Raw genomic sequence first — 230686 nt, forward strand, 5'->3', positions numbered from 1 at the left:
TACAGCTTTGTGTATGTAATGACTGTTTCTGGCATAGTAAACAGCATCTTTCAGAGTCCATCCCGTAGGACGTAAGGGCTTCAATCCAAATCGACGGTATGAGATTAACGCTCTTCGGAAACGAGCCGTCTTAAAGGCCGGATTTTCACTATTAAGAGCGATTGTTTCAATAACCTGATGACTGATAGTGCGACTTCTGTCTGTCGTTTTAATGATATTTCGATACTCCATAAGCAACAGATACTCGACTGGAGCATATACGAAAAGGAAGTGCCCTAATGCAGTCTCGTGGAACTTGACCTTAATCTTCCGGGAGTTTATTTTCGGCCCCGGTTTCTTTTTTCTTTTTTGACTTCGACTTTGGGTCTGAGGTTTCGGTGGTTGCTGCCACAACCTCTCCTTCTCCCCAGTCCTGAACTTGATCTCCAGCATTGGTTTCAAGGATTACTTCGGTTGTTGTCGGCTGTTCAGGCGACACACTTTCCTGATGTTTCTGTTTTCTTTGATGGGCGTAATCATTGCCCAGATTGTGAACTTTCATATTGTTTGAATTTGAAGTTAATATTCGGTATCTGCAATTATGATGTTTATCTTATTGAAGTTGATCATAAATTTCGACATTATGTTTCGGATATCGCGTTCATAATCCTCGTGGTTGTAATTGACAGTATCGACAATGGCTGGCGCATAAACATTAGTCTGATCAATCGACTCCAGATAATCATCATTATACTTTTTGCCGTTATCCTCATTATCCCACAATAGAGCATTGTTCCAAAGCATACGATTCTCCCACATACCAGTATTAATGCAGGTCAGATTCATATTCATACTAACCAATGGCTCAGTATCAACATTCCATCTAAGAGCATTACCCCAGTGTAATCCATTTCTCCAGACATTACTACTGAAGCAAGAGAGAGATTCATTGATACCCTGGGTGATGAAGAAATTATCGTTTTCTTTAAGAAAATGAAGTTGAAGGCGATACTTCAGATACCACTCCAAAGATGATTTCTGAGCAGTGATATGACATTCAATGTATCGCTCTAATCCCCATGCCTTAAAACGGCTATGGGCAGAGGCAATCGGACTGAGAATAGCCTGTAGAAGCAGGGAGATTTTCTTACCCCTTGCCCAAAAAGGCAATAATCGGCCGATTAACTTGGCGTTGTCAATATTAGTGAAATCAATATTTATCATTCTTGGTCAAGAGAGGCTAAATACTGGTCCATCTTTGAAGCTGCTACCAGTGTAAGATTATCACTATTGATGGTCATAACCGAATTGGTGTCAAGCAGACGGATATAGCCACTCTTCAACCTGATACGATTATTCAGTTCGACCGGCTCATCATATTTTCGATCAGTTGTATTATATGAGCTGACATAGATCTTTATACTGTTGCTGATGTCAGTAATGTGTTCGGTCTTTCTAATGACATCCAGAACTGACTGATAGTAGAACATGCCATTAAATTCCAGTTCATTGGCGAAATCAATCATTGCTTGCTGTAATTCCGTCAATGCCTGGGCTGCCGTCACATAACTGTCATTATAATAAATGGGATTGTGCTTATCTGCAATAATGGTGATTATGTCACCGGGGGAGCTTTCACAATAGATGTCGGCTCCTATAAATTTGATTTGCTGAACATACATTCTGAAAGCGGTCAGCTCATAATCATTGAGAGGCATATAAGGAATACCATTATTGACTTCATTAGAGTTGTCATTGGCTTTGCATACTTTCAAAGTGAGCGACATATCATCAGTTTGCCATGCAGCTTTTTCAATAATTCTGTGAGATGTGTCTGGCTGGACGTATTCAATTTTCATTGTGTCTTCATTGAAACGTAGCTCATCTCCAGTTTCAGTCACACTATTGTATTGGAACTTTTTGGCCATCATTGCATACCAATCTGGAGTGCCATTGATGCGACCTTTGAGAACTTCTGCAATCCTTACTTGAAATAGGTCAAGCACAGCCTCGTAAGTATGTATGCAGACGGCCACAACATAGGTCAGCAAGTTGAACATACTGAGCTTACTGTTGCTGCGGCCGGTATTGAGTTCTGTCAGCTGGAGATAATTGTTTCGTGTGCTGACAGCTTCGGAATATATTTGACTTACACTTCTCATTGCGTGATTATCAGTTTATTTAAGTCCTCAATATTTAAGACCGAAAGAAATTCATCGGCATAAATAGTTCCGAGGGGATAATAAATACCATTAAGTTCGCGGAAATCCAATTTTGAACATTCAAAGTCACCATAGAAAGTAATGATATGTTTTCCGGACCCCTTATAGCAGTGTTCGACTTCTTGCTCTTCAGTTCCTTCTACTATTTGAGGAGCAGAATAATCTCCCCAGTCCACTATAAGGTGAGTGTCGGCTTTTAACCGCATTATCATATCTGTGGTCTGACCTTGCTGATGTATGACAATCCGGGGAGTATAGAGTGATTCCCAATACATATTCTGCTCATCTGATGACATTTCCGAGAGAGAATTGTATATGGCAGAATGATAGGTTGCAATATGACTCTTGACCAGTTCCTCTATATCAAGATAATGATAGATATGCTCCCCATTTTTAACCAGCACATTATTGTCCTTTAGCCATATTACAATGCTCTTGTTGATAGCAAACTCTTCATGATAGTTAAGAACCATACCATAGGATAGTTGGGTTTCCATATTGAGCCATTCATTGCTTATCAACAAATCAAAAATGCCCTCTATACTGCCATAGAGAGTCAATGCTACATCGTATATATTTTGTCCGCTTCGGACTTTATATTGCGCCATTGATTTTTCAATATTATTTGTTATGGAATAAAGCCGTCCAAGGACATAGTTTATCCAAGGACGGCTTCATGCGGGCGGTAAATTAGGCTTCAATGCCCATTACCTCCTTGGCGATGGTCTTGGCGAGATCGCGGTATGCCTGGTAAGCCTCGTATTCGGCGGCATACTCAGCAGCTTTCTCTTCCGATACTGTGCCGGTGCGGGCAGCCAGGAAGTTGGCTGTGATGGCTTCAGACTGATCAGTGTCATACTTGCGCTTGATGAGCGTCGAGAGCAGCTGAGGATAGCTGAACGGCATTTCGAGGGCGACAACCTCTCCGTCGATTGTTACTACAGCGCAACCGCCGATCTTCTGGACGTGGTTGCCATGAAGATCCATATCCTTCTGTGCTTCCATTTCGGCAAGCATTTCAGGAGATATGACAGACTCTTCGGGAGCCATAACCTCTTCCTGTTCTACTACAGGTTCATTGTTGTTGTTGATCTGGTCCATTGTTCAGATTTTTTTGAAAGTTAAAACTGGTGTTTATTATTAATAGTCTCGTTGACTTTCAAGTATGGGAATAGGGGGAATATTAATTGAGGTGTATTCAACTAACATTCTGATATATTTATCTTTATCATCTCTTTCCTCAAATTCTGCAATAGGCTGAGGAAGTGATAATCTATCTTGATAATTATGATTGAGACGGTATCTGATGCGATTCCGAGGATGATATTTCTTTTTCAGTTTGACCACTTCCATGTGACCTTTGATATAAACCCACTTGAAAATACGAGGTTCAATTTCCATAAGTCCATTATATCTGATGGCATAACTATCATAATGCCTTAATAATCCTAAGTAACTATTGACTGAGGATAAAGCCTTGATGATCTGAGATTTGGTACGACATTGGTTCAGTCTGTGAACACTATGCCGGAAGCTGGTGACTGTACGATTTAATGGATAAACTCTTCCCGGTTTAACTACGGCGCCGGTAAAGTCCAATCCTTTGGTATAATGTTGCATATAGAATTTCTTTGGAGATAGTTTTAATCCAAGAGATTCTAATTTGACCCTAATTTTTGGAATTGCGTTTAGAATTTGCTCTTTTGTATCGGCCACCAAATAAATGTCATCCACATATCTGCCGTGATATTTGATACCAAACTCCTTTTCAATCGCCCAATCCAAAGAGTTCAAAAGGTAGTTGGCAAACATCTGAGATGGAAGATTCCCGATAGGCATACCCAATCCATTGCCATTTGTAAAGAGTGATTTGCTGGCTGGAAGATTATTCCACATTGCTTCAGATGACTGTCTGATACAATTCTCTTCCGGACAATGACTTAATACCACATGACATAGATAAATCAAATCGTCTTTATCCTCGCCGTGATACTTTTCTTCCACCAGTCTGACAACCATATCCTCAACCAGTTTCTTAGGGATAGACATAAAGAAACTATTGATGTCAACGGTGGCTACATAGCAATCCTGAGTGTAGTTATTTGAACACTCGATTATATCTTTCTTCAACTGATCGACACCGGCCAGAGTGCCTTTGCCATTTCTACAGTTGAAAGTGCGATCATTAAATTCTTGTTCGATTATTGGCTCTAATCGGAGCCTGATGTAATGATGAATGATGCGGTCTGCAAAATCGGCCGCAAAAACCTCACGATATTTGGGGCGACTAACGACAAAGCAAATGGAACGTTTCGGATAATAGGTTCTATTGTTGATGGCTTGCATCATATTATAGAGATTGCCTTCTACATCAAGAGTAAACCTGATGCAGTTGTTTGTCCGCGACTTGTGTACGCGACAATCTAAATAGGCTTCTACTAATCCTTCATACGTTACCATATCAGCACTAAAAGTGATAATGCCATTTATAATTAGTCTTATCTGTTAGCAAAAAATGCGATTTGTTGAAATGCTGCCACAGCGCGGACGTAGTTGCTGTTCGTGGCCTTAGTGTTCCAGTTGTTGAGGTTGCCGTCGTTCAGGTTCAAGTTCCAAGCGTTCGTCGCCGAGTTCTCAGTGTATCGGGTACGTTTTCTTATTCTTAACTACCTATGGCAGTAGTACCCCCATTTCTCACAGAAGCGCATACTCTATGGTCATCCTTAAATTTCCATACTCTGTGCGTTGCACCGATCAATCAGTCTCATCCGCAGAAGTGCGTTTGCGATACTTCTTTTTCGATGCGTTCTTCCATGCTGTCACTTGTTTGCCGATAGTCGCCTCCAAATACATGAGATTGGATTGTTGCTTCCGGCTTATCCAACGATTATCGCCAGCAAGTCTAACTATCAGTTTGCAGTGTTCAAACTCACAGATGAAGTCGGTCAAATATGCTTCTCGCTCACTCTTGAACATATTTGCCTTAACAATGAATGTCGGCAATGAGATAGCAATTTTGATCCATTCTTGACCAACGGTGTGTTTTACATCCCTTGGAAAATTCTTTTGAGTGTCAATCACTGCTTGAATGTAGTGATAGGTTTCAACATAAACCGGCAATTCGTTAGATAAAGCCATTGCAACGGAGTATTAAGAAACACTGCTTTCATCATTTTTACAATAACAAACTGATTGCCAGTAGATAATCAGTTTATCCGCATAACATTATAGAAACCCTATAAAGCACACATTGCTTACCTCAGAGTACTGGAACTAATCCTGAACCTTCCAAAACGGCGACCGCTCCGAGGTAAGTTGAATGTGTGTATCTCTTCAACCCTAATGCTCGCTGCGCTCGCTCGTCGCTAACGCTCCGAAGAGTTGAAGGGTTGAAGAGATAAAGGGTTAATGAAATGCTGCCACAGCGCGGCCGTAGCCGCTGCCCGTGGCCTTAGTGCCCCAGTAGTAGAGGCTGCCGTCGTTCAGGTACAAGCGCCAAGCGTTCGTCGCCGAGCCCTCAGTCGAGGACCAATGCCAGGACTCAACAAGCGGGCTGGCGCCCGAAATGACTGAGAGGCACAGATTGATGGCGTATTTGTGCTTCCAGATGGTGATCAGCTCTGCGATAGAGGGGAGCCACCATTGTCCAGCGCCGATACCGACTGTTTCGCCATCGTCATTGATGTAGGAGCGATCGTAGGCGTTGCACCATGCAGGCGCAAACTGGGTCCAGGTCTCTTCCTCTTCACCGAAGAGTTCGACACCTTTGGCCATGATAGCGGCGGTGCGGGTCTTGCCTGAGTAGTCAACATACGCTTTGTTGTAGTCGCCGCCGGTATCGGCATTGACTGCGATAGCGTTTTTCGACCATTTGAGCTGAGTGCCGGTGGGAGAAACGATGATTGGTGCCTGACCGTCAATGAGAACGAGAACACCATCAGCAACTTCGCCAGCGGCTTCGAGGGCAGCCCACTTCCAGTAGGGAACAGCGAGAGGCCAGTTATCGCTCTTACGGTGGTAGGTCACGAAACAGCCGTCAGTGGCTGCCTGAAGCTGCGGGTTAGCTTCCAGCTGATTGTTGGAAAGAGTGTCGACCTGATTCTGAAGAGCGACGTCCTTGTCATGCAGAGACTTGATCTGATCTTTCAAGAATTTCTGGACCTGAGCACCAGTTGCCTGGGCACCCTTTGCACCCCAGTCATCTTCCATTGTTAAAACTTTTTCTGCCATGTTGAAAAATTGAATTAAAAAACTGTTGGTTTATATATAATAGTATCGAGTCATTCAAACTCTAAATCCCGTTATCCCACACAGCGTCCTGTTGCCAAGGATACTCATTAATCCATAATCCAGTACCTATTACGCCGTAATGGGTGATTATGAATTTTTCTTCCAGATTACTAAGCCGTTTCTCCATCTCAGTGGCGTGGAACCAAGCGATTTTGGTAGGTATTCCCTGAGCATTGAGAACTACATTCTTAGCAATCGAAAGCCCCCAGCCATCAGAAACTTGATTGTCGGGGTAGATTACACATTGCCCAGCGTGGAAACCAGCGAGGTTCCCACTTGCCGGGTCTGTATATAGAGTGTCTGTTTCAGTGGGCTGTTGAGTCGCAACGGGAGTGTACTCATCACGACTCAAAAGAGCAAGCATATAAGTTTTAGTAAGTCCTAACTGCTCCCAGCAAGACTGAATACTAAAATCTTGACCTGCTATTTTGAGTGTTTGGAATTTTTTTGAAGTATCTGCCATTGCGATAAGTTTTTAGAGTTTATTCCACTACTGAGAATCCGGAAAGCGTGACGGTCTGAGTGGCAGCGTCATACGCTACAGTGTTTGCGGTGGCACCGTCCTGTATTCCGTCAAGTTTGGATTTGAATGCGTTGGTAAAGTCATTCTGAGAAAGACCTTTACCATCCTCTTTGCTGACTTTGCCATTCAGAGCGGTATCTACCTCAGTCTTGGTATAATAGTTACCAATGTTGAGGTCGTTGATTGCGGCGGCAATAGCGGCCTTGACTGTAGCGGGATCACCTTCACCACCAATCCCTGTCAAAAGATTTTCGATGTTGGTAATTGCCGCAGTCATCTGAGCAGCTTCACCACCATGTTCAGCAGCCCAGTCGATGAGTTCTTTGTAGGAGTTTACTACACCATCATCGGAAACCTTGGTGGCGAAGTCGTTGAAGGCGTCTGTGATCGCCTTGGAAACTGACCCGGATCCAGTGCCGTTAAGGGTGTCGATTTTGCCACTGAGGGTAGATACCTCAGAAGATTCGGCTTTAGCGTCGATAACCGCCTTCAAAGCTGCGTCCAGCTCATCAGCTGACACATTGGCCTTATAAGCAAGAGCAGCGAGGCCCCTGATAGGAACATCAGTTCCCTGCACTGAGATGGTGCCGTTGGTCGAACCCGTTGCAATCAGAATATCGACAATTTTGGAAGCGATACTGAGAGCAACCCCATTAACCTTGACACCTTCCAGTACGTTAGCTTCTGCACCTGCTGAAATGCCGGCAAGTTTGTTGAAATCTTCAGGAGACATCAAACCTGCCTGGTCAGAAGCAGCTGCTGGGATGACGAAGGATTCTCCACCAATGACAAAGCGTGTAACTTTAAGATCTGCCATTTTGTTATTTATTTGAAGTATATAAAATTACGAGTCATTACTCCCTCGTAAATAGAGTTTTTAGATTGTGACCGTAGCTGTATCGGGATCGTAAGATTTTACTGTGACAGTCGAAGAACCTCCAGTTCCTACAGAAGCTGCGGCTTCAGTAATCAGGGCATTTGACCATTTTGAGGTATTATCCCAAAGCAATAGATTTTGCCATTTTCCGACATTAAGGACTGTAAAGCAATCCATTAATGTTTCAAGTTGGTTCTGGTGCTGTTCAATAATAGTCTGTTGAGTAGTATATTGCTGAATGAAGAGAGCAAACTGAGATTCCAGAGCTGTCAGACGGCTGTTGTGACTGATGATGTCGTTCTCTGCTTCGGAGATACTATTGGGAGAGTTGTACCATATATCCGTATCATTCCAGAAGAAGGGGTCTGCCCATTCGCCTTTCTCAAAACATCCGTTATAAGCTCGGATGTCATCGAGCATTTTCTGATATTCAGACTGATGATCTTCGGCTCTCTGATTGATGTTATCAATCTCTTCACTGATTACGTCAATCCTTTCATTGGTATCGGCAATAGCCTCATCAATTACTCCGGCGCCATTAGCCCATAGGTGGTCATTATTCCAGATAAAAAGATCCCCCAGACACCATCGACAAAACAGCCAAAATGTTCACCTAATTTAGCGATATTATCATCTTGTGCAGTTTGCTCGCGTCCAATAGCTCTAAGCTGATAAGCAACTTGACGATGTTCTGTAAGAGCCTCCTTGCGAATTTCATCAGAAGTGTCCTGAAGTTCAGACTGAGTGGCTTCGATAGCCTCCTTATTGTCTTGAATATCAGAAATGTTTTTCTGAATGAGTTTGTTATTTGCTTGAATGAGAGAGAGGTTGGTCATTATGTCCTCATTTGCTTCATTCAGCTTATAACGAGTGTCACGAAGGTCATCGCGGAGATCAGAAATTTCACCAGTAATAACCCCAGTTTCATTAGCCCACAGAAGATCATTATCCCAAATGAAGAGATTTCCCCAGATACCATCTGCATAGCAACTGAAGTGTTCTCCAATCTTGGCAATATTTTCATCCTGAGCGGTTTGCTCACGTCTTATGGCACGAAGCTGGTAAGCGACATTTCGGTGTTCTGTGACCGCATTTTGCTTAATGATTTCAATTTCATCAGCATTATCAGCAATGGCCGAAGCGTTTACCTCAACATCAGATATGATAACTTTGATATTATCTTCTGCATCAGATATTCTCTGAGTTGTGGCTTCAAGACCTGCCTGAAGTTCATCCAAACGTTCTTCGGTATCTGTCGGGCAATGACAAGAACCATTGAAATTTGTGTTGGTCCACTCAGATTCATTTATCCACAAGAGATTATTATCCCATACTCCATTGGTGAGAATGGAAATGCGATAAAGAAGAGAATCAATTTCATGTTGCTGACCCTCCTGTTTGGTATCAAGCCCATCGAGTCTGCCGGTTATGGCCTGATGTTCTTTTTTGAACTCATCGTGCTCTTTGGCAAACTCTTTATGCTCTTTGCGGAAATCCTCATGTTCCTTACGGAAATCATCAAAAGTCTTATTGATAACCTTTAATGTATTTTCCTTCTCAGTATTGATTTTCTGTATCTCTTTGGTCAGATTCTCAATAGATTTCTGATGACCTTCAATTTGAGAATAAATATCCTCAAACGTATTATACATCAGATTAGAATTTTCCCACAGAGCGACATTGCTCCATTTCAGGCCATTATCCCAATAGCCATTACTGAAGCAAGCAAGAGTATCAATAAGGTCGATAATCTGCTCATCGTGCTCTTTGATAAGATCCTGAAGGTCTTTAATTTCCCTATCATGCTTTTGGAGATGGGTATTAACTAACCCATGCTCTTTAGCATTTTCAAGCATTGCCTCCTCAAACGCCTTATCGCTTTTTGATAGGTGTTCGTCAAGTTCCTTTATATCAGCAGCAAGAGCATCAGTGATAGCGTATTTGTTGTTATCCCACAATGCTTCCTGGCTCCAATGCAAGTCATTTTTCCATACACCGGTGCTGAAACAGCTGAAAGAATTATTCAAATCATACACCTGATCCTGAAGGTACTCATTGATACCCCTCTGAATCTTCTCTTGGCGTGCGACATGAGCAGCAAGTGCGCTTATTTCTGTGTTATGCTTCTCAGTTAAATCTTCTATGTCTTGACGATGGTTTTCGTCCAAAACGTTTATCTGATTTTGCAAATCGTCAGTAATGGCGTACTTGTTGTTATCCCAGATTGTTTCATTACTCCACAGAAGAGTATCAATCCAGATTCCTTCACTGAAACAGCTGATGGTGTCAAAAATTGAATTTAACTCCCGCTGTTGTTCGGTATTGACTTTTTCAATGTCGTTGATATGACCCCATTGGTCTCGATTGTCCTCCTGAAGTGCCTCGATTTCCTTCTGTTGCTTTTGAAAAGCCTCATCCAGTTTCTTGGCATAATCCAACATTTGCTGTGTAAGTTTGCGAGTATCAACGACATAATTGTAATAATATGCCATATCAACCAGCACATCCCACACATCAGTATTGGTATAGACAATGTGCCCTTGGTCATCAGTCATCTTGATTGGGGATTTCCCCTGGGCCTGCAATACTTTACACCTAAAGACGCAGCCACACGCCGTGACCACGTTCTCTTGGTAGTATTTCTTGGTTAAGTCAAAAGTGTTTCGCCATTTTAAGGCAACACCAATTTTGACTATATTGTCATTATTAATACTCATACTATTGATTTATTTGAGTTGCGTAAATATGCTGAGTGATTTCATCCAGTGTCATATCACTGATGTTGGTGCTGTTTGATACGATACCAAGGAGTCGGCCGGTATGAATGTCTTGTACCAGTCCAAGCATATTCTTGATATTGGCACTTGTTTGAGGCACCATATACAATCCCTTTCCTGCGTGGAATTGATCTTGGCGAATCATATATTTCACCACTGCCCGGCGCTTTAGGATAAAGCACTTGTGGCAAGTTTCAGTGAGCCAGTATGGTTGTTCGACCAATGCGGTATAGAGTCGGGTCTCATCGTTATCATTGATGATGAAAATTGGAGCGTCCTTTACATTATCCTCGGTCTCATCGTTGAACATAACTATAGTATTCGCCTCTAAGGTAGCAGAAACGATGTAGTATTGATCACTTGGAACAATCTCTCCCACACCATTGAATTGACCGGGTTCGACCTTATTGGCTATTCTGGAAACACTGGTTGTATAGTCCGTAAACAGAAGAATATTAAGAACGTAGGGATAGCCATTTAACAGCTCCATAAAATCGGTATCTGATAGTTCATTCAGAACTACATTGCGTCGCACATATTCATCGGTAAACAGACTGAAGAATGAGAGATTGAGGTCATCAATATCATCTAAGCCTATATCTGATTCTTCCTTTTCAGGGCTAAAAAGCACATCGAGCTTACACGTCTCGTTATCAAATTCTGCATCCTGAATGGGTTTCTTATCGCCGTTAAATTGAGCTTCCAGAACTTTCTGTAAATCAGAATGAGCTACTATACAATTCAAATATTTGGTAATGCCCACGCCAGTTGTCGGATATCTATAACTTTTTCCGGGAGCACACAATGTCAGGAGCTGCGAAGCCTGATCATCACTGTAATTGATACTGATGTCAGTGCTTTTTGCAGAGTATATGTATGCCTTATCCAGTACCTCCGACTTGCTGTTTTGCACCATCTTGATCATAAATTCTCCATCAATATCTATGAATGGAAGCATACAAGCCGGTATGGGGGCGGCAATATTCTTGCTAAGGACATAGCTATTTACTGGCAAACCAAAATCGCCTCTGATTCTTTCAAAGACATAATACTTGCCATCGCGTAATCCTACAAGTCTGATTCTGAAATTGCTGGTATTGGGTATGTATGGAGATTTGAAACGGCAAGTCATTTCGCCATCTTCATATCCTACAATACTCCAGTAGGCTTCGGGAATAATAATGTTACAGATAAGAATGTCAAGTTCTTTATCCTCATCGAAGATATTACCCCACAATGAGTCGAACATCGGCACTGACGCATTGGACTTGTCCTCAGTTAACAAGTCGCGCTCCTTCATATCTATGATTAAGTCTCTTACCATCTTTCTTGACTGCGTTTTATCTATAATAGTCAAATCTGATGGCTCAACTTATGGTTATTTTGGTTATAGTTGCTGTGCCGGTGGATGATACGGTTGGATGAGTGGCAGCGCCGGGAGTCACATTCATTGCAAGACTGTTGATCCAGTCCATAATTCCCCACATACCACTTCCCAAACTTTTTGTTGTGGGTCTTTATCTCCTACATCGTGTGTGGCTTTCAGATTGGCTTGAGTTGTTACTATTCCTATCGGCAGAAATGGCTTTTGTGGGAAAACCAACCCTCCGCTACCCATTGGAGCTAACTGAAATCCGGCAATGATATTAGTTTCAATTTGTTTAATCCAACTATCAAAACTATTCGATGGACCAGTGGGAGCGCAACTGCCAACAATCTTAAAAGTGTCGGACACTAATGGGTCTGGGGCAGGTGGAATGCCAGGGATAATACCAACATAAGCAACTACGACTGTAGTGTTGGCTATCAGATACTCAGTAATTCCAGCTGCTACTGCACTCATAGCGGCAGTGGCACTCCCGGCAGAATAATCTTTGCCAGAAGTGCCTATTGAACTTTTGAGTTTTGATATGATTGTTTGTGCAAAAGCTGACTTACTCATAATTAAGTTCCACTAACTGATGATCCACAATGAGGGGCACCACTGAAAGGACACACTTTAATGGCATTGAACGGTCCATTTAAGTCGGTAGCTGATACTCCTTTGGTTTTGAGAGTGCCACCGGTAATGGTAACTGAAGTTCCGTCAACTTTTACGTCGGAGCCTTTGATTTCACAACTGCTTGTTTCGATTTTGGCTTTATCGGTTTTGATATTCACTGAGCCATCTTCTTCGGTAATGGTTGTGCCTCCGACTTGAAATGAGACCTTGCCACTGGTCTCAATCATTACGTTTTCTCCATCAATGGTGATTTTCGTGTCACCTACTGTGATGATTTTATGCTCAACAGTTTTTTCTTCTTTGAACCCCTCTTCATCATCCGGGGAAATAATCTGGTCAGTGATGGTGGTGCAGGTGTATTTTGTATTGGTCTTATTTTTAGTTGGCTCCAATTCATAATAATCCTTATCCAAACCATCATCAGTCTCGACAAGTTTTTCTGTCTCAGTAACACCAATTTCAATCACGCCATCATCCTCTCCTTCAAGCGAATGAGCGAGCATTTGAATACGCTTTGCGTGGCTATACATAATCACATATTCCTGGCCGTCTGTGGGGTTCTGAACAATAACAACCTCTGAATAAAGCATGGGAACAATCAGAACACCATTAGAATTATCCTGAATGGCAGACAGAAGCACTCCCTCGTGATGGCCGGTACCCATAATCGGATATTCATCAGGCTCATAGTTAAATTCCTGAACATCTATAGTTCCGGCCAAATCCCCCTCTTCATGGATGGCACATACATACCCTATGATTTTCTTAGTTCCGCGCACTGCGCCATCAGGCCCAGTCATACCTTGACGAGCCATTTGGCCTATTGACCGGCGCACATCGCCGGAATATTTATTGATTCCTCCTTTGAGCGACATAATGATTAAATGATTTGAACTGGTTTTGAGAATGTGGCGATCTTAAACGGGATATGAAGTTCTCGGCGATAACCATTCATTCCGAAAGTGGTATTAACGGCTTCAACATAGTAATACCCATTCTTTTCAGGCTGTCGAACATCTATCAATCCTATAATGTCGGTAGGACGGACAAGAAGATCTCCGAATATTTCAATCGACCCGGATATGCCATTGGGATTATAGTTTGCCCAATATTGCTTTGCTTCTTCTATCAACTCTTCCTCCGTAATACCAACTTTTGTTGAGATATACTGGATGACGTGATATTTGTCGAGTTTTGCCGGATCCGTCAAATGTCCTTCAATACGCTTTGTGCTGTAGGTGCCATTGACGAATTTCATCTTCTTTCTATCTTTTACCTTACGGCGATTGACAACCTGAAACTGGCCATCGCTATCAATTACCCACCCCTCATCATCAGGATTGGGATTTTTACGCAATGTCAGCTTAAAAAACTGATTATCCTTTGTCCGCCCCTGAGCTTCAACTGCAAGATATTTTTTATCATTGCGTTTGAGATTGAGCTTGTCATGAGCGACATCCCAGTCAAATTGAATGAGTTTGACTGAGTTGTTTCCCCCATTGTAGGTGATGTATTTCTTATCATTGTTCGGTAGGCCATCTCCTTTCCCGGCATAATAAGTCAAGCCGACACGGAGTTGAACAGAGCCGTCTGACTTGGTTTCCATTATGCAGAGGACACCGCTCTTACTCCATTCAGTCAATACATCGGCTATTGTAAGATTGTTACTGATAGAGCCACCACTTACTGATATGGTTGAACCTTTGCTGGCAGCGGCCAGAGGTATGCCGGTATCTTGTAAGAGATGATATGTGCCATCATCATCGAGAAAATCCTTAACCATTAATGTGGCTTTGGCCGATATGTTGGGAGTACTGACAGAGGCAAGGATATGAGCCATATTGGTACACTCCAATTCCAGAGGTGTATCTACTGAAATGGCTGTGATAAAGCCGGTAAATACAACATCCATATTGGGATCACTGTCAGCAGTGTTCATTTTCTTGAACTCAGTCTCTGAATAAGCATATCCCAGTCTGATTTCAATACGATTTCCAACCGCAACATCGTTGGGGCTTAATAAGGCCGGCTCATTCTTTGTTCTGTTAAAATCTATCAATCCCTTATCATCATAGTTGGCGGCCATAGACGTGGTGGAAATTCCATCTTCACTAAATAATGCTGTCGGAGAAGTAGTGATATCACCATCATTATTAGCTGTGATAAGAGTGTTTTCTTTATCAGTTGAGTCTGCTTTATCGCCACTTGTTACATCCTTTTCTTTTCTGCTGGAGAGATTGATTACAGTGCCACGAGGAAATTTAACTACAGCCTTATTGATAAGGTTTTTTGCTGAGTCTGACACTTCAATGCTTTCACATTCTCTAATGGTGAGGCATTGATTAGCTGAAGGTATGGAAAACCAATCATTACCATTAGCCTTCCATATCTTGATCTGACAAACGAGTATAGCGAGTTTATCCTCATACGCCTTATGCTGATAGTATTTGGGCGTGAGGGTGTATTCGACCTGCTGAACTAAATCAGGTCGCTGAGTTCGGAGTGCTGTTAAATCTGAAGCCATAATTATAACTCATCTTCCAGCAGACCGGCGGCGAGTCCAATTCCTTGTTTGAGTGCATCGGCTGCCATAGACTTCAGTCCTTCAAGCTGGTTGTTCAACATCTTCATCCATTCGCTGCCATCATCATCCTTGGCCGATACATTCTTCTGAGGAATGATAGAAACCGTATCTTCAGAAATTTCGATTTCATTTTCAGGCTGGAGGCCGATAGCAGAGAATGTGTATTGCTGGAGTGCCTTGTATCCTTGACGCGGAGAGACACTAAAATTCTCAATAACAATATGGGTAATTCCAAGCTGGTCAAGTACCATATTATTGATTTTGATGATACCCTTGTATTGCATAACCTTATAGAACTTCTGCATATCTTCTGCCGGATAGATGTCAGGTTTACCACTGGTAATCTGTCCTGAGACTGTGAATTTTATATCGCCATTGGAAACCAGTTCTTTTCGGCTATAGTCTCGGCCAGTCACACGGGTGGCTATGAGGTTTTTGTCGGAATTGATTGTAATCAATGCGGTAGTGTCATACCAAACCAAGGTTTTTGTAGTTACGGTATTGCTCACTGTATCAGGCTCTTGCTCCTTATAGATACCTTTCTTTGCATCGACAACTTTGGTACGATATACTGGGAATTTCTGAGTGACAGTAATGCTTTGATCAAGTTCAATACCCAACATCAATGCCTCTGGAGCTTTACCACCCCAATCATCCAAGGCGTATATGGTTCCACCATCGACCTGCATCATACCGTATTCCTTAGCCTCAACTTCTTGTTTCTTCAGTTCAGACTCTACCCATGCTGCACCGACAGTATCTTTTGTTCGCTTACCATTCAGAAGGGAGTTAAAAGCATTGACCGCTTCATTTTTCAATTCAGATACAGCTCCCCGGACAACCCCTTTGACTGCTACTTGAAGTAGTGAGCCTCCGGCGCCGTCTTTGTAGTAAAATTTACAGTTGCTATCTCTACCACCATTGGCAATTTTACTCTGTAAAGTATTGAACAAGGCCCCCATTGTAGAAGCCATTGCACTGCCGGTGGATGTTATTGCGAGGTTATTTAGACTTGTACTCATACTCTATAATAGTGTTGTGATGAGAAAATGAAAATGCCGCCTTTCCCGACAAATTTTCGGTACTTGGCGGCATTACGATTATGTAAGATCCATTACTCGCTGAGCCTGATTTGAGGCTTCGGCAAACATCTGATAGACAGCTCCCGCTATTCTATCTTCCATTGTCGCAATCAAATCACGCTCTTCAGCACTGGAGGCCACTGTGGTTCGGTCAAAATTAGCCAGATTGTTAATGTTGAATACAACCTGAGTGGGTCTTGCCGCAGTTCTATCATAGTGAGAAGCGTATGCTTGCTGGTCTTTCGCTGGAGCCGGAGTTGGTGTTGAGGTCGGAGTATTCTGAGTGCCAGAATTGTTGTTTCCAAACTGTTTTGCCTTTTCCGTCAAGTGTTTGTTCTGTTCAATGATGGTATTGGCAGTTTTGCGCGAGATGTTGCTATACATCTGCTGTTGCTCTCCGGAACGTGTCACAACACGATTACCAAGATTAATCGTATTGCCGGATCTGCCCATCACAAAGTCCACATACTGCTTTTCAGTGATACCAGCTTTTACCCATTCTGAATTGGAATTATTGGCAATCCATTGAGCATAGTATTGTCTGGGAGTTTCATCTCCGTATTTAGCACCATTAAGTTGATGACGGATTTGATTTTTCAGATTATTTGCATCACTAATGTCAATGATTCCAGCTTCGGCCATCATCTTATATGCAGTTCCGATAATGTCGGTGAACCCTTGAAGAGTCAGGTTAAAGTTTGTGACCTTGGTCCGGATTTGATCTAAGATATTCGTGAAGTTCAACTGACCATTCGGAAGAGTGGAAAGCATTAACTCAATATTGGCTTGCTGCTGCCCATCAGCTGAAACGGCGTTGTATATAACGTGATAATCACCAATGATATTGGAGATTGCGTTATACCATTCATCAGTGTATAACTTGGCGCGATTCTCTGCATCTGACAACCACTGATAAGCGTTCATTTTTCCCACCAAGGTACCCATTTGACCATTGATAGTTGCATCAAGAAGGTTTTGCGCACCTAACTGATACTGGTCATAAACACTACGGTTGCTTGTCTGCTGGAATTGTTCAGGTGTCATTCCGGCAGAAGGCAATTTAGCAGTGAACTGAGACATGAATCTGTCTCTTATGGCAAAGGCTGCCTGCTGATATTCGATTTCAGATTTATATGTGGTCTCTCCAGCAAGATACTTTTGACGGAGTTCCGCAATCTCTCGTATGGCCTGCTGAGTACGGAGGTCATTTGCACCTTCGATCATAAGTGCATCCTGAACCATACCATTGCGTTGATTTATGGCCGTATCTTCATCGGCATGCCACATATTCCACAATGCTATACCAAGATTGCTTGCATCATTATGAAGGTTGTACTCCATTTGCTTATGCTTCTTAGAGAAGTCATAATTCCGTGCATTACCGATAGCGAGAGAATAAGCTGGATTTGCAGTTATGACATTCTTCCACTTGGTCGTAACATCATTTATTGACTGCTTACTTGCATCTTTTGAGAAATCATTAAAAATTGTCGCATAAAGTTGATTGAACTTCTGCTTATCCGCATTATATTTCTCGATTTGAGTAGTGTTAATACTGGATATTACAGGAGCAGCTTCAGGAATATTCTCATTCATCATATCCTGATACCACTGACCTTCCTTGGTAAGTTCTCGATGGGTTTGATCAGCAGCTTTGTTGGCCTGTACTCTTGCACGTTGCTGGGCTTCAGAGGTGCCATCTATGCGCTGTTTGAGCTTATAGAGACCATATCCAAGTCCAGCCACAGCACCAACAGCCAATGTTACAGGGTTTACCAAGAATCCGGCGGCCTTGGCCAATCCAGTAAGTAATCCCATAAGCATACTCTTCAGTCCACCAAACATCGGAGCGAATGAAGCCATAGTTGGCACAGCGGTCATGGCAGCTCGGAAAGCACGCCCAGCTCTGGCCGAGCCATACATTCTCACGGCTCGTTCACGCACTGCTGCATAGTGCTGGCGTGTCTCTTTATTGAGCGCGGCCAATGTAGTTCGCTTGTTCGCTCCACTAAGAGCTAACTCTCCGGCCAATATAGCGTTTGCCGCCATAGCATTATGCGCTCTGGTAGCGATATTGCCTCGGATAACCTTGTTTGTGCCCCACTTACCAGAACCAACTATGAATGGAGCGTTTGTTATAGCAGCGTTTGCCGCACCTCCAGCAACAACCCGACCGGCCACATTGCGTGTCATTGTTGTGCCTCCGGCAGCAGATATGCCGGCCAAAGCCATGATGGAGCCTTTGAGACGGTCAAATACACCAATCAAAGATATGATAGGAGCAATGAGCGCACCTATCTGGGTAATACTCATTTGGAATGTGATCCAGAATTTGATAAGTCCGGGAGCTGCATTGTAGAGAGAGGCCCATATCTTGACAAACCACGCCATAACTTTGCCTATCTCAATGATTAAATCGAGAAGGTTCTGCATCATCTGGATTGTTTCGGGTTTAGCAAGGTAGTCTCTTAGTTTTTTCAACATTTCTTCAAATCCACCTTGACGATTTTCAAACGCCTGAACAATGCCTTCAGTAAATGTTGATGTGACTTGTGCCCACAGACCTGATATGGTGTTCTGTTTCTCTTCTGCAATAGCACCAGAGATATTTCCATTGACGGAATTACGGTTTGCCAGCATAAGAGATACAAGAGAGCTAAGACCAGCCTTACTACTCATCTTGTTCGACACAGCTTCGATACCAGTCCCAATCTCTTCGGCAACCCCTTTATCGCCACCGGCAGCGGCAAGTAAGGTTGCAGCGGCGCCAGGTTGAGCAGTGATTCGGAAAAGATTACCGACAATAGAGGCCATTTGATTTTCAGGTATGCGCTGGGCCATTTCGATTAAGATGTCGGACATAGCACGATAACTACCATCTTCTTTGAGGGTAGTGATCCCGTAGCTTTGTTTCATCATATCCAGAACTGCCTTCTGATTTTTGTTTGGCTTAAAGAGGTTCTGATACATCATACGGAGAGCAGTACCAGCAGATGAAGCCTGAATACCAGCATTACCCATGACACCAAATAATGCCATCGTATCGGCAAAAAGATTGGGGTCATTACGGCCATACATATTTGCCACACCACCACCATATTTTGCTGACTCGGCCAACATCATAAGGTCGGTATTAGATCGAGTAGCGGTTGTAGCCATAATATTTGCTGCCTCACGCATACGATCAGGAGCAATCTGGAAGGTGGTCATAATATTGGTCATCTTATCGGCAGTCTCGCCCAAATCAGAATCTCCGATAAGAGCAAGGTCTGCGATAGGTCGAATCGCTGCATTAATTGCATCTATATCATAACCGGCCATAGCAAGAAAACGAGCAGCACTGGCAACTTCAGGAGCAGAGAATTTTGTCTTGACACCAACATTACGCACAGTTGCTTCCATATTCTTGAATGAATTTTGACTGTAAGTGTCAGTACCATTCTGAAGTATGGCCTGGGTAGTGCGCATTGTGTTCTGGTACTCCATAGCCTGACTGAATGAGCTTCCGATTGCTGACATTGCACCACCAATCGCAAACATCACGCCCATACCCTTGGCCATATCCACAGCCATAGGTGTGCGAACACCAAAAGAAGTCTGGCCCGTAAATGGATATGCCCACCTACGAGAACGGTCAAAGAATGGTTTTGGCTGCCCAGTTCGCATAGGCACCATACCAGTGCCGCGAGATTGTGTGGGCTGGCCGACACCATTGGTCTTAGCTACATCGCCTTCAAGTTTATTGATTTGACTTTGCAACGTCCAAGGCACCGCCACACTTGCTTTCTGCATCTGAGTTGATACTCCTTGCAGATATTTCAGCATTTGTGGAGCCTCCATTCCCGGAGTGGGCATAATACCAGTGGTCGCTACTGCTTGACGGAAGTAACGACGATGTTTGGTGAGCATATTCAGTTGCTCTTTGTTTTGGGCAAAGGGCAACATCGCATTTTGAGCCTGAGCTTGTAAACGAGCAGCTTTCTGAATATTAGACTCACTTGGCTTACCCTTGGGATTTATTTGAGCCAATTTCCAGCCATCTGTATATCTTGATACAGCAGCTCGCGCTGAAGAATGTTGTTGAGTAGCGGCAGAAAGAGCATTACTTGACATCGTACCATATCGAGCCATCAATGCTGTTTCATGCTGAATTGCATTAGCGAATGGGGCTTGTGCCTGACGATATTGGTCAATTTGAGATTGTAGTGCGGCTTGGGAGGATTCTATTCTGGTAATGGCGCTTCTTTGATTTTTATTAGGCTTTTTCAAAGAAAGAAGCGGTTTTTTCATTTCCTCAAGCTGTGCCATCTGTTTCAAATATGGCTCCATTTGCTTTTGGATAGCTGCATATTGTGTCTTTGCCGCTTCCAGACGAGCATTAGACTTCCCAGTGCTACGAGCAATCTGAGACTGGATTCGTGCTACGTTTCCTCGCGCATTACTTTCATCTCCCCTGAGTTTTGCCAGGTATTGCTGTTGTTCAGGATTAAGATATGATGTAAGATCGTTAGCTCTAACCCATTTATATCCATTAGGCGCAGTGTGAGCTGCCGGAGCTGAAGAGCCCCAAGCAACTTTATTTTTACCTGTTCCAGCAGTAGTGGGAGCTAATTTTCTTAATCGTTCTTCTTCGGCAAGCTCATAAGGCGTTTTTTGAGCAAAAGCAGCCATTGCATTTCGCTTCATTTGGTCAAGCTGCCACGCCCTTCTTCGTTGTTGATCTGCAATCTGAGTTGCATAATTTGAAGGAAGTATACCACCCTTGGCTAAATGTGCTCCAAGTTGATCTCTATATTGTCTTGGAGTCAAAGGTTGATGGCCCGTGTGTCCTGCCTGCTTACCACTCTTTTGAGCAACACCAACACCAGCAGTCTTTGGAGTTGTGCCAGCCTGACCAGCGGCGCCTCCAGCTACACCAGAAGCAGTGAGATTGATATTCTGAGGACTGGCAGCCTTAACAGCTGTAATAAATTCCTCCAGTTTTGCGATTGCCGGCGTAATATCCAAATTAAGTTTGATGGGAGGAATACTGCCGGCCATCTTTTTAATTTGTTCCTGTCGGCCAATAACACCCTTCTCCCACATCAATTTAACCGCAACGGGTATGGTCTGACGTGGGATGCTTTTGATTTGACTGATTATGTCTTTGGTATCAATCGTTGCAGTTATAGGAGTTGTAGTGCCTGACTTCTTTCCTTTAACTGGAGTAGAAACTGGTGTTTCCTTTGCTGTGGGCGCAACAGTAGTGCCAACCACACTCGTTTTGGGGTGTGGTGTGGTTGAGGTGGCAGCACCAGTGCTTTTTACTGGTTTGGGGGCAGCCTTTGCTTGTTGTGCGGCTAAGGTTTGTAACTGCTGCTGGGCTTTATCAGTTAATAAGTTTACCCTAACATCCAAAGTTGGTGCAGGAATTGATCTTACAGATGCAGCCACCTGATCGGCCATTATTTTTACATTGACCGGGATAGCTTCTGCAACTTTACCTTGGATTTTAGTGATTTCTCCTACAACTGATATTACCGGGGGTTTGGCTGTAACATTGATTTTTGAGAGATTGCCTACAATATCAAGAGCCAGAGGTTTTACAGTTTTTGTAACTGCTTGTGCCGCTGCGGTAGATTTTCCCTGAAGAGTTCGGACAATATTCTCTTGTTCTGCTCGATTAGCCTGATATGCCGCAAGCGTTTTAGTATCACGAGTAATTTGCCCTTTTATCGCGGGAGTACGCTGATCTTCTGGAATGGCTCGATTTGCATCAAGACGAGACTGGATAGGAGCGATTTTATCATTCCAGACCTTAATCTGCTTTTGAGCATTTGTGAGCTTAGTCTTTTCATCCTTGGTAAGAGCAGAAACAAGACTGGATGATTTACCAGTTTTAGTCTTGTTGTCTTTAGGAGTGAATGGAGCAACGACAGCAGCACTTAGGCCGGCAAGACGTGTGAGTTGAGCTTCAGCAGCGGCAAATCCTTCAGTATTCAGTATCGGATTGATATTGAATGTGCCTTGTGATTGTAAAGCCTTTAGTGAAGCCTGGATTTGCTCTATAACGGTCAATGCGCCACCAGCACCAGTGGCATTGCCTCTGATGTTAACTGTAAGAGCCTTACTTTTTGCATCACCAAATGCTTTCTTCCATTCTCGGATAACGGCTGGAGTGACATTGGTGAGTTTTGCCGGCTGAGATGCGGCAGTTGATTTAGAAGTAGGGGTAGCTGCAATTTTTGATTGAGCCTTTGCAGCCTTTGCTTGTTGTGCGGCTGTTTCCTTTTCAAGTTTTTCTGCAACAGCAAGTTCAGCTTTACACTGCTGAATACGCTGCTGATACATTCTTTTTTGAGCCTCTAAGTTTGTAAGTCTCTCTTGGTAAATTGCCTGCTGTTGAGCTGTGGCTTTTGCTAATCCATTTTTGTTCATCTGGATTAGACCATCACGACCTCTTACAACGCTGCCATTTTTATTTTTTTTAGGTGTACCTAAGAGTTTATCTAACTCTTTGTTATACGCCTCAATATCCTTCTTTATGGCTGCAACTGATCTGGTTCCACCAAGAGCAGAACCAATACCTTTTTGAGCTACTTTTGTACCAGCAGTGTTTCCTGAAAGAGCCTGGAATATTGCTGTGTGCATTTCGGCGGCGGCACTACGGACTTGTGTCACCATAGCTCGCAACTGATTATTAAAAGCACCTACATCAATTTTCGGTGCAAATGTCATTTGCGAGTTTTGTTTGAGCTGATATACCGACTGGCTAACCTGAGTTATCGCAGTTTTAAGCGTATTCATTGGGCCTTCAAATTCCTTTGCGATATTCGCAATAGATTGAAGCCCCTCGGCCGCCTTGGTTACATCAGCAATAATGTCATACCTGACGATGTAATCTTTGTAATCTGCCATTGGTAGTAATGCTTAATGATTTGCTACCTATTAATAGTCAAAGAGAAGCCCCAAGCCGTTTTATTGACCTGGGGCGAGTGGTTTATTTGATACGCTTAAACCTACAATATCTTAATTTATGTCATGTGAAACTTCTTCTGAAAGGAATCCGCTATAATTGACCGGGCCAATTTCCAGTTTCATAGAGATTGAATCATTTTCCAGAATCTCATCATTTTCTAAGAAAGTCACAACACGGCCATTAATCTGATTTTGACCTTGTTTATTTCTCATTACAGAGTCAAGAATGGTATTGATAGAGTCTGTTATGATTGCGATAGAGGTTGCACTAATATTATGGGTACCTGGAATATAGATGTGATTACTGTTGACATACGGGATAAGTGCCGTACACATTGCTCTACGGCATTTGTGCATTACCCGGTTATTGGCGATTGTGCTGAAGTCACCTTCGCATAAGGTTTGGTCACTGCTGAGAAAATATGAAGCCTCCAGCCCCTCATAATCTATTGGGATGATGTAGCCTCTGGATGATATGGTATTGGTCCATACTCGGTGTACGCTATCCATAGGAGTGCCGGTGCTACCAACACCCCATTCAGGATTATTAAAACCCTCGTTTTTGTTCAAATCACATTTTTCAATAGATGCGATACTTTCTTCGGCGCCACATAAAGCAAGACAAGCCATAATCAATCCCAGTGATGAAACTGGAGCCTGAAGAGGATTGTTACTTTGCATTTGATGGACTTCCTGAGAGCCATTTTGAACAAGAGCGATAGATACTTTAGGACAATTCAATTCAATGGCATTGGGAAGCTGTTTATAGCGGATTTGATCGCCACCTATATAATTGGTATTGCCACACAACATAATGTGAAGAGGCACCATAGCATGAGTTGAAACACCGATTTTTCCATTAATCTCATTGGCTTGGGCCTGAAGATCTGTTATCAGTGGTGTAAATCCCATTGTGCCATCAGACTTCTTATTCCATATTGGCTGGGAAGTCCACACTCCAATATGAAATATCCGGCCACTGGTTTGTTGCTGCATATATTGAAGCACATCCCAGTCCTTAGAACAATCGGCTATCGCTATATACACAGCCTGGTTATCTCCGATAAAATCAAAAAATTGAGCGAGATGATAGTAGAGAAGGTTATTCAGAAAACCATCATTCTTAATGCCTAACAGAAGTGCATCATCCATATTTTTGATGCACTGTATCTGCCCATCTTTGAAATTATGATATAGTAATGGAAAGCTGTCAAATGGTTTGTCAAAACCACTTGTATCGAACAAGAAGGCTCCCACACTTTCATCTGTAGGAATATTGAAAGTTAAGTCTGGAGTCTGCTTGACCCCAGTATTTATATAACTGAGTTGTGCCATATTGACTTTTTATAATAATAGTCCAAAAACAAGAATAGGAGCCGTGAAGCTCCTATCTTGATTTATTTTGCACCTCCTGTCAACATACCTACTGTATTGGCTTGCTGAACCATGAGCATTTGAGAATGTACCCAGTAGGCGTTTTCTGACCAAAAGGCAAAATCATCATCTGTCATGTCATTCAAATCCAAATGAGGATAGTAGTATGTCATTAGTGCGAGGCGTTGTCTATACACATCCTCTTTGCCTATTCGACAACGCTCTATTTTTTTACCATGTCGGCGTTGCGGGAGTCGATGATCTGCGAAAGCTGACCCATAGTTCCGTAGAGGAAGAGCTCATCATCGTCAACAAGCTCACGGTCGCCGGCGAGGAATACGTTGGTTGCAAGCATCTTATTGGCCTGAACCACGTCCTTCTGAACGAAGTTCATATACTGGCTGAAGTGCATGAGGCTGGGGCGGCGCAGATAGCCGATATACAGCGGCTTTTCATCGCCTTCTTCGCCTTCGACGATGACGATGAAGATCTTGCGGAGCTTGTGTTCGGCCTTCAGAGCTTCGGCCTTCTTGACGATTTCTTCACGGATTTCGAGGGGTACGTTCACGTTACCGACCAGTTCGATTGCGGGCGCAGCTTGAAACTCAGCTACAGCTTCTGCATTTTTCTTTTCTTTTGCCATTGTGTAGTTTATTTGGTTTTAATGTTAAAAATCAGTTTGACGTTTTTGGCGTCGTCAATATATAATAGTAAACCTTGAAAAAAATATGAGAGAGCGGCCATTTCTGACCACTCTCTCCAACTGAAGTATAACAAGAAAACCGATTAGGCTCCACCGTAGAGCTCGTGTGACCAGCTCATGTTTGCGTTGCTCTGTACTTTGCCGGTGTAGATACGATGCGGATGGAGATCGAACTCTCTTGTGATAGAGGTATCGTCCTGATTTGCATCCATACCACCTTCGGCCAGAATACAGCCTGCGAGGGTGACGGTTTCGGTAGTGACGTTTGCGGCTACGTCGTTTACCCACGAGATGATGAGGTTGAACTCACCAAGACCCAGAAGTGTGCCGTCCGTTGAGCGGTCGCGGAGGTCAACCTGAGTGCCATAAGGCAGTGTGATACTTGCCTCATAGGTCACATTACCGAAACCACGTTTACGGGGCTGGCCACCGAGTCCGTAGATAGACTCGATCTTACGTTTAGTGTCCCACTTGATAGCGGTACAATCAACGAAAATCGGGTTCTGAGCACTCTCGCCATCGAGGTTGGTCTGAAGCTGAATCATCGACCAACTATATGCTACATTATTGATTGTTGCTGCCATTGTTGTATTATATTATTTGATTAAACATTGGCTTTAGATGGAGTTGGAGAAGCCCTCAGTGACCTTGATCTCACCGGTTACACCCAGAGGAACGAGGCTATAGTGAATATCTATAGCGTCGGTGTCAAGTACGTTCTGATCGGGATCAATCGTGCAAGTGCGTCCACTTACCTGGGGTTTTGCGGTGCCGGGTTCGACCATGTTCTTATCCAAAGCCTCGATAACAATGTTCTGGAACTCAGCTACGACAGATGCAGAGAGCTTGCCGGAAGTGATGTCGACCTCAACATTGGAGTTGACGCGGGGAAGAAGTGCTCTACGCACTACACGGCGGCTCTTGTGCATCACTCGACAACGAGCGAGGGTGCGATAGTCGCCGGTGCTGAGAGTCTGGTCGCTGCTGAAGAATATGCTGTTTTCAAGACCGTCGTAGTTGACAAGGAACACATATCCGTGTTTGTGCAGATATTCGTTGCGCTTTGTATAACCGATGGTCTTGATGTTTGTGAAGGAGGATTCCGAAGCGTAGGTCTTGTTTTCTGCGTCATCGACGAGATTGCCAAAACCAAGTTCTGCATCCTGCATCACAGCAGCAAGATTGAAGCTGGCGACATGAGCGATACTCTCATTTGCAGGAGCTACTGCAAGGCAGCCCAGAGCTGCACCCACGCAACCTACGAGGGCATAAGAAGGAGTGTCGTTCACATGGTTGACCGCATACATGAGCTCGTGAACTGTATCAGTGGGAGCCTGGCCCAGAAGTGCTGTCACCTTCGGCATATTGAGGCCGCTGAGGTCCGGGAGCTTCTTGATGTCGATGACAGCCTCATTCAGTATAGGAGCTGAAATCAGAATGTTGAGAGGTGCATTACCTTCATAGTTGGTAATGCCAACCTTGCCACCGAGAACTTCAGCAACAGCTTCAAGTTTTGCACAGATATTTCCGGTCTCTACCGAATAGGATCCGTCCCTGTTGATCTTGGCAATAGGCTTGCCAGTCCATACACCGATCTGATAGATGATACCGCCGGATGCAAGCTGCATCTGCTCGACAGCCTCAAAATCAGGATCCTCGTCGCTGTTCATGAACGAAACGAAAATACGCTGAGTGCCACCGGCCAGACTGAAGAAACTGTCAAGATGATATTTTGCAATACCAGCAAGAACAGTATCGTCGATACCGACCTCAGCTACATCTTTTGTGGTATTAAGTTCCACAACATTGCCCTTGGCAAAAGTCATAGCAGCGAGAGTATCTTCTCCCAGAGCCTTGTCAAGACCACCTACGATACTGGTATCGAAGATAAGACCTACGACATTCTCAGTGCTGAGGAACACGTTGCTATTGCGCTTGCCGTCAATGTCGGTGGTAAAAACTCCACCTAAGTTTGTATTTGTAGGCATTGTGAATTAGATTTTATTGTTGAAAAATTTATTTTTGAAAAGTTTTGCACCTTTCAGGAGAAACTGGGGTGCGCCTTCAGGATGCACAAATCCCTTCGGTGTAATCCATATTTTCTCATACTGAGGATATAGGCGCATAAGCTCCAGATCACGAGGCGAAATATCTTTAACCGGCTCTTTCACTGTAGGGGCCTTAACTGTTTTTTCAGCTTTTTCGGCCTTGGGTGCTTCTTCGATTTCTTCAATTTCGCTTGACGGCTGTGCTTCCTGTTCTGCGATAGGTTCTGAGGCTGCAACGCCTTCTTCAACCTGAACATCAACCACAACTGCTTCTTCGGATTTGGCTGTTTCGTTTTTTTTGCTTCTACCCATAATTGTAAAGAATTTAAGCAAGGCGGCTATTACACCGCCTTGCAAAGTTGTGATTGATTACGCAGCGGTATATTTGAACGGAATATGAGCCGTGATTTCCGACGGGCGAACGATATTGACGTCCATTTTGAGAAGAGCTTTGAAGAAGTAAAGCTCAGAATTGTTCTGGAGCTTATCGACCTGAAGGACATTCTCATCGTTGACGTAATCAACACCCATCCAGAGGTTCGAGTCAACGCCGGTGGTGAATACGCCCATGAAGATTGTATCGTTGGGAAGAGCAACCATAGGAATGATGCGCTTGCCCTGGAAACGATGCTCGTTCTCCTTGCGGTTGTCGTTGTATTTCATGGTTTTTGCCGAGAGATACTTGTTATAAGCGTCCCAAGACTTGTAGTCCATGAGGATGACGAGACCGGCCTTCTTGCGGATCTTGGGTGCAGTGGCTTCCCACATTGCGTAGAGTTCATTCTCTACAGCTTCACCATCAGCAAATGTGCCGGTACCGGCGATGTTGACCTGACCGCACTTTGCATCTTCAGAAGTAGTGGAGGCTGCGGCGTTCATGAGTACACGGGCGATAGCTCCGTTAAAATACTTCATGGGGCCAGCCTCTGCATCACCACCGATTTCGGTTGCACCGGCTGCAACAGAGCCGTCGCTGCTTGAAATCTTTGCGTGCTCTGTGGGAGTAGCCGAACACCAGATTGCCTGGTTGATATATTCCTGCTCCTGCTCCATAAGCAGACGAATCATAGTCGCCTGAACCTTGGGATCGAGTTCGCGGAACACCAGATTGCCGGTGGGCTGGAACGGTTTGTAATACTGCTCGAAGTCGCGGGGGTTGAACTCCAGATAGATCATAAAATCTTCCGGTGTCAGATAGCGCTCTGCAAATTCGTATTCGCCCACACTTGAAACAGGTGTTGCGACGTGATCCTGGATAATCTTCCCGAGGCGAACATGCGGAAGAGCATACTTTTTCTGAATACCCGACTTGACATGAATAAGACCCTCCTTGTAGGTCTCATTCTCCTGGGCGACAAGGGTCAGAAGATCACCAAGGACTTCACCAGTATAGTTACTCTGACCCGCGTTAAAGTTAAATGCTGCCATTGTTAATTGTGAATTAAATATTAATGATTGATTTGCTGGCGATTAGTCGAGGGTCTTGAACTTGAAGTCTTTTCCCACAACATCTTCGACCTTGGCCTGAACTTTCTGCTCTTCAGTCTGGAGGCCGTCTTTGGCGGTGTCCTGATTGGCCCGAGAGATGATCTGACCGAGATTGTCACGAGCCGGAATTTTGGCGAGGATGCGTTCTGCAAGTGCAAAATCGCTCTGAGCCATCTTGACGTAATCTTCGCGGTCATCCTTGCTGATTTTGCAATCCTTGATTGCCTTGTCAACGAGGGCGTTGATCTTGTTCTCCTGAGCCTTGGCCTCAGCTTCCTGATAGACCTTCAGAGCGTCCTTCGCCTTTGTGAGATCGGCGGTCAGATTGCTGATTGAAGTCTTGGCGCCGGTAAGCTCTGCATTTGCAGTAGCCAACTGTGCTGTTTTCTCATCAAGAGCTTTCTGGATAGCTTCGGTCTTATCAGCTTTAGCTTTGAGCTCATTGATCTTCGCCGAAATACTCTCGACGGTAGCCTTCTCTCCAGTCAGTCCGAAAAGAGCGGCAAATACTGTGATTTCAGTTTTATCCATTGTATTTGAATTTGATGTGATATTCTGTTCGTTAATAGTCGTTGAAGGAAGTGTAGGTGCCACCAATCCGTAAATCGCCTTGATTTGTCCGATGTCTTTGGTGTTTTTCAAAGCTGCCTGAATCTGATCCTTGACAGCTTTAGGAGTTTCAATGATGTGTTCTGCATCGACAAAGCCTTTTTCAAGAGCCTGAGCAGCTGTGAGGAATGTTCCATCTTCCCCCTCTTTGCCATTCATTATGTTTTCAACCTCTTCTTCGGAAAGGCCAAAACGCTTGACATAGATGGTTTTAAGCTGCTGAGTGAAGGCTTCGGTGGCTTGGTTGTATTGCTTCTCTCCGTTTGCATCACAGAATGGATTGTGAATCATCAGAAGAGCATAATCTTTCATAAAAAGCTCATCGCCGGCGGCCCAGATGATAGATCCCATTGAAGCTGCCAGAGCGTCGTTGATACACTCTGTGCGAATTTTACAATCCATGATTTTTGAGAATACGCTCATCCCCTCGATGACACTGCCACCGACAGAGTTGATATGGATGCGTATTACGCTGGGATTTACATAATTGACGAGATAATCAAATTCCCAGAGAAATTCTTGAACACTCCAGTAATCGACATCAGTGTAGTAGCAAATATCGGCAGGAGCACCAGCGCAATAAGCTCCTTTGATAAACTTAAATTCTTTATTTTTTGCCATTGTTGCTCGATTTTCTTAGTAATAGTGAGCAACAAAAAAGCCCCTGCGGTTAACAGGGGCTAAAATTCAATATTACAGTATTTTATGTTTCATTTTGGTGAGGTATGTAATCAGTGGCTTCATCATAAGTTCTGGGATGATCCAAATTGTTATGCCCATCGGGATTAACACCTTCGATAGTTGGGTCTTGGTCAGCATGATTGGTAAATGGAGGGCAAACAAATTTTTTATAAATCTTGTTACGAGTAGCCCAAATATTCCTTTGCTTAAACCATATTTCATAGGTCATCCAGCAAGGTTGTAATCCGTGATCGAAACTCTCCATTGGATCTACATATTCCAACTGACAGCGTTCTTGCAGACATTCGTACTTGCTAATACTTTCCTGAATAGTCTGATGAATACGCTCTGCCACATAATACACTCCCATATCATGCCCATCCTCATGGACGTTCAAGCTGTTCAGGATGAAACGTATTCTTAACTCTGCTCGCCCTTCATTAATGCGAGATTGCTGAACCAAGTATCTCCAGTTAATGAAATGAACAAATGCAGCAGGGAATCCCAATGTCTCTTCTTTATTGCCACTGGGAGAAATGATGCGCTCGTATTGACCATCATCTATTTGAACCGTTCTGAATATTTTAGGACTATTTGGAACTCCGTATTCCAAGGTTACTGAGCGAAGAATCTCTTTCATAGCCTTCAATACGTCCATAGGCCCATTGGATTCAACCTGAAGAGGCTTTTCTTGCGGCTCTTGGGGTTTATCTATGGGCGGTGCAACGGAACTAGTTTTATTGCCACTTATGACTTTATTATTTTTCTTATCTATGATCATCGTTCAGTCTTTATTGATAATAGCTTAGGTTTTCTTGACAAGGAACACACTATCAAAGAGGTATAATTTCATCATCTTCCTCATAAAGCTGTCAGTAAATGGATTCAAGTAAGAAGAATGACCCATAAACTGTCTCTTAATATATGATTTTGGCTTATGGCCATTCCACGCACTTCCATATGTACCCTTTCCCTCATTATGATATCCGGCATAGCATATACTATGTTTTTTATGATGAGCAGAGTTGGCCGGTACGACATCAGTATATATTCTTGTTTTGGCCATTCCAGCATTTTCATCCATTTTGAGAGAGTTGTATAAATCACCATACTCTTTCAAAATTCGATTACCAGTACCTCTACTGGCACGTTTCTTTAGCGTATATGCTGATAATGGAGTCCATCTACGAGAACGGTTGCTATAAAATTGTTGATATTTGAAAGAGTTTTGAAACACCTTCATCGCTCTTCGACCAACTACTACACGGAAATTTTCTGACTGAACACGAAGTGCATAGAGGCTTATCTGAATTTGATGGATCCATTGTTTTGTGCCGTGAAGTATTGTAACGGAGCTTCCAGAGCCCCTTTTGCCTTGGCTTATATCAGAACCCCAACGTTCACTGGATGAGCCTTTGCGCACAATTCCTTTAGAGTCAAGATAGCTGGCACGACCCCAGTTATAGTTTGGATTGGAGCCACCTTTAAGTGACATAGGTTTGGCCCAGTAAGCCAAATGTCCTTGCCGAGTGGTAAACTTTGTTCCGGAACTGAAATATTTGCTGTATTGTTTGGGGAAAGCGGCACGCCCTTTTGCAGTACCACCATTTTGGCTACGAAGCCATTGTTGATACTGTCGCTCTCTATGAGAGCCAAGACGTTGCCCTTCATAGAAATGTTTGCCAAATTGGGTTTTGACTTTACTGGGGTCAAACTTCTGCCGAGACATAATATTTCTCTCTTAATCTGGAAACAAAGCCCATAAGCATTCCCGTATCTTCTTCTTTTACTGAGAAATAACTATGAGTTGATCCAAAAATTCTACCACATTTAGCCAAAGATTCGCTATATACGCTATTCAGCTGTTTGGGTTTTACAAGATCTTTAGCAGAACCTTTGATTTGGCTTAGTTTAGCGTCTGCACGAGGTACTTCCAATATCTCCAAGAAACAACGACAGTTATACTCAATGGGTGGAATCATCCAGGATGGGAACTCATCTCTGGGAGCTGCATATCCTTGTAATGCCATGTGCCAGGGTCTAACTTTTGTATCGTTTTGAGTCCAATACACAGCATAGTCCGTAGCAGACATTTTCATCCACATTGCCGCTACAATTCCAGCATATTCAATATCAGAATTTTCAATAGCAGAATACTGATCATTATACTTTTTACACACAGCAAGCAATTCATCATATTCATCAGAATTGAAGTCAATATCAGTATCTCCAACCATATCCAACACTTCATCATAAAGCTGGTATTCCTCACAAACGGAAAAATCAATCAGATTAAGAATCGCAGCAGTAAGACGGTCTATGAGGTCTTTCTCTTGTTGGGTAAGATTTTCATCTTCAGAGTTTTTCAGAAGTTGAATTGCATTATCCACTTCTATACCCAACCCCTTGACAACGTGCTTAAAAGCTATTTCAGTTCTTAATTCTGAAAGAGCGTAAAGAGCCTCATCCTTATTTTCATTGCGTAAGGATTTGAGTAACTGAATAAATAAGGCTACCAAAGACTGATAATCGCTGTCATGTTCGGCTTGTTGCTCTTCAGTCATGGCAGCCTTAGTCTTTTTTGCAAGGTCAGAGGTGCATCCGCCTTTTAATGCACCCCTGACAGAAAATTTATACGATTTCGATTATGACCGTAACGTTTATAATATTCTTCATCACTCATTCGATGACCATCGTTATCACCATCGCCATCCCAGTCACCAAGGCCGCCTCCACCGGTACCAGCTTCAAAATTGCGCTGCTGGCCGACTTCAACGCCCCATTCCTTGTTGATTTCTTCGGGATCAATCTCATATTTGTCTGTGAGCATATCATAGAGCTTGATTTTATTCTCATCAGACATTTCAACTTTGTTCATGTACTTGAAGTACACATCATCAGAGATTATACCCCAGTATCTAAGGACTGGAACCACTTGCTCATTCATTACGTTCTCAATGCGAGTACGATATGAATTAATACGAGCACGATATATATTTTCGTGAGCTTTGGTAGATCCGACATAAGCCTGAGTAGCACCGGCCATAGATTCTGAACCAAGTATCAGGCTGTCATTCTCTTTATTGGTGAACTCCGCAAGTGTCTGGTAAATTTTTTCAGAGTTGGACGCTGCAAAGGCTTTAATATCAATCTCATCCCCCTTACCAGTTACCAGCACTTTATTCTGAGCTGCCGAACCAATTTTCCGAGCCAGTCTTTGACGCGATTCATTGTCTTCAGCTTCGGTTTTGCCGTGAATGATAGGCTGCCCATAAGTGTGACTGAAGTTTACCCAGTTGCTAACCGTATATTTCTGGGCGAGAATATTGGGCGTGGTTGCAGCAAAAACACCAAACCCACCAGTATTGATAAGAATATAGTTATGTTTATATTGCTCATCGTCTAAATCCCAGCCCGGACTCCATTGACACCAGTGTTGAACAACACGGCGTTGATCTGGAAGAACACAACGGCGTTCAATATTGTTTACTTCCTTCAGCAATCCAGTTTCAGGGTCAAGTTCCGGCATAATTTCAAGAAGAGTATAACCATATAACTCTGCTTCAATTATGCCCTTGATAATCTTTTCAAACTGTGAGCCTTGGCATATTTTTGACTGCTTGGGGTCACGAACCCACTTGCCATCCTCACCTTCACGGGCAAACATATATCGTTTTCCCACTAACTGAGAAAACAGAGTAAGAATTGTGCCTTGAAGATGTGCATTTTGGATATAGCAGGCTTCATATAGATCTATGAGTCTGGAACGGTCATCCATTATGGTGCCGTTCTCAACTTGACTTACGACACTTTTGTATCTGCATCGACGTGTCAGTTCTTCGGTATATTCAGTAATGGTCTTTTTGACAAGGTTATAATGTGCAACCAAAGCCTCGTCAGTAAAGAAATTACCGTTTGAATTATTTTCAGTGCGTTTACGCATAATCTTGATTTTATTGGTAATAGTCACTCTGTATAGTTGGCCGGAGAATACCTGAATACCATAAAATCATTCAGTACACAGTCAAAATAAAAAAATTCAATTTTTTTATCACAGAATATCAGATAGTTATAGAGACGGCGGTTTCACTTTGCCCAATCTCACTATACACCCAATACTATTATATATAGGAGTACATCAAAACCTCCCTTAAATTGCAGTCAAATGACGAATTGGAAAAACTTAAAGAGTAATCCTCCGACAGAGAGTTGTAACATCTGCTTGAAGATTGGCACTTCCTATGATACCTATTTCTTTAAGAGATATACCAGTTATAGTTGGGAGTTAACTAAATTTCCACAGGTTATAAGCCCGGAGAAAGTGCCTGACCACGCCCTTTACATCAATCTGGATGAGGTAAAATGATGAATAGCAGTTGTTAATTCTAAATCACATTATATGAGAGCTTTTATTGAAGCAAAAGTAAAGTTCAAAAAGCAGATGCAGAATGGAAAGATTAAGGAGGTAAGCGAACCTTACCTTGTGAAAGCCTTATCTTTTACTGAAGCTGAAGCTCGCGTTACTGAAGAGGTGCGCCCCTATATTTCAGGAGAATTTTCAGTATCTGCCGTAACAAAGTCTAATGTCATTGAAGTCTTTTACGACCCTGAAGGCGACTTCTGGTATAAAGTTAAGGCCAATTTCATAAGCCTTAATGAAAAGACCAATACGGAGAAACTGACTTCTTCCTACTACTTGGTTCAGGCGCACGATTTTCGCAGTGCGTATGACAATTTCCTGAAAGGGATGAAAGATACAATGGCAGATTTCACAATCGCCAGTATCACGGAAACCAAGATTATGGATGTGTTTGAGTAAGACTATGGACTACAAGACTACAATCCTTAAAAAAGAAATCCAGACGGATGAAACTTTATTGCCGGAAATAGCGGGATTGCATTTTGGTTTCTTAGAGGAAAACAGAGCCGTATTCGACTATACAGCATATATCGAAGAAAACAAACTGATTCCTATTGATTTCAAGGTATTCATGAGAGCTAATAAGCATTTCATAGAAACATTGGCAAAATCCAACGATAAGAAAACTTCAGAATTGTTTTTTCAAAATACCAATGGTCACATATTGGTATCAGCAGAATTGGTCTTCATTTTCTTAGCGTTTGTGAACCCTGAAATGTTCCTTTATTTCAACAGCCTCTTGACTGATGTCATAACAGATGGTGTTGCATATAGCAATGGGTTTGTGTATAGTATGGCCGCTAATAGGATTCCGTCAGATGTTCTAAGTGATTTAATCAAAGAAAGAGAGAATGACGCAGCCGGAAGTAAATAATAAACCGACCACCATTGTGGCTTTTGATTCGTCTTACGTATTAGTGGCGATATTCAAATCCATCAGTGAGGCCGCTACTTTGACCAATACTGTGCGCCAGTCCTTAATCAAAGCAGCCTATGGAGATATAATCTCTGTCAATAAAAGATACTGGAGAGCGGTGCCCACCGATTTTCAGATTGAGCCAGACGATGTGGGTAAACTGACATTATTTGAATTTGATGCGGCTGTTGGAGAAGATCGAAAGATTTATTCAACCCGAAAAATGCTCAAAAATTCAGTAATGCTGGAAAGTGAGTACATCGCTCTTCAAGCAGCCCAAGGAAGATAATATTAAACATTACTATAATACAAAAATGAAAGTAGTTCTTTTATCACCGGGTGCTAAGGTGCCCAAAAGAGTAAATGATTATGCCGCCGGCTATGATCTCTTTGCTCCCAAAGACTCAGTTGTTAAACCGGGTCGTAACCTAATTCCTATTGACATTTCCATTGAACTGGATCCGCATACTGAAGGTGAGGTAAGACCTTGCAGCGGATATTCCATCAACGGAATGAAAGGGTTTTCTCTTAACGATCTCAAAACAGAAAAGAGATTTGATGCAGATGTGATCATCGGGACGGTTGACGAAGATTATCGTGGCGTGGTCGGTGCGATCATCAAAAGCTATGAGGACAAGCCTTTTGTTATCAAGCAAGGTGCAAAAATCGCCCAGCTCGTAGTCAAAAATTATATCGGCAAACCCTTCGAGATTGCTTCAGAGCTTTCCAAAACAGAAAGAGGAAGCAAGGGTTTTGGAGAACTGGAACACAAGTGACCCCATTCTTAACTACCTGATAGGGCAGTAGCCCAAGGAGCGTGATGTGTCATACATACGCTCCTTTTTTCTATATAATTAAGGTGTGCCTTTGGTAAAAGTGAAACTTCTTAAAAATGTAACATATTCTAAACCAGCAATAAAACATAAGTTTAACATTTTTTAGAAAGTGAAACTGCAAAAATATTTGGAGGTTTCACTTTTTAAGATTAATTTTGCGAAACCAAATTCCAAATTGTATGAGTAAAAAAGGAAGTGTCACGACGGCTGACTACTTGCCGTATGCAGATTATCAGAAGCTTGTTCAAACTCTGATAGACGAAAAGAAATATTGGTGGGCCTGCTACTGCATCTTGTCATTTTGTACTGGATTGCGGTTTTCCGATGTATGTAAATTAAGGTGGTCTGATGTTCTTGATCAGAGAAAGATTGTCATCACAGCCAAGAAAACCAACAAGACCCACGTTATTCCTATTGGGCAAAATGCTTCTGACCATTTTACTTCTCTTTATAAATTGATGGGTAAACCCTCTAAAAGAGACCTTATCCTTGTCGGTCAAAAAGGAGAAGGAAGCAAGCCGGTATCTATTCAATATATCAATCGTGCATTAAAGAAATGGGCAGTCAAGTATGACTTGGATATTGACAACTTCAGCACTCATACATTTAGAAAGACTTTTGGAAGATACGTCTATGACAAAGGCGGTAGGGATGAAAAGACACTGATGTATTTGAACAGAATCTTCAAACACACCAGCTTAGATACTACTATGATATATCTCGGAATTAGAGATGAAGAAATCTCCAATATCTTCGATTCTATAAAAATATAGGTATGAATACTGGGAGTAGAATATTGAGCAAGCTCACATATTGTAAACTCTGCGGAAGTAAAATATGGATGCAGGGCTACAATATCCAAAGCCACATTACCCACATTATGAAAAAAAATAATGTGTGCTATGAATGTGCCTTCTGGGAAGAATTGATTGCTTATCCCCCGGAATATATGGAGGTGATCAATCAACAGTGTTTACGCCTACACCCAGTTGCTAATAAGAAGGACAAAACCCTAATCCTCGGAGGTAAGGGGAAAATGAGATATTTTATGCGTACAGATGGCTCTTTAATTCAATCCAATGATATATGGACTATCGGCACAATACCAGAACGCTTCATATCCCAGTTACCGACAACGGCGGTAGAAATAACCTTAAAGGCATATCGCCAGTTGAAGAAAAGCAGTAAGAAATGTTATGCTCGTGGTTGTATGGACCGATACGATTGTTTCAGATATGATCGAGCATTGGAGAATGATGAAAAAGGATCATTCAATGCTATTCCACCTAAATGGAATGTTGGTGATGAGCATTGTGGTTTCTTCATCAATATCCAGGACATAAAAAGTGATGAGAGCAGTGTTATCAGTAAACCAAATTCCAATGAAGCAGAAAACTGAAGAGTTGCTTAAAAAAGCACAGGAAATCATGGGTGATGAATCAGACTTCCTCATCATTGCCCATAAGGAAGGACAATGTGGCGCCGTAGCACATGGCGATTCAGACACAGTTGCCCAGGCAATATTCTCGTGTATGCACCAGCCGGGTAATCCTATCGGCCAAACACTGTATCGTATCATCAAACTCAATGTGATGAATATGCTGCGCAATCCATCTATCTATGCAAAGGATATGCTTGACTCTATCGACTTAATAATTCCCGACAATGAGCAGTAAATATCTTCCATACGACGTGTCGGATATAGACACGCTCTTGAATGAGCCTTGGGAAATCAGTGACCAGCCATTCATGCTTCACGCTGCCTATGCTCTGAATTGTCTTTATGACATCGTGGCTCCGGAAGATGATGAGGAGTTCACTCCAGATGATATGTGGGGTAATAAAATTGAGAAAAAGATCCTGGATAGGATGGTTCTTGACATAGAGGCTGACTTCAACGATGCGGCCTCTAATCGTAAACCCGTCCGAATATGGGATAAAAGTTATTCAATCAGAAAGGTCAATGCCTATGACCATTCACGCCTTCACTTGATATTCAATTTCCCATTAGAGAATGGGGAGTACACAATCACTAAAGAGGGCGTGTTGAACTTGACTGGCGTTTCTGACCCAATACTTAAACCCTATGAGATTTCTAAGGAGCAAGCTCAAATCAATCGCACCTATCTCAGACAGATTATTATGCTGGCTGAAGATGATGAGAACGATGGATGGGATCAACTGACCGATATGGAGATTGTCGTTTATTGTTGGGCGCTCTTTTACAACAAGCACCAGTTTGACAATTTTATTCAGTTTAAGAAAGAGTATCAGGATTATCTCTATGTCACTGAAAAGGAGATACTCAGTTGCTTGAATGAGAAGTCCACTCTCAGGCAGAAACCAGTTGGAATGTATGCGTTCTCACATGACAAGATCCAGAAATGGAACCAAGACAACTATCAGGAATCTGCCGCCATCAAAATTCCAGCTTCCAAAGCAGAAGATTACTGGTATGATATCGCGCTGAAAAAGACTTTCAAACCGATAGACCAACGATAAGATGTGGGGGATGGCATTACGCCTTCCCCCTCATCTTTTTTACTTCTTTCATAAAGAGTAGTCCTTCAGTAAAATCCAAGATGTAGTTACCGGCATCCCATCTTTCCTGATGTTTCTTTGCTCCGTTGTCTCGGTCCATTACCAATTCAAAGCGGTCATTCAAGTACCAGTACACATTATTCTTACCTTTTTGGGGCGTTTTGATAAACTGATGGGCACGCTCATTAAATGACAAGCCATTCTTAGAAGTTGCAGCGTGAAGCCTTTTAATATCGGCTTCTGTCGCTTGTCTTAATGGTGTATAGTTTGAATCAATCCAACAATCCATCTGCAACTTATTTCCATAGAGATAAGCGAGAAAATGATGTTTGGAATTGTCTGATTCTAAGTACATTCCCACACCTACCTCATCACTGTTGGGGTATTCTATAGTGGCATAAAAATATTTTTGAGGGGTGTATATCTTGTTAAACTTTCCAGTGCGCACTTGAAAATCCAATCTCTTCTCAAAAACGAGTTTTCTTAACTCAGTGATACGAGACTCTTCCAAAGTCTGTAACCTTTGAGGCTCCAGAACTTCCATATCATTGACAATAAGATTGCCTTCATAATCACAATAAGCAGCCAAGACGATACTGGCCGGAGTGCTGCTACTCACTATCCCCATTGTATTTCCGTAGCTGACCATATCCCCTGCACCGAACCCTGTCTCAATCCATTTTCTGAATTGCCTGTATGTTGAATCCGCCTTGGGATATAATGCTTTATGGATTTTTCCTCCCTTAAATCGCTTACGACAATATTCGAGAACTCTTTGCCAGTCCTCATCTGAGAAATGGCAATCAGCAGTGTAACGATATATCTGATTCAGAGTTTTCATGTGGTATATTCCAGTTTTAACTTGCAAAGTTACTATTAAAAATTAAAACCAGGCGAAATAATTGCCTATTATTTTGACCAAACTTAAATTTTTAATAATTTTGCAATCTGCAAATGAGGATATTACCTATCCCAACGTGATGAAAGCAGTGTTATGAATAGTTCATAACATGAAGCGAATACCCAATAGGGCTATGCTGCCGCCACCAGAGCCGATTGTGATTAAGCTCGATCCTAAACAGCTCAGGGGCGGAATAGTCCTTCCCAAAGTCAAGTATCAGGTACTTGCAACAGTTGAAACCGAAGAGGTTTTTAACGGAATGGTTATACCCATGCCTAAAGTCCTGATATACTTCCTGAACAAGAACGAGCTGATGGTGGTCTCGACAATCATGGAAGAGGCTAATGAAAACGGGGATTGTGCATTGTCGGTCAAAGAACTGGCAATCAAGATGAAATTATCTATCCCCACTGTCAGTGACAGTCTCTATTCTCTACGGCATATCGGATTATTACTGGAAACCCCAATGGGAAAAGAGGGGGTGGAAGAATCCGTCAGCTAAATTACAAAGCAATCCAACATTTGAATGACCTTGTGGAAAATGAAGATCCAGGCATATACGCTCGGATCCGAACTGCCACGCGCAAAATCAATATCCTCAATCTGACAAAGGATGATGTGAAAAGCGCATACGACACTCATGTGCTGGAACCGGGCCATGATTCGGCAGAGGAAGAAGAATATGATTAAGTGATGAAAGCAGTGTTCCTCAAAAATTGAAAAGATAATGAGCAGACCAATTCATTTTGAGTATCAGCAATTCGGAAACATCACTGTCGTAGCTCTGGATTCAAAACTGAAGGACTATGATTTCAAGCCGGTCAATGTCGGCGGTAAAATGATGGTTCAACTTCCTGAGAAAACCGTAAAAGACTGCCGCAACATAGATGGCTGTATTTATTTCCACCTCGGAAGAGTAAGTGATAGCGTTATGGTTGACCTTATCGAGAATTTCCAGAAATTGAAAATGGAGAAAGGCTGGAAGCCCGGAAAGGGTTTGGTAATTCCTGACAACAAATTCAAGTTCTGATATGAGCTTCAAAGATTACTTGCAATCATTACGCTGGAACAGTTTTGCAAAATATCCGACTCAAGGCTCTGATGTTTACATTCACTGTTTCGCTGGTGACATCCATAAGTTTGTCAAAGTAAGACAATTCAACGCTGTCTGCTTTGACTTTCAGAAAATCGTAAATAACTTTCCACAAAATCATCAATGGCAGTTCTCGTGGCTGCCAGCAGCAAAAACCGAAGAAGATTATGATAACTCAACTTCTCATTAGTGCGGTAATGGCTATATCGCCATTTACTCCAAAGACTCCGGTGTCTGATGTGCCTAAGCAATACGCCATCTTAAACGCCGATGAAGAGCGTAAGCCGACAAACAGACGCGATCGTAGAGCAAACAAGCGCCGTCAGAAATGATAATAACAGTGAGATACAAAAATCGTCAAGATGAAAAGAGCTTATATTTCAATCCCGATATCCGGGGAAGATTATAACAGCCAACGTGACCACGCCACCGCCATAGCCTCCAAACTGAAGAAACAAGGTTATGATGTTGTAACGCCATTTGACATCGTAAAGTCTGTGACCACTCCCTACAATGAAGCGATGGGAAAATGTGTGGCCGGACTTCTGGAGTGTGAGATGATCTATCTCTGCAAAGGCTGGCGGAACTCCAAGGGATGTTCCGCTGAACTTCAGGTGGCCTTGGTGTATGGGCTGGAAGTGATGATTGAATAATATTGGCCAAAGACTATTATCAATCAGACAAGAAAAGTTTTTGTCTCATACAAGAATTTGGTTTTTTCGTGCGCTGGGCTGGGAAGCTCGGCGCATTGTATTTTCAGGGCGCACGTTCTATCCGAAAGAAAGAACCAAAAAGAAAAACAAAAAACAGAAAAAAGAAAAAGGGTCAGAAAAAGAAAAAAGAAAAATAAATAAAAAGAAAAAATAAGAAAGAAAGTGGTTCACTCTCCCTCATTCCTTTTCTCCTAAAGTCGAAAAGGAAATTCGGTCGAGTGACCCGCGCACACGCGAGCGCGAACCCAAGGCAAAGAACTTCATAGTATAGCTCCCTATTCCAGTAAACTTAACAAAGTCTGTTCCCCACATTCCAGCAAACTTTTGAAAAGACTGTTTAGAGTTTTCTGTTTAGAGCTTAGTTCCATTCCCAGTAATTTTATAAAAACTGTTTTGTGATTTTTTGAGAAAGTGTTGAAGGAGTTTTAGGGAGTGGAAGGATTTTTAAGGGGGTATGTTTTGGGAATTTTTCAAAACAATCCACAAATAAGACCGCCGCCCGCCGCCGATCGTGCTGCGCCCTGCACCGGCCCCAAAAACCGACTTGAAAAATAACCCCCGGAAAATTTGGGGCAAGTGATTTGAGAGTTTTCTGGTGTGTCAAAAACCGAAAAATAATATGGTTGCCAAAAGTGTTTATGTACGATGATAGGAAAATGCCCAAATTTAGGCCATAGGAAGCCCTACAAGTGATTTTGTTGGCAAAGATGTGTAGTTATTCATCCGAGGGTGAGAAGCGCGAAATTTGGGGCATTCTAGACGGTTTTGAGATTTGGGCGAGATGTGGCGTGTGGTGGCTGAGGTCTGGTAAAAATGTGACTGGGATGATAACTGATGAAATATCAGCAGTTTATGAGTAAAAAAGGCTGGAATGAGGGGTTTTGAGGCAAAAATCAGGTTAAAAATTGGATGATACTGGAGTGTTTTGTGGGGCTGAGATGTTTCTGACCCCCTCAGTACAACAACTACTAAAACGAGATTTGAAATTTGAGAAAAATTTACATCTGCCTTCAAGAGCAAGGGAGACACCCACTCCAGTTTTTTATTTATTTTCAGATAGTTAGCTACATTTTCGGCTTATTTTGGTTTCACTTTTGCAATAAGTGAAACATACATTTTTTGCTTGAAAATCGAAGTCTAAATGTTAAAAAGTGTTTAATCTTTGCTTATTGTGTATAAATTGTTGTTTTTCAACTGTTTGGGTAAATTTGATAATTTGGTTTCACTTATTTTTGAAAGTGAAACCTCTTTTATATATAGGTGAAACTCCACTTTTTAACATTTATTTAACACTCCAAAATACCCTTATCCATTTTTGGGACTATCTCAAACATAAAATTTTCCCTTTTCTCAAAAAAATTTCAAGAAAATAAAGATTTTTACATTACTGATTATCAGTCAATTACACCCTTACAAACAGCCTTACACCTTAATAGATATAAAAGAATGGGTTTATGAAAAAATTTTTGCCGATAGTGTTGTAACCGTCCACAGACCACTGCAATATTGTGGTGTAAGATTTGAGAAACGGATTAGCTCCCGAACTTCTCAAAAACTTGCAAGAGAACTTTGACATATTGGTGCTTAGTTGCTTTTGGCAATAAGTGTGAAAAGTGAAATCCCTGACTCCATGAGTGAGGAAAATTTAGCAAATTTTCGCTTTATCCTTTGCAAGTCCATGACCTGCGTATATAGGTAAAAAGTGTGTAAAGTAGCGAAGTAACATACTGTTATCAAAGATTATGCAACAAAATTGTATCGTGTGGGTAAAAACCGCAATAGTGCGGGCGTGTAAAGCGATGCAGCCCCTGCGCACGGGGGAAGAATGGGAGTAATGCGTCCATTCGGGGGAAACCTTTGTCCGACTTGTAGGGTGAAACGACTCAATCGGATAGCATAGAGCGCAAAAAAGTCCAAAATGTGCAAAAACGGTTGCGCACGAATGCGGTAAAGGCATACCATGCAAGCGCACTGACCGTACCCCTTAGTGGGCGTGTTTGGGCGACGTAAAAGCCAAATTACGTCACGTTCTGGAAAATAATGTATCCAATCAACACTTTATAGGGTGAGTCCGTAAAAGCGGCACTGGGAGTGTGGCATATTATGCCCTTGCAATGTACTCCCCACCCACTATTCATTAACCTCAAAGCAGTTGTGACCGCTCTTGTGTGGGGTCACTATATCATCATGGCTACAAATGTAACCCTCAACGCAAAGCAAATCAACGGTGGCACACGCGAAATCATCTCCAAGACCTCGCAACTCACGCAGGTACTCCGTACCTTTGAGACCCTTTACACCCAAAAACTGCCCTCGTGCGACGGCATGACTGTGGAGGGCTTCATGAGCGCAATGGGCGTGGAGCGTTTCACGACTACCAACAAGTTGGGCAAGGTGACGAAAAAGGGCTACACCCCCGGAACTATCCGCAAGGGTTGGAATGACTCTATGCAGACCGAAGAGGGCAAAATGTGCGTGTTCAAAAACGTGCCGGCGAAGTACAAGGATGAGGACGGCACGGTCTATCGTGTGTTCACACCCGAAGAGGCTGAAAAGATTGACGGCAAGTGCGTTTCACGCTTTATGCTGTCGGAAATCGCCGACGACAAGTGGACTGTCGCAATCATTCTGCGCGGTCTGAAACAGGGTCGTGACTTCAAAAAGTACAATGACCGCTCTGTGGAGTCCGAAATGGCGTGGGAAGAGGTGGAAAATCTCTGCATCATCCGTGTGGTGGAGGATGAAAACGGCAAGGAAGTCCGCGAAATCGTAGAAATCGAAAAGGATGAGGTGTATTTCTGAGCCTCAACTATCGGGTGAACTTTAGCGACATTGGGGGTGCGAGTCCCCCACACTCACCAAAAATTTCAATGCAATGGCAACAAAAACATTCAAAGGGGTATCTATGCCCAAATCTGAGCTCAACGCCTACGGTGTTGGGCTTTTACGTTTGAGTGAGGCACATATAAATGCCGAAAATTTCAAGCGTGAGGAGATAGAGTATATCGGCAAATGCAGCATCCGCCGGCGCAAGGTGGTACTGGGTCGTATCGGCAACATGTGGGGAATTTGTGGGCGAATGGCTGAACAACGCCGCCAAGTGACCGCACAATTCCAAGCAAACTTGCGGTTCCGGGCGCACTATGTCATCGAGGGAAAGCGTGTGACGGTTCTTCACGCTTCCCGGAATGTGAGAGCGGAAAAGGCTATGTCCGATTATGAGTGCCGCGATACTTCCAAGCCCGTCTGGGAAATGAGCGCGAGGGAGATATTTCGTGTCGCCAAAGGTGCAAGACCATCACGCAAACACGCTCCCAAAATGGGTCTTTCAACTCGCATTGCCAACGCTGCCCGTATGGAGAAACTTTAATAACAACCAAATAAAATTTATCAAAATGATTAGAACAGTTTATTACATCTGCGGTCGCCCTCGTGTGGCTGTGAGAGTCGCCTCCTGCTCTGGTGGCAAGTACATCAATTACGCTAACCCTTCAAAATCCAACAGAAAATGAAATCGTTTTTCAAAATCGCTGCGGCTGGCTGTCTCGCCGCTGTTCTTGGTGTCGGCTGTGCCGTCGCCGCTTCTTTCGTGAAGTATCAGGACGAAATCACTGCATCACTTGCGGAATATCTGTCCGAAAACCGCCCCGTGAGCGGAATGTTCTTCTCCACTGAATATGTGGTGGAAGAATATGAGTATGACGATGCTTATTGCCTGCTCTATGACGATGCCGACGCAAATCTCTTCGAGTGTGAAATCGTGGTGGACCTCGAAACCTATCAACTGGTGCAGTACCACATCGAGAATGACAAGAAACTTGTCGGCTCTCTTGTGCTGAATGACGATTATAGTTTTGACGGTGTGGAAGTGTTCACCTTTATGCCCGAACCTGAGTTTGAAATGGCGGATGCAAGTGCTAATCTCTAAAATTTCCAACCAATGAAGAAAATCATTCTCACTATGTTTCTGGCGATCGCCGCGATGTCTGCCTGCGCCGCCAATAAAGTCAAGAACGACACTATCCCTGTAAACAATTCGGAGATTGTCAAAATCGTGGAAGATGAAAGCGTCAATTCCAAAGGTAACAAAGTCACCAAGTTCTACTTCCTGTATGACGGTGAACTGATACCGGCTTCCCGTCACGTCGTGGAGTCATACAACCTCTGCAAGAAACACGAGGCAAAATGCCGCCTTGCTGTGGTCGTAAACAAGAAAAACAACCGCAAACGTATAATTCTAAACTAACAGCTATGGCAAATTATGACAAAATGTCTGTTTCCGAACTGGAAATGGAGCGCGACCGCCTCACTGAGAAAATGATGGCGTCAAACGACACCGCCGAAATCGAATTGCTCAGTCAGAATATTGAGGGTATCGAGGATATTCTCAATGAGCGTGACCCGATGGCAGAGGATTAAACTGCCGAAAATCAAAACTCTGGTCGGCACTTCATTTGAGGTGCCGACCTTTTTCTTTCACTCCTAAAAACAAAATAAAAATGATACAAATCAACTTTTCAAGCGTACTCACAAGCGTATTCTCTGAGTACACCTCAACTGAAGAACTGAAGTCTGCCGCCAATGCCATCTGCGCTCAGGTAAATGACGCATACAAGGCACGTTTTACTGAAATCACCAACAAGACCAAAACTGCATCAAAGCCTGCGACCGCCCCGGCTGCTCCCGCCAAGCCTGAAGCCAAAGCAAAGAAAGAAAAGACCGCCAAGACCAAACCAGCTGAGGCTCTCAAAACCGAAACCAAGGCCAAGACCGCCGGCGACACTGACACTCTCGTGGCTATCACTGACCTCGCTGCTATCAAAAAACTCGGTCTTTCTTTCGTGAAGTACAACGACCGTTGCTGGGTTCTTCGTGGTGAAACCAAACCTCTCCGCAAAATTCTCAAAGAGCAGTTCAAAGGCGTATTCAACAGCCATTTGTCCGGCGGCGAGGGCTGGGTTATCAAGACCGTCAATGTGGATGAATGTGCCAAGGCTCTCGGTATCAAACTTCCCAAAGTCGCTTAATGCAGAATCGGACGAGCATAAAGGGCAGTGTTTGCCCAGAGCATTGTCCTTTATCAATTATTAACATCCATTAATAAAATTCTGAGCCAACAATCTTCTAATAACAAAAAACGGACTCACAAATGAAACAGACATCAATCGAAATCCTCAATGCCGTACTGACCATTCTTGTCGGTATTCTCTCGCTCGTCATTCTTTTTTGCCGCAAGATGTGGCTAAAAGTGAGCCGAAATATCCTCAAACCTCATTTTGGCATTGAGACCAAGGCTTATCGGAAGTGGCACGACAAACGCTCCGCCCACATCCAGAAGCTGCTTGACAAAGAACACAAAGAGAACCCCAACATAATTTCATTCGTATGACACCGAATATCACCAAAATAATTCAGACCATGAGTAATATCGTGGCTGATGTCATGACTTCCTTTCAGTCAGATTTTGAGAATTTCGATCGCCCATATATCGAGAATGCCGACAATTCTAAGTTTCCGATGATTTGGATTGTCGGGAAATCTCATACTCATCTTTTGAATTTGGGTGAATATGAAGAGCACTTCAGTAAAAATGAGGTGGCACGATACGCTTACGTTCAGGGTGGAAATCCATTTTTCTCTTTTCTCGACGCTCTTGGTGGCGACCATCTTTTCCTGATTGAGCCGGATGGCGTTCGAGAAATCACTGAAAAGCAAGCGCGTGAAGTTTGCCGTGACATAGTGACTCCAGTTACTGAGAAGTGGATGAAAGAAAATGGCCCGCTTCCCACAAGAGTTCAAGTACCGGTCAAGTTCTTCAACATCACTCTATCAAAGGTCAAAGAACTGATCCGCGAATGTGAGGCTCACAACGACAATTCTCTCATTGAGATTTTTCGTCGCTTTCACAACTATCGCCGTGTCGCAACAGACCAATACATTCAGATTTCCTATAATCCTGGATATAACGAGTTTACTTTCTGCGAATACACCAACGGCAAGCAAGGTCTGGTCGGAGGTATTATCTTTCATGGCTGGCCCGAAACAGGCTATATGGTAAACGGCTCGTATCAAATGGGACCAACATACGGTTGGTCATCACACACTTAACTTTTACAACTATGTGCAATGAAATGAAACCCTGGGAGCCTTATTTTCCAGAGCACGTTTGCCTTTACTATGTGGATTGCAATAGTAACCTCGATGGCGATACAAAACAACTTCAGAAGTGTATTGAGGACAACAATCTTTATCCCATATCAGAATCCATAAATGAATGGTGGGATTTTCCTGAAGGTCAGTATCTCGAAGATATGCAGAGGGCTATGGAGAACGACGATATAGAATGGGATGATGACTGGAGAGATGAAATCATCGAAGCCTTACGCGAAAAAGATGAGAGCGACCCAATTAAAGACCTAATTCGCAACACCTCTGACCTTCACTGCTATTTTGACCTCGGATATGATGTCGATGAGCCATTTGGAGCCGATGAAGAAGAACAGGAAGAAGAGATTGACGGTATCTGCAAGGTACTGAAAATCGCCAAGGATTCTCCAATGCGTGAAAAGATTGCCGGAATATACTATAACGCTTCTTATGGTGGTAGCCTTCGCATTTATTTCCCGGCTGGTCTGATGACATTATTGACCGGCAATGGTTGGGATAGTGCTAATGAGGACTTCAAAACCATCAAGTTCAAAGGTAAATTCCGTGTAGTTATCATCGACACCGTGAATGGTAGTGGCGATTTCGAGGATGACGTTGAACTCGATGTGGAATATGATTTTGACCGCGCCTTATTAGGCATGTCAGATGAGGATCACTACGGATTTGAAGAAATTTTCGGCGATGATTGTGGTATCTCGCATTGTGAAACCCCGACATTTGAGAAAGCCTCCAAATCCGACAGTATTCATGTGGATAGCGAACCTCTTCGTCAGGAACGTGAAAAACAACAGAAGTATAATGAAACATTCCAAGCAGGAAAATGCACTTACGGTGATACGGATATGAACCGACACCGTGATATCAAATACTCCAATAGCTATCCATGTGGCTGGAGCTGTCCTCACTGTGGAATGTTCTGGACTGATTGACCTATGCGATATTCAACTCCAATCTATTCAAACAGCTTGAAAAAGAAAATCAAGCAAATAAACAAAACACAAGCTCGCAAACGATATGATGCAGGGGAGACAGTTTATCTGCTCCCTTGCCTCTGCAATGTCGATGGAGTTTGGGTTACTCCTTATCCGCTCAATAAAGAAAACGCCGTATGGTGGGGAGATTCATTTGACAGTGATGTTCTCAGCTTCACCAATTATAATTGCTGCTCTGAATTGGGCAAGTATCCAATTTTCTTTATTGAAACGCCATGAACTTTAATATCGAAATCGTACAACGACCTAAAACTTATGTGACAGGTTTTTGTGTTGGGCGAAGTCAAGATGACTTGAAAGCTGCAATCCTTCGCAACAAAAAGGTCACACTCGACATCAGCTTCTACACAAAGACATCTCTGAATGTATCTTTCAATATCGAGGATATTTCATTCAGATGCAGTTACGTTCCCGCCGGCTGTGAAAATCTAAAGTTTCATACAACAGCCGGACACAATATGTGGACCAGTGGCAACTATGAAGCCAATTATTTCAAAATCCTGAAGAAACAAGGATGGAATGAATTGAAACACTATGGTATGGCGCTTGTTGATTCACTCCGTTTGCATACTACCGAAACAATCACACTTTGCTTCCTTTTTGATGAGGAAATCATGGAAAAGCTGGGAATTGTTGAGGGCAAGCAATCAGGATGTTTCTTTCATCATTTCAAAAACGAATAGGAATCACACATAGATTATGATTCGCAACAACAAATTATATCAGCATCTTTCCAAAGAAGCTCAAAAAGTAGCGGAACACATCTGCGACATTTATCACAATGATGATGTCTGTATCGGAGACCTCTTGGGGGCGCTAACCACCGCAGACATTCCGGATAGCGATTCTCTAACCATTGAGGACTGGCATTATGTCTATATGACACTGATGAGCCATATTGAGGGAGACCACTTCTTCCGCTCTATTAATGATGATGAGCCGCAAGATTATGAAAACGAAAAATAAACAGACATGAAAATATATGACTTTGAGCAATATGTAATTGCTTGGTGGCAGGATTTCTTGTCCTCTCACTCTATCAAATCCACCATTCTTGCAGATGCAAATAATGGAGATGTGATTTATGAAGCCGTTTTTAACAACCCTCCAGTTGTTATGCCTTCTGAGTTGCGTGAAGTGCCGTCAAAAATAGAATTTCTCAAAAATTTCTTATCACAATTCAAGACACGTTATAGTGTTTCTGAATGTCGAGATGGGGAATTTTACAATGAGATTAAAGAGTGTAGTTATGGGGAACTCTTTATCGAAAAGATGGCAGAAGATGCAGCAGAATATGACCATCCTCAGCAATATTTTCAAGATATATGGTTTGGAGGCGTTGTGAGTGGGGTGGTTCCATTCCTTATCTATCATTCAGATTGTGAGAAAATTTATAACATTCATAAGAGAGACTTGCTAATGAGTCATGATGGTATCTATGTAGGTGACAAGTACATGCCGGTTGCAACTCAATATTGTTGGTCGGTATTTGAAGAACTTGCCATTAATATCTTTCATAAAGCATTTGTCAAGAGAAACGCCTTGATTGATACGCAGACCATTATGTGTCGTAATAGAAGGGTTATGGAATATCGTGAATCTAAAAAATCATAATCATGAAATATACGGTAGAAGAAAGCCTCCGCAACTTCAAATTTTGGAGTGGGGGCAAAGATCGCGCAGATAATTGTTCTCCTGAAGAACTTGATAGCATTGAGGAGTTTCTTGAGGAAATCGAGCCTTCAGAGGGCTGGACTGATGGCGCAATCAATGATATGTTCTGGTTCGATTTTGACACACTTGCTCAACATCTTGGCTACAAGGATGAGGAAGATTTTGATCGTCAGCATGACCCAGATTATCTCGATGATGACCAACTTGAAGAATACATCAAAGACTGGTTCATTAACTTCATTCAGAAAGTCAAAGCTGATGAGGGTTATAATGGCATAATCTATCTCTATGAGAATTGCTTCGATGGTGATTATCGTGATTTTGTTGACACAGATAAAGAAGCGGAAGAGATTACTGAGGCTTATGATTATCCCGAATGGCTTGGAGAACGATGCTATAATCATCTTTTTTCAGTTGAGGCACCAGAATTAATGGAAGTGCTCTTTGAAGATGATAATGGTCACGAAAATCTTGAGAATTTTCCAACTAAAGAGCAGTTCCGTGATGAGATGATGCTCATTCATAAAAAACAAAAAACTGAAGAACAATGAAAACACTCTATCACACCAATTTTGCTGTTGCGGTAAATTGGTGTAACAATGCACTGGTTCTGTGCAATAATATTCCACAGATAGATGATTCTATTTGGGACAACTTTGAACCCATTGTAGATTTGGGCTATGAACCTGAATACGATGAGGAAGGCGACGAAATCAAACCTAAGTGTCCGGAATGTGGTGCAGAACTGGAACAAGTCGGACCCAATATGGTGTGTCCGGAATGTGGTGATGGTGAAGATCAGATTGAGATATACCAGTGGTTCATTACCGATTGCTCCAAATGGGATGTGGAATATCTCACTCAACATTTCGGTCTCATTTTCACTTACAGTGATTTGCTTGATTGCTACATTCTATGTGTTACTCACTGCGGGACTGGTTGGGGTTATGTTGATTGGCAAACAACTAACCCCAATGCTGAACGTAAACTTGGTGAAAAGAAATAAATTTTCTCACGATGGAACGTAAGCTTTACTCTAAAGTCAGATTCGTACAGGATTGCGATGATGACTACAATCGTATAGATGTAGTGTTCAGCGGTTTGCGAGATGGCTATTGCGAAGCCAATTCGCAACCGGTTATCGACTATCTCAGTGAATGGGATGGTGATGAAAATGAACTTACTGAAGAGAAACCTCGCATAGCCAATTATGACACATCCTATGCTGATCAGAATGGCGTGTACACTCTGCTTTACAACTCATCAGTCGGTGGATGCTTCCTGCTTTATCGGGAGGCGTCCGAAGATGAAAAAGAATGGTGGAACGATAAACGATAATTACAACATGGATGAGAGATTATTGAAACTCAAGAAAATGTCGAGACAATATCGTTTTGACGATGGTTCCGATGGCATAGCTAAAGTCTGGAACCGTGGCATGGGGCGTTTGACCTTTGTCATGCTTCTTGAAGAAGAGAAGAAGGTGTTGGTAAACTCCACAATAGCCCGCAATAAAGACTATGAAAGGGTTGCCGAAGTGTTCCCGGAGTTTGAAATAGTCAAAGTCGCCTATGGCTATCCTCTGTTTTACAATCACTCTATGCTTTGGGCATACAGACATGGCTGTGCAGTATGAAAGTCGTATTCAGAATATTCTCGGATGGTCAGGTAATCGCCCTCTTTCCTGAAGAAAGTGATAGACGGACTGGTGAAACAATGTCATATATGCACATCGGTCAGCATGGAGGCACAGATTATCATGGTGTAATCCGCAAAACTAAACCGGCAACCGAAAATCAGTATCAACCATTGTTGAATGAACTAAAGAGCATTGGTTATGATAATCTGGAAGTTCGTCAAAAATCTCAAATCAAATGGCAGTAAAAAAGAACAAGGTTTCAGATGCTGAGACACAAATGATTGTGGCAATGAGGCATTATGCCAAAAGTCATCAGATGGTAGTCTTAGCATTTAGAAAAGATGCCGGCGGCGAAATATTCGGAGTGACTATACGAGAAAGCCCTTGCAATAATGGAGTATCGCTCTATTCATTTGGCAGACTGTATCATATCTTCGATAATAATTTTGCCTTTGACCAGTGTGGCAGCTATTCCTCAACTGACGAAAAGGAAGTTCGCCTGAGAGCCTATTCATTCTTTGGAATAAAGTAATAGCTATGATAAAAGAAATAACAAAAGAACTGGTGGAAAAGCAAATGAATATGACACTTAGCTATTTCCCTTGGGGCGGCAAAGTCATTGCTGTACGCCAGAATGAATGGGGTGAATGGATTGTTGACTGCAAGATTCCCGGTCATTACAGTAGAGAATGTGATGGGTATGGTGGTCACTACTACCGTATGGAAGATGCTGATTGCCCCATACGTCAATTTATGGTTGTCTTAGAATATCAAGAATCCAGATTTGGTATGGAGGCTTGGTGGTTGACAAGATATTATGAAGCAGAAAATAACAAACGTCTTCTTACATTTTCCGAAGAAGGTGGTTTTTTCGATCCTAATGCTCCCAGAAGCCCTTATATATTGGCAAAAATAAAAGCCAGTATAGAAAAACATCCTTGTCTATTTGAACTTCAAGAGATGTGGGATAAGTTTTCCGATACCCCAATCAATTCGGATGATGAAATAGAGCAACCATTCTACTTCTGGGAAGCCGGCACATCACGCTTCGATATATGGCATTGGTTCGATGAACTTTGTCCTAACGGTCTTGCAGTAGATTTAATGGGCGAAACTCCTAAAACAGTTTTTTAAGTTATGACAGTCTGTATTCAGGAATTGGAAAACGGAAAGGTTGTTGGTGAGTGGATGGCAGTCAGTTCAGTTTGTGCCGCTCGTAACCAGTTATATGCTATAAAGAACACTAAAACCGCAACAAGTCCAGGTGTAATAATTGAAGAATCCCGCAACTTCATTGCTCTTCATTATTCTGATGGCTCAATAAGAAAGTATCAAATCGTCAAATACTTTACTAAAGAACCGATATGAAAAAATTAACCGATAAAGAATGGTTGAGGGTATTTAATCAATTCTTTGATCAATGTTTCAACATCGAATTGAAAAACGGTCTTTCAACTAAAGAAGCTATGGAATTGGCTTTTCAAAAGACTGTAGATCTTGAATACCATCCATATTTCCCAGTTTCGCTTTCAGTCAATCAAAGAGTGCTGAGTGAATGGGGAGAAAAATATCAAAATATGTTAGCTGACAACATTCATATAGCCATAATCAACAGCGCACCTCAAAGTACAGAAGTCGGCATCATTAAAGTAAAGCGTGAATGGTTACGTTGCGATTTTCCTCAGTGGCTGATCGACAATGGGCATTATGACTACTTTTATGAAATCCCAGATGACGAAACGGAATTGATTGAGTTATTCCTTTTTTTTTACTGCGATTACAGCCAAAACAATCTACTTTGGCAATGTGTGCCGGCAGATATTCAGCTTAAACGTAAGACTATTAAAGACTACCAAAAATGAAGCATACTGATTTCTACGCTCTTCACAAAAAATTAGATGAGCAAGCACGCAATGAGCTAATGGCTGCTATCAAAGCTCACGGTGATGAATATATATTTATCCATGAAGATGAGGATGGTGATTACAACAATGAAGAAAAGAACAATGCTCCTGTAATTGCTGCTTCTACTCGATATATGGATGGGTATGAGGACTTTTATGTTGTTCGTGTGGCTCTTGAAGATAATTGGTTGCAAATTTATGGGTTCCCTAAAGATGGCTGGGATTCTGAAGATGAATTGACCAGCGTAGCACATGGTCATTTGGAATATATTATTGACCTGATTCCGGAAACTGAAGATGTGCAGGACGTAACCATTGCACCCAAATCCTAAAAACTCTTAAAAATCGAGGTGACATTCTAAGAAACCTCATTTCTGCGACTATTCAACAATAAACAATATCAACATGACAGTACAAGCTATGAACTGCCTTGAGTTATATCGAGGCGGCAACCCTCTACAATCAAACAGTTGCTCAAAAACCAGAAAGCATCGGTAGTAGCAGAACTGAAAAATCACTTTGGCACTGACGACCTTGACAAGTTGGCAGTGTGTCTCAGCAAAGGCAAATAACATCATCAAAATACAAATAATATGATCTCAGACGAAATCGTAAAAGCCATTTATGCTTCTCTTCCAGCAGACGAGAAGCTGAAACTCGCTCTCTACAGTGACTTCGGTGAAGAAGCGCCGACAGTGTATGACTTCATCAAATCTCCCGCTAAAGAAAGCGAGGAAGTCAATGTAACCGTCCAGCCTGTTCACATTCCCGGCGAAGTTCTCACTACTGATGGGGTGTATTATCTCTATGAGGATGGCACCTCGGAAATGTTCGACTACAAAAAGCGTAACGCTCCGACAAAGGCTGTCAAGCGTATCGGCGTAGTAATGGGAAGTCATGCTCTCGCCGTCAATCTGGAGGATTACCCGGAACAGCCTCTCACCAGTCAGAAAGATACCACCGGCTACACCGGCTACATCTCAGAATATGTCGATGCAGTTGCTGACTGGAACGGCAAAGCCAACACTGAACACATCAAGTCTATCGGCACCGGCATAGAGCTGAAGGATGGCGAGTGGATTCCGTCAGTCGCCGAACTCTATCTCATTTATCTCAATAAGCGGTCAATCGATGCCGCCATCGAACTTAGCGGCGGTAGCCGCATAAAAGATGGTTGGTACTGGACCAGCACTGAGCGCTCGGCGACGAACGCTTGGTACTTGTCCCTGAACGACGGCCTCTACAACTGGAACCCTAAGGCCACGGGCAGCTACTACGTCCGCGCTGTGGCAGCATTTCATTAACCCTTAACCCCTTTATCCCTTTAACCCTTGGAGCGAAGCGACCGCGAGCGAAGCGAGTTAGGGATAAAGGGGTTCAATTTCTACTTTTATGAAACGCCCCGACCTTGATAATGTTCGTGAATTATTACGAGCAAAAAATTATGAGGCAGTTGCAGAAATAGAACCTCAAATTATTGAATACTGTAAACAAAAATTAAATAATTGCATTAATTCCATAGAATTGATGCAGACTCTTTTACTTACACTTGAATCGCAATATAGTGAAAAGGAGAAAGACTCAACAAATCCATTACCGGATTATTTATTGGGTCTGACAAACAGATTGATAAGTGAATATGAATTGCTTAGAATAGATGACTATCAATCGCTTCAAGCTAATGATGTTACCTTATATTACTGGAAACACAAGAAAAAATTGAATGTCAATCCAGTGATAATCAATAAGGTAATTGAGGGTCTAAAGTGCATATCCGATATACCCATCACGAACCTCCAAATGGTTTTGAACACACTTTCAAAGCCAACAATTTCAAATTCGCAATCAGGCAGTTAGCTTCCTCCGCAAAAGTGGAAGTAAACACAAAATATACATTCTTTTTCTTTAACTCATAAATATCTTTCAATATGGAATTTACCCCTTTTGAAACAGCAATCAAGAAATATCTTGACAAGCGCGCCGAAGAAGATCCTCAGTTCGCAGCATCATACACTAAACCAAATAAAAGTATCGAAGAGTGCTGCAAGTACATCTTTCAAGAGGTTGAAAAGGGCAAAAAGAAAGGTGAACGCTGCGTAGGTGTTTCAGACGATGAAGTCTTTGGTTTGGCAATTCACTACTATGATGAGGATGACATTGTAGTTGATGGCCCTAAGAACAAGGTGGCGGTTACACAGAGCGCATCGGTCAATGAAGAAACTTCGTCAGAAGAGACTGCTACCGAAGCTAAGCGTAAGACTCGCAAACCCAGAAAACCCAAAGCTGAGGTTGACCCCAACATCCCGGAGCCACTGGATATTCCGATTTTCTAATCATCATTCCGACATCAAATGAAACCAAGAAATAAACTTCAGAGAAAGATTTTGAAACTATCTCAGGGTCTTTCTCCGCTTACCAAATACCAGTATAAGGAGGCTGTAAGAAAAGTTGGTCTGCATATTGCGAAATACAGCTCCAAACGAGGATATGAGTGTTTGGATTGCGGTCATACTTGGACTGGAGCTGAAGCAAAGCGAGTAGTTTGTCCTCATTGTGGTGCAAAACTTAATGTTGATGCTACACGAAAGAGAAATTTCTGTGAGAAAGACTATTTTGCAGTAGTTACAAAATGTCAGGGTTTCCAAGTTGTTCGGATGTTCTTTATGCAGACCAATTTAAGGAAAGGCAGCAAGCCTACTTATTGGATTTGCGAGGCATTTCAACGCTGGCTTACTCCAGATGGAAAGCTCACAATAGTTGGTCGGTCCCGACATTGGATTTCTTATTATTGTGATTGCTGGAATTGGGATAGTGATATGGAAATAAGGAGTGAAGGTCCAGGACACATGGTAACACCTTGGAAAGTTGTCGGCCAATCATCTGTAATTCCTGAAATAAAACGAAATGGATATGCCGGAGATTTTCATCATTGTTCGCCATACACCCTTTTCAAAAGACTCCTTACCGATAACAAGACTGAAACGGCGTGGAAACTTGGTCAATATAATATGGTCGCTTATTCAATGGCTAAATCTTATGAGTTTGAGAAATATTGGCCATCCGCAAAAGTTGCTTTCCGTCACAAATACCATATTTCAAATGCCTCAATTTGGTATGATTTGCTGGATGCTTTAGATTATTGTGGGAAGGATTTGAGAAATCCTAAATTCATCTGTCCCGACAATCTTAAAGAGGCTCATGATTTTTGGATTGCTAAAAAGCGAGCTAAGATAGATGAAGAGAATAGACGAAGAGAGCGTGAAAGACGGATGACACCAGAACAACGCTATCAAGCCAATAGCAAGCATGATGAGGCTCAATATAAGCAAGACAAATCCAAATTCTTAAATTTGGAATTTGTCGATCAGGAAATTGTTGTTAAGCCTCTTCAATCTGTAAGGGAATTTTTGGATGAAGGTGAGTATATGCACCATTGCGTATTCACTAACAAATATTATTCCAAGAATAATGTGCTTATACTTCACGCTTTGGTTGAGGGCGTATCAATCGCAACTATAGAGTTTTCATTAGAAAATTTCTCAATCGTACAATGTCGAGGAAAGTATAATAAAACCCCAATGAGTTATGAACGAATAACATCACTGGTCAATTCCAATATACCGAAAATAATTTCAAAAACCGCATAACTGCTATGACTGAAGAACTAAAAATCGCTATGATAGCCATCAATAAGTGGATGTTTCATGGCTGGAACTACGAGTCAGTTCCATTGACAATCAAGACCCCTTATGGCACAATCGACACCGTGAATGTGCCACAATTCATTAAAGAGATCAAGTGGACTTGCAACACCAGTCACATGCTGGAAAAATGGCACAAGGCAACTCGTACCCAAGACCCAGATACATATATGACAAAGTTCTATGCGGAGCTTGATAATAACAACCGTCGGCTCTTACTGGAGTGGGTTATCCAAAACTACAATGGTGAAAGATCTTTATTCTAACGAATATGGAAGTATATAGCGTACAAGTTGAGTATGCAGGTGAACGACCGGGCGAAGACTGGCATGGTCACACACTGTGGTCAACACTTGAAGGTGCAAGGCGTGGCCTGAAAAGCGAGCGTGATAGTATTCTTCATAAAAATACTTGGCTCAACAATGAAAACTGTATAGAAATTGATAAGGAGGATCATTTCTTGGCAGGCGATGACCAGGAGTCCTACGACATTACAATCAGCAAAGAAAAAGTCCATGAATGACAAAATATTAGAGATGTTTTTCGACATCAAACGATGGACGTATGCCATTGATAAAGGTGTTGGAAAACATATCAACAAAGCTCATCTCTACCAGCTCACCAAACCTGAGACCAGAGCAGCGATGTATGCCGCAATCAGGGATGGGAAATATGAAATAGCTCCACCTCATACGGCACAGATACCAAAGGACAACGGAGATTTTCGCACAGTCTATATCAACGAGCCCGTTGACCGTGTATTCCTTAGCATTGCCAACGACCTCTTGTTTGAACTTATGCCTGAGATGATTCATCCAGCTTGCCAGTCCTACCAAAAAGGGATAGGATGTGGTAAGATCGTGAAAGAAATATCTTGGAAAATATGCGAGACCAAGGGCGATGTCATTGGATGGAAATCTGATTTCAGCAAGTATTTCGATTCCGTTCCCATTCGGTTTATTGACGAAGCCTTTGATAAGGTGGAAGCCAAATACGGTCATTCAGCTATCATAGATGTGCTCCGTAAGTATTATCACTCCGACTGGTATTTTGATGCAGACGGCAATCTCCAGAAATCCTATCAATCACTCAAACAAGGCTGTTCGGTAGCCTCTTGGTTAGCCAATGTGGTTATGTTTAGTCTTGATGAACGATTGAGCAAGCTGGATGGCGAATATGTCCGCTATTCTGATGACGCTCTATTTGTCGGTCCTGATTATATGAGAGCAATGGAGATTATGTCTGAAGAAGTTGCTATGCGAGAAATGACACTCAATCCCAAAAAGATAGAGTATCTGACCCACACTCGATGGTTTAAGTTTCTTGGCTTTTCCATTATGGGCGCTTCCATCTCACTCAGCTCAACACGAATTAAGTCCTTTCAGAAAGAGATTGAGGCACGAACAATCCGTGCTAAGAATCTGAGCTTCAATAAAGCCATAAATCAGGTTAATAACTATCTTTATTTCGGGAATGGCGAATATAGCTGGGCCACCCAGGTTCTTCCGGTTATCAATGTGCAAAAGGACGTTCAAATACTTTCCGTGTTTGTAGCGGATTGCTTGCGAGCAGTGATTACCGGCAAAACAAAAGTAGGCGGCCTGGGTTATGTAGCCAACAATCCTGATGGCTGTATTCAACGAGGTATTGGCCGAAACGTGAAAGCTAACCGTATCAAAACCGATAAGACACTACCCGGCTACTACACTCTGGGATGTATGCAAAATGCACTCCGTACCAGTAAAGAGGTTTACAAGACCTTGGTAGCTAATCTTAATCGGAAATAAGAAATAGATTGAGTGTGCAATGACTGATAGAACGACAATACTTTTAGTGAAGGATCAACAACCCTACTGTGGGCCAGGAGCTATCGCTTTCCGTGGCCAACAGTATGGCAGGATCCTTCTGACATCGAATATCTAAAGTAACACACGATATTGTCTGACTATCAATTACCGAATATGCGGTCTTATCTGAAGGGTCAATCATTTAATTATACAGAAGATGCCAAGATGGACCAAGTTTCATCATCTCTTGTCAGAGATGCTTTCACTGGTCCATCTGGGATATTCTGTAGAATATCAAACCAATAAAGCAACATATCACTGACATGACAGATAGTATAAGCCAAGTATATGGCAGCGACCTGAGAGATGATAAATTTAGCTGGGCTTCATTAAGCTGCCGCTGTAGGCCATACCTACCCTCCAGCGGCAGCCATAAAGCCCTTGCATCGAATGATTAAAGATATATACCATATCATCTTCAGCAGCTTAGTAATGCGACATTATGGTTCAAGAAAACAAAATTTAGTCATCCAGATTGTAATATGACTCAGGTTGCACCGGCGTTTCATTCCTTATCAGTCAATTACGCCGGTTTCACCTGAGTCATCCGTCTGGATTTCATCAGCACAATAAAGAAACGCATCACTGTTTTTGAGAGCCAGACCACCTTAGCACAAAGGAATTTTATCAAGATTGGCAAATTTAATAGAGCTGGATTTAATCCTGGATCTGAATCAACACCACCAGGTTAGCTACCTGGCTCAGTCGATTCCGATCCAGTCTATCCAGCTCCTTAATCGATCCGATAAAGAAATGTGTCAAGCCAATGAGATTATAATTTTTTAACTAAAAAATCAAATGCAAAACATCTATTATGAAGTGATAGAGAAAGTTCAGAATGGAGCCAAATTCCAAGTTGACTTTCAGCAACGGAGTCTAAAAATTGATGGCAAATATATCATCAAGAACGGCGAGTATGAGGGTGAATTAGGAATTGAGGTATCTGATACTCCACTTCTAACCATCGCTCAATTATTTCTCCGCTATCAGCATAGTTTGCCTTCGGAAAGAAGTGACAACAAAAGATATAGATACTTCAATCCACTTCCGGAGCATGAGCTTTCTGATAACGACATGCTTTATGGCGAACCACGAGAAACCGCTCAAATCAAATTGGAGCTTTATGTTCTGATAATGATTTTGAATGGCTCTCTTAAATGGGATGTATTTGCCAAGGACAAATGGTTCTGGCAATGCCCATCAGCAAAAGAACTCATTATTCTCAAAGAATGGGTTGAACCTAAAAAAGAAAATAAATAACAAACACAAATATAAATCATTATGGCAAAAATTAACGTACAGTGCCCTAAGTGTGGCGCAAACATCAAAATCAATGCACCCGAAGTCGTAGCAGTAGTTGCTCCCATCTCAGCAATCCCAGTAGTCGCTGCTTTCCCTGCTAAGAAACTTAATGCCGCAGAAGCCAAAATCGAAGCTCTCCGCAGTGCCGGTGTCAACGTCGAAAACCTCTTCTCTATTCGTGGCACAAACGGTGCTTATGAGGTCGGCCGCCTCAATGATGGTCAGTTCTCAGTAGTTTCTGATGATGATCCCATCTTCGCAGCCATCAAAGCCAGTCGTACTATTCCTGACCGCCGTTTGTTCCGTCGCTGGATTATGGCCCAGGTCTTTCACATGCTGTCCGAAAAGGACTGTAAGACCGGCAATCCCATCGGTTTCACTGCTGCTCTTCGCCGCAAGGGTTACAAGTATCAGTGGAAAATGGTAGTTGAAGAACTCCGCGTTCAGGCTAAGCTCTTCAACGATGACCCTGAGAACTATGCAGAGCGCAATCGCTGGTTCAACAGAAGCGTGGTTATCCAGATGGCTAACGACTACATCAAGCTCGTCAAGAACATCGTAGGCACTATCCGTATTCGCCACTGCAAAGGCGTTCCTTATGTTCGTCTTGACGGCACTGACATCTTTGTTGATGACCTTCAGACAAGGGTGTATGCTTCGCTTGAAAAGCTGGTGAAATCAATAAAGAATACCCGCAATCCCGGCGCACTTCATAAAGCCACCGTAAACTTCTATCAGGCTGTAAAAAACACCTGTCTGTTCTTTGATATGGAACAGTCCAAGGCTTTCAAAGACGCTTATAAGGGTGCCGGCGCTTTCTTCACATTGAAGAACCTCATTCTCTTCCATGATTGTGTGTTCCCCAAAATGGATCAGGAGGCTTCAATCGCTTATCTCAACTATCTGGTAAATGACAAGGATTTTGAGGGCTACAAGCTCTTCGGAGTTCTGAAAGACTTTCTGATCACCAATCATATCGACATCGAGGCCAAGCAGAGAGAATGGCAAAAATAAAACTTCAAACACCAAAAAGATGGAAAGCGATTTTATATTAAAGGCTACTGATAAGGAAGCTAAAGCCTTATTTGATAGCCAACTCGCAACTGTCAAACTGATGTCATTTATGGGCGACAAAGAATTATATCCAACTATGGATTATAATAGCAATGTCGTTCATAAATGGGAAGTTAAACTCCGTCATCGAGAAGATATTGGAGAACTCAGAGGCACTTATTCTTACGCAAAGTTAATGAATATTCTAAAATCAAATCCCAATGGATGAATATACACGAAAACGTGTGATCCGAAAAATCCGTGAAGCCCACAATCTCTGCAAAATCCAGTCCATCACTTTCTTTCGTGATGGGTCTGGAGTAGAGTTTATTTATACCGACCCAGTTGGCGATCATGGTCTGCCTTGTTTAATGTCATCTTCACTCAATATTGAAGATGCAATGGAGGCTATATCTGGTATGCGCCTCAAAATAGGTGATATTCCAACCACCTTAAAAATTGAAAAATAATGGATAAGATTTTCAAAATCATCAGAATATCTGAGGATGGCATTCAGACTATGATACCGAAGTATTTTCAAAACTCTTATGGTGTATTAGAAAATGCTGTAACATTCAATATGCAGTTGCATCGAATTTCAAACATTTTAGATCCTATGCTAAGATTGCAGTATCGAAATGGGATAGCCATACCTGTTGGTCTTAATCCAAGAGAAAGAGCCTATGTTTCTTTTGGAACCGACATCTACTGTATTTCTGAAGTTTTTGAAAATGAAAAACCAAATTTTTCATTACTCTTTCAAGCAGCAAGTTTAGTAAACTAAAATAATAAATAAACAATGAGCGACAACACAAATACCCTTTTTAACGGGAAAGAGGTCTGGTGGTCAGATCCCGAAAACAAGACTTCAGGTGCTTACAAAGTGCTTGAAATCAAAAGAAATCCTGATGACCCGGATGAAGGTCTCTATGATGACACCATCGTTCTCATCAGCAATGGCGTTTCCGAAGCAGAGGTTGAAGCCTGGGAGCTTCAAGACCTCGGACTCCGTAGAAAGCGCATTGAGGAATTTGTCAATCGTATCACAGCAATAGCCGAAGATGATGACTGGAGTGTTCACAATCACAGTGAGAACTACGATAAGGTAGATCTCTATCTTTCCAAGTATTCCAATGCCGACCAGGATTTCGGTTTCTATGTCGAATGTGAGACAGGAGATGCAGATGAGTTTATCAATGCCGTTGAAGGGTACTATAACAGTTATGATCCCTATGAAGAAGCGGCTCTGTGGATAGACCCGGACGGTCATGGTAAAAACGGCGCACCTGATGACCTGAAAGACCTCATAGCCGACATGGAGGAATGTAAGGGCAATGTTAAGGGCCTGATTGACCTCCTGAGACAAGAACTGAAGGGAATAAAAATAGTTAAGCAGACCTATCATTCCCAGTATTCAGAGCGTGTGTATAATATTCGCACTGAGGTCATCGAAAGCATTTTCTATACTATCAAAGACATCTGTGAACAAACCCAAACTTGTTCAATTCTTTGGGATGACATCACTGGTCACGAAAACCCCGACATCTGTTATGAGAAAGACTCCGGCCCATCATCAGTATTGCCGGACACCATAGGTCTGACTGATGATGACAAGGGGTTCTACATCACTTTCGCTTCATACTGCGATGCACCATCATCAAATGACGGAGAAAACATCTATACAGAGACTCTGATTGATATTTTGGAGTATCTGGAAAATTATCGTTCCACTCTTTAACTAAATTCGACATGGCAGCTAAAAAGGACACTACCAAATCAACTTCTGAAACCCGTCCTGAAAATTACATACCACAGAAAGGCAATAAAGCCACTCTCACTCTCGCCGACTTCTCAGATGACAACCTTTTTGGAGAACTGAGACGGCGTGGTTATCATGGCACGTTGCAATATTCTAAAACCATAAATGTATGAACCAAAGTAGCGCTGGAGAGGCGTATCATGAGAATCTGACAATTCGACTGAAAGAATGTTGTAAGGAGTGCCCTTTTACTACAAGCAATCGCCCTTGCAAAAAGTCTAAGACCAACTGTTGTTTCTACAATATGACAATAGCAGAATATGTAGTAACGACATATTCTGAGAAAGTGCTTGAAACGATCCCAGTCGAAAGTTTTGTTCGAGGACTCCGTGCTCATCGGTATTCAGGAGTAATAAAGCAAACAACTGATATACAAATATGAAAAAGATTAAGCTCACAGCTGAACAGCAAAAACTGTTCAATACCAACTTCAATCGAAAGGCTTATGAAGAGGCGAAAAAGCCTATTCAGGAAGCCATCTCAGGCTCTAAATCCTTTGATGAGTTATGGAGTAAACTTCATAACCATGAATGTGATGTGGAATATGAAGATGACTGCACTATTATATCTTGTGAGGTCGAACTTGACAGAAGTCACATGGAAACTGAAGGTGATTATGTCGGAGTTTGTTTCTATATCAAATGGTATGATGAAGCTGATTCCGGCACGATAAGCAAGGTGGAACTCTATTCTTCAGAAACATCAGGTAACTACCTCGCCGACCACCTTTGCAACATACACCCTGAGACTTGTGAAATCACAGAGTGGGTTTATGATGATATTGATGACAAGCAGTGATTATCGTCAATAACCAATAATGAAAAATTAAGTACATGACAAAAATTTGAAAACATCGAATTTAGTAGTATAAGCCGGACGCAGAAGTATGGTCGCAATCTCCTCCAAACCATACTTGACAAGCGACTTTGCCTTTCTTCCATGTTTCAGAATCCTTATCGGTTTAATATTTATATCTTTATGTTCACCAACGAGATACGCCCATACAAGAGCCATGCAGACCATCGCCGTAAGACGAGCGATGCGGTTGATGTCGCGCAGGTGGGTGTCCTCGATGTTGAAGCCGGAGGATTTCATAGCTCTGAAGCATGTCTCAATCTGCCATCGTTGTTTGTAAGTGGCAACGGCCTCTTCGGGGCGGTTATAACAAATCAGAATTTGCAGTTCAGGCACGCCATCGGAGTTTTTCAGCAAGGCTCCGGAAATATAGACATATTCCCCTTTGAGGAGAAACAGCTTGTCGTAGACACGTTCCTGGCCGAGCTTAAGACCGTGAAACAGATGCCACGCCCTGACATCCTGGCAGGATTTGGGATTGCGCAACCAAAAATTCTGTTTAATCCGCAGATAGTATCGGATGCGTCTGTTGTTGAGATATTCGACCCATTCCTTGCCGACAAACTCGCGGTCGGCAACAAGAGAGTCGATACACTCGGCTCCGAACAATCGTATAAATCTATCAATCAGCCACGTCCGTTCTTTCCAATTGGAATTGCCGCGTTTGTCGAGCATGGTAAAGAGCAGAGGAAAGGCAACACCCTTGTAAGTGACACCAAGCATAAGGATATTGATGTTGACCTCACCGAATTTCCAGTTGGTGCGGTCAAGGCTCAGGACCAGTCCTGTCTTGACGGGCAGAAGAGCAAATATCACTTTGGCGATAAGGTCAAGGTTGAGGGCATATCCGGCAAGGAACCTTTGCAGACGGCGCAGGTTGGAATCACGCTCCACACACGTAGGCATTGCAGATGCTATCTTGTGGAGACTGACTGTCTGCACAACGCAAAGTGCCTGAAGAACAAACGCAAGCAATTTTATGCGGGCAAGATTCATTACCGAGCCAAGATGCTCTTGCATAATCGGGACAATTTGATTAACTTTGCCATTGTCCCTGAGAGTTGTCGTAACTTTCATGGAAAAAGCGGTCAAACTTTTCTTTAAAGTTACTAATTTTCAGGGACTTTTACAAGTAATAACTAATTAAAAATCAATCATATAACTGACAAAAATTAATTTTTGTCATCTACTAAAAATGAAAAAGAAACAAACCCATGACTCAACCAGAGTTAAAGGCTTTTACATCAATGAACTAATAAGAGGATTTTTCGGAGATCGTTATGAAGGAAAAGAAATGCTGAAAATCATGGGGCTGCCACCAGATGCAGTGCCATTCAGTGTTGTGGTCTTTCTCCAGAATCAACGTGTCTTTTGGCAAGATAAAGACGGCAACCGCGTCACAATCTCCTTCAAACTCAAACCCAATCAACTGGAATGTTTCGGAACTTATCTTAAAAAGAGAAAATCTATAAGATTATTCCGTGAATGGGGAAATCACGAAGATCCTGAAGTAATTGCTCGTCTGGAGTCCGAAGCCATTGGGGACTGTTGTATGAGATGTATCTACGAGAACTTAATAGAATAATATGGGCTGGCTAATATTTGCAGCATACCTTTTTTGTGGTATAATGTGCCATCTGTTCAATCAGATAGAGCAATCGGCACCTGAAGGGAGTCTTGAAAAAAAGATTGCAAAGATAGTAATGTATTCCGTAATGGGCATTGTAGGTCTTGGAGTAGTAATTTTGGCACTATATGCTATCGGATGGATATGGTACTTTTTCTGTGGAGGATTTCTCATTTTTGAGGATCAACCGTTCTGGGATAAGGTCGTATACGGACTGATGTCTCTCATTTTTCTCGGACTCCTTTTTGGGTTTGTCTTGGTTTGTCTTGGTTGGGATCCGGACAATCGGCGCTAACTCAATCAAAATATTGGAGGGATTAACTTTTCTTTACAAATAATGAGAGGTTAATCCCTCTATTATGTTATATCTGATGAAAGCAGTTATACTAATTCATTAACGATGAATATTTCAAATGTAAAAGTTTATGACTTGGAAGAGTCAGTAATCGCTTGCCGAAATGCAATGCGACTTTCTTTGCCTGAATATAATCAAGAAGAGTTTGAAGCAAGTCTCGAAAGGGCAAAGAAGCTCTGTCAGGCGTCTAAAGGCGAGGTAAGGTGCCACGCCAACTTCCGCACTGGTATCCGTGTTAGCTTTGATATAGAATATCCGAACTACATTTCTCCGGAAATGCAGCGTTACCATTGGTTTGATATTGTGACATCATCTTCAAAGATGCACCGTATCATGCAAATGGATTTCGATAAATGTTGCAATAAATATGTGACCGAAGCCACGAAAGATCAGATGAAACAACTCGTCCAAGAGTATAACGATGATAAATCTGAGGAGAACTTTATGCGGGTTCTTTCAAATTGCCCACAAGGTGTTATGCTCTTTATGCGTATTTCCACCAATTATGAGCAGCTTCGGACAATATATCTCCAGCGGAAGAACCATAAATTACCTGAGTGGCGGTCATTCTGCCAGTGGATAGAAAGCCTGCCCTATGCTCAAGAACTAATCGTTTGCTCGTGAAATATCAACCATTTATATAGACCATATTAAAAGACACTGTAATTTTTTGTAATTTTGCAGCGTCTTTCAGTAACTACCAACCAATATGAATAGACAAAGGAGAAGTGTTCTTCACGCCGTTCTTGACGGCTTGGCAAGATTGAGAGACCCGGTTGAAAAGGATGAGGCCCTGATGATTCTTCAGAAAGCTCAATCTGATGTTCAGAAATGTGCCGATGAAGAGGAAGAAGCTCTTGACAACCGGCCAGAATCGCTCCAGTGGTCTGCGGTCAATGATGCAATGTCAGATAACATATCTGACTTGACTGACGCAAGCGGAGAGCTGGAAGTTCTTATCGACAAATGCCAGTCGGCCGATATGTTCTCATACAAATCGGTCAAAGGTGACGTTATTAAGATAGTGAACAAGATCAAACAGACTATTCATAGATGAATCAGGAACAACTCGCAGATAGAATCAAAGAAGCCACTAATGGAGCTGCCTATACAGGTAGCTTAACATCTTATGCCGTACAGTCTATAGAGTTAGCAAGAAGTAACTATCCAGTCCAAAATTTAATTTCATTCTGTCAAGATATGAATTTGAAGTTTGTGATGACCGATATGGCGACGGAAGATCGCTTCTATCCTGAGTCTGTGCTGGACGTTCACAAGGTGTTGGATTTGCTTATGAAACGATATAAAGTTGATCATAAGTTAGTCTATCGAAAGACTGGTATTCATTATACGCCGCCCAAGTCTTTAGATCCTGAAGATATTGAACGTATGAAGGAAGAGGCCGACGGTCGTAAATATGTGATACCGCTTTCGATTAAAACCTTATTGGCTGTCTGTGAGGTGATTTATTGCGATTTGACGTTTGACCCTAAGTGATGAAAGCAGTGTCATAATTTAATATACGATTATGGCAATAAAAAAAGAGGTTCTTGAACAATCCCAGAAAGCTATCGCAACCTACTTTCAATTATCAAAGTATTTGTTCGGAGAGGATGCTCCCGAAGATGTGAATGAAATCCCACCAGAAAATCCATACTATGAGAGTGCCAAGACAATCTCAGATGAGATGGGGCTGGACTGGGATAATATGTCACACGAGGACAGTATTCGCGTTATGCTCAATATGCTTGCTGACGCTTTCGCCGCCATCGAACCGGATGAGCATTATGACGCAGTTCTGACAATTTCTTTTAAGAAGGTGTGATATGGGGCTGGCCGATACAGTTCAATTTACCCTCCGGCCAAAAGATTTGGAGAAGGCGAGTGATATGTTTGGTATAGAGATTGCCTTACTGGAACGTCTCAACGACCAGAGGCTTCTTAATGCCACATACATTCGCAATCTCCTCATCAGAGCCGATTATGAAAGACTGACAAGCGGATTGCATTGGCTGGAACATCAGGACAAGAATTATAACTTCCCTGAAGTGCTGAGAGCGTTGTCACGAGAATACAATATCAGTCAGCAAAATCTCAAAGACATTCTTCATGGGAGGAATGAATCACTCTTGTTCTGTAACCGGTGCGGCAAACGCATTGGTAAGTCTCAGTATAACAGAACAAAAGGTTTTTGTTCCAACTGCTTTGCAGATACATTGGAACTATAATTGATTAAAAGCAGTTTGATATGAACACAACATTCAAAATCCAGCAAATATGGCAATATTTAGGGGTTCAGGATGATGAAATCCTAATCATTCGACACTATAATAAGTCCGATGATAAAGATGAGTTCTTGATCGCTGAAGTAACCCAAGATGGTCTAAAAATCACAACGGCTCCAACTATGCCTGAACTTAGGGCCGACAGACCGTTCCAGATAATTCAACAGCGTGATTCATCCGGGAAATTCATAATCCTATCAGTAACTCAGCTAATCAATGATAAGGTTAGCGATTATTAACCAACACCAATAGGCTTTTTAAGATTTGTTAACAAATCTTTCTGAAGGCTCTGCACTATTACTCGGTGCAGGGCCTTTTTGTATGCCCTAATTGATAAAAGCAATATAACATGGCACAGAGAATTAAAACCAATATCAAGTTCTACAAAGGGCTTGACAACGTTGCAGATAAGCTCTACGGTTTTGTCGCCAAGTCCAATGGAAGTTGGAGGGGGTGCCGCGAAACTGAGAGTAAGAAAAAAATCGTGTTTGTAGATACGGCTATTGCTAAAGACATCATCCCCAATACGCTTTACAGTTGCTCACTGGTTCCTATGCGTAATGAAGGAGGCTTCATAGCCAAGTCTGCAACCATAATCAAATTCCCCGGCACGGTAGCTACAGTATGCCGTAAAAATGTCTTTCTGGTGCGAATAACATTCGGCAACAAGGAATACATCTACGATCCTTCCAGTAAGGAAAAGCGCAAAAACGACATCAAATCTATCGCAGACATTCTTCGGAGCCGGCACGACCTCGAAAATGCGATAAGTGTGGCTGAAGATTTTATTGATAACGCCTGTATAGTCAAAAGACTCTACGAACAATCTCAATCCAATGTTTGAAGAAACCATGTCAGGTGACGAGCTGCTGAATGAGTATCGCTTAGACCTTCCTGAAATTCAGGCCAAAACTCTGCGCTATGATAAGTCAGATTATGTGACCCGATATTTATGGAAACATCACAAGCAGCCCACTGTCATAATGACCAAGATATTTGACTCATCTCGTGGCAATGCCTATTTGGGAATATTGGTCTATTTTCAAACTGGTATCGGAAAGACTAAAAAATGGGATTGGTCATCTTTCCATATCGGACTGATGAATATCAACAAGGGTGTATCAGCTATTGCTTTTTATGCAGAGAGCAAGCAGGCTATTAAGTTCAATCCTCATTTCTTTCAACGTTACAAGGAACGCTTTATCGAAGTATGTGACTGGCAGACCAGGAACCAACTTGCCACAGCCAAAGACATCATTGATGTTATCGGCATATATATGAAGCGCAACCTGACTATGACTTGGATTGAGACCAAATCCGTCTTTCGTGATAAAGTTCACATTTTCGGTCCGGTCAATGATGGAGTTGCACTACTCCAGTGGAGCAAACATCATAGACTCCTTCAAGCAAACACATTTGTCACAATGGATATGCTTGATGCGAAACAGACCCAAATGGTAGAGTATGCCAAAATATATTTCTCCCTCTCCAAAGCACAAAGAAAGAAATTCCGTTTCCCGGATTTCATCTTAAATGATTAACGCAGTGTAAAATAACTATCTTGATATGATAAGTCTCAACGAGGGCATAGCGGTCGATGCAGCCCATTCAATGAAGAATCGCAAGACAGAATTTCAGGGGGTTGACCTAAAAACTGGTAAAACACTCTTCTATACCGATCTTGGTAATCAGACCATAAACATCGGTGAGTTCCTTGCAATAGTTGAGGCTGTCAAATACATCATCGACCATGACTTTCAACCTAAAGTCATCTTCTCAGATAGTACAACTGCTATAAGCTGGTTCAAGAACAAACGTACTGCATCCGGCAAGCGAAACGCCAAGTTGATGAAAGCTGAGATATATCTGAGAGCTATGGCTTATTGGGTAGATGAGATTGAGATAGTTAAATGGGATAATCGTCAATGGGGCGAGATTCCTGCTGACTTTGATAGAAAGTAAATTTATGAAATATACCGATTTATGCTCTGGATACACAGGTGTCTTTTTGAACCCTTTTAGTTCTCTTTTGAATGAAATCAACAAATTCAAAAGAGAGAGTGAAATCATAGACGTAGAATATGAGGACCTTTCCGATCAGATTAATGATCAATCTGAAATAGAATCAAACAAACAACTTTTAATCGCTCAATATTATGCTGATACAGATAACAAATAAATGCTACGAGGGTTGTGCTCACTGCATGCAATGCTCCCATCCCAAAGGCGAGCACATGGATATGGCCACCTTCAAAAACGCCCTTAGATTTGCTCGATTCTTAGGCGTGTGTTCCTACATTATAACCGGTGGAGAGCCAACTGAACATCCTCAGTTCTATGAGTTTTGCGAAGCCCTAAACCGCTTCATCAAAGGCAGTAAAGAAGTAGGGGCCTTCACTATAACTTCTAACGGTACATGGTTTCCTGAGCGCAAAGACGAAATGGAAAAGCTGGCCAAACTCGACCATTATGTCGGTATGCAAGTCTATACTAATCCTAAATGGTATAAGGACGCTCCTTTTATACTTGAACACAAGAATGAAATCAATGCCATTCCCAAAGTAATGGTAGATACCAGTGATATTCAGGGTATGCAGGATTTAGGAAGGGCCAAAACCAATGAGCAGGCTCAGGCAGAGGTCGCTAACAATCGTTACCACATGTCATGCTTGAACGGACACCTGCTATTTAAGCAAACAAGCCCAACAAGAAGGCTCTCTGGCTTAGATCGTCAACCCGGTATAATGTGTAAGCCTTGCGTGGACTACAAGGGCAACGTACACCTCTCAGAGTCTCATCTTTGTCCTTCATTCGGTAATGTCAATGATAATTATTGGCTTGAAATTTTCAACAATCTCAGAAACGCAAAACCCTGTTGTCAGTGCGCTTTGGGGAAGAAATTTCTTACAACCGATAATATCAAAATACAGGTTGCACGAAACTTATTAGGATTTGAGGAACCATCAAAATGAAAGTAAAGTATTTTGACATCTTTGGATTGAGAGGCAACATCAAGATGTCGGTAAACCCGCCTCAATGTATTGTTGATGCAGACTTCTGTATCGTTATGGGTGGTAAAGTTTTTCAATGGGTTGGCATTGGCTGGACTGAAATTCGAGATGCTACTCCAAAAGACGATGAAACCCTCCCTCTTGTACTCATACCGCATTGCTCTCACTGTAAGCATTATGATGTGATGAAAGATAAGACAATGTACTGTTTCAAGACTCATAAACGTATAACGGCTCGTAAGAAGCCATGTAAAGATTACTCTGAACAATGAAGAAACAACTTGTAACCTCCGTAGATATAGCCCATGTTTGTCATAACACATTTGACTATATGGAACTCGTCGCACTCGGCGAAGTATTTTATATGCGTCGAACACGCTTTCTGAAGCGCCTTGTGCGTAAGGTCATCCATAAGGTTGAAGTGCCGGTGGACTATTTCACTTCTGCTGAAGAAGCTAAAGCAGAGGCTCGCCGGCAGATGGATGAATTTGTAAAAAAGTATTATGTCTCCATCTAATTTCACAGAATATGCACGAAGATTTATACTTTGATAGAGAAGAGCTTTGCACATTAAAGCAAACAGACGCTCTACTGACTTTAGGAATGGGAACTGAAAAACTCTACTACCACGAGGAAGGGGCTGGTTATTTTCTATTCCCTCTCAGTTCTGCAATCAAATGGTTACGAGAGAATAAGCATATAAATATCCGTGCCAATTATCGTTATATCGCTCGTGATTGGTTTGCGGATTGGCTAAATCTGGAAACATCTGAATATGATGATTCTGATGAGTATTATCCCACCTCAGAAGCTGCTCAATCGGCAATGCTATCAACCGTCTTATCAAATCTCTCACAAAATGAAAAATAGTAGTAAGTTTCTTTTAGCAATGTTAGGAGCTGCCGCTATACAGGCTCAATATGCTGATAACTTTTATCGCTATGGTGAGCGTAAGCGTTATCCAGCCCCTGATTCCAGGAATGGGTTTAATAAGACTACAGTAAAAGCAGTAGATAGTCGCCAGTTGCGAGAGTTTTCAATCAAAGGTCATAAGGTAATGGCATTCTCTAAGAAGGATGCTATTACCAGACTCAAACATCAGAAAAAGATATGAATACCGAAGAAATAAAGGCATTGGCAACTGAAGTGGCTGCCATTCTATACAATGAAGATAAGACTTATAACTCTCATCTTTGGTGGAGCGTAGATCCTAAAGAACGTAAAGCTGAAGAACTTGAAGATACGATCGCTGTCATTCTGAGAGATCACTGTATTGTTCCAAAGGCAAAAGCCCAAGAACTGTGCCAACTGACGTTAGAGCATGGCGATAGTGAAGATTTTGGTCTCATTGACGGTCTTGTAGATATAGTGTGTGATATGTTTGAAGATGAATATCATCAAGAGGCAGAAAAATGAGTGTAACGATACGAGGTCGATACGGACAAACAACCATTGTGCATGATCTCTCAGTTCTCGACGATATCATAAGAGCTGACAAAAAATTTTATGCTGAATGTGATGCGTTCCATGCAAAAATGATGGAATTGGGCGTAAAGGCATATCGGTGTAATGACGGCTGGATAAATAGAGAACATAATATTGTTACTTTTCATCCAGATGATAGAGTTCATGGCTATTATTGGGGGAATCGAGATCTTAAAAGTGGTGATAAGATTTTCATCGGAAATGCAGGTGATGGAGGCAAATTCGCCTATATAGATTATATGGTGGAAATTACCCCGTATTGTGTTAGATACCACTATATTTTATCTGATGAGATATTGGATGCGCAAGGGAATGTTTCAAATCCGAAACTCCAAGCATCTGAAAAACGTCTAAAGAAATTCAAGTTCTTTAGAAATATCGTGAAAAGAATATTCAAACGGACAAAAAACTAAAGAGATCCAATTATGGCTAAAGATACTCAACCCAAGCCCTATGATGGAATGCTTCTTTTCAGACAAAATCATCCATATACAAAAGAAGAGTTTGAGGCTATGAAACAGAATTTCTATAAATACTGTGGTCCACTTTTCCCAGCCAAAAATGAACCTACATCTTTTGTTATGCTTGGATATGTATCACGGGGTTTATCAGGAGAACTAAAGCTGACCCATAGCCATCCCAGTATGTCTGATAATTTCAACTTATTGCCTCCAGACTTATTCCCGGAGGTTCAATATGGTTCCGAGCCACTTTGCGTTGAAATCAAACTCACGCCAGTACCAAATATCAAAGCCTCCGAAGTCCCCAAAGAACAGACAGAGTTTCAGGAAAGGATTTTGTGCAATCCTGACCGGCCAACCGATGAGGAAATCTGGAGAGATACAACTGATGAAGTGCCATTAAACGATAGTGAAGAAAATGAAGCGTGACAATAACAGAATATCCTTAACTCTTAAAGAAGCTGATGAGGTAAGAGAACATCTTGAAACTCTTTATGCAATGGAAGGGACACTTGATGAAGATTTCAATCGTGAGTGTCATCGAGCAGGATTCTTTGCGCGAAAAATATGTGAACTGATACATGGGCATCGACATCCCCAGTGGGAAACTCCAGAGCCTCCAGAACCAAAATATACTCCAACAATATAAAGTTACTACCAATGCAAAATTATGAGCTAAAACCAGTTGTTTCCAGTATTCTTCAATTTCTTGAAGAAATGACTGGCTGCAATTTGAAAGAATTGACAGAACAGTCATCTTTCAAAGGGACATTGGGCACATATATAAATGCTAAAGATCTCTTCGCAATCAATAATAATATTCAGAGTGGAGAGTATGGCATTGCCTATGAAAAGGAAGTAACATTCTTAAAAAACTTCTTATCTGAGATAAGACTCTCTCATAATTTTGATAGGCTTATCGGGGAATGTAAAGAATTAGGCTCTATTCTTTTAGAAGCTCATACTATTTTCAAAGATTACATGATATGGGCCGCCGAAGAGAAAAAGTATTTTCGGGAATATCTTTTTAATAATGAACTCCTGAAAGAAGAAGAAAAAACTGATGACTTTCTCAATAAGTTTAGTTATGAATGGGTTGATGCAGCCAAGAAATCTGTTCAATCCAAGTTACTCCAGTTATATAATTTTGGTAATGCTTCCAATACCACTCTCAGCATAGGCCACACAACGCCATATTCTATTTCTGACGCACTTTGTATCTCAGATGATATAAACCTATGTATTGGGACAAATAAAGGCCAGGAAGAGGATATATGCTATGCTCGTCTGGCTTTGAAAATTGACCGAGAATTGGCTTTCTCTCACTTCATTATAACAATCCAATACAAGGATAAGATATGGTTGGTTACAGACAAACCGACTATGCCCAATCCCCAGTTCCGCGAAAACACCAGAAACCCTTATAGATGGCGTGAAGAGGCTTTTGACAATATTCAGCTTCCTTATGGCCTATTGGATCACATTGAGGAATGGCGTAAAGAGTCAAAAGCCGTAGCCAAGGAAAATAGTTCCGAGGTCTATATAAAGTCTATGAGGGATTTTCTACCTCCGGCAAGTAAGATTCTGATTAAATTGATTATAGAAGAATTGATATATAATGTCATCCCTATGAAGCAATTTGATCTGAAGAGAATCGGTTTAGCCGGGGAGAATGTCAAGCTTCTGGGTAATGGCAAAACCTTAGAAAATGTCGATGATATTTTTGTAAAAATCAATCAGGAAGCCAATGAAGAACGGATAAACAGTATTATTTATCCAACTTCTACTGAGCTTATCAAGATTGACCCTACAAAGGCTGTTGCACAATATATAGAGGCTGGAGAACTGTGTACCGTAGATGAGATAAGGAAAATCGCTATCTGGTCTCAAAAGGAAGAACAGCGTAGAAACAAACAAAAACTACTGGATGAAGCCTATACTCGTGAAAGAATGAGGGCTGATGAAGAGGAACTAAATAAGATACTATTTGACAATGTTGAAAGCCTTTATGAGGTAGTTTTCTCAGCAGATATAGTTTTTATGTGCATAGAGGACGAAAACGCCAGATCCTTTGGGTCCTCAACTGAAAGTGCAATCATTCAGATTTGCGATACCAGCCTTTTTAAGTCATCTTACTCCAAACAGTATCTCACAAATTATCATCTTAACAATTTTAGAGATGAATGGCATGTGGCAAATTGCGTAATGTGTGACTGCGAAAATCCGGTAAATCTCCAATTAAAAATCTACTCCTATAAAGAACTTTGTGGGATTCTTAAAGTTAAACGTGAACAACTGCCATATACATTCCAGAATTATACCGCGAATTTCTATGTGCCATATATAGGAAATACAATTCTGGATAATGTCAATCCAGAATACAAGATACTTGACCTCCGAAGCAGAGAACTCCAACATTACTATTCAATAGGTATTCCTTTGAATAAACGCTGTTTCAATAAGCTCCGCAAGAAATACTGGAAGTATGAGAAAAGTCTCGTAACAATAAACTATACAAAAGGAACTATAAAAATCCAAGAATATGGAAAAGGAACTCAAAACGCTTGAAACACGAGCTCATGAATATGCTTATCCTGTTGCAAAAACATTATATCGACAAGGTTTCGTGAAAGAAACATGGCTTGAAAATGTAGTCGCAGACGGATATATGGCAGGGCATGAAGCTGCAATTAAAAACCAATGGCGTGATGCAACAGATTATCCTCCCATTGATGAGGATGTGCTGGTTGATTACCCATACGAACATGGATATGTCGTAGCTTATTACGATGGCGAGGACTGGTATATCACAGAAACCGGGAGATTGATACGGCCTACACATTGGATGTCTATTCCACCACATAATAAAACTGAGGGGAATGAGTAACCGTAGATTTCGCAAATATCCTCAGACCATTGTTCTTCGATGTCCTTGCTGCCAGGAAGTAAAATATACACTTTGTCATTTTGACTCCACTGGAGAAGCGGAATATCGTTGTCAATGCGGCTACATCAGTAAAATCAAACTCGCTAAATTGAATAACATGAAAAAGAAATTCAAAATCAAAAGTTGTGTAAAAACTTGTTCGGCTTGTCCGAGCCAGTGGGATCTATATACCACAATGGGGCAATACATCTATGCTCGCTACAGATGGGGAGGTCTAACTCTTACCCTTAATATGGGTAAGCCCAACAGTGAAGTTATCTATCACAAAGGGATAGGTGATGGCTGAGATGGAGTTTTATCAACCTCAGAACTTAAAAAACATACACGATCAGTTTTAGACTGGAGTCTGATGAAATAAATCAAAGATGAAAAAGAAACATATACAATATTGGGTATATTTCTTTTCTACCGCTATATTTTTCTTTTGGCTTGGAAGTCTTTGTGGTGCTGGATTGGCATATCACAATGCTGAAAAGCAATCTGAGAAATACCGGGTGGAAATGGTGAAGGATTCACTTTATTTTGAATACACTCATAACCCACAGTAAAACAATGAAATTCCAAACAACCCAATGGCCCATCACTATAACTTTAGATGTGGAAGACATTCAAAATCTTCCGCAACCACTGTCAGGATTGTAATATACAATACACTTTCCAACGACCGAACAAATGAGAAATGGGGGTAGTCATTAATTGACCGCCCCCATTCTTTAGAACTTCATCGCTGCCAGTACCTTATTCCGGCTGGAAGCGTCCCCCTGATTATTGTAATAAATCTTCTCACAGTTATCAACACTGGTTCCCATCATATTCGCCACATATATCACCGGTACGCCTTTGCTGATATAATGGGTTATTGCAGTGTGACGAAATGTGTACGTATGTAGAGGGAAAGAACAGCCTATGGCTTTTCCCACTTTTTTTAACCAATAATTCAATTTCCCTATAAAGTGTTTTATATCACCATTATTGGTGGTTTGCGTTTTTAGTTTTTCCTTATTTCGTATAGGGAAAATATAACCATCCTTAGAGTATTGCCGCCATCTTAGCATAATCCGGTCAAGCTCCTGATTAATAGGAACAGAACAAGGAACCGACTGTTTCTCTGAAATCTTCCTGCGCTTAAACACAAAGTGGCTGATGCCTCCTATTTTTTGTATGTCCGAATATCTAAGAGATATGGCATCACAGGCGGACTGACCGGTATAAAGAATAAACAGACAGAAATCACGATACAGCTCATTCAATGGGGATGTGGAAACTTCCGCAAGATCAAGATTGGCAAATTGCTGACATTGCTTCTCAGTGAGTGTGTTAAACTTATGTGCGCTGCCACGTTTTTTCTTCCACCAGCTGCAATCTTTAAAGTCCTCGAATTTAAGATGTCCCGCCTTCTCCGCTTTTACGATTATAGAATGCAACATGGTTGAAACATAATTCTTACCCTTGCCAGCCCGTGATTTTTCAATCCACTCAAACGTGCTGTCGATGAATCCCGGGGTAAGTTCTGTAATTAGCAATTTCTCATATTTTATTTTTTTTGCCTTACAAAACTCCTGAAGCCTACGTTCACATTTCTGATAAACTTCAAAACTGCCTTTTGTTGTTCCGTCAGAATGTTTCCTTTTGTTGAGGTCATCTATCACAGATTGGATAAACTGCGAGACAGTGGGGGTGCCGGCATTATCCTGCCTTGCAGTCTCCATAGCGGCAATCATTCCAAACACACTTCCTGTCCAATTGATTGCCGCCTCATCATATTTTTGCCGGAATTGCACGAGAATTGAGTTGTTCTCATCACTGAAGGGACAACTTGGGATAAAAAGCTGTTTCTTCTGGTTCCAATGTCTTTTCTGTATTGAACCTTTCAGCAGCTTTGTGACATTGATAAACTTCGTTTCTCCGTCTTGATAAAGCCTTAACCGGAGTTGGAAACCTTTGTTTCCGAACATCTGATAGTTGATGGTGATCATTACGTTGCTTTTAATCAATTAACTATTGCCGATTTTTTGCGTCACAAATCATGCACATCGTTAATTGTTTTTAGCCTGACACTGCTTAACCGACCATAAACTGTACAGCGTTTTGTTCGGACTTTGATAAGCTAATTCAAAGTTTTTCAACTTATTATGATAAAAACCAGTTTGCCTTGGTGTACAGGGTAAACTGGTTTTCATCATTCAGCGGAAAGACAGGGATTCGAACCCTGGGTTCCCGTAAGGGAACAACGGTTTTCGAGACCGCCCCGATCGACCACTCCGGCATCCTTCCTTTGGTGTTGTTGTATTGTCGATTTTTATTTTGACGGTGCAAAGGTATAAAAAATTTTTTAATCACCGTCTTTTTTATTCCAAAAAATATTGAGTGAAATATTTTAAAAGTCCGGATTCAGATTCATCGAAAGACACCTATAGTGGGGAATTGCGACGTTCGTCCGGATTCTCCCCTGAAAAACAGTCTGTTGGGTTTTAACCGGCTCTTTTGCCATCCGAGATTTCGAACGGCAGTTTATGGCGCTCGAATGCGTCGATAAAAGAGCCGGGGGTGGAATTATAGATACGACATCCCCTGTCGCGGGCATAAGCCTCAAGCGCGTGATACGATTTGAACGCAAGGTGAAAACTCAGCAATATGTCGTGGAGACGCACGTCGCGATACACCGATGCCACCCGCTTTTTCTCCTCCGCGTTATCCTTATAGAAATGCGGCTGTATGCTCACCACCTCGTTGTTGTCGGTCACACTCAGCGTATTGAGCCACCCGTGGTCAGCGCCGGTAAGGTATATTTCACTGAATCCGGCAAGCATAGCCGTCATTATTGCCGGTATGAGCACATTTCTCGGGCGAGGCATCGCCAGACCATGACTGTAGAGATAGTCTGTCAGCCAGCCGAATCCTTCCGCGCCTACAAAATTGAATGTCTCCACGATGATATGCCCGTTGTCTAAACCGAGACTCTTTGACGAATGGCCTGAGGGGACATAGAGCGTCATTGGCCAGTCGACAATCGTATTGAGACGTGAATATAACCTTTCGACATTAGGGTCATCGGCTCTCCCGGTAAAAAAATGTGGATCGGCCATGAGATAGAAATCTGGCCGCAGCGATTTGAACTCCTCGGCGTTCGCAGCAAAGTTCAGCGCCATCGTGACAGCCTGCGACAGCTCTCGTCCGTGTCTGGCGATAACGTCTGCAAGCGACGGTCCGTTGCCCATAATGATGAGTGCCTTTCCGTCGGCTGCGCTTTTGGCTTTGCTGATATGCGCTCCGTGTGACTGCAGGGCCACTTTTATCAGGCTCTTGGCCGATGATGCTGCCTGAGAGCCGAAAAGAGAAAGTCGGTCTGAAAATTTCATGCGCAAATTTACACCTTTTTAGCCGAACAGTCAAAATATCGGAGCAACGTCGCTCCATCTCTTCATCACCGGTCATTACAAAAAAACGAAACCCTCGGCTTTCCGCAGATGGGGAGGCCGACGGTTTCGCCACCGAATGTGTGTCGAGGATTCCTTAATCACCATGTCCTGATTTCAGGGTTGGCTTTTGATCTGGTCCTCTTGGTGTGTGTGTTTCTCAATGCAATTAGATGTGTATATCTTTGTCTTTGTGCTACTCGATGTCTACGCGGGCGCTTGAAAAAGCGCTGAGCTGCAGAGAGGTCACTATGTCTTTGATAGCTCTTGCAGCCTTCATCGGGACTCCGGCCTCGTTCAACTCGGGTGAGAATGCGGCGATTGAGCCAAGTCCGGGAACGACGGCTACGAATCCGCCTCCGAATCCCGACATTGCCGGGACGCCTGTCATAATCAGCCATGGCTTGCCCATATGTTTCGGGCCTTTGGCTGCCATCATCGCACATACGGTAGCCGACAGTTCTCCGTCGAACACAACGGCTTGTGTGGCCGGATTGACACCGTCGGCTGCTATGGTCGCACCCATTTCAGCAAGCTGTTCGGTGGTGACGAGCATTGAACGCAGACGGTTATAGAGATTGACCGACAGTCCGGCCTCGTCATAAAGTTCATAGCCGGTTTCGGCAAATGAGTTTACTATGTTCTTTTCAGCTGCCTTCTGCTGTGTGGCTTCATAGAGCTTATCGTCAAGCACCGGCGATGAGCCCATCAGCCCGATCATAAGGTTGGATAAGATATCCATTTTTCCGTCAAAATCACCGACCGGCTCCACAAGGCTTGCCGCGCGGACTCCCTTTGCGTGCATGCCCTTGATTTTCTGTTTGGGTTCGTCGGGTTTAGGTCCGCATCCACAGCCACAGCCCTTGTGGCCGAGACCCATTTTTTTCACAAGATCAGCTGGCTGCATCTGGGTCAGTAGCTGTATCGCAATTGGCAGACGTGAAATCGCGCCCATTGCAAACTGGGCCTGACTGTGCCCGACATCAAATTTCGTCCCGTCAGTCAGACGGACCGAAATGCCGAACATTCCCTGATTCATGTCTGCTACTTTGGGACTTGGAGTTCCGCCCATGTCATTTTTATGATTGTCGTAGGCTTCTTGAACGGCCGACTTAAGGTCGGAGAGCTTGATTTTTCTATCCATAATAGTGTAAAATATTTTTTCGAACAGTCTGTAGTCTGCATGGCCATTTCCTTTACAGGCAGTCTGATTGATTATTTTTCAATAAAAACCGTTTTGACGCTCGACTTGTTGGCCGGTTTAGCGAAGCTTATGCTATTTTATCACTTGTTAAGCAACACTGAGAACCGAATTTATACTATCCCCTGCGCTTCAGGCATTGGTTAATTCAGCCTTATTGTTTTTGATTGATTCAACGGCTTTGCGAGGATTTACCTTGCTACGTCCTGCATCCCGTGATGACATTTAACATTTCCATCACTCAACTTTTGTGGACTAAAAAATGTTTACAATTCTAAAGGAAATACAATGATTATTCACCTGTTTTTATCCTCTTTTTGCCTATGAAACGTCTTGAAAAGCTTACTCTTTTGTCTCTGCTCGTTATACTCCTCTTTATGGGTGCGTGTTCAAACAACGAATGGGATGAAATTCCTACCCCGATCACATCGTTTATCGAACAATATTATCCGGAAGCGGTGTGAAGAGCTTCTCTCAGAACGACTCCGGCTATAAAGTGAAAATCACCAACGGCGCATCGCTTTCGTTCGACACGGAATATTCATGGACATTCATCGATGGCAACGGCGTGCGCCTTCCCGAAGTCATCGTCTACAATCAGCTCCCGCCCGCACTCTTCAACTATCTTCAGGGCATCGAGCAGCAGGCCGATGTCTATGCGATGAGTCGCGACAAGACATACTATAAACTCACGATGCACGACACTATTATAATTTATGAGATTTCGACGGGTAAGATATCATACCCCGACGGTAAGACTCTCGACACTTGAACGTGTCGACACTCCCTTGCCGGAAGCCGGAGACCATTCAGGTCGTCCGGCTTTTATTTGCCCTGTTGAAATATATCCGCCACTGATCCGAGTAAAAACTGCCCGTGAAATGTTATAAAAGAAATACAAATCTATTGTTTTATTAAAAATACTTTCCTATGGAAAATGCAATGTTCAAGATTCCCTACGGACTCTATGTCGTCACGACAAATGTCGATGGTCGCGACAATGGCTGTATATCAAATACTCTTGCGCAGGTTACCGCCAGCCCCAATCAGGTTTCGCTGTGCATATGCAAGCAGAACCTCACTTGTGAGATGATTGAAAAATCAGGCATCTTCACGGCTTCTGTCATAAGCGAAAAGGTCTGTTTCTCCCTCTTTCAGCGCTTCGGCTTCCAGTCAGGCCGTCAGGTCGACAAATTCAAGGATTTCACCGGATGTGAGCGCGTCGCCAACGGCACTCTGGCTGTGACTGAGGGCACGAATGCCTATATCAGTGCCAAAGTCGATAAGACGGTCAATCTCGGAACCCACATGATGTTTATCGGTGAGGTGACGGAGATGAAGACGCTTTCCGATGTCCCGTCGGCAACCTACTGCTACTATCAGGAACACATAAAACCAAAGCCTCAGCCATCATCCGACGTGCAGAACGGCCACACCGTGTGGCGCTGCAAGGTGTGTGGCTACGAATATGTCGGCGACGAGCTGCCCGACGGTTTCGTCTGTCCCGTCTGCAAGCATCCGGCATCTGATTTTGAGAAAGTTGAGATTACCGACAGTGTGGCCGACCGGCCCACCAATCAGTATTCCGGAACTAAGACCGAAAAAAATCTTCAGGAGGCGTTTGCCGGCGAGAGCATGGCGCGTAACAAATACACCTATTTCGCTTCCGTGGCACGTAAAAACGGTTTCGAGCAGATTGCGGCACTCTTCCTTAAGACTGCCGACAATGAGAAGGAGCATGCAGAATTATGGTGTAAGGCTCTCGGCGGAGTGAGCGCTGACACGGCTGTCAACCTTCTCCATGCGGCTGAAGGTGAGAACTACGAATGGACCGACATGTATGACCGTTTTGCCCGGGATGCCGATGAGGAGGGCTTCCACGCCTTGGCCGAACAGTTCCGTGGGGTGGCCGCGATTGAAAAGCACCATGAGGAGCGCTATCGTGCGTTGCTGCGCAATGTTGAGGCTCACGAAGTATTCCGCAAGAGCGGTGTCACAGTGTGGGAATGCCGTAACTGCGGACATATCTGCATAAGCACTGAAGCTCCCGAGGTCTGCCCCGTATGCTTCCATGCCCAAAGCTACTTTGAAGTCCATGCCGAAAACTATTGATGTCCCTTGTTTTGAGACACCCTCTTAAACTTCTGTGGAATAGCTTAATTAATTGCTCCGGCCGGTCAGCACCCCGATGCTGTCCGGCTGGATTTTCATTCATGGACAGATATTTAGAGGATGTTCAGCATTTGTTATGAAACACCCCTTAGTCGCGGTTATGTGCGCATTTACTTTGCGCGGTATTAGAAAATGACTATTTTTGCGGGATAATGATCATGTTGCAGATAAATTCCTATGCCAATCAACCGAGCCACACTCATCAGGATTTCAACCATTGATCGTTGTCTTCATAACCGTTATCGACGATGGACAATCAACGATCTTATTGAAGCATGCACAGATGCGCTGGCGGAGTTCGAGGGGAGGGCCAATCCCGTCAGCCGGCGCACATTTCAAAACGATCTCGCGCTGATGCGCAGTGACCGGCTCGGCTACAACGCACCGATTGTCGTGCGCGACAATAAATATTACGAATACGAAGACCCTGATTTCACCATAACCCATCTCCCGCTTAACGACGAGGGGCTTGATGCGCTCAATTCTGCCCTTGATATTCTCCGTCAGCTTCAGTGCTTTCCTCAGCTGGCCTCGTCAATCGAGACCATCAGTAAACTCAACGAGCAGATTTCTCGCCAGACAGGAGCGTCAGTCCCGGCGATGGATATGGAACATGTCGACGGTTACCGCGGAAAGCGGTTCATAGGCATGATATACGATGCTGTTCGTAAACATCGGACAATTACGATTGAATATCAGTCGTTCAAAGCCTCGCGCCCTGACACCCTGACCGTCTATCCCTATCTTTTGAAAGAATATCGTAACCGTTGGTTTCTCGTAGGGGAGAAGTCGACAAACCGCGCACCGCATGTCAACATATTCGCGCTCGACCGCATCCATTCGGTCAAATTCGACCATGAGCATCCTTTCAGAAAATGCGCCGGATTTGACCCGGAACACTTTTTGACGACACCATCGGTGTGACCCGTCAGATTGGTGACAAGCCCCGACACGTTGTGATAGACATAGACTCCACGCAGGCACCATATATCGAGTCAAAGCCTTTTCACCGCTCGCAGAAAGTGGAACAGCGCTTCGATGACGGTAGCATCAGGATTTCGTTGAAGGTCGTCATCAATAACGAGCTTGTGCGTCTGATTCTCGGCTATGGAGGTCATGCCGAAGTCATTGCACCACCTGAGCTTCGTGTGAAAGTGGCCGAAAGCGTCATCAAGGCCGCCGACCGCTACCGTGAATAAGCCGGAAGGATGATTGAATCTGCTGTTGCATTATCATTACTCCAATTCCATTTTAAATCTGTTGTCCCTCGATTAACTCCCGTAAAACCTTACTTTTCGCGGAACAGCCACAGAATTCGAGTGTTTAATACCGAAAATCTAACCGAAAATGATTAAATTTGCAACCTAAGTATATAATGCGAATGTCATGGCTATTACAATGGATACTAAGACACTTGAATTTGTAACATATTGTATCTGCAAACTCTCGCAGGTGCTGAAGATAAGCCAGCGGGAGGTATATCGGAGGCTAAAGCTGTCGGGCATACTCTATGGTTATATCGTGCCGTCCTATGATGTGTTGCATACTTTTAGTTCACGTTATCTTGTTGAAGATCTCATTGACTATATGAGAGAGAAAGGAGTGCTGCCACAATGAAACTATATCATTCATCCAATGTGTCAGTTATTAAGCCTGATATTATCTATTCTCGGGATTATCTTGATTTCGGCAAAGGTTTTTATCTGACCTCGATTCATGAACAGGCCGTCAGATATGGGCAACGATTCATCCGGCGTCAGCGAGAGGCTTGGTTGAACGCCTACGAATTTGAATTTAACAGTTCGGAATGGAAAATTTTGGAACTCGACAGTTATGATAAGGATTGGCTCGATTTTGTGGCCAGCTGTCGTGCCGGGAATGATGTTTCTGATTTTGATCTCGTAATCGGAGGTATAGCCAACGACAAGGTTATTCAAACGCTTGACAGATATTTCGATGGAGAATTGTCGGAGGATAAAGCATTAGGGTTGCTCAAATATGAACGACCAAATATCCAGTATTGTATCCGATCGCAGAAGATGCTTGACGATTGTTTGAAACATATAGAAAGCAGACAACTATGACCGAAGAAAGTAACTTGGCTTTTCATGCCGGCAAAAGTGCCAATATCATAAAGAGCTTGAGCGACCTCTACGGACTGTCCTTACAAGAGGCTGCTGATATATACTACCAATCCGACACATCGGAATTGATAGAAGACGGTATTGCTGATTTGCATTGTCGAAGCGACAAGTATCTTGCCACTGTTATTTGGGAGGAACATCAAGAGTCTCGTAAATAATAAATCTTCCAAATCTGAAATTTGTAAGGCCGTGTCCAATCTTCAGTCTTGTAATTATTTATGTGCTTCGGAAAAGAAAAACTGTCGGATTGCGGGTTTTATAGCGGATTTTCCGGATGGATAATTAAAAAAATGCAGAAAAATATCAGGTGCGCAGAATGGTTGCGCACCCACTGCCTAACTTTGCCCTCATAATTATAAATACACTTTGAATTATGAAGACAATAGACGGTCACGACGTGAAGATTTTCACTGACAACATTGAGGCCAATGCCTTGGCCCAGATTAATGAACTGCTCTCAATCGATGTGTTTTCCGACAAGAAAATACGCATTATGCCGGACGTACACGCCGGCGCAGGATGCGTAATCGGTTTCACCGGCGACCTTGGCGACAAGGTTATCCCCAACATCGTCGGTGTGGACATCGGCTGCGGTATGCGCATACTCAGGCTCGGCCGTCTCTCTGACATCGACTACCATGCTTTCAATGAACATATTCTTGCCAACATACCCTCAGGCATGAGGGTGCGTGAGGATAAATACGGGTTCACTCCTCTCGGCGTGGACGAGATGGATATCTATCGTGAGGCAAAGCAGCTCCTGACCGAACTCTATTGCTACCGTGAGCTTAAGGACACCGCACGCATAAAGAAAGCCATAGGTTCTCTCGGCGGAGGGAATCACTTCATCGAGCTTGACAAGGATGAGGAAAGTAACGTCTATCTCGTGATTCACACCGGATCGCGAAATCTCGGCAAGCAGGTGGCCGACATCTATCAGGCTCGTGCGGTCAGGCACTTGATCGCCGGAGAAGATGAATTTGAGGAATCAGTCAGACGTACTATTGAGGAATACAAGGCTGCCGGACGCCGGTCGGAGCTACAGGCTGTCATTAGGAAAATGCGCAAGGAGCGCCGGATGGCTGTGCCGTCACTTCCGCCCGCGCTCTGTTATGTCGAAGGCGAGATGCGCCGACAATATCTACACGACATGCGTCTGTGTCAGCGCTGGGCCGTGCTCAACCGTAAGCTCATATCTCGTCTGCTCATGAAATTTTTCCCTGACGTAGAGGTGACCGAAGAGTTTGAATCGGTCCACAACTACATAAGCGACGACAACATCATCCGCAAGGGGGCGATTTCTGCTTTGGAGGGCGAACGGTGCATCATTCCGCTTAACATGCGCGACGGATCGTTGCTTTGCACCGGCAAGGGAAATTCCGACTGGAACTGTTCGGCACCCCACGGTGCCGGGCGTGTGTTGAGCCGTAGTCAGGCATATCAGAAAATTTCAATTGACGACTTCAAGGCTTCTATGCAGGGCATATATTCCGAGTCGGTCAATGACTTCACCCGCGATGAATCCCCGATGGTCTATAAACCGGCCGACGAAATTATTGCCAATATCGGAGATACGGTAAACATCGATTCTGTCATACGCCCCATTTTCAACTTCAAAGCTTCATGACCCTCTAAATCTTTGGAGTTGTATTTTTCAGCAATAATCCTTATTTTTGCATAATCAGGTTGCTGATACCGTATTTGATACCATTCTCACAATGCGTTTCCTGCTCTACATAGCCATTCTCTTTGTTGCCACTGCTTGTTCGGTCGGCAACAGCTACCGTCATGAGCTTGACCGTGCGCAGAGCGAAATGGAACATTCGCCCGACAAGGCGCTTGAGCGTCTGAATGCCATTGATGTTTCCGATCTCTCTGACTCGGCGACCATAGCCCGTTGGGCTTTGCTCTATTCCGAAGCTATCAACCGCAACCGGCTCGCGGTTCCTTCCGATACAATAATAAACATAGCCGTCGATTATTATCGCATACACGGCGATTCGTCCGAGCGGCGGCAGGCCGAGGCCATCCGCTCGGCGATGGCAGAAAACAGTGTGCCGGAATCGGGTGCAGACCCTCTTCTCAGTGCAAGGTATCTTCAGAAAGTGAGGGAATACACCCTCTATCGCGAGCGTCAGGAACGCCGGACTTTCGTATGTTTTGCTGTCGTTGTTTTGGCAATCGCTATAGCAATCATCGTCTGGCTCTATAGCCGTCTGCGTCTGAAGAAAGCGGAAACCGATGCGCTGCTCGCCGAGGCTGCCTCGCTGCGCGGACTTGCTACGGACAACTCCGTCCTTCGCGATTCCGTGGCACAGCTTTTCGGCTCACGCTTCGAGCTTATCGACCGCCTGTGTGGCACATACTACGAGTCGCAGGGGACTAAGGTCGAAAAGACGGCCATAGTCAGTCAGGTCAAAGCAGAGATAGAGGCCATGCGTGCAGACAGCTCTACATTCGCCCGGCTCGAAAACGCGGTTAACGAGGGTAGGGAACAGTTGCTCGTGATTCTCCGCACTGCTTTTCCCGATATCAAGCACGATGACTATGCGCTTGCCGTTTATCTCGCATGCGGATTTTCAAACCGGGCAATAGCTCTGTTGCTTGAAGAAAAGATTGATGTCATCTATAAACGCAAATCCCGTCTGAAAGCCAAGATCGCCGCCCTTCCGGCCGAATATTCCGGCTTGTTGGCCTCCATTTTTGCCGATGGTCAGAAAAAAAACTGATACACCGGTGCAACAGATTGATATATAGCGTTGTGCGGAGATGCCTGTCAGACCGCAGATAGCCTCCGTTTCGCCCTGTTGACCTAACTTTGCATAAGCAATTCAACCCACATTCAATGCTTATGTCAAAAGTTATCCTACCATTCATCCTTATTATGTCAGTCGCCTTTACGGCGCGTTCACAACAACCGTCCGTCACCCCCACGCAGCCGTCCGACAGTCTCGTCCGTGAGCTTGGCGAAGTGGTCGTGACCGCACGTGACCAATCGACACGTCTTGTCGGCAACTCACTTGTCTCGACCATCGCCGGAACGCCTCTTGCCGAACTTGGCAACGCTCTTGATGTCCTCTCGCAGCTTCCGATGATAAAGGTGTCGGACGATGAGGTCAGCATCCACGGCAAAGGTTCGCCGCTGATTTATATAGATAACCGTCCTGTCAGCGACGGTTTCGATTTGCGGACACTCCGTAGCCGTAACATCCGCAATGTAGAGCTGATTCTCGCTCCCGGAGCGGAATATGACGCGACTGTCGGCGCAGTGTTGAAAATCACCACGCGCCGCACATTCATCGAAGGACTTAGCCTTGACGACGAACTTCAGGGAAAGGCGGCGCGGTCGCTCACAGGCTACGAGATTCTTAATCTCCGTTACTTTTTCCGTAGTTCTACCGAGCTGTTTGCCACAGGCTTAGCCGCACACAACAATTCGGTCATGCGCGGTGCTACGGTCAATTCGCTTGACTATGAGGGACAGCCTACGGTGGTGGGCAGCAGTCAGTCGATCCGCAGACCCTCCAACAATCTCAGTGCTAAATTCGGTTTCAATCAGACGTTTGGTTCGCTTTCGTTTGGCGCATGGTACAAAGTGCTGCGTGAGGACGGCCATTTTTCAAACCAAGGCTCAGAGTGGCTTGATGATAATCCGCTGATTGAACGTAATATAACTAAGCGTATCAGCGGTACAAACCACTACTCTCAGTATTATCTCGACAAATCGTTCGCATCCGGAGGCCGAATCCATTTTGATGGTTCGCTCATTGACCGTAACACCCGTAGCGCAACCACGACGGCCTACACTCTGTCAGACCTTTATCCCGATGTAAGTTCCACCCAGCGTTATGATTCCCGTCTATATGCAGGAAAACTGACATATTCAATGCCGCTCTCCAAAGGTTCGTTAGTTGTTGGCACAGAAGATTCCTATACCACAACACGCGTTGACTACAGGATGCTCAACGAAGAGATCGGCAGCTATATCCCCTCGGCGCTGTCGGAGGTGGCACAGACCTCTCTGGCAGGATTCGCGAGCTACTCTGCCGGATTTGGAAAGCTCGGTCTCACCGCAGGGCTGCGCTATGAATATAAAAACTTCAGCTATCGTCTTGACGGCAAGCGTGATGACAGTCTGTCGCGTCGCGACAATTTCGTCACGCCAGACATATCGCTGTCCTACGACTTTTCCGGCGACGGTTCGAAGTCGCTGTCACTCAGCTATAAAAGTTTCACCGAACTACCTCCATACTCAAGCCTTTCCAACGGACTATCCTACACGGGGATTCATGAGATCGAGGGTGGTAATCCTGCTCTGCGCGACGGCCGCAGCCATCAGTTGCAGCTCCTCGGCATGATGGGCGACTTTATGATGCAGGCCACGTTCCGCCGTTCGTTTGACACCTACGGGTTCATCAAGCGCATCTATCCTGCCGATAATCTCCAGCTCATTTTCCAGCCGGTCAATTTCAATGTGTCGGCCGCATGGGTCTACTTCGTCTGGCAGAGGCGCATCGGTTGCTGGCAACCGGTTTTGACATTGGGCGTTAACCCGCAGTGGCTTGAGGTCGGAGGTGAGAAATACGACAAGCCTGTCTACGCTTGGTTTTTCGATAACACGCTCTCGCTTCCGTTCGGAATCCTTCTGACTGCCAACTTATACGGGCAGAGCAGCGGATATATCCACACTCAGCTCATGGAATCGAAGCCGTTGATGATGGATGCCGGAATACAGAAGTCTTTCCTCGGCAAATCGCTGACCGTCAAGCTGTCGGCGTCAAATATATTCAATAGCCGCCGTGATGGCTGGAGGTTGAGAAGCTACGGTGTCGACATGATTAAACGCCAGACTTACGACAATCGCTATATAGCCCTGACACTAAGCTACTCTTTCCAGCCACGCAAATCGTCCTACAAAGGCTCTGACGCAGCTTCGTCGGAAATTAATCGTCTGTGAATCAGTTTTGTAGACCTATTGGCTTGATTGCCGGTTTTCTTAGTAATTCTATGAAATGATTGTCGCCACGATTTTTCGCGGACCGCCATAGTCGCGGAACTCGCAGAGATATATTCCCTGCCATGTCCCGAGGTTGAGGCGTCCGCGTGAAATCGGCAGGCTGAGCGACGGGCCGACAAGCACAGACTTGGCATGTGACGGCATGTCGTCAGAACCTTCGTCGGTGTGGAGATAGAACGGCGCGTTTTCCGGCACGAGCCGGTTGAAAATGGCGTTTAGGTCATGGCGCACGTCAGGGTCTGCGTTCTCATTGAGGGCGAGGGCAGCCGATGTGTGCTTTATCAGCAGGTTAAGCAGTCCGCATTCAGGAAGTTCGGGCAATTCTCTCATCACATCGCCTGTCACGAGGTGGACTCCGCGCGGATAAGCGCGCAGTGTGAATTCGATTTGTTTTATCATTACGGTATATATGTTTCTTGTGGTCGATATGCCGGCCGGATAGGATGCTCTGTAGCCGTGACACCGGTTGGCGGTTGCAAAGTTACGAAATCTTTGTTGAACATTTTTAACAATTGTTTCGTTCTATAATTGCTATCGAAACTTTCATTAGCCGGTAATAGAAATTAATATCAGACGGTTGTTTACTTTGCAGAAAATTTAAAACGACCACGAAAATGATTACACTTAATGTCCCTCTGATTACTTGGTGTGTGATTGCCTTTGCGATGGCAGTATTGATTGTTGTAAGAATCTGCCACAAGACCTATAATAACTCGCGTCGCCACGCCCATATTTTTGAAATAGGCAGTGAGAGAGAGGAATTCTTCGTCCCGGGTGACAGGCTCGTAAAAAAAGAAGAAGATATTTATGATGACGAGGATTGACGATGCTTCCGCCACGTCGGCTGTTCCGGTAGCCTCAGCGGGATGCGTCTGTGGAGGCGAGATTCATTCGCTAAAGGAAATTTGTCTTTTCATATCGGAATATTCGGCATGGCTGCTCGGCTGCGGTGCGACGTGCATACGTCTCGAACGCAACGTCATGCGCATGGCCGAGGCTCTTGGCTGCGGGGTAGTGATGACAATTCTCCCGCGCCACATCCATCTCTCCGTGTGTCTGCCTGACAAATCCGACAGTTATACTTATATAACCGCAACGCGGACACTTCCCATAAGTTTCGACATTAACACCCGTCTCAGTGAGCTGAGCTGGGCTTTGGCCGACGGAAAGATAAATTTTGAAGAAGCCAAGGTGCAGTTTGACAGTATCATCCGCACGCCTCCGGCCGACAAAAATCTTGTTCTCCTTCTCGCCTCACTGGCCAATGCCTCCTTCTGCCGTCTTTTCACCGGCGACTGGCCTGCGGTGGCTGTGGTGTTTCTCTCAACCCTTGCAGGCTATTATCTGAAACAGGTGCTTTGCGAGCATAAGGTCGACCTTCGTCTGGTGTTTATCCTCTGTGCGTTTGTGTCGTCGGTTCTCGGTGCGAGCGACGCCCTTTTCAATCTCGGCACTACGCCCGAGATCGCTGTCGGGACGAGTGTGCTCTATCTTGTTCCCGGCATTCCGTTCCTAAACTCGTTCAGCGACATGCTCGCCGGTCACTACATCTGCTCTTTCTGCCGTTTCATCCATGCCGTGATTCTCACATGCTGTCTGTCCATCGGACTTTGCGGAGGTCTGCTTATGATGAACCTCGGGATGTTCTGATTTCTGTTACCCCATCCAACAACTTTGAGACTCATTTCATCGCAATGCTAAGTGAATTTCTTCAAGACGGATTTTTTGCGGCGATAGCGGCCGTCGGTTTCGCCGCTATAAGCAACCCTCCGAAGAGGGCCTATCTCTATTGTGCGCTCATCGCCGCCATCGGGCATTCGTCACGGTTTCTGATGATGCACCAGTCTGTGTTCGGCCTCCATATCGTTATCGCCAGCACCATAGCCGCCCTGCTCGTCGGAACGCTTGCCGTATTGCTCTCTCCCGTAGCGAAGACTCCCGCCGAGACATGTCTGTTTCCGTCACTGCTGCCGATGATTCCGGGGATATATGCCTATAAGACCTTCGGAGGACTTGTCATGTGCATCTATCAGGGAGGTGAAGGGCGTTTCAGCCATTATTTTTATCTCTTTGCGAGCAACGGGCTTACGTGTCTGTTCATACTCCTCGGCATGGTTATCGGCGCTACCATCCCAATCTTCCTGTTCAAAAACATTTCATTTCAGGCCACACGATAGGGACATCCTAATGCGTTTTACTTCTATACAAGCAATCATCACTCACCGGTCCGTCACATGGAACTCCGTCAACTGAAATATTTCGTCAAAGTCGCGGAAACGCTTAACTTTTCCGAGGCATCCCGTGCGCTTTTCATCACTCAGAGCACATTGTCGCAACAGATCAAACAGCTTGAGCAGGAACTCGGCTCTCCGCTTTTCCAGCGCGACAGCCACCGTGTCTGTCTCACCGAAGCCGGAAGCGAGCTGCTGCCCTACGCAGTCAGGACTCTCCATGACTCGCAGCTCTGTCTTGACCGTATGAATGACCTGCGTGAGCTTCTTGCCGGAACTCTCAACATCGGTGTGACCTATTCGTTCAGCCCGATACTGACGGAGACGATCATTGACTTCATGAAACTTTATCCCGGAGTGAAGCTCAACATTTTCTATAAGCCTGTTTCCGAACTGATGGGGATGCTGACCGAACGGGAGGTTGATTTTGTGCTTGCATTCCGTCCGCGTCTGTCGACCGATGAAATCGAGTCGCACGTATTGTTCCAGAACTATCTTGCCGTAATCGTCAACTCTTCCCATCCGCTTGCGTCGCGACAGAAAGTGACTCTCGACGAGCTTTCATACTACGACCTCGCGCTTCCTTCGCGCGGACTTCAGGCACGCAATTATTTCGATGCCGTAAGTTCGGCACGCGGTGTCAGCATGAAGGTGAAAATAGAGCTTAACGAAGTCAATATACTTCTTAAACTGATAAGCGGCAGCCGGCTTGCGACCGTGCTTGCCGAGGCCACCATACACAACGTGAAGGATGTGAAGGCAGTGCCACTCGATGTTCCTTCAAACGAGATGACAGGCTGCGTCCACACCCTTCGCGACAGTTACCGCAAGCGGTCTATGCGTGAGTTTGTCAGAATGCTGAGCGAGTCGGCCGCTATACGCGAGCGCGTCAATGCGTGGCTCTGAGTCTGACAGATGCTGACTTGGCTATTTCTCAGTCGAGAGTCTTTTTGGGATATAGCGATTCCCACCACGATTCATCGTCCTGAAGATATTTTGCAAACCAAGCGAAAATGGTCTCCTGCCATTGCTTGCGTTTGTTGAATTCGGTCACCTGATGGTTTGCATCCCTGACGGCTACGAATGCAGTCTCGCGTCCGAGCAGCTTGAGAGCCGTATACATCTGAATGCTCTCGCCGAAGGGCACATTGGTGTCGGAATCACCGTGGAGGAAAAGAATCGGTGTATGGATTTTGTCGGCGTTATATAGCGGGCTTTGCTTCACGTAGAGATCCGAATGACTCCAAGGGTAGCTTTTAGCCATGCTGACCTCGCTGTAGGAATATCCCCAGTAACCTTCGCCCCAGTAGCTCGTATGGTCACTGATGCCTGCGTGCGAGATGGCAGCTGCGAAGAGGTCGGTTTTCGTCTGGAGATATTGTGTCATGAATCCGCCATACGATGCGCCTATGCACCCGATTTTTGAAGCATCGACCCAAGGATTCGCCTTGATGAACTGCCGGACACCTTCGATGATGTCTTCTGCCACACCTTCGCCGGCCGTATTGACGTGGCGCGATGCGAATTCCTGACCGAAGCCCGCGCTGCCGCTCGGATTGATGACAAGCACCACATAGCCGTGGGCGGCGTACACATGGTGTGGATAGCGGCTTTCAAATGTGCGGCTCGTAGGCGAGCATCCGCCATAGTAGTTCACGATCATCGGATATTTGCGCGTCGGGTCGAAGTCTGGAGGAAGGATGTAGCGTCCGCAGATGCTGTCGCCACGCGACGATTTGTAGATCCAAGGCTTGCATTCGCCGAGCATCACACCGTCGAGCCGCTCGGCGCTGAGATCCTCGATGAGATTCTGACGCAGATTTTTCGTGTTGAGCGAATAGAGACGGTCGGAATTGACAGCTCCCTGTCCGACATACACCATGTCGTTGCTTCCATTCGAGAGTGAGAACGACATCACATAGTCCTCTTTTGCATTGAGATTGTCTATTTTCCCGCTTGTGGGATTGACACGGAACAGCGAACGCCTGTCGCGGTCACTGGCGATGAAATATATGTTGCCGTCGTTGCGGTTCCACTTCACATTGTCGACCGATGGATCAAAATCGCGTGTAAGCGGTGTGATGGCTTTTGTGGCTACATCGAGCACGTAGAGCTGGTTGTCATACATGCTCGGGATGCGGTCGTCGGGCAGATTGCGTCCGACAGCACCGTAGGCTTCGGGCGAACCGATGAGAGCCACTTTTGTCCCGTCGGGCGAGAGGATAGCCCCGCCGAAAAATCCTTCCTTCTCGACGAGTGTCATGACTGAATTGTCGGACAGGTCGAGAAGATAGAGCGACGTGAGGGTGGTTGGGCGCTTCTCAAGGCGTGATTCCGAAACCTGATAGAGAAGTTTCCGTCCGTCGTCCGACAGACCGCATAGACCCGTGTTTCGGTTGCCGAAAGTCAGAGGAGTCGACATCCCTGTGGCGAAATCATATTTCATGAGCGTCCCTCTGTTGCGCCATCCCGGCTGACGGTCCTCGGGATGTATGATTTCGTAAAGATCGGCATTTTTCTCCTTAGGTCCTTCCTGCTGGCGGGTGTAGATGAGAAAATCTTCTGTAGGTGAGATTGTAAAGTAGCTCTCAGGTACATCATTAGCTATGACAGTCTCGCTTCCGTTGGCCGGGTCTACGGTCACAAGCTGGAGTTTTCCGTCGACGTAGCGTGTGTAATACAGACGGTCACTTTTGGGCATCCAGCGTAGCGATTTAGTGCGCTTTGCCAATACGCGGCCTGAAGCGAAATCGCAGATGTCAAATGAAAATGTGTTAGCTCCGCCGTCGTGTGTATAATAATAGGAGCGGAGGAGATATTTGCCGCTCGGCGAAAGAGTGGACGAGCTGAAACGTTTTCCGGTCATCACGTCGTTGAGTGTGAAACGACGCTTTTCGACACCGCTGTTGATTTTCATAAGCCCGGGATGCTCACTCTCGATAGCGACATGCAGTGAATCGGCCGATGAATTGTCGGTGAGGCATTTGATGGTCACATTGTGAGTGGCCGGGGTGAGCGTGAGTTTGTCGCCGTCGAGCTTCTTGCCGTCGAGATACACTTCGTGGTGGCGCAGACCGTCGATTTTGAGCGTGGCGGTGACATAGCGTTCGTTGTCAATCGAGAAGTTCAGCAGATGGATTGCATCGCGATTTGAGCCAAGCACAACATCGCCTGTGATTTCCCGGCCGTTTGCGGCTGTTTCGAGTGAAATGGGGGTCGCAAGCAGCGAGGTGCGGTCAAATTTTTTGGAATTGACATCGACGCTGTCGACCATCACCGGATGGTTGACAACAAAAGGTCCTTGGTATCTGAACGAAGTGACATCGATTTTTCCGGCCGACGCACCGAGCCACAGTGTTGCCAGTCCGGCCAATGATAATGCACGTATATTCATGGGTATAAAGAGTGATTAAAAAAGCCTCTTATTTCATTTGCATTCCTGCCGGCTCTGAAGAGTCAAAGCGGCAGGAATGCAAAGTGGTGGGTAATGTGGATTATAGCAGAGTGATGAGTGGATGGATTGTCATAAAGTTTGATTAGTAACAATCCCAATAATACATTATATCTGAGAAGTCCTTTTTAATGAGCTTATCGCGGTTTATGAAGAAGTGGGCAATTCCCATGTCGCCCCACATAGCCTTGAAATCAGATTCATCTTCATCGTCAGAGGTTGTCATCTGGAACAGTTGCGTGTCATATCCGGCATATTGTTCATCGTCAGTTCTGGGATCGTATTGAGTAAAGACCGGATAGCCCAACAGACAGTTTTCATCAATGTATGAACAGTCAAACAGTTCTGAATATACGTCTTCTTCAAGACAATCATCCAGGTCTGTAATCGTGCCGTTCTCATCATCTATCTGCCACCCGTATGTGCCGGCTTTTTCTATGAACTTATCTTTAAAATCACTCTGACCGAGAATAGCTTTCTTCTTGATATTGAAGTCAAGCCCTATTTCACCTGAGATCGGTTCATAGTCGTTTTCCAATGAGAGTGCTTCCGGAATATTCAAATCCCGAATGTCCTCGACTGTAATCTCCGGATTGATTGAGGGATGGTAGATGACACGGAAAAGATTGTTGTTGGTATAGTCGTCTAAATCAGAACCATAGAAACAATCCTCTTCGGGCAAGATAAAAAACTGTAGCATTCCGCTTTCAGGGAGTAGGCCACCGCACGAATGACAGGCTTCCGCTATTTCACCCAGATTGAACTGAGCAAGCAGTTTCAGTTTATTTCCTTTGTTGTCCGTAGGATATGGGAGCGAGTCATCCCAATAAGGTAAACCACCGAATTTACTGCTCGTAAGAGTGATTTCTTTGTCTTTGTTCGGATAGATGAAAATTGTAGTTAAACCGATTTCTTCATTTAGCTCTTCTGCAATTTTTCTGGTCAATTCAAGTTTGTCCATAATCTTGGCGTTTTTAATTAGGTTACTTTGAGTAGAGGATTTAATATAGGTATTGTTTACACGGTAGGTCAGAATCCCGACAATAATGACAAATAGAATCGCACACAATCCTGCGCATCCACGCATGACGAGCAGCATTGTGTCGGATATGTCATCTATCAGGATAGCGGCTATCCCCATGAGGATGATTGCTACACAAATCACGCCGATGGCGATATGTTTCAATCGTAAATTGGCCGGCGTATTATAGATTTTTTCAATCTCCTCGCGCCGGTGCAATATGTTTCTTGTTTTTCGTATCATTGTGAATTTGTATGTGTTGTGGGGAGGAATGGTTTTTAACGCATTTTAATAGTCGCAAATTTATGAAATTATTCCTGAATCGGCAATGGAATTTTAAGCGTATTTTCGTTGAATGGCAATGATTTTTCAATTGGCAGGATTAAAGGAGTTTCTTCGTCGGCAGATTGGAGATTTTGGCAGAGCGGCAGTTCCGCTTTCTTTGCTTCCTCTCTGAGCTCACGCCGACGTGCTGCGCGTAGCCGTGCCTGAGCCGAGCGGTCGATTGCCTCGTCGATTTCGGCACGCAGGGCGCAGAATGCACCCATTATGGCCGGGTCACACCATCTGTAGCTTGGACACGAGCCATCGAGAAGATATCGGTCGATGATTCGCATCAATTCGTGTCTGAAGCCGGTGCTATAGAGCATCCAGTCTATTATTTTTTCCACCTTTGCTGTCAGCTTGGCATAGAAGGCTTTCGAGACCGGCTTGTCCCAGACCGCTTTGGGCTTTTTTTGAGTTTTCTTTTCGTGCTTGTTGGCCGTTGTGTTTTCGCAGTTTTTCATTTATGGTGTGATTTTGTCGCTTACAGGTTGTTTCTGCAAAGATAGCTGTCTACGGCAATCGAAAAGGTGCGGTAATACAAAAACTTGTCGGATGAAAATCTAACTAATAGCCTTCTGAGCGTGTTGTAAAGAAGCATAATTGAAATTGTCACGTATAAGAGCCAGCGTGAAATATTTATGACAGAATGACAATAAATGTTGCTATTTTAATGAAAATTTAAATAAAAAGGCTAACTTTGCATTCCAAATTTTAAGGAAAAGAGATTAATATGTTACGAATTGCTATTCAGGCCAAGGGTCGTCTCAACGAGAAGACTATGGCGCTGCTTGCCGATGCCGGCATCTCGGCTTCTGTTGGAAGCCGTTCGTTGATAGCCCATGCCAAGGGTTTTCCCGTTGATTTGTTATTGTTGCGCGACGACGATATCCCTCAGGCCGTTGCAATGGGAACTGCCGACATCGGAATTGTCGGTCTTAACGAAGTGGAGGAGAAAGGTGTGGAAGTCGAGCGCGTGCTTGACCTTGGTTTCGGCGGATGCCGTCTGAGCCTCGCCGTGCCACGTGAGGCCGACTATAAGGACCTTGGATGGTTCGATGGGAAACGCATCGCCACGTCATATCCTGAAATTCTTTCCCGCTTTTTGAAAGCCAATTCAATAAATGCCAAGATACACACGATTACCGGCTCTGTCGAGATTGCTCCGGCGGTCGGAATGGCTGATGCGATTTTTGATATTGTCTCCTCGGGAGGCACACTGATTCAGAATGGACTCGTGGAAGTGAAGAGCGTTCTCGATTCACAGGCCGTGCTTATTGCATCTCCGGGATTGTCGGCTGAAAAACGCGAGGAACTCGACAAGCTCTGTTTTCGCTTCCGCTCAATCATCGAGAGCAGGGGCATGAAATATGTGCTGATGAATATTCCTAAACAGTCGCTCGACGAAGCTCTGAAGGTACTCCCCGGAATGAAGAGCCCGACCATTCTCCATCTTGCTGACCCCGACTGGCTTTCGCTTCATGCGGTGATTCCTGAATCGCAGTTGTGGGAGCGCATCGAACGCCTCAAGGCCATCGGTGCGGAGGATATACTCGTGCTTGTGCTTGAAAACATCGTAAAATAAAAAAAATAGCTGATATGCAGACGTTTATAAATCCGTTGCGTTCAGAATGGACGGCATTGACCGAGCGAAACATCCCTGACGATCCGGCCGTTGACGCGGCTGTCAGCGCAATCATCGATGAGGTCAGGGCTAAGGGCGATGCGGCATTGCGCGAGATGGCGCTGAAATTTGACCGCTGCAACGTCGGTGCGCTTGAAGTCTCTGAGGCCGAGATTGCAGAAGGATGTGCGCGTGTCAGCGACGAGGTCAAGGCGGCAATAGGACTTGCGAAGGAAAACATATCGAAATTCCATGCGGCCCAGATGCCTGAGGAGGTCGATGTCACGACGCTTCCCGGAGTGAGATGCCTGCAGCGCCCGGTTGCGATTGACCGTGTCGGACTGTATATTCCCGGCGGTCAGGCACCGCTGTTTTCTACGGTGCTTATGCTGGCATGTCCGGCAAAGATTGCGGGATGCCGTGAAGTGATTTTATGTACACCTCAGAGCGGCGACCGTCCGATAGCTCCTGAAATCCTCTATGCGGCTTCGATTTGCGGCATTGACCGGATTTATCGCGTCGGCGGAGCGCAGGCTATCGCCGCAATGGCGCTCGGAACCGAGACCATCGGCCGTGTAGACAAGATTTTCGGACCCGGAAACCGCTATGTGACAAAGGCTAAACAACATCTGAGTTCTGTCATGGCCATCGATATGCCGGCCGGTCCGAGTGAGGTGCTTGTGATGGCTGATAGTTCGGCCGATGCTACATTTGTCGCTGCCGACCTTCTTTCACAGGCCGAGCACGGACGCGACAGTCAGGCCATACTTGTCTGTGACTCAGAGGAGACCGCGCGAAAGGTCGATGCTGAGGTCAGACGGCTCATGAACCGTCTGAGCCGTGCGGAGTCAGTCGAAGGCTCGTTGTCACACAGCCGTCTGGTTGTCTTCACCGACAGTGACGATATGATGGATTTCGTCAACGCCTATGCTCCCGAACATCTTATCATTTCGATGCGCGATGCTTGGACTCTCGCCTCGAAAGTCCGTGCCGCCGGCAGTGTGTTCATCGGCAACTATTCGCCCGAAAGCGCAGGCGACTATGCTTCGGGTACGAACCACACTCTCCCACGGCAGCGTGGGCGCGCTCCTACAGCGGTGTGAATATCGACAGTTTCATGCGCAAGATAACTTATCAGGAACTCACACGCGATGGGCTTGGACTGCTTGCCCCGACCATCGTGGCGATGGCCGAGGCCGAAGGGCTCGACGCACACGCGCTGGCTGTCAAGGTGAGGGTGGATGAAGAGGCAAAGTAATTATCATAGACATAAAACAAGAATCCGACATATACAACGATTCCGATGAAGAAAAATCCACTTGACTTCGTGCGTCCCAACATTCTGGCTCTTGAACCCTACTCGACAGCCCGCGATGAGTTCAAGGGAGGCGACATTTCAGTATGGCTCGACGCGAACGAGAGTCCCTATCCGAGCGGACTTAACCGCTATCCCGACCCGCATCAGAAAAAACTCAAGCAGGCGATTGCCCGGTTGAAGGGAGTGGCGGAGAACCGTATATTTATCGGCGGCGCAGGCAGCGACGAGGCTATTGATCTGGTCTACCGTATATTCTGTCGTCCGGGTGTCGACAATGCCATCTCCATCACTCCGACCTACGGAGTGTATGAGGTGAGTGCCGATATCAATGATGTCGAACTGCGCAAGGTGGCTCTCGGCGAAGGATATTCGCTCCCGGTCGACGACCTGCTTGCCGCAGCCGACCGAAACAGCAAGGTGATGTGGATATGCTCGCCAAACAATCCGACAGGCAATGCTTTTGCACCTGAAGATATAATCTGCCTGCTTGACGGATTTGACGGTATGGTGGTTGTCGATGAGGCATACGTCGACTTCTCTCCATATCTTTCGCTGCTCAATGTACTTGACGCTTACCCCAATCTAATTGTCATGCAAACTTTTTCGAAGGCATGGGGCATGGCCTCTCTCCGCATGGGACTGGCCTTCGCCTCGCCTGAGATTTCCGAACTGTTCGCAAGGGTGAAATATCCCTATAATGTCAACGGCCCTACTCAGGAAGAACTGTTGCGGCGAATAGCCTCGACCGACATCGCCCCGGAAGTCGGCGAGATAGTCGGCGAGCGCATGCGTCTGGCCTCCGCGCTGTCGGCCATGCCGAAGGTGAGAAATGTGCATCATTCCGATGCCAACTTCCTGCTTGTCGAGGTCAGCGACGCCGATGCGATGTATGACTATCTTATCGGCCACGGCGTTATTGTCCGCAACCGCAACAGGGTGAACGGCTGCAAGGGCTGTCTGCGCTTCACCGTCGGCACACCTGCCGAGAACGACAAGGTGATTTCCTTGGTCGAAAAATTCTAAAACTCTCACTCAAAACAAGATCCGGATGTTAAAGAAAGCAATATTCATCGACCGCGACGGCACGATTATCAAAGAACCGGCCGACGAGCAGATTGACTCGCTTGAGAAACTTGAATTCATACCCGGTGTCATCTCCGGGCTTCGCTCGCTTATGGGACACGGGTTTGAGCTTGTGATGGTTTCGAATCAGGATGGTCTCGGGACAGACTCGTTTCCCGAGGACACTTTCTGGCCTGCCCACAACCGGATGCTGTCGACTCTCGCCGGGGAGGGCATCACGTTTGACGACATTCTCATTGACCGCTCTTTCCCCGAGGATAACGCGCCGACACGCAAGCCACGCACAGGAATGCTAACACGATATACCGACGGCAGCTATGATCTTGCAAACAGTTTTGTGATAGGCGACCGTCTGACCGACATCGAGCTTGCACGCAACCTCGGTGCTCGCGGCATACTGATTGCTCCTGCCGAGTCGTCGGAGTGTCCCGACGGCTGCGGGTTGGTCAGCGACGACTGGCAGCTGATTGCGCGCCATATACTTTCGTCGGACCGCGTCGCGACTGTCGAGCGTAACACGTCGGAGACCCGCATATCGGTCACTCTTGATCTCGACGGACACCTTCCGTCGGCAATCGACAGCGGACTGAAATTTTTCGACCACATGCTCTGGCAGCTTCCCCACCATGCGGGAATCTCGCTCGATCTCGTCTGCAAGGGTGATCTTGAAGTTGACGAACACCACTCGATGGAGGATGTGGCGATAGCTCTCGGGCAGGCCATTGACACGGCTCTCGGCTCGAAGCGCGGCATAGACCGTTATGGATTCGTGCTGCCGATGGACGAATGCAAAGCTATGGTGCTGATTGATTTCGGCGGACGTGCCGATTTCGTATGGGATGTGGAGTTTACGCGCGAATATGTCGGTGATACTCCAACCGAGATGTATAAGCATTTCTTCAAATCGCTTTGTGTGGCCATGCGCTGCAATCTCCACATATCTGCTCGTGGTGAAAACAACCATCATCTTATCGAAGGAGTGTTCAAGGCGTTCGCCCGTGCGCTCCGTATGGCGGTGCGCCGCGATGTGTTTTCCTATTCTTTACCTTCAAGCAAAGGAGTGTTATGATAGCAGTAATTGATTATGAAATGGGCAATCTGCGTTCGGTAGGCAATGCCCTTGACCGTCTTGGGGCGGAGTGGAAGCTCACTGCCGACCACGATGAAATCCGCCGGGCCTCCAAAGTGTTGCTCCCGGGAGTCGGCAACGATGCCGAGGCTATGGCGCGTCTGCGTGACCGTGACCTGTGTCAGCTCATCAGGGATTTACGCCGGCCGGTGTTGGGTATATGTGTAGGCATGCAGGTGATGTGTCGTCATTCGGAAGAGGGCGATGTGGATTGCCTCGGTATTTTTGATGCGAAAGTGCGCCGTTTCCCAGACGAAGATGGGCTGAAAGTCCCTCATGTCGGCTGGAACCGCATCAACAATCTCGACTCGAAACTGCTGAAGGGAATTGAGCGAGGCGCTTACGTCTATTATGTCCATTCGTATTATGCTCCGCTTTGCCCCGACACGATAGCCACCACGCGTTATGGTTCGACAATGTTCAGCGCAGCGCTGAAATATGAGAATTTCTACGGCACCCAGTTCCATCCAGAAAAGAGCGGGGATGTGGGCGAAAAAATTCTTGAGAACTTCCTCGCGCTATAATGAAAATATAGTGTGAAGCCCTTTTGCAAAACTTATCACACACCTGTTTAACCACATATCCGAAACCACGGCAGTAATGATTGAAGTAATCCCTGCAATAGACCTTATCGACGGCAAATGTGTACGTCTCAGCCAAGGCGATTATGACCGCTGTACCGACTACGGTGCATCGCCGGTCGATATGGCGAAACTTTTTCTTGACAATGGTCTCACACGCATACATCTCGTGGACCTCGACGGCGCAAAGGCAAGCGCACCCCGAAATCTCCGCACTCTTGAGCAGATTGCACGTCTCGATGGAGTCGAAGTGGAGTGGGGCGGAGGCATCAAGACCGACCGCAGCCTTAAAGATGTGTTCAATGCCGGAGGCACGTATGCTATAATCGGCAGTGTAGCAGCCCGTCAGCCGGAACTGATGGCGCGGTGGCTCGACGAGCATGGCGGAGAGCGCCTTGTGTTGGGCGCGGATGTGCGCGACGGCCGTGTGGCTGTCAGCGGATGGATGGAGGAAACATCAGATACCATTGACGATCTTATCCGTCGTTTCAGACCTCACGGACTTACTCAGGCTATCTGCACCGACATTTCAAAGGACGGGATGCTCGAAGGTCCGGCCTACGGGCTATATGAACGTCTTGACCGTGAGTTCCCTGATGTGATTTTCACCGTCTCGGGAGGTGTCAGCTCCATCGACGACATCATCAGGCTCGACGCTCTCGGGATGAAGCGCGTCATCACAGGCAAGGCGCTCTATGAGAACCGCATTTCCCTCGCCGACCTGCGCCGGTTTGTCGATTGACACCGGCTGTCGGCCGATAAGGGAATTTAGCAGTTAAGATATTGCACAAGTGTGACTTTTAAAAAGTCACTGAAATTGTGCGGTTGGTCTTCGGTGCTGATTTTTTCTTTGTCGGTTTAGTCTCGCGGACAGTTTTCCCTGAGTTGTTTCGGGTTTTATATGTGCCGGTCCGTGATATTCCGTCGGCCTCGCATCGTTCGGTTATGTGCTCGATTCGTGCGGCCGTGTCGGGGTGGTCTGAAAACATCTGCCTGAGATAACCGCCGGAATTGCCCGACTGCTGTTCAAGTTTCTGCATTTTTTCGAATGCGTCAACCATACCCCAAGGATTTTTTCCATGTTCTTTCAGGAAATCGTAGCCATAGTCGTCGGCTTCGCTTTCCTGTTTTTGTGAATACTTGGCGTTGAGCAGCGACTCGCTTAGCTTCATCAGCTGCGATTCTGTCAGGGCAGCCATCCCGCCGCCGGCCGAGGCTATGCCGTCTTTAAGGGCATCTTCGAGCAGCGCGTTGCGGAACGCGTTTTTCGAATGGTGCTTGGCTACGTGGCCGATTTCATGGCCTATGATACCGAGAAGTTCGTCATCGTCCATCATATCCATCAGTGCGGAAAATACTCTTACACTGCCGTCGGCACAGGCGAATGCGTTGACGTCAGTTACTTTGTAGGCCTTGAAGTTGAGAGGGATTCCGTTGACATCGTTAAGATTTTCGGTTATCTTTCTGAGACGCACCGTGTATGGATCATCTTCCGGTGCCACGGGATTGTTCTGGTCCATCCAGTCGACAGACTCTTTCACGTAGGCTGCCATCTGCGCGTCGGTTAGGGTCGCGGCCTGTACAGCCTTTGTTCCGGCGCTGATGATTCGGCCAAGATCAAACTGGGCCGATGCCGGAATTGCGGTGGCGCTGAGAGCGAGCGCTACGGCAAATGACTTCAGAAGATTCTTTTTCATGAACGGGTGTTTTAATTCATGCCGGTATGTAGGGGAGGGCGATTAAATGGGCGGCAGATCTGTCTGGATTCAGCGGAATTCTATTGATATTTGACTCAAAGAAGTGGCTTATGCCAACGCGCCCCGGCCAAAGGCCGACTTTCGCTCTTCTTTTCGTCGAATATTCTCCGTATATTTGATGTAGTCCTGGGCTAATATTTTGACTACAAGGTTATTCTTGAGAATTCGCGTGAGGATGGGCAATGGATAAGAAATTGGTAGTGTGTTTGGTTACGCTATATTTCTCACGCTTTCAAATAACTCTTTTACTTTGATGCAAAGTTAGCATTTATTTTTGAATTACGCCTCATTCCGGAGCGTAATTCTCTTTTATATTGTCTTTTCTGCGTCGCGGAAGCGACTATGCTTCAATAAGAAAAATACGAAATAAGGATACCATCATATAGAGGCTGAGTTTCCATAACCACAGGCAAAGGTAGTCCGTGTTCTTATCAGCCGTGCAAGGTCAGGCCCTTCGGGTTTCGTGGAAAAATCTTCCGCGCCCCGAGGGGCTTGCGGTATTTTTCCCGAAAACCTTGCGCGGCTGGAACACGACCTTTTAAGCCTGTAGTTATGGGAACTCCGGCCCCATAAGCCGGAATAACAAAAAATAAGATGGTATGTCAGAAACGACAAAGAACAAGTACACCCTTGAAAACCTACTGCCGTTGAATGTGTCATACGACAGGGATCATATCCTCAGACAGCAGGATGTGGATATGGTGAACAGGCTCGTGGAAGTCATCGAAGGCTCACGCTCAAGCCTCACGCCTAAGATCGGAGACAGGATGCGTCATGTTGACCGGGAAGGAGATTTCTACGGATACGCGCTGCTTGAGAATTTTCGGGCAGACAAGATGTCGGTATGCCTTGCACCATACGTGCCGTTTGTAGGTATCGGCGATCCTGATATATGGCTCAGCGTCAGCGGAGGGCCGTTCACAAGCATCGATCCCGCCGAAATGAAGTTCATCGGTTGGGAGGACGGGGTATTTAGCGCATGGGGACATTGCGGACCGTGCGCCAACGGAAGCGTGAGATTCATGGCTAAGGTCGCCAAATGGGAATACTCTGATCCGGAACCGCTCTATGGGGATTTCACCACCGAGACATGGCGCAAACTCTATGTCCGCATCAATGATAATCCTGAATCTCGCTACCGGTATGTCGCCGACGGAACAGCCTTCCGTGACGATGCCGACTTTGACAAGTTCAAGAAGAACTATGAAGCGACAGTATTCAATCATTCAGATTCCATGCTGGTTGTATGGTGCTTCCGGGATAAGACCGAGTTCCTACAGGAAGATGAATGGAACAGACGGGATTTGCCAATGCAGGCGCGGATGTACAACGGACAACTCGTGAAAGTCAAGATCAAAAAAGACATGGAGCGCCATGTCACCACATTCTACCGCATAGAACTACCACCGATAACTTACTAAAACCATACGATATGCAGACAACAACAGCAACACATGCAGGCGGCAATGCCGACCTGCTTTCCGGTATTCTCGGAGTGGAAATCCGGAACGAGGAGAAGATAACGGCTCAGGACAGGCTCTTTTGCGAAAAGCAGCAGGAAATGCTGTACAATGTGCTCGAACAGATAGACCAATGGTACGGAATCTTCACAAAAGAGGCCGAGAAATACCGTGAAAGCCACAGGATAAGCTACAAGGAGAACGGCGAAATCAGACACACTTACTCAACAGCCGATTCCGAGTATAAGGACTATACCGTCCACACGTTCAAGCCATTCAAGGCCATCAACGAACTTGTATCCTCAAATCTTAACGCCAACAAAGGGTTTGCCCAAAGGATAATCGGATATTTCAACCGCACATACAATGTGTCGGTACCGGTTCCAGAAATAAACGGGAACACTCTTAAAATGGGTTCTCGTCCGCATTACATGACGTATGTGGATGCTGTAATAGAGCATCTCGGAGGACGCAGTTTCCGAAAGACCGCCGAGGAGGAACTTATCAAACGTTTCCACCAGCTTGTAAAACCTCATCGTTGGAGCAAGGTCAAACCGGAACTGAAAGGTGACAAGATTTCATTCCCGAACATCGTTGTCTTCGATAGTTTCTACTACGATTACAACCGCACAAACCATGTGCATTACAACTATCACGGGAACATATCAACTCTCTGCGAGGGGATAGCCTTCGGCTCCGATGATGTGCTGTGCGGGGACAAAGGAATGGTCATGCGTCTGAATCAGGACAATGTGGATATATCAGGCTGGTATGACCTGATGACAACCAACGCCACGGGGATGAAGTTCTTCCGCAACGGGCGAATAGATGTCAGATTCAAGGACAGAGAAGCGGCAAGCCTGTGTTTCAACCGTCTCCGCCTTGACGAACTGCGGTTGCAGGAGGAATAGACAATCATAACAGAGAACAGACATCAGGAAGCACGGATATCGGCAACGGTGTGCGTGCTTCCCCATTTATAACCATATCCCAAGACGATCATGTACGCCATCATACCCCAACAGATTCCCCCGAACCAGCGGGAGGAGATAAACGAGAAGATACTCTTCTGCATAGATTCCGGCAAGGACACCATACCGGCGGAAAGCATCTACAACTGCTATACCGGCATCGGAGGGTTGCATAATCTGAGACGTGCCGATTACAGCAGCTACAACGAGTATGCCGAGGCAAAGCGGGAGTTCGAGATGGGCCAGTTCTTCACGCCCCATGAGATATGCCGCGACATGGTGGATATGCTTTCACCCCAACCGTCGGAAATGATACTCGACATGTGCTGCGGCATGGGAAACTTCTTCAACCACCTGCCGAACCAACGCAACGCGCACGGGTTCGACATAGCCCCCAAGGCGGTTGCGGTGGCAAGACACTTATACCCCGATGCAAATATCATGCAATGCGACATTCAGCAGTTCGCACCGGAGAGCCGGTACGACGTGATAATCGGCAACCCGCCGTTCAACCTCAAATTCGGCATCAAAGTATCGCAGGTCTATTATGTAGACAAGGCACACGATGCGCTGAATCCTGCCGGTATACTTATGCTGATTGTCCCCGCATCTTTCCTGCAAAGCGAGTTCTGGGAGAAATCGAAGGTCAGGGCCGTAAACGCGCAGTTCTCGTTCATAGGACAGACCCTGCTTGATCCGGATGCCTTCGCATCACTCGGAGTCCGCAATTTCGGCACCAAGATAATGGTTTTCCTGCGTCACTCCCGACACATTGACATGCAGCCTTACAACGCTGACGATTTTGTGAGCGCGGAAGAACTGAAACAGCGCATAACTGACGCACGGGCGATGAAAGCCAGACTCAAGCTGCCGCTCATGCAGGAGACCAATGCCGTATGCCGTGAGGAACTTGAAAGGTTCGAGTATCTGCTCGCCAAATATATGTACGAGCTGAAAGCCCACAAGCGATTGAACCGACACATAGACAAGGCATTGGAACTCGTCGCAAAATTCCGCAACCAGAAACCGCCGGAGAACTGTACTCAAGCCGAGCGTGACGAATGGGAACGAAAGAAACTTACTCCGAACAAGGTACTGTCAGTCATACGACGGTATATCCGTAATCAGGACACTATACGCCGCAAGGAAATAGCACTCGTAAAGACATCATACGGATTCAAGCTCAAGGCATACGCCCCAAAGATGCTTGAAAAAGATAAGCGTGCTGTTGTAAGCATGAACGACCTGATACTTGAACGCTCGGAGCTACCTGTGCCGGAAAAACCGACAGAGGCGAACTTACGCCAACATAAGGCCGCAATGCGACTGATACGCAAAAAGCGGCACAGATATAGTCTTCAGAGCCGGACATTCGAGAGCATGGAGCCGCTGCCGGAACTGGCCGAATATCTTGACAGGGCGACTTTCGTGAACAAGGACATGGATGTGTGCGAGTTCACCAACCTGCAAAAGCACGACCTGAACCTCATGTTGCAGAAACGGTACGCCCTGCTCAACTGGCAGCAGGGATCCGGCAAGACAGCGGCAGTTTATCAGAGGGCGAAGTATCTTCTGAAATTCAACAAGGTCCGGAATGTCATTGTGCTTGCTCCTGCAATAGCCACGAACATGACATGGGAGCCGTTTCTGAGAAACAACCGCGAGCCATACAGATTGCTGCGGAGCCATGCCGATTTTGAGAATATCCCCGCCGGAACATTCCTGATAGTATCGACCTCCATGCTCTGTAAGCTGAAACGATATCTCATGAAGTTCATCAAGCTGTCGGCCAGGAGGCTGTGCCTCATATTCGACGAGTCGGATGAGATTACCAATCCCGTATCACAGAGAACGAGATATATACTCGCCATATTCCGCAGGGTGAAATACAAGATCCTTGACACCGGCACCACTACCCGGAACAACATAACGGAACTTTACAGCCAGTTCGAGTTGCTGTATAACAATTCGGTCAACATGACCTGTTGGAGTCCGCAGGTATATAAGCAGAACCGCGATAAGGAAATCGAGAGCGACAGCAACGACTGGTATGGAGAACCGTTCCCGGCTTTCAGGGGGCATGTGCTCTTCAAGTCGTGCCATTGTCCCGGAAAAGCGACAGTGTTCGGGATTGAGAAGCAGAACCAGGACATTTATAACAAGGACACGCTTTTCGAGCTTATCGGCAAGACAATCATCACGCGCAAGTTCAGGGATTTCGCCGGCGAGAAATATGATGTCAGGACGCAGACGGTCATACCTTCACCCGGAGAACGGGAGGTCTACCGTTTGATAATAGAGGAATTCTGCCGTATATGCGAGCTTTACTACAACAGTACGGGAGATGCGAAGAAGGACGCGGGGCTTCGGCTCATGCGTCAGATAAAGCTGCTGATAAAAGCCTGTTCGGTTCCGCATCTTATCGAGGGATATTACGGTGATGAATATCCGGGTAAGGTTCACCACATAGGCCGGATGATACGCCGGACAAAAGGGAAAGTAGCTGTGGGCTGCACATCTATTTCCGCCTATGAGATGTATGCCGGGTACATAAAGGAACATTTTCCCGACAGGCCGGTGTTCACAGTGACCGGAGCCATACCCTTCAAGAAACGGCAGGCCATCGTCAGCGAGTTCGACTCCACAATCAACGGTGTCCTCGTATGCACGCAGCAGTCTTTGAGCAGCTCGGTCAACATCCCGTCTTGCAACCAGATAATACTGGAATCCCTGCAATGGAACATCCCTAAGATGGAGCAGTTCTATTTCCGCTTCATACGACTTGATTCAAAAGACAAAAAGAAGGTGCATTTCGTGACATACGAGGATTCCGTGGAGCAGAACCTGATGGCGTTGGTGCTCACCAAGGAGCGCCTTAACGAGTTCATCAAGTGCGGTGAGGTCAAGGAGCAGGCGGAGATATTCAACGAGTTCGACATATCCATGTCGGTGATCGACAGCCTGCTGAGGCGTGAGACAGATGCCGAAGGCAAAGTGAGGATAAGCTGGGGTCGCCAGCTGGTAACGTGATAATCAAAGGAATAATGAAAACATGCAATCCGTGGCATCCATTCCCACAGGCAAAGGTAGGCCGTGTCCCCGTCGGCAGTGCAAGGTCGGGCCGCAAGCGGTTTACGGGAAAATCATCCTCGCCGAAGGCTCCGGTATTTTCCCGTAAAACCCTGCACAGCCGGGACACGCACCTTTTGATGCCTGTGGAATGGAACCCACGGGTTCCACGAAACATAATTATAAAAATGGAAAGAATGAATCTCAACGAGGCTGAACTGACGGTAACGACGCAGTACATGATAGACATATCCCAAAGGACTGACTACAACATGACGCTGAGCGATTACGGCGACATGCAGGAATTCCTGTGCTGTTGCTCGGAACTGTTCCCGCAGGAACGGCATCCGCAATACAGATATGTGGCATGGGACAATATACCGTCCATATTGATAAACCGTGAATGGCTGTGTCCCAACTTCTTTGATATAAGGGATGCTTTCGACCAGCTTGATGACGAGGATATGGCCGATTTCGAGAGATGGTGCGCCAGATACGGCTATGACCTGAGAACCGACAATCCGCACCTGCTTGTGGCGCATTACAGGAACATGTACGGCGACAATGTAAGCTACAATGCCGAGTGTTATCTGCCTGATACGGATAACGAAAGCAGTTCTTGTATCTGTTACCCCGAAGGCTGGTTCGACCAAAACCTGCTGAGGCAGGAGATATTCGGTGACAATTACGATTAAAGACGAGGAATCATGAGAATCAACCATCTGTCACCGCTGTATCCGACCGACCCGCGCGTGCACCGTGCCTATTCGGAGATACTCAATATCGTCCTGCTCTCACGGCATATAATGGATGTCAGCAGGATGCTCATCGAGAGGAATGTCCGGCACGAGTACGGTTCGCTGTCCGGGCATTTCCACTGGTCGTTCAGGAACGACTGCTTCACACTGTGGCAAAGGACCGGATACAACCACCACACCTGTTTCCCGCAGAGGGTGATAGCCGTGCAATTCGGGACTATTGCCGCAAAGGATAAGGAAATAGATAACGTATCATTGAATTAAAACAAAATATTATGAGTCATCAGATAATCACAAAAATGGCATACAATGCCTCGACGCGCCATATCGAGACTTGGCAGCACTCCAACAATGTGTGGCCAAGGACCGACTGTTTCTATGCCATGGATGTCGGAACCGATGAAAAGATGTTTCAATTCATAAAACTTATTGCCGAACGTTCATGGCAGGGACGCAAATGGCGAAGACAGTTTGAAATACTGTTCAAGGAATACCCCGAACTACGCATGGACTCGTATGAAAATGAATTGAGGGGCAAAACCTGGGAGGAATATTGCGCCATAAGACGCAAATATGAAGAACTGGCTGAAAGCAAACGAGGAGATATTGTAGCCCGGTTCAAGCAACTTGTGAAAATAAAATAGATGCCATGAAAAGTGTGACAATATCCAACCGCGAGATAGCGACTATGGCCTTCGACAGGCTGTGCAAGGAAAATAAAACGGATGCCGCCATAAGGCTCGCCCATGCGATGCTACACTCACAGTCGATATGCCTCGGACTTGGCGATATGGAATGGGATATAGACCTCACCATCCAGAAATGCGGTGGTGAACCGAGGACAAACTACTGCGGGTATGCTGCACGCTTCCATTTCTCACGGGAAACGGAGATGTCGGAACACAGATACCGCAGCATAAGAAACGAAATATACGGTGAATGATATGGGAAATAAGGACAAAGAACTGACAATGGATTTCATCAGATCCGTAATGGAGGACTCATATACCCTTGTGTGGGTCAATTATGATGACAACCTCAACGAGAACCTTGATGTCATAGAGACTTGCGTGAAAGAAAAAAGTACAATGACCCTATATGACAAGACCGATGACTGGTATCAGGATGCCAGATGGCACGGTGTCAGTCAGATTTTGGAGGATATCAGGTCAAGTTGTATTGACGAAGGCTTTGACGAGGATGCCGTGGAGGAATTCATGGATACGCACCGCGATGATATAGTGAACATTATTTATGAGCGTGACGATTCGGACGCACTTAGCGGCCTGTTGAAGAATACGGATGACATTCCGGTTCGGGTCGAGATGCTTTCCAACTATGACTGTATCAACTCGCATTGGCTGGAATCGCAGGGAGGATATGTCTATCCCGACTCGTATTTCGGCGATATGGTGGATGCGCTTAACCTCAATCCTGCAAAGGTAAAAAGTTTCCTGGCTGAAAAAGGGATTGCCGTGTATGGCAGGTGCCATTACCGGAAATCGCGTGACGGAAAGGAACTGGTGTCATATGAGGATTTTCACCGGGAGCTTGTCAACTCATGCTGCGGGGCCAATCTGCTGACCTATATCGGAAAGATAAATATCAAGGAACTTTATGAGTCAGGTTTCTCGGTGGCAAAGGTTACAATTCCGAAAGACAACTGTTGCGGCATATTCAGTTCGATGTATGGCGGCGGAAGCGTGCTTGATATGAAACTGCGGGAGGATGTAACCCTTGAACTGAAAATCGAGGATTACCACGGCTACCGCCTGGTGATCGACAACCCCGAAAGAAATATGACTATTCAATAGGACAAGTGTACGGCGTAAGCGACTCTTTCTTCGGTGAGACCGTGAAACTTACGCCTACCGATATGATAACTTTATAACAGCTAAATATTTACCACATGGAAGATTTCAGCAAACAGATTGAAGATCTCCGCAAGGAGATTACCGGAGCAATAATAGGATTGCTTCGCAGACACGGACTGACGGAACTGGAATTTCCGGAGTCCGGCACAGTTCCCAACGCCCCGGATTCAGTATATGTCATATTCTTTGACGATGATGGAGACCCGTTCGAGTGTATCATCACAAAAGTTTCGGTAATGGGTGACTCTTTATACCTGACCGCGAGAGAAAAGCATGACGGATACATATTCCGGACCGAGAGCCAATTCAATCTCTCGGTTCGCAGCCTTATATGGCTCAACGAAATCCTGCTTGCGACGCAGGAACTGCTTGAACCCGAAAATGAACCATTAAAAACATAAAAAGTATGGCAACAGACATGAACAGGCATATATGGGAGGGATGGACTGTCGGAATGTTCATTTCCGAACTCGCCCCCATCGTGGAGATGATAATGACCGGACAGAGCTGGCGCAGACCCTTCACCTCAAAAGCGGAGCTTGCCGACTGGTGCAGGGAAAACCAGCCATTCTATAAGAAACGTATTCCGGCGGTGAATAACCATTTCGCAAAAATGTACAACCTCAAATGACACGGATATGGATATAGTGAATCTGATTTCGACAACCTGCTCCTGCGACAAGCAGACCGCACAGGAATATCTCGAAGCCGAGGTACGTCATCTTCAGGAATTGCAGGAACTTAGCGACCTCCGTGAAGATGACCTGTATATGGCTTGTAGCAATCTTGGCATAGAAGACGACTATGTGGAGTATTTCATCAACCGCGTGGCTATGGCCTGACGCACAAAATTTAACGATATGATCTACTTTCAGAACATCAACAGTCTGGCGGACCTGAAAAAGAAGTACCGTCGGCTCGCAATCGACAACCATCCCGACAAAGGTGGCAGCACGGAAACAATGCAGCGCATCAACTCCGAGTTTGAGAAGCTGTTTGCAGTATGGAAGGACGTCCCTGTGTCGCCGACATCGGATCTTAACGGATACGAGAACGACTATGGCGGAGCATCCGCCGGTGAATACACCCGCTATGTCTACAACGAATACCGGTGGCGAGGCAGTAACTATAAAGGACAATCTTCACGGGAGATTGTAGAGATAATACGTAACTGGCTCAAGGAAACTTATCCGAAATACAAGTTCTCGGTAAGACGTGACGGATACAGTTCAATACACGTCACCCTAATGACTGCCGATTTCGAGGCATTCACAAAAGAGTCAGGATATATCCACTGTTCTATCAATCATTACCGGGTTGAAAGAGAACAAGGATTGACAGACCGTGCCCGGGAGGTGATGACCAACGTAAAGGATTTTGTCATGTCGTACAACTATGACGACAGTGACCCTATGACCGACTACTTCTGCACCAACTTCTATCTTACTCTCGGCATCGGCAAATGGAGCAATCCCTACAAAGTCGTGCTTCCGAAACTCGGCATGAAAGGCCCGAAGCCAAAGACTTTCAGGCATCCCGAAGGTGCGGCGCACAAGGCTATCCGGCTGGCTCTTGAAAAAGGTCGATTCGACTTTGTGGAGAGTATGCGACATTCCGGATACAAGGTCTACGGCTCGGACCACTACGGCTCAAAGGGCGAGCATTACTTCTGGCCGAAACAGTATTCAAGCGCCAAGTCCGCACAGAAACGCATCGACAAACTGGAAAAGGCAGGCATAATCTGCCGGTTGACCGGATATAACGGCGGCTGTATCCGTTTCATCGGCTACACTCCTGAAACGGAGCGTATGCTCCGGCAGGAAGAACTGGAATATAACGAAGCCCGTGAGAAATGGGAGTTGGAGAATGGCCCCCTATGTCCGGCTTCGGCATAACGAAACAATGAGGATTTCTGCTTTTTATGGGAATCCTCAAAAACCTAAAAAATTCTTATGGCACAGGAGAACATGGGCGACTGGATGGAATATGCCCACGAATATGCGAAAGCCCAACGGGAGATGAAAATCGAAAAATGGGTCTGTATCACCATTGAATACCGGACGAAGGAACGGCAACGGGTTGTTTTGTTCCGCTATGACCCCCCGCGTGATATATATGAGCGGCGCCAATGGGTTGTCAGATGGCGCCATGCCCGACTCCTGTGCCAATATCCCAAAGAGAACGTTCAGACATATTTCTCATATTATGACAGGCGCACCGGACTAAGCATGGATTTCGGCTCTGCCCTCTCCAGACTGTCTGCGGCGAAGGCCCAAATCACAATAGCCCGACGCAAGGAACAGGAATATCTTGAATACCAGCGGCAGAACAATATGTTCTTCAATGAGGCGGAAGATGAAACGCTTGCAAAATTTCGCCGGAAACTGCAATCCAAGATCGAAAAATATACCGAACTTGAAAGAGAGGTTATACTATCGGTTCAAAATGTGAGGCTACAATGAATCCAAGATCATTTCCGGGGATGATTCCATCTTTGAAAACGCGAATAGTTTCATACCGAGGTCTTTTATTGAGGCTCCTATGTGATAGAGGGTATCATCAATCACGATAAAACGGTCATGAATACGTTGAGCCTGTCTGACATCAATTGGAGCGTATTGGTCATTATGCCTTTCTATATCAAGTTGCAACTGGTGGTCTATCCGCTTGGTATAGATTGTAGCCAAAACTCCACGACTTCGTTTGTCAAGAAGCGTCAATACTGTTTCATCAATGTAATTGTCAATTAGGACAATGCGTTTCTTTGCTCGCTTCACAAGGTCGCATACAAATCCATAGGCATCGAATATCTGTCCGTCAAAGAAGATGCCCTCTTTGGGAGGAAGTGATGTGCGGAGAAAGAAATCCACTTTTCCTGATAATTCCTTTATCTGGTTGTCATGCTCAGAAAGTCTATGGTCTATACGGCTTTCCATATAAAGCAAACGCTGATTTACGCTATAACCGCGTAACAAATGGTCTTTCAACACTTGCGTAACCCAGATGCGAAAAAGTGTCGCATTTCGACTATTCACTCGATAGCCAACGGATAGGATTGCATCCAAATTATAATACTTTGTCGTATAACGCTGATTACTATCGTTACCCATATGTTCCAAAATGGAACATGTGCTATTTTCCTCTAATTCCCCGGACTTGTATATATTTGCCAAGTGTTTGGTTATAGCCGGTCGTTTTGTGCCAAACAGGTCGGCAATCTGCTGTTGTGTCAACCATACGGTTTCATTCTCAAGCCTGACTTCAAGTGAAACAGAGGCATCAGGTTGGTATAGTATTATTTCGTTGTTTGTATCCATAGAGAGTGTTTTTAGATTCCAAAATTAACGAAAATAATCGGCATTTCAGTGAGTTATGATTGATATTCGCTATAATTCCACAAATTTCCAATATATTACTGTAAGAATAAATGAAATATCCGAATGGGCAATTTACAAATTTTACAATGTGCTATCGCACCTATGATATATTTAGCAACACTCCTATAACATATCAAAATAAAGGTTCATAGCAATTAATGCACGAGAAAAATCATATTTATCCAGATCTTTTTTTACTTCATTAATAATACTAATGATACTTTGGCAATTATCTCCAACTACAATCTTACCATCACCATCAATCAATGTCCTATCTTTTAGAAAATGTCCATCAATAGCACAATAGTATTGATACAGCAACAAGAATTTATATAAACTATATGCGTTCTCCGGAGTTTTGGAAGTTCGTGCAAACATTGGAGAAATAACCTCATATAGGGCAGACATTGAAATCTGTTTAGAATAAATTTCTTGGAATATATCATCCTTAAAGCATTTTAACACAGCTAATGGGATACTTAAAAAGAAAGGCAAGGTATCATATCTATGTGTTTTGAATCCCATTCCACACAGGATACAGACTTTCTCAATTTGGCGTAAAGACAACTTTTGTGTTTCTGAAACTGAGCCTATGATTTCACATAAATCTTGTACGGCATGAGATCTCATAGTAGATGAGATGCCTAATTTTCTTAAAACACTATTACAGAATGTTTCATTATCTGCATAAGGCAATGAAACCTCAATATCAATAAACCGCCTCAGGTATTCCTCCGCTTTAATGCCGTCACTACCAAAATACCCTCTTATAGAACTGCATAGTTGTTCTTTATCAATAGCAAGGACAAATATTAAATTAGGAGTAGAAAATAGGTGTTTGATTTTCTCAAGCAATGCTACTGAATACTTTGGATTACATCGGTCCAGTTCATCAACGAATATTATAACCGGATGCCCTGTTTCTTCAGCGATATAGTTAATATAAGCACTAAATGCTTCTTTAAAGTCATTAAAAGCATTTATTTCATTTACATAGTCAGATATGGCGGTTTCCTTATAACGATAGTGCGTTTCTTTAGCATCTTTATATGCTTTTACACCTTCATCAACTCCATCGACTAAATCACCGCCATTACCCATTGTAAATAGAGATATTATAGTCTTGGCTAATCCTTTCTTGGCAGGTTTTATCCCTTGTAAGGCACCTATAAGTTTATTAGCCGCTTCAATATGATTTTCGTTTTCATCTGGCAAAAAAGATTTTAAGCAAGATAAGACAGCCAAAATTGGGTCTTCAAAGTATTCATGCTCCCAAGCGTTTAATATTTCAGCACAATACGGTATCTCGCCCGGCTTAGTCAATGACAACATATCACGCCACATATTAATAAATGTTGTCTTGCCACTTCCCCACGATGAGTTTATCGCTAATACAAGTCCACCGCTATATGTATCAATCACATTTGTAAGAGCTTCCGCAAAAGGCTTTCTCCCTAAAGCACAATTGGCAAAAGGATTTTCTTTGTCGGATTCTGTATTAAGAACAGAATGGATATTTTTACCTTCAATCATAAAGATGTGTTTGTTTTCTATAAATCAAATCCATAAAAACATTACCTGCGGCTTTAATTAGATTTTACCACATAATCTATGTCGTTGAATTAACAATTTTTTTATACGTATCATCCATATTCTGCCTATGACAAATTTCACGAAACGCATCTAAGGTATAGTTAACATCTCTGCTATGACGAATTTTAAGTATCCCAACTAAATCACTTATAGCCTCTTGAATATTACGATATACAAAATATTTAAGTTCTGCCTCCATTGTAGGAATAATAACATCGTTATAGCTATATGATGTATGACGCATATTTGTTATCAATGTTTGCAGAATTTCCTTGTCCGGATATTGACTCCTTACATAACACCTAAAATACGCTTCAATAAAATATGGACTACTATTATCTTGACTGTAGCAGTGTTCAGCTAATTTAAGTGCATCATTATATCTGCCTTGTTTCATAAGACAAATAACCAATTCATGTTCTGCTTTGTAATATTTTCGAGAATTATTCCCAATTTTATATGAAAGTGCTTTTTCAAATTCCTGTTGAGCTTTAGGGTAATTCCCTCCGATGCGATGATAATATCCTAAGATAAAATGGTATGAATAATCAGAAAAATGAGCTAATTCTTTAAATAGTTCTTTATCTTGTGTTTTGCAATAAGCCAAACACATCCAATACCGAATCGGATATATAATGGTTTCATAATTATTACGTTTATAATCATATAGCACTTTATGTGCTATATTTATTACATTCTCATTATCTCCTTTTCTGTATAAGTCAATTATCACTTTTAAAGCATATGATGGAAGTATATAACTTGTTGAAGCTCGGAATATTGGATTCTTAATTTGCTCTTTTATTCTAAATAATTCCTGAGACAAATCGAGGCTATCAGCATCAGAAAGGCTAATATAATTAGCGGAGAGTTCATTTATACGATCCTCGTACTCTTTCTTGATTTTTAGTCGTTGCCGATCAATATAATCAGAAAAAGCAGGACTTATTCGCATGTATTGATTACAAGAACCAAATGTTTCATAGATAGAATAAAATCTAAATGTTTCCAATATTTCATCAAGATTTGTCTTTGAATAGATTTGCGAAAGGAAATCATAGCTAATAAAATCAAATCGGCACATTATCTGTAACACCTGTATCTGATCATGGTCTTTTGCAAAAACTTGATAAAGCATATGCAGATCATTATCATACATGGCTTGAATATTCTTTAAATCTGTTTTTGCTGTGTGCAAGTCATCATTAGCGATATCGTCCACTATACAATATACTTGCTTGGGAAATCCTGATAAACTATTTATGAAAAAGTCTAAATCATCATCACTGCATTTAACACCTTTATTTTTAGCATAAGCGATAAATATTTCTTTAAGATACTTTTTCCCTATCACATCAATATTATGAGCCTGCAATTTTGTATTTTCTCGTTTTTCTTTAGGTGACAAAGAACAACTTGAAGCAATGAATAACATTACTTGTTTAACCAAATCAGGATGGTTAATAATGTCTTTAAACCAATCAGCAACAATACCATATGATGTAACGATACACTTGTTGTCAGTTATTCGTATGCGCTCATGATATGACTCAACCTTATTAATAAGCTCAACAGCCAAGTCTTGGCATATTTCAGCAGATGCCATCTTGTTCTTAAGTTCAGTCTTGTCGTATACTTGAACAAAATCATTCAACTGTTCAATGAAATCTTCAATTGAATCATGATCACTCAAGGAAATATCATATAGATCATATGACGGATGAAGGTTTTTAGTCATTCGTGTCACATATACTTCTCGTAACAATCGCTTTCGACCTATATGTGGAATACCAGTTACAATAATTGCTCGTCGATCTGTGTTCATACTTTTGTTAAGTTCGGATGTGATCTCGCTGACATCATTATCTCTTCCAAAGAATATGCGCGACATTGCATCCAAATTAGGTTCTGCTTTCCAAAGCACTTCACATACTCGACGCCTAATAACTCTTGAAAGCATTAACGCATTTGTATATTTACTAGTAAGGTATTTGCGTATCCAATTTTTAATCCGAGTATCATTAATATCTGTATCGTCAATTAAAAATGGTATAAATTCTGCTTTTTGTGTATCAAGTAAGTTATCACGAAATCGAGATAATTCATACTTGCACCAATCTGAATTTAATGATTCGTTCGAAATCAGCATAACGAATACATTAGAATTGTCTAATGAATTATTTATTTCATCTTCTAAATTTCTTCCATTTTCAAATACAAATCGGTCTACGATAGCAAAATCTTTGCCAATATGATTTGCTACCTCATCAACAAAATCTTTTTGACTCCAGCTATGAGATAAGAATATTTTAATCATAGTTAATGCCTTCTAATCAAACAGAATGAGTGTTTTACTATTATATTTGCAAAGGTACTCATTTTTAGCGAGAAATGGACTATGAAACGTGAAATATCCCTTGAGAAATCCGGTTAATCGGAAACTTAAGGGACATTTGTTTTGAGATTACGGAATGAAGAACAGGGCGAACTCGGTCTTGCGGCGTTTCAGCAGACCGGCGTGGCGTCTGCCCTTGTATCGGCAATAGCTGATATACTACTGATAGATATTGCGGTTGCCGGCCTCTAATTTTCGGATAAGGGTGCTTTTCGGTATCCTGCCGGAACCCAACAGTCTGTATTCACCCACATTGTACGAGAGTACCGCAAGTAACAGTTATCCCAACTTCATTATTATCCCAACCAAAGAGGTATATATCCTGTAAAACAGATTATTATATACGATTATGGTTGGGATAATAATTTGATTGTCCAATCAAACTTTGTTGAGTTTTTGCTACTTCAGACCAAAGGCAGCTGCAAGAGATTTTTTGACTTTGGATGTTTTGTAATGCTTTTCAATGTTTTTTGTAGTGGCATCATCCATTATGGCAAGAGCCTTGATCATTTGTTCTTTGGATATGCCGACATACTTCATGGTCGTTTCGATACTTTCATGTCCGAGCAACCGTTGGATTTGTACGATGTTCACACCATCTTCCAGCCAGTGTGTCGCCCTTGCATGCCGCAAGCTATGACAATGGAATTTGTCCGATACCATTGGTGATTTGGATGCATATAGTTTAAGACGTTTTGAGACTGCCTCCTGACATAGCTTCGTATTTCTCCTGCCGTTGATTGGAAAGAACAGAAAGTCCGATGGAACAGGGGCTTTCCCATGGAACACGGATATATAATGACCGATGATTTTTGCCACGCTTTTTAGAAGATAGATGCAACGGCGTTTGCTTCCCTTTCCTGTCACCCTTATGCACGGACTCTTACTGCCAAGAGCGATATCGGCTATTTTTAGTGAAAGTACTTCATCTACACGTGTTGCAGTGCTGTACATGACATTGAACAGGGCAAAATCTCTCTTGCCTGTTATGGAGCCTGTGTCTATTGATGCAAACAAGGCTTTTATTGTTTCCCTTGATATGACCTCCGGCAGCTTTTTTACCGGACGTATCCTTTTTACCGATGTGATACTACATCCATACTTTATGAACGCGACATTTTTCCTAGATAAAAAAGCTATAAAGCTTCGCAAAGCCGCCAAACGCAGGTTGCAGGTTGACGGTGAACAGCCTTTTGCCTCTTTCATCCATGCAAGCCAATTTTCAATCGTGTCCACTCGGAAACAATCCCCGACAAGAGTCTCCCGCCTTATCCCCTTCACCGACTCCAGATAATCAAGGAAGAGTCCAAGTCCGTTCCTGTATGATCTGATTGCATTCCCGCTTAGGTTTCTCACTTCTGTCAGATAGTACCCTTGCCATTCATTGATGGCTTCCCCCACCATTATGTGTTCTTTAAGTTCCTTAGTCATTTTCGAAGTATTTGTTTAACCCCGGCAGCAGTTCATCGTAAGCGGATCCGGTAACAGACTCCAGTTCTTCCGAGAACAGCGGCACGAGTTTGTAATAGTATATTGTATTCTGTAAATATCTGTGTCCCATAGATCTGCTGAGGCACACCAGCTTCCTGTCCCAATCAGAATTTGAACCGTCCCCGCACCATTTGTTGATGTTTGTCACCGCATAGTTGCTCCTCAGGTCATAAGCACGGGCATAATCATTACTGACCCGCTTCCACAGCTTTTTGAAGTTGGAGCTTACCCATGCGTCGGAATACGGTCTGTCGTATTCATTTGGAAAGAACGTCTTTCTTCCGGGCATGATGGCGTCCATTTTCTTGTCGTATATTTCCAGGGCCTGTCTCATGGATTCATGTAATGCCACACGATGCTCATTATAGCCTTTCGTTTGGCAGATATTGATAACACCCGCTATCAGATCAACATTGCAACGTTCAAGAAGGCGGGCCTCGGTGGTTCGCATGCCGGAACTGTATAGAAGCCGGAAGAATACCGGAAGTTCAAGCCGGACCAGCGACGCTCGGATGTCATTACATGTGGCTGATGGGGTGAACGAGTCTGCCTCCGCAAAGAACGCGGCCAATTCTTCCTGAGTGAACGGATGTGGCGTATACGTACAACGGTTGGCTCTAGGGGTGGTCAGAGGCAGTCGCAGTGCCGTGAACCCTCTGCCATTGGCAAACCTGACAAACTCACGGACGGCTCCGATCCTGTTGTTGCGGCTTTTTGCGGACTCTTTTTCTCCGCGCTTGCAGAAATCATCAATAATGCAGGCTGTCAGCTTTTTAGCATTCGGATATTTTGATGCGCAGAACTCATTGAACCTTCGGAGCCTCTCCATTGTACGGCTATTGAGCCTGCCCGATGCCTCTATATGGGATTGGTAGGTCTCAAGCATCTTGGATATGATACTCGGACGGAACGGAAGCCCACAGACTTTGGGGCGTATAGGCTTATGTATATAGCCGGGATCCGGAGGGTATGACGGCAACGAAAACCGCACCCCTGTTTCCGTGGCGATATGTCGGACCAGTCTTCTGATGATTATGCATCTGGCTCTGTGGGTATAGTATTTTTCACTATCGCGTCTGTGACTCCATTCGGCTATCAACATGTCGTTCATTACACCACCGTGTGATTCACAATAGCGTAGAAAGGACTTTAGATATATTCCGGTTGCATAATCCAGTCTCCCTTCCTTTGTCAGAAGATTTGTATATTCTTCAACAATACATCCGATATTCTTCATTTCATTCATCCGTATAGGTTTTAGGCAATGGATACTTCTCTATGCTGAGTCCCAGTTCCCGAAGATGCGTGATGTCTGAGTCAACGTACGCTTCGACTGCCTGAGGGCAGGTATGCCCCAAAATGCCACTTATTATGACTGATTCTGTGCCTGCTCCGAGAAGCCGTGTGGCAAGATTATGCCGGAACACACCGATTCCGCGATGGCTTTCGCCGGGACGCAGCCCAAGTTTGTCAAAGACTCCGGATATTATAGTCCCGATGCTTTTGTATGAAAGTCGTTTTCCGGGTTGTACTTTACTTGGGAAGACGTATTCAGAACGGTCTTCCGCATTTCTTTCGTTCAGGATATATATCAACAGCGCATTGCCGACATTGGCTGACAACGGCAGCACAAGGGGGTACCCGGTCTTTACCTGTATCAACCTGATTTCTTCGTTCTCCCAGTCAATGTCTCCGGATTTGAGGTTTGCAATATCACAGCCACGCATACCGGTATACAAAGCCAAAGCCACTATGGCTTTCTCTCTCAGGGTCATTCGATTGTCCAACGGATTGGACAGACAGTCCTTGATTGCTTCCACTTCAAAGTCCCGTAGATTGTTATAGTTCCTTTTCTTGGGTTTCATCTTCGGCAACAACGAGATGATTCGTGGAATGTCAGGTGACAGGTCTCGGATCTTGTCCAATGCCAATCTGAGGTGGGACTGGGTGTGTTTTGAACCTTTTCGCTTTCCGGTCATGAAAAAATCCAAGACCAATTTGTCTGTTACCTCATTCAACATTACCGCCCCAGCAAGCTGCATCTTCAATAAGAACAATGCCAGCGTAGTGTATTTGGCGGATTTGGAAAGATTTTCCTCGGCCATGTTGGCCCTGTTCCGGAATTCATCCATTAAAAGCTTGTAACCTGGATTGAGTTTCTTGTAATTGGATGAAAAAAGTAATTTTGCACAAGGACGCCCATTCGGCAGATGGCCGTACTCATCAAAGGCTCTTACTGTATTGAGATACATTTTCTTAAGATCCAAAGTGAACTTTGTGTATCTCCGGCTATTCACAATGCGTTCCCAGTAGTCTTCATAGGATGAGATTGGGGATTTTTCATCGAACAAAGCAGCAAGGATTATCTTCACCTCCTTTATATATACTTTGTTGTAGTTGCAACTCTCCAAATGAGCAAGCAACTTTTGGTGGGTAAATTTTAATTGTTCTATGTCCATATATGTATTTGGCTTTAGTGCCAACACAAATATAGATATCAAATTATTATCCCAACCATAATCGTATATAATAATCTGTTTTACAGGATATATACCTCTTTGGTTGGGATAATAATGAAGTTGGGATAACTGCTATTATCCTAACTTTCGGATAATAGCAGCGCGTCTTTTCCGAATCGGCGGAATGTCGAGCAACGCTTTATAAGGTCAGCCCTCAGCAGCGAGTCGGCCTGCGCTTTCGTCAGATTGCAGGTGAGTTTCTCGCCGGGAAGGAGCTTGTGGCCGTAACCTATATAGGGCTTATCCATAGCTTTTGATAAGCCGTATTATCAAAAGTATAACGTTATCCAAAGTAATGATATAAAAAGCTTCTATACTCATGGTTATACATTGGATTTTGGATGTTATTCTTGTGATAATAAATCAGCCCTTACATTGTCAAAACATATAGAGAAAAGGTCTATTTTGTCAACTCCACTGAGAAAGATTATTGTTACATCTCATTTTGGGAGGCGTACAGATCCGTTTACAAAAAAATCCAGATGGCATAATGGCGTGGATTTAAAAGCAGTTGCTGGAGAACCGACATATGCAATGTTCGCGGGAGTGGTTGCCGAGGTGGGTTTTGACAATAGCAGGGGCCGGTATGTTATAGTCCGTAGTGGTCGGTATGCTTTTGAGTATTATCATTTAAGCCGGTGTCTTGTGTCCGAAGGGAGCTTGGTTTTAGCGGGAGATTCGATTGGGAATGCCGGTTCCACTGGTCGTTCTACTGGTCCCCATCTTCACATCACTTTAAAATGTGATGGAGTAAGCATCAACCCGGCGATTCTTATTGACAGGATAAGACGTCATCGCTATTGATTATTTAATGATTTCTGGAACCAAGCCTTTTAAGCCATTCTTTAAGACTCCTGTCTGTTTCCCAAGAAGGTCTCGATCCATCATCTGAAGTCTCGGGGATGACATCCCTGTATGCTTTCTCCAGAGCCTCCCGTTTCTGCCTGGAGTCCGCACGGGCATATATTTCAGTAGTCAGGATTGAGACATGTCCGAGAATATCTCTGATATATACAAGATTCACTCCGGCTTGCAAAAGATGCATTGCCCTTGTGTGACGTAGGCAATGCGGAGACAGTTTCACAGGAACTAAATCAGGATTGGCAGAATGAGCCTTTCGGATGTATTTCATAAGTATATACGTTACCCCTGCACATGTGAGCCGTCCTCCAACTCTATTTTTAAATAATGGTTCCGTCTGCATTTCCGGCCGATGCAGAAGGTTGTCATTAAGGTATTCGGTCAGTAGTGCCACGTTCTTCTTTTGCAGCGGCACCGCCCTGTTTTTGTTTCCTTTCCCTTGAAGAACCAGATACGCCGGTTCTTCAAGGTGAAGGTCGCAGGGACGTAAAAGTACCAGCTCATTGACCCTCGCCCCTGTGTCATAGAGCAGTGCCAGCATGGCAAGATCTCGTCGGTGGCTGATTGTGTCTGTTGGAATTTGGTTTAGCAACAGCCTGATTCCGTCAACTGATAGAAACGACATGGGCTTGGCAGTACCTTTCTTTGTTTTTATGGTCAACACATCCTGCCATCTGTCAATATGAGGCACATCAACACGTTGCAGGTATCGGCATAACGAGTGGATAGCGGCAAGCCGCTGATTGCGGGTTGATACCGAGACATTTTTCTTGTCCTCAAGCCATGAAAGGTATTCAAGCACAAGTTTTTTTGTGACATACGCCGTGGTGATACGTTCTGAACGAATGTGTTGTGTCGTTTCAATGAAATCAATATATGATGACAACGCATTGGCATAAGATCTTACAGTGTGGGGACTGCAACCTTTCTCGGCACACAAATAGACCGAAAAGAAGTTTCCGATGTATCTGGCTATATATGTTTCTGTCCTGTTCATAAACTATATTGTTTTTATCGTTGGGAATACGTATTCTGATATGGGTGTGGTCAGTTCGGAGAAGTCTGGATATGCCTGATTGGTGATTCTGACATAATATTCAGTGTCGGTGACACATTTGTGCCCTAACGCCACGGACAGTACCGGCAGGATGCAGTAAACATCACGGCCCTCTTTTGCCATCCGGTCAAGAGCATGCACGGCAAAGGTGTGTCGGAGGTCGTGTATCCTCGGTCCAATTCCGGGTATGTACTTTATGTCAGCATCCCTGAGTATCTTATGGAACCATGCGCCTATGCAGCTCGGATGTAGCCTATCGCCCCTGAGATTCACCAAAAAATAAGAGTCGGGATTATCTATGTTTTTGACAGGTAGTTTTCTCCTATAATCAAGATATTGCGTTACTGCATATTGAAGCGTAGGGATTATAGGCAGTAGGCGTTCCTGCCTGTTTTTCGTATTCCGGACGGTTATCTTACCCGTTTGTATATCAACATCTGAATTCTTCAGGCTGCACGCCTCTCCGATTCTCATACCGGTCGAGTAAAGAAGCCGAAGAAGAACCGGGACTGAAAATATTACTGAATGATAGCGCAACGAACCAAGGCGTAAGGCGTCGGCTGCTCGAAAAATCTTCTGTATTTCCTCCCTGGAATAGATATATGGCGTATACGTCTTTTTGGGTTTGCGAGGATATGCCGGCACCTCGCATTTTATTCCGAGTCTGATAAGATATTTACAGAACTGACCGATGGCGCTAATCTTCTCATATATTGTTGCGGGCTTGTTCCCGGACATGGTTTTCTCAACCCAATGGGCTATTGTTTCTGCCCTCAGCTCTACATTAGGGATACTTTCCTGAGTGGCGAATCGGTCAAAAAGACGCAATGCGTCATAGAGTCCGCTGCGGGGACTAAGACCGCCGGCATCCTTCATGGCTACAAAACGTTCCAGATACGGTGCAAACACGCTGGTGTATTTCCTGTTCTCATTCATAAAATCCACCGTTTGATTGATTGTAAAAATTATCATCCACTTGTGGCACATCATGCATACAACGTGTCAATGAATTGATGTCTATGCGCAAGTAGTTCATGGTCACGTCAGTCCCACTATGGCCCAGCGTTTCAGAGATGCACACGAGCCCTGTCCCTTGCTGGAGCAGACGGGTTGCAAGTGAAAACCGCATTGAATGAGGCCCGTGTTTACGTCCGGCGGTATGTATGTTGCTTCCCACAATCACATTTGAAATGTGTCTTGCTGCACCGGATCGGTTCATTGGGGTATATGGAAGTACATGAGTCACAAAAATATTGGGGCTTGATGTCTTTGGTCTTACTTTCAGATATGACACAATCGCCTCTCCGACATCTTTCAACAAAGGCAGTTCAACGGTTCTACCTGTTTTCGCTTGAATGATATTCAGCATGGATCTGTCCCAGTCCAAATCGTCGAATGTAAGTCCGATGATGTCGGAAATCCTTAAACCGAGCCTCGTGGAAAGGAGGAGCATGGCATATGTGCGCTTACCTATCGGGCCGCTACGATCAACATGGGATTCTATGGCCTTAATTTCGTCCCTTTCATATGTCGATGGCAATCTACTTGTTCTCGTCGAATGCATGAACTCAAAGATATATGTCATATCCTTTATGTCGGGATGCCTTTTAGATACATACCGGTAGAATTGCCTCATGGTACTAAGACGGCTGCTTTTCGATTCCTCCACATTGAGAAACGCAATGATGTCGGACTCTTCTATCTGGGCAAAAGTGGTCTTTCCATAGACATTTAATGATGTCACAAAGTATGAGAGAAGTCTCTGATAATTCTCAACGGTAATAAGCCGGCAACGTTGTCCTATCTTATAGACAAGGAATTCTTTGCAGACAGCTCCTATTTCGCCGGGTAATGGGGGGTCTGCGACACGTTTGGCATGTTTAGGTATGTTACCGGTTTGGAGAAATGCATCTAATATTCTGATACTTCGCTTATACCGTCTTTGTGCGGACGGAGTAAGTGTTGGAAGTGTCTCAAATAGGAACCGCCTCCCAATCTCACAAGTATAAGCCGTTGCTCCGATCTTTTTAAGGTAAGGCAACACATGGAGTATCCATCGGCGCATGTGGACTTTTACGCAGCCGGGGGAATAGCCTGATTCATCCATTTGTCTTGAACAATTCCGGATGAGTTCATCGAAAGAGGAAATTGAGGTAGTCTTGGCTGTAAATTTTAGAAGTTTATCATTTTAACACATAAATTATGTCAATAGTTTAATATTATCCAAACATATTATCTTAAAGATAAATTGGTGTGCAATGATATACATGTTCATAGTCAATATTGCTTTGGATAACGTTATACTTTTGATAATAGGGCTTATCCATAGCTTTTGATAAGCCGTATGTTGGCTATGGGCATTGCGTACAACCGGGAGATCCATACCGCCGAGGCTGTCAACTCACCGAAAGGCAAGCCGATGCCCTCCTGCGTAAAGACCTACGGAAGTTCGTGTCGCTTTACAAGCACATGGGCGAGAAAAATGCAATCCTGCTCGGCACACTCGCTTACAATATCGGCCCCGGTGCGGTAAACAAATCAAGCGTTTACAGGAAACTGAAACGTGGCGATACCAACATCTACAAGGAATACACCTCCCACTGCCACTATAAAGGCAAATTCCATCGTCAACTCCACCAGCGTCGCCAGACGGAATATAAATTATTATTTTCAAATTTATAAAAAATGGTAGTAAATCATATTTTCAAGTATGGTTTACTGCCATATATTTTATATCTGCAAAATTATTTATCTTTGTAGAAAATTAAAATCTAAAATTAACATTCCTCAAATTAAGAATAGAATAAAAATGATACCCAAATTACCCATTTCCAAGAAGAAACGTCTTGTTATAATACAGTTTTTAGATGAAAACGAATGTAAAACGGGATATGTATTAGCTAATAATATTAGGCAATCATCACCATTTATAGGTAATGTTGATTATTTTTCGTCATCTAAGAAAGATGAAATTATTAACTATATATCTCAAGATATTCCACATATTATTAGGGAAGATGAAGAAGTCGCAGTATATATTGATACCCATGGATTTTCTTCATGTGATGGAATTGGACATAAGAAAGATTTTATTTCTTGGGATGAACTGGTATTAGCCATTAAGAATGCCGTAAATAAACTTAGGACACTTCCTATTATTATTTTGACTGCGTGTAATGGTATTAGTATTAAAAACACGATTAATCAATTAGATGAACCTATTTGCTCAAAGTTATATGCAGGAGATGGGATTATGTTAAATGGTCCGGTTATGGGAGGATTTTCTCGTCTGCTGAATGAGTCAGGATTAGAATTTGGAGAGAAGGAATTGGAAACACTTAATGAAGAGTTGGCTAAACGCGATAACCCTCCGTTTATTTGCATAGATTATAAGCCTTAAACGCCGCCTTTTGGCGGCCGAAATTTTTAACAAATTCATAAAAATCAGCGGTGCAACTCTATCACAGGGTTGCACCGCTTGGTGTATATTACGATTTGGCAAATATGCTTATTTCACATTCATTTCCTCAATGGTGACGGTGAGTCCGTTTCCGTCCTCATCACGCCATTCATAAACCGTGTCAAGGTCAAGTATAACCTCTCCCTTGTCTGCGGTGAAGTTCTCCATACCTTCCTCTATCTCAGTCCGCATCGCCTTTTTAGCGGTTGCGAAATCAGCATAGAGGGCGTGTGTATCGGTCGGTGGCTGGTCGTAATGCTCAATGAGAGTAGCCACAAGATAAAATGTAGTTTTCATTTCTTGCCTCCTTCCTTTGCTTTGAGCCATTCGTCACGCTTGCGTCTGCACTCTGCGAGGGTGGGAGCGACGCAGGAAAACAACTCGTTGTCGGTATCTCGATAGTCGTACATTACACGGTTGATACGCTTGCCACGGTGGGCGGAGTAGAAAGTTTCGTATTTCTCGGTGCCGGGGCAGTGGTGGTGCTTACCCCGTTGGTTGTCATTCGTGTTGCCATATCTTTGGATTTTAGAGTATTGTTTCAAGTATTCCTTTCAAATCTTCCTCGTGTACCTCGGTGAGTACATAGCCGATGAATTGGCGTCTGCCCTTTCGGTTGAGTTCCTTGTAGAGTCTTCTGAGGTCGGAGAAATTGCCGTTGAGATATGTTTCATACATATAAATCTCCATGTCGGGAACCTCATAGTATCGTGCTTGTTGCTCCATTGTCTTTGAGCGTCTTTTGCTTTTCATATCGTTGGGTTTTGTGACCTGCGCCATTGCTGACGCAGGTCGGATTATACATTACGCTGTCATTCTCTTGCGGATTTTGTCGGCATTGCTGTTCACAAGGTTGATAATTCGGTCGTGGTATTCGGTGTCTTGGTTGTGTTTGCCGTGGCACTGCACCACTTTGAGCGTCCGCAAGTCCACCTCAACGGTTTCAATTATCTCATCGCCAATCCTCGCCGAAAGTATGAGGGTATCGGCTTTCTTGTAGTATCCGCTGCCGAAAACGCAGATGTTCTGCACCTTGCCCTCGTTGTAATACTCGTCTATGCTTTCAAGCACCTTGACGCTTATTTCCTCATCGGTGATTATCAGTCCGAAGAACTTGGATTTGAGGTTGATGAAATCTTCCTCGTTCTTCTTCTCTTGGAGTAGCCTCTGCTGCTCACGCTCACGGTTTTCAATCTCCCAGCGGCGGCGTTCTGCGGCTCTTTCCCTTTCCCGCTTGGCTTCAATCTTTCGGTTTGCCTTGTCGTGTGCCTCTATGAAATCTTCAGGGCAGATGTTCTTGGGGTTGCGCAGGTCTTGACCGAGGGTCTGGAGCATACGGAGATAGTCACACCACATTGATAGATTGTTGATTGAGTAATGGTGGCGTTTTGCGATGAGGTACGATGTCCAAAGTTCATCGGCGTTTCTCGGATTGGAGATAAAGTATCTCATATCCTCAATCTCACCGCTTTTCATAAGGGTCTCAATCCGTGGGTCTGAAAGGAGCGACTTGAAAAGTCTTATGGGTGATATGCCGTGGAAATCGCCCTTGAAGCCGTTGCGTTTTAGTTGGGGCACGATTTTCATCTTGGGGTAAACATTCCCCCACGCCACAACATCGTCATAAAGGCTGTTGTGGGGTCTGACCTCCATTTGGCTCTCCCACGCCCACGTATCGCAGTAGTAGAAGTTGAAGCCACGGAGCAGTGCCATGTCGGTGACGATGCCGTTTGGTGAAATCCAACGCTGGACTACTTCGGAGCAAAAGAATTTCATCGGCTCGCCCTTCTTGCTCTCACATCTAACCTGCGACACTCGAATAACTTGATAGCCTTTGCAGACGGTTATCACGCTGAAATACTGCGTCTCCTTGTTGGTGCGCTTACGGGTGTCCGTACAACCATCCGCGATAGCATATTGACGAACTCCGAAAGAGAGTTGTATCTTTGTCGACAAAAAGAATCATGGGTTATAACAAGTCTTTGTCCGATGTCTATTCAGAGACATGGACGCGTTACAAGAATCAATGCGAGACAGACGGCTATATCGCATTGAACCGTTTCTGTGCCGGTACCGGCGTCAACGTCCAGCGGCTTTATGAGTGGCTTCGGCGCCGCAAAATCAGCATAAGCGATTATCAACGCAGTCTGCCGGAGAGACCGGATTCGTCGCGGGAAGGTGGCGGGCCGTTATTCCGGGAGGTTAAGGTTCCCGGTATTCAGGTTGCGGATGAGAGCCGGGATGTCGGTGCCACCAGTGTCGTGCGTGACGTGCACATCGAACTCGGTTGGGGCCGAGGCGTGAGTCTGGGAGAGATAAGCGCGGAGGGGCTGGCGCTTCTGGTGGATGTCATGACACGCAGGAGTGATGTGGAGTCTTGAGGCGGATATGCGGCTCTGGGTATGCCGGCAGCCGGTATCGATGCGCTACGGCATCCGGGGTCTGGCCCAGATGGTGTGGTCGTGGAAGGGGCATTCTCCGGCATCGGGCGATGTGTATGTGTTTTTCTCAAAGGACCGCAAGACCATGAAGGCGTTGAAATGGGATGGCGACGGATTTTTGATGTACACAAAAAGACTGTCGCGAGGCCGTTTCCGGGAGGTGCTCAAAAAGGGCGATGACGGCGTGCGCAGGCTCCAATGGGACGATTTCTATATGCTGATGAGGGGCCTCACGCCTGTGAAGGTGATGGTCGAAAATCGCTTCAGAATGGCCGTAAAATAAGGCTTAATAATTTGTTAATCAAATAAATAAATGGCGTGGAAAGTTGCAAATGTCAGATATTTTTTGTAACTTTACACCATGAAAAAGAACGAGTTGATAGAGTTTCTGCAACGTCAGATCGAGTTCCTTCAAGGGCGGCTCGACGAGGCGTTGGCCTCTGTCAGCTCGCTTACTTTATCCAATGAAAAGCTGCAGTCGACCAACGAGAAGCTTGTGGCGACTGTAGATGAACTGCGCAAGCAAATGGCCTCAATGGAGGAGGCTATGAAAGGCAAAAGTGCGGAACTGAGCAAAGAGAAAGCCGCGCGTCAGGCAGTGCAGCGTCTGCAGGGCTCGCCGTCGGAGCGTCAGAAGAAACCGGTGACGACTCCTGCCACATCCGAAACTCGACAGCAGAAGCCAGAGAAGAAACGTACCAACAACGGCGCCAAAAGGAAGACGCATCCGGAGTGTGAGGTGGAGACCATTATAGTGGAGCCTGACAGTCCGGACTTCAATCCCGAGGCGGCGACGTTTATCGGCGAGTGCGATGTCGTGCGCTACGTCATGGAGCCGATGCGCTTCAAAAAAATTATCTACAAGGTCAGAAAATACGTGCAGGACGAGAAAATATACAAAGGTTCCGCACCCGCCACACCGCTGCTTAACTCGCAGTATACATCTTCCTTCATAGCCGGACTCGCCGAGCTACGCTATCTCCACTGCATGCCACTTGAAAATGCTGTCGAATACTTCCGTGCCCACGGCTTCGACCTTGACAAAGGCACCGCACAGAAGCTCGTAAGTAAGGTAAGGGTACATCTGGAAAATCTATACAAGGCGCTGGGTCAGGCAATAGTCGCGGACAATTATATCTGCGGTGACGAGACCTATCAGAAAGTGCGGCTGCAGGTGGCAACTCCTTCGGGAAGAAAGATCAAGAAAGGCTACATATGGGTGTTCGTCGGCATGACAACCGGGCTTGTGTACTTCTTCTATGACGACGGCTCCCGCTCGGCCGAAGTCTTCGAGCAACACATAAAAGGCTTCAACGGAGCCTTCCAGTGCGACTATTACTCGGGATACCGGCATATCGGAATCGGTGGGATGAGCGGGATAAAACGCTTGCCATGCCTGCAGCACATCAAGCGAAAGTTTCTCGATCTGAAAGACAATCCAAAGGCGCAGGAAATAGCAAAGCTCTTCGGACTCCTTTACCACTTCGAGCATCAGCACCGCATAGGCAAAGACGGATGGACGGCGGGAAAGCACCTTGAGTGGAGACAACGATACTCCAAGGTGATGCTCGAGAAAATCCGCATGAGACTGACAGCAGTCAAAGACCGCATCGGCGTGCCACCCGACGACCCGCTGCTCGCCGCCACCGAACATGCACTCAAACAATGGGACGAGATACCACGCATCTTTGCCTCACCCACCTACAGACTCGACAACAACGAAGTCGAGCGAATCAACCGCTACATATCCCTGACCCGTCGCCGACTTACAATCGGCTCCCACTCCGGAGCCGAAGCCGCCGCCCTGTACCACTCTCTTGCGATCACCTGCCACCGCTGCGGAGTCAACGTCTTCGACTACTTCTGCGACATAATCGACCGATGTGCCGCATGGCCGCCAAACACCCCGATCGAAAAATACCGCGACCTGCTTCCCGACCGCTGGAAACTCTCACAAAAATAGCCGCCCAAAACCTGGACGGCTATTTTTTTAAGCTATACCTGCTGTCGCGGACGGTTGTACGGGTGTCCTGCACTTTGAGTTCGGCACCGCATTTGGGGCATGTGCATCCTTCAAGGCTGTCGCAGAGTGCACTCTTGCTTTGCCATTTGTGACCGCAGTCGGAGCAGGTGATGTTTCCTTTCTTTGTGCGGTATCCGATATGCTCAACGCAATGGGTGAATGCCCAATCTATCTGAGTTGCGGATATTGATTTGAGTGTGGTTGAAAGTCTTGCAACTTCTTTCTGCATCTTTGTCTTGGGTTTCATAGTCATGCGGTGTTAAAAGTCAAACAGACTGGGTTGAACATCTTGGGTTTTCTTTTCGGTGGTGGCTTTCTTGGCTTGGATAGGCTTTCTCATCTTCGCCATTTCCTCCTGCCTAAGTCGCTCAATGGCATCCTGCCGTGCCTGTTCCTTCTCTTCCTCGGTGAGTTCCACGGTGTGATTTACAACCACTTGACAGTTAATCGGATTGCCGACCTCTATCTGTACAACCATCCGCGATAGCATATTGACGAACTCCGAAAGAGAGTTGTATCTTTGTCGACAAAAAGAATCATGGGTTATAACAAGTCTTTGTCCGATGTCTATTCAGAGACATGGACGCGTTACAAGAATCAATGCGAGACAGACGGCTATATCGCATTGAACCGTTTCTGTGCCGGTACCGGCGTCAACGTCCAGCGGCTTTATGAGTGGCTTCGGCGCCGCAAAATCAGCATAAGCGATTATCAACGCAGTCTGCCGGAGAGACCGGATTCGTCGCGGGAAGGTGGCGGGCCGTTATTCCGGGAGGTTAAGGTTCCCGGTATTCAGGTTGCGGATGAGAGCCGGGATGTCGGTGCCACCAGTGTCGTGCGTGACGTGCACATCGAACTCGGTTGGGGCCGAGGCGTGAGTCTGGGAGAGATAAGCGCGGAGGGGCTGGCGCTTCTGGTGGATGTCATGACACGCAGGAGTGATGTGGAGTCTTGAGGCGGATATGCGGCTCTGGGTATGCCGGCAGCCGGTATCGATGCGCTACGGCATCCGGGGTCTGGCCCAGATGGTGTGGTCGTGGAAGGGGCATTCTCCGGCATCGGGCGATGTGTATGTGTTTTTCTCAAAGGACCGCAAGACCATGAAGGCGTTGAAATGGGATGGCGACGGATTTTTGATGTACACAAAAAGACTGTCGCGAGGCCGTTTCCGGGAGGTGCTCAAAAAGGGCGATGACGGCGTGCGCAGGCTCCAATGGGACGATTTCTATATGCTGATGAGGGGCCTCACGCCTGTGAAGGTGATGGTCGAAAATCGCTTCAGAATGGCCGTAAAATAAGGCTTAATAATTTGTTAATCAAATAAATAAATGGCGTGGAAAGTTGCAAATGTCAGATATTTTTTGTAACTTTACACCATGAAAAAGAACGAGTTGATAGAGTTTCTGCAACGTCAGATCGAGTTCCTTCAAGGGCGGCTCGACGAGGCGTTGGCCTCTGTCAGCTCGCTTACTTTATCCAATGAAAAGCTGCAGTCGACCAACGAGAAGCTTGTGGCGACTGTAGATGAACTGCGCAAGCAAATGGCCTCAATGGAGGAGGCTATGAAAGGCAAAAGTGCGGAACTGAGCAAAGAGAAAGCCGCGCGTCAGGCAGTGCAGCGTCTGCAGGGCTCGCCGTCGGAGCGTCAGAAGAAACCGGTGACGACTCCTGCCACATCCGAAACTCGACAGCAGAAGCCAGAGAAGAAACGTACCAACAACGGCGCCAAAAGGAAGACGCATCCGGAGTGTGAGGTGGAGACCATTATAGTGGAGCCTGACAATCCGGACTTCAATCCCGAGGCGGCGACGTTTATCGGCGAGTGCGATGTCGTGCGCTACGTCATGGAGCCGATGCGCTTCAAAAAAATTATCTACAAGGTCAGAAAATACGTGCAGGACGAGAAAATATACAAAGGTTCCGCACCCGCCACACCGCTGCTTAACTCGCAGTATACATCTTCCTTCATAGCCGGACTCGCCGAGCTACGCTATCTCCACTGCATGCCACTTGAAAATGCTGTCGAATACTTCCGTGCCCACGGCTTCGACCTTGACAAAGGCACCGCACAGAAGCTCGTAAGTAAGGTAAGGGTACATCTGGAAAATCTATACAAGGCGCTGGGTCAGGCAATAGTCGCGGACAATTATATCTGCGGTGACGAGACCTATCAGAAAGTGCGGCTGCAGGTGGCAACTCCTTCGGGAAGAAAGATCAAGAAAGGCTACATATGGGTGTTCGTCGGCATGACAACCGGGCTTGTGTACTTCTTCTATGACGACGGCTCCCGCTCGGCCGAAGTCTTCGAGCAACACATAAAAGGCTTCAACGGAGCCTTCCAGTGCGACTATTACTCGGGATACCGGCATATCGGAATCGGTGGGATGAGCGGGATAAAACGCTTGCCATGCCTGCAGCACATCAAGCGAAAGTTTCTCGATCTGAAAGACAATCCAAAGGCGCAGGAAATAGCAAAGCTCTTCGGACTCCTTTACCACTTCGAGCATCAGCACCGCATAGGCAAAGACGGATGGACGGCGGGAAAGCACCTTGAGTGGAGACAACGATACTCCAAGGTGATGCTCGAGAAAATCCGCATGAGACTGACAGCAGTCAAAGACCGCATCGGCGTGCCACCCGACGACCCGCTGCTCGCCGCCACCGAACATGCACTCAAACAATGGGACGAGATACCACGCATCTTTGCCTCACCCACCTACAGACTCGACAACAACGAAGTCGAGCGAATCAACCGCTACATATCCCTGACCCGTCGCCGACTTACAATCGGCTCCCACTCCGGAGCCGAAGCCGCCGCCCTGTACCACTCTCTTGCGATCACCTGCCACCGCTGCGGAGTCAACGTCTTCGACTACTTCTGCGACATAATCGACCGATGTGCCGCATGGCCGCCAAACACCCCGATCGAAAAATACCGCGACCTGCTTCCCGACCGCTGGAAACTCTCACAAAAATAGCCGCCCAAAACCTGGACGGCTATTTTTTTAAGCTATACCTGCTGTCGCGGACGGTTGTACCTCTATCTCGGCTTCCTCGTAAAAGTGGACTGCCATTCCATAAATCTCCGCATCAGCAAAGCCGTTGCATCCGCTCTTCTTGACCTCGTTGATGATATATGTCACGCAGTCCTCAACCGATTTTGAGGGATTGGCGAACTTGATGGCGAAAAGAGAGTCATTCTTTGCCTTGTTCTCCAGATACTGACGGATTGTGTCCGTGAAGGCGTTTGTGCCTTTGTAAGTTCCGTTGCTTGCCATAGTCGTAATATTTTAGAGTGTTAATATCCAATAGATTATCATAAGGGTAGTAATGATTGAGATAACCCAACCCACACCTCGGAATATCGGCTTTACAATCGCCCACATCAGCAAACCAATCAAAGTAGCGAGGATAATTCCAATCACCTTAGCAATCTTTTTTAATGCGGTTTGAGCTGGTGAAGGAGTGAAGCTCGAATTTCTAATATGTCTGTTATTCAGTGTCATAAAGCGATATTTTTTTAATGCGTATAATCGCAGTTTGAAGTTTGTTCGCTCGATGAACTCTCCGCGTGACGGAAGCAAAGGGATGTTCGCCACTTGGCAGAAAAAATACGAGCTGACCGCAGGGAAGTCTGGAGATTTTTTCTACCGAATGGCAAAGAATATCCCGTTCCGGCACGTTCATCGCCACGAGCGAACACACTTTCAAACTCAGCTTATAATCAGCATGAAAGTTGAGCGGGCAACGCCTGTAAGGTGACACTGAATGACAGACATACTGAAATGAAATTCCCCTCTAAAATCATGGAACTGTCTCGTAAGAGCAATAATGCCTCCAACAAAATTCAGAATGAAAAAACTGCTTCGCAGAATAGCTTTGCCCAACCCCGGAAAGGCGAGTCTATGCGTGTAACAGTGAGGCACGAACCGTGGAGCGTATTGTCTCGCCCCGTGGGTTGCTGACAAGCGGAGGGTGGCGTGGCGGTCGTATAAATCTTCTCAGGCAACGGCGCCCGGAACACGGGCATAGCCGGAAAGTCTTGTGGCCGCGCGTCAGCGTATCGCCACGAGGCGTTGGCTATGCCCGGTGTTCAGCCGTTGCCCATAGGCGTATGCGGACAATGGGTGTCAGGCGAAGCCCGTCACCTTTTGTCGGCATAACGCCGCCAACCCGAAAGACCGCCACACCTCTCTCTGCTTTAGAATAGACTTTAGAATAGACAGCGGCAAAAACAACTTTTTATGGATTACATTTGTTGTAATCCAAAATAAAGTGTTATCTTTGCGAAATAAATAACACTTCGTGTAACTTGAATAATATGGATGGAAATAGAATTCCAAAACAAGAAACTCAGAAAGTTGGCTGAAAATGAGCGCAAATGTCGTAAAGAATTGGGTGAACGCAGGGCAACCTTGTTTCTTCAACGCATAGACGATCTTGTCAATGCCAATACTCTTGAGGATGTAAGGTATCTGCCGGGCAATTACCATGAACTTTCAGCAAATAGGAAAGGACAATGGGCTTGTGATCTGGACCAGCCTTACAGATTGATATTTCAGCCGTTGGAAAACCCATACCCACCGATGACAACGGAGGATATATCTGGGTGAAGATAATCGGTGTGGAAATCATGGAAATTACCAATTACCACGGCAAATAAGTTTCATGAACATTAGACATGAATTGATTATGGCAACTTCAAAATTTATTCCGTCAGTGGCTTTTCACCCCGGCGTTACTTTGGCAGAGAAGCTGAAGGAGATCGACATGAGCATAAAGGAGTTTGCCCTCCGCGCGTCAAAGCCTGAGAAAACCATCCACGCTGTCATAAAGGGGGAAAGCTCCGTCACATCTGACATGGCTGTGGCATTTGAGAGCGTGACACGGATTCCAGCGCACTTCTGGCTCAACAAGCAGCGCAACTACGACGAATACCAAGCCCGTGCAAGAAAGGAGGCAACAATAGAGGAGGCCAGCGAATGGGCCAAGTGCTTTCCCTACGCCCAGATGGTAAAGTTAGGGTGGATTGAGCCGGTCAAGACTCCGCAGGAAAAAGCAAAATCCCTTCTCTCATTCTTCCAGATAAGTTCGGTAAAGGCATGGGAGGACTATTATCTCAACCAAAAGCTGAAGATTGCCTTCCGCATATCCCTTGCCCACACCAAAGATCCTCACTCGGTGTCGGCATGGCTCCGCCAAGGAGAGCTTCAGGCCGCTGAAATGAAAACCCCGGATTATTCCGAAGCCAAGTTGAAAGATCTCATACATCAATTGAAATCGGTTATGATCTATCAGCCGTCAGACCTCGCTTCAAAGGTGCGGGAGCTATGTGCCGAAGCCGGCGTAAAACTTGTATATACTCCGTGCCTGCAGAAAGCCCCTGTGGGCGGTTCCACCCGTTGGATAAACGGTACTCCATGCATACAGATCAGTGGGCGACACAAGCGTTATGATATATTTTGGTTCACTCTGTTTCACGAAATAGGTCATATACTACTGCATGGAAAGAAGGACATTTTTCTTGAAGATGACTGCCACACTGAAGATGAGCAGAAAAAGGAGAACGAGGCAAATCAGTTTTCGTCACACGTGCTTCTTTCAAGAGCGGATGAGGATGAGATAATTCGCAATGGCGTATTTACGCCTGATGCAATCAAAGAATATGCAGACCGATTCAACACCCATCCTTCAGTAATCGTAGGCAGGCTGCAACATCATAAAGTAATCCCATACACCAAAAACAGTGATATGCTCCTACCTATCGACCTGTTCCGATAATCGGATTTTGCCCTAACAATTGGCAAGTGGAATTCTGAAAAAATCCTAACAGCACCCTAACAGGCCTTGTTTTTGGGTCAAAAAAGCGTTATATTTGCAATAACAAACCCGGTTTAGAGAAATCGGTGAGTGGACAGACCACTACCATACTGATGACATAAAAACCTAACAATACCCTAACAGGGGATTTGCGGAAGGTTGTAGCAAAGTGATTATAAGCACATTACACAAAGAGTTCATAATCCTCTCTCTCCGCAAACCAGGCCATTAAATCCACTGTAAATCATAAGTTTACAGTGGATTTATCTTTTAATACATACAACAATCCATACAATTTGTAGGCGAAACCTCATTACATACAAGGCAGTCGATATCACAGAAAATCAGCCCAACTGATACAGGTTTCTTGGTATGTCAGGAGGGAAAAATAAAGGCTCACTCTCATTTTCGAGCGAAAGCCGCAGGGCGATTTCATCCACAGACTTCAATGCCCTGTATATTTTGGCTTAAATCCATACTCTGTTTGGGCTGTTGCTTCATTCGCTCACACCATCACGATACTTTTTCACGTTCCATATTAGGTCATTTGCTTTTGTTGGGAATGTCTTTACCGTGCCACTTTTGTTGCATACGAGCATAAGCCTGTAAACATAAATCGGCTAAGTGTCTGAAATTTCGGAATATTCTATTTATAGGGCTTTATGGTCAAAAATAAAGTCATAGATTTTTTTGAAGAAAAGTGTTCCGAATTTCTTGATGACTCATGAAGTCATATTAACTTTGCGGAGTCTCACAGAGACAAACCTAGTATGGCCATACTCCATGTTGCCTTTAGCGAACACAGTTGTCTTTAATGCCCTACGTTGCCTTTAGCGAACTTTTCCCAACAATTTAACATCACACCAATATGGAAATACAGCCATTATTATCAAAACCGGTGTGGCAGATGACAGGGGAAGAGCTATTGTTTCTCTCCCGGCAGACAGCCCATTTCGACAGCCATACCGCTTCTACACAGGAAACTCCGACCGAAAAGAGATATGTTTACGGCATTGCCGGAATATGCGAGATTTTCGGATGTAGTAAACCGACAGCTATCCGTATCAAGAAAAGCGGACGCATCGACAAGGCCATAACGCAGGTGGGCCGCAAGATTGTGATTGACGCCGAGCTTGCTCTGCAGCTCGCTTCGGCTAAACCCAAACCAAACAAGAGACATTAACCGGAAGACAGTAACGGGGATGTGTTTTATATCCTCATGCCCTATTGTCAGAGTTACACCATTGTGTTCACGCATTGGTGTAACTCCCGGCAACTGTCTGACTCCAAACACTCAATCACAACAATGTATAGAACATTCAACAACATCAATCGTCAACGCAGAGCTGCCGAAGCCGGTTGCGGACTTTACGAAGATGACGATACGTCTTTATTTGGCGCATCTCAGTCCGTCAATAAGGATGCCGTAGATTATTCTTTCCCTTTAGAGATATTCCCGAAAGCTATCCGAGACATAATAGAGGCTCTTGAGGAGTATGAGAACTATAATGTCGATTTCTCTTCGGCTTCATTCCTTACAGTATTCGCGGCTGCTATGGGCAACACTTGGTCAGTCCGCTTCATGACCGGATGGATAAGCCGACCGATAATCTACATGGTGCTTGTAGGTTCGCCGAGCTGCGGCAAGACACCTCCATTGCAACAGGCGGTCGCACCTCTGATCAAACTCGATGGAGAGTATGACATGATCTATTGCAAGGAGATGGAAACCTACCGCCGATGGGAACGCATGTCGGCAAAGCAGCGTGAGAGACATTCTCTTCCTGAAGAAATGAAGATGCCTAAGCGAAAATGCCATGTAGTGGTTGATTCCACCGTAGAGGCTCTTATCGGAGCTTTGCGCGACAATCCGCGCGGAGTGCTGATTTACAAGGATGAGATAGACAGCCTCCTCTCCAATTTCAACCGCTATAATGGTTCAGACGAGGGCTACTTTCTCAGTCTGTTCAGCGGTACGCCTTTCAAGTACAGCCGAAAGTCAAACAACGAGCATATCTTTCTCGCCAATCCCTATTGTTCTATTATTGGCACTACACAGCCCGGTTGTCTGGGCGAACAGTTCGGCGGCAAGCGAATGATGAATGGCTTTTCATCCCGATTCCTGAAAGTCTATCCCGAAATTGACAAGATGTCGTCGTGGAACGACACCGCCATGCCTGACAGCGTTCTTGAAGAATGGGAGCGAATTATCCGAAAGGTGGTAGCTGCTACTCCTTCAACAGACCAAGAGGGAAAAGCAACCTCAATAGAGCTACTGCTTTCCCAAGAGTCGAAGCTCCGCATAATTCAGTGGAAAGACGAGGTCAATAACAAGGTCTATGCTGAAACGGATTCGGATGCTGTCAGGGCGTTGTGCGGCAAACTGGAAACTTATCTCGTCCGCTTCTGTCTGGTCATACAGATTATGCACGGCATCTGTGGAGAATCGGGCATGGATGAAATTGAACCGGGAACCGCCGAACTCGCCATTAAGCTCACCGAATATTTCAGAAACATGGAGAGCCGGATTGCACCGGAGATTGAACCCGGCATCCTCGACAACCGGTTCACCGAGTTACTCGGAAACCTCAGGGATTCGTTCACCACAGCCGAGGCAGTCAGGGAAGCCCTGCAACTCGGAATCTCGGAATCTTCGGTCAAGAGATTCCTAAGAGACGGAGGCCGAGGATTCGTGAAGAAAAAGTCACACGGTTGCTATCGCAAAATATGACGCTTGAGCTGACACTATGAACTTTTGACATTATGACATTTTCGACCGAGGTCGAACTGACTGAGATACCCCGGTTGCTCACGCCTGATTTGGAGTATAAACCTTGCTTTGCAAGATATGCCGCTTGTGTCCACAACGGCTATCCCGCCTCCCCCGAGGTGAGGGTCAATCCCGCTCGAAACTCGCAGTCTTTTATCTAATGATACATTGTCCGTGAACGATGATAGACTGAAAAATGGATGATGATAAACTGAAAATATGCGATTGATAGATTATTAATATCGCATTTATCATGAACCGTGATACTTCGGTTTATCGGTCATCGTCACATTGGATAATCGATACATTGGATAATCGATACATTGGATAATATGATAATGAGCCATTGGACAATAAGTCATCGGGTAATGGAGCATTGGATAATCAGACAATCGAGTCACTAAGATATTATATCATCAAGGTATCAGTTCATCAAATCATCAAGCAATCATTATACCAAGTCATATAGTCTTCATTGTATCAGATATTCAATCAACCAATCTATCAAACCATAATATCTTAAAAAGTTAATCTCTATGCCCGATAAAAAATCCATTACTATAAAAATACGTGTCGATTCGCAGACCCACACAAAAATGCAGTCAGGAGCCGACAGATATACCGACGGTAATCTCAGCGCGTTTGTCCGATGCGCTACTCTCAAATACAACGAGGAGCCAGTCACTGACCACGACAATCCCCGTATGATTGCTTTGATCAAGTCCGCTATCAAGCTCATCGAAAGAACCGGCACCAACACCAATCAGGTTGCGAAGCACATCAACGAGCAGCAGAAAATGAATCCTTACTCGTTGCGGGCGGCAGATCTTCTTCCCTTCGGTCAGTTTTGCGAGGGTACAGATAAAATCCGACAGATGCTGACATACCTCTATAACATGATAATTTCAGGAAAATGATAGTCAAGAAGCTCAACGATGTGTCCGGCGGCGGTTTCCCCGGCGCTCGATATAACGAGAAAAAGATTGCTGATGGTGTGGCAACCCTTATGGCGATGGAGAACGTCAGCGAGGCGTTGCGTCACAATGTCGAGACGCTGCACCGCTTCGGCCTTGATGCCTCGGCTGAAGTCGAGAGGTATATGAAAGAAAACTCTAAGACCTACGGCAATACAAAGACAACACGTTTCCAGTTCCATGTGTCGGCCTCAGTGAAAGGACGCGCCATGTCGCCGGAAGAGCTTACCGACTTTGCGCGTGAGCTTATGGTGGGTATGGGCTATGCCCGTCAGCCGTATTTCATTTACGCCCATCATGATACCGGCAATAATCATGTGCATATTCTCTCGACGAGAATAAAGCCTAACGGTTATGCCATACCTGACCATCAGGACAGGCGCAGGCTTAACGAGTGCGCCAACCGCATACTATCTCCTGACATCAAAAAAGATATTGACCGGATTCTCTGTTACGACTATGAAACGGAGGGTCAGTTTGCCAATATCGTCAAGACTCACGGCTACAAGATAGAGAAATCGCTCGACGGCTACCGACTGTTCAAGTGTGGAGGCGACGCCGGGAATATCGCCATCGGTGACATCCTCAATCGAATCACCAGGAACAGCCCGAAGCGAAAAGACCGCGCTACACAGCTCCGCTCCATAATCCGGAAATACAAGAGCGAGATAGCCGAGGGAAAATGTCAAAGTGTCGATAATGTCAAAGTGTCAAAAGGTAAGAATCGAAAGCCGGTAAAAGCAAAGCTGAACACCGACATCCGCAAAATACTTGACAACCACGGCAAGCCGTTGAGCGAGGAGAACTGCCAGCGCATACAGACTCTCATTGATGTTCTCAAGACAAAGTTTGGCATAGACATCAGTTTCCAGAAGGACAAGGACGGCAGGGTGAGAGGCTACAGTATAATCGACCATGCCGAAAAGATTGCCTTCGACGGCAGCAAGGTGATGAAACTGTCGGAGCTTATTGATTTCGCCATCAAACCACAAAGGAAACCATCGCCGCTTGACGTGTACCGCGACCTGTTCACTGTCGAGGTGGGCAAAGACAGCAGAGGAAACTATATGCTCATCAAGTACAACCATCCGCGATAGCATATTGACGAACTCCGAAAGAGAGTTGTATCTTTGTCGACAAAAAGAATCATGGGTTATAACAAGTCTTTGTCCGATGTCTATTCAGAGACATGGACGCGTTACAAGAATCAATGCGAGACAGACGGCTATATCGCATTGAACCGTTTCTGTGCCGGTACCGGCGTCAACGTCCAGCGGCTTTATGAGTGGCTTCGGCGCCGCAAAATCAGCATAAGCGATTATCAACGCAGTCTGCCGGAGAGACCGGATTCGTCGCGGGAAGGTGGCGGGCCGTTATTCCGGGAGGTTAAGGTTCCCGGTATTCAGGTTGCGGATGAGAGCCGGGATGTCGGTGCCACCAGTGTCGTGCGTGACGTGCACATCGAACTCGGTTGGGGCCGAGGCGTGAGTCTGGGAGAGATAAGCGCGGAGGGGCTGGCGCTTCTGGTGGATGTCATGACACGCAGGAGTGATGTGGAGTCTTGAGGCGGATATGCGGCTCTGGGTATGCCGGCAGCCGGTATCGATGCGCTACGGCATCCGGGGTCTGGCCCAGATGGTGTGGTCGTGGAAGGGGCATTCTCCGGCATCGGGCGATGTGTATGTGTTTTTCTCAAAGGACCGCAAGACCATGAAGGCGTTGAAATGGGATGGCGACGGATTTTTGATGTACACAAAAAGACTGTCGCGAGGCCGTTTCCGGGAGGTGCTCAAAAAGGGCGATGACGGCGTGCGCAGGCTCCAATGGGACGATTTCTATATGCTGATGAGGGGCCTCACGCCTGTGAAGGTGATGGTCGAAAATCGCTTCAGAATGGCCGTAAAATAAGGCTTAATAATTTGTTAATCAAATAAATAAATGGCGTGGAAAGTTGCAAATGTCAGATATTTTTTGTAACTTTACACCATGAAAAAGAACGAGTTGATAGAGTTTCTGCAACGTCAGATCGAGTTCCTTCAAGGGCGGCTCGACGAGGCGTTGGCCTCTGTCAGCTCGCTTACTTTATCCAATGAAAAGCTGCAGTCGACCAACGAGAAGCTTGTGGCGACTGTAGATGAACTGCGCAAGCAAATGGCCTCAATGGAGGAGGCTATGAAAGGCAAAAGTGCGGAACTGAGCAAAGAGAAAGCCGCGCGTCAGGCAGTGCAGCGTCTGCAGGGCTCGCCGTCGGAGCGTCAGAAGAAACCGGTGACGACTCCTGCCACATCCGAAACTCGACAGCAGAAGCCAGAGAAGAAACGTACCAACAACGGCGCCAAAAGGAAGACGCATCCGGAGTGTGAGGTGGAGACCATTATAGTGGAGCCTGACAGTCCGGACTTCAATCCCGAGGCGGCGACGTTTATCGGCGAGTGCGATGTCGTGCGCTACGTCATGGAGCCGATGCGCTTCAAAAAAATTATCTACAAGGTCAGAAAATACGTGCAGGACGAGAAAATATACAAAGGTTCCGCACCCGCCACACCGCTGCTTAACTCGCAGTATACATCTTCCTTCATAGCCGGACTCGCCGAGCTACGCTATCTCCACTGCATGCCACTTGAAAATGCTGTCGAATACTTCCGTGCCCACGGCTTCGACCTTGACAAAGGCACCGCACAGAAGCTCGTAAGTAAGGTAAGGGTACATCTGGAAAATCTATACAAGGCGCTGGGTCAGGCAATAGTCGCGGACAATTATATCTGCGGTGACGAGACCTATCAGAAAGTGCGGCTGCAGGTGGCAACTCCTTCGGGAAGAAAGATCAAGAAAGGCTACATATGGGTGTTCGTCGGCATGACAACCGGGCTTGTGTACTTCTTCTATGACGACGGCTCCCGCTCGGCCGAAGTCTTCGAGCAACACATAAAAGGCTTCAACGGAGCCTTCCAGTGCGACTATTACTCGGGATACCGGCATATCGGAATCGGTGGGATGAGCGGGATAAAACGCTTGCCATGCCTGCAGCACATCAAGCGAAAGTTTCTCGATCTGAAAGACAATCCAAAGGCGCAGGAAATAGCAAAGCTCTTCGGACTCCTTTACCACTTCGAGCATCAGCACCGCATAGGCAAAGACGGATGGACGGCGGGAAAGCACCTTGAGTGGAGACAACGATACTCCAAGGTGATGCTCGAGAAAATCCGCATGAGACTGACAGCAGTCAAAGACCGCATCGGCGTGCCACCCGACGACCCGCTGCTCGCCGCCACCGAACATGCACTCAAACAATGGGACGAGATACCACGCATCTTTGCCTCACCCACCTACAGACTCGACAACAACGAAGTCGAGCGAATCAACCGCTACATATCCCTGACCCGTCGCCGACTTACAATCGGCTCCCACTCCGGAGCCGAAGCCGCCGCCCTGTACCACTCTCTTGCGATCACCTGCCACCGCTGCGGAGTCAACGTCTTCGACTACTTCTGCGACATAATCGACCGATGTGCCGCATGGCCGCCAAACACCCCGATCGAAAAATACCGCGACCTGCTTCCCGACCGCTGGAAACTCTCACAAAAATAGCCGCCCAAAACCTGGACGGCTATTTTTTTAAGCTATACCTGCTGTCGCGGACGGTTGTACCTCATCAATGTCAAAGACGGCTCGACGTACCGCAAACCAATCTCTCCGAGACAGTACGCATGGTATAACGGCGTGAAAGACGACGAGCGCGAAGATGTAGGCCTGACAATAGCGGCCACGATGTTCTCCGAGGAGATACTGACCGAATATCTCATGCGCTATCCGATACACAACCATCAAGAGAGAATAAAAGGCATGGCCGTTGTCAAACATAGAAACGGTAACTATTGCCTCCGCGCTGCCTTGACTGACGGCTATATGCCTTTGATCGAATTAACTTCGGAGGAGGAATCCAAGTTCCGTTCTCTCCATTCCGATGAACAAGCAAGACAAGACTTCCTGATGTCAATAGCCATGCTGCATCTTACTCGAAGGGATGCCGAGGCGGTTAAAGAGAGGATAAGGCAGAATACCCAGCCCAAAGCCGGAGTCCGTATTCTCCCTTCCCGTCCACAAGACTACTCCCCGGAAATCTCGCAAGTGTTCACATTCAATCTTGCCAACGCACTCTCTTCCCTCAATGTCAGTTCCGGCTCATCCGGCTACAAGCGCGAGCACGAAGTCGGCAACCGCTCCCGCTACGATGACATCGACGACCGTCAGTCCGGCACCCGACTTACAATGTAGACAGTCAAGTCCTCGACATCACTGCCGAGGACCTGACTATTAATATGATTAAGCTGTTTCTCGAATCAATATAGCCAATAGATAATTGAAGCAGACAGACATCTTTGTTTCCCATTGCCATAATAAGATGCAGTGGCAAGACCAAGATCATATTCTGCTTTTAATCCAATATGATGCCATTTTGCGTTGATAGCGAATGATAGACCGCCGTCAACCCTATTGCATGGACGATAGGAAACACCATTTGCACCGCTGAATGTGTGGACTCTTTTCTCATATGGCTGATTAAACGGGTCTAATCCTGTAACAAATGAATCTCCATTGATTCCTACAGCAAGATAAGCACCAAGTTCCGGCTTTAAGTAAAAACCATTGCCTACATTGAATCGGTATCCTGTCATCACAGGTATCTGTAAATAGTCCATCTCCGCAAATTTGATAGAGCTTATAGCCGTATTCATCATATTACGTCCTGTGACGGTAGCTCCCTTTCTGATGAACGACACCCCGGATTCAAGACTTAGATTACTGCGAAGTGTGAACTCAGCGTTACCACCAATCTTAAATCCATTTCTTGATTTAGCCGAACTCTCACTTACTGAAAGGTCACTATTGACATATCCCGCCTCAATCCCAAAGTTCCATGTCTGAGCTTTAATGCCGAATGGAATGATGAGAATTGCTGTCAATAATAACGCTCTAAAGTTTTGTTTCATTATTGTTTTGTTGTTTTCGCCCTCGGCACTCATGGCCGAGGGGGTTGCGATTATATGATTAAGCTGTTTCAAATATAGTATTGAATATGCTATTGGCAAACATTGAAAGATTTTTTCTTTCCGTTGATCCGAAGAGTAACTTTCGGATTTGAGAACTGGGTGATGTGGGGAAAGACGAGGGTCACAGTGGAGACACCGTCTTTTACGGTTGCTTTAACCGAAGTCGCCTGATACTCTTGTCCTCTCCATACCGGAGTGAGTTTCACATCGGAAATAGTATATTGCTCTCCGGCTTTGTCGTCTGTAAAGACGATAGTCACCCTGTCATCGTAATTATTGAAGCCTTGGCATTGAGGCTTTGCATTTGTAGCCATACTTATGGCTATCAGAATTAGTGCGGTTATTAATGTTCTCATATATAATTCTAAAAACGGTTTAACTCATTAGCACCTGCACCTTGACCTCTGTATCGGTCACGAGAAGAATTAAAGGTATATTGCAGTGTCAGCATGAATGTGCGGTTATTTGTCGTATTGAACTTATGTATGGTTACATCCTTGTTCAACAAAGTGGCATCGCGATTGCTCTTATTAAAGATGTCGTTGGCCTCCAAAGTCACGCTAAACTGATTATTGAAGAACGCCTTATAAAGCTTGGCATTGAGATATGACGATGAAGTTTGTTTAGTGTTGTCATCGTTACCGCCACTCATCCACTGCATATCCACATTCAGCCAAATATCATAGGGCATATGAATTGCATTTTGGAACTGCACAAGTCCTATGGGGTTGTCAAGTCTTTTGCGCCCATTGGCATAATCAATAGAAAGCCACTGTTTCATAACTCCAACATTTACTTTAGGTTGCCATACACCAACCCTGAACTGTGCGCCGACAAACGCCTGAAGATTCTGTATCTTGGGGAAATTCGCCATCGTTATAAGTTTGACCTCGGCATCATCAGCATAGGGGTATGTCGTGTTCATTATAGGATCCTTCTTATAGGTATATGTTATCTGTCCGAAGAACTGGCGCCATGCTCCCATAAGCTCGACAGAATGTATATTTTCCGGCTTTAAGTACGGATTGCCACCTTCAAGGGTGAAACGGTTGATATAATCCACTGTGCCGTCAAGGTCTGCATAGCTTGGACGCTGGGTCTTATGGGTATAGCTCATTGATAGCTGCACGTTTTTTATCATAGTTGAAAGCGAGAGCGAGGGAAACAGATTGTTATAGGTCTTGCTCTGATCTTCCTTTTTCTGTCCGTTTTCAAGATATTCAAATTTTATATGTTCATAACGCAATCCAACGCCTAAATTGAATTGCCGAAAGTCTGACCGATTTCCACAAATCCGGCAATATTGTTCTCGTCAACTCTTGAAGCAGCATCGCCTACCAAAGAGGCGTCGGTTTTGTAATCAGATGAGAAACGCGATGATGTGTATTCTTCTCCAAACTCAATACCACCTTTCCAAAAAGGATAGCTGAATACAAGTTTTCAGCCAGCATACGACTTCTGTTAACTCCAAGAGAGTTTACAAGCGAATTATCCTGAGTGTCGCTTGTTTCATTGTTAAACATGGAGTTTCTGCTTTTTCGCCACATATAATCCATATTAAAGTCAATACCGAACTTGCCGATCTCTCCATTATAGTATAGATTGGCGTGATGTTTGGGCAGAGTATTGTTGTTACTGCTGCCATACATTGTGATATTGTCGTATGGCTGTCCATCAGACAATACCCTGCTTATTCCTGTATGTTCAGATTTTTGCTTTGTGAATCCATTAGAGTAATAAGCGCCTATCGAATGGCTGTCATTGAACATATACGAAAATCCTGCTTTCCCGAAGAATTCATTTGTTCTCATGGAACCGTCTTGTGTCAGAAATTGATTCCACACTGTTGATGATTGAGTCAACATATCAACCCTGTTGCTGCTTTGGAATTTTCCTCCTATATATCCGAAATTACCGAATAATTCCAGACCACCAGTTCGGAATTTGAAATTAGCCTGATCTACTGTGCGGAAATATTTTTGCATCACTCCTTGTGCTCGGAGTGTTCCACTGAAGCCATCTCCCTGCGGGCGTTTTGTACGGATACGGATTACAGATTTTACAGAAGCATCGTATTTAGCGCCGGGATTGGTTATGACTTCCACATTTTTGATGTCAGCCGAGTTTAATTGTGAGAGCTGGGTAAGGTCTTGCACCTCTCGACCATTTATATAAATAGCCGGAGAGCCTTTGCCGAATACTTCAAAATTGCCGTCGCGACCAAGCACCATAGGAACTTGTGTAAGTACATCATTGGCAGTACCGGCGTGTTCAAGTTGCGACCCTGCCACATTGGTAACAAGAGCATCACCTTTGATAGCGGTAACAGGACGGTTGGATTTTACTACCACTTCCCCGAGCATTACGCTTTCAGGGTTAAGGATTATTATGCCAAGGTCTCCTGTCGGAGGGATATTGAGGGTCTGATTAGTGCAACCAATAGATGACACCTTTACGTATTTGGGGTTATCCAGTTTCTCATTGAACAGGAAAACACCATTTTCATCAGTAACGGTACCTGCTATATAGGTAGAGTCTGCTTTCAGAAGAACCACATTCACAAAATCAAGAGGCGAATTGGTTTCGTCCACGACTTTGCCGGTAATACTCTGAGCCATTGTTGTTGCCGTGGCTAATACAGCAAGAATTAAAGAGAATATCGTTTTCATATTCGTGTTGTTTTTAATTTCTGATGCAAAATTACTGCTGTTAAAAAATTCATGCCATACCCAAAAGTGGACAAATGAGTTGGGAGTTGAAAACATACACTTTTGGGTATGGCACAACAAAGGGGATAGTTCTACTTTTGCAGTGTAAAATCAATAATGAGTATGACACGCGAAGAAAAACGCCGGATAGCAGGCTACCGAATTGCAGTCGTTGGAGTGGGTGAGTTTATTGACAGTATCAAGGCCGAACTTCAACAGTTGGGCTTTGAGTCCATTCAAATAATATCTTCCTCTAATAAGCAGCCTGCGATAAGCAATTTCGATGTTATTGCCGAGAATGTCAACGAAGGCAGTTCTTGTATGTCAAAGGAAACAGACATTCCTTTAATACTGCCATTCGATTTTGTAAATGGAGCCGGTGTGATTGTAGTTATGCCCGATGATGAAAGGGATATAATATGCAAACCTGACCTCCGGCAATGGGCGGCAACATATATGGCAGGGTACTGTGCTTTCTGGAATGTAGATGGTTGCGAGTGGTTGCGTGATTCATTATCCGACATCAGAAACGGCGTAACGAGCAATGCCGCACTTAAAACCGCAGCGCATATATGCGCACGGATAGCAGCCAACATCGCCGTCGGGCGCGAGGTAAAACACTTCTCTCGTTTCTATTTGTGCAAGAATTTAGAGTAGCTTGTTATTTGTAGCTGCAACAATGGCTTCGGAGATATTGCGCACATCAAGTTTCTCAAATATGCGCTGGCGGTATTTCTTGATGGTGTCTGGCGACAGGCATATTCTGTCGGCAATCTCTGACATGGTGTAGCCCTGAATCGACAAAGTGAGCACCGCCTTTTCCCCGTCGGTAAGGGTCGGCATTTGCCGCTTATCCCATCGGCGTGTGTTTCGGTTGTATTCAACATAATCCGGTGTGCCGACACGGTGCATTTCAATATGACCGGGCGATGTGTGGGTAGATGCCGATACCACGCAGAGCGCAAGCCATATACGACCGTCGGAAGTCAATACAAGAGGAGTGAGTTTATGATTAACGAGAATCTTCTTGCCTCCGTTAAGTATGTTAAAGTCGTATGAGATATACCAGTCCTTGCGCTCTTTGACCGGAATTGTATTATGAAATGAAAATCCTGCTTCATTCAGATCAATCAAAAACTGCTGTTCATCTTCTGGCACGTATTCCAGATAGAAACGATAGCCAAGATTCATCATCTGCTCGGGTGTCAAACCGCACAGGAACATCGGATTAGGCGACACATACAGGAAATTCTGCTTGAAATAGTCGATGATATAGACGCTCTGATATGTGGAGCGAGAAAACGCCTCTGCCGAGCGGAGATATTCATCCACCCGGCTGTAATCAAGTTCCTCCGGGAGCTTGACTTCATTATCAGGTATGAAGAAATCGTTTGTCGTTTTCATCTATATACAGTTCTACGGTTGCAAAAGTAAAAAAATAAGCAACATATTCATCATGAGTCCTTGAAATCATTGCTTTCATTTGCATACGTCAATTATTGAACTGATATAATCGGCTGTCCGAAGAAGGAGGACAGCATGGCAAGGGTAGCAAGAGTGAAATTGTGCTGGCCGCTAAGCCACTTGGTAACTTCGCAAGGGCGTTTTCCTATGGATCTGGCAAACTCAGCTTTCGACAGACCTTTCTCTTGCATAAGCTCATAGATTCTATTGGAAACAGCCATCTCCATCTCTACTTCCTTATGAATAGATGCTGGTATGGAGTCCACGATTTTGTTATAGTCTTCAAATGCAGTCTTCATATGTCAAAGGTTTTGTCGGTTTCGATTTCATTTTCGGATATGGTAATAGTGCCGTCCTTCACACCTTCTTTGATAAGTTTATCAAAGTTTTGCAGAGTTACTACAAATCCGCGCAGTTCGCCGTCTTCATCATAGGTGCGTGTTTTCTTGACCCCTCCATTACCGAGAATAAGGATGCTGTCAGAGAGTCGCAGACAATATAGCCGTAACTTCGATTTTACAACCGGGAGCGCACAGACTCCATCACTCATCTTTCCCTCAGGCCGGAAGAAACGCTCCAATGCGCCAAGATCGGCGATGCTTTCAACGAATTTGGCTATACGGGCCAAATCCTCATTATAGGTCGCATCATTCTTAAAACGGTTATAGAAACGGAGATACTCACCCTTATCCTCAGTGATAAAACTGAATGGTGTAGAGGGTGCAATTACGGTCTTTGTTCAGCTGTATAAGTTCTGCTTCACTCATAATCGATATGTGCTTTGTCTTTGTAAACGCAAAGGTACGAAAAATGTTTTACTTATAAGTAAACAAATAGGGTGTTTTTTTATAGTTTCATTATGATTTCAAGGACTTCGTTGAGTTTATCTGTGGGAAGACGCTTGATGTAGTTGGCGCGGTCATCGAGGTTGCCACGGATATGAGCGAGGACTGCGAGGTGAGCATTGACGGAGGCAGTATCGCCTTCGAACATTTCAAGATAAGCTTCACGCGTCGGTATGCCAAGACGAATTCTTTCATCATCGGTAATGGCATGGTCAAAGACGGTTTCAACACCGTGACTATGGCTGTTGTTGAGAAGATTCATCTTTTCCCTCTTGCTTTCGTCGTCAAATTTGACGTATTTCATCATCATGTTGGCCGTAGTATGCCCTGTGACTGCGCGAATATCCTCCGGTGACATTCCTTTACGGAGACAAAGGGTTGTAAAGGTTCTTCGGGCGCAGTGAGAGGCCAGTGCCTCATATTTCTTTACAGTGGTTCGTGTCCGAGAGCGTCCGTTTTGTGTTTCTATAATCCAATCGCCTGTCATTCCGGCAAGTTTCCCGACTTCTTTTAGATGTGAATTGAATTTTTGATTTGATATTTTGGGAAATATTCTCGGATCGTCCTCATCAGGTGCGGCTGGGTATTTTGATAAAATACGCATGGCGTCTTCTGCAAGGGGAATTCTTTTTCGTTGTCTGGTCTTCTGCGCTGTCGTATCAAGTATATCCCCATCCATGTTTGACCTTTTTAAGGCCATAACTTCCGAGAACCTTAGCCCTGTGAAACAGCAGAACACAAACACATCCCTTGCCCGATCAATAGCTTGCCTATGGGTAGGAAAAGTCATAATGGACTGTAATTCCTCCGGAGTAAGAGCGAAATGATTTACTGCTGTATCGGAAGTTGTCTCATCATGGAAACGTTGCTGATAGCTTTGGTATTTGATATTGCGGTTATAGCCCTTTTTAGTGGCCCAGTTAAGGAAAGTCTTGATATCCTTCATGGACTTGAACACATAGCTGTTGGAGAGCCTCTTGCCGATTAGGTACAGCTCAAACTTTGCAAGCAGTTCATCGTTGATGTCTTCAAAATATAATGTGGCTCGAAAACCCGACAGATGCTTCCGCATGGTCTTATGCTTTGTCAGCGTACCTTTTGACCATTGAGCGGTGGCAGGAGTCTCTTTTATTTCTTTTTCCCTTTCATCAATAAGAATATCATAAGTCTGGCATACTGTCAGTCGGGTGCACCTCTCTTCATCGAGTATCTTTTTTACTTCATCTCTGACTGTGGCCGGAGTAGCCTCTTCCTCTCTCAGCTCTAATTGAGCAAAAGCATCGTCAACGGCAGACGCAATCTTAATCAGCCGTTGATTAATGTCTGAGGCAGACACATCATCACTGTTGAAGTTGTTGCGCTTCACTTTTTGAGCCTTTTCATCCCATTTTGCCGGGGCAATCCGATACCCGGAGTAATACCATATACGCTTGCCGCCAAAAGTAATGTCGGCATTTATCGGCATTTCCTCCGGGAAGTTTCCATTTTTATCTTTACGCTTCTCCAATCGGAAGCTGACGCGATGCTTGTATTTATCCATGAACGATTCTTTTGTATGTATTTGAGGTTGTCTCAATTTTACCCATACAAAATTACATACAAATTTTCATTCAATCAATCGAAATCCAATTTATTTTATTTTACTCCTAATTCCGCTTAAATAACTGATATTATGGAGATATAGTTAAATATGCGACTCTATTTGATATAATATATTACTGTAGTTTCATATCCCTCTCTCTCCGCTGAACAAACCGGACAATACCGGACAGTAAGCAGACAAGTCCCACAAATTCAATGATTTGTGGGACTTTTTTATCCCCTTGTGTCTGCCTTAAAGTACACCTTTTCGCCCCTAAAAGACAAAGTTCGTAACCTAACTCGTACCCCCGACAAACAAAAACGGAAAGGGGGTACAGATTGTCCGAAATTGGCGAAGTCCTGTCGCTATTTGGCTTGCCTGCATAGAACTCATTTTTAGAGAATTACAATAGTTTTGCAACTTAAAAAGTGAGTTATGAAATCGACATTCAACATTTGCTTTTACGCAAAGAAAGACAAGCAGAAAGCCAACGGTGCGTACCCCCTTTTCGCCCGTATTACAGTGGACGGCGTGGCGAGCCGTTTTAACACTAAACTGGACGTGCTGCCCTCTATTTGGGACGGTAAAATGGGCAAGGCTACCGGACGTACTTCGGAAGCCAGCCGCATAAACCGTATGCTGGATGATATAAACGCATCACTGAATACCATTTACCACGAAATGCAGCGGCGTGACAACTACGTGACCGCCGAGAAAGTGAAGAACGAGTTTTTAGGTCATAGTGAGAGCCACGAAACAATCCTTACCCTGTTCCAAAAGCACAATGACGATGTAAAGCAGTTGGTCGGCATATCCAAGACGATAGCGACCTACCGTAAGTATGAAGTCACCCGCCGCCACCTTGCCGAGTTCATTCAAAGCAAGTACAACGTATCGGACATATCCATTAAGGAGATTACCCCGATGTTCATTACCGATTTTGAGTTATACTTGCGTACCGCTTGCAAGTGCGGTTACAACACCACCGCCAAGTTCATGCAGTTCTTCAAGCGCATTATCATCATTGCCCGCAACAATGGCATACTGGTGAACGACCCGTTCGCCAATTATAAAATCCGGCTGGAAAAAGTGGACAGAGGTTATCTGACAGAGGACGAGATAACAATCATCCTTAAAAAGAAAATGGTTTCCGAACGGCTGGAACACGTCAGGGACTTGTTCATCTTTGCCTGCTTCACCGGGCTTGCCTATATAGATGTAGCCGGGCTTACGCAAGATAATATCCGCAAATCCTTTGACGGCAACCTTTGGATAATGACAAAGCGGCAAAAGACGAATACGGACGTTAATGTTCCCCTGTTGGATATTCCCAAGATGATTTTGAAGAAGTACAAGGGCAAGTTACCGAATGGCAAGATACTTCCCATAATCAGCAATCAGAAGCTAAATGCCTACTTGAAAGAGATTGCCGATGTATGCGGAATTAAAAAGAACCTGACATTCCACCTTGCCCGCCACACGTTCGCAACGACTACCACACTATCAAAGGGCGTACCCATTGAAACGGTTTCCAAGATGCTGGGACACACCAATATCGAAACGACACAAATTTATGCCCGCATCACTAACAGCAAGATAGGCAGCGATATGCAGGGGCTTGACAAGAAGTTTGTCGGCATCGAGAAAATTTACAAGGAAGTCGCCATGTAATCTTGATTATTGGGAACTGGTCACAATTTGTGACCAGTCCTCACTATTATTGTAACTATTCAGCGAATAAGTAAAACGAATAATACTAATAATCAATGACTTATAAAATGTGTTGTTTTTGAGACCAACAAAAATAACATCCATTTTCTGTGATTTATGAAATTGGCGCATTGGTAAGCGTCTGAAAATCAAGAAAGGATTTCGCTGAATAGTTACCTATTATTCCAACATTACTAAATCTCCTAAAATATACGATTATGGACTTACAGATTATCCAAAACAAAATTTTTGAAGTCAGAGGTTGCCGAGTGATGCTCGATTATCATTTGGCAGAACTCTACCAAGTGGAAACACGAGCCTTGAAGCAGGCGGTCAAGCGCAATATCGAGCGTTTTCCCAGTGATTTTATGTTTGTTCTTACCAAAGAGGAAGCTAACTTATTGTTGTCCATAGGGGTATCACAAAATGTGATACCTCCTGATTATAACTTCGGTGTAGCCATGCCTATGGCTTTCACCGAACAGGGCGTAGCCATGCTTTCTTCGGTTCTCCGTTCCAAAATAGCCATAGAGGTGAACATTTCAATCATGCGGGCTTTTGTCCTCATGCGCCAAATGGTAATCGGCTACGAGGAACTGTTAAGGCGCATCGAGGAACTGGAGGTAAGCACCGATGCACAGTTCAACGAGCTATATCAAGCCCTTACCCAACTTCTAAGCCAGTCGAAGCAACAGAAAGAACGCCGTCCGGTAGGTTTCGTTACCTAGTACAACCGTCCGCGACAGCAGGTATAGCTTAAAAAAATAGCCGTCCAGGTTTTGGGCGGCTATTTTTGTGAGAGTTTCCAGCGGTCGGGAAGCAGGTCGCGGTATTTTTCGATCGGGGTGTTTGGCGGCCATGCGGCACATCGGTCGATTATGTCGCAGAAGTAGTCGAAGACGTTGACTCCGCAGCGGTGGCAGGTGATCGCAAGAGAGTGGTACAGGGCGGCGGCTTCGGCTCCGGAGTGGGAGCCGATTGTAAGTCGGCGACGGGTCAGGGATATGTAGCGGTTGATTCGCTCGACTTCGTTGTTGTCGAGTCTGTAGGTGGGTGAGGCAAAGATGCGTGGTATCTCGTCCCATTGTTTGAGTGCATGTTCGGTGGCGGCGAGCAGCGGGTCGTCGGGTGGCACGCCGATGCGGTCTTTGACTGCTGTCAGTCTCATGCGGATTTTCTCGAGCATCACCTTGGAGTATCGTTGTCTCCACTCAAGGTGCTTTCCCGCCGTCCATCCGTCTTTGCCTATGCGGTGCTGATGCTCGAAGTGGTAAAGGAGTCCGAAGAGCTTTGCTATTTCCTGCGCCTTTGGATTGTCTTTCAGATCGAGAAACTTTCGCTTGATGTGCTGCAGGCATGGCAAGCGTTTTATCCCGCTCATCCCACCGATTCCGATATGCCGGTATCCCGAGTAATAGTCGCACTGGAAGGCTCCGTTGAAGCCTTTTATGTGTTGCTCGAAGACTTCGGCCGAGCGGGAGCCGTCGTCATAGAAGAAGTACACAAGCCCGGTTGTCATGCCGACGAACACCCATATGTAGCCTTTCTTGATCTTTCTTCCCGAAGGAGTTGCCACCTGCAGCCGCACTTTCTGATAGGTCTCGTCACCGCAGATATAATTGTCCGCGACTATTGCCTGACCCAGCGCCTTGTATAGATTTTCCAGATGTACCCTTACCTTACTTACGAGCTTCTGTGCGGTGCCTTTGTCAAGGTCGAAGCCGTGGGCACGGAAGTATTCGACAGCATTTTCAAGTGGCATGCAGTGGAGATAGCGTAGCTCGGCGAGTCCGGCTATGAAGGAAGATGTATACTGCGAGTTAAGCAGCGGTGTGGCGGGTGCGGAACCTTTGTATATTTTCTCGTCCTGCACGTATTTTCTGACCTTGTAGATAATTTTTTTGAAGCGCATCGGCTCCATGACGTAGCGCACGACATCGCACTCGCCGATAAACGTCGCCGCCTCGGGATTGAAGTCCGGACTGTCAGGCTCCACTATAATGGTCTCCACCTCACACTCCGGATGCGTCTTCCTTTTGGCGCCGTTGTTGGTACGTTTCTTCTCTGGCTTCTGCTGTCGAGTTTCGGATGTGGCAGGAGTCGTCACCGGTTTCTTCTGACGCTCCGACGGCGAGCCCTGCAGACGCTGCACTGCCTGACGCGCGGCTTTCTCTTTGCTCAGTTCCGCACTTTTGCCTTTCATAGCCTCCTCCATTGAGGCCATTTGCTTGCGCAGTTCATCTACAGTCGCCACAAGCTTCTCGTTGGTCGACTGCAGCTTTTCATTGGATAAAGTAAGCGAGCTGACAGAGGCCAACGCCTCGTCGAGCCGCCCTTGAAGGAACTCGATCTGACGTTGCAGAAACTCTATCAACTCGTTCTTTTTCATGGTGTAAAGTTACAAAAAATATCTGACATTTGCAACTTTCCACGCCATTTATTTATTTGATTAACAAATTATTAAGCCTTATTTTACGGCCATTCTGAAGCGATTTTCGACCATCACCTTCACAGGCGTGAGGCCCCTCATCAGCATATAGAAATCGTCCCATTGGAGCCTGCGCACGCCGTCATCGCCCTTTTTGAGCACCTCCCGGAAACGGCCTCGCGACAGTCTTTTTGTGTACATCAAAAATCCGTCGCCATCCCATTTCAACGCCTTCATGGTCTTGCGGTCCTTTGAGAAAAACACATACACATCGCCCGATGCCGGAGAATGCCCCTTCCACGACCACACCATCTGGGCCAGACCCCGGATGCCGTAGCGCATCGATACCGGCTGCCGGCATACCCAGAGCCGCATATCCGCCTCAAGACTCCACATCACTCCTGCGTGTCATGACATCCACCAGAAGCGCCAGCCCCTCCGCGCTTATCTCTCCCAGACTCACGCCTCGGCCCCAACCGAGTTCGATGTGCACGTCACGCACGACACTGGTGGCACCGACATCCCGGCTCTCATCCGCAACCTGAATACCGGGAACCTTAACCTCCCGGAATAACGGCCCGCCACCTTCCCGCGACGAATCCGGTCTCTCCGGCAGACTGCGTTGATAATCGCTTATGCTGATTTTGCGGCGCCGAAGCCACTCATAAAGCCGCTGGACGTTGACGCCGGTACCGGCACAGAAACGGTTCAATGCGATATAGCCGTCTGTCTCGCATTGATTCTTGTAACGCGTCCATGTCTCTGAATAGACATCGGACAAAGACTTGTTATAACCCATGATTCTTTTTGTCGACAAAGATACAACTCTCTTTCGGAGTTCGTCAATATGCTATCGCGGATGGTTGTACATTTGATGCCGATTTGTAAGGAATGAATTGCATCGGGGTGTGGATAAGCCATACAACTCAACGACGGATTAAAAAAAAGTCAACCCCGGCAATCACTGCCGGGGTTGACTTTCCTTGATTATATGATAAAGCTGTTTGTTGTCTTATTTCATTATGGCTGAATTTCCTGCGCCCATTGTCTGCACTTCATCTCCGCGACGCACCTTCTTGCCAAAGCCGAATATATAGCTTGCCGTAAGGCTTACAAACTGATGACTGGAAGCCCCGTATTCTGTCGTGTACTGGTCAAACCATTTGCTTTCGAGCCTTGATGTCTCGGAGATCCAATTGCGACGGAAAATGTTGACAGCAGCTGCTGTGAAATTCCATGAACCGTTGCTCCATCCGACTTTCAGTTGGTAACTGGTTTTGCGCTTTACAGAAGTCGCCGTAAGGCTTTGTGATACCAACTCCCTGAAAGCAGGTGAATAATACGCCGAGACATAGAATTTGCCGATATAATAAGTAGCGTTAAGTGAAAGCGACAGATAACTGTTCGTATCGGCATATATTCCGGATATTTTCTCAAACCACATCTGCGGAGTGGCTCGAAGTACCAGTGAGCGGTTCAGCAGTTTGGCTGTTAATGACGTTCCGAAATAGAAATTCTGATAATATCCGTCATTTTCCAAAGTGCGAATCATCAGACCGTCTGGACCATCAGGCGTGAAAACAGGCACTATGCGGTTGAAATCTCTACTCCAGCCTGTAAATGCCGACAATGAAAACTTATTGTTGGGTAGCCAAGTGTAATCAAGAGTGACCTTACTTACTTTCACATTTTTCAGATGAAGGTTACCAGTCTTATACAGCAGTTCATTCTCCTGGATTATGTCAGGCGTTTTTTCAGATGCCTCAACGGGGCGTATGTTCAGCATAGCCGAGAGACTGATCTGATTTTTCTGATTAAAAGCATACTGGGAGTTGAGATTGACCAGTGGGATTAGGCTATTTGTGCGTACTCCGCTGATTTTGTTCGACTCTCCGGCAAAACCTACCGATAATTGACTGTAAAGGCAGTCTTTGGCAAAAGTGTATCCGACAATGCCGCCATAAGCGAACTGGTTGAATTCCGGTGTGGCCACAGTATTACCTGTGTATTTCACTCGATTATTATAATAAATGCCCAATATGTTAACGTCAAGAGTGTGGTATCTGTCAAAAGACTTGTTAAGCTGTATCTGCAATTCACCGGTTACTGCATCCTCTGTTGCGTCAGTTCTAATATCAGTATTGTCTGAGGCATATCTGCGGTCTGACTCAGTGTGCTGATAGAAGAATGAAGGTATGGCATTTAGCTTGAATCCTTTGCCTAAGTCAAAGTAATAATTACCTCTCCACCGAGGATAGAGATATGTCGAGTTTAACGAGTTTGTGTAGTCGCTGTTGCTAAACGCATCTGAAGAAAACACCAGTTTACCGTTATAAGAACTGTTGGGGGTGTTTAGTGCAGTGAAAAAGAAACTGTTGGAGATTACAGCCTTGTCAGATGTGTATTTGGCTCGGAACGAGGCTCCGAATTGATTTTGCTGAAAGCGGCTGCCTTCAAGTAGATTACTGCGGGTTATTTCATTGATTTCGCCATTATTATCGGGAAATCGGAACACCTGTGTTTGCTCATTCCCCGTGTGATGACGGTCGGTGTATTTATCGTTCACGCTTATGTCGTATGTCATGCGCTTGTATGACATCTTTGCGTAAGCAACGCCACTGCCGGAACCTGCCATTATGTTGCCGGTACCGGATACCTTGGCATATCCTCCGTAATTATAATGCTTCAATGTGATGTTTATCACATATTTGGCATGGTTGAAACGCGGATCGGTTGGAAAAACAAAATATTCCACTTTTTTGACGTCCTCCGGGCGTAAAGCATCTTTTTCCTCTTGCGTAGCCGGCTCCATGTCAATATAAATTGACACTTCGTCACCGCTTGGTGTCGTCACTGTGCCTCCAATCGGATTTACGTTTATCTGAGGTATAGCCATACTGCTAAGAAGATCTATTGCATTCTGTGCAGTACGCTTGCTGTTCCTGTCAGGATAATAGGTAGTGACATTGGAAGAGGTACGCTGCATCTGAGCCTCAACCACAACTTCGTTAAGTTCCAGTGCCTTCACGCTGTCAGGAGTTTCTGTCTGTGCAAATGCACACAAAGCACAGAACAGAGTGATAATGAAAATGAATATTGGTCTCATATTTATAGCGTTTTGTGATTATAGATTCTTATATTTTTGCCCATATCGTATGTATGCTATCAAGGACAGTGTTCCGATTGCAACAAGATACCAGACGATAATCGGAGGACGTTTTCCGATACAGATAAACAGACTTGCAAGAAAACAGCCGGTTGCGATATTTAATGAGTACCTTTTCATCAGTTTTCCCGGCAGATTTGGATAACATATTTTTCGGGCACATCGGGATACTCCGATTTATAGTCTGCAACCATGCGCGAAAAGATTCGAGGAAAACGGTATCCGGTAAAGAACACAATTATACCACATATTGCCGACAGAACTGCATTGAAAGGAGAGATAAGGTCGTAGTAGATGTAGCTCATTCCGTTTCCTTCAATCCATGCTGTCAGAACGAGCAAAACTGTAAGTAGTACCATATATCCCACAGTTGCGGTAAGTCCGTATTTGAACGATTGCATCATACTATTTGGTTTTGATTTACGATGCAAAATTACGTCCAATCAGCCTGACTACAAACTACAACACCTTACATCGGTCGATGTAAGGTGTTGATATTCAGATATGCCCAAAAATAAAATCTAACATTGCCTAACAAGACTCCGCATCAGGCGAAATATTTGAGGTATTCCTCTTTGCGAGGTGTCTCGCTCTTCGAAATTATGGATTTCAGGCGGGATTTATAAACATAGATATTGCGAAGGTCAGTGCCGATGAATATGCTTATCGACGGCAGTGAAAATCCACAGAAAAGATAAAGCGCGAGGCGATATTGCGAGGCCGACAATTTGGGGTAGTCAGCTTTGAAATGTTCCATCAGTCCGTTTTTGTATCCGTTGACCACATCTGTCAGCTCCTGCGTGGCGGTATCGGAACTGAAATCGTTGAGAGAGTTTTTGACATCGGCATATATACGTTTCTGTTCCTGTCCGGTCTCCCTACATTCAAAATATGACGAGGCAAGTCCGTCAAGCAGCCTGAATCGCGTTCGGAACAGACTTTCAATCTTGCCCGACATTTCTTCCTGCTGTTTATTCTTTTCAAAAAGATCGTTCTGTAAATTCTGAATTTTGAGCAGGTGTACAACCATCCGCGATAGCATATTGACGAACTCCGAAAGAGAGTTGTATCTTTGTCGACAAAAAGAATCATGGGTTATAACAAGTCTTTGTCCGATGTCTATTCAGAGACATGGACGCGTTACAAGAATCAATGCGAGACAGACGGCTATATCGCATTGAACCGTTTCTGTGCCGGTACCGGCGTCAACGTCCAGCGGCTTTATGAGTGGCTTCGGCGCCGCAAAATCAGCATAAGCGATTATCAACGCAGTCTGCCGGAGAGACCGGATTCGTCGCGGGAAGGTGGCGGGCCGTTATTCCGGGAGGTTAAGGTTCCCGGTATTCAGGTTGCGGATGAGAGCCGGGATGTCGGTGCCACCAGTGTCGTGCGTGACGTGCACATCGAACTCGGTTGGGGCCGAGGCGTGAGTCTGGGAGAGATAAGCGCGGAGGGGCTGGCGCTTCTGGTGGATGTCATGACACGCAGGAGTGATGTGGAGTCTTGAGGCGGATATGCGGCTCTGGGTATGCCGGCAGCCGGTATCGATGCGCTACGGCATCCGGGGTCTGGCCCAGATGGTGTGGTCGTGGAAGGGGCATTCTCCGGCATCGGGCGATGTGTATGTGTTTTTCTCAAAGGACCGCAAGACCATGAAGGCGTTGAAATGGGATGGCGACGGATTTTTGATGTACACAAAAAGACTGTCGCGAGGCCGTTTCCGGGAGGTGCTCAAAAAGGGCGATGACGGCGTGCGCAGGCTCCAATGGGACGATTTCTATATGCTGATGAGGGGCCTCACGCCTGTGAAGGTGATGGTCGAAAATCGCTTCAGAATGGCCGTAAAATAAGGCTTAATAATTTGTTAATCAAATAAATAAATGGCGTGGAAAGTTGCAAATGTCAGATATTTTTTGTAACTTTACACCATGAAAAAGAACGAGTTGATAGAGTTTCTGCAACGTCAGATCGAGTTCCTTCAAGGGCGGCTCGACGAGGCGTTGGCCTCTGTCAGCTCGCTTACTTTATCCAATGAAAAGCTGCAGTCGACCAACGAGAAGCTTGTGGCGACTGTAGATGAACTGCGCAAGCAAATGGCCTCAATGGAGGAGGCTATGAAAGGCAAAAGTGCGGAACTGAGCAAAGAGAAAGCCGCGCGTCAGGCAGTGCAGCGTCTGCAGGGCTCGCCGTCGGAGCGTCAGAAGAAACCGGTGACGACTCCTGCCACATCCGAAACTCGACAGCAGAAGCCAGAGAAGAAACGTACCAACAACGGCGCCAAAAGGAAGACGCATCCGGAGTGTGAGGTGGAGACCATTATAGTGGAGCCTGACAGTCCGGACTTCAATCCCGAGGCGGCGACGTTTATCGGCGAGTGCGATGTCGTGCGCTACGTCATGGAGCCGATGCGCTTCAAAAAAATTATCTACAAGGTCAGAAAATACGTGCAGGACGAGAAAATATACAAAGGTTCCGCACCCGCCACACCGCTGCTTAACTCGCAGTATACATCTTCCTTCATAGCCGGACTCGCCGAGCTACGCTATCTCCACTGCATGCCACTTGAAAATGCTGTCGAATACTTCCGTGCCCACGGCTTCGACCTTGACAAAGGCACCGCACAGAAGCTCGTAAGTAAGGTAAGGGTACATCTGGAAAATCTATACAAGGCGCTGGGTCAGGCAATAGTCGCGGACAATTATATCTGCGGTGACGAGACCTATCAGAAAGTGCGGCTGCAGGTGGCAACTCCTTCGGGAAGAAAGATCAAGAAAGGCTACATATGGGTGTTCGTCGGCATGACAACCGGGCTTGTGTACTTCTTCTATGACGACGGCTCCCGCTCGGCCGAAGTCTTCGAGCAACACATAAAAGGCTTCAACGGAGCCTTCCAGTGCGACTATTACTCGGGATACCGGCATATCGGAATCGGTGGGATGAGCGGGATAAAACGCTTGCCATGCCTGCAGCACATCAAGCGAAAGTTTCTCGATCTGAAAGACAATCCAAAGGCGCAGGAAATAGCAAAGCTCTTCGGACTCCTTTACCACTTCGAGCATCAGCACCGCATAGGCAAAGACGGATGGACGGCGGGAAAGCACCTTGAGTGGAGACAACGATACTCCAAGGTGATGCTCGAGAAAATCCGCATGAGACTGACAGCAGTCAAAGACCGCATCGGCGTGCCACCCGACGACCCGCTGCTCGCCGCCACCGAACATGCACTCAAACAATGGGACGAGATACCACGCATCTTTGCCTCACCCACCTACAGACTCGACAACAACGAAGTCGAGCGAATCAACCGCTACATATCCCTGACCCGTCGCCGACTTACAATCGGCTCCCACTCCGGAGCCGAAGCCGCCGCCCTGTACCACTCTCTTGCGATCACCTGCCACCGCTGCGGAGTCAACGTCTTCGACTACTTCTGCGACATAATCGACCGATGTGCCGCATGGCCGCCAAACACCCCGATCGAAAAATACCGCGACCTGCTTCCCGACCGCTGGAAACTCTCACAAAAATAGCCGCCCAAAACCTGGACGGCTATTTTTTTAAGCTATACCTGCTGTCGCGGACGGTTGTACGAGCAGGTCGTTGGTATGCTCTATTTTCATCTTTTTGACATACAGAGAGTAAGCCAATATAACAATACACAGAAGCATCACTATGCCGATGCTGCCCCAAACTACTTGACTCCTTCGTCTCTCGTCCTCTTGTGCTTTAAGCTCTAATTCGTGCTTTTCCTCTATAGACTTTGATTTTTGCTCAAACTTCGCAGAATTAATTGCATCCTGTCTATGGCTAAAATCCCAGTAACTGGATAATGCGCCTTCAAAGTCTTTTAGGTCTCTTAAAACGGTTACAGATATTGACAGATATCTCAGTGTGTCGAATTTTTCCCCACTTTCAAATACCGAATCGAGGTAATTCTTTGCCTTTTCATTATTTCCAAATCTATGGTATGCCAATGCAAGGATTAGCCTCAAATTTGGACTGTTGTTAGTTCCTGGGGGTTGTTTACTGAGAATTTCTGCTAATACTTTCTTTGACCCATGTCGTGCCGCATATAACAATTTATACTTGTTTAACGATTGTTGCTGGTTTTTATCGAGATTATTAAAGGTATTGCAAAGACTCAGTATGCTGTCAGCAAGCGATTTGTCATTCAATAGATTTGCGCCATTTAGAGCATTCAGCAAACAATCAAGCTCATAATAGTCGTATGAGTATTTCTTATAGATCTTTGCCGCTCTTAGATGATTTCTCGTATATGCTTCAAAATCATAAAAGTCGTTATATAAGCCGGCTTGAGCAACAAGAGCACGAGCTATACACAATGAATCTCTTACTCCGACTGTGTTGTCAAGGGCCTTTGCAAAAGTACTAAGGGCGTTGTCTTTATCCTGACGATTGTCAAATATACGACCTTGATAATAATAAGTCCTTAATTTCTCATCGGGCGTACCATTGTCAAGATAATAGTCAATTGCCGGCTGAAGGACATCAAAAGTCGTGGTGTCTATATAGTTCTTGTCAAGGGCCATCGACATAAGCAAGGCGTAACGAGCCTTCTCTTTCTTGGTTGAAAGAGTTTCTTTGTCAATACCATTCAACAGCATATAGGCTGAATCAGGATGCTGCTCCATAATCTCCTCCGCCTTGGTCAACTGACGGTCTATTTCCGGATTGCTACCACACGACACAGCCACGCTTGCCACGATAAACGCAACAAGCATAAGTAATAGAGGGCGCTTATAAATCTGTTTGCCGACAACCATATTCAGAGTCAAACTATTATAAAAATTTTTCCGGCTACGAAGTTACGAATTTTTCACGGCTTTTCAGGTGGTGTGCGTCTTCTTTTACCCAGTTCTCGGATATTAAACCGAACTGCCGGAGCCAAGGACATATTATAATATGCCTTGATAATATTATTTAACTTTGATGGGCAGTGTTATTGCCCGTTGTGCTGTTAATTTCGCCACTGAAAGTCATGAAGACTTTCAGTGTAATTTCTAAATCAGGTCAGATATGTCATTCATCATTATTATTCTCTGCGTATTCGCATGGCTCGCACAGGCTCTGAAAGATGGTGTGAATATCGATTAAAATACAGATAAGAAGAGGCAAAAAATTAACCTATAAATCGTATACTTGCTATGATTGGAATAGTTCTTTGGGCGATACTGATACTTTTTATCGTTACTTGTGCTTGTCCCGGTTATTGGACTGCACTGTTGGTCATATCCGCATCATATTTGGTCTTCTGGTTCTTAATAAAATGGCTGTTCTCGCAGATTTTGAAAATTCTGAAAAAGTAAGGGACGTGTCATTTTGAAATTTATTATGCAAGGCAGCGTGCTTGATATGATATGCGGATGTCGTTCTCTTAAGCCTAAACGGCGGTTTCAGATTCATAACGACAGCTGTACACACATAAGGATACAAGCAAGGCTGTGTCGGAACGTTTGATTTCGACACAGCCTTGTATGTGTAGGGGCAGTTGGCTTATTTGTTGTCTTCAGAAGTCACAGGGCTGTCGGTATTGCCCACAGTGTCTGCTTCGGGGAGTTCAGGGTGCGTGGAGCAGCCTTTGATGATTTCAGTGGTGAGTTCATCGTCGCCCGGTTTGTATGTCACTCTGATTTCGTCGCCGGAATGCAGCTCCGCTTCGATAATGAGCTCCGCCAGCTTGTCTTCAAGATATTTCTGGATGGCTCGTTTCAATGGACGGGCACCGAATTGAGCGTCGTAGCCTTTCTCTGCGATGAAGTCGCGGGCTTCGTTGGATATGTTGAGCGTGTAGCCGAGTTCCTTTACCCGTTTGTTGAAGCCGGAGAGCTCGATGTCGATTATTTTGAAAATGGCTTCTTTCGACAGGGGATCAAACATGATTATGTCGTCGATACGGTTGAGGAATTCCGGCGCAAAAGCCTTGTTGAGCGCTTTGCGCAGCACACCTTGGCTATATTCCTTGTCGTCGGCCGGACGCGATGTGAATCCGATGCCGCCACCGAAGTCCTTGAGCTGGCGCGAACCGATGTTGGATGTCATGATGACAACGGTGTTCTTGAAATCTATACGACGTCCGAGCGAGTCGGTCAGGCGTCCTTCGTCCATCACCTGCAGAAGCAGGTTGAACACATCGGGGTGGGCTTTCTCGATTTCATCGAGAAGCACGATAGAGTAGGGGTGACGGCGTACTTTTTCAGTCAGCTGGCCGCCTTCCTCATAACCCACATATCCCGGAGGCGCTCCGACAAGACGCGAGACGGTGAATTTTTCCATATATTCGCTCATGTCGATACGGATGAGTGTGTCGGCTGAGTCAAACATGTATTCGGCCAGTTTTTTGGCAAGGTGGGTCTTGCCGACACCTGTCGGGCCGAGGAACAGGAATGTGCCGATCGGTTTATTCGGGTCTTTGAGGCCGATGCGGTTGCGCTGGATGGCCTTCACCACTTTGTCGATAGCCGGATCCTGTCCGATTATAATGCTTTTGAGTGCCGGCGACATCTCTTTAAGTCGCTTGCCTTCTGCCTGAGCGACCCTCTGGACGGGTACGCCGGTCATCATGGCCACTACTTCAGCCACCTTGTCGGCATCGACAGTCTCACGCATTGAGTTGAGCTGCTCTTCCCATTTTGTCTTCGCATCCTGAAGCATCGCTTTTAGCTGCTGCTCCTTGTCGCGGTAAGATGCGGCTTTTTCGAAGTTCTGTGACTGTGCGGCGCGGAGCTTCTGTGCCGAGACCTCTTCGATGTGCTGTTCGAGCTGTTCGATTTCCTTGGGAACGGCTATGTTTGTCACGTGTACGCGGCTGCCGGCCTCGTCCATTGCGTCGATAGCTTTGTCGGGGAAGTTCCGGTCAGACACATAGCGTTCGGTGAGCTGTACGCAGGCATCGAGTGCTTCGGGGTATAGTTCACATTGTGGTGCTCCTCATACTTGTCTTTTATATTGTCGAGAATGATGCGTGTTTCTTCCGAAGTCGTCGGTTCGACCATCACTTTCTGGAAACGGCGTTCGAGAGCACCGTCGTTTTCGATATTCTTGCGGTATTCGTCGAGTGTTGTCGCGCCTATGCACTGGATTTCGCCGCGTGCGAGTGCCGGTTTCAGCAGATTGGCGGCATCCATCGAGCCGGCGGCATTGCCTGCGCCGACTATCGTGTGAAGCTCGTCGATAAAGAGGATGATATCTCTGTTCTTCGACAGTTCGTCGAGTATAGCCTTGATGCGCTCTTCAAATTGACCGCGATACTTTGTGCCGGCCACGATTGATGCCATGTCGAGCGACACCACGCGCTTGCCGAAAAGAATGCGCGACACCTTACGCTGGACAATGCGGAGGGCGAGCCCTTCGACTATTGCCGATTTACCGACACCGGGTTCGCCGATGAGCACCGGGTTGTTCTTCTTGCGTCGGCTGAGAATCTGGGCAAGACGCTCGATCTCGACATCACGGCCGACGACCGGATCAAGACGGTTTTCCTCGGCGGCGAGTGTCATGTCATTGCCATATTTGTCAAGCACAGGCGTGTCATTTCCTCGACGCTGGGCGGTGGATGCCTGACGTTTGCGGTCTGACTGAGGCGAGTTGTGGCTTTCAGGCGACTGACGGGGAGGCATTTCGTCATCATCGTCCTCGTCTCCGGCAAACTCGGAATTGAGTGCGGTCGGGATGTCGGCATCGGCGGCTACGAGTCTGTAGAGTGCCTCGTAGGTTATTCCTGCGCGGTTGAACGCTTCCATGAATTCCGAGTTCTGGGCATCGGAATTGTGGAATATGGCAAGCAGCAGGTGGGTGGAGTCGACCTCGTTGCTTTTCAGCATTCTTGCTTCAAGCACACTGAGCTTTATGATTCGTCCTGTAAGATCGCTGAGACTCACCTCGTTAATGCCGACCGTTCCCTGATAGCCCTGTTCGGTGGCGGCATTGAACAAAGCTTTGTCAAGGTTCTCGCGCAACTCGTAGGCTGACACTCCTTTGGCGGCACGGTCGACAAGGCGTGCGGGATCTCCTTCCATGTCTGTCAGAAGTGACAGCAACAAGTGCTCAGGCATGACATAGCGGCTGTTGTGGCGGGCCGCCTGTCTTGGAGCATCGGAGATTATTTCTTTGAATTTTCTTGAATAAACGATGTCCATATTGTTTTTTATCTTTCTTGTCTTGGTTAAGTGGTGAATTGTTTAAGCCATCGTGACAGGGATTACAGTGTGTCGGCGGCTTGTGTGAGAAGATGTGGTTTTGGTTTAATTCGTTTTTTGTGTCGGGCCACTGAAGCGTAAAATATGAATGGTTGTCATATTGTGGGGAATGGCTCCGGCGATGATTGATATAACAAAAACTGTGCCAAAGTCAGCCTTTATATTCTAATAACAATTAAAAAACATTTCTTGCTCTGCAAAGATACGATTTTTACAAAAAATTTCTTACCTTTGTCGGGAAAAATCCTTAGGATTTCATCGACTACACAAATTATAAAGAAGAAAAAGTTTTTCGAGGCCGCTTTTCCGCATTGAATTATCTCCGGGGAATATCGGCCTCCGCATTGTAAAAGCTATGATTGAAGCAGACCGCATCATTAAAATCAATATTGAAAACGAGATGAAGAGCGCCTACATCGACTACTCGATGTCGGTTATAGTGTCGCGAGCCCTCCCTGATGTCAGAGACGGTTTGAAGCCTGTACACCGCCGTGTGCTCTTCGGAATGAACGAAATGGGCAATACGTCTGACCGCGCTCACAAGAAATCGGCCAACTGTGTCGGTGAGGTTATGGGTAAGTACCATCCTCACGGCGACTCATCGATCTACGGTACGGTCGTTCGTCTCGCGCAGCCTTGGGCCATGCGCTACACCCTTGTCGACGGTCACGGTAACTTCGGCTCTGTGGACGGTGACGGCGCTGCCGCCATGCGTTACACCGAAGTCCGTCTTGACAAGCTCGGTGAAGAAATGCTCGCTGATATTGACAGTGATACGGTGGATTTCCAGCGCAACTATGACAATACGCGTGATGAGCCCGTTGTCCTTCCGACCCGTTTCCCGAATCTGCTTGTAAACGGTGCTTCTGGTATCGCCGTCGGTATGGCCACAAACATGCCGACCCACAACCTCGCTGAATCAATCAATGCCTGTGTGGCGTATATCGATGACCCTGAGATTACTATCGAGGGGCTCATGAAATTCATCCCCGCGCCCGACTTCCCCACCGGCGGTACGATTTACGGCTACAATGGTGTGAAAGAGGCTTATGAGACAGGCCGCGGACGTGTCGTGATCCGTTCGAAGGCTGAAATCGAGGTCGAGGACAATCATGAAAATATCATCGTTACTGAAATTCCTTACGGTGTAAACAAGGCCGAACTCATCACTTACATAGCCCAGCTTGTCAACGACAAGAAGCTCGACGGCATTGCCGACATCAACGACGAGAGTAACTACAAGGGCATGCGCATAGTCATCAAGCTCAAGAGCGACGCAAACGCAAGTGTCGTGCTCAACAAGCTCTATAAGATGACCCAGATGCAGGCTTCATTCAGTGTCAATAATGTCGCGCTTGTCAACGGCCGGCCGAAAACGCTCAATCTAAAGGATCTTATCGGCGAATTTGTCAGCCACCGTCATGAAGTTGTCATCCGTCGCACGAAGTTTGAGCTTAACAAGGCTCAGGAACGCGCCCACATTCTGGAAGGACTCATCATCGCTTCACAGAATATAGACGAAGTAATCAAGATTATCCGTGGAGCATCCGACACCCAGAGTGCCCGCGAGTCGCTGAAAGCCCGTTTCGGCCTGACAGACCCGCAGACTGCCGCCATCGTCGAGATGCGTCTGCGCCAGCTCACCGGTCTCGAACAGGATAAACTTCGCAATGAATACGAGGCTCTTGAGAAAGAGATTGCCCGCCTCGAACTGATCCTTTCCGACGAGCACACCTGCCGTGAGCTTATCAAGAGCGAACTTATAGAAATCCGTGACAAGTATGGCGATGCACGCCGTACGGATATCGACTATACCGCCGGTGACTTCAATGCAGAGGATTTCTATGCCGATGATGACATGATCATCACTATCTCGCATCTCGGCTATATCAAGCGCACACAGCTCAGCGAGTTCCGCGCACAGAACCGTGGCGGTGTAGGCGCAAAGGGATCAGACACGCGAAATGAAGATTTCATCGAGCATATCTATCCGGCTTCAATGCACAATTATATGCTCTTCTTCACTCAGAAGGGACGCTGCTACTGGCTTAAAGTCTATGAAATACCCGAGGGGGCGAAAACTCGAAGGGACGTGCCATCCAGAACATGCTTAACATCGAGCCTGACGATTCAGTCAAGGCATTCATCTGCACCAAGTCGCTTGGCGATGCAGATTTCGTGCGCACACACAATCTCGTGTTCGCGACCAAGAAGGGTGTGATCAAGAAGACCCGTCTTGAGGCTTATTCCCGTCCGCGTGCACGTGGTGTCAACGCAATCATCATCCGTGAGGGTGACGAACTGCTTACAGTTGAAATGACCGATGGCAACAGTGAGATTCTCCTTGCCAACCGTAATGGCCGTGCCATCCGTTTCCCCGAGAATAAGGTCCGCGAGATGGGCCGTATGTCGGCCGGCGTGCGTGGCATGACTCTTGACAATGATGACGACGAGGTTGTCGGCATGATATGTATGCCCGAGGGCACTGCCAATGATGTCATGGTGCTGAGTGAACGTGGCTATGGCAAACGCACTCCTCTTGATGCTGAAGTGACGAATGAAGCAGGTGTGACCGAGAAAGTTCCCGTCTATCGCGTGACCAACCGAGGCGGCAAGGGCGTTCGCACTATGAATATCACGGAAAAGACCGGACGTCTTGTCGCTATTGAGAGTGTCAATGACGATAATGACCTTGTGATTATCAACAAGAGCGGTATAACTATCCGAATCCATGTGGCCGACATCCGTGTGCAGGGACGTGCTACACAGGGTGTGCGTATCATTAATCTTGAGAAACGTAACGATACCATCGCATCCGTATGCTGTGTCGATTCCGATCCCGAGGAGGAAGTCGAGGAGGTAGAGGTACAGGAAGTGGTTTCCGAAATTCCTGCTGACGGAGTCCTTGCTTTCGATGACATGGATGATGAAGAGATTATCGAGGATGACGAGATTGATGAGGAAGAGCCCGATGTCAATGACGACGAAGCTTGAACCGCAACAAAATCGGAAAATCAGGTAAAACAATTCAGAATTTAATAAATTAATCCCCTAATACTAATTAAATCTATTATGAAAAAAATCTGCGTCTTAACCGTGGGACTTCTCACCGCAGCTTCCATGACCGCACAGGTGGCCGTGGTTAAGGAAGCCGAGAAAGCATTCAAGAGCGCCGATAGCTATGCAGCCTATCAGAAAGCACTTCAGGCTATCACACCTGCATTTTCAAATCCTGAAACCGACAAGGATGCCCAGACCTATTGGATTCCCGGTAAGGCCGGTTTCAAACTCTATGACGATCTTTTCGCCAAGAAGACTTTCGGTCAGGATGTAAACATCATTGACATGAGCAACGCCCTTCTTGACGGCTATAACTATGGAATGAAAGCTCTGGATGTCGATACTGTTGTTGATGCAAAAGGCAAGCAGAAGACTAAATTTTCCAAGGATATCGTAAGCCAGATTGCCGGTCATGCAAATGACTTCCTGAACGCCGGTGCTGCTTACTGGGAAGCTCATGACTACAAGAAGGCTTATGAGGCTTTCAACGACTATCTTGAAATTCCCGCCAATCCGCGTCTCGGCAAGAATGCACCCGCAGCACTTCCAGATTCGACAGCTACACAGATTATGTATAACTGCGCGCTTGCCGCATGGCAGGCTGAGATGCTCGACAAGGCTGCCGCAACATTCGACGCTCTTCTTGAAAAGGGGTATGACGATGCGAATGCGTATGACTATGCCTACAGCGTGGCATATCAGATGCAGGACGAACCCCGCAAGCTCCGCTATTCGCAGCAGGCTCTTGACAAGTTCGGTACATCTGATCCCAAATTCCTTCAGCGTGTAGTCAACAGCTATATCGAAAGCAAGGATTTCGATAAGGCCAAGACTATGCTCAACAATGCTATCGCAGCCGATCCTAACAATGCAGCCTATTATCTTTCGCTCGGAGTGCTTCTTGAACAGCAGAATGACTTCAAGGGTGCTAAGGAAGCCTATCAGAAGGCAGTGACTATTGAACCTGATGGAGCACTCAACAACCTTTATTTTGGCCGTATGCTCGTGCAGGAATACAATGATCTCGACGAGGGAGCAGCAAATATGTCACAGCAGGAATACAACAAGTATAACTATGAGACTATGCGTCCCATCATCCTTGAGGCTGTCAAGTATCTTGAAAAAGCCTATCAGCTTGACAACGAGCAGACCGATGCCCTCCGCTATCTTAAGAACATCTACTATGTTCTCAACGACGGCGACAACCTCCTCCGTGTCGAAGGTCTCCTCGGCAAGTAATCTTTCTGTCAAATTTTGCAGTCAGGTTCATGATGATATGTCCCGGATGTGTCCGGCTCTCCGTCTGACTTTGTGACTGCTGATTATAACCGCTTGAGCCGTGGCACGATTCCGGATTGACAATAAGTCCCGGAAAGTGCCACGGCTTTTATTCATCATTAACAGACAAAATGACATCAACCACATCATCAGTCCGGTCGACTCTCAGCCAGTTTGACAGTGCCCTCGGCAAATGCCGTGAGGTTTTTGTAAACAAGCTTGTCGACTACGGCGCATCTTGGCGCATCATGCGTCCACGTTCGATAACAGATCAGCTCTACATCAAGGCCAAGCGCATCCGCACGCTTGAAGAGGGTGAGGCTATGGTCGACGAGGGAATACTCGGAGAGTTCATGGCTATCGTCAATTACGGTCTCATAGGCTTGATACAGCTCCAGCTCGGTTATGCCGACGAGTCTGACATCAATCCCGGCGAGGCCACAGCCCTCTATGACCGTTATGCAGAAGAAGCGCGTCGCTTAATGGCGGCCAAGACCCACGACTATGGAGACGCTTGGCGCGGAATGAGGGTGAATTCCTACACGGATTTTATCCTCACGAAACTTCAGCGTGTCAAGGAAATCGAAGGCAATGGCGGTGCTACGACTGTCTCCGAAGGAATTGACTCGAACTACATGGATATTATCAACTATGCCGTCTTCGCAATCATCAAGCTTACTCAGGAAGCTTAACGTTATTTACCACCCGGCTTTGGTCTGGGTGTTCCGTGTCGTCATCGGCGCGGTCTTTATCGTTTCGGGTTTTGCCAAAGGTATTGACCCGTGGGGCAGCTATTATAAAATAGGTGAGTATCTTGATGTGTGGGGATGGGATATTCCGTCTGCGCTCGTGGTGCTTGCAGCCTTTGCCTTGGGTAGCTTTGAATTTGTGTGGGGATGTCTGTTGGCGTTGGGATGTTACCGCCGTGTGGCCGTGTGGCTTCTCCTGCTGATGATGGCATTCATGTTGCCATTGACACTCTATATAGTAGTGGCCGACCCGGTTGCCGACTGTGGGTGTTTCGGTGACTTTCTGATTATCTCGAATACGGCTACGTTTCTCAAAAATGTCGTCATAACACTGTTTCTGCTCTATCTCGCGGTGTTCAACAGCCGTGTCGACGGACTGTTTTTCCCCTATGTCCAGTGGGTTGTCGGCGGACTTGTGACGCTCTATATTGTCATCATATCAATGATTGGTTTCAATGTGCAGCCTCTGATTGATTTCCGACGTTTTGGACCGGAAGTCTCGCTCATTCCTGTCGACAATGACAGCGAGGATGATTCAGATTTTGAGGTGGACTATGAGTTCATATATGAGAAGGATGGCAGACAGCAGAGCTTCAGCATTGATAATCTTCCTGACTCGACATGGACTTTCGTTGACCGTAAAGTGGTCGGTGGCGGATCTGAAGAGCTTTCCGACGGATTTTCAGTCATAGCGGATGGCGAGGATATCGCCGCTGACATTATTTCGCCTGATTCGGAGCAGTTTCTGGTGACAGTCCCGGATATGCGTGGAGTCGATTTGTCATATACATATCTTCTCAACGAACTCAATACGTTTATAACCGGCCGTGGCGGTTCGATGGTGGCGATTGTCAACGGTAACGATGATGACATCGAGTGGTGGCGTGATGTCTCGATGGCCTCCTATCCGATATACAGCGCAGAGCCTACGATGATCAAGGAGCTTGCCCGTGGCCGTGCGGCAATAGTCTACCTTAAAGATGGGGTGGTGGAGTGGAAACGGACGCTTTCATCCATATCCTATCCGACGGTTACCGGCACTCCTGCCGGAGAACTGCTTTCGGTTCTTGATCCTGAACCGACCTATTATCTCTATCTGCTATCCATCACGTTTGCAGGTATAATATTCATTATAATGGTGCTTGACCGCAGCGGTCGTTTGGTTGCATGGCATATCCGCTACCACCGTCGCAGCAAACGCAGGTGGAAAGAACCAAATTCTGACGAAACGCAACTTTAATCCCCGGCGGATTGTTAAGAACATAAAACGTTCTTGACAATCCGTCGTTAATTTACAGCCTATAAAATCAAGTTAGTATTATGTCAGCTCACGGTTCATCTTACGGCAAGCCGGACTTGAATCCCGTCGATTTCGAGTCAGGCGGGTTTGCCCATCATATTTTCTATTCGGCGCGTCAGGCGCTCCGTCATCACGCCACCGGCGGCAATGTGTTGATTCTGGCCACTGTGCTTGCGCTTATAGTGGCTAATATTCATGGTATCAACGGTCTTTATTCGTCTTTCTGGAATCAGGAGATGCGTCTGCAAGTTGGTGATTTCAACATTTTTTCTCACGGAGGACATCCGATGACTGTCCTACAGTTTATCAACGACGCGCTTATGGCGCTGTTTTTCTTTACGATAGGTCTTGAAATCAAGCGAGAGGTGCTTGTTGGCGAACTTTCGTCGTTCCGGCAGGCTCTTTTGCCTATAATGGGGGCGATCGGAGGTATGGTTTTTCCTGTAGGATCCTTTCTTATTCTTTCGGCAGGCACGGACTATATTGACGGTGCGGCAATTCCAATGGCAACCGACATCGCGTTCTCGCTTGGAGTGCTGGCCATACTTGGCTCGCGTGTCCCGCTTTCACTCAAGATATTCCTGACCACACTCGCAGTGGTCGATGATATCGGCGGTATTATTGTTATTGCCGCTTTTTACTCGACACATATAGACCTCGCATTCATCGGATATGCTGCAGTCGGACTTGCCGTCCTCATAGTAGGAGGGGGATTGCTTAAGATTCAGAGCAAGATTTTCTATGTGCTTGTCGGAGGTGTAGTATGGTTTTTCGTCCTCAATTCAGGTATTCATCCGACAATTTCTGGTGTCCTCGTGGCATTCTGCGTGCCTTCTGTCCCTGTCTATGCTCCGGGCAAATATGTCAAGATAATACGACGCTCCATCCGCAATTTCGATGAGGCCGACGATGAGGACTTTGGAAACGGAAAATTGTTAAACCATGAAGAGATGGACTGGCTTAAGGAAATAGAAAGTGCTTCAGACAAGGTCATTTCTCCTCTTCAGGATCTTGAAGATTCGCTGCATCCTGTAGTCAACTATCTTATCATACCGTTGTTTGCGTTTGCCAATGCCGGCATCTATCTGCTCGACATGAATCCTATGACGCTCGTGTCCGGGATAAGTCTCGCTATCATCATCGGCCTTGTGGTCGGTAAATTTGTAGGCATTCTGCTTTTTTCATGGTTGACGGTCAGATTTAGGCTTGCACCTATGCCTGAAGGTTCAGACTGGAAGATGATTGCGGGAGTCGCTATGCTCGGAGGCATAGGTTTTACAGTTTCGCTGTTCATTGCCAATCTGTCCTTTGGAGAAGGAGATGCGTCTGGGCTTGCATTGCTCAATGATGCAAAGCTCGGAATTGTTGTCGGCTCACTTCTGGCAGGTGGAATAGGGTATTTTATACTCGCTCGGTTTCTTCCGGCAGCCAATGGTAGGAATGACGTTTAAAATTAAGAATATTCCTTTGCAAAATATCTTGCCGATAAATCAACGACCCGTCAAAAATATTTTTGACGGGTCGTTGATTTATCGGCTATTCTGACCGCTGTATTTATCTTTGAAAAGCTGATGGTGTTCTTGTCCCCATTTAAGCATCATGTCGATTATTGGCAGTAAGGATTCTCCAAGCTCTGTTATTTTGTATTCGGAGCGAGGCGGGAGTTCAGGATAAATGGTTTTAGAGATGAGGCCGTCTCCGACCATTTCCTTAAGTTGTATGTCAAGGACTCGGGGCGCAGCTTCCGGGAGACGTTTGTGTATTTCGTTTGGACGCATGGGCTCTCCTGAACGCAATTCATCAAGAATACATGATTTCCACTTTGATTCAATCAGGCTTATTGTGAGCCTGAGTGGACAATCAAGGTCGACGGGTATCTTCTTCTCGTATGCCATATCATTCTAATTTTGGATGCAAAGATAAACAATATGGCTGATAATCAGAATACCGAAAAATTTTTCCATATACGAAAAATTTTTCGGTACTTGATTTCATCGACATACAGTTATAATTTTGCAGTTGAAAAATAACTTATAATTCACTACGATATGAGAGATAAAATAAAAGAGTATGCCGCAGTCGAAGCTGCTGCGCTGAAATTCGTCAGAAGTGTGGCCGAAGGAAACAGTTTTCATGCAAAGGAACTATTCACAGAAGATGCCGTATTGTTCGGAATGCTCGACGGAGTGATGGAACGCGGGTCAATTGAGCGTTTTTATCATAATGTCGATACGGTTGGTGCAGGCGAAGGCTTCAAAGCCCGCGTAGATGTGCTTGCTGTGGAAGAGACTGTAGCAGTAGTGCGTGTGCTCGAAGAAGGGTGGGGCGGACGCATTGATTTTACTGATTTCCTCCTTCTTCTGAAACTTGACGGTGAATGGAAATGTGTTGCAAAAGCCTATAATCAGAATTCCGACACCATAAAATTATAAATGATGTGTTGGGGTCAGTCACGTGAATAAATACGTAGGAAGATGATTCTCATTTCTAAAGAGCGCTCCGCTCCGGGGCGCTCTTTTCAGTGTATTTGATAAGATTTTTTAATAGCGGTGACTTGAAAAGTGAACTGCATTTTTAACAGGTCTGATTCGGTCTGTGTTATGTTATTTCGTGGAAAATGTCTAATTTTGCAACTGTATGCAGAACATGACACGCAGACAATGGCTATTTCGTGTCGGCGGTGCGGTAGTCGTGCCGTCGTTGCTTTCATCTTGCCGTCCCGGCATTTCGAGTAATGTCGATGAGGTTGGTGAGCGCCTTTCTCAAGCCTATGTCCCGCTTAAACCGAACGATTGTGTGGCTTGCGACAATTGCATGCCATGCCCTTATGGTATAGATATACCTTCAAATCTCATTTTCTCAGACCGGGCTATTCAGGATGGTTACATGCCGGGCGCTCTTGACGGTGAGGATTTCGCTGTTAAGGGCAAGCGATTCCTTGAGTTATATGAAGATCGCATTCTGAATAAGGCTCAGACGCAACGCTGCATAGGATGTGGGGAATGTCTGGGCACATGTCCTGTCGGGATAGATATTCCTGATCAGATGTCTAAAATAACCGCGCTTACCGATGTTTTGCGCGATTTACGTTGTCAGCAATTGTGATTGGTATGGCTTCTGTTTTAAGAGTATCACGAATTGTGGTTTCAGTCGTGATTTTTGCGCTGATTACAGCATTGTTTGTCGATTTCGGCATGGAGCTGCCTGCTTTTGCTGCTTGGCTTGCAAAAGTGCAGTTCTTGCCGGCAGCCATGTCATTCGCAATCACCACCTTTGTTGTCTGGCTGATTGTCACGCTGATTTTTGGCCGGATTTATTGCTCGTCGTTTTGTCCGCTTGGTTTTTTTCAGGATATATGTGCGAGGTTGCCGAGGCTCGGACGGCGTAAATCGGGATGGTTTTATCATTATAGTGCTCCGATGACACGACTGCGGCGTATAGCACTTTTTATAGTTGTGCTTTCAATCATACTTGGTATTTCGGCTGTGTCCTCCCTGCTTGATCCCTACAGTATCTATGGGCGTTTTTCGCTCTATGTTCTGAAGCCTGCATGGGCATTTGTCCTAAACCTGTGGATTACTGTCGATTCCGCTCCCCAGATAAGGATTGCCTTAGCTTCGGTTGCGGGATTTGTGGTGGCAGTGTCGTCAATGGCTATAATCGGCGCGATTGCATTTAAAAACGGGCGTACATTCTGTAACACCGTTTGTCCTGTAGGTACGACTCTCAGCTTTATATCGCACTACTCGATATTCCGTATTGACATCAATACTGACAAATGTATACAGTGTCGCAAGTGCGAGCATCTGTGTAAGGCTTCGTGCATTGATCTTACGAGTCATGTCGTTGACATGTCGCGTTGCGTGGTCTGTTTCGACTGCCTTTCGGATTGTCCGAACGATGCAATATCCTATACTTATAACCGTCATCAGCTCTCGATTCCATTGATGCAGCGAGTCAAGGACTCAGTGGCCGGCTCTGCGGCCGGAATTACAGACAGCCATGTAGGAGTTTCGGATACGAAGCGCCATCCGATTGATCGCCGTCGTTTCCTGTCGCTTGGACTGCTTGCTGCTGCGACCCCCGCTGTGGTTAAGGCTTCGGGTGTGGCAGCAAAAATTGACGGTATACAGATTTCCCGTCAGCATCGGAATCTTCTTCCTGTCACGCCTCCGGGGCTAAGGTCTCGCCGGGAGTTTCTTGACAGGTGTACTTCATGCGGACTGTGCATTTCCCGTTGCCCGCAGAAAGTGCTGAAAGTGGCCGTGTCGGAATATGGCCTTCTCAGAGCGCTTCATCCTGTGATGGACTACGACGAATCATGGTGTGAATATAACTGTACTCTTTGCTCGAATTTGTGTCCGACAGGAGCGTTGCATCCGCTTACCGTAGCAGAGAAGCACCGTTCGCGTACAGGACTTGCATACGCTGACAGTTCGTTGTGCATATCTCATACAAAGGGCGTTAAATGCGGAGCTTGTTCGCGCCGTTGCCCATCGGGTGCGATTGTGATGATAAGCTGTGATTCAGGTCAAGGCCCTTATCCTGTGGTTGATGCTAACAAGTGTATCGGATGCGGAGCGTGTCAGTATGTATGCCCCTCGCAGCCAAAGGCTATAAAGGTCGGAGGGCTTGCTTGAATGGAATGCTTTTTGAATAAATATCCTTACATTAAAAATACTATCAAATCATCTTTCGGATATGAAACAATATCTTGAACTGCTCGACAAGATCATGAAAGAGGGCGTTGACCGTGGCGACCGTACCGGCACGGGTACGCGCAGTATATTCGGCCACCAGATGCGTTTTGACCTTAGCGAAGGGTTCCCCTTGCTGACCACTAAGAAACTGCATCTGAAATCAATCATCTATGAGCTTCTTTGGTTTCTGAAAGGTGACACGAATGTCAGATATCTTCAGGACAACGGTGTCAGAATATGGAACGAATGGGCCGGTCCTGACGGCGAACTCGGACCTGTCTATGGTTCGCAATGGCGTTCGTGGCCTGATTACAACGGTGGACATATCGACCAGATTTCAGAAGTGATCAGGACTATCAAGGAAAATCCGGAATCGCGTCGAATCATTGTAAGTGCATGGAATGTCGCAGCTCTTCCCGACATGGCGCTCCCTCCGTGTCATCTGTTGTTCCAGTTCTATGTGGCCGATGGACGTCTGTCATTGATGCTTTATCAGCGTAGCGCCGACTGTTTCCTCGGAGTGCCCTTCAACATTGCCTCCTACGCTCTGCTTCTGATGATGGTTGCGCAGGTGACCGGCTTAAAGCCCGGAGAGTTTATACATACGCTCGGAGATACTCATATCTACCACAATCATTTCGAACAGGTGGCTACGCAGCTTGCCCGTACTCCCGGAAAACTTCCCGTCATGTACATAAATCCTGAGATAAAAGACATTTTTGATTTCAAATACGAGGATTTCGAGCTTCGTGACTATGAAGCCCAGCCACATATAAAAGCAACCGTTGCAGTATGACCGACGCAAATTCATTATCAGACCGAGTCACTCGCCCCGAGCATGTTTCATCGCTGAAGCCGACAATCATTGTGGCATGTACGAGAAATTTTGCCATAGGACGAGGCGGAGATCTGTTGTTTCATATCAGTGACGATTTGAAACGTTTCAAGGCATTGACAATGGGGCATCCCATAATCATGGGGCGAAAGACATTCGAGTCATTCCCTAAGGGCGCGCTCCCCGGAAGACGCAATATTGTCGTGACACGCAATCCGGCCTACACTGCCTCCGGCGTGGAGACAGCGGCCTCGCTTGAAGATGCTATCGCTTTGTGTGACCCCTCGGAGGAATGCTTTATAATCGGAGGCGGAGAAATCTACCGTCAGGCTATTCCGCTGGCCGGTAAAATCGAGCTTACATTAATAGATGCCACTCCGGCAGATGCCGATACTTATTTCCCGGAACTTTCCGCGCAGGACTGGACGCTTCCGTCGTCGCCTGTTTTTAACGAAACAGATCCACGGAGTGGAATCCGTTATACATTCCTCACATTGCAGCGCCGTTGATGAGAACAGTGCTAAAAGAATATCAAACCGGCCATAGATGCGTAGTCAAGCAGTCTATGGTCGGTTTTGACTTCTATGTATTAACGGTGGATTATTTTTTATATTGAGGCAGTAGCGGTACAGGGAATTTTGAGAACAGGGTCTGCACAGCTTCTGCTATTCCTTGGAGATTTCTGAACTGTGAATCACCGTTGTCAAGGATAGTGCCCACTGACGCTGAGAACAATGGAGTCTTTGTGTCGATATTGACCATATCCATTGTCAGTACGCCTTCACGATAGATTCCGGTGATGACCTGTGCATTGGAATAGTATCCGGGCCAGTAATATCCTCTCGGATACATGAACCACGGTGCGTATCCTCCATAGAAAGGCCCCCATGCGTATGGATAAGCTCCCGGCAGAATAGCCGGCTCTGTCGCTATTTCGTGTCGGACGGTCAGTCCGATGTTGATGAGCAAAGGTGATGAAGGATCTTCCGTATATCCACGCTCTGCCATCTGCTCGCGTATGGCTGCGGCAATATTATAATATGTCACCATTGTCATCCCCGGCGGAATCTTGCCTTCGTTCGGAGTCACGATTCTGAATGTCTGGTAGTCCCTCAGATTAGCATCGTTGTAAGTGGTGCTTGTCACAAGATTAAACGGGCTACATCCTGTAAGGACTGCTGCGACAAGCAGTAATAATCCTAATAACTTTTTCATAAACAATGCGTTATTTTAAATAATTGATACTAATAGAACATTTTAGGTGTTGAAATGGTTGAATATTTTGGTTTTTAAACATTTTAAATTTGTTTAATTCGTCACGATGATATATTTTTGAACCATAAAACTAATGATTTGTTAATTTGTTTATACGAGTCTTAACAAAGCGAAAAAATAAGACTTGTCTGATTCCTACATGCAGATACTAACATTCTCATACCCTAAACCTAATTTATGATGGACGAAATTACCGACCTTTTCGACAGGCTTCTCCAGCATTGCGGGAGTGCCGATATTGCTGAGGCGGAATTTAAAAAACTTATTCATGAAGACCCTGACCTGAGGGCGGCTTATCGCGAATGGTGTGATGAAGTCGGCAGTTCGGAGAAAAAGGGATTTCTTGATTATTGCGAGGAATACTTTGAATCTCAGGATCAGATCTGGGATAATCTAAAAGATGACTACGAAGATGAATGACAACACTCCGGTTTCCTCTCTCCGACGTTTTCCGGCCGAATGGGAACGCCATGACTGTGTGCTTCTCGCATGGCCGCACGAGGATACTGACTGGAACTATATCCTTGACGATGCACGCCGATGTATCGGTGAGATAGTCCGTGTCATATCGCAGGAGGAATGTGTGATTCTTGTCGGTCCGGCCGACCTCTGTCTGCCCTCTATCCGGGAGCAAGGTTTTGACTCCAGACGTGTCAGATTTGTCGATATGGAAACCAACGATACGTGGGCGCGCGATTTTGGAGCGCTGACTGTCGAGGTTGACGGCTCTCTGTGTCTGCTTGATTTTAAATTCAACGGCTGGGGATTGAAATTTGCAGCCGACCGCGACAATCTGATAACTTCTAAACTTGACGGGCTTGGAATGTTTGCCTGTGATGTCGAGAATCGTCTTAATTTTGTGCTCGAAGGCGGCTCTGTCGAGTCGGACGGCGACGGGACTTTGCTGACCACTGCCGAATGCCTTTTGTCTCCCAACCGAAACGGCGAATGGGGACGAGAGGAAATTTCCGACTATCTTTCACGCGCATTCGGTTTTACCCATCAGCTCTTCCTGCATCACGGGGCGTTGCTTGGCGACGATACCGACAGTCATATTGACACCCTTGCTCGTCTTGCACCATCCGACACCATTCTTTATTGCGGTGCGGGTGAGCCTGACAATCCAAATCATGATGAGCTGGTGAAAATGCAGGAGGAACTGACAACTTTGCGTACTCCTGGCGGGATGCCATATAATCTCATAGAGCTTCCTTTGCCTGACACGATCGAGATGGACGGCGAGATACTCCCTGCTACATATGCTAATTTTCTTATAACGCCGACACGCATTCTTTTGCCTGTTTATGGACAGGCTCAGAAAGACTTCCTTGCGTCGCAGGTAGTGAAAGTGGCTTTTCCCGACCATGAGGTTGTTCCGATTGACTGCGTTCCACTTATCAGGCAGCATGGCTCGCTCCATTGTGTGACGATGCAGTTTCCTGCGGGTACGGTGGCCGGAATTGAAAATAATGAATGGACAGACACAACTACTCTTGATTGAAAATGAAAATAGGATTAATACAGCAGCATAACACTCCGGATATCGACGATAACCGTCGTCGTCTTGGAGAAAAGGTACTTGAACTTGCGCGTCGTGGCGCAGAGCTTGTGGTACTTCAGGAGCTTCACGATTCGCTCTATTTCTGTCAGGTCGAGAATGTCGATAATTTCGACCTTGCGGTGCCGCTCGACTCTCTGACCGTAGATTTTTATTCAGAAATCGCACGTCAGGGCGGTGTGGTGCTTGTGACATCTTTGTTTGAGCGCCGGGCGGCCGGACTTTACCACAACACATCCCTTGTCTTTGACACTGACGGATCGATTGCGGGAAAGTATCGTAAAATGCACATTCCCGATGACCCTGCATATTATGAGAAATTCTATTTTACACCCGGCGACCTTGGATTTAAACCGATTGACACTTCGCTTGGACGGCTTGGTGTCCTCGTGTGCTGGGATCAATGGTATCCTGAAGCCGCACGTCTTATGGCGATGAACGGAGCGCAGATGCTCATTTATCCGACGGCCATAGGTTGGGAGAGCAGTGATACTCCCGACGAGAAGACCCGTCAGCGTGAGGCGTGGATCACTGTTCAGCGCGGACATGCCGTTGCCAACGGCCTCCCTGTCGTGACTGTCAACCGTGTCGGTCATGAGCCGGATCCCTCAGGCGCTACCAACGGAATCACATTCTGGGGTTCAAGTTTCGTCGCCGGACCTCAGGGCGAGATGATTTATCTTGCACCTGACGACGAGGAGGCCGTGACCATAGTGGATGTCGACATGAAGCGCTCTGAACAGGTGCGTCGCTGGTGGCCTTTCCTCCGTGACCGTCGTATAGATAACTATGGCGACTTGACGCGCCGTTTCATTGACTGACCTCAACAGTTTCACCATCGATTGAAAAAGACAAATCCTTTTGTCACCACATCCGGTGACTATCTATCTGTGCTTCTCTCGCTATGGCTTCCGCGCTATGGCTGGCTTGTCATCACGCCGATATTGGTCTGCGGTGTATTAGGGGCTGTTTTCGACGGGCGTCTTATGCTGGTCGCTCTTATGCTTCTGTTCATTGTAGTGCCGATGCTGATGTCGTTTCTTTATACCTATTATATGCTTACTCCCGAAGCACGGCGTGCTGTCATCAGAAAGACTGTGGAGATTGACGAGGGACGTTCCATAGGGTTGACCTATCTGCCTGATGAGAAACGGGAGGATAATCGTTCGAAGCGCATGCTTCTGCCCATCGCAAAGGATGATGAGGCTGAGCCACAGATGCCTGCGCTTCCCATACCTGACCCGGAAAAGATTGACTGGTCAGAGGTGATTGGCGTAAAATATACTTCACGTTTTACGGTCTATCTTCTGCGGGGAGCGCGTCTGACATTTCTGCTGATTCCTCATTCAGCGTTTCAATCTGTTGAAAAAAAAACGATTGCCAGCGAAGAATAGAGAGGCTGAACATCCGCCCGAATTATTTATATTCGCATAAATAGAACTGCAATCTCACCACGTCGGTTATTATAATTGATATCATAAATCTCCAACCCTAAATAAAAAATTGACATGACATCACCTCGCAGCAAAGTTTACGGTCTGATTGGGTTTCCGCTCACCCATTCATTCTCGATGAGCTATTTTAACAATATGTTCGAATCTGAGAATATTGATGCTGAATACGTTAATTTTGAAATCCCTGATATCGGAGATCTCATGGAGGTCGTTTCCGAAAATCATAATCTTGCAGGACTGAATGTGACCATTCCTTACAAGGAACAGGTGATTCCCTACATGGATGAAATGGATTCTGAGGCCGCGCTTATCGGAGCGGTCAATGTCATCAAGATTATTCGCGGCAAGAATGGCGATATACGGTTGAAAGGTTACAACAGCGATGCAATGGGATTTCAGAATTCGATAGCTCCGTTGATTAATAATAAACGAAACCGTGCTCTTATTCTCGGCACCGGCGGCGCTTCAAAGGCGGTCTATCGTGCATTGGTCAATCTTGGTGTCGAACCGGTATTCGTGTCACGCAATCCTGAGGCCGGCGAACTTGCATACTCCGATTTGACTCCGGAGGTGATGGAGAGCCATAAGGTAATTGTCAATTGCACTCCTTTAGGGATGTATCCCAATGTCGATCGCTGTCCTGATATCCCGTATGATTTATTGACATCCGAACATCTCTGTTATGATTTGATCTATAATCCTGATGTGACCACCTTTATGAAGAAATCACGTGCAAACGGAGCTGAGGTGAAGAATGGTCTTGAAATGCTCTTGCTACAGGCGTTTGAATCGTGGAATATCTGGAATCTATGATCGTTTCAACTTAAAAGTCATTATCGGGAACTATGAGGGGTGGATGCCAGACAACAGTGTCTGCTTCCATAGATTCCCGAAGTTTGTATGTCAGTCAGCTGATAAATACCTCTCTTCATAATGCGCCTTTCACTGATGCCGCTTCTTCCGTTTACCATAGTTTTTATACTTGGTATTCTGTTGGAAGGGTGGGGTGTGGGCGCTTGGTTTATGGTCGTGCCATTGATTGGCGCGATTATATTGTGGCTGTTCAGACAGCCATATGGAGTGCTGATGTGTTGTGGGCTGATGTCGGGATTCGCTGTTGGTTTTGTTAGTCGTCCCGCATCATTCCCGATGGCCCTTTCAGGCATTTCGAAATATTATTCGGCCGTTGCTTTAGAAGTGAAATCATATGAGCCGACACAGATTATAATAGCCAGAATAGATAGCTGTGAAGGAGTCGCTGTCATGCCGTTCATGGCAAAACTGACGGTGCCGTCTTCGCTTCCTGCTGTCGATGAATGTGAGCGTCTGCGGTTTTCGTCATCACTTCAGCCTTCGGTTGCCGGACTGGATTTGCCTGACGAGATTGACTATGATGAGCCGTTGAGGCGTATGGGAGTCGTAGGGCAGGGCTTTGTACGCCCCGACAGTCTTGAGGTCGTTGGCGGTGAACCGGGGCTGATTAATGACATACGTCGTTTTCGTTCTGACCTGATACTTGCCATTGTCAGATTGCCTGTTTCTGACCCGGTCAGGGAATTTCTATGTGCCACTATTGCAGGTGACCGTTCGATGTTGACGGCCGACCTGCGCGAGCTCTTTTCGTCGACAGGCCTTTCACACATCCTTGCGCTAAGCGGGCTGCATACAGGCATTCTGGCATGGATAATATCCGTGGCTCTTTTACCGCTCTATATTGCCGGTCTGCGATGGCTTCGCATCATGATTCTTCTGATTGCTCTTTGGGGATTTGCAGTGATGACAGGCTTGCCTCCGTCGGTTGTACGTTCGGTTGTAATGGCGACTGTTTTTCTTCTGGCCTATTCATTTCAGCGTACACGCACACCGTTTAATTCGCTTTGTGTGGCTGCTCTGGTCATACTTGTATTTTCTCCTCGCTCTATTTATACGGTCAGCTTTCAGATGTCATTTCTGGCAGTGGCCTCGATACTTGTTTTTGCCGAGAAATTCAACCCGTTTCCGCGTCGCAGTCGTTTTTTGCACGGTATTGCCGCTTATCCGGCGGTTACGTTGGCCGCAATGGTCGGTACGGCTGTTGTAAGTGCGGCATATTTCAATATTGTTCCGCTTATGTTTCTTCCGGCTAACATTATAGGAGCATTGTTGCTACCGCCGGTGATTATATGTGGAATAGTAATGTTGGTAGCCGGAGTTTTCGGCCTGACGCTTATGCCGGTCGCATGGCTGACAGATAAGATGTTCGGAGTGATTACCGATACAGCCGAATTCCTGTCCGGGCTGTCCGGGGCGGTGGTCAGAGATGTATATGTCGGGCCATCTGTCATCATTGTGTGGTTTTTTGCGCTGATACCTTTGGGATTGTGGCTTTATCGCAGACGCATGGTCTATGCAGTAGCTACCGCGTTGTGTTTTTGTTTCTTGGCAGTAACATTTGTCTATGCCGGACCGCAGGACGATAGCGGTGTTGAGGCTTATATACCACGTTCGCTACACCACACCTCACTTATAGTGCGAGATGGTAGGACGATGAAGGTTTTTACGACTCTCCCGCCTCACAGACATTCAGAAATCCATGATGACTATTCACGCCGATATCGAAAATATATGCTGAAGCGCAATGTCGATTCGCTTCTTATAAGGACAGTTTCTTCATCGGTCGCTGAAGTGGTTGATGTTGCCGGAAAACGTTTTATGCTGCTGTGTGGCAACAATTCATTTACTCTTGGTGAGTCGGTAAGCCGGATCCACTATCTTGTCGTTTGTGCGGGGTTCAGAGGTGATATTGTCAAGGCTGTAGCTTCCATGTCTCCAGACTCCGTATTGCTTTCTTCTGACCTTAACAACCGTCGTCATAACCGATATATGGATGAATTGGCAAGAGCCGGTATCCCTGTAAGATCAATAAAAAACTCTCCGTTCGGATTATGAACGGAGAGCAGGGTGTATGTGTCACATTGTTTCGTATGCGCCTTTAGCAAGGAGTTCACGGTATCCGAGATTGAAATAGTGCCGCTCGAAATCTTTTGGACGTTTGATATGTTCATCCCAGATGACAAGGTCAAGGTCGATCGGTATGATTCCTTCGAGAGTGTCAACCTGTGTGCGTCCGCATTCGGCCTCCCAATCCTTAAGAAATTTTACGACCGTATCGTAGTCATGTGTGGTCGAGCCATGAATCACAGCGTTGAGATACGGTTTGTCTTTCCCATTGCAAGCTTCCGATTCATATACGGAAGAAATCGAACATTTTTGCAGATATGCACAGATATGTTCGATGGCCTTGGTAATCTGATATTCGCGGTCAGGGGTATTGCTGCCAAGCCCGATTGTGCAGGAGATTGATTTGTCCATTGTATGTCTCTCTGTTATTGTGCGACTCCTTTTATCGTGAGGGCGATGCGCCCTCGGGCAGTGTCGATGTCAATGACTTTCACGCGGATATTCTGTCCGATGCTTACCACGTCGGCCGGTGAGGATATGAAACGGTCGCTTAACTGTGATATGTGTATAAGGCCGTTTTCTTTCATACCGAGGTCAACAAACACACCGAAAGCTGTAATGTTGTTGACTTTTCCGGTAAGTTCCTGGCCGATGTGCAGGTCGTCGATCTTTCTTACCGAGTCATCAAATGGAATTTCTTCGGCTGTCTCGCGCGGATCGCGTCCGGGCTTTTCAAGCTCAAGTATTATATCCGTAAGAGTGGGCAATCCGACCTCTTTAGTGATATATTTGTCAAGTTCGATGCTATGAAGCAGGTTTCTGTCTTTTGACAGACGGGCAATGTCGGCTTTTGCGTCTGCTGCGATTTGCTCGACGAGTGCATAGCGCTCGGGATGGACGGCCGTGTTGTCAAGCGGATTTTTTCCGCCGGGAATACGCAGGAAGCCTGCGCACTGCTGGAATGCTTTTTCTCCCATGCGCGGTACATCGAGAAGTTGCTGACGGGTGGTGAAATCGCCGTTCTCCGCACGATATTTGACAATGTTGGCGGCGAGCGCCGGACCGATACCTGACACATAAGAGAGCAATTGTTTAGAAGCCGTGTTGATGTTGACTCCGACAGTGTTCACACAGCTCTCAACCACATAATCGAGTGCCTCTTTTAGCTTTGTCTGGTTTACATCGTGCTGGTATTGGCCGACACCGATTGACTTCGGATCAATTTTTACAAGTTCGGCCAGCGGGTCAAGAAGCCGGCGTCCGATTGAGACTGCTCCGCGCACCGTCACATCCTCGTTGGGAAATTCTTCGCGCGCGACTTCAGATGCGGAGTATATTGATGCGCCATTTTCATTCACCATAAAAATCTGGACTTTACGCGGGAGCATGACGTCACGAATGAAACGTTCGGTCTCGCGTCCCGCTGTCCCGTTTCCGATGGCTATTGCATCGATCCGGTATCTGTCGACATAGAAGCATAGAGCGTCAGCCGAACCGACAAAATCGTTTGCAGGAGGAGTGGGATAGATCACATCATGCTGGAGGAGATTTCCCTGTTCGTCGAGAACTGCTAACTTGCAGCCTGTGCGGAATCCGGGGTCTATGGCAAGCACTCTTTTGCGTCCGAGCGGGGCTGACATCAGAAGCTGACGCACGTTGTCGGCAAACATCTGTATAGCGCCTTCGTCGCTTTTTTCCTTTGTCGCTGATGCAATCTCATTTTCGATTGACGGACGCATGAGCCGCTTATAACCGTCTTTCACGGCGTTTTTTACAAGCGTGGCTGTTTCAGGTGTCGCTGTCGACTTGACAAACATGCGGCTGAGGCGGTCGACCATCTCGTCGTCTTCTATCGTTATTCCGACTTTCAGGATTCCTTCTTCTTCGCCTCGGCGTATGGCAAGATAGCGGTGTGAGTTGCACATGCGAAGCGGTTCGGAAAAATCGAAGTAGTTCTGATAGTTTTTGCCTTCCTCTTCCTTTCCGGCGACAACCTTTGACCGGATTGTGGCCGAACGCTGGAAACGAGAACGCACAAGGTTGCGTGCTTTTTCGCTTTCGCTTACCCATTCGGATATGATGTCTGAAGCTCCGGCGATTGCTGAGTCAATGCTACCGGCTTCTTTAGCAAATTTCTTGGCTTGCTTTTCGATATCGGACGATGTCTGCGACATGATGATCTTGGCGAGTGGTTCAAGACCAAGAGCGCGTGCGGCCTGTGCGCGTGTATTGCGTTTTGGCTTATAAGGAAGATAGATGTCTTCAAGCACAACCGGATCGAGCGTTTCCGTTATCCTTTCCTGAAGTTCAGGTGTCAGCATGTCGCGCTCGCGTATTACATCGAGGATATACTCTTTACGCTTGTCGAGTTCTGTCAGTTCCTGATGGCGCATCTGGATTGTATGGACTGTCACTTCGTCCATCCCGCCGGTTGCTTCTTTGCGGTAGCGGGAGATGAATGGAACTGTCGCCCCTTCGTCAAGCAGACGGAGGCATGCGGCTACATGTTTGCGTAGATACGTGCCGAGTTCGGCGGTGATTACGTTGGCGTGTACGTTTGCCATTTAGAGCGTGTTTTATTTTAGCTTTTTGAGTGTTATGAGTGTGATTTCGGGTGTGGCGCCTACGCGAGCCGGGAAGCCTACTGTGCCACCTCCGATGTTGACATATAACTGATGTTGTTTGTCTGAGTCGTTGTAAAGCCCACCCCAAGTAGGATAGCGGTATTTTGCAGGTGACCATCCGAGCATTTCAATCTGCATTGCATGCGTATGGCCTGACAGAGACAGAGGCACTCTCATGTCCGGACGGTCGGATATAGAGTCTACCCAATGGGCTGGATTGTGAGTGAGAAGTATCTTGCTCACACTGTCCGACAGCTGTGGATAGGCTTTGTTAAGTGAACCATACACTTTGAAAGGAGGGTCACCTATGTTTTCGACACCGATGAGGGCAAGTGAATCGCCATCCTGACGCAGCATGACAGTTTCGTTGAGCAGGAGATGCCAGCCCATGTCGGCCTGAAGCTTTTTCATCAGCTCCATATTATCCTTTTTGGCCTCAGATGAGGGCCATTCAGAATAGTCGCCGTAGTCATGATTGCCAAGAATCGAATACACTCCGTCTTGGGCGTTAAGACGGGAGAATGGTGCGACGAAAGGCGTAAGTTCGGTTGTCTTTGAATTGACAATGTCGCCGGTAAAGACTATGAGATCCGGGTGTAGGGCGTTTATCCGGTCAACGAATGTAGAGACAAACGAGGTGTCGTTGCCAAATGTCCCTACGTGCATGTCAGAAAATTGAACAATACGGTAGCCGTCGAAAGCTTCCGGGAGACCGGGAATCTTGATGTCAACGAAGTTGACATCAATGTTGAAGCGATTGACCAATGCTCCCCACCATAGAGCAACGAAAGTAACCACGCTCAATACAGCACCTGTTATCGACATCCATTTCAGACGGTGGCGTTTAAACAGGCACGGTATCTTAGCAATAAGGTCGATTATGACAAAAAGATATTTGGGTATATAGAATGCGATGTAAGTGTAGAGCATCCACATGACCGACATCAGCATTCCGTTGGTACAATTGCGTTTTGGAAAACAGAAGACAGCCAAAATGAGCGCAAACAAAACAACTGCTGACCATAGCTGTATCCTTGACGGCAAGAGACTCCTGCATCTGTGTTTCAAAGCTCGGTATATATATACGTCGACAAATATATTTAAGAGCAGACAGACAAATAGTGGAATTAAAGGGAGCCTCATAGTTGTCAGGGATATTTTTGCAGCCGGAGATATTAATTATAATCAGACCTTGTTTAATCTGTGTTATTACTATCAACAACTTCCGGAGGCAAGTAGTTTATTGCGTAGTGGATTTGCATACATCATATACATGTATGTACGCATGAAACTGCGCTCCTGCGAGCTTATATCGGGTATATCAACCTTGTCGAGCTGACCTTCGATATACTCTGTCACATTACGGAACTCTTCGTCGGTGTAGCGGTCGCGATACATGTCTGAATCAAAAGCAAGGTCGTAGGCTACATAATTGATTGGATAAATCTTATATCGGTTATGTATTCCACAGTCGATATTATGACAGATCCTGTGAATGGCATCCTGCTTGTCTATTGTCGCGGGGAGGGCTTCAATCATCGGTGTTATGCAATTGGCGAATGATATGTGGACTCGTCCCTTGTATTGCATGAGACCTGTTTCCATCGAGAAAAGGTCGTCGTGCTGCGACTTTTTGAATTCCGGGTCACGGTGACGCAACAGATATTCCCGTGCTTTCAGATAGTCGTTGGGGTCAAATTCATATGAAATGGCTACCGGGAATATGTTGATTGCGGCAAGATTCTGGGTTGTTGTACCGCCGCCTGCCAGTCCGAGCATTTTCAATACGCTTTCCTGAGTATGGTCACTTGAATCTTTCGCTCTTCCTTGTCGCTGGGCAATCCAGATACTTTCATTCTTATTGCATATGGCGTGATGGATGTAGCCTGAAAGTTCACGTGCGGCATCAAGTGCCTGTCGTGTGGGCAGATTGCGTTTTACGATGAAACTGCCGTTGAGCTTTACGAGATGGGTAATCCAATCGTAAATAAGTAGATTGTCACCGATGGCTACTTCCGATGTTTTCATGTCGTGGCGCAGGAATATCAGATTGATAAATGATGCGTCAAGCACGATATCTCGGTGGTTGGTTATAAATGTATAGGATTTGTCGGGGTTGACGTTTTCCACGCCCGAAGCTGTCACGCCGGCAGTAGTTTTACGTTCGAGTTCATTAAGGAAGTTCTGCATGACTCGTGTCTGAAACTCTTGTTTTGTGTTGCAGCTGGTGAGCAGGGCTATGAATTCCTTATAATTTATATCAGGCAGAATCCAGCGGATTGCATGTTCGAATCCGGGTTCTGAAACCATTTTATTAATCGCTTCCTTGAACTGACTGTCGCCATAAGGAGCTATATCACTGAAATCTAAATTATTTGCGTCCATTACGCTTAGCGGGTTTATTTAGATAAACCAAATAGATGAAACAATAGTTGGCTCAAAGGTAGAAGATTTTGAAATATTTTGCAAGAGATTTAAGGTTTTATTGTAGATATGGCTCCGTAATTAAGGAATTTTTAAGACACAAGAGCGCTATAAGGGATATAAACTATGTGTCCGGTTTCTGTTCGCGATTGATTTAACATAGAGATTCAGATGAAATTGTGGAAAAATGCTATTGTTGTATGCTTTTTAAAAGAAAAATGATGAATAATTTGCATATAATTGAACAAAATTCTACATTTGCGGTGTCTTTAAAAGAAATTTTAAGATTGTTTTCAGTTCGTTTTGTTTTAATGATAAATTTTCAGGTATGACTTTTAACGGTAAAAAGATCAGTTTGGGATGGCTGTTGGTGCTTGTTGCGCTGATGGTGTTCAGTGTGCTTGGATTGCATACGGAGGTTTCCGAATCTCTGTTTGATTTGCCCGGCGATCATCTATGGGCAAATGTGGCATGGATGATTACTGCGACAATCTTTGTGTTGATGATGACCCCCGGTCTGTCGTTTTTCTATGGAGGCATGGTAAGGCCGAAGAATGTGATATCAACCATGCTCCAGAGTTTTATCGTAATGGGATTTGTAAGCGTTATCTGGGTCATATTCGGTTTCGGACTTGCTTTTGGCGACGATATTGCTCACGTCATAGGTAATCCGGCTGATTTTTTCATGATGAAGAATGTGGGTGTCAATAATGTGACAGATAAAAGTGACCTTTCCCAGATAGGTATAGTCACCACGACAATTCCTTTGGCGCTTTTCGCTCTTTTTCAGATGAAGTTTGCCATAATCACCCCGTCTCTTATAACCGGCGCTTTTGCCGAGAGGGTACACTTTTCAGGTTATCTTCTGTTCATGGTTCTTTGGACAGTGGTTGTCTATTGTCCGCTCGCCCATTGCACATGGCATCCCGATGGACTTTTCGGTATGATGCACGTCCATGACTATGCCGGTGGTATCGTTGTTCATGCCGCGTCTGGAATTGCAGCTCTTGCAGGGGCTATGTTTCTCGGTCGCCGTCGTACGGTCAAAGGAGAGAACAACAAACCGGCCAATGTCCCTTTTGTGCTGCTCGGCGCAGCATTGCTCTGGCTCGGATGGTTCGGATTTAACGGCGGAAGTTCTCTGGCTGCCGACGGGATAGCTGTTTCTGCCTTCCTGAACACAAACACGGCCGCTGCTACCGCTATGGTGGCTTGGATCGCACTGGATGCGATACGTGGACACAAGCCGTCGGCTATGGGTGCTGCAATAGGTGCGGTAGTCGGACTTGTGGCGATTACGCCATGTGCAGGCTGGGTGTCGGCAGGTGAAAGTATCTTTATCGCTCTCTTCATTACTGTGTGCTGCAACATGGCTGTTGCTTGGAAAGGTTACAGCAATCTGCTCGACGATGCACTCGACGTATTTCCAACTCATGGTCTCGGCGGTATAATAGGAACGGTTCTGACAGGTATTTTCGCCTACGACTTTTTTGCCCGCAACAATCCTGATATGATTTCACGCGGTGAATTTTTCTGGAACCACATACTTGTGCTTGCTATGGTCTTTGTATACACTTTCGTCATGAGCTATGGACTATATTGGCTGACCGACAAGATTATCCCGATGCGCGTGTCGGGTTGGAACGAGCGTGTCGGTCTTGATTCATCGCAGCATGGAGAGGAATATGGCAATGAAACGTCTCTCGAGCTTCCGTCGGAAAGTGACTGGTTCAAAGGTGTCGAAGAAAATTAAATCAGCACCTGAATACAGATACAATATATCATAATATAGTTTGGATTTATTTGAATTAAAGTTTTTATATGCAAATGTCAACACCTAAACAACAAGGACTCTATGATCCGCGCTTCGAACATGATGCCTGTGGAGTCGGGCTTCTCGTTAATGTGCGTGGAATCAAGTCTCATCATCTTGTGGAAAAAGGATTGCAGGTTCTTGAGCACATGGTTCACCGTGGAGCTGAAGGCGCTGATCCGAAAACCGGCGACGGTGCGGGAATCATGGTTCAGATACCTCATGAGTTCATCCTGCTTCAAGGTATTCCTGTCCCCGAAAAGGGACGCTACGGCACGGGTCTCGTTTTCTTTCCACGCAATGAGGACACTGTCCAGATTATTCTCGGGATTATAGAGCGTGAGGCTATAGAACTTGGTCTGAAACTTATTGCCGTACGCGATGTGCCTACAAACAACGAGCAGCTCGGTTCGGTGGCCCGGGAGGCAGAACCTGTCATAAAACAGATTTTTGTCTCTGACGAAGAGAGCGATGAGCCGGTTGAAATCCGCTTGTATCTTCTGCGCAAGGCTGTGGAGAAGAAAGTGCGTTCGCTTTCACTTGATGGCAAAGATGATTTTTATATCGTCTCATTGTCATCGCGCATCATAATTTATAAGGGAATGCTGTCGAGCCTTCAGCTGCGTTACTATTTCCCCGATCTTATGAATCCGCGCTTTACCACCGCTATGGCTCTTGTCCATTCGCGGTTCAGCACAAATACGTTCCCTACATGGTCTCTTGCCCAGCCGTTCAGAATGCTCGGGCATAACGGTGAGATCAACACCATTCAGGGCAACCGTCTTTGGATGAAAGCGCGTGAATGTATGCTTAAACCTCTGGCATTCGGTGACCGCGACATGACTCCGATTGTACAACCCGGTATGAGTGATTCGGCATCGCTTGACAATGTGCTTGAATTTTTTGTCATGTCCGGCATGAGTCTTCCACGAGCTCTCTCGATGCTTATTCCCGAATCGTTCAATGACAAGAACCCGATTTCGCCTGAGTTGAAAGCTTTCTACGAGTATAATTCTATCCTGATGGAAGCATGGGACGGCCCTGCGGCTCTCCTTTTCAGTGACGGGCGCTATGCCGGAGGTATGCTTGACCGTAACGGTCTGCGTCCGGCTCGCTATCTCATCACAAATAACGACACGGTTGTGCTTGCTTCTGAAATGGGCGTGTTGCCGTTTGAGGCTTCGGAAGTCAAGGAGAAAGGCCGTCTGCGTCCCGGCAAGATGATGATGGTCGATATGGAGGAAGGTAAGATTTATCAGGATGCAGAACTGAAAGAAACTCTGGCCAATGAGTTCCCGTACCGCGACTGGCTATCACGTAACCGCATAAGCCTCGACAGCATCAGCAGCGGACGCAAGGTCGACAATACGGTTGGTGACTTCCGCCGTTTGCTGCATACATTTCTCTATAATCGCGAAGAGGTTGAGAAAATCATCACTCCGATGCTTACCGATGGAAAAGAACCTGTCAATTCTATGGGTAAGGACACTCCGATAGCAGTGCTGTCGGAAGAGCCGCAATTATTGTTCAATTATTTCCGACAGCATTTCGCTCAGGTGACCAACCCGGCCATTGATCCGCTGCGCGAGGAACTGGTGATGAGTCTTGACAGCTACATCGGAGCTGTGAAACTCAATCTGCTTGATCCGTCACCTGAACTTTGCAAAATGGTGTTGCTCAAACGGCCTATAATAACAAACCGCGAGCTCGATTTGCTTTGTAACCTGCGTTACAAGGGTTTCAACACGCGCAAGCTGTCGATGACATTCCCTGCGTCAGAAGGACATGAAGGACTGGTAAAGGCCGTCGGACGCCTGTGTCGAGAAGCTGAACAGGCTGTTGACGAAGGTTGCAACTACGTCGTGCTTTCAGACCGCGATGTAAATGCCGTGAACGCACCGATTCCGTCGCTGCTTGCCACTGCGGCTGTCCATCATCATCTCATCGACTGCAAGAAGCGAACTCAGACGGCACTCATCATCGAGACTGCCGATGCGCGTGAGGTGATGCACTTTGCTCTGCTCAGCGGCTATGGCGCGAGTGCGATAAATCCATATCTGGCTTTTGCGGTGATAGATGATCTGGTTAAACGTCATGACATACAGCTTGACTTCGACACTGCATCCAGAAACTATATAAAGGCAATTGACAAAGGCTTGCTTAAAGTCATGTCAAAAATGGGTATTTCGACTATCACAAGCTACAAGGGAGCTCAGCTTTTCGAGGCCATCGGTCTTGCTGAATCCGTGTGCAGCGAATATTTCGGACATACGGTAAGTAAAATCGGAGGAGTGGATATCAGGCATCTTGCTGCAGATATAATCGGCCCTCATGCCGAAGCGTTTGACGAGGATTTTGACACGGAATCTCCGCTGCCGTTCATCGGCCAATATTCATTCCGCAAGGACGGAGAGTCGCATGCTTGGAATCCTGAGACAATAGCCACTCTCCAGCTTGCCACTCGTCTTGGCAGCTATAAGAAATTCAAGGAATACACATCGCTTGTCGATAATAAGCCCAAACCTATATTTATCCGCGATTTTCTTGACTTCCGCAGGGGCGAACCGATTTCTGTTGATGAGGTTGAGCCGGAGGAAGCCATCATGAAGCGTTTCGTCACGGGAGCTATGTCGTTTGGCTCTATCAGCAGGGAGGCTCATGAAGCCCTTGGCATAGCCATGAACGCCATCGGCGCCCGAAGCAACACCGGCGAGGGTGGGGAAGATCCTGAACGCTTTGCCCCGCGCCCCGACGGTTCATCAGCCAGATCCGCGATCAAACAGGTGGCATCCGGGCGTTTCGGTGTGACGACAGAGTATCTTGTCAACGCTGACGAAATCCAGATTAAGGTAGCGCAGGGAGCTAAGCCGGGCGAGGGCGGTCAGCTGCCAGGATTTAAAGTAGACAAGATTATAGCTAAAACGCGCCATTCCATTCCCGGAATCTCGCTTATCTCGCCTCCTCCACATCACGACATCTATTCAATCGAAGACCTTGCACAGCTTATATTCGATCTTAAAAATGTCAATCCATCGGCCAATGTCAGCGTAAAGCTTGTCTCGGAAAGCGGTGTCGGCACAATTGCCGCAGGTGTCGCAAAAGCAAAGAGCGATCTGATAACAATCAGTGGAAGTGACGGCGGTACGGGTGCATCGCCGGCAAGTTCGATACGTTATGCCGGTGTGCCGGTGGAAATCGGGCTTGCGGAGACTCAGCAGACGCTTGTCATCAACAATCTTCGCGGTCAGGTGAAACTTCAGGCTGACGGTCAGCTCAAGAGTGCACGTGATGTGATTATCATGGCCATGCTTGGGGCGGAAGAATATGGATTTGCCACAAGCGCGTTGATTGTCCTCGGGTGTGTCATGATGCGAAAATGTCACAAGAACACCTGCCCGGTCGGTGTCGCAACTCAGAATGAAGAGTTACGCAGACGATTCACCGGACGTTCGGAATATGTGGTGAATTTCTTCCGTTTCCTCGCCCGTGAAATCAGGGAGACACTTGCCGGAATGGGAGTGAAGCGGCTTGATGATATCATCGGACGTGCCGATTTGCTCTTTGTGCGCGAGGAGCTTGAAGGACAAAAGACTTCGGGCCTTGATTTCTCACGTATGCTGCATGTCCCGGCTGAAGCGGCTACCAACGCGATAATAAATGTCATCAGTCAGAAACATGACATCGACCATGTGCTTGACAGGGAGATTATCAGCCGTGCATATCCGGCCATAGAGTCATGTATGCCTGTCGAACTTGAATTTCCTATCTGTAACACAGACCGCTCGGTGGGTGCTATGCTCTCGGGTGTGATAGCGAAGAAATTCGGCGATGCCGGACTCCCTGACAATACCATAAATTGTACCTTCAAGGGAGCTGCAGGTCAAAGTTTCGGCGCATTCCTTGCCCACGGAATCAGTTTCCGGCTTGAGGGAGATGCAAATGACTATGTAGGCAAAGGTCTGTCTGGCGGTAAGATTGTGATTGTCCCGCCTGTCGGCTCTAAATTCGCTCCTGAATCGAATATCATAGCCGGCAACACTATTCTCTATGGAGCTACCGCAGGTGAGATTTATATCAATGGCCGTGTCGGCGAACGTTTCTGTGTCCGTAACTCCGGCGCTACAGCCGTGGTCGAAGGGGTCGGTGACCATTGCTGTGAATATATGACCGGCGGCCGTACGGTGGTGCTCGGCTCTACAGGACGTAACTTTGCTGCAGGTATGAGCGGTGGTATAGCTTATGTCTGGAATCCAGACGGAAATTTCGATTATTTCTGCAATATGGAGATGGTTGAACTTTCGCTGATTGAGGAAATGGCTGACAATCGCGAGCTTTACCGGCTTATCGGAAATCATTTCAGATATACGCACAGTCCGCTCGCAGGCGCTATGCTTGATGATTGGGACAACTATGTGGGGCAGTTTATAAAGATTATACCGATTGAGTATAAAAAGGTGCTTCACGATGAGAAAGTCGCTAACCTCCAACGGCGAATTGCTTCGATGCAGGTTGACTGATAAGTCCTATTAAATTAGTAATTACGCTTAAAATTTATGATATGGGAAATCCCACAGCATTTTTAAATATACCGCGTAAGGAAGCCGGCTATCGTCCGATTCATGACCGTGTAAATGACTATGGAGAGGTCGAGCAGACCCTCAACACCGAAGATCGCCGGTTGCAGGCTTCGCGCTGCATGGAATGCGGTGTACCTTTTTGCCACTGGAGCTGCCCGCTCGGCAACCGTCAGCCTGAATGGCAGGATTATCTTTACAGGAACGATATCAAGGGGGCATATCAGCTTCTTACCATGACTGATGACTTCCCCGAATTCACCGGGCGTGTCTGTCCCGCTCTATGCGAGAAAGGCTGTGTGCTCAACAAACAGCATGAGCCGGTGACCATACGTGAAAATGAGGCGGCAATAGTCGAGCGTGCGTTCAGCGAGGGTTATGTCATCGCCCGCCCTCCGAAAAAACGCACAAAATACCGTGTCGCGGTTGTCGGCTCAGGTCCTGCCGGCCTCGCATGTGCCAATCAGCTTAACCGTCGTGGCCATAATGTGACCGTGTTCGAGAAAAATGAAGCTCCCGGTGGATTGTTGCGTTTCGGCATTCCCGATTTCAAGCTTAATAAGAGTGTGATTGACCGTCGTCTTGATTTGCTGAAAGAAGAAGGCATCGAGTTCAAGTGCGGCATCTGTGTCGGGACTGATATAAGTATTGATGAGCTGCTTAAAGATTTCGATGCGGTGTGTCTGGCTATGGGTGCGGAAGTGCCACGCGATCTTAAAGTCGATGGCCGCGATCTCAAAGGTGTGCATTTTGCTCTCGAACTGCTTCAGCAACAGAACCGTGTGAATGCCGGAGCGGAAATCAGCCGCGAACAGCGTATTTCGGCCAAGAAAAAAAATGTGCTTGTGATCGGTGGCGGTGACACCGGCAGTGACTGTGTCGGTACTGCTCACCGTCAAGGCGCTCTGTCTGTAACCCAGATTGAGATTATGCCAAAACCGCCGGTAGGGGAGAACCCCGATACTCCGTGGCCCTACTGGCCGGTCGTACTCAAGACTTCGAGCAGTCATCTTGAGGGTTGTGACCGTCGGTGGCTTCTTGACACACGCCGTTTCATTCCTGATGCCGACGGACGAGTCAGGGAAGTGGAAGTCGAAACGGTCGAGTGGAAGAAGGATCCGGAAACCGGCCGGATGAATCTTGTGCATACAGGAAAGACTGAAACAATCAAAGCCGATCTCGTTCTCCTTGCAATGGGTTCACAAATCCTATCCCGGAGGGTGTGATTGATGCTCTCGGACTTGAAAAAGATCCGCGGGGAAATGTCAAGGTCAATGAAAAAGGGCAGTCGAGCAATCCTAAAGTGTTTGCTGCAGGTGACGTGTCGACCGGTGCATCACTCGTTGTAAGATGTATAGCTTCCGGCCGTAAGGCTGCGCAGGGAATTCATGATTTTCTGGTGAACGATAAGAAAAACGGATAACCACAATTTGCATATAAAAACGATGAAACCTCGCCGGGCATGTAACTTTTATGCCTGACGAGGTTTCTGATTTATTCCGATTGCTGACGGTTGTATATTTCTCCGTAGCATGATTTATTTTTCTAAAGTCGAGAGTCGGAAAGCGTTGCAACGGCCATTGCGGAGATACCTTCGCCACGACCTTCGAATCCAAGGCGCTCGGTGGTTGTGGCCTTGACTGATACACAGTCGGCTGGAATGGCGAGATCATCAGCAACGTTCTGAACCATCACAGGGATGAAATCAAGAAGTTTCGGACGTTGGGCTATGATAGTTATATCAACATTATTTATAGAGAAGCCTTGCTCTTTGATGAGTTCGACAACCCGGCGGAGGAGCACACGCGAGTCTGCGCCTTTGTATTCAGCCACTGTATCTGGAAAGTGGTAACCGATGTCGCGCATGGCTGCCGCGCCAAGCAGAGCATCGGAAAGTGCATGAAGAGCGACATCGGCATCGCTGTGTCCGAGAAGCCCTTTTTCATAAGGAATATCGACTCCGCAGAGTATCAGTCGGCGGTCTTCGACGAGGCGATGGACATCGTATCCCAGTCCGGTTCGTATCATATTTCTTGAGTTAAGAATGTATTGGAAATGAATTATCGTTTGCCGAAAATCTCTTTCAGTCCGTCCATGTCGAACGTCAGTGTGAAACGAAGAGTCTGGTCGAGAGGCGAGTTTTGTGCAGTGGCTACCATATAGCTCGCATCAAGTCGCAGGACGTTAAGAGCGAATCCCGCTCCGAGTGCGAAATACTGTAGGTTCCCTTTTGTCGGATTCTGATAGAAATAGCCGCCACGTAGGAAGAACTGGTCATTATAGTTGTATTCCGCACCGAGTGACCATGAGATTTCGCGCAGCTCTTCCTTCATGCCTCCGGGTGCATCGGAAAATGATTTGAAAATTCCTGTTATCGGCGACATATTTTGCCAGTCTTCTTCGGCTTTTACAAAATCAATCTCTCCCTCTGTGTCATCGGCATAGTCTTCTCTGCGCGGTTTGGCAGGGACAAGGAGTTTGTTAAGGTCGAGGTTGAGCGAAAGGTTATGGTAGTCGGCGAGAGGGTATGTGAACGATGTGCCGAGACGGAAATTAGTGGGTAGGAATGCCGGATTGTCACCGTGGTTATAGTTGACTTTAGAACCGATGTTTGAAATATCAAAGCCCCATGACCACTGGCACTCATTGCGTCCGATGATGGGATAAGTGGTGTAGTATCCTGAAATGTCAGCTGAAAATGCAGATGCGCCTGTCGAGGAATCGTCGGCATAGCTCTCGCTGAAACTTAGGTCGGAGTATATGTAACGGAAGACTATGCCCATTGAAAATTTATCGGATAGCTTGCGTGAGTAGCCTATGTCGAAACTCATTTCATAGGGGTTTACGGATTGTATGCCCATCCCGCCATTTTCATCTGTCACCTCGCCGAGTGAGAAATAGCGAAGCGAAGCTGAAACAGCCTGGTTGTCTTCAGTCCCGATTTTCCAGTATCCTGCAACGTTGGCGAGAAAAATGTCGTTGACAAGTTTTCGAAGCCAAGGTGTATAGCTGAGCGAAACAGCACCGCGTGAATAGGCAAAGGCATATTTCGACGGATTCCAGTACTGGCTGTTTGCATCGGGGTCGGTAGCGGCACCGAGGTCACCCATTGATGCTCCGCGTGCGTCGGGAGCGATGCCGAGCGAATTGACACCGGTCTGCACCGGATTAAATTCATTTTTCTGGGAGTAGGCGGCAAACGACCCGAAAATCGCGATGCCTGACGCCGCTACTATATGTCTGAGTGAAATCATGGACAAAATTGAGTTGAATAGGTATGATCGTTCATTCTTATAACTTGAATTTTCAATGTTTATTGCGCCGTTGATGCAGAAATTCCCGCCATGCAGACTTCTGCCACAAAAAATCATTATTTTTAGGTATTTCCTATGATATAAATAATATGTAAGTTTGTAGCCGAATTACGCATATCGGTATAATTATGCTCACAAGACTTTCAGATTTAAAACCGGGTCAGGATGCCACGGTTGTCAAAATATTGGGCCACGGAGCCTTCAGGAAACGAATGTTGGAAATGGGATTTGTGACAGGACGCAAGGTCAGGGTTCTGCTTGACGCGCCTCTCCGCGACCCGGTGAAATATGAAATCATGGACTACGAAGTGTCGCTTCGTCGCTCGGAAGCAGAACTGGTTGAAGTGTCGACCGATGAGGTTGGATCGACACATTCGTCTCTGTCCAGTCACACTGATGAATCGCCTGTTCTGGAAGAACATGGAGAAGTTCACCATGCTGCCGCTCATGAACATGACGGTCACAGCAGTGCGATGCGTACCATCAATGTAGCTCTTATAGGCAATCCTAACTGTGGAAAGACCTCGCTGTTTAATATAGTCTCCGGCGCACGCGAACATGTCGGAAACTATAGCGGTGTCACTGTCGATGCCAAGGCCGGAAGTGTGAGATATAAAAATTACCGTATCAATATCGTCGATCTCCCCGGCACTTATTCCCTTGCATCCTATTCTCCCGAAGAGCTGTATGTGCGTCAGTATCTTCGCGACGAGACTCCGGATGTAATAATTAATGTGGTCGACGGCTCAAATCTTGAGCGTAACCTCTATCTGACAACCGAGCTGATCGATATGGACCGGAGCATGGTCATTGCCCTTAACATGGTCGACGAACTCGAACGAGCCGGGGTGAAACTCGACTGCAAGATGCTTGGAGAAATGATCGGAGTGCCGATTGTTCCGATTGCTGCGCGTACGGGACGTGGCATCAATGAGCTACTCGATACTGTGATCCGCGTATATGAGGGTACTGATCCCGCTGTACGCCATATACATGTCAATCTCGGCACGGACATAGAACACGCTGTGACTGTGCTAAAAGATACTATCAAGGCGAACCCGCATGTCGGCCTGCATTTTTCGCCCCGTTATCTTGCCATAAAGCTGCTTGAAAAGGATGCAGAGGTTGAAAAAGCCATCAAGGCTCTCCCGTCCGGAAAAGAGATTATCGATTTGCGGGACTCATTGCTGGCGGGGCTGCCGACTGCTGCCGACGACATCAATATGTCGATTGCAAACGCCAAGTATGGTTTCATTGCAGGTGCGCTTGCCGAGACTATGGAGACAACGAAGAAAGAGGAGATAAACTCAACTCGCATCATCGACACAATAGTCACCAACCGATTGTTTGGTTTCCCGATATTTCTCGGAATAATGTTTTTCATTTTCTGGGCCACATTTGAGCTTGGTTCCTATCCTATGGAATGGATTGAGGGGATTGTGGGATGGCTCGGTGACCTTACCCGCGAATATCTGCCGGACGGAGCGGTGAAAGACCTGATAGCCGATGGAATCATCGGTGGTGTCGGTGGAGTGATTGTGTTCCTGCCCAACATCCTGATTCTGTATCTTTGTATTTCCTTTATGGAGGATTCAGGTTACATGGCACGTGCCGCCTTCATTATGGATAAGGTGATGCACCGGCTCGGACTTCATGGCAAGTCTTTCATACCATTGGTTATGGGGTTCGGATGTACGGTGCCGTCCATAATGGCATCGCGCTCGATTGAAAGCCGTTCAAGCAGGATTATAACCATACTGATCAATCCTTTTATCAGCTGTTCGGCCCGACTGCCGATCTATGTACTGCTTATCGGGACGTTCTTTCCGAATCATGCGACGCTTGTGTTTATGTGCATATATCTGCTCGGGATACTCATGGCTGGTGTGACCGCACGTCTGCTTCGACGTTTTTACTTCGGTGAGGATGTGACACCGTTTGTCATGGAGCTGCCGCCTTACCGCGTGCCGACACTGAAGGCGACATTACGCCATATGTGGGGTAAAGGAGAGCAATATCTCAAAAAAATGGGAGGCATCATCCTTGTGGCAAGTATTGTTGTCTGGGCACTCAACTATTTTCCTCTACACGATGGCGAATCTGCGCAGGAGGTATCAGCCGAGACTGTGGCTGACGACTCTGCGATTGACCCGTCGCGTGACAGCTATCTTGAAATGGCAGGCAAGGCAATCAATCCTATACTTGAGCCGATAGGTTTTCATTGGCGTGCTTCAGTGGCCGCTCTTGCCGGTGTCCCTGCAAAAGAAATCGTGGTGTCGACACTCGGTGTGCTCTATACCGGCGATGAGGAAGCGAGCGACCAGACACTTTCGACCCGTCTGATCACTCCGAATGAGGTTACCGGGCACCCGGATTTCACTGCGGCTGCCGCATTGAGTTTTATGGTGTTCGTGTTGTTGTATTGTCCGTGCATAGCGACTGTCACAGCTATAATCAAGGAGACAGGCAATCCGCGCTACGGGCTGTTTTCAGTTGTCTACAACACGCTTCTGGCATGGATGGTGGCATTTATTGTCTACAGGGTAGCATTGTTGTTTTAAACAGTCGTTCTGACGGCATAATGGTCCCGGGGTGCTTAGAGGAGATTGAAAAATTGAGGAAAAGTCGATAAATTTTTCTAACTTTGTCCCTCGTCATGTCACTTGCCATATTCATAGCCAATCGTCTCTCGCTGCGTTCTCCTTCAGGGAAAATGCAGTCGGGCATAGTAATTGCCGTCTCGGGTATAGCTCTCTCGGTGGTGGTGATGCTTATATCCATTGCTGTCATGATGGGTTTCAAAGAAGAGATCCGTCAGAAAATAATGGGATTCGACGCTCAATTGTCGATTTCGGTCTATAGTCCTGATGACAGCAAAGTGCCGCTCGTCGACATCAACGATGTCAGGCCAGTGCTTGAAATGTTGCCTGAAAAAGCGACGACGGTGCTTGCCATACGGCAGCCTGTGATATTGAAGACTCCGGCAGACTTTACCGGGGCGATAGTCAAGGGCATCAGTCGTGATTATGACTGGGAATTCATCCGGCAGAATCTCATCGAAGGGGAAATCCCGGATTTCAAGGCCGATTCGACGCTCTACCATGTTATCATATCACGGAATCTCGCGCGGGATTTATCAGTTGGACTTGGCGAGAAAATAGACGCTTTTTTTCTTGGCGGCGACAGCTACAGGACGCGAAGACTGAAAGTCGCGGCTATATATGACACGCATTTCAGCGAGTATGACGACAATTATATTTTCTCCACGCTGCCTATGCTCTCCGCGCTTGCAGGTGTAGGGGAGAATCTTGGAACACAAATCGAAATCTACGGGCTTGGAAGCGACAAGGAGATAGCCGAGTGTGCCGAGCAACTTTCCGCCGGTCTGCTTGAGAAGCTGTATACAGGACGTACGCCTACGTTCTATACGGTGACAGATGTCCATACTTCGGCTGCATTATATTTCAACTGGCTTGCATTGCTTGACACTAATGTGATAGTGATATTGACACTGATGTCACTGCTGACGTGTCTGACGCTTGTGTCGTCTCTCTACATATTAATATTGCGGCGTGTAAACATGATAGGTATACTGAAGGCTTTAGGAGCGCCAGACTCTCTTATACGGCGGTCGTTTGTCTATCTGACCATGCGTATTCTTGTCGCGGGGCTTGTAATCGGTAATCTTATTGGCGTATGCGTGATTCTTGTTCAGGATGCAACCGGCGTGATACCTCTGAATCCGGAGGCTTATTATCTTGACCATGTGCCTATGCTGTTGTCTGTTCCGGCATTGATTGTACTCAACCTGTCGGTCATTGTCGTTGCGGCTCTCGTGCTGATACTTCCGTCGGCCATAATAACGACCATACCTCCGTCAAAAGTCATAAAATATGATTAAACTGACTGTAGGTCGACTTTTCCAGCGCAAAACAAGCATAATTTTGCTAAAAGAAGGACAAAAAGGTTGGCATTGGATAAAAATTTTTATATCTTTGCATAAAGTTGCAGCCTTAACCATGCCCCCATCTGTGCGCGCTTTTTGCACGAATAGGGCGGCAGACTCTCATCCTCTAACAAACCTCCTTGACAGGAACTATGATTTAATCTTAAAACGTAATTCAAATTATCAATATCTAATTACAGAATGAAAAGAGTTTATACTTTCGGAGATGGCAAAGCAGAAGGCAATGCCTCAATGCGTAATCTCCTCGGTGGCAAGGGCGCTAACCTCGCTGAAATGAACCTTCTCGGCATGCCTGTGCCTCCCGGTTTCACAATCACTACAGAGGTCTGCACCGAGTACACCCAGTATGGTCGTGACAGAGTAGTCGAAGACCTAAAGAAAGAAGTGCAGGATGCAATTGCCCATGTTGAAGAACTTACAGGCAAGAAATTCAACGATCCCGAAAATCCCCTTCTCGTATCTGTGCGCTCTGGTGCACGCGCATCAATGCCCGGTATGATGGACACTGTCCTCAACCTCGGTATGAACGACGCGACAGTTGAATCGCTCGCAACCAAGAGCGGCAATCCCCGTTTCGCATGGGACAGCTACCGTCGTTTTGTACAGATGTATGGTGATGTCGTGCTCGGCATGAAGCCCAAGAGCAAGACTGACATTGATCCGTTCGAGGAAATTATGGATAAGGTCAAGGAAGAAAAAGGTGTCAAACTTGACACAGAACTTTCTGTAGAAGACCTCCAGAATCTTGTCAAGCTTTTCAAGGCTGCTGTAAAGGAATACACCGGTAAAGACTTCCCCAACGACGCTTGGGAACAGCTTTGGGGTGGCATCTGCGCTGTGTTTGACAGCTGGATGAACGAACGTGCTATCATCTACCGCCGCATGAACCAGATTCCTGAAGAATGGGGTACTGCAGTCAACGTTCAGGCTATGGTTTACGGTAACATGGGTGAGAATTCAGCTACCGGTGTCGCTTTCAGCCGTGACGCAGCGACTGGCGAAAACATCTTCAACGGCGAATATCTAATCAACGCTCAGGGTGAGGATGTGGTTGCCGGTATCCGTACACCTCAGCAGATTACTATCGAAGGTTCGCGTCGCTGGGCCGCTCTTCAGGGCATCAGTGAGGACGTGCGTGCCGAGAAATATCCCTCACTTGAAGAGTCTATGCCTACCTGCGCCGCTGAGCTTATCGCTATCGCAGGCCGTCTCGAAGACTACTACAAGGATATGCAGGACATGGAATTCACCATTCAGGACGGCAAGCTCTGGATGCTCCAGACTCGTAACGGCAAGCGCACAGGTGCTGCTATGGTGAAAATCGCTATGGATCTTCTCCGCGCCGGTGAAATTGATGAAAAGACCACCCTTATGCGCATGGAGCCGCAGAAGCTCGACGAACTTCTCCACCCCGTGTTTGACAAGGCAGCTCTCAAGCGTGCTAAAGTCGTAGCCAAGGGCCTTCCCGCATCTCCCGGTGCTGCTGCCGGCCAGATTGTATTTTCTGCTGACGAAGCTGAGGCTTGGAGTGAAAAGAAGCGTAAAGTTGTCCTTGTACGCATCGAGACCTCACCTGAGGACCTCCGCGGTATGGCCGTTGCTCAGGGTATCCTTACCATGCGTGGCGGTATGACCTCTCACGCAGCCGTCGTTGCTCGTGGCATGGGTAAATGCTGTGTGTCAGGCGCAGGTGAAATCCGTGTCGACTACAAGGAAAAGACCGTTGAAATGGGTGGAAAAGTCTACAAGGAAGGTGACTGGATTTCACTTAACGGCTCGACAGGCGAAGTTTACGACGGTCAGGTTCCCACAACCGAGCCCGAACTTGGTGGAGACTTCGGTGCAATCATGAATCTTGCATCCAAATACACCAAGACACTCGTCCGTACAAATGCCGACTCACCTCGCGATGCAAAGCAGGCACGCCACTTCGGAGCTCAGGGTATCGGCCTTTGCCGTACAGAACACATGTTCTTCGAAGGCGACCGTATCAAGGCTGTACGCGAAATGATTCTTGCCGCTGACGAAGAAGGTCGTCGTCACGCTCTCGCCAAACTCCTCCCCATGCAGCGTGGTGACTTCGAAGGCATCTTCGAGGCTATGGACGGCTACGGTGTGACTATCCGTCTCCTTGATCCCCCTCTGCACGAATTTGTACCCCATCAGACTGCGACCCAGAAGGTAATGGCCGAAGAAATGGGCATCACCCTTGAAGACGTAAAGGCAAAGGTTGACTCACTCGAAGAATTCAACCCGATGCTCGGTCACCGTGGTTGCCGTCTCGGTATCACATATCCGGAAATCACCGAAATGCAGACCCGTGCTATTATTGAAGCTGCTCTTGCAGTGAAAGCTCGTGGTATCGACGTTCATCCTGAAATCATGATTCCTCTCGTTGGATCACTCAAGGAAATCCAGAATCAGGCTGACGTAATCAATATTACCGCTGCCAAGGTATTTGAGGAAGCTGGATGCAGCGTTCCTTACAAGGTAGGAACCATGATTGAAGTACCTCGTGCAGCCCTCGTTGCAAATCAGATTGCAGAGGTTGCCGACTTCTTCTCGTTCGGAACAAACGACCTTACTCAGATGACCTTCGGATTCTCACGCGACGACGCTCCCAAGTTCCTCAAGTTCTACAAGGAACACGGCATCATCAAGACCGATCCGTTCGAAGTGCTCGATCAGGAAGGTGTTGGCCAGCTCGTCAAGATGGGTGTTGAAAAAGGCCGTGCGACCAAGCCCGAGCTCAAGGTCGGCATCTGCGGTGAGCATGGTGGCGAACCCTCATCTGTCAAGTTCTGCGCACGCCTCGGCATGAACTATGTATCATGTTCACCCTATCGCGTGCCCATCGCCCGCGTAGCAGCGGCCCAGGCAGCTATCGAAGACTAAGGTTAAGATACTGACAATCGCTAAGATAGGCGATAACTCACTGTAAAAACGTGGGTTATCGCCTATCGTATTTTTAAGACGCTTTCAAGGTCTGCACGATAATCGTGCAGAATGTGGAGGAAATGCTTACAAAATCCGATGCAAATTTCAGTAGGTGCGCTTACAAAGAGTTTACAAAATGTTTACAAAGATTTCTTTATAATATTCAAATATTTATGGCAATATTCAAAGCAATCGTAAGAACCAAACGTAAGGATGGATTCTATCAGGTGTATATCCGGTGTGTACATAACCGGAAACCGGGATATATCAAAACCGACAAACTTGTTACCGATAAGCAGCTTGATAGGAATGGCGACATCGATGACCCTTTCGTGAATGAGTATTGCGCACGGCGCATATTGGAGTTTACCCAACGTCTAAACCGGAAGGAGATCGGGAAGTGGACGGTAAAGCAGGTTGTTGACTTCCTCGCCATGGAGGACGAGGACTTATGTTTTTCGGATTATGCACGACTCCACATTGACCGCATGAGAGACCGGGGGCAGGTCAGGAATGCTCGTAACTATGAGTTGGCACTACAACATCTGGAACGATATGCAGGTACGACAAGGGTCATGTTTGCTCAACTGATCTCCACATGGGTCAACAACTGGATCAAGGATCTTGAAATGACAGCAAGGGCAAAGGAAATGTATCCGGTCTGTATGCGTCAGGTTTTCCGTGAGGCGGTGAAAGAACACAACGATTATGACAACAACGTCGTCAGGATAAAGACCAATCCGTGGCCGAAGGTCAAGATACCACAGGCAGACCGAGCAGAAAAGAGAGCCATAAGCGCGGAAGAGTGCCGACGGTTCTTTAGTGTGGCTCTTCCTGAATCTTTGTCGTCGCGTCCGAAGGGTGAACTCGGCAGAGACGTTGCCATGTTGGTGTTGTGTCTCGCCGGTATCAACACGGTTGATCTCTTCAACCTGAAGAAATCGGATTACCGGCATGGGGTCATAGCGTATAAGCGTGCCAAGACGAAGAAAAGCAGAGCGGACGAAGCCTACATCGAAATGAAAGTCGAGCCTATCCTTCTACCGCTGTTCGAGAAGTACAGGGCAGACGACAAAGACCCCTATCTCTTCAACTGGCATAAACGTTATGCGGACAGTGACAGCTTTGGAGCCAACGCCAATGCCGGAATAAAGGACGTATGCAAAGCTCTGGAAATTCCGGAAGACAGACGATACTGCGTGTACACCTTCCGTCATACATGGGGAACGATTGCCCAGAATGACTGCGGCGCGTCAATATCGGAGGTTGGCTTCGCGATGAACCACAGCGGAGGCCATAACATCACGCGAGGATATATCAAGCCGGACTTCTCACCGGCATGGGAACTCAACGCAAAGGTTGTTGAGTTTATCTTCTTCTCCAACGCTCCAAGCAAACAGGGAGCGGCGCAAGACCTCAACCACCCAAGAACGAGGACAGACAGTTCAGGTTGTCGCCGAAGAAACTTGTTTATGCTCGTGCCTATTTCCGTGGTGAGATTCTGGCCGAGGTAACCGATATAGGATTTTCAAATGTCGATGAGGTCATGGCGAGACTGGCAACAAAATTTCCTGACACTATTCCACCGGGGTGTTCAGTCTATTTCCGCATCAAGGACGTTGACGCAGATATTGAGGTTGTGTATGAACGCACGAAGGGCAAAGGCTTTTAATTTCCATTTTTCATCTAAGAATTTCCAGAACCGGCTTAGAAATTTCTCTGAGTCGGTTATTATTTTCCTGTTTCTTTCCTGATATCCATTAAAAATTTCCCAAATCAACATAAAAATTTCCTTTCCCGAAGTTTTTATTGCCGCCGATATCGGAGCGCGGAGCGCGATAATCTTTATCTACATCCATAGAAAATATCTTTGAATAGATATTTTCTTCCTAATCCTTATCCTAATCCTAATCCATATAGAAAGGAGGAAAATATGGAAGTAAGAAAGATTTGTCAATGGTGCGGAAAGCCATTCATAGCTCAAAAGACAACGACTTGTTATTGTAGCCACCAGTGTTCCAATCTTGGCTACAAGAAGCGCATCCGGGAACGTAAGCGACAATTGAAACGGTCGCAAGAATTATTGCAACCTCGACAAGCTGCCGAGGGACAGGATTTCTTCTCTTTTGCCCAAGCTGCAAAGTTGATGGGCGTAACCCGGCAATACATATATAAACTGGTAAAGGAATCCAAACTTCGGGCTTCACGCATCAGTGGCAAGAAGTCGCTCATCCGCCGTGCGGACATCGAACTGATGATGAAAACCAAACCTTATGAGCGCATCATGCCCAAAGAGGATTTCGACATCACCGAGTATTACACCGCCGAAGAGATTGCCGAGAAATATAAGGTCAACGCCAAATGGGTGTGGACTTATACACGGCAGCACAAAGTCCCGAAAGTGCGCATCCGCCAGTTCAACTATTATAGCAAGAAACATATCGATGCTGCCTTTGCCAAATACGAGGTGGATTCCGACCTGACCGAGTGGTACACGCCCGAACAGATTCAGGAGAAGTACGGAATGACACGTGTCGCCATCCGTTCACAGGTCTATCGCAACAACATACCATCCAAGAAGGAGCATGGACAGATATTCTACTCCAAACTCCACTTCGACCTCTCGAAAAGTTCCGAGCAGGAGAGCAAGACGGAATACTACACCGTCAAGGAGGCGATGGAGAAATTCAAACTCTCTCGCGATTCGGTTTACGGTATTCTGCAATTCCATCAGATCAACCGTGAGAAGAACGGACGCTTTGTCAGATTCCTGAAAGTGGAATTTGACCGAGTGATGGGTGTCCAAAAATGAATTGGCGTATTATAACGGTACATTTTATCCGTTCGTGCCCACCTTTTTACCCGATATTGGTGTCAGCCGTAAATTATTCCAAAATTAATCTCCGCTGAAGGTTGTCTGCATGGTTACATTACAGAGATTTGCCAGCGAATTAATAACAACCATAAAAATATAACAACATGAATGACTGTAAAACAGTAACATTAAGAACACGTCCTTTGAAGAACAGGATGCTGTCGTTCTATCTGGATTATTATCTGGGGTATCGAGACAAGGAAACGATGAAAGTTATCCGCCATGAGTCGCTTGGTATTTATGTCTATGCCAATCCGAGAAACAAGCGAGAGTTGAACTTCAACGAGGTAATGACCGAGAAAGCCGAAGCCATCCGTTGCCGCAGATTCGAGTCGGTTGTGAATGAACGGTATGATTTTTTCGACAAGTACAAACTCAAAGCCGATTTCTTGGAGTATTACCGCAAGCAGCTCCACAAACATGACCAGAAATGGGAGTTCGTCTATCTCCATTTCAGCAACTTCGTACATGGCAAGTGTACCTTTGAGGAGATTGACATCGACCTCTGCAACAAGTTCCGGGAGTATCTGCTCACTGCCAAGAAGCTGAGACGTAACAGTCCTATCACACGGAACTCGGCATCGGGGTATTGGTCTACTTTCAGGGGATTCCTGAAAATCCTCTACCGCAATGGGATGATAAAGACCAACGTCAATGATTTCTTGGATAAGATTGAAACGGAGGATGTGGTCAAGGAGTATCTGTCTGTAGAAGAACTGTATAAACTGGCTGAAACACCGTGCAAGAAACCTATATTGAAAGTAGCATCGCTATTTTCGTGCATGACCAGTTTACGAATCAGTGATATTCTCGCCTTATGTTGGGAAGACATCGTGGATTACTCTGCCGGAGGGAAATGCGTACACATCGTTACGCAGAAGAACAAGGCGGAAGACATCATCCCCATCAGCGAGGAAGCCTTGGAACTAATAGGCTACAGTTCCGAAAAGAAAGGTCTGGTATTCAAGGGGCTGATGCGCAGTTGGACGCAGATACCAATGAAAGAGTGGATTCGTTCTGCCGGAATTACCAAGAATATCACATTTCACTCATACCGGAGAACATTCGCCACGTTGCAAGCTGCCGCAGGAACAGATATCCGTACCATTCAGAGCATTATGGCACACAAGAGCATTACCACCACCCAGCGGTATATCAAAGTAGTGGATGCGAACAAACGGGAAGCCAGCAAGAAAATCACCCTGACACGGAAAGGCTGATAGGCGTTTTGTCCCCCGATTTTAGCGGTCAGAATATGATTTTTTACCTGAAATCATATTCTGACCGTGATATTTAGTATGATACGTGGTAACTATCAATCTTTTTATTGCAACTATCTGGAATATCAATTATAAATTTAGCGTAAAATAATTCCAAATAGTTGTAGAACATGACGAATAAAAGACTGATTAAGAAGATAAGTTTTATACTTGCACTATCCGTTATCGTTTTTGCGGCGATAGATACTTATCTGTTCCTATGCCATGACATCAATATCATGCACATAACAACTCCTGTCATCCTCGGACTGGTAGTAGCCATCATCTTGTGCGGACTCCTGCACAATTTTTTTTATAAATGGCTGACAGAAAATCTCATCAATTTCTCTTTTGGTGAGCAAGACTCCCCTGTTGAAGAAACAGAGAAAATAACAGAATCCATTTGTATTGTCGAAACACCGCCCATCGAGCAGCCGATTGATTTGCCTGAACAGGAGTGCACACCGGCTCTACAGTCGAATCAAGACATAGTAGATTCCGATTGCCCCAAAGATTCTCATTTGAATAAGTATGATTCCATATTAGTGGAACTCAAAAAGAGAGAGATTGAAAGACAAGTGGAAATCATGGATGCAATTCGGGAATATGTAACCGTCAAGACCGCCCCTTATCTCTCCAAAGAGAATATTGCCACCCTCATTTCAAATATAGAGTTTATGGCTTACGATCAACCTGATTCATATAAACCGATTCGCTCCAATATAGACAATCCGCTGAGGTCGCCGGGACTTCGCCATCTGGCATGGAATGTAGGTGAACGTTTGGGAATACCATTGGCAAAAAGAGCAGCTTTTATCAAGGCATCATTTCCATACGAACTCGTAAACGCTACACATGAATATCTCAGGCTCAATTTGAGAGACCATGTTACAAGCCAGATTCCCATTGATGTACCCGATAAAGGCGACTACCGCTTCCATTTGGATGCAGATAATGATGACTCGCAATAAAAAACGTATGCAGATGAAATAATTAATCCGGTCTGTATTGTTCTGCAAGGTTTCATTGAGTTGGTTCGCAGCATGTTAAACGATTAAAACTCTTTTAAAATGAAACAAGAAGAACTGACATTCAATGACCTGCCGGCAGTGGTAGGCGAATTGTGCAACCGGATTGCAAGTATGGAAAATCTGCTGACGGAAAGACTTTCCAAGCAGCACGAAGTCAAAGAGAACACGCACGTACCCATGACCGTGCAGGAGGCTTGCGCCTATCTCAAAATGCCGTTATCGACCTTCTATTACAAAGTCAAAAAGGACGATATTCCGGTTATCAAACAAGGGAAGCATCTCTACATCTATCGGGACGAATTAGACAAATGGCTGGAATCCTCCCGAAAGAATCCGGCTCCGCAAAGTTTCGAGGAAGAGAATGAGGCTATGCTCGCTTCCCATCGCCGTAAACCGAACGCTAAAAACTAGGAATGATGGAGAAGGCGGACAATACGTACAACCATCCGCGATAGCATATTGACGAACTCCGAAAGAGAGTTGTATCTTTGTCGACAAAAAGAATCATGGGTTATAACAAGTCTTTGTCCGATGTCTATTCAGAGACATGGACGCGTTACAAGAATCAATGCGAGACAGACGGCTATATCGCATTGAACCGTTTCTGTGCCGGTACCGGCGTCAACGTCCAGCGGCTTTATGAGTGGCTTCGGCGCCGCAAAATCAGCATAAGCGATTATCAACGCAGTCTGCCGGAGAGACCGGATTCGTCGCGGGAAGGTGGCGGGCCGTTATTCCGGGAGGTTAAGGTTCCCGGTATTCAGGTTGCGGATGAGAGCCGGGATGTCGGTGCCACCAGTGTCGTGCGTGACGTGCACATCGAACTCGGTTGGGGCCGAGGCGTGAGTCTGGGAGAGATAAGCGCGGAGGGGCTGGCGCTTCTGGTGGATGTCATGACACGCAGGAGTGATGTGGAGTCTTGAGGCGGATATGCGGCTCTGGGTATGCCGGCAGCCGGTATCGATGCGCTACGGCATCCGGGGTCTGGCCCAGATGGTGTGGTCGTGGAAGGGGCATTCTCCGGCATCGGGCGATGTGTATGTGTTTTTCTCAAAGGACCGCAAGACCATGAAGGCGTTGAAATGGGATGGCGACGGATTTTTGATGTACACAAAAAGACTGTCGCGAGGCCGTTTCCGGGAGGTGCTCAAAAAGGGCGATGACGGCGTGCGCAGGCTCCAATGGGACGATTTCTATATGCTGATGAGGGGCCTCACGCCTGTGAAGGTGATGGTCGAAAATCGCTTCAGAATGGCCGTAAAATAAGGCTTAATAATTTGTTAATCAAATAAATAAATGGCGTGGAAAGTTGCAAATGTCAGATATTTTTTGTAACTTTACACCATGAAAAAGAACGAGTTGATAGAGTTTCTGCAACGTCAGATCGAGTTCCTTCAAGGGCGGCTCGACGAGGCGTTGGCCTCTGTCAGCTCGCTTACTTTATCCAATGAAAAGCTGCAGTCGACCAACGAGAAGCTTGTGGCGACTGTAGATGAACTGCGCAAGCAAATGGCCTCAATGGAGGAGGCTATGAAAGGCAAAAGTGCGGAACTGAGCAAAGAGAAAGCCGCGCGTCAGGCAGTGCAGCGTCTGCAGGGCTCGCCGTCGGAGCGTCAGAAGAAACCGGTGACGACTCCTGCCACATCCGAAACTCGACAGCAGAAGCCAGAGAAGAAACGTACCAACAACGGCGCCAAAAGGAAGACGCATCCGGAGTGTGAGGTGGAGACCATTATAGTGGAGCCTGACAGTCCGGACTTCAATCCCGAGGCGGCGACGTTTATCGGCGAGTGCGATGTCGTGCGCTACGTCATGGAGCCGATGCGCTTCAAAAAAATTATCTACAAGGTCAGAAAATACGTGCAGGACGAGAAAATATACAAAGGTTCCGCACCCGCCACACCGCTGCTTAACTCGCAGTATACATCTTCCTTCATAGCCGGACTCGCCGAGCTACGCTATCTCCACTGCATGCCACTTGAAAATGCTGTCGAATACTTCCGTGCCCACGGCTTCGACCTTGACAAAGGCACCGCACAGAAGCTCGTAAGTAAGGTAAGGGTACATCTGGAAAATCTATACAAGGCGCTGGGTCAGGCAATAGTCGCGGACAATTATATCTGCGGTGACGAGACCTATCAGAAAGTGCGGCTGCAGGTGGCAACTCCTTCGGGAAGAAAGATCAAGAAAGGCTACATATGGGTGTTCGTCGGCATGACAACCGGGCTTGTGTACTTCTTCTATGACGACGGCTCCCGCTCGGCCGAAGTCTTCGAGCAACACATAAAAGGCTTCAACGGAGCCTTCCAGTGCGACTATTACTCGGGATACCGGCATATCGGAATCGGTGGGATGAGCGGGATAAAACGCTTGCCATGCCTGCAGCACATCAAGCGAAAGTTTCTCGATCTGAAAGACAATCCAAAGGCGCAGGAAATAGCAAAGCTCTTCGGACTCCTTTACCACTTCGAGCATCAGCACCGCATAGGCAAAGACGGATGGACGGCGGGAAAGCACCTTGAGTGGAGACAACGATACTCCAAGGTGATGCTCGAGAAAATCCGCATGAGACTGACAGCAGTCAAAGACCGCATCGGCGTGCCACCCGACGACCCGCTGCTCGCCGCCACCGAACATGCACTCAAACAATGGGACGAGATACCACGCATCTTTGCCTCACCCACCTACAGACTCGACAACAACGAAGTCGAGCGAATCAACCGCTACATATCCCTGACCCGTCGCCGACTTACAATCGGCTCCCACTCCGGAGCCGAAGCCGCCGCCCTGTACCACTCTCTTGCGATCACCTGCCACCGCTGCGGAGTCAACGTCTTCGACTACTTCTGCGACATAATCGACCGATGTGCCGCATGGCCGCCAAACACCCCGATCGAAAAATACCGCGACCTGCTTCCCGACCGCTGGAAACTCTCACAAAAATAGCCGCCCAAAACCTGGACGGCTATTTTTTTAAGCTATACCTGCTGTCGCGGACGGTTGTACGTTCTATGTTCCCTGAAAACAAGCGGAAGATTCTGTATATCGACACGGAACAGGGGCAGCATCATTGCCAGTTGGTATTGAAACGTATCTTGCGTTTGGCGGGACTACCGGACGATGAGAAGCCGGATAATCTGCTCATGCTGTCTCTGCGCAAGTTCGCCCCAAAGATACGCATGTTGATAGTCGAAGAAGCCATCGGCACAATACCGAATTTGGGATTGGTCATTGTAGATGGCATCCGTGACTTCCTTTATGACATCAATTCGTCCAGTGAATCCACCGACATCATCTCCAAATTCATGCAATGGACGGACGACAGGCAGATTCATATCCATACCGTCCTGCATCAGAACAAGAATGATGAACACGCACGTGGGCACATCGGCACGGAGCTTAACAACAAGGCTGAAACCATCATGCAGGTCGAGGTGGATAAAGAGGACAAAAACATAAGTATGGTCGAAGCCGTACATATCCGTGACCGGGAATTTGAGCCTTTCGCATTCCGCATAAACGAGGAGGTACTGCCCGAACCGGTAGAGTTTTATCTGCCCAAAGAGAAGAAGGTCGGGCGACCAATCAAAGAACCGTTCGATCCGTACAGGGAGATTCCGGAAAGCGTACATCGCGCAGCATTGGATGCCGCTTTTGCCAATGGCAATATCGGCAGTTACGATGAGTATCTGGAACGTTTAAAAGAGGGTTACGGATTGCAGAATGTAAAGCTCGGTCACAACAAGGCGGTCAAAGTTGCCACCTTTGTCAGCAACAAGCGGATGGTGATAAAAAAAGGGAAAGAGTATGCCTTCAATCCTGAATACCACTATTAGATTAGCGGTGTGCAAGAATTGACACTCCCCATCTAACTTTACTTTATTGCCGGGGGGTATATATAAGAATAAAGCAAAGTCAGCAGGAAGACATCGTGTGAGATATTCATGCTCTCCCCTCTTTTAGAGACTTATATCACCTTACGTTTCCTGTCTGATTGCCTGCTCGCTATACGCATCCGATAGGACGTGTCGGGAAGCATCAACAGGTAACTGTTGCGAGATATGCCAAGGTATAACCTCACTGCGTTACGGTTTTACATTGGCGCTCTCGCCTGCTCAGTTCCTTTGCCGGTGCGGTACTCGCAAGCTCGCACCTATTCAACCATTATAAAAACGATTCAAATGAAAGAAGATATTGAAAATACATCGGATTCCTCGAAAGAGACAAGAAATGTCTTCATCGGGGCGAAAGTTACTCCTACCCAGAAGGAGTATATAAAATCTCTGGCTGCAAAATGCGGTATGACTGTAAGCGATTACCTATTGTCGTGTGCGTATAACTTCAAACCCAAAGCAAGGCTCACGAAAGAAGAAGCTGCACTGTTGCAGAATCTGGACGATTGTCGGTCTGATCTCGTAAAATACACCTCCGCACTGCACGGAATGTCCACAAAGCAACGTGTGGCAATGTTCAATCAGATTCCGTTCATGGTCGGCTGGCTCAAGGAACTTGGCAATGTAGCCGAAAGTGTCTGCCAGTTCCTGAATGCTATAAAAGAGAAAAACAAGATTCCGTCTAACCCTCAATCTGAAGAAGAATGATTTCAAAAGCCAAAGCCATATCGCACGGAATAAACGATATCCGTTACATTACCGGCGAATCACAGCACAAGAAACATCCGGAAAAAATCTATCGGGTATTGGACAATCTGTTGCCCTCTGAACCGGATGCTATGGGGACATGGAACTCCATGCAGTTGACCCTATCACAACACCGTCCGATAAAGAACTCCGTTATCAGAATCGAACTGAGTCCATCGCCCGAACATACCCGATTCTATGACATTGAGGACTGGCAAAAGCTCTGGCAAGAGTTCGCCGAGGAGTTCGACAAACAAATGATTACCGGCAAGGACGGAAAAGTCCGTTCCTGCCCGACCAATTTAGCAAACAGCAAATACACGGTTTGGTTGCATACGGAATCCAAAGGCGAAGTACCCCACCTCCATGCTGCGGTCTGTCGTTTGGATGAAGATGGCAATATCAATAACGACCATAACATTCATCTTCGGGCGCAACATGCCGCCGAGCGAGTGGCAAAGAAACGAGGATGGACGACTGCGGCGCAAATCCGAAATCGCAACATTCCACAGGTGAACCGGGACTGCATGAAGGCGTTGAAAGCAATGCCATTATGGTCATGGGATGAGTACAAAAAATGCCCTTGCCCTGAAAGGCTACGTCGTGCATGAACGAGAGGACAAGCAAGGTGTTCTCCGTGGATATGCGCTCGTGCATGGGAATACCAAATACAAGGCTTCCGAATTGGGAGTCGGCAGAAATTTTATGATCTCGAAACTTCCTACAACATGGAAGAAACTACACCACCAGTCAACGGCCACCATTAGGAGCAATACTCCGCAAGCCATCCAACAATCAGCAGAGCATAAGGCTGCTCCAATAGACTATACCCAATATCGCACAGACCTTCCGGACATGATTCCCTATACCCTTACCCATGAAGGCAAGGAACACCGATTCTATATTCCAGGAAAAGTGCTTGACTGTTTCAATGACGAGTTTGATTACAGATTTGTTGCCAATAGTCAAGAGCTTACCGATATGGCGGTAGCTATTTTTGTCGGACTGCTTTATACGCCGAATGTAGCAACCGGTGGAGGTGGCGGAGGTTCGCAAAGCGACCTTCCGTGGAGAGACAAGGACGATTTGCAATGGGCTCGCAGATGCGCTCGTGCAGCCAGTCATTCGTTAGGAAAGAAAACAAAAACAGGACTAAAACGATAAGCCTATGAAAAAGAAATTCGATTTTTCCGCTGAGATGAGTGAAGCGGAATCCATAAAATCCATTCCCAAGAATGAATATCTGGAGGAAGAGAAACGGCTACTCAAAGTGAACGTAAAGGAACTTGCCAGCCTGAATGACAACGTGCATTACATGATTACAAATCTGGTAAATCTGCTCGAATTTCTACGGGAGTACAAAGTAGCTATTGCACAGCAGACAAAAGAGGAAGCCGAGAAATTCGGGCAAATAGTCCTTGATAAGTTCCTTCATCAAATTCAAGACAAATGTAATGAAACTGAACGAAATATCCGTAAGGCTGATGGGTATATTTTCATACCATATACGACATTTTATATCTTGATTATCATACTGGTTGCCTTATCTTCTTTTTTCGCCAGCATCATGATAGCAAATGCAGAGATTTTGTATTCGGCATTGATTTGGAAAGCAGTTTTATGGACTGTCCTAATTGTCGTGGCTGGAATTACTACAATGATACTTCTATCGAAGGTATTGAATAAGTCCAAATAGCAAATTATACAGAGCAACGAGTCTTAAACCTAGAAATCAGGATTGAAACTCGTTGCTTTTTACTTCCATATCATTCTATACAACAGTTCGGTAATTTTTGAGCAGGCATAGCTGTATCGCACTGATACACAATAGTTTGCTTCGATATTGAATTATTGTTGTATCTTATTGATATTCAATTGAATATGCAAATTTTACCGAACTATTGTCTATATCTAAAGGTAGCAGATTACCATCACTGAATCGGTCAAAGTCGGATTGGAACAGTCTGTCTTGAATAATCCTGTACTTTTCAAACTCCGTTTCCGCGAACTCTTTGGCAAATTCGGCTGACACGTTTCCGCTATCCTGTAATATCGGAAGTTCTGCCACATCAATGAATTTGTCAATACGTTTTGCCCAATCCTCCATTGTCATTGGAATGTGACGTTTGGCCATATTTTCTGCCATATCAAGGGATGCATTGACTATTCTGCCCATCTCCTCCAATTCGTTTTCTCGCAAATAGTTTTTTGCAACAGATACATCTGTTTTGACAATGTACAACCATCCGCGATAGCATATTGACGAACTCCGAAAGAGAGTTGTATCTTTGTCGACAAAAAGAATCATGGGTTATAACAAGTCTTTGTCCGATGTCTATTCAGAGACATGGACGCGTTACAAGAATCAATGCGAGACAGACGGCTATATCGCATTGAACCGTTTCTGTGCCGGTACCGGCGTCAACGTCCAGCGGCTTTATGAGTGGCTTCGGCGCCGCAAAATCAGCATAAGCGATTATCAACGCAGTCTGCCGGAGAGACCGGATTCGTCGCGGGAAGGTGGCGGGCCGTTATTCCGGGAGGTTAAGGTTCCCGGTATTCAGGTTGCGGATGAGAGCCGGGATGTCGGTGCCACCAGTGTCGTGCGTGACGTGCACATCGAACTCGGTTGGGGCCGAGGCGTGAGTCTGGGAGAGATAAGCGCGGAGGGGCTGGCGCTTCTGGTGGATGTCATGACACGCAGGAGTGATGTGGAGTCTTGAGGCGGATATGCGGCTCTGGGTATGCCGGCAGCCGGTATCGATGCGCTACGGCATCCGGGGTCTGGCCCAGATGGTGTGGTCGTGGAAGGGGCATTCTCCGGCATCGGGCGATGTGTATGTGTTTTTCTCAAAGGACCGCAAGACCATGAAGGCGTTGAAATGGGATGGCGACGGATTTTTGATGTACACAAAAAGACTGTCGCGAGGCCGTTTCCGGGAGGTGCTCAAAAAGGGCGATGACGGCGTGCGCAGGCTCCAATGGGACGATTTCTATATGCTGATGAGGGGCCTCACGCCTGTGAAGGTGATGGTCGAAAATCGCTTCAGAATGGCCGTAAAATAAGGCTTAATAATTTGTTAATCAAATAAATAAATGGCGTGGAAAGTTGCAAATGTCAGATATTTTTTGTAACTTTACACCATGAAAAAGAACGAGTTGATAGAGTTTCTGCAACGTCAGATCGAGTTCCTTCAAGGGCGGCTCGACGAGGCGTTGGCCTCTGTCAGCTCGCTTACTTTATCCAATGAAAAGCTGCAGTCGACCAACGAGAAGCTTGTGGCGACTGTAGATGAACTGCGCAAGCAAATGGCCTCAATGGAGGAGGCTATGAAAGGCAAAAGTGCGGAACTGAGCAAAGAGAAAGCCGCGCGTCAGGCAGTGCAGCGTCTGCAGGGCTCGCCGTCGGAGCGTCAGAAGAAACCGGTGACGACTCCTGCCACATCCGAAACTCGACAGCAGAAGCCAGAGAAGAAACGTACCAACAACGGCGCCAAAAGGAAGACGCATCCGGAGTGTGAGGTGGAGACCATTATAGTGGAGCCTGACAGTCCGGACTTCAATCCCGAGGCGGCGACGTTTATCGGCGAGTGCGATGTCGTGCGCTACGTCATGGAGCCGATGCGCTTCAAAAAAATTATCTACAAGGTCAGAAAATACGTGCAGGACGAGAAAATATACAAAGGTTCCGCACCCGCCACACCGCTGCTTAACTCGCAGTATACATCTTCCTTCATAGCCGGACTCGCCGAGCTACGCTATCTCCACTGCATGCCACTTGAAAATGCTGTCGAATACTTCCGTGCCCACGGCTTCGACCTTGACAAAGGCACCGCACAGAAGCTCGTAAGTAAGGTAAGGGTACATCTGGAAAATCTATACAAGGCGCTGGGTCAGGCAATAGTCGCGGACAATTATATCTGCGGTGACGAGACCTATCAGAAAGTGCGGCTGCAGGTGGCAACTCCTTCGGGAAGAAAGATCAAGAAAGGCTACATATGGGTGTTCGTCGGCATGACAACCGGGCTTGTGTACTTCTTCTATGACGACGGCTCCCGCTCGGCCGAAGTCTTCGAGCAACACATAAAAGGCTTCAACGGAGCCTTCCAGTGCGACTATTACTCGGGATACCGGCATATCGGAATCGGTGGGATGAGCGGGATAAAACGCTTGCCATGCCTGCAGCACATCAAGCGAAAGTTTCTCGATCTGAAAGACAATCCAAAGGCGCAGGAAATAGCAAAGCTCTTCGGACTCCTTTACCACTTCGAGCATCAGCACCGCATAGGCAAAGACGGATGGACGGCGGGAAAGCACCTTGAGTGGAGACAACGATACTCCAAGGTGATGCTCGAGAAAATCCGCATGAGACTGACAGCAGTCAAAGACCGCATCGGCGTGCCACCCGACGACCCGCTGCTCGCCGCCACCGAACATGCACTCAAACAATGGGACGAGATACCACGCATCTTTGCCTCACCCACCTACAGACTCGACAACAACGAAGTCGAGCGAATCAACCGCTACATATCCCTGACCCGTCGCCGACTTACAATCGGCTCCCACTCCGGAGCCGAAGCCGCCGCCCTGTACCACTCTCTTGCGATCACCTGCCACCGCTGCGGAGTCAACGTCTTCGACTACTTCTGCGACATAATCGACCGATGTGCCGCATGGCCGCCAAACACCCCGATCGAAAAATACCGCGACCTGCTTCCCGACCGCTGGAAACTCTCACAAAAATAGCCGCCCAAAACCTGGACGGCTATTTTTTTAAGCTATACCTGCTGTCGCGGACGGTTGTACTTGACAATTTTTCCATTCGGAGCATTTTCCCAAGTAGTCAGCCCCATGTGCTCTTTATCTGCATTGGCTCGTTCCACAATCAGTTCCGCAGCAGTATGCCCGTGTATAGCATAATGCATTTTGTTCTGTACTTTCTTGAAAAACAGACGAGTTGTCGGAGCATCCTTGTTATAGTCTATTGCCGTAGCATAAATGTCGGTCAGTTTCTGATAAAAACGACGCTCACTCAGCCTTATCTCCCTTATTTCGGCAAGCAAATGTTCAAAGTAGTCCTCACCGATGAAAGAGCCGTTTTCCATTCGCTTACGGTCAAGTACATATCCACGGATAGCAAACTGTCGGAGTACAAACGTACACCACTGCCGGAACTGAGTGGCACGAACAGAATTCACGCGATAACCTACACTGATGATGGCATCGAGATTATAGAATTGTGTATTATAGGTTTTACCATCCTCAGCAGTATGTGCAAATTTTACACATACTGAATCTTGCAATAATTCAGATGACTCAAATATATTTTTAAGATGCTTTGACACAACCGTTCTATCAATGTCAAAAAGCTGTGCTATAGCTTTCTGCGTTGCCCAAATGGTTTCATCTTTATACATTACTTGAATCCCATCCTCCTTGCCTTCAAGCATAAAGATGAGGAATTCTGCTGTACTATTTCGTATTTCTATATTTTTTGTCATTATATAATTCCATTATCGATTTAATACCTCCATTAAATCTCACAAATGCACCTTATATCATAATACTTAAACTATTATACTAATTCAACCTTAATTCCCAGATTGAGTTTTTGTGAAATCTCGGTTATCTGGTTGAACTTGGTAATAGTGTCGGAACAAGTATTACATAACCAACCATTACCAATAGGTTTACACAGTTTTTTATAACGAGGTGCAGGATTTTTCAGTATTAAATTGTCGGCGCAACAATTGATGCCCAATTCTCGCACTCTATCTACACCAGCATATTTTACAACCTCTACGAGGGCTTCCAATACCTTCATAGGACAGATAGTACGTCCATCTAGGAATGTAACTCGAATTCTATGACGCTCACTTTCCGATATTCCCATTATGGGTATTGCTTCCTCTGAATTATTTAAAGGGACAAGACTAATTTTTAATTCAAGCTCCAATTCATCGGATATTGTTTTAAGATCAAAACCCTTTGCTTTTGTTGAACTATTTGTCATTACGTACCACCCTCCACCTATAGGTTTTTGATATTTTGCATATTTAGAGTCAAGCGTTTGGGAGACGACAGCAACTCCGGCATGTGACAAACCAACCGAATCTACTTTTTCCGGATTAATCTCTTTTATGACAGCCACATATGTATCGCTGACGACGTTCCCCTGAAAAACTTTCCCATTAGGAAACTCAACTCTAAGTGTGTATGTCTTGCTACGCTTTGGAGTATCATGAGCATCAGTCTGATTGCTTGTACTGGTAATAATTTCTAGATTATTAGAATCCATTTCCGATTCTTCAAGGATATCCTCGTTTGGGCAGTTACATTCATATTTATCGCGAATAAATACTGTCGATCCTGATTTGCAAAATGAATAGTCAAGCTGTTTTTCACCATTGAATTGTAGGTTCATATCAACCGAGCATCTCAACCAAGATATCTTACGGCTTAGAGTTTTCATCATTTCCGGAAACAGATTTTCTTTGAGATATTGCAATTCAATGTTGTTGATTTCTTTACGTATTTCTGCAACAACATCCTCCCCGGACTCTTTCAGTCTGTCAAGGGATTCATATAGCTCTTTCAGCTTTGATATGTCGGTATTAGACGGCATTACTTTAATTCAAATATTGGCATGGGTTTGGAGAAAGAACTTTCACGGTCGATGTTAGCACATTGACGACGAATAATATCTCTACGATGAACAGCCGGTTTCAAACAATATGTATAAAACTCAGCAATATCCATATCCTCCTTGTTGAGAACGTGTGGAAACAGCAGCTTCAGATAGGCTGAGGCAATACGCTTTACGGCTTTCAGATGGCGCATATCTGCCCCCTCCGGAACTGCGATAGATTGATTTACAATTGTAGCATATTCCGTTGCAGTTCTGAGTTGGTGTAGGACCTCCGAGAAGAATTCTACGTTCAAAGTCCAGTCGCGTAGTGCCATGTCATTGGTAATGCGTGGAAGTAACCAACCTTCTATAAATCCGTGGAACCGGTCGAGAAGAGCAGACTCTTTAAAGGCTTCTGGAAGTTCTTCTACATAGTTATCGGACATTGGGAAACCATCTTCTGATAAGGGTATATTACCAAGAAGAATCAGGCCACACTCAGACATAAATTCGTAATTATCAACGTTGGTCTTACCATATTCGAGATAGTTTTTAAGGATAGAACGCATCTCCATGGTATCAGTGAAAGTAATAGACTGAATCTCATCAAGTGCTACAAGGTCATGATGGAGCATAATTCCAGGTGTCTTGCGTGATTTGTCATAAAAGAGCTTGGCACGGGAAACTTTCCCCCCGCCAATGAGCCAAACGAACTTTGACAAATTGCCGAAAACATAGGATTTACCAGTGCCCTTGGGTGCCAGTTCAATCAGGTTTAGACGAGGCTCGATGAACGGTAGTAAACGAGCCAGAAACTCCAGTTTTTGAGTTTTGCCCGAAAAGGCTGACGGGGTGTACTCCATAGCCGAAATAAGCACATCAATCCATTCATCGGTTGTAAATTTCTTACGGCACTCTCTGAACGAATTGAGATCGAGACGTTCGAGTGGACGGAAAGGCTTATATTTCGACATTTCAATATACCCCCTCTCCTTATCTTGCGGTGGAATATAAACAAGTTTGATAATTCCCCACTTTTCTCCGTCAATCAAATCATCGGGATTTTGGTCTACGATATGCTGTGGTATTTCCGTATCCGCCATCTTTATACCCATTTCCGGAATTTGGAACTGTGTCTTGTTTTTGGCGATGTTTGTGCTTATCTCAAAACGAGTAAGTAGAGTAATAACATCGCCTTGCATGAGGCGGCTGCGAATAGCATTAGGATTAAGAGGTATGTGTTCATCGAGGAATCTAACAAGAGCATCACGACGTAGTTTGCCGTTCTGATCAATATGCGTGGCTATCAGATAGTCCTTGACAAATGATGGCAGATTACGGCCAACGAATACTTCATTGTTGGCTGGATTCTTATAGACAGTAGATTCTCTGAAAACCAGCCTGATTTTATCACCAATTTCACTCATAATTAAAAGTCATCTAAATCAAGGCCTGAGCTAAAGCCCATACCAAAGAATTCAATTTCCAATTGTACAGGTTTCCCTCTGAAAGGAATAACCGTGATGTGATGTTTGCCCTCGGTTGCATTGGGGATGATACCCTCCCATTGCATACCATGGCGAATAAGAGTTATCTCTTGACCATTGAATATGGCCTTGGATGACTGAGGCTCAGGAATAATCTTAAATACGACCTTCCTGTCAGAAATGGGCACCTTAGCCTCGACTGGTACAATCGTGTATTTGAGAGATTTCGAGGCATCATCATTGGAAATAACAATGAATGGGACAAGCACTTCTTCAGGCGTGGCACCGCCATGTACCTCGTGTGTCGGTTTGACACCAAGCGACTGATGTCTGAGAGCGACTTTATATTTCTTATGGTCGCGTTCATTTTCGTGAACTACGAAATCAATGTCGCTGACCATCGTACAATCATCTGCAAGGGGGACATATCGGCCTTCATGCTTTGTTTTGGAATCAATCTTCAATGAGTCGCACTTGCGGGACATGGAGCTAAGTCCATGATCCGACACGATGGCGATTGTGTGTTTACCGACTTTATTATCGTCAAGAATTTTGTAGATAACTGCTTTAACAGTTTCCAGCTCTGCAACTAGGGTCGTATATTTTTGATAGTGGCCTTCGTGTGCCAGTTCGTCAAGCGCATTGAGTTTAAAGATGAGATGGTTGCCAAC

The 230686-nt window shown here is 45.7% G+C and carries 241 protein-coding genes, 1 tRNA gene and 17 pseudogenes (1 of these 259 only partly in view); 172 read left to right on the forward strand and 87 right to left on the reverse strand.

Annotated features, from left to right (window positions below; genetic code table 11):
* Window positions 1-301: 301 nt before the first annotated feature.
* The 29 genes from E7747_RS10815 to E7747_RS10955 all read right to left on the reverse strand — a co-directional run bounded on the left by E7747_RS10815 (window position 302) and on the right by E7747_RS10955 (window position 34139).
* On the reverse strand, window positions 302-541 hold the full coding sequence (locus E7747_RS10815; RefSeq protein ID WP_128701913.1) for a hypothetical protein: 240 nt from the start codon (window positions 539-541) through the stop codon (window positions 302-304).
* Between the two features lie 17 nt (window positions 542-558).
* Window positions 559-1203 carry a hypothetical protein gene (locus E7747_RS10820; protein WP_136415902.1) on the reverse strand — a complete coding sequence of 215 codons (645 nt, stop codon included), beginning with the start codon at window positions 1201-1203 and terminating at the stop codon, window positions 559-561.
* Complete coding sequence (locus E7747_RS10825; RefSeq protein ID WP_136415903.1) at window positions 1200-2141, reverse strand: hypothetical protein; 942 nt, start codon at window positions 2139-2141, stop codon at window positions 1200-1202. Before E7747_RS10825 ends, E7747_RS10820 begins: the two co-directional genes overlap by 4 nt.
* Window positions 2138-2809: a hypothetical protein gene (locus E7747_RS10830; protein ID WP_136415905.1), complete on the reverse strand. Its 672-nt coding sequence runs from the start codon at window positions 2807-2809 to the stop codon at window positions 2138-2140. The genes E7747_RS10825 and E7747_RS10830 overlap by 4 nt, the downstream gene beginning before the upstream one ends.
* A gap of 82 nt (window positions 2810-2891) precedes the next feature.
* The gene (locus tag E7747_RS10835) at window positions 2892-3302 is read right to left on the reverse strand and encodes a hypothetical protein (RefSeq protein WP_136415907.1); all 411 of its coding nucleotides are present in this window, start codon (window positions 3300-3302) and stop codon (window positions 2892-2894) included.
* Between the two features lie 39 nt (window positions 3303-3341).
* Window positions 3342-4661 carry an RNA-directed DNA polymerase gene (locus E7747_RS10840; protein ID WP_136415909.1) on the reverse strand — a complete coding sequence of 440 codons (1320 nt, stop codon included), beginning with the start codon at window positions 4659-4661 and terminating at the stop codon, window positions 3342-3344.
* A 294-nt stretch (window positions 4662-4955) separates the two neighbouring features.
* Complete coding sequence (locus E7747_RS10845) at window positions 4956-5339, reverse strand: four helix bundle protein (RefSeq protein WP_136415911.1); 384 nt, start codon at window positions 5337-5339, stop codon at window positions 4956-4958.
* A gap of 267 nt (window positions 5340-5606) precedes the next feature.
* Window positions 5607-6431, reverse strand: a complete 825-nt coding sequence (locus E7747_RS10850; protein WP_136415913.1) for a DUF1566 domain-containing protein — start codon at window positions 6429-6431, stop codon at window positions 5607-5609.
* Between the two features lie 61 nt (window positions 6432-6492).
* Window positions 6493-6954 (reverse strand): hypothetical protein, encoded by a 462-nt coding sequence (locus E7747_RS10855; protein WP_136415915.1) that lies wholly within the window; start codon window positions 6952-6954, stop codon window positions 6493-6495.
* 19 nt (window positions 6955-6973) lie between these two features.
* Window positions 6974-7747, reverse strand: coding sequence for a hypothetical protein (locus E7747_RS10860; RefSeq protein WP_136415917.1), 774 nt, complete (start codon window positions 7745-7747; stop codon window positions 6974-6976).
* 144 nt (window positions 7748-7891) lie between these two features.
* On the reverse strand, window positions 7892-8311 hold the full coding sequence (locus tag E7747_RS10865) for a hypothetical protein (RefSeq protein WP_136415919.1): 420 nt from the start codon (window positions 8309-8311) through the stop codon (window positions 7892-7894).
* Window positions 8312-8415: 104 nt separating this feature from the next.
* A complete protein-coding gene (locus E7747_RS10870) occupies window positions 8416-10608 on the reverse strand; it encodes a hypothetical protein (protein WP_136415921.1) in 2193 nt (730 codons plus the stop codon).
* A 1-nt stretch (window position 10609) separates the two neighbouring features.
* The gene (locus tag E7747_RS10875; protein WP_136415923.1) at window positions 10610-11968 is read right to left on the reverse strand and encodes a hypothetical protein; all 1359 of its coding nucleotides are present in this window, start codon (window positions 11966-11968) and stop codon (window positions 10610-10612) included.
* Window positions 11969-12115: 147 nt separating this feature from the next.
* On the reverse strand, window positions 12116-12610 hold the full coding sequence (locus tag E7747_RS10880) for a hypothetical protein (protein ID WP_136415925.1): 495 nt from the start codon (window positions 12608-12610) through the stop codon (window positions 12116-12118).
* A gap of 2 nt (window positions 12611-12612) precedes the next feature.
* Window positions 12613-13545 (reverse strand): hypothetical protein, encoded by a 933-nt coding sequence (locus E7747_RS10885; protein WP_128701901.1) that lies wholly within the window; start codon window positions 13543-13545, stop codon window positions 12613-12615.
* 5 nt (window positions 13546-13550) lie between these two features.
* On the reverse strand, window positions 13551-15194 hold the full coding sequence (locus E7747_RS10890) for a hypothetical protein (RefSeq protein WP_136415927.1): 1644 nt from the start codon (window positions 15192-15194) through the stop codon (window positions 13551-13553).
* Window positions 15195-15196: 2 nt separating this feature from the next.
* On the reverse strand, window positions 15197-16228 hold the full coding sequence (locus E7747_RS10895; RefSeq protein WP_164913118.1) for a DUF6046 domain-containing protein: 1032 nt from the start codon (window positions 16226-16228) through the stop codon (window positions 15197-15199).
* A 126-nt stretch (window positions 16229-16354) separates the two neighbouring features.
* Window positions 16355-23233 carry a phage tail tape measure protein gene (locus tag E7747_RS10900; protein WP_136415931.1) on the reverse strand — a complete coding sequence of 2293 codons (6879 nt, stop codon included), beginning with the start codon at window positions 23231-23233 and terminating at the stop codon, window positions 16355-16357.
* A gap of 111 nt (window positions 23234-23344) precedes the next feature.
* On the reverse strand, window positions 23345-24628 hold the full coding sequence (locus tag E7747_RS10905; protein WP_136415933.1) for a DUF2586 family protein: 1284 nt from the start codon (window positions 24626-24628) through the stop codon (window positions 23345-23347).
* 262 nt (window positions 24629-24890) lie between these two features.
* Window positions 24891-25310 (reverse strand): hypothetical protein, encoded by a 420-nt coding sequence (locus E7747_RS10910; RefSeq protein ID WP_136415935.1) that lies wholly within the window; start codon window positions 25308-25310, stop codon window positions 24891-24893.
* A 143-nt stretch (window positions 25311-25453) separates the two neighbouring features.
* On the reverse strand, window positions 25454-25954 hold the full coding sequence (locus E7747_RS10915; protein ID WP_121698816.1) for a hypothetical protein: 501 nt from the start codon (window positions 25952-25954) through the stop codon (window positions 25454-25456).
* 33 nt (window positions 25955-25987) lie between these two features.
* On the reverse strand, window positions 25988-27358 hold the full coding sequence (locus tag E7747_RS10920; protein WP_136415937.1) for a DUF2586 family protein: 1371 nt from the start codon (window positions 27356-27358) through the stop codon (window positions 25988-25990).
* Between the two features lie 6 nt (window positions 27359-27364).
* Entirely contained in the window at window positions 27365-27730 is a 366-nt protein-coding gene (locus E7747_RS10925) for a hypothetical protein (protein ID WP_136415939.1), read from the reverse strand.
* 57 nt (window positions 27731-27787) lie between these two features.
* Window positions 27788-28846, reverse strand: coding sequence for a hypothetical protein (locus tag E7747_RS10930; RefSeq protein ID WP_136415941.1), 1059 nt, complete (start codon window positions 28844-28846; stop codon window positions 27788-27790).
* Window positions 28847-28888: 42 nt separating this feature from the next.
* Window positions 28889-30136 carry an ATP-dependent Clp protease proteolytic subunit gene (locus E7747_RS10935; protein ID WP_136415943.1) on the reverse strand — a complete coding sequence of 416 codons (1248 nt, stop codon included), beginning with the start codon at window positions 30134-30136 and terminating at the stop codon, window positions 28889-28891.
* A gap of 82 nt (window positions 30137-30218) precedes the next feature.
* Window positions 30219-30977: a hypothetical protein gene (locus E7747_RS10940; RefSeq protein ID WP_136415944.1), complete on the reverse strand. Its 759-nt coding sequence runs from the start codon at window positions 30975-30977 to the stop codon at window positions 30219-30221.
* Window positions 30978-31001: 24 nt separating this feature from the next.
* On the reverse strand, window positions 31002-31925 hold the full coding sequence (locus E7747_RS10945; protein WP_136415946.1) for a hypothetical protein: 924 nt from the start codon (window positions 31923-31925) through the stop codon (window positions 31002-31004).
* The gene (locus E7747_RS10950; protein WP_136415948.1) at window positions 31906-32760 is read right to left on the reverse strand and encodes a structural protein; all 855 of its coding nucleotides are present in this window, start codon (window positions 32758-32760) and stop codon (window positions 31906-31908) included. The genes E7747_RS10945 and E7747_RS10950 overlap by 20 nt, the downstream gene beginning before the upstream one ends.
* A 44-nt stretch (window positions 32761-32804) precedes the next feature.
* Window positions 32805-34139 carry a phage portal protein family protein gene (locus E7747_RS10955; protein ID WP_136415950.1) on the reverse strand — a complete coding sequence of 445 codons (1335 nt, stop codon included), beginning with the start codon at window positions 34137-34139 and terminating at the stop codon, window positions 32805-32807.
* Between the two features lie 456 nt (window positions 34140-34595).
* On the opposite strand from E7747_RS10955, the gene E7747_RS10960 reads away from it, so the two are divergent.
* From E7747_RS10960 to E7747_RS10995, 8 genes are all read left to right on the forward strand, one after another.
* Entirely contained in the window at window positions 34596-35015 is a 420-nt protein-coding gene (locus E7747_RS10960) for a DUF4494 domain-containing protein (protein WP_128701890.1), read from the forward strand.
* A 4-nt stretch (window positions 35016-35019) separates the two neighbouring features.
* On the forward strand, window positions 35020-35490 hold the full coding sequence (locus E7747_RS10965) for a hypothetical protein (RefSeq protein ID WP_136415952.1): 471 nt from the start codon (window positions 35020-35022) through the stop codon (window positions 35488-35490).
* Window positions 35468-35821, forward strand: a complete 354-nt coding sequence (locus tag E7747_RS10970; protein ID WP_136415954.1) for a hypothetical protein — start codon at window positions 35468-35470, stop codon at window positions 35819-35821. The genes E7747_RS10965 and E7747_RS10970 overlap by 23 nt, the downstream gene beginning before the upstream one ends.
* A gap of 25 nt (window positions 35822-35846) precedes the next feature.
* Entirely contained in the window at window positions 35847-36308 is a 462-nt protein-coding gene (locus E7747_RS10975) for a dCTP deaminase/dUTPase family protein (protein ID WP_136415956.1), read from the forward strand.
* A 239-nt stretch (window positions 36309-36547) separates the two neighbouring features.
* Window positions 36548-37141: a tyrosine-type recombinase/integrase gene (locus tag E7747_RS10980; RefSeq protein WP_136415958.1), complete on the forward strand. Its 594-nt coding sequence runs from the start codon at window positions 36548-36550 to the stop codon at window positions 37139-37141.
* Between the two features lie 107 nt (window positions 37142-37248).
* Entirely contained in the window at window positions 37249-37767 is a 519-nt protein-coding gene (locus tag E7747_RS10985; RefSeq protein WP_136415959.1) for a hypothetical protein, read from the forward strand.
* On the forward strand, window positions 37751-38044 hold the full coding sequence (locus tag E7747_RS10990) for a hypothetical protein (RefSeq protein ID WP_128701884.1): 294 nt from the start codon (window positions 37751-37753) through the stop codon (window positions 38042-38044). The genes E7747_RS10985 and E7747_RS10990 overlap by 17 nt, the downstream gene beginning before the upstream one ends.
* Window positions 38034-38870: a hypothetical protein gene (locus E7747_RS10995; RefSeq protein ID WP_136415961.1), complete on the forward strand. Its 837-nt coding sequence runs from the start codon at window positions 38034-38036 to the stop codon at window positions 38868-38870. Before E7747_RS10990 ends, E7747_RS10995 begins: the two co-directional genes overlap by 11 nt.
* Before the next feature lie 16 nt (window positions 38871-38886).
* Here E7747_RS10995 and E7747_RS11000 read toward each other — a convergent pair whose 3' ends face one another.
* Complete coding sequence (locus E7747_RS11000; RefSeq protein WP_128701882.1) at window positions 38887-39750, reverse strand: hypothetical protein; 864 nt, start codon at window positions 39748-39750, stop codon at window positions 38887-38889.
* Between the two features lie 169 nt (window positions 39751-39919).
* On the opposite strand from E7747_RS11000, the gene E7747_RS11005 reads away from it, so the two are divergent.
* From E7747_RS11005 to E7747_RS11200, 43 genes are all read left to right on the forward strand, one after another.
* Entirely contained in the window at window positions 39920-40312 is a 393-nt protein-coding gene (locus tag E7747_RS11005) for a helix-turn-helix domain-containing protein (protein ID WP_136415963.1), read from the forward strand.
* A gap of 225 nt (window positions 40313-40537) precedes the next feature.
* A complete protein-coding gene (locus E7747_RS11010; RefSeq protein WP_136415965.1) occupies window positions 40538-40840 on the forward strand; it encodes a hypothetical protein in 303 nt (100 codons plus the stop codon).
* A 230-nt stretch (window positions 40841-41070) separates the two neighbouring features.
* Window positions 41071-41235, forward strand: a complete 165-nt coding sequence (locus E7747_RS16610) for a hypothetical protein (protein ID WP_168185314.1) — start codon at window positions 41071-41073, stop codon at window positions 41233-41235.
* Between the two features lie 30 nt (window positions 41236-41265).
* The gene (locus E7747_RS11015; protein ID WP_136415967.1) at window positions 41266-41556 is read left to right on the forward strand and encodes a DUF4406 domain-containing protein; all 291 of its coding nucleotides are present in this window, start codon (window positions 41266-41268) and stop codon (window positions 41554-41556) included.
* Window positions 41557-41596: 40 nt separating this feature from the next.
* Window positions 41597-41770: a hypothetical protein gene (locus E7747_RS16615; protein ID WP_164913116.1), complete on the forward strand. Its 174-nt coding sequence runs from the start codon at window positions 41597-41599 to the stop codon at window positions 41768-41770.
* 2033 nt (window positions 41771-43803) lie between these two features.
* Window positions 43804-44418 (forward strand): hypothetical protein, encoded by a 615-nt coding sequence (locus tag E7747_RS11020; RefSeq protein WP_136415969.1) that lies wholly within the window; start codon window positions 43804-43806, stop codon window positions 44416-44418.
* A 103-nt stretch (window positions 44419-44521) separates the two neighbouring features.
* A complete protein-coding gene (locus E7747_RS11025) occupies window positions 44522-44986 on the forward strand; it encodes a hypothetical protein (protein WP_136415971.1) in 465 nt (154 codons plus the stop codon).
* Window positions 44987-45124: 138 nt separating this feature from the next.
* Entirely contained in the window at window positions 45125-45544 is a 420-nt protein-coding gene (locus E7747_RS11030; protein ID WP_136415973.1) for a hypothetical protein, read from the forward strand.
* Between the two features lie 12 nt (window positions 45545-45556).
* Entirely contained in the window at window positions 45557-45862 is a 306-nt protein-coding gene (locus tag E7747_RS11035) for a hypothetical protein (RefSeq protein ID WP_128701873.1), read from the forward strand.
* A gap of 5 nt (window positions 45863-45867) precedes the next feature.
* Window positions 45868-46035, forward strand: coding sequence for a hypothetical protein (locus E7747_RS16620; RefSeq protein ID WP_164913115.1), 168 nt, complete (start codon window positions 45868-45870; stop codon window positions 46033-46035).
* An 80-nt stretch (window positions 46036-46115) separates the two neighbouring features.
* Window positions 46116-46643 carry a hypothetical protein gene (locus tag E7747_RS11040; RefSeq protein ID WP_136415975.1) on the forward strand — a complete coding sequence of 176 codons (528 nt, stop codon included), beginning with the start codon at window positions 46116-46118 and terminating at the stop codon, window positions 46641-46643.
* Between the two features lie 122 nt (window positions 46644-46765).
* Window positions 46766-47005 carry a hypothetical protein gene (locus E7747_RS16625; RefSeq protein WP_164913114.1) on the forward strand — a complete coding sequence of 80 codons (240 nt, stop codon included), beginning with the start codon at window positions 46766-46768 and terminating at the stop codon, window positions 47003-47005.
* Window positions 47006-47034: 29 nt separating this feature from the next.
* The gene (locus E7747_RS11050; RefSeq protein WP_228449141.1) at window positions 47035-47724 is read left to right on the forward strand and encodes a DUF4120 family protein; all 690 of its coding nucleotides are present in this window, start codon (window positions 47035-47037) and stop codon (window positions 47722-47724) included.
* A gap of 71 nt (window positions 47725-47795) precedes the next feature.
* A complete protein-coding gene (locus tag E7747_RS11055; protein WP_136415977.1) occupies window positions 47796-48713 on the forward strand; it encodes a hypothetical protein in 918 nt (305 codons plus the stop codon).
* 36 nt (window positions 48714-48749) lie between these two features.
* Window positions 48750-48995: a hypothetical protein gene (locus E7747_RS11060; protein WP_136415979.1), complete on the forward strand. Its 246-nt coding sequence runs from the start codon at window positions 48750-48752 to the stop codon at window positions 48993-48995.
* A 74-nt stretch (window positions 48996-49069) separates the two neighbouring features.
* Window positions 49070-49459, forward strand: coding sequence for a hypothetical protein (locus E7747_RS11065; protein WP_168185315.1), 390 nt, complete (start codon window positions 49070-49072; stop codon window positions 49457-49459).
* Window positions 49460-49475: 16 nt separating this feature from the next.
* Window positions 49476-49742 carry a hypothetical protein gene (locus E7747_RS11070; RefSeq protein WP_136415983.1) on the forward strand — a complete coding sequence of 89 codons (267 nt, stop codon included), beginning with the start codon at window positions 49476-49478 and terminating at the stop codon, window positions 49740-49742.
* A gap of 6 nt (window positions 49743-49748) precedes the next feature.
* Window positions 49749-50390, forward strand: coding sequence for a DUF7222 domain-containing protein (locus E7747_RS11075; RefSeq protein WP_136415985.1), 642 nt, complete (start codon window positions 49749-49751; stop codon window positions 50388-50390).
* Window positions 50391-50392: 2 nt separating this feature from the next.
* Window positions 50393-51001: a hypothetical protein gene (locus E7747_RS11080; protein ID WP_136415987.1), complete on the forward strand. Its 609-nt coding sequence runs from the start codon at window positions 50393-50395 to the stop codon at window positions 50999-51001.
* A complete protein-coding gene (locus E7747_RS11085) occupies window positions 50998-51456 on the forward strand; it encodes a hypothetical protein (protein WP_136415989.1) in 459 nt (152 codons plus the stop codon). The genes E7747_RS11080 and E7747_RS11085 overlap by 4 nt, the downstream gene beginning before the upstream one ends.
* An 11-nt stretch (window positions 51457-51467) precedes the next feature.
* The gene (locus tag E7747_RS11090; protein WP_136415991.1) at window positions 51468-51788 is read left to right on the forward strand and encodes a hypothetical protein; all 321 of its coding nucleotides are present in this window, start codon (window positions 51468-51470) and stop codon (window positions 51786-51788) included.
* Between the two features lie 7 nt (window positions 51789-51795).
* Window positions 51796-52086 (forward strand): hypothetical protein, encoded by a 291-nt coding sequence (locus E7747_RS11095; protein ID WP_168185316.1) that lies wholly within the window; start codon window positions 51796-51798, stop codon window positions 52084-52086.
* Window positions 52083-52334: a hypothetical protein gene (locus tag E7747_RS11100; RefSeq protein ID WP_136415995.1), complete on the forward strand. Its 252-nt coding sequence runs from the start codon at window positions 52083-52085 to the stop codon at window positions 52332-52334. The genes E7747_RS11095 and E7747_RS11100 overlap by 4 nt, the downstream gene beginning before the upstream one ends.
* Window positions 52325-52621: a hypothetical protein gene (locus E7747_RS11105; protein ID WP_136415997.1), complete on the forward strand. Its 297-nt coding sequence runs from the start codon at window positions 52325-52327 to the stop codon at window positions 52619-52621. The genes E7747_RS11100 and E7747_RS11105 overlap by 10 nt, the downstream gene beginning before the upstream one ends.
* Window positions 52622-52626: 5 nt before the next feature.
* Window positions 52627-53223, forward strand: coding sequence for a hypothetical protein (locus E7747_RS11110; protein ID WP_136415999.1), 597 nt, complete (start codon window positions 52627-52629; stop codon window positions 53221-53223).
* A gap of 3 nt (window positions 53224-53226) precedes the next feature.
* Window positions 53227-53457, forward strand: a complete 231-nt coding sequence (locus E7747_RS11115) for a hypothetical protein (RefSeq protein ID WP_136416001.1) — start codon at window positions 53227-53229, stop codon at window positions 53455-53457.
* Entirely contained in the window at window positions 53454-53951 is a 498-nt protein-coding gene (locus E7747_RS11120; protein WP_136416003.1) for a hypothetical protein, read from the forward strand. The genes E7747_RS11115 and E7747_RS11120 overlap by 4 nt, the downstream gene beginning before the upstream one ends.
* Entirely contained in the window at window positions 53948-54325 is a 378-nt protein-coding gene (locus E7747_RS11125) for a hypothetical protein (RefSeq protein ID WP_136416005.1), read from the forward strand. The genes E7747_RS11120 and E7747_RS11125 overlap by 4 nt, the downstream gene beginning before the upstream one ends.
* A 261-nt stretch (window positions 54326-54586) precedes the next feature.
* Window positions 54587-55297: a DUF1566 domain-containing protein gene (locus E7747_RS11130; protein ID WP_136416007.1), complete on the forward strand. Its 711-nt coding sequence runs from the start codon at window positions 54587-54589 to the stop codon at window positions 55295-55297.
* Window positions 55298-55385: 88 nt separating this feature from the next.
* The gene (locus tag E7747_RS11135; RefSeq protein WP_136416009.1) at window positions 55386-55850 is read left to right on the forward strand and encodes a hypothetical protein; all 465 of its coding nucleotides are present in this window, start codon (window positions 55386-55388) and stop codon (window positions 55848-55850) included.
* Window positions 55851-55921: 71 nt separating this feature from the next.
* Window positions 55922-56326, forward strand: coding sequence for a PcfK-like family protein (locus E7747_RS11140; protein WP_123542200.1), 405 nt, complete (start codon window positions 55922-55924; stop codon window positions 56324-56326).
* 18 nt (window positions 56327-56344) lie between these two features.
* Window positions 56345-57640, forward strand: coding sequence for a PcfJ domain-containing protein (locus tag E7747_RS11145; RefSeq protein ID WP_123542202.1), 1296 nt, complete (start codon window positions 56345-56347; stop codon window positions 57638-57640).
* Window positions 57641-57645: 5 nt separating this feature from the next.
* On the forward strand, window positions 57646-57960 hold the full coding sequence (locus E7747_RS11150) for a hypothetical protein (protein ID WP_136416011.1): 315 nt from the start codon (window positions 57646-57648) through the stop codon (window positions 57958-57960).
* A 5-nt stretch (window positions 57961-57965) separates the two neighbouring features.
* Window positions 57966-58217 carry a hypothetical protein gene (locus E7747_RS11155; RefSeq protein ID WP_123542206.1) on the forward strand — a complete coding sequence of 84 codons (252 nt, stop codon included), beginning with the start codon at window positions 57966-57968 and terminating at the stop codon, window positions 58215-58217.
* Entirely contained in the window at window positions 58210-59481 is a 1272-nt protein-coding gene (locus E7747_RS11160; protein WP_128701857.1) for an RNA-directed DNA polymerase, read from the forward strand. The genes E7747_RS11155 and E7747_RS11160 overlap by 8 nt, the downstream gene beginning before the upstream one ends.
* Before the next feature lie 858 nt (window positions 59482-60339).
* Window positions 60340-60801 carry a hypothetical protein gene (locus tag E7747_RS11165; protein ID WP_123542210.1) on the forward strand — a complete coding sequence of 154 codons (462 nt, stop codon included), beginning with the start codon at window positions 60340-60342 and terminating at the stop codon, window positions 60799-60801.
* 21 nt (window positions 60802-60822) lie between these two features.
* Entirely contained in the window at window positions 60823-61857 is a 1035-nt protein-coding gene (locus E7747_RS11170; protein WP_136416013.1) for a ubiquitin carboxyl-hydrolase, read from the forward strand.
* Window positions 61858-61876: 19 nt separating this feature from the next.
* A complete protein-coding gene (locus tag E7747_RS11175) occupies window positions 61877-62125 on the forward strand; it encodes a hypothetical protein (protein WP_128701854.1) in 249 nt (82 codons plus the stop codon).
* Window positions 62118-62366, forward strand: coding sequence for a hypothetical protein (locus E7747_RS11180; RefSeq protein WP_128701853.1), 249 nt, complete (start codon window positions 62118-62120; stop codon window positions 62364-62366). The genes E7747_RS11175 and E7747_RS11180 overlap by 8 nt, the downstream gene beginning before the upstream one ends.
* Window positions 62366-62680 (forward strand): hypothetical protein, encoded by a 315-nt coding sequence (locus E7747_RS11185; RefSeq protein ID WP_128701852.1) that lies wholly within the window; start codon window positions 62366-62368, stop codon window positions 62678-62680. Before E7747_RS11180 ends, E7747_RS11185 begins: the two co-directional genes overlap by 1 nt.
* A gap of 15 nt (window positions 62681-62695) precedes the next feature.
* Complete coding sequence (locus E7747_RS11190; RefSeq protein ID WP_128701851.1) at window positions 62696-63634, forward strand: hypothetical protein; 939 nt, start codon at window positions 62696-62698, stop codon at window positions 63632-63634.
* 11 nt (window positions 63635-63645) lie between these two features.
* Window positions 63646-63828, forward strand: a complete 183-nt coding sequence (locus E7747_RS11195; RefSeq protein ID WP_136416015.1) for a hypothetical protein — start codon at window positions 63646-63648, stop codon at window positions 63826-63828.
* Window positions 63829-64093: 265 nt separating this feature from the next.
* Window positions 64094-64513: a hypothetical protein gene (locus tag E7747_RS11200; protein ID WP_136416017.1), complete on the forward strand. Its 420-nt coding sequence runs from the start codon at window positions 64094-64096 to the stop codon at window positions 64511-64513.
* Window positions 64514-64540: 27 nt separating this feature from the next.
* On the opposite strand, the gene E7747_RS11205 is transcribed toward E7747_RS11200, so the two are convergent.
* A complete protein-coding gene (locus E7747_RS11205; protein ID WP_136413620.1) occupies window positions 64541-65647 on the reverse strand; it encodes an IS4 family transposase in 1107 nt (368 codons plus the stop codon).
* A gap of 118 nt (window positions 65648-65765) precedes the next feature.
* On the opposite strand from E7747_RS11205, the gene E7747_RS11210 reads away from it, so the two are divergent.
* The 22 genes from E7747_RS11210 (at window position 65766) to E7747_RS11320 (ending at window position 77289) form a co-directional block, all read left to right on the forward strand.
* Window positions 65766-66155, forward strand: coding sequence for a hypothetical protein (locus tag E7747_RS11210; RefSeq protein WP_123542222.1), 390 nt, complete (start codon window positions 65766-65768; stop codon window positions 66153-66155).
* Window positions 66156-66597: 442 nt separating this feature from the next.
* Window positions 66598-67176: a hypothetical protein gene (locus tag E7747_RS11215; RefSeq protein ID WP_123542226.1), complete on the forward strand. Its 579-nt coding sequence runs from the start codon at window positions 66598-66600 to the stop codon at window positions 67174-67176.
* Window positions 67177-67261: 85 nt separating this feature from the next.
* Window positions 67262-67609, forward strand: a complete 348-nt coding sequence (locus tag E7747_RS11220; RefSeq protein ID WP_128701845.1) for a hypothetical protein — start codon at window positions 67262-67264, stop codon at window positions 67607-67609.
* The gene (locus tag E7747_RS11225) at window positions 67606-68049 is read left to right on the forward strand and encodes a hypothetical protein (protein ID WP_123542230.1); all 444 of its coding nucleotides are present in this window, start codon (window positions 67606-67608) and stop codon (window positions 68047-68049) included. Before E7747_RS11220 ends, E7747_RS11225 begins: the two co-directional genes overlap by 4 nt.
* A gap of 31 nt (window positions 68050-68080) precedes the next feature.
* Window positions 68081-68377, forward strand: a complete 297-nt coding sequence (locus E7747_RS11230; protein ID WP_128701844.1) for a hypothetical protein — start codon at window positions 68081-68083, stop codon at window positions 68375-68377.
* A 1-nt stretch (window position 68378) separates the two neighbouring features.
* On the forward strand, window positions 68379-68780 hold the full coding sequence (locus E7747_RS11235) for a hypothetical protein (protein ID WP_128701843.1): 402 nt from the start codon (window positions 68379-68381) through the stop codon (window positions 68778-68780).
* A gap of 406 nt (window positions 68781-69186) precedes the next feature.
* Window positions 69187-69681, forward strand: a complete 495-nt coding sequence (locus tag E7747_RS11245) for a hypothetical protein (RefSeq protein ID WP_123542238.1) — start codon at window positions 69187-69189, stop codon at window positions 69679-69681.
* Window positions 69674-70378 (forward strand): hypothetical protein, encoded by a 705-nt coding sequence (locus E7747_RS11250; RefSeq protein WP_136416021.1) that lies wholly within the window; start codon window positions 69674-69676, stop codon window positions 70376-70378. Before E7747_RS11245 ends, E7747_RS11250 begins: the two co-directional genes overlap by 8 nt.
* A gap of 25 nt (window positions 70379-70403) precedes the next feature.
* The gene (locus E7747_RS11255; RefSeq protein WP_128701840.1) at window positions 70404-70799 is read left to right on the forward strand and encodes a ribonuclease H family protein; all 396 of its coding nucleotides are present in this window, start codon (window positions 70404-70406) and stop codon (window positions 70797-70799) included.
* Between the two features lie 4 nt (window positions 70800-70803).
* Entirely contained in the window at window positions 70804-71016 is a 213-nt protein-coding gene (locus tag E7747_RS11260) for a hypothetical protein (protein WP_128701839.1), read from the forward strand.
* Window positions 71017-71041: 25 nt separating this feature from the next.
* Window positions 71042-71809: a radical SAM protein gene (locus E7747_RS11265; protein WP_262710071.1), complete on the forward strand. Its 768-nt coding sequence runs from the start codon at window positions 71042-71044 to the stop codon at window positions 71807-71809.
* On the forward strand, window positions 71806-72120 hold the full coding sequence (locus E7747_RS11270; RefSeq protein ID WP_128701837.1) for a hypothetical protein: 315 nt from the start codon (window positions 71806-71808) through the stop codon (window positions 72118-72120). The genes E7747_RS11265 and E7747_RS11270 overlap by 4 nt, the downstream gene beginning before the upstream one ends.
* Complete coding sequence (locus E7747_RS11275; RefSeq protein ID WP_136416026.1) at window positions 72117-72365, forward strand: hypothetical protein; 249 nt, start codon at window positions 72117-72119, stop codon at window positions 72363-72365. Before E7747_RS11270 ends, E7747_RS11275 begins: the two co-directional genes overlap by 4 nt.
* A gap of 11 nt (window positions 72366-72376) precedes the next feature.
* Window positions 72377-72718 carry a hypothetical protein gene (locus E7747_RS11280; protein ID WP_128701835.1) on the forward strand — a complete coding sequence of 114 codons (342 nt, stop codon included), beginning with the start codon at window positions 72377-72379 and terminating at the stop codon, window positions 72716-72718.
* Window positions 72708-72962: a hypothetical protein gene (locus E7747_RS11285; RefSeq protein ID WP_128701834.1), complete on the forward strand. Its 255-nt coding sequence runs from the start codon at window positions 72708-72710 to the stop codon at window positions 72960-72962. Before E7747_RS11280 ends, E7747_RS11285 begins: the two co-directional genes overlap by 11 nt.
* Window positions 72959-73264: a hypothetical protein gene (locus E7747_RS11290; protein WP_128701833.1), complete on the forward strand. Its 306-nt coding sequence runs from the start codon at window positions 72959-72961 to the stop codon at window positions 73262-73264. Before E7747_RS11285 ends, E7747_RS11290 begins: the two co-directional genes overlap by 4 nt.
* A complete protein-coding gene (locus tag E7747_RS11295; protein ID WP_136416028.1) occupies window positions 73261-73746 on the forward strand; it encodes a hypothetical protein in 486 nt (161 codons plus the stop codon). Before E7747_RS11290 ends, E7747_RS11295 begins: the two co-directional genes overlap by 4 nt.
* A gap of 12 nt (window positions 73747-73758) precedes the next feature.
* A complete protein-coding gene (locus E7747_RS11300) occupies window positions 73759-74223 on the forward strand; it encodes a hypothetical protein (RefSeq protein WP_123542255.1) in 465 nt (154 codons plus the stop codon).
* Complete coding sequence (locus E7747_RS11305; protein ID WP_124030353.1) at window positions 74213-74443, forward strand: hypothetical protein; 231 nt, start codon at window positions 74213-74215, stop codon at window positions 74441-74443. Before E7747_RS11300 ends, E7747_RS11305 begins: the two co-directional genes overlap by 11 nt.
* 11 nt (window positions 74444-74454) lie before the next feature.
* Window positions 74455-76362, forward strand: a complete 1908-nt coding sequence (locus E7747_RS11310) for a hypothetical protein (protein WP_136416030.1) — start codon at window positions 74455-74457, stop codon at window positions 76360-76362.
* Window positions 76337-76681, forward strand: a complete 345-nt coding sequence (locus tag E7747_RS11315; RefSeq protein ID WP_136416032.1) for a DUF551 domain-containing protein — start codon at window positions 76337-76339, stop codon at window positions 76679-76681. The genes E7747_RS11310 and E7747_RS11315 overlap by 26 nt, the downstream gene beginning before the upstream one ends.
* Before the next feature lie 425 nt (window positions 76682-77106).
* Window positions 77107-77289: a hypothetical protein gene (locus E7747_RS11320; protein ID WP_136416034.1), complete on the forward strand. Its 183-nt coding sequence runs from the start codon at window positions 77107-77109 to the stop codon at window positions 77287-77289.
* 165 nt (window positions 77290-77454) lie between these two features.
* On the opposite strand, the gene E7747_RS11325 is transcribed toward E7747_RS11320, so the two are convergent.
* The 4 genes from E7747_RS11325 to E7747_RS11340 all read right to left on the reverse strand — a co-directional run bounded on the left by E7747_RS11325 (window position 77455) and on the right by E7747_RS11340 (window position 81301).
* Window positions 77455-78717, reverse strand: a complete 1263-nt coding sequence (locus E7747_RS11325; RefSeq protein WP_136416036.1) for a tyrosine-type recombinase/integrase — start codon at window positions 78715-78717, stop codon at window positions 77455-77457.
* 211 nt (window positions 78718-78928) lie between these two features.
* A tRNA-Ser gene (locus E7747_RS11330) sits at window positions 78929-79015 on the reverse strand.
* Between the two features lie 197 nt (window positions 79016-79212).
* Complete coding sequence (locus tag E7747_RS11335; protein WP_136416037.1) at window positions 79213-80100, reverse strand: hypothetical protein; 888 nt, start codon at window positions 80098-80100, stop codon at window positions 79213-79215.
* Between the two features lie 253 nt (window positions 80101-80353).
* Entirely contained in the window at window positions 80354-81301 is a 948-nt protein-coding gene (locus tag E7747_RS11340; RefSeq protein ID WP_136416039.1) for a glutaminase, read from the reverse strand.
* Window positions 81302-81681: 380 nt separating this feature from the next.
* Here E7747_RS11340 and E7747_RS16630 point away from each other — a divergent pair, with 380 nt between their 5' ends.
* The 12 genes and pseudogenes from E7747_RS16630 to E7747_RS11390 all read left to right on the forward strand — a co-directional run bounded on the left by E7747_RS16630 (window position 81682) and on the right by E7747_RS11390 (window position 90631).
* Window positions 81682-81822: a hypothetical protein gene (locus tag E7747_RS16630; RefSeq protein ID WP_168185317.1), complete on the forward strand. Its 141-nt coding sequence runs from the start codon at window positions 81682-81684 to the stop codon at window positions 81820-81822.
* Entirely contained in the window at window positions 81819-82130 is a 312-nt protein-coding gene (locus tag E7747_RS11345) for a PepSY-like domain-containing protein (protein WP_168185318.1), read from the forward strand. The genes E7747_RS16630 and E7747_RS11345 overlap by 4 nt, the downstream gene beginning before the upstream one ends.
* 170 nt (window positions 82131-82300) lie before the next feature.
* Window positions 82301-82741 (forward strand): annotated as a pseudogene (locus tag E7747_RS17015) (flavin reductase family protein); the annotation flags it as partial.
* A 54-nt stretch (window positions 82742-82795) separates the two neighbouring features.
* Entirely contained in the window at window positions 82796-83470 is a 675-nt protein-coding gene (gene rbr, locus E7747_RS17020; protein ID WP_228449315.1) for a rubrerythrin, read from the forward strand.
* Window positions 83471-83707: 237 nt separating this feature from the next.
* Window positions 83708-84454, forward strand: a complete 747-nt coding sequence (locus E7747_RS17270) for a helix-turn-helix transcriptional regulator (protein ID WP_136416045.1) — start codon at window positions 83708-83710, stop codon at window positions 84452-84454.
* Window positions 84451-84729, forward strand: a complete 279-nt coding sequence (locus E7747_RS17275; RefSeq protein WP_168185319.1) for a helix-turn-helix transcriptional regulator — start codon at window positions 84451-84453, stop codon at window positions 84727-84729. Before E7747_RS17270 ends, E7747_RS17275 begins: the two co-directional genes overlap by 4 nt.
* 199 nt (window positions 84730-84928) lie before the next feature.
* Window positions 84929-85147, forward strand: a complete 219-nt coding sequence (locus E7747_RS11365; protein WP_123615792.1) for a DUF3791 domain-containing protein — start codon at window positions 84929-84931, stop codon at window positions 85145-85147.
* Window positions 85148-85167: 20 nt separating this feature from the next.
* Window positions 85168-85614: a DUF3990 domain-containing protein gene (locus tag E7747_RS11370; protein WP_262710042.1), complete on the forward strand. Its 447-nt coding sequence runs from the start codon at window positions 85168-85170 to the stop codon at window positions 85612-85614.
* Window positions 85611-85832: a DUF3791 domain-containing protein gene (locus E7747_RS11375; RefSeq protein WP_123615770.1), complete on the forward strand. Its 222-nt coding sequence runs from the start codon at window positions 85611-85613 to the stop codon at window positions 85830-85832. The genes E7747_RS11370 and E7747_RS11375 overlap by 4 nt, the downstream gene beginning before the upstream one ends.
* Before the next feature lie 215 nt (window positions 85833-86047).
* Complete coding sequence (locus E7747_RS11380) at window positions 86048-87301, forward strand: RtcB family protein (RefSeq protein WP_136416050.1); 1254 nt, start codon at window positions 86048-86050, stop codon at window positions 87299-87301.
* A 91-nt stretch (window positions 87302-87392) separates the two neighbouring features.
* Window positions 87393-88403 carry a hypothetical protein gene (locus E7747_RS11385; protein WP_136416052.1) on the forward strand — a complete coding sequence of 337 codons (1011 nt, stop codon included), beginning with the start codon at window positions 87393-87395 and terminating at the stop codon, window positions 88401-88403.
* 122 nt (window positions 88404-88525) lie between these two features.
* Window positions 88526-90631 (forward strand): outer membrane beta-barrel family protein, encoded by a 2106-nt coding sequence (locus E7747_RS11390; RefSeq protein ID WP_168185320.1) that lies wholly within the window; start codon window positions 88526-88528, stop codon window positions 90629-90631.
* A 48-nt stretch (window positions 90632-90679) separates the two neighbouring features.
* On the opposite strand, the gene E7747_RS11395 is transcribed toward E7747_RS11390, so the two are convergent.
* Window positions 90680-91090, reverse strand: a complete 411-nt coding sequence (locus E7747_RS11395) for a secondary thiamine-phosphate synthase enzyme YjbQ (protein WP_123615777.1) — start codon at window positions 91088-91090, stop codon at window positions 90680-90682.
* Between the two features lie 215 nt (window positions 91091-91305).
* Between E7747_RS11395 and E7747_RS11400 the strand changes: the two genes are divergently transcribed.
* From E7747_RS11400 to E7747_RS11415, 4 genes are read left to right on the forward strand one after another with little or no spacing between them, the layout of a single operon-like run.
* Window positions 91306-91515 (forward strand): hypothetical protein, encoded by a 210-nt coding sequence (locus tag E7747_RS11400; protein WP_123615778.1) that lies wholly within the window; start codon window positions 91306-91308, stop codon window positions 91513-91515.
* On the forward strand, window positions 91499-92341 hold the full coding sequence (locus E7747_RS11405; RefSeq protein WP_228449142.1) for a threonine/serine exporter family protein: 843 nt from the start codon (window positions 91499-91501) through the stop codon (window positions 92339-92341). The genes E7747_RS11400 and E7747_RS11405 overlap by 17 nt, the downstream gene beginning before the upstream one ends.
* Window positions 92342-92385: 44 nt before the next feature.
* Window positions 92386-92868 carry a threonine/serine exporter family protein gene (locus E7747_RS11410; RefSeq protein WP_123615780.1) on the forward strand — a complete coding sequence of 161 codons (483 nt, stop codon included), beginning with the start codon at window positions 92386-92388 and terminating at the stop codon, window positions 92866-92868.
* 57 nt (window positions 92869-92925) lie between these two features.
* Window positions 92926-93828 carry a LysR substrate-binding domain-containing protein gene (locus E7747_RS11415; protein WP_123615781.1) on the forward strand — a complete coding sequence of 301 codons (903 nt, stop codon included), beginning with the start codon at window positions 92926-92928 and terminating at the stop codon, window positions 93826-93828.
* Window positions 93829-93856: 28 nt separating this feature from the next.
* On the opposite strand, the gene E7747_RS11420 is transcribed toward E7747_RS11415, so the two are convergent.
* The 3 genes from E7747_RS11420 to E7747_RS11430 all read right to left on the reverse strand — a co-directional run bounded on the left by E7747_RS11420 (window position 93857) and on the right by E7747_RS11430 (window position 98182).
* Complete coding sequence (locus E7747_RS11420) at window positions 93857-96310, reverse strand: S9 family peptidase (protein WP_370281037.1); 2454 nt, start codon at window positions 96308-96310, stop codon at window positions 93857-93859.
* 148 nt (window positions 96311-96458) lie between these two features.
* Entirely contained in the window at window positions 96459-97637 is a 1179-nt protein-coding gene (locus E7747_RS11425; protein ID WP_136416058.1) for a YwqG family protein, read from the reverse strand.
* A 68-nt stretch (window positions 97638-97705) separates the two neighbouring features.
* Complete coding sequence (locus tag E7747_RS11430) at window positions 97706-98182, reverse strand: hypothetical protein (RefSeq protein WP_123615784.1); 477 nt, start codon at window positions 98180-98182, stop codon at window positions 97706-97708.
* A gap of 269 nt (window positions 98183-98451) precedes the next feature.
* On the opposite strand from E7747_RS11430, the gene hisG reads away from it, so the two are divergent.
* From hisG to hisA, 6 genes and pseudogenes are all read left to right on the forward strand, one after another.
* On the forward strand, window positions 98452-99303 hold the full coding sequence (gene hisG, locus E7747_RS11435; protein ID WP_123615785.1) for an ATP phosphoribosyltransferase: 852 nt from the start codon (window positions 98452-98454) through the stop codon (window positions 99301-99303).
* Between the two features lie 14 nt (window positions 99304-99317).
* Window positions 99318-100600, forward strand: a pseudogene (hisD, locus tag E7747_RS11440) (histidinol dehydrogenase).
* Between the two features lie 45 nt (window positions 100601-100645).
* Window positions 100646-101683, forward strand: coding sequence for a histidinol-phosphate transaminase (gene hisC, locus E7747_RS11445; RefSeq protein WP_136416059.1), 1038 nt, complete (start codon window positions 100646-100648; stop codon window positions 101681-101683).
* Window positions 101684-101708: 25 nt separating this feature from the next.
* Window positions 101709-102812 carry a bifunctional histidinol-phosphatase/imidazoleglycerol-phosphate dehydratase HisB gene (gene hisB / locus E7747_RS11450; protein WP_123615788.1) on the forward strand — a complete coding sequence of 368 codons (1104 nt, stop codon included), beginning with the start codon at window positions 101709-101711 and terminating at the stop codon, window positions 102810-102812.
* Window positions 102809-103396 carry an imidazole glycerol phosphate synthase subunit HisH gene (hisH, locus tag E7747_RS11455; protein WP_123615789.1) on the forward strand — a complete coding sequence of 196 codons (588 nt, stop codon included), beginning with the start codon at window positions 102809-102811 and terminating at the stop codon, window positions 103394-103396. Before hisB ends, hisH begins: the two co-directional genes overlap by 4 nt.
* A gap of 76 nt (window positions 103397-103472) precedes the next feature.
* Window positions 103473-104195: a 1-(5-phosphoribosyl)-5-[(5-phosphoribosylamino)methylideneamino]imidazole-4-carboxamide isomerase gene (gene hisA, locus E7747_RS11460; RefSeq protein ID WP_136416061.1), complete on the forward strand. Its 723-nt coding sequence runs from the start codon at window positions 103473-103475 to the stop codon at window positions 104193-104195.
* Between the two features lie 58 nt (window positions 104196-104253).
* On the opposite strand, the gene E7747_RS11465 is transcribed toward hisA, so the two are convergent.
* Window positions 104254-105150: a M48 family metallopeptidase gene (locus E7747_RS11465; protein ID WP_136416063.1), complete on the reverse strand. Its 897-nt coding sequence runs from the start codon at window positions 105148-105150 to the stop codon at window positions 104254-104256.
* Between the two features lie 659 nt (window positions 105151-105809).
* Here E7747_RS11465 and E7747_RS11470 point away from each other — a divergent pair.
* The 13 genes and pseudogenes from E7747_RS11470 to E7747_RS11530 all read left to right on the forward strand — a co-directional run bounded on the left by E7747_RS11470 (window position 105810) and on the right by E7747_RS11530 (window position 115804).
* Entirely contained in the window at window positions 105810-106631 is an 822-nt protein-coding gene (locus E7747_RS11470) for a DUF4121 family protein (RefSeq protein ID WP_136416065.1), read from the forward strand.
* 11 nt (window positions 106632-106642) lie between these two features.
* Window positions 106643-107581, forward strand: coding sequence for a hypothetical protein (locus E7747_RS11475; RefSeq protein WP_136416067.1), 939 nt, complete (start codon window positions 106643-106645; stop codon window positions 107579-107581).
* Between the two features lie 90 nt (window positions 107582-107671).
* Window positions 107672-110671, forward strand: coding sequence for an N-6 DNA methylase (locus E7747_RS11480; protein WP_136416069.1), 3000 nt, complete (start codon window positions 107672-107674; stop codon window positions 110669-110671).
* A 236-nt stretch (window positions 110672-110907) separates the two neighbouring features.
* Window positions 110908-111405: a hypothetical protein gene (locus E7747_RS11485; protein WP_136417109.1), complete on the forward strand. Its 498-nt coding sequence runs from the start codon at window positions 110908-110910 to the stop codon at window positions 111403-111405.
* Between the two features lie 12 nt (window positions 111406-111417).
* Window positions 111418-111732, forward strand: coding sequence for a hypothetical protein (locus tag E7747_RS11490; protein ID WP_120466087.1), 315 nt, complete (start codon window positions 111418-111420; stop codon window positions 111730-111732).
* An 11-nt stretch (window positions 111733-111743) separates the two neighbouring features.
* Entirely contained in the window at window positions 111744-112112 is a 369-nt protein-coding gene (locus tag E7747_RS11495; RefSeq protein ID WP_121700092.1) for a hypothetical protein, read from the forward strand.
* A 5-nt stretch (window positions 112113-112117) separates the two neighbouring features.
* Window positions 112118-112411 carry a hypothetical protein gene (locus E7747_RS11500; RefSeq protein ID WP_120466091.1) on the forward strand — a complete coding sequence of 98 codons (294 nt, stop codon included), beginning with the start codon at window positions 112118-112120 and terminating at the stop codon, window positions 112409-112411.
* Window position 112412: 1 nt separating this feature from the next.
* Window positions 112413-113359, forward strand: a pseudogene (locus E7747_RS11505) (hypothetical protein).
* 18 nt (window positions 113360-113377) lie between these two features.
* Window positions 113378-113743 carry a hypothetical protein gene (locus tag E7747_RS11510; protein ID WP_120466095.1) on the forward strand — a complete coding sequence of 122 codons (366 nt, stop codon included), beginning with the start codon at window positions 113378-113380 and terminating at the stop codon, window positions 113741-113743.
* Between the two features lie 5 nt (window positions 113744-113748).
* The gene (locus E7747_RS11515; protein WP_016274800.1) at window positions 113749-113973 is read left to right on the forward strand and encodes a hypothetical protein; all 225 of its coding nucleotides are present in this window, start codon (window positions 113749-113751) and stop codon (window positions 113971-113973) included.
* Between the two features lie 7 nt (window positions 113974-113980).
* Window positions 113981-114184: a hypothetical protein gene (locus tag E7747_RS11520; RefSeq protein WP_016274065.1), complete on the forward strand. Its 204-nt coding sequence runs from the start codon at window positions 113981-113983 to the stop codon at window positions 114182-114184.
* Between the two features lie 18 nt (window positions 114185-114202).
* Window positions 114203-115237 carry an LPD29 domain-containing protein gene (locus E7747_RS11525; RefSeq protein ID WP_136416071.1) on the forward strand — a complete coding sequence of 345 codons (1035 nt, stop codon included), beginning with the start codon at window positions 114203-114205 and terminating at the stop codon, window positions 115235-115237.
* Between the two features lie 57 nt (window positions 115238-115294).
* Window positions 115295-115804, forward strand: coding sequence for a hypothetical protein (locus E7747_RS11530; protein WP_136416072.1), 510 nt, complete (start codon window positions 115295-115297; stop codon window positions 115802-115804).
* Here the strand turns inward: E7747_RS11530 and rhuM (E7747_RS11535) are convergent.
* From rhuM (E7747_RS11535) to E7747_RS11570, 8 genes and pseudogenes are all read right to left on the reverse strand, one after another.
* The gene (rhuM, locus tag E7747_RS11535; RefSeq protein ID WP_136416074.1) at window positions 115796-116659 is read right to left on the reverse strand and encodes a RhuM family protein; all 864 of its coding nucleotides are present in this window, start codon (window positions 116657-116659) and stop codon (window positions 115796-115798) included. The two genes, E7747_RS11530 and rhuM (E7747_RS11535), sit on opposite strands and share 9 nt — an antisense overlap.
* A 183-nt stretch (window positions 116660-116842) precedes the next feature.
* On the reverse strand, window positions 116843-118252 hold the full coding sequence (locus E7747_RS11540; protein WP_136416076.1) for a KAP family P-loop NTPase fold protein: 1410 nt from the start codon (window positions 118250-118252) through the stop codon (window positions 116843-116845).
* 76 nt (window positions 118253-118328) lie between these two features.
* Window positions 118329-120629, reverse strand: coding sequence for a toll/interleukin-1 receptor domain-containing protein (locus tag E7747_RS11545; RefSeq protein ID WP_136416078.1), 2301 nt, complete (start codon window positions 120627-120629; stop codon window positions 118329-118331).
* Window positions 120630-120776: 147 nt separating this feature from the next.
* Window positions 120777-120986 (reverse strand): annotated as a pseudogene (locus tag E7747_RS11550) (glycoside hydrolase family protein); the annotation flags it as partial.
* Window positions 120987-121106: 120 nt separating this feature from the next.
* Complete coding sequence (locus E7747_RS11555; protein WP_068959954.1) at window positions 121107-122138, reverse strand: tyrosine-type recombinase/integrase; 1032 nt, start codon at window positions 122136-122138, stop codon at window positions 121107-121109.
* The gene (locus E7747_RS11560) at window positions 122131-123444 is read right to left on the reverse strand and encodes a tyrosine-type recombinase/integrase (RefSeq protein ID WP_228449144.1); all 1314 of its coding nucleotides are present in this window, start codon (window positions 123442-123444) and stop codon (window positions 122131-122133) included. Before E7747_RS11560 ends, E7747_RS11555 begins: the two co-directional genes overlap by 8 nt.
* Window positions 123437-124123, reverse strand: coding sequence for a tyrosine-type recombinase/integrase (locus E7747_RS16635; protein WP_157755860.1), 687 nt, complete (start codon window positions 124121-124123; stop codon window positions 123437-123439). Before E7747_RS16635 ends, E7747_RS11560 begins: the two co-directional genes overlap by 8 nt.
* A 683-nt stretch (window positions 124124-124806) precedes the next feature.
* Window positions 124807-124965 (reverse strand): annotated as a pseudogene (locus E7747_RS11570) (glycoside hydrolase family protein); the annotation flags it as partial.
* A 247-nt stretch (window positions 124966-125212) separates the two neighbouring features.
* Here E7747_RS11570 and E7747_RS17515 point away from each other — a divergent pair.
* Entirely contained in the window at window positions 125213-125521 is a 309-nt protein-coding gene (locus E7747_RS17515) for a M23 family metallopeptidase (protein WP_353957463.1), read from the forward strand.
* 4 nt (window positions 125522-125525) lie between these two features.
* Here the strand turns inward: E7747_RS17515 and E7747_RS11580 are convergent, their stop codons facing one another.
* The 3 genes from E7747_RS11580 to E7747_RS11590 are packed head-to-tail and all read right to left on the reverse strand — an operon-like array spanning window position 125526 to window position 128742.
* A complete protein-coding gene (locus E7747_RS11580; protein ID WP_136416082.1) occupies window positions 125526-126575 on the reverse strand; it encodes a tyrosine-type recombinase/integrase in 1050 nt (349 codons plus the stop codon).
* A gap of 3 nt (window positions 126576-126578) precedes the next feature.
* The gene (locus E7747_RS11585) at window positions 126579-127571 is read right to left on the reverse strand and encodes a tyrosine-type recombinase/integrase (RefSeq protein ID WP_160899848.1); all 993 of its coding nucleotides are present in this window, start codon (window positions 127569-127571) and stop codon (window positions 126579-126581) included.
* Window positions 127564-128742 (reverse strand): tyrosine-type recombinase/integrase, encoded by a 1179-nt coding sequence (locus E7747_RS11590; RefSeq protein ID WP_128703434.1) that lies wholly within the window; start codon window positions 128740-128742, stop codon window positions 127564-127566. The genes E7747_RS11585 and E7747_RS11590 overlap by 8 nt, the downstream gene beginning before the upstream one ends.
* Window positions 128743-128960: 218 nt before the next feature.
* Between E7747_RS11590 and E7747_RS17520 the strand changes: the two genes are divergently transcribed.
* Complete coding sequence (locus E7747_RS17520) at window positions 128961-129317, forward strand: lysozyme (RefSeq protein WP_348674352.1); 357 nt, start codon at window positions 128961-128963, stop codon at window positions 129315-129317.
* A gap of 127 nt (window positions 129318-129444) precedes the next feature.
* Complete coding sequence (locus E7747_RS11600) at window positions 129445-130035, forward strand: hypothetical protein (RefSeq protein ID WP_136416086.1); 591 nt, start codon at window positions 129445-129447, stop codon at window positions 130033-130035.
* Window positions 130036-130143: 108 nt separating this feature from the next.
* Here the strand turns inward: E7747_RS11600 and E7747_RS11605 are convergent, their stop codons facing one another.
* The 4 genes and pseudogenes from E7747_RS11605 to E7747_RS11620 all read right to left on the reverse strand — a co-directional run.
* Window positions 130144-130392 (reverse strand): hypothetical protein, encoded by a 249-nt coding sequence (locus E7747_RS11605; RefSeq protein ID WP_136416088.1) that lies wholly within the window; start codon window positions 130390-130392, stop codon window positions 130144-130146.
* Window positions 130389-130612 (reverse strand): annotated as a pseudogene (locus tag E7747_RS11610) (DUF3873 domain-containing protein). Before E7747_RS11610 ends, E7747_RS11605 begins: the two are co-directional and overlap by 4 nt.
* A gap of 11 nt (window positions 130613-130623) precedes the next feature.
* Window positions 130624-130848 carry a hypothetical protein gene (locus tag E7747_RS11615; RefSeq protein ID WP_136416089.1) on the reverse strand — a complete coding sequence of 75 codons (225 nt, stop codon included), beginning with the start codon at window positions 130846-130848 and terminating at the stop codon, window positions 130624-130626.
* Window positions 130849-130899: 51 nt separating this feature from the next.
* Window positions 130900-131988: pseudogene (locus E7747_RS11620) on the reverse strand (PcfJ domain-containing protein); the annotation flags it as partial.
* Between the two features lie 71 nt (window positions 131989-132059).
* Here E7747_RS11620 and E7747_RS11625 point away from each other — a divergent pair.
* The 3 genes from E7747_RS11625 (at window position 132060) to tnpC (E7747_RS11635) (ending at window position 134499) form a co-directional block, all read left to right on the forward strand.
* Entirely contained in the window at window positions 132060-132476 is a 417-nt protein-coding gene (locus tag E7747_RS11625) for a hypothetical protein (RefSeq protein ID WP_136413419.1), read from the forward strand.
* On the forward strand, window positions 132463-132819 hold the full coding sequence (gene tnpB / locus E7747_RS11630; protein ID WP_136413421.1) for an IS66 family insertion sequence element accessory protein TnpB: 357 nt from the start codon (window positions 132463-132465) through the stop codon (window positions 132817-132819). The genes E7747_RS11625 and tnpB (E7747_RS11630) overlap by 14 nt, the downstream gene beginning before the upstream one ends.
* 78 nt (window positions 132820-132897) lie before the next feature.
* Complete coding sequence (gene tnpC / locus E7747_RS11635) at window positions 132898-134499, forward strand: IS66 family transposase (RefSeq protein ID WP_136413423.1); 1602 nt, start codon at window positions 132898-132900, stop codon at window positions 134497-134499.
* Between the two features lie 34 nt (window positions 134500-134533).
* Here the strand turns inward: tnpC (E7747_RS11635) and E7747_RS11640 are convergent.
* A pseudogene (locus E7747_RS11640) lies at window positions 134534-134806 on the reverse strand (PcfJ domain-containing protein); the annotation flags it as partial.
* A 12-nt stretch (window positions 134807-134818) separates the two neighbouring features.
* Window positions 134819-134977: a Cas9 inhibitor AcrIIA9 family protein gene (locus E7747_RS11645; RefSeq protein WP_317130192.1), complete on the reverse strand. Its 159-nt coding sequence runs from the start codon at window positions 134975-134977 to the stop codon at window positions 134819-134821.
* Window positions 134978-135097: 120 nt separating this feature from the next.
* Here E7747_RS11645 and E7747_RS11650 point away from each other — a divergent pair, with 120 nt between their 5' ends.
* The 3 genes from E7747_RS11650 (at window position 135098) to tnpC (E7747_RS11660) (ending at window position 137537) form a co-directional block, all read left to right on the forward strand.
* Window positions 135098-135514: a hypothetical protein gene (locus tag E7747_RS11650; RefSeq protein WP_136413419.1), complete on the forward strand. Its 417-nt coding sequence runs from the start codon at window positions 135098-135100 to the stop codon at window positions 135512-135514.
* Complete coding sequence (gene tnpB, locus E7747_RS11655) at window positions 135501-135857, forward strand: IS66 family insertion sequence element accessory protein TnpB (RefSeq protein ID WP_136413421.1); 357 nt, start codon at window positions 135501-135503, stop codon at window positions 135855-135857. Before E7747_RS11650 ends, tnpB (E7747_RS11655) begins: the two co-directional genes overlap by 14 nt.
* A 78-nt stretch (window positions 135858-135935) precedes the next feature.
* Window positions 135936-137537, forward strand: a complete 1602-nt coding sequence (gene tnpC / locus E7747_RS11660; RefSeq protein ID WP_136416093.1) for an IS66 family transposase — start codon at window positions 135936-135938, stop codon at window positions 137535-137537.
* 57 nt (window positions 137538-137594) lie between these two features.
* On the opposite strand, the pseudogene E7747_RS11665 reads toward tnpC (E7747_RS11660), so the two are convergent.
* Window positions 137595-137837: pseudogene (locus E7747_RS11665) on the reverse strand (PcfK-like family protein); the annotation flags it as partial.
* 653 nt (window positions 137838-138490) lie between these two features.
* Between E7747_RS11665 and E7747_RS11670 the strand changes: the two are divergent.
* The 12 genes from E7747_RS11670 to E7747_RS11720 all read left to right on the forward strand — a co-directional run bounded on the left by E7747_RS11670 (window position 138491) and on the right by E7747_RS11720 (window position 148398).
* Complete coding sequence (locus tag E7747_RS11670; RefSeq protein ID WP_136416096.1) at window positions 138491-138769, forward strand: hypothetical protein; 279 nt, start codon at window positions 138491-138493, stop codon at window positions 138767-138769.
* Between the two features lie 115 nt (window positions 138770-138884).
* Window positions 138885-139172 carry a type II toxin-antitoxin system RelE/ParE family toxin gene (locus E7747_RS11675; protein WP_228449146.1) on the forward strand — a complete coding sequence of 96 codons (288 nt, stop codon included), beginning with the start codon at window positions 138885-138887 and terminating at the stop codon, window positions 139170-139172.
* 79 nt (window positions 139173-139251) lie between these two features.
* Window positions 139252-140340 carry an ImmA/IrrE family metallo-endopeptidase gene (locus tag E7747_RS11680; RefSeq protein WP_136416098.1) on the forward strand — a complete coding sequence of 363 codons (1089 nt, stop codon included), beginning with the start codon at window positions 139252-139254 and terminating at the stop codon, window positions 140338-140340.
* A 907-nt stretch (window positions 140341-141247) separates the two neighbouring features.
* Entirely contained in the window at window positions 141248-141562 is a 315-nt protein-coding gene (locus tag E7747_RS11685; protein WP_136416100.1) for a DUF3853 family protein, read from the forward strand.
* 123 nt (window positions 141563-141685) lie between these two features.
* Window positions 141686-143110 (forward strand): DUF3987 domain-containing protein, encoded by a 1425-nt coding sequence (locus E7747_RS11690; RefSeq protein WP_168185323.1) that lies wholly within the window; start codon window positions 141686-141688, stop codon window positions 143108-143110.
* Between the two features lie 32 nt (window positions 143111-143142).
* Complete coding sequence (locus E7747_RS16640) at window positions 143143-143310, forward strand: hypothetical protein (protein WP_168185324.1); 168 nt, start codon at window positions 143143-143145, stop codon at window positions 143308-143310.
* A 375-nt stretch (window positions 143311-143685) separates the two neighbouring features.
* Complete coding sequence (locus E7747_RS11695; RefSeq protein WP_136416104.1) at window positions 143686-144066, forward strand: hypothetical protein; 381 nt, start codon at window positions 143686-143688, stop codon at window positions 144064-144066.
* The gene (locus E7747_RS11700; protein WP_136416106.1) at window positions 144063-145220 is read left to right on the forward strand and encodes a relaxase/mobilization nuclease domain-containing protein; all 1158 of its coding nucleotides are present in this window, start codon (window positions 144063-144065) and stop codon (window positions 145218-145220) included. The genes E7747_RS11695 and E7747_RS11700 overlap by 4 nt, the downstream gene beginning before the upstream one ends.
* Before the next feature lie 51 nt (window positions 145221-145271).
* Window positions 145272-145688 (forward strand): hypothetical protein, encoded by a 417-nt coding sequence (locus E7747_RS11705; protein ID WP_136413419.1) that lies wholly within the window; start codon window positions 145272-145274, stop codon window positions 145686-145688.
* Window positions 145675-146031: an IS66 family insertion sequence element accessory protein TnpB gene (gene tnpB / locus E7747_RS11710; protein ID WP_136413421.1), complete on the forward strand. Its 357-nt coding sequence runs from the start codon at window positions 145675-145677 to the stop codon at window positions 146029-146031. Before E7747_RS11705 ends, tnpB (E7747_RS11710) begins: the two co-directional genes overlap by 14 nt.
* A 78-nt stretch (window positions 146032-146109) precedes the next feature.
* The gene (gene tnpC / locus E7747_RS11715) at window positions 146110-147711 is read left to right on the forward strand and encodes an IS66 family transposase (RefSeq protein ID WP_136413423.1); all 1602 of its coding nucleotides are present in this window, start codon (window positions 146110-146112) and stop codon (window positions 147709-147711) included.
* Window positions 147712-147843: 132 nt separating this feature from the next.
* The gene (locus E7747_RS11720; protein WP_168185325.1) at window positions 147844-148398 is read left to right on the forward strand and encodes a hypothetical protein; all 555 of its coding nucleotides are present in this window, start codon (window positions 147844-147846) and stop codon (window positions 148396-148398) included.
* Window positions 148399-148463: 65 nt separating this feature from the next.
* Here E7747_RS11720 and E7747_RS11725 read toward each other — a convergent pair whose 3' ends face one another.
* Genes E7747_RS11725 through E7747_RS11740 form a run of 4 tightly spaced genes read right to left on the reverse strand, consistent with a single transcriptional unit; the run spans window position 148464 to window position 151843 of the window.
* Complete coding sequence (locus E7747_RS11725) at window positions 148464-149186, reverse strand: porin family protein (RefSeq protein WP_136416110.1); 723 nt, start codon at window positions 149184-149186, stop codon at window positions 148464-148466.
* A gap of 17 nt (window positions 149187-149203) precedes the next feature.
* Entirely contained in the window at window positions 149204-149530 is a 327-nt protein-coding gene (locus E7747_RS11730; RefSeq protein ID WP_136416112.1) for a hypothetical protein, read from the reverse strand.
* A gap of 8 nt (window positions 149531-149538) precedes the next feature.
* Window positions 149539-150468, reverse strand: a complete 930-nt coding sequence (locus E7747_RS11735) for an outer membrane beta-barrel family protein (protein ID WP_136416113.1) — start codon at window positions 150466-150468, stop codon at window positions 149539-149541.
* A gap of 40 nt (window positions 150469-150508) precedes the next feature.
* Complete coding sequence (locus E7747_RS11740) at window positions 150509-151843, reverse strand: carboxypeptidase-like regulatory domain-containing protein (protein ID WP_168185327.1); 1335 nt, start codon at window positions 151841-151843, stop codon at window positions 150509-150511.
* Window positions 151844-152005: 162 nt separating this feature from the next.
* Between E7747_RS11740 and E7747_RS11745 the strand changes: the two genes are divergently transcribed.
* The gene (locus tag E7747_RS11745; protein ID WP_136416117.1) at window positions 152006-152539 is read left to right on the forward strand and encodes a hypothetical protein; all 534 of its coding nucleotides are present in this window, start codon (window positions 152006-152008) and stop codon (window positions 152537-152539) included.
* Here the strand turns inward: E7747_RS11745 and E7747_RS11750 are convergent.
* The 4 genes from E7747_RS11750 to E7747_RS11765 all read right to left on the reverse strand — a co-directional run bounded on the left by E7747_RS11750 (window position 152531) and on the right by E7747_RS11765 (window position 155731).
* Window positions 152531-153286, reverse strand: coding sequence for a helix-turn-helix transcriptional regulator (locus tag E7747_RS11750; RefSeq protein ID WP_136416119.1), 756 nt, complete (start codon window positions 153284-153286; stop codon window positions 152531-152533). The genes E7747_RS11745 and E7747_RS11750 overlap by 9 nt on opposite strands.
* 92 nt (window positions 153287-153378) lie before the next feature.
* A complete protein-coding gene (locus E7747_RS11755; RefSeq protein WP_136416121.1) occupies window positions 153379-153645 on the reverse strand; it encodes a helix-turn-helix transcriptional regulator in 267 nt (88 codons plus the stop codon).
* On the reverse strand, window positions 153642-153974 hold the full coding sequence (locus tag E7747_RS11760) for a hypothetical protein (protein ID WP_136416123.1): 333 nt from the start codon (window positions 153972-153974) through the stop codon (window positions 153642-153644). Before E7747_RS11760 ends, E7747_RS11755 begins: the two co-directional genes overlap by 4 nt.
* A 218-nt stretch (window positions 153975-154192) precedes the next feature.
* On the reverse strand, window positions 154193-155731 hold the full coding sequence (locus tag E7747_RS11765; RefSeq protein WP_136416125.1) for a site-specific integrase: 1539 nt from the start codon (window positions 155729-155731) through the stop codon (window positions 154193-154195).
* Between the two features lie 477 nt (window positions 155732-156208).
* Here E7747_RS11765 and E7747_RS11770 point away from each other — a divergent pair, with 477 nt between their 5' ends.
* Together E7747_RS11770 and E7747_RS11775 are read left to right on the forward strand one after the other, a co-directional pair.
* On the forward strand, window positions 156209-157444 hold the full coding sequence (locus tag E7747_RS11770; RefSeq protein WP_065538234.1) for a site-specific integrase: 1236 nt from the start codon (window positions 156209-156211) through the stop codon (window positions 157442-157444).
* Between the two features lie 257 nt (window positions 157445-157701).
* Window positions 157702-158211 carry an ORF6N domain-containing protein gene (locus E7747_RS11775; protein WP_136416127.1) on the forward strand — a complete coding sequence of 170 codons (510 nt, stop codon included), beginning with the start codon at window positions 157702-157704 and terminating at the stop codon, window positions 158209-158211.
* 59 nt (window positions 158212-158270) lie between these two features.
* On the opposite strand, the gene tnpC (E7747_RS11780) is transcribed toward E7747_RS11775, so the two are convergent.
* The 6 genes from tnpC (E7747_RS11780) to E7747_RS11805 form a co-directional block, all read right to left on the reverse strand.
* Entirely contained in the window at window positions 158271-159872 is a 1602-nt protein-coding gene (tnpC, locus tag E7747_RS11780) for an IS66 family transposase (RefSeq protein WP_136413423.1), read from the reverse strand.
* 78 nt (window positions 159873-159950) lie between these two features.
* Window positions 159951-160307 (reverse strand): IS66 family insertion sequence element accessory protein TnpB, encoded by a 357-nt coding sequence (tnpB, locus tag E7747_RS11785; RefSeq protein WP_136413421.1) that lies wholly within the window; start codon window positions 160305-160307, stop codon window positions 159951-159953.
* A complete protein-coding gene (locus tag E7747_RS11790) occupies window positions 160294-160710 on the reverse strand; it encodes a hypothetical protein (RefSeq protein ID WP_136413419.1) in 417 nt (138 codons plus the stop codon). The genes tnpB (E7747_RS11785) and E7747_RS11790 overlap by 14 nt, the downstream gene beginning before the upstream one ends.
* A 213-nt stretch (window positions 160711-160923) precedes the next feature.
* Window positions 160924-163017, reverse strand: a complete 2094-nt coding sequence (locus tag E7747_RS11795) for a TonB-dependent receptor (RefSeq protein WP_136416129.1) — start codon at window positions 163015-163017, stop codon at window positions 160924-160926.
* 179 nt (window positions 163018-163196) lie between these two features.
* Window positions 163197-163436 (reverse strand): hypothetical protein, encoded by a 240-nt coding sequence (locus tag E7747_RS11800; RefSeq protein ID WP_136416131.1) that lies wholly within the window; start codon window positions 163434-163436, stop codon window positions 163197-163199.
* A gap of 188 nt (window positions 163437-163624) precedes the next feature.
* On the reverse strand, window positions 163625-164107 hold the full coding sequence (locus tag E7747_RS11805) for a hypothetical protein (protein ID WP_228449147.1): 483 nt from the start codon (window positions 164105-164107) through the stop codon (window positions 163625-163627).
* 60 nt (window positions 164108-164167) lie between these two features.
* On the opposite strand from E7747_RS11805, the gene E7747_RS11810 reads away from it, so the two are divergent.
* The 3 genes from E7747_RS11810 to tnpC (E7747_RS11820) all read left to right on the forward strand — a co-directional run bounded on the left by E7747_RS11810 (window position 164168) and on the right by tnpC (E7747_RS11820) (window position 166607).
* Window positions 164168-164584 (forward strand): hypothetical protein, encoded by a 417-nt coding sequence (locus E7747_RS11810; protein ID WP_136413419.1) that lies wholly within the window; start codon window positions 164168-164170, stop codon window positions 164582-164584.
* A complete protein-coding gene (gene tnpB, locus E7747_RS11815) occupies window positions 164571-164927 on the forward strand; it encodes an IS66 family insertion sequence element accessory protein TnpB (RefSeq protein ID WP_136413421.1) in 357 nt (118 codons plus the stop codon). Before E7747_RS11810 ends, tnpB (E7747_RS11815) begins: the two co-directional genes overlap by 14 nt.
* 78 nt (window positions 164928-165005) lie before the next feature.
* Complete coding sequence (tnpC, locus tag E7747_RS11820; protein WP_136413423.1) at window positions 165006-166607, forward strand: IS66 family transposase; 1602 nt, start codon at window positions 165006-165008, stop codon at window positions 166605-166607.
* Window positions 166608-166634: 27 nt separating this feature from the next.
* Here tnpC (E7747_RS11820) and E7747_RS11825 read toward each other — a convergent pair whose 3' ends face one another.
* Together E7747_RS11825 and E7747_RS11830 are read right to left on the reverse strand one after the other, a co-directional pair.
* Window positions 166635-167861: a hypothetical protein gene (locus E7747_RS11825; RefSeq protein ID WP_136416134.1), complete on the reverse strand. Its 1227-nt coding sequence runs from the start codon at window positions 167859-167861 to the stop codon at window positions 166635-166637.
* 820 nt (window positions 167862-168681) lie between these two features.
* Window positions 168682-171233 (reverse strand): annotated as a pseudogene (locus E7747_RS11830) (ATP-dependent Clp protease ATP-binding subunit); the annotation flags it as partial.
* 415 nt (window positions 171234-171648) lie between these two features.
* Between E7747_RS11830 and gyrA the strand changes: the two are divergent.
* From gyrA to nhaA, 5 genes and pseudogenes are all read left to right on the forward strand, one after another.
* A pseudogene (gene gyrA, locus E7747_RS11835) lies at window positions 171649-174287 on the forward strand (DNA gyrase subunit A).
* Between the two features lie 102 nt (window positions 174288-174389).
* On the forward strand, window positions 174390-175592 hold the full coding sequence (locus E7747_RS11840; protein WP_168185328.1) for a tetratricopeptide repeat protein: 1203 nt from the start codon (window positions 174390-174392) through the stop codon (window positions 175590-175592).
* A gap of 170 nt (window positions 175593-175762) precedes the next feature.
* Complete coding sequence (locus tag E7747_RS11845) at window positions 175763-176323, forward strand: DUF1599 domain-containing protein (protein ID WP_136416136.1); 561 nt, start codon at window positions 175763-175765, stop codon at window positions 176321-176323.
* 28 nt (window positions 176324-176351) lie between these two features.
* Window positions 176352-177620, forward strand: coding sequence for a BT_3928 family protein (locus E7747_RS11850; RefSeq protein ID WP_228449317.1), 1269 nt, complete (start codon window positions 176352-176354; stop codon window positions 177618-177620).
* Between the two features lie 80 nt (window positions 177621-177700).
* A complete protein-coding gene (nhaA, locus tag E7747_RS11855) occupies window positions 177701-179131 on the forward strand; it encodes a Na+/H+ antiporter NhaA (RefSeq protein ID WP_136416139.1) in 1431 nt (476 codons plus the stop codon).
* Window positions 179132-179209: 78 nt separating this feature from the next.
* Here nhaA and E7747_RS11860 read toward each other — a convergent pair whose 3' ends face one another.
* A complete protein-coding gene (locus E7747_RS11860) occupies window positions 179210-179575 on the reverse strand; it encodes a winged helix-turn-helix transcriptional regulator (protein WP_136416141.1) in 366 nt (121 codons plus the stop codon).
* A gap of 153 nt (window positions 179576-179728) precedes the next feature.
* Between E7747_RS11860 and E7747_RS11865 the strand changes: the two genes are divergently transcribed.
* The 5 genes from E7747_RS11865 (at window position 179729) to E7747_RS11885 (ending at window position 183724) form a co-directional block, all read left to right on the forward strand.
* A complete protein-coding gene (locus E7747_RS11865; protein WP_136416143.1) occupies window positions 179729-180112 on the forward strand; it encodes a nuclear transport factor 2 family protein in 384 nt (127 codons plus the stop codon).
* 205 nt (window positions 180113-180317) lie between these two features.
* Window positions 180318-180785: a 4Fe-4S dicluster domain-containing protein gene (locus tag E7747_RS11870; protein WP_123615286.1), complete on the forward strand. Its 468-nt coding sequence runs from the start codon at window positions 180318-180320 to the stop codon at window positions 180783-180785.
* A 5-nt stretch (window positions 180786-180790) separates the two neighbouring features.
* Window positions 180791-182320: a 4Fe-4S binding protein gene (locus E7747_RS11875; RefSeq protein ID WP_136416145.1), complete on the forward strand. Its 1530-nt coding sequence runs from the start codon at window positions 180791-180793 to the stop codon at window positions 182318-182320.
* 61 nt (window positions 182321-182381) lie between these two features.
* Complete coding sequence (locus E7747_RS11880) at window positions 182382-183176, forward strand: thymidylate synthase (RefSeq protein WP_123615288.1); 795 nt, start codon at window positions 182382-182384, stop codon at window positions 183174-183176.
* A complete protein-coding gene (locus tag E7747_RS11885; protein WP_136416147.1) occupies window positions 183173-183724 on the forward strand; it encodes a dihydrofolate reductase in 552 nt (183 codons plus the stop codon). The genes E7747_RS11880 and E7747_RS11885 overlap by 4 nt, the downstream gene beginning before the upstream one ends.
* Window positions 183725-183815: 91 nt before the next feature.
* On the opposite strand, the gene E7747_RS11890 is transcribed toward E7747_RS11885, so the two are convergent.
* On the reverse strand, window positions 183816-184430 hold the full coding sequence (locus E7747_RS11890; protein ID WP_136416149.1) for a DUF4136 domain-containing protein: 615 nt from the start codon (window positions 184428-184430) through the stop codon (window positions 183816-183818).
* A 237-nt stretch (window positions 184431-184667) separates the two neighbouring features.
* On the opposite strand from E7747_RS11890, the gene E7747_RS11895 reads away from it, so the two are divergent.
* The 6 genes from E7747_RS11895 (at window position 184668) to E7747_RS11920 (ending at window position 190430) form a co-directional block, all read left to right on the forward strand.
* A complete protein-coding gene (locus E7747_RS11895; RefSeq protein WP_136416151.1) occupies window positions 184668-184910 on the forward strand; it encodes a hypothetical protein in 243 nt (80 codons plus the stop codon).
* Window positions 184903-185991, forward strand: a complete 1089-nt coding sequence (locus E7747_RS11900) for an agmatine deiminase family protein (protein ID WP_136416153.1) — start codon at window positions 184903-184905, stop codon at window positions 185989-185991. The genes E7747_RS11895 and E7747_RS11900 overlap by 8 nt, the downstream gene beginning before the upstream one ends.
* A 2-nt stretch (window positions 185992-185993) precedes the next feature.
* On the forward strand, window positions 185994-186869 hold the full coding sequence (locus tag E7747_RS11905; RefSeq protein ID WP_136416155.1) for a carbon-nitrogen hydrolase: 876 nt from the start codon (window positions 185994-185996) through the stop codon (window positions 186867-186869).
* Window positions 186870-186890: 21 nt separating this feature from the next.
* Entirely contained in the window at window positions 186891-187442 is a 552-nt protein-coding gene (locus tag E7747_RS11910) for a hypothetical protein (protein WP_136416157.1), read from the forward strand.
* A 114-nt stretch (window positions 187443-187556) separates the two neighbouring features.
* Window positions 187557-188315 carry a shikimate dehydrogenase family protein gene (locus E7747_RS11915; protein ID WP_136416159.1) on the forward strand — a complete coding sequence of 253 codons (759 nt, stop codon included), beginning with the start codon at window positions 187557-187559 and terminating at the stop codon, window positions 188313-188315.
* 120 nt (window positions 188316-188435) lie between these two features.
* Window positions 188436-190430 (forward strand): ComEC/Rec2 family competence protein, encoded by a 1995-nt coding sequence (locus tag E7747_RS11920; RefSeq protein ID WP_136416160.1) that lies wholly within the window; start codon window positions 188436-188438, stop codon window positions 190428-190430.
* 21 nt (window positions 190431-190451) lie between these two features.
* On the opposite strand, the gene E7747_RS11925 is transcribed toward E7747_RS11920, so the two are convergent.
* From E7747_RS11925 to E7747_RS11940, 4 genes are all read right to left on the reverse strand, one after another.
* Window positions 190452-190853: a 2-amino-4-hydroxy-6-hydroxymethyldihydropteridine diphosphokinase gene (locus E7747_RS11925; protein ID WP_136416162.1), complete on the reverse strand. Its 402-nt coding sequence runs from the start codon at window positions 190851-190853 to the stop codon at window positions 190452-190454.
* A 14-nt stretch (window positions 190854-190867) separates the two neighbouring features.
* Window positions 190868-193006: a Tex family protein gene (locus E7747_RS11930; RefSeq protein WP_123615298.1), complete on the reverse strand. Its 2139-nt coding sequence runs from the start codon at window positions 193004-193006 to the stop codon at window positions 190868-190870.
* A gap of 12 nt (window positions 193007-193018) precedes the next feature.
* Complete coding sequence (locus E7747_RS11935) at window positions 193019-194059, reverse strand: metallophosphoesterase (RefSeq protein ID WP_228449148.1); 1041 nt, start codon at window positions 194057-194059, stop codon at window positions 193019-193021.
* A 222-nt stretch (window positions 194060-194281) separates the two neighbouring features.
* The gene (locus tag E7747_RS11940) at window positions 194282-195451 is read right to left on the reverse strand and encodes a lysophospholipid acyltransferase family protein (protein ID WP_123615300.1); all 1170 of its coding nucleotides are present in this window, start codon (window positions 195449-195451) and stop codon (window positions 194282-194284) included.
* A gap of 367 nt (window positions 195452-195818) precedes the next feature.
* Between E7747_RS11940 and E7747_RS11945 the strand changes: the two genes are divergently transcribed.
* The 3 genes and pseudogenes from E7747_RS11945 (at window position 195819) to E7747_RS11955 (ending at window position 203300) form a co-directional block, all read left to right on the forward strand.
* Window positions 195819-197243 (forward strand): ammonium transporter, encoded by a 1425-nt coding sequence (locus tag E7747_RS11945; protein WP_136416166.1) that lies wholly within the window; start codon window positions 195819-195821, stop codon window positions 197241-197243.
* Window positions 197244-197311: 68 nt separating this feature from the next.
* Window positions 197312-201820 (forward strand): glutamate synthase large subunit, encoded by a 4509-nt coding sequence (gltB, locus tag E7747_RS11950; protein ID WP_136416168.1) that lies wholly within the window; start codon window positions 197312-197314, stop codon window positions 201818-201820.
* A gap of 41 nt (window positions 201821-201861) precedes the next feature.
* Window positions 201862-203300: pseudogene (locus tag E7747_RS11955) on the forward strand (glutamate synthase subunit beta).
* A 122-nt stretch (window positions 203301-203422) separates the two neighbouring features.
* On the opposite strand, the gene ispF reads toward E7747_RS11955, so the two are convergent.
* Both ispF and porV read right to left on the reverse strand, forming a co-directional pair.
* Window positions 203423-203905 (reverse strand): 2-C-methyl-D-erythritol 2,4-cyclodiphosphate synthase, encoded by a 483-nt coding sequence (ispF, locus tag E7747_RS11960; protein WP_168185334.1) that lies wholly within the window; start codon window positions 203903-203905, stop codon window positions 203423-203425.
* Window positions 203906-203937: 32 nt separating this feature from the next.
* Window positions 203938-205131, reverse strand: coding sequence for a type IX secretion system outer membrane channel protein PorV (gene porV / locus E7747_RS11965; RefSeq protein WP_136416170.1), 1194 nt, complete (start codon window positions 205129-205131; stop codon window positions 203938-203940).
* A gap of 188 nt (window positions 205132-205319) precedes the next feature.
* Here porV and feoB point away from each other — a divergent pair, with 188 nt between their 5' ends.
* The 15 genes and pseudogenes from feoB (at window position 205320) to E7747_RS12040 (ending at window position 223596) form a co-directional block, all read left to right on the forward strand.
* Complete coding sequence (feoB, locus tag E7747_RS11970) at window positions 205320-207752, forward strand: ferrous iron transport protein B (protein WP_136416171.1); 2433 nt, start codon at window positions 205320-205322, stop codon at window positions 207750-207752.
* A 95-nt stretch (window positions 207753-207847) separates the two neighbouring features.
* Window positions 207848-209092, forward strand: coding sequence for an ABC transporter permease (locus tag E7747_RS11975; RefSeq protein ID WP_136416173.1), 1245 nt, complete (start codon window positions 207848-207850; stop codon window positions 209090-209092).
* 246 nt (window positions 209093-209338) lie between these two features.
* Entirely contained in the window at window positions 209339-212053 is a 2715-nt protein-coding gene (ppdK, locus tag E7747_RS11980) for a pyruvate, phosphate dikinase (RefSeq protein WP_136416175.1), read from the forward strand.
* Between the two features lie 215 nt (window positions 212054-212268).
* Window positions 212269-213767, forward strand: a pseudogene (locus E7747_RS11985) (tyrosine-type recombinase/integrase).
* Between the two features lie 261 nt (window positions 213768-214028).
* Window positions 214029-214907 (forward strand): helix-turn-helix domain-containing protein, encoded by an 879-nt coding sequence (locus E7747_RS11990; protein WP_136416177.1) that lies wholly within the window; start codon window positions 214029-214031, stop codon window positions 214905-214907.
* A 167-nt stretch (window positions 214908-215074) separates the two neighbouring features.
* Entirely contained in the window at window positions 215075-216190 is a 1116-nt protein-coding gene (locus E7747_RS11995; RefSeq protein WP_136416179.1) for a tyrosine-type recombinase/integrase, read from the forward strand.
* A gap of 170 nt (window positions 216191-216360) precedes the next feature.
* Window positions 216361-217200, forward strand: coding sequence for a hypothetical protein (locus E7747_RS12000; RefSeq protein WP_136416180.1), 840 nt, complete (start codon window positions 216361-216363; stop codon window positions 217198-217200).
* A 99-nt stretch (window positions 217201-217299) separates the two neighbouring features.
* Window positions 217300-217671, forward strand: coding sequence for a helix-turn-helix domain-containing protein (locus tag E7747_RS12005; protein ID WP_131752960.1), 372 nt, complete (start codon window positions 217300-217302; stop codon window positions 217669-217671).
* Between the two features lie 95 nt (window positions 217672-217766).
* Window positions 217767-218183, forward strand: a complete 417-nt coding sequence (locus E7747_RS12010) for a hypothetical protein (RefSeq protein WP_136413419.1) — start codon at window positions 217767-217769, stop codon at window positions 218181-218183.
* Window positions 218170-218526 (forward strand): IS66 family insertion sequence element accessory protein TnpB, encoded by a 357-nt coding sequence (gene tnpB / locus E7747_RS12015; protein ID WP_136413421.1) that lies wholly within the window; start codon window positions 218170-218172, stop codon window positions 218524-218526. Before E7747_RS12010 ends, tnpB (E7747_RS12015) begins: the two co-directional genes overlap by 14 nt.
* Window positions 218527-218604: 78 nt before the next feature.
* Window positions 218605-220206: an IS66 family transposase gene (gene tnpC / locus E7747_RS12020; protein ID WP_136413423.1), complete on the forward strand. Its 1602-nt coding sequence runs from the start codon at window positions 218605-218607 to the stop codon at window positions 220204-220206.
* A gap of 59 nt (window positions 220207-220265) precedes the next feature.
* Window positions 220266-221096 (forward strand): annotated as a pseudogene (locus E7747_RS12025) (AAA family ATPase); the annotation flags it as partial.
* A 345-nt stretch (window positions 221097-221441) separates the two neighbouring features.
* Entirely contained in the window at window positions 221442-221861 is a 420-nt protein-coding gene (locus E7747_RS12030) for a plasmid mobilization protein (protein ID WP_136416182.1), read from the forward strand.
* Window positions 221858-223064, forward strand: a pseudogene (locus tag E7747_RS12035) (relaxase/mobilization nuclease domain-containing protein). Before E7747_RS12030 ends, E7747_RS12035 begins: the two are co-directional and overlap by 4 nt.
* A gap of 4 nt (window positions 223065-223068) precedes the next feature.
* The gene (locus tag E7747_RS12040; RefSeq protein WP_136416184.1) at window positions 223069-223596 is read left to right on the forward strand and encodes a hypothetical protein; all 528 of its coding nucleotides are present in this window, start codon (window positions 223069-223071) and stop codon (window positions 223594-223596) included.
* Window positions 223597-223761: 165 nt separating this feature from the next.
* On the opposite strand, the pseudogene rhuM (E7747_RS12045) reads toward E7747_RS12040, so the two are convergent.
* Window positions 223762-224136, reverse strand: a pseudogene (gene rhuM, locus E7747_RS12045) (RhuM family protein); the annotation flags it as partial.
* Between the two features lie 70 nt (window positions 224137-224206).
* Here rhuM (E7747_RS12045) and E7747_RS12050 point away from each other — a divergent pair.
* The 3 genes from E7747_RS12050 (at window position 224207) to tnpC (E7747_RS12060) (ending at window position 226646) form a co-directional block, all read left to right on the forward strand.
* Window positions 224207-224623, forward strand: a complete 417-nt coding sequence (locus tag E7747_RS12050) for a hypothetical protein (RefSeq protein ID WP_136413419.1) — start codon at window positions 224207-224209, stop codon at window positions 224621-224623.
* Window positions 224610-224966 carry an IS66 family insertion sequence element accessory protein TnpB gene (gene tnpB, locus E7747_RS12055; RefSeq protein ID WP_136413421.1) on the forward strand — a complete coding sequence of 119 codons (357 nt, stop codon included), beginning with the start codon at window positions 224610-224612 and terminating at the stop codon, window positions 224964-224966. The genes E7747_RS12050 and tnpB (E7747_RS12055) overlap by 14 nt, the downstream gene beginning before the upstream one ends.
* A 78-nt stretch (window positions 224967-225044) precedes the next feature.
* Window positions 225045-226646, forward strand: coding sequence for an IS66 family transposase (gene tnpC / locus E7747_RS12060; RefSeq protein WP_136413423.1), 1602 nt, complete (start codon window positions 225045-225047; stop codon window positions 226644-226646).
* A gap of 59 nt (window positions 226647-226705) precedes the next feature.
* On the opposite strand, the pseudogene rhuM (E7747_RS12065) reads toward tnpC (E7747_RS12060), so the two are convergent.
* From rhuM (E7747_RS12065) to pglZ, 4 genes and pseudogenes are all read right to left on the reverse strand, one after another.
* Window positions 226706-227401 (reverse strand): annotated as a pseudogene (rhuM, locus tag E7747_RS12065) (RhuM family protein); the annotation flags it as partial.
* 74 nt (window positions 227402-227475) lie between these two features.
* Window positions 227476-228525, reverse strand: coding sequence for a hypothetical protein (locus tag E7747_RS12070; RefSeq protein WP_136416186.1), 1050 nt, complete (start codon window positions 228523-228525; stop codon window positions 227476-227478).
* Window positions 228525-229955 carry a BREX system Lon protease-like protein BrxL gene (gene brxL / locus E7747_RS12075; RefSeq protein WP_136000318.1) on the reverse strand — a complete coding sequence of 477 codons (1431 nt, stop codon included), beginning with the start codon at window positions 229953-229955 and terminating at the stop codon, window positions 228525-228527. The genes E7747_RS12070 and brxL overlap by 1 nt, the downstream gene beginning before the upstream one ends.
* Window positions 229956-229957: 2 nt before the next feature.
* A protein-coding gene (pglZ, locus tag E7747_RS12080) for a BREX-4 system phosphatase PglZ (protein ID WP_136416188.1) crosses the window boundary here: on the reverse strand, window positions 229958-230686 show its final stretch. The gene runs 1719 nt beyond the window's last position; 729 of the gene's 2448 nt are visible here — the last part of the coding sequence; the start codon falls outside the window, past its right edge — the gene reads right to left on this strand; it ends in the stop codon at window positions 229958-229960.

The organism is Duncaniella dubosii (genome assembly GCF_004803915.1).
GTDB lineage: Bacteria > Bacteroidota > Bacteroidia > Bacteroidales > Muribaculaceae > Duncaniella > Duncaniella dubosii.

Coding starts and splice junctions, on each gene's coding strand:
- E7747_RS10815 (WP_128701913.1), bottom strand. CDS start 541: ATGAAAGTTCACAATCTGGGCAATGATTACGCCCATCAAAGAAAACAG.
- E7747_RS10820 (WP_136415902.1), bottom strand. CDS start 1,203: ATGATAAATATTGATTTCACTAATATTGACAACGCCAAGTTAATCGGC.
- E7747_RS10825 (WP_136415903.1), bottom strand. CDS start 2,141: ATGAGAAGTGTAAGTCAAATATATTCCGAAGCTGTCAGCACACGAAAC.
- E7747_RS10830 (WP_136415905.1), bottom strand. CDS start 2,809: ATGGCGCAATATAAAGTCCGAAGCGGACAAAATATATACGATGTAGCA.
- E7747_RS10835 (WP_136415907.1), bottom strand. CDS start 3,302: ATGGACCAGATCAACAACAACAATGAACCTGTAGTAGAACAGGAAGAG.
- E7747_RS10840 (WP_136415909.1), bottom strand. CDS start 4,661: ATGGTAACGTATGAAGGATTAGTAGAAGCCTATTTAGATTGTCGCGTA.
- E7747_RS10845 (WP_136415911.1), bottom strand. CDS start 5,339: ATGGCTTTATCTAACGAATTGCCGGTTTATGTTGAAACCTATCACTAC.
- E7747_RS10850 (WP_136415913.1), bottom strand. CDS start 6,431: ATGGCAGAAAAAGTTTTAACAATGGAAGATGACTGGGGTGCAAAGGGT.
- E7747_RS10855 (WP_136415915.1), bottom strand. CDS start 6,954: ATGGCAGATACTTCAAAAAAATTCCAAACACTCAAAATAGCAGGTCAA.
- E7747_RS10860 (WP_136415917.1), bottom strand. CDS start 7,747: ATGTCTCCTGAAGATTTCAACAAACTTGCCGGCATTTCAGCAGGTGCA.
- E7747_RS10865 (WP_136415919.1), bottom strand. CDS start 8,311: ATGCTCGATGACATCCGAGCTTATAACGGATGTTTTGAGAAAGGCGAA.
- E7747_RS10870 (WP_136415921.1), bottom strand. CDS start 10,608: ATGAGTATTAATAATGACAATATAGTCAAAATTGGTGTTGCCTTAAAA.
- E7747_RS10875 (WP_136415923.1), bottom strand. CDS start 11,968: ATGAAGGAGCGCGACTTGTTAACTGAGGACAAGTCCAATGCGTCAGTG.
- E7747_RS10880 (WP_136415925.1), bottom strand. CDS start 12,610: ATGAGTAAGTCAGCTTTTGCACAAACAATCATATCAAAACTCAAAAGT.
- E7747_RS10885 (WP_128701901.1), bottom strand. CDS start 13,545: ATGTCGCTCAAAGGAGGAATCAATAAATATTCCGGCGATGTGCGCCGG.
- E7747_RS10890 (WP_136415927.1), bottom strand. CDS start 15,194: ATGGCTTCAGATTTAACAGCACTCCGAACTCAGCGACCTGATTTAGTT.
- E7747_RS10895 (WP_164913118.1), bottom strand. CDS start 16,228: ATGGCTTCTACAATGGGGGCCTTGTTCAATACTTTACAGAGTAAAATT.
- E7747_RS10900 (WP_136415931.1), bottom strand. CDS start 23,233: ATGGCAGATTACAAAGATTACATCGTCAGGTATGACATTATTGCTGAT.
- E7747_RS10905 (WP_136415933.1), bottom strand. CDS start 24,628: ATGGCACAACTCAGTTATATAAATACTGGGGTCAAGCAGACTCCAGAC.
- E7747_RS10910 (WP_136415935.1), bottom strand. CDS start 25,310: ATGGCAAAAGAAAAGAAAAATGCAGAAGCTGTAGCTGAGTTTCAAGCT.
- E7747_RS10915 (WP_121698816.1), bottom strand. CDS start 25,954: ATGGCAGCAACAATCAATAATGTAGCATATAGTTGGTCGATGATTCAG.
- E7747_RS10920 (WP_136415937.1), bottom strand. CDS start 27,358: ATGCCTACAAATACAAACTTAGGTGGAGTTTTTACCACCGACATTGAC.
- E7747_RS10925 (WP_136415939.1), bottom strand. CDS start 27,730: ATGGGTAGAAGCAAAAAAAACGAAACAGCCAAATCCGAAGAAGCAGTT.
- E7747_RS10930 (WP_136415941.1), bottom strand. CDS start 28,846: ATGGCAGCATTTAACTTTAACGCGGGTCAGAGTAACTATACTGGTGAA.
- E7747_RS10935 (WP_136415943.1), bottom strand. CDS start 30,136: ATGGCAAAAAATAAAGAATTTAAGTTTATCAAAGGAGCTTATTGCGCT.
- E7747_RS10940 (WP_136415944.1), bottom strand. CDS start 30,977: ATGATCATAGATAAGAAAAATAATAAAGTCATAAGTGGCAATAAAACT.
- E7747_RS10945 (WP_136415946.1), bottom strand. CDS start 31,925: ATGTCTCGGCAGAAGTTTGACCCCAGTAAAGTCAAAACCCAATTTGGC.
- E7747_RS10950 (WP_136415948.1), bottom strand. CDS start 32,760: ATGACTGAAGAGCAACAAGCCGAACATGACAGCGATTATCAGTCTTTG.
- E7747_RS10955 (WP_136415950.1), bottom strand. CDS start 34,139: ATGCGTAAACGCACTGAAAATAATTCAAACGGTAATTTCTTTACTGAC.
- E7747_RS10960 (WP_128701890.1), top strand. CDS start 34,596: ATGAGAGCTTTTATTGAAGCAAAAGTAAAGTTCAAAAAGCAGATGCAG.
- E7747_RS10965 (WP_136415952.1), top strand. CDS start 35,020: ATGGACTACAAGACTACAATCCTTAAAAAAGAAATCCAGACGGATGAA.
- E7747_RS10970 (WP_136415954.1), top strand. CDS start 35,468: ATGACGCAGCCGGAAGTAAATAATAAACCGACCACCATTGTGGCTTTT.
- E7747_RS10975 (WP_136415956.1), top strand. CDS start 35,847: ATGAAAGTAGTTCTTTTATCACCGGGTGCTAAGGTGCCCAAAAGAGTA.
- E7747_RS10980 (WP_136415958.1), top strand. CDS start 36,548: ATGAGTAAAAAAGGAAGTGTCACGACGGCTGACTACTTGCCGTATGCA.
- E7747_RS10985 (WP_136415959.1), top strand. CDS start 37,249: ATGAAAAAAAATAATGTGTGCTATGAATGTGCCTTCTGGGAAGAATTG.
- E7747_RS10990 (WP_128701884.1), top strand. CDS start 37,751: ATGAAGCAGAAAACTGAAGAGTTGCTTAAAAAAGCACAGGAAATCATG.
- E7747_RS10995 (WP_136415961.1), top strand. CDS start 38,034: ATGAGCAGTAAATATCTTCCATACGACGTGTCGGATATAGACACGCTC.
- E7747_RS11000 (WP_128701882.1), bottom strand. CDS start 39,750: ATGAAAACTCTGAATCAGATATATCGTTACACTGCTGATTGCCATTTC.
- E7747_RS11005 (WP_136415963.1), top strand. CDS start 39,920: ATGAAGCGAATACCCAATAGGGCTATGCTGCCGCCACCAGAGCCGATT.
- E7747_RS11010 (WP_136415965.1), top strand. CDS start 40,538: ATGAGCAGACCAATTCATTTTGAGTATCAGCAATTCGGAAACATCACT.
- E7747_RS16610 (WP_168185314.1), top strand. CDS start 41,071: ATGATAACTCAACTTCTCATTAGTGCGGTAATGGCTATATCGCCATTT.
- E7747_RS11015 (WP_136415967.1), top strand. CDS start 41,266: ATGAAAAGAGCTTATATTTCAATCCCGATATCCGGGGAAGATTATAAC.
- E7747_RS11020 (WP_136415969.1), top strand. CDS start 43,804: ATGGCTACAAATGTAACCCTCAACGCAAAGCAAATCAACGGTGGCACA.
- E7747_RS11025 (WP_136415971.1), top strand. CDS start 44,522: ATGCCCAAATCTGAGCTCAACGCCTACGGTGTTGGGCTTTTACGTTTG.
- E7747_RS11030 (WP_136415973.1), top strand. CDS start 45,125: ATGAAATCGTTTTTCAAAATCGCTGCGGCTGGCTGTCTCGCCGCTGTT.
- E7747_RS11035 (WP_128701873.1), top strand. CDS start 45,557: ATGAAGAAAATCATTCTCACTATGTTTCTGGCGATCGCCGCGATGTCT.
- E7747_RS16620 (WP_164913115.1), top strand. CDS start 45,868: ATGGCAAATTATGACAAAATGTCTGTTTCCGAACTGGAAATGGAGCGC.
- E7747_RS11040 (WP_136415975.1), top strand. CDS start 46,116: ATGATACAAATCAACTTTTCAAGCGTACTCACAAGCGTATTCTCTGAG.
- E7747_RS16625 (WP_164913114.1), top strand. CDS start 46,766: ATGAAACAGACATCAATCGAAATCCTCAATGCCGTACTGACCATTCTT.
- E7747_RS11050 (WP_228449141.1), top strand. CDS start 47,035: ATGAGTAATATCGTGGCTGATGTCATGACTTCCTTTCAGTCAGATTTT.
- E7747_RS11070 (WP_136415983.1), top strand. CDS start 49,476: ATGATTCGCAACAACAAATTATATCAGCATCTTTCCAAAGAAGCTCAA.
- E7747_RS11075 (WP_136415985.1), top strand. CDS start 49,749: ATGAAAATATATGACTTTGAGCAATATGTAATTGCTTGGTGGCAGGAT.
- E7747_RS11080 (WP_136415987.1), top strand. CDS start 50,393: ATGAAATATACGGTAGAAGAAAGCCTCCGCAACTTCAAATTTTGGAGT.
- E7747_RS11085 (WP_136415989.1), top strand. CDS start 50,998: ATGAAAACACTCTATCACACCAATTTTGCTGTTGCGGTAAATTGGTGT.
- E7747_RS11090 (WP_136415991.1), top strand. CDS start 51,468: ATGGAACGTAAGCTTTACTCTAAAGTCAGATTCGTACAGGATTGCGAT.
- E7747_RS11095 (WP_168185316.1), top strand. CDS start 51,796: ATGGATGAGAGATTATTGAAACTCAAGAAAATGTCGAGACAATATCGT.
- E7747_RS11100 (WP_136415995.1), top strand. CDS start 52,083: ATGAAAGTCGTATTCAGAATATTCTCGGATGGTCAGGTAATCGCCCTC.
- E7747_RS11105 (WP_136415997.1), top strand. CDS start 52,325: ATGGCAGTAAAAAAGAACAAGGTTTCAGATGCTGAGACACAAATGATT.
- E7747_RS11110 (WP_136415999.1), top strand. CDS start 52,627: ATGATAAAAGAAATAACAAAAGAACTGGTGGAAAAGCAAATGAATATG.
- E7747_RS11115 (WP_136416001.1), top strand. CDS start 53,227: ATGACAGTCTGTATTCAGGAATTGGAAAACGGAAAGGTTGTTGGTGAG.
- E7747_RS11120 (WP_136416003.1), top strand. CDS start 53,454: ATGAAAAAATTAACCGATAAAGAATGGTTGAGGGTATTTAATCAATTC.
- E7747_RS11125 (WP_136416005.1), top strand. CDS start 53,948: ATGAAGCATACTGATTTCTACGCTCTTCACAAAAAATTAGATGAGCAA.
- E7747_RS11130 (WP_136416007.1), top strand. CDS start 54,587: ATGATCTCAGACGAAATCGTAAAAGCCATTTATGCTTCTCTTCCAGCA.
- E7747_RS11135 (WP_136416009.1), top strand. CDS start 55,386: ATGAAACGCCCCGACCTTGATAATGTTCGTGAATTATTACGAGCAAAA.
- E7747_RS11140 (WP_123542200.1), top strand. CDS start 55,922: ATGGAATTTACCCCTTTTGAAACAGCAATCAAGAAATATCTTGACAAG.
- E7747_RS11145 (WP_123542202.1), top strand. CDS start 56,345: ATGAAACCAAGAAATAAACTTCAGAGAAAGATTTTGAAACTATCTCAG.
- E7747_RS11150 (WP_136416011.1), top strand. CDS start 57,646: ATGACTGAAGAACTAAAAATCGCTATGATAGCCATCAATAAGTGGATG.
- E7747_RS11155 (WP_123542206.1), top strand. CDS start 57,966: ATGGAAGTATATAGCGTACAAGTTGAGTATGCAGGTGAACGACCGGGC.
- E7747_RS11160 (WP_128701857.1), top strand. CDS start 58,210: ATGAATGACAAAATATTAGAGATGTTTTTCGACATCAAACGATGGACG.
- E7747_RS11165 (WP_123542210.1), top strand. CDS start 60,340: ATGCAAAACATCTATTATGAAGTGATAGAGAAAGTTCAGAATGGAGCC.
- E7747_RS11170 (WP_136416013.1), top strand. CDS start 60,823: ATGGCAAAAATTAACGTACAGTGCCCTAAGTGTGGCGCAAACATCAAA.
- E7747_RS11175 (WP_128701854.1), top strand. CDS start 61,877: ATGGAAAGCGATTTTATATTAAAGGCTACTGATAAGGAAGCTAAAGCC.
- E7747_RS11180 (WP_128701853.1), top strand. CDS start 62,118: ATGGATGAATATACACGAAAACGTGTGATCCGAAAAATCCGTGAAGCC.
- E7747_RS11185 (WP_128701852.1), top strand. CDS start 62,366: ATGGATAAGATTTTCAAAATCATCAGAATATCTGAGGATGGCATTCAG.
- E7747_RS11190 (WP_128701851.1), top strand. CDS start 62,696: ATGAGCGACAACACAAATACCCTTTTTAACGGGAAAGAGGTCTGGTGG.
- E7747_RS11195 (WP_136416015.1), top strand. CDS start 63,646: ATGGCAGCTAAAAAGGACACTACCAAATCAACTTCTGAAACCCGTCCT.
- E7747_RS11200 (WP_136416017.1), top strand. CDS start 64,094: ATGAAAAAGATTAAGCTCACAGCTGAACAGCAAAAACTGTTCAATACC.
- E7747_RS11205 (WP_136413620.1), bottom strand. CDS start 65,647: ATGAAAGTTACGACAACTCTCAGGGACAATGGCAAAGTTAATCAAATT.
- E7747_RS11210 (WP_123542222.1), top strand. CDS start 65,766: ATGAAAAAGAAACAAACCCATGACTCAACCAGAGTTAAAGGCTTTTAC.
- E7747_RS11215 (WP_123542226.1), top strand. CDS start 66,598: ATGAATATTTCAAATGTAAAAGTTTATGACTTGGAAGAGTCAGTAATC.
- E7747_RS11220 (WP_128701845.1), top strand. CDS start 67,262: ATGAATAGACAAAGGAGAAGTGTTCTTCACGCCGTTCTTGACGGCTTG.
- E7747_RS11225 (WP_123542230.1), top strand. CDS start 67,606: ATGAATCAGGAACAACTCGCAGATAGAATCAAAGAAGCCACTAATGGA.
- E7747_RS11230 (WP_128701844.1), top strand. CDS start 68,081: ATGGCAATAAAAAAAGAGGTTCTTGAACAATCCCAGAAAGCTATCGCA.
- E7747_RS11235 (WP_128701843.1), top strand. CDS start 68,379: ATGGGGCTGGCCGATACAGTTCAATTTACCCTCCGGCCAAAAGATTTG.
- E7747_RS11245 (WP_123542238.1), top strand. CDS start 69,187: ATGGCACAGAGAATTAAAACCAATATCAAGTTCTACAAAGGGCTTGAC.
- E7747_RS11250 (WP_136416021.1), top strand. CDS start 69,674: ATGTTTGAAGAAACCATGTCAGGTGACGAGCTGCTGAATGAGTATCGC.
- E7747_RS11255 (WP_128701840.1), top strand. CDS start 70,404: ATGATAAGTCTCAACGAGGGCATAGCGGTCGATGCAGCCCATTCAATG.
- E7747_RS11260 (WP_128701839.1), top strand. CDS start 70,804: ATGAAATATACCGATTTATGCTCTGGATACACAGGTGTCTTTTTGAAC.
- E7747_RS11265 (WP_262710071.1), top strand. CDS start 71,042: ATGCAATGCTCCCATCCCAAAGGCGAGCACATGGATATGGCCACCTTC.
- E7747_RS11270 (WP_128701837.1), top strand. CDS start 71,806: ATGAAAGTAAAGTATTTTGACATCTTTGGATTGAGAGGCAACATCAAG.
- E7747_RS11275 (WP_136416026.1), top strand. CDS start 72,117: ATGAAGAAACAACTTGTAACCTCCGTAGATATAGCCCATGTTTGTCAT.
- E7747_RS11280 (WP_128701835.1), top strand. CDS start 72,377: ATGCACGAAGATTTATACTTTGATAGAGAAGAGCTTTGCACATTAAAG.
- E7747_RS11285 (WP_128701834.1), top strand. CDS start 72,708: ATGAAAAATAGTAGTAAGTTTCTTTTAGCAATGTTAGGAGCTGCCGCT.
- E7747_RS11290 (WP_128701833.1), top strand. CDS start 72,959: ATGAATACCGAAGAAATAAAGGCATTGGCAACTGAAGTGGCTGCCATT.
- E7747_RS11295 (WP_136416028.1), top strand. CDS start 73,261: ATGAGTGTAACGATACGAGGTCGATACGGACAAACAACCATTGTGCAT.
- E7747_RS11300 (WP_123542255.1), top strand. CDS start 73,759: ATGGCTAAAGATACTCAACCCAAGCCCTATGATGGAATGCTTCTTTTC.
- E7747_RS11305 (WP_124030353.1), top strand. CDS start 74,213: ATGAAGCGTGACAATAACAGAATATCCTTAACTCTTAAAGAAGCTGAT.
- E7747_RS11310 (WP_136416030.1), top strand. CDS start 74,455: ATGCAAAATTATGAGCTAAAACCAGTTGTTTCCAGTATTCTTCAATTT.
- E7747_RS11315 (WP_136416032.1), top strand. CDS start 76,337: ATGGAAAAGGAACTCAAAACGCTTGAAACACGAGCTCATGAATATGCT.
- E7747_RS11320 (WP_136416034.1), top strand. CDS start 77,107: ATGAAAAAGAAACATATACAATATTGGGTATATTTCTTTTCTACCGCT.
- E7747_RS11325 (WP_136416036.1), bottom strand. CDS start 78,717: ATGATCACCATCAACTATCAGATGTTCGGAAACAAAGGTTTCCAACTC.
- E7747_RS11335 (WP_136416037.1), bottom strand. CDS start 80,100: ATGAAATTTTCAGACCGACTTTCTCTTTTCGGCTCTCAGGCAGCATCA.
- E7747_RS11340 (WP_136416039.1), bottom strand. CDS start 81,301: ATGGATAGAAAAATCAAGCTCTCCGACCTTAAGTCGGCCGTTCAAGAA.
- E7747_RS16630 (WP_168185317.1), top strand. CDS start 81,682: ATGAAACGTCTTGAAAAGCTTACTCTTTTGTCTCTGCTCGTTATACTC.
- E7747_RS17270 (WP_136416045.1), top strand. CDS start 83,708: ATGCCAATCAACCGAGCCACACTCATCAGGATTTCAACCATTGATCGT.
- E7747_RS11365 (WP_123615792.1), top strand. CDS start 84,929: ATGGATACTAAGACACTTGAATTTGTAACATATTGTATCTGCAAACTC.
- E7747_RS11375 (WP_123615770.1), top strand. CDS start 85,611: ATGACCGAAGAAAGTAACTTGGCTTTTCATGCCGGCAAAAGTGCCAAT.
- E7747_RS11380 (WP_136416050.1), top strand. CDS start 86,048: ATGAAGACAATAGACGGTCACGACGTGAAGATTTTCACTGACAACATT.
- E7747_RS11385 (WP_136416052.1), top strand. CDS start 87,393: ATGCGTTTCCTGCTCTACATAGCCATTCTCTTTGTTGCCACTGCTTGT.
- E7747_RS11390 (WP_168185320.1), top strand. CDS start 88,526: ATGTCAAAAGTTATCCTACCATTCATCCTTATTATGTCAGTCGCCTTT.
- E7747_RS11395 (WP_123615777.1), bottom strand. CDS start 91,090: ATGATAAAACAAATCGAATTCACACTGCGCGCTTATCCGCGCGGAGTC.
- E7747_RS11400 (WP_123615778.1), top strand. CDS start 91,306: ATGATTACACTTAATGTCCCTCTGATTACTTGGTGTGTGATTGCCTTT.
- E7747_RS11405 (WP_228449142.1), top strand. CDS start 91,499: ATGATGACGAGGATTGACGATGCTTCCGCCACGTCGGCTGTTCCGGTA.
- E7747_RS11410 (WP_123615780.1), top strand. CDS start 92,386: ATGCTAAGTGAATTTCTTCAAGACGGATTTTTTGCGGCGATAGCGGCC.
- E7747_RS11415 (WP_123615781.1), top strand. CDS start 92,926: ATGGAACTCCGTCAACTGAAATATTTCGTCAAAGTCGCGGAAACGCTT.
- E7747_RS11425 (WP_136416058.1), bottom strand. CDS start 97,637: ATGATACGAAAAACAAGAAACATATTGCACCGGCGCGAGGAGATTGAA.
- E7747_RS11430 (WP_123615784.1), bottom strand. CDS start 98,182: ATGAAAAACTGCGAAAACACAACGGCCAACAAGCACGAAAAGAAAACT.
- hisG (WP_123615785.1), top strand. CDS start 98,452: ATGTTACGAATTGCTATTCAGGCCAAGGGTCGTCTCAACGAGAAGACT.
- hisC (WP_136416059.1), top strand. CDS start 100,646: ATGAAGAAAAATCCACTTGACTTCGTGCGTCCCAACATTCTGGCTCTT.
- hisB (WP_123615788.1), top strand. CDS start 101,709: ATGTTAAAGAAAGCAATATTCATCGACCGCGACGGCACGATTATCAAA.
- hisH (WP_123615789.1), top strand. CDS start 102,809: ATGATAGCAGTAATTGATTATGAAATGGGCAATCTGCGTTCGGTAGGC.
- hisA (WP_136416061.1), top strand. CDS start 103,473: ATGATTGAAGTAATCCCTGCAATAGACCTTATCGACGGCAAATGTGTA.
- E7747_RS11465 (WP_136416063.1), bottom strand. CDS start 105,150: ATGAAAAAGAATCTTCTGAAGTCATTTGCCGTAGCGCTCGCTCTCAGC.
- E7747_RS11470 (WP_136416065.1), top strand. CDS start 105,810: ATGTCAGAAACGACAAAGAACAAGTACACCCTTGAAAACCTACTGCCG.
- E7747_RS11475 (WP_136416067.1), top strand. CDS start 106,643: ATGCAGACAACAACAGCAACACATGCAGGCGGCAATGCCGACCTGCTT.
- E7747_RS11480 (WP_136416069.1), top strand. CDS start 107,672: ATGTACGCCATCATACCCCAACAGATTCCCCCGAACCAGCGGGAGGAG.
- E7747_RS11485 (WP_136417109.1), top strand. CDS start 110,908: ATGAATCTCAACGAGGCTGAACTGACGGTAACGACGCAGTACATGATA.
- E7747_RS11490 (WP_120466087.1), top strand. CDS start 111,418: ATGAGAATCAACCATCTGTCACCGCTGTATCCGACCGACCCGCGCGTG.
- E7747_RS11495 (WP_121700092.1), top strand. CDS start 111,744: ATGAGTCATCAGATAATCACAAAAATGGCATACAATGCCTCGACGCGC.
- E7747_RS11500 (WP_120466091.1), top strand. CDS start 112,118: ATGAAAAGTGTGACAATATCCAACCGCGAGATAGCGACTATGGCCTTC.
- E7747_RS11510 (WP_120466095.1), top strand. CDS start 113,378: ATGGAAGATTTCAGCAAACAGATTGAAGATCTCCGCAAGGAGATTACC.
- E7747_RS11515 (WP_016274800.1), top strand. CDS start 113,749: ATGGCAACAGACATGAACAGGCATATATGGGAGGGATGGACTGTCGGA.
- E7747_RS11520 (WP_016274065.1), top strand. CDS start 113,981: ATGGATATAGTGAATCTGATTTCGACAACCTGCTCCTGCGACAAGCAG.
- E7747_RS11525 (WP_136416071.1), top strand. CDS start 114,203: ATGATCTACTTTCAGAACATCAACAGTCTGGCGGACCTGAAAAAGAAG.
- E7747_RS11530 (WP_136416072.1), top strand. CDS start 115,295: ATGGCACAGGAGAACATGGGCGACTGGATGGAATATGCCCACGAATAT.
- rhuM (WP_136416074.1), bottom strand. CDS start 116,659: ATGGATACAAACAACGAAATAATACTATACCAACCTGATGCCTCTGTT.
- E7747_RS11540 (WP_136416076.1), bottom strand. CDS start 118,252: ATGATTGAAGGTAAAAATATCCATTCTGTTCTTAATACAGAATCCGAC.
- E7747_RS11545 (WP_136416078.1), bottom strand. CDS start 120,629: ATGATTAAAATATTCTTATCTCATAGCTGGAGTCAAAAAGATTTTGTT.
- E7747_RS11555 (WP_068959954.1), bottom strand. CDS start 122,138: ATGACTAAGGAACTTAAAGAACACATAATGGTGGGGGAAGCCATCAAT.
- E7747_RS11560 (WP_228449144.1), bottom strand. CDS start 123,444: ATGAATGAAATGAAGAATATCGGATGTATTGTTGAAGAATATACAAAT.
- E7747_RS11580 (WP_136416082.1), bottom strand. CDS start 126,575: ATGAACAGGACAGAAACATATATAGCCAGATACATCGGAAACTTCTTT.
- E7747_RS11585 (WP_160899848.1), bottom strand. CDS start 127,571: ATGAATGAGAACAGGAAATACACCAGCGTGTTTGCACCGTATCTGGAA.
- E7747_RS11590 (WP_128703434.1), bottom strand. CDS start 128,742: ATGGATGAATCAGGCTATTCCCCCGGCTGCGTAAAAGTCCACATGCGC.
- E7747_RS11600 (WP_136416086.1), top strand. CDS start 129,445: ATGATACCCAAATTACCCATTTCCAAGAAGAAACGTCTTGTTATAATA.
- E7747_RS11605 (WP_136416088.1), bottom strand. CDS start 130,392: ATGAAAACTACATTTTATCTTGTGGCTACTCTCATTGAGCATTACGAC.
- E7747_RS11615 (WP_136416089.1), bottom strand. CDS start 130,848: ATGAAAAGCAAAAGACGCTCAAAGACAATGGAGCAACAAGCACGATAC.
- E7747_RS11625 (WP_136413419.1), top strand. CDS start 132,060: ATGGGTTATAACAAGTCTTTGTCCGATGTCTATTCAGAGACATGGACG.
- tnpB (WP_136413421.1), top strand. CDS start 132,463: ATGTGGAGTCTTGAGGCGGATATGCGGCTCTGGGTATGCCGGCAGCCG.
- tnpC (WP_136413423.1), top strand. CDS start 132,898: ATGAAAAAGAACGAGTTGATAGAGTTTCTGCAACGTCAGATCGAGTTC.
- E7747_RS11650 (WP_136413419.1), top strand. CDS start 135,098: ATGGGTTATAACAAGTCTTTGTCCGATGTCTATTCAGAGACATGGACG.
- tnpB (WP_136413421.1), top strand. CDS start 135,501: ATGTGGAGTCTTGAGGCGGATATGCGGCTCTGGGTATGCCGGCAGCCG.
- tnpC (WP_136416093.1), top strand. CDS start 135,936: ATGAAAAAGAACGAGTTGATAGAGTTTCTGCAACGTCAGATCGAGTTC.
- E7747_RS11675 (WP_228449146.1), top strand. CDS start 138,885: ATGGAAATAGAATTCCAAAACAAGAAACTCAGAAAGTTGGCTGAAAAT.
- E7747_RS11680 (WP_136416098.1), top strand. CDS start 139,252: ATGGCAACTTCAAAATTTATTCCGTCAGTGGCTTTTCACCCCGGCGTT.
- E7747_RS11685 (WP_136416100.1), top strand. CDS start 141,248: ATGGAAATACAGCCATTATTATCAAAACCGGTGTGGCAGATGACAGGG.
- E7747_RS11690 (WP_168185323.1), top strand. CDS start 141,686: ATGTATAGAACATTCAACAACATCAATCGTCAACGCAGAGCTGCCGAA.
- E7747_RS16640 (WP_168185324.1), top strand. CDS start 143,143: ATGACATTTTCGACCGAGGTCGAACTGACTGAGATACCCCGGTTGCTC.
- E7747_RS11695 (WP_136416104.1), top strand. CDS start 143,686: ATGCCCGATAAAAAATCCATTACTATAAAAATACGTGTCGATTCGCAG.
- E7747_RS11700 (WP_136416106.1), top strand. CDS start 144,063: ATGATAGTCAAGAAGCTCAACGATGTGTCCGGCGGCGGTTTCCCCGGC.
- E7747_RS11705 (WP_136413419.1), top strand. CDS start 145,272: ATGGGTTATAACAAGTCTTTGTCCGATGTCTATTCAGAGACATGGACG.
- tnpB (WP_136413421.1), top strand. CDS start 145,675: ATGTGGAGTCTTGAGGCGGATATGCGGCTCTGGGTATGCCGGCAGCCG.
- tnpC (WP_136413423.1), top strand. CDS start 146,110: ATGAAAAAGAACGAGTTGATAGAGTTTCTGCAACGTCAGATCGAGTTC.
- E7747_RS11730 (WP_136416112.1), bottom strand. CDS start 149,530: ATGAGAACATTAATAACCGCACTAATTCTGATAGCCATAAGTATGGCT.
- E7747_RS11740 (WP_168185327.1), bottom strand. CDS start 151,843: ATGAAAACGATATTCTCTTTAATTCTTGCTGTATTAGCCACGGCAACA.
- E7747_RS11745 (WP_136416117.1), top strand. CDS start 152,006: ATGACACGCGAAGAAAAACGCCGGATAGCAGGCTACCGAATTGCAGTC.
- E7747_RS11750 (WP_136416119.1), bottom strand. CDS start 153,286: ATGAAAACGACAAACGATTTCTTCATACCTGATAATGAAGTCAAGCTC.
- E7747_RS11755 (WP_136416121.1), bottom strand. CDS start 153,645: ATGAAGACTGCATTTGAAGACTATAACAAAATCGTGGACTCCATACCA.
- E7747_RS11765 (WP_136416125.1), bottom strand. CDS start 155,731: ATGGATAAATACAAGCATCGCGTCAGCTTCCGATTGGAGAAGCGTAAA.
- E7747_RS11770 (WP_065538234.1), top strand. CDS start 156,209: ATGAAATCGACATTCAACATTTGCTTTTACGCAAAGAAAGACAAGCAG.
- E7747_RS11775 (WP_136416127.1), top strand. CDS start 157,702: ATGGACTTACAGATTATCCAAAACAAAATTTTTGAAGTCAGAGGTTGC.
- tnpC (WP_136413423.1), bottom strand. CDS start 159,872: ATGAAAAAGAACGAGTTGATAGAGTTTCTGCAACGTCAGATCGAGTTC.
- tnpB (WP_136413421.1), bottom strand. CDS start 160,307: ATGTGGAGTCTTGAGGCGGATATGCGGCTCTGGGTATGCCGGCAGCCG.
- E7747_RS11790 (WP_136413419.1), bottom strand. CDS start 160,710: ATGGGTTATAACAAGTCTTTGTCCGATGTCTATTCAGAGACATGGACG.
- E7747_RS11795 (WP_136416129.1), bottom strand. CDS start 163,017: ATGAGACCAATATTCATTTTCATTATCACTCTGTTCTGTGCTTTGTGT.
- E7747_RS11800 (WP_136416131.1), bottom strand. CDS start 163,436: ATGGTACTACTTACAGTTTTGCTCGTTCTGACAGCATGGATTGAAGGA.
- E7747_RS11805 (WP_228449147.1), bottom strand. CDS start 164,107: ATGGTTGTACACCTGCTCAAAATTCAGAATTTACAGAACGATCTTTTT.
- E7747_RS11810 (WP_136413419.1), top strand. CDS start 164,168: ATGGGTTATAACAAGTCTTTGTCCGATGTCTATTCAGAGACATGGACG.
- tnpB (WP_136413421.1), top strand. CDS start 164,571: ATGTGGAGTCTTGAGGCGGATATGCGGCTCTGGGTATGCCGGCAGCCG.
- tnpC (WP_136413423.1), top strand. CDS start 165,006: ATGAAAAAGAACGAGTTGATAGAGTTTCTGCAACGTCAGATCGAGTTC.
- E7747_RS11825 (WP_136416134.1), bottom strand. CDS start 167,861: ATGGTTGTCGGCAAACAGATTTATAAGCGCCCTCTATTACTTATGCTT.
- E7747_RS11845 (WP_136416136.1), top strand. CDS start 175,763: ATGACATCAACCACATCATCAGTCCGGTCGACTCTCAGCCAGTTTGAC.
- nhaA (WP_136416139.1), top strand. CDS start 177,701: ATGTCAGCTCACGGTTCATCTTACGGCAAGCCGGACTTGAATCCCGTC.
- E7747_RS11860 (WP_136416141.1), bottom strand. CDS start 179,575: ATGGCATACGAGAAGAAGATACCCGTCGACCTTGATTGTCCACTCAGG.
- E7747_RS11865 (WP_136416143.1), top strand. CDS start 179,729: ATGAGAGATAAAATAAAAGAGTATGCCGCAGTCGAAGCTGCTGCGCTG.
- E7747_RS11870 (WP_123615286.1), top strand. CDS start 180,318: ATGCAGAACATGACACGCAGACAATGGCTATTTCGTGTCGGCGGTGCG.
- E7747_RS11875 (WP_136416145.1), top strand. CDS start 180,791: ATGGCTTCTGTTTTAAGAGTATCACGAATTGTGGTTTCAGTCGTGATT.
- E7747_RS11880 (WP_123615288.1), top strand. CDS start 182,382: ATGAAACAATATCTTGAACTGCTCGACAAGATCATGAAAGAGGGCGTT.
- E7747_RS11885 (WP_136416147.1), top strand. CDS start 183,173: ATGACCGACGCAAATTCATTATCAGACCGAGTCACTCGCCCCGAGCAT.
- E7747_RS11890 (WP_136416149.1), bottom strand. CDS start 184,430: ATGAAAAAGTTATTAGGATTATTACTGCTTGTCGCAGCAGTCCTTACA.
- E7747_RS11895 (WP_136416151.1), top strand. CDS start 184,668: ATGATGGACGAAATTACCGACCTTTTCGACAGGCTTCTCCAGCATTGC.
- E7747_RS11900 (WP_136416153.1), top strand. CDS start 184,903: ATGAATGACAACACTCCGGTTTCCTCTCTCCGACGTTTTCCGGCCGAA.
- E7747_RS11905 (WP_136416155.1), top strand. CDS start 185,994: ATGAAAATAGGATTAATACAGCAGCATAACACTCCGGATATCGACGAT.
- E7747_RS11915 (WP_136416159.1), top strand. CDS start 187,557: ATGACATCACCTCGCAGCAAAGTTTACGGTCTGATTGGGTTTCCGCTC.
- E7747_RS11920 (WP_136416160.1), top strand. CDS start 188,436: ATGCGCCTTTCACTGATGCCGCTTCTTCCGTTTACCATAGTTTTTATA.
- E7747_RS11925 (WP_136416162.1), bottom strand. CDS start 190,853: ATGGACAAATCAATCTCCTGCACAATCGGGCTTGGCAGCAATACCCCT.
- E7747_RS11930 (WP_123615298.1), bottom strand. CDS start 193,006: ATGGCAAACGTACACGCCAACGTAATCACCGCCGAACTCGGCACGTAT.
- E7747_RS11940 (WP_123615300.1), bottom strand. CDS start 195,451: ATGGACGCAAATAATTTAGATTTCAGTGATATAGCTCCTTATGGCGAC.
- E7747_RS11945 (WP_136416166.1), top strand. CDS start 195,819: ATGACTTTTAACGGTAAAAAGATCAGTTTGGGATGGCTGTTGGTGCTT.
- gltB (WP_136416168.1), top strand. CDS start 197,312: ATGCAAATGTCAACACCTAAACAACAAGGACTCTATGATCCGCGCTTC.
- ispF (WP_168185334.1), bottom strand. CDS start 203,905: ATGATACGAACCGGACTGGGATACGATGTCCATCGCCTCGTCGAAGAC.
- porV (WP_136416170.1), bottom strand. CDS start 205,131: ATGATTTCACTCAGACATATAGTAGCGGCGTCAGGCATCGCGATTTTC.
- feoB (WP_136416171.1), top strand. CDS start 205,320: ATGCTCACAAGACTTTCAGATTTAAAACCGGGTCAGGATGCCACGGTT.
- E7747_RS11975 (WP_136416173.1), top strand. CDS start 207,848: ATGTCACTTGCCATATTCATAGCCAATCGTCTCTCGCTGCGTTCTCCT.
- ppdK (WP_136416175.1), top strand. CDS start 209,339: ATGAAAAGAGTTTATACTTTCGGAGATGGCAAAGCAGAAGGCAATGCC.
- E7747_RS11990 (WP_136416177.1), top strand. CDS start 214,029: ATGGAAGTAAGAAAGATTTGTCAATGGTGCGGAAAGCCATTCATAGCT.
- E7747_RS11995 (WP_136416179.1), top strand. CDS start 215,075: ATGAATGACTGTAAAACAGTAACATTAAGAACACGTCCTTTGAAGAAC.
- E7747_RS12000 (WP_136416180.1), top strand. CDS start 216,361: ATGACGAATAAAAGACTGATTAAGAAGATAAGTTTTATACTTGCACTA.
- E7747_RS12005 (WP_131752960.1), top strand. CDS start 217,300: ATGAAACAAGAAGAACTGACATTCAATGACCTGCCGGCAGTGGTAGGC.
- E7747_RS12010 (WP_136413419.1), top strand. CDS start 217,767: ATGGGTTATAACAAGTCTTTGTCCGATGTCTATTCAGAGACATGGACG.
- tnpB (WP_136413421.1), top strand. CDS start 218,170: ATGTGGAGTCTTGAGGCGGATATGCGGCTCTGGGTATGCCGGCAGCCG.
- tnpC (WP_136413423.1), top strand. CDS start 218,605: ATGAAAAAGAACGAGTTGATAGAGTTTCTGCAACGTCAGATCGAGTTC.
- E7747_RS12030 (WP_136416182.1), top strand. CDS start 221,442: ATGAAAGAAGATATTGAAAATACATCGGATTCCTCGAAAGAGACAAGA.
- E7747_RS12040 (WP_136416184.1), top strand. CDS start 223,069: ATGAAAAAGAAATTCGATTTTTCCGCTGAGATGAGTGAAGCGGAATCC.
- E7747_RS12050 (WP_136413419.1), top strand. CDS start 224,207: ATGGGTTATAACAAGTCTTTGTCCGATGTCTATTCAGAGACATGGACG.
- tnpB (WP_136413421.1), top strand. CDS start 224,610: ATGTGGAGTCTTGAGGCGGATATGCGGCTCTGGGTATGCCGGCAGCCG.
- tnpC (WP_136413423.1), top strand. CDS start 225,045: ATGAAAAAGAACGAGTTGATAGAGTTTCTGCAACGTCAGATCGAGTTC.
- E7747_RS12070 (WP_136416186.1), bottom strand. CDS start 228,525: ATGCCGTCTAATACCGACATATCAAAGCTGAAAGAGCTATATGAATCC.
- brxL (WP_136000318.1), bottom strand. CDS start 229,955: ATGAGTGAAATTGGTGATAAAATCAGGCTGGTTTTCAGAGAATCTACT.